At 48.8% G+C, this 230686-nt stretch carries 143 protein-coding genes and 1 rRNA gene (1 of these 144 cut by a window edge); 46 read left to right on the forward strand and 98 right to left on the reverse strand.

Annotation, left to right across the window (positions count from 1 at the left end):
• A 16S ribosomal RNA gene (locus E1919_RS04385) occupies positions 1-205 on the reverse strand; the annotation flags it as partial.
• A gap of 1143 nt (positions 206-1348) precedes the next feature.
• On the opposite strand from E1919_RS04385, the gene E1919_RS04390 reads away from it, so the two are divergent.
• Positions 1349-1678 carry a hypothetical protein gene (locus E1919_RS04390; RefSeq protein WP_162052133.1) on the forward strand — a complete coding sequence of 110 codons (330 nt, stop codon included), beginning with the start codon at positions 1349-1351 and terminating at the stop codon, positions 1676-1678.
• Positions 1679-1814: 136 nt separating this feature from the next.
• On the opposite strand, the gene E1919_RS27275 is transcribed toward E1919_RS04390, so the two are convergent.
• Positions 1815-1991, reverse strand: coding sequence for a hypothetical protein (locus E1919_RS27275; RefSeq protein WP_202915841.1), 177 nt, complete (start codon positions 1989-1991; stop codon positions 1815-1817).
• A 177-nt stretch (positions 1992-2168) separates the two neighbouring features.
• Between E1919_RS27275 and E1919_RS04395 the strand changes: the two genes are divergently transcribed.
• A complete protein-coding gene (locus E1919_RS04395) occupies positions 2169-2801 on the forward strand; it encodes a 4'-phosphopantetheinyl transferase family protein (protein WP_162052134.1) in 633 nt (210 codons plus the stop codon).
• A 38-nt stretch (positions 2802-2839) separates the two neighbouring features.
• On the opposite strand, the gene E1919_RS04400 is transcribed toward E1919_RS04395, so the two are convergent.
• From E1919_RS04400 to E1919_RS04415, 4 genes are all read right to left on the reverse strand, one after another.
• The gene (locus tag E1919_RS04400) at positions 2840-4159 is read right to left on the reverse strand and encodes an MFS transporter (protein WP_162052135.1); all 1320 of its coding nucleotides are present in this window, start codon (positions 4157-4159) and stop codon (positions 2840-2842) included.
• A gap of 424 nt (positions 4160-4583) precedes the next feature.
• Positions 4584-5321, reverse strand: a complete 738-nt coding sequence (locus E1919_RS04405) for a thioesterase II family protein (protein WP_162052136.1) — start codon at positions 5319-5321, stop codon at positions 4584-4586.
• Positions 5322-5588: 267 nt separating this feature from the next.
• Entirely contained in the window at positions 5589-34343 is a 28755-nt protein-coding gene (locus E1919_RS04410) for a non-ribosomal peptide synthase/polyketide synthase (RefSeq protein ID WP_162052137.1), read from the reverse strand.
• A gap of 54 nt (positions 34344-34397) precedes the next feature.
• Positions 34398-48443, reverse strand: a complete 14046-nt coding sequence (locus E1919_RS04415) for a non-ribosomal peptide synthetase (RefSeq protein ID WP_162052138.1) — start codon at positions 48441-48443, stop codon at positions 34398-34400.
• An 856-nt stretch (positions 48444-49299) separates the two neighbouring features.
• On the opposite strand from E1919_RS04415, the gene E1919_RS04420 reads away from it, so the two are divergent.
• Positions 49300-49950: a Crp/Fnr family transcriptional regulator gene (locus E1919_RS04420; RefSeq protein WP_162052139.1), complete on the forward strand. Its 651-nt coding sequence runs from the start codon at positions 49300-49302 to the stop codon at positions 49948-49950.
• Positions 49951-49966: 16 nt separating this feature from the next.
• On the opposite strand, the gene E1919_RS27470 is transcribed toward E1919_RS04420, so the two are convergent.
• Positions 49967-50137 carry a hypothetical protein gene (locus tag E1919_RS27470; protein WP_237143991.1) on the reverse strand — a complete coding sequence of 57 codons (171 nt, stop codon included), beginning with the start codon at positions 50135-50137 and terminating at the stop codon, positions 49967-49969.
• A gap of 59 nt (positions 50138-50196) precedes the next feature.
• On the opposite strand from E1919_RS27470, the gene E1919_RS04425 reads away from it, so the two are divergent.
• From E1919_RS04425 to E1919_RS04445, 5 genes are all read left to right on the forward strand, one after another.
• Positions 50197-51537, forward strand: coding sequence for an MBL fold metallo-hydrolase (locus E1919_RS04425; RefSeq protein ID WP_162052140.1), 1341 nt, complete (start codon positions 50197-50199; stop codon positions 51535-51537).
• Between the two features lie 170 nt (positions 51538-51707).
• Entirely contained in the window at positions 51708-52340 is a 633-nt protein-coding gene (locus tag E1919_RS04430) for a YeeE/YedE family protein (protein WP_162052141.1), read from the forward strand.
• A 12-nt stretch (positions 52341-52352) separates the two neighbouring features.
• Positions 52353-52766 (forward strand): DUF6691 family protein, encoded by a 414-nt coding sequence (locus tag E1919_RS04435; protein ID WP_162052142.1) that lies wholly within the window; start codon positions 52353-52355, stop codon positions 52764-52766.
• Positions 52767-52923: 157 nt separating this feature from the next.
• A complete protein-coding gene (locus E1919_RS04440; RefSeq protein WP_162052143.1) occupies positions 52924-53769 on the forward strand; it encodes a sulfite exporter TauE/SafE family protein in 846 nt (281 codons plus the stop codon).
• A gap of 111 nt (positions 53770-53880) precedes the next feature.
• Entirely contained in the window at positions 53881-54516 is a 636-nt protein-coding gene (locus E1919_RS04445; protein ID WP_162052144.1) for a TlpA family protein disulfide reductase, read from the forward strand.
• 416 nt (positions 54517-54932) lie between these two features.
• On the opposite strand, the gene E1919_RS04450 is transcribed toward E1919_RS04445, so the two are convergent.
• Positions 54933-55331, reverse strand: coding sequence for a DUF983 domain-containing protein (locus tag E1919_RS04450; protein ID WP_162052145.1), 399 nt, complete (start codon positions 55329-55331; stop codon positions 54933-54935).
• A 470-nt stretch (positions 55332-55801) separates the two neighbouring features.
• On the opposite strand from E1919_RS04450, the gene E1919_RS04455 reads away from it, so the two are divergent.
• Entirely contained in the window at positions 55802-58267 is a 2466-nt protein-coding gene (locus E1919_RS04455; RefSeq protein ID WP_162052146.1) for a TonB-dependent receptor, read from the forward strand.
• 84 nt (positions 58268-58351) lie between these two features.
• Here the strand turns inward: E1919_RS04455 and E1919_RS04460 are convergent, their stop codons facing one another.
• The 5 genes from E1919_RS04460 to E1919_RS04480 all read right to left on the reverse strand — a co-directional run bounded on the left by E1919_RS04460 (position 58352) and on the right by E1919_RS04480 (position 66547).
• Positions 58352-59539, reverse strand: coding sequence for a glucuronyl esterase domain-containing protein (locus tag E1919_RS04460; protein ID WP_162052147.1), 1188 nt, complete (start codon positions 59537-59539; stop codon positions 58352-58354).
• A 319-nt stretch (positions 59540-59858) separates the two neighbouring features.
• On the reverse strand, positions 59859-62981 hold the full coding sequence (locus E1919_RS04465; protein ID WP_162052148.1) for an efflux RND transporter permease subunit: 3123 nt from the start codon (positions 62979-62981) through the stop codon (positions 59859-59861).
• Between the two features lie 5 nt (positions 62982-62986).
• Positions 62987-64192 (reverse strand): efflux RND transporter periplasmic adaptor subunit, encoded by a 1206-nt coding sequence (locus E1919_RS04470; protein WP_162052149.1) that lies wholly within the window; start codon positions 64190-64192, stop codon positions 62987-62989.
• Positions 64193-64231: 39 nt separating this feature from the next.
• Positions 64232-65662 (reverse strand): TolC family protein, encoded by a 1431-nt coding sequence (locus E1919_RS04475; protein WP_202915842.1) that lies wholly within the window; start codon positions 65660-65662, stop codon positions 64232-64234.
• A gap of 429 nt (positions 65663-66091) precedes the next feature.
• A complete protein-coding gene (locus E1919_RS04480; RefSeq protein ID WP_162052150.1) occupies positions 66092-66547 on the reverse strand; it encodes a hypothetical protein in 456 nt (151 codons plus the stop codon).
• A 411-nt stretch (positions 66548-66958) separates the two neighbouring features.
• Here E1919_RS04480 and E1919_RS04485 point away from each other — a divergent pair, with 411 nt between their 5' ends.
• Together E1919_RS04485 and E1919_RS04490 are read left to right on the forward strand one after the other, a co-directional pair.
• The gene (locus E1919_RS04485; RefSeq protein ID WP_162052151.1) at positions 66959-67456 is read left to right on the forward strand and encodes a hypothetical protein; all 498 of its coding nucleotides are present in this window, start codon (positions 66959-66961) and stop codon (positions 67454-67456) included.
• A 130-nt stretch (positions 67457-67586) separates the two neighbouring features.
• Complete coding sequence (locus E1919_RS04490) at positions 67587-68000, forward strand: hypothetical protein (protein WP_162052152.1); 414 nt, start codon at positions 67587-67589, stop codon at positions 67998-68000.
• Between the two features lie 28 nt (positions 68001-68028).
• On the opposite strand, the gene E1919_RS04495 is transcribed toward E1919_RS04490, so the two are convergent.
• Entirely contained in the window at positions 68029-69603 is a 1575-nt protein-coding gene (locus tag E1919_RS04495) for a bifunctional aminoglycoside phosphotransferase/ATP-binding protein (protein ID WP_162052153.1), read from the reverse strand.
• 596 nt (positions 69604-70199) lie between these two features.
• Here E1919_RS04495 and E1919_RS04500 point away from each other — a divergent pair.
• Complete coding sequence (locus E1919_RS04500; RefSeq protein ID WP_162052154.1) at positions 70200-71483, forward strand: hypothetical protein; 1284 nt, start codon at positions 70200-70202, stop codon at positions 71481-71483.
• Positions 71484-71864: 381 nt separating this feature from the next.
• Positions 71865-73010 (forward strand): Gfo/Idh/MocA family protein, encoded by a 1146-nt coding sequence (locus E1919_RS04505; RefSeq protein ID WP_162052155.1) that lies wholly within the window; start codon positions 71865-71867, stop codon positions 73008-73010.
• Between the two features lie 532 nt (positions 73011-73542).
• Here the strand turns inward: E1919_RS04505 and E1919_RS04510 are convergent.
• Positions 73543-74658, reverse strand: coding sequence for a TlpA disulfide reductase family protein (locus E1919_RS04510; protein ID WP_162052156.1), 1116 nt, complete (start codon positions 74656-74658; stop codon positions 73543-73545).
• Between the two features lie 558 nt (positions 74659-75216).
• Here E1919_RS04510 and E1919_RS04515 point away from each other — a divergent pair.
• Positions 75217-76341, forward strand: a complete 1125-nt coding sequence (locus E1919_RS04515) for an AhpC/TSA family protein (protein ID WP_162052157.1) — start codon at positions 75217-75219, stop codon at positions 76339-76341.
• 91 nt (positions 76342-76432) lie between these two features.
• On the forward strand, positions 76433-77320 hold the full coding sequence (locus tag E1919_RS04520) for a dienelactone hydrolase family protein (protein WP_162052158.1): 888 nt from the start codon (positions 76433-76435) through the stop codon (positions 77318-77320).
• A 356-nt stretch (positions 77321-77676) separates the two neighbouring features.
• Here E1919_RS04520 and E1919_RS04525 read toward each other — a convergent pair whose 3' ends face one another.
• From E1919_RS04525 to E1919_RS04535, 3 genes are all read right to left on the reverse strand, one after another.
• Positions 77677-78132, reverse strand: coding sequence for a CHRD domain-containing protein (locus E1919_RS04525; RefSeq protein WP_162052159.1), 456 nt, complete (start codon positions 78130-78132; stop codon positions 77677-77679).
• A gap of 129 nt (positions 78133-78261) precedes the next feature.
• Complete coding sequence (locus E1919_RS04530) at positions 78262-79584, reverse strand: porin family protein (RefSeq protein WP_162052160.1); 1323 nt, start codon at positions 79582-79584, stop codon at positions 78262-78264.
• A complete protein-coding gene (locus E1919_RS04535) occupies positions 79562-80128 on the reverse strand; it encodes an RNA polymerase sigma factor (protein WP_237143993.1) in 567 nt (188 codons plus the stop codon). Before E1919_RS04535 ends, E1919_RS04530 begins: the two co-directional genes overlap by 23 nt.
• Positions 80129-80619: 491 nt before the next feature.
• Between E1919_RS04535 and E1919_RS04540 the strand changes: the two genes are divergently transcribed.
• Positions 80620-82050, forward strand: coding sequence for a PQQ-dependent sugar dehydrogenase (locus tag E1919_RS04540; protein ID WP_202915843.1), 1431 nt, complete (start codon positions 80620-80622; stop codon positions 82048-82050).
• 178 nt (positions 82051-82228) lie between these two features.
• On the opposite strand, the gene E1919_RS04545 is transcribed toward E1919_RS04540, so the two are convergent.
• Positions 82229-83758: an alpha/beta hydrolase family protein gene (locus E1919_RS04545; RefSeq protein ID WP_162052161.1), complete on the reverse strand. Its 1530-nt coding sequence runs from the start codon at positions 83756-83758 to the stop codon at positions 82229-82231.
• A 26-nt stretch (positions 83759-83784) separates the two neighbouring features.
• Entirely contained in the window at positions 83785-85752 is a 1968-nt protein-coding gene (locus E1919_RS04550; protein ID WP_162052162.1) for a sialate O-acetylesterase, read from the reverse strand.
• Positions 85753-86211: 459 nt separating this feature from the next.
• On the opposite strand from E1919_RS04550, the gene E1919_RS27475 reads away from it, so the two are divergent.
• Entirely contained in the window at positions 86212-86361 is a 150-nt protein-coding gene (locus tag E1919_RS27475) for a hypothetical protein (RefSeq protein ID WP_237143994.1), read from the forward strand.
• Positions 86362-86364: 3 nt separating this feature from the next.
• Here the strand turns inward: E1919_RS27475 and E1919_RS04560 are convergent, their stop codons facing one another.
• The 4 genes from E1919_RS04560 to E1919_RS04575 form a co-directional block, all read right to left on the reverse strand.
• Positions 86365-87288: a DUF389 domain-containing protein gene (locus E1919_RS04560; protein ID WP_162052163.1), complete on the reverse strand. Its 924-nt coding sequence runs from the start codon at positions 87286-87288 to the stop codon at positions 86365-86367.
• Between the two features lie 163 nt (positions 87289-87451).
• On the reverse strand, positions 87452-88555 hold the full coding sequence (locus E1919_RS04565; RefSeq protein WP_237143995.1) for an AI-2E family transporter: 1104 nt from the start codon (positions 88553-88555) through the stop codon (positions 87452-87454).
• Between the two features lie 148 nt (positions 88556-88703).
• Complete coding sequence (locus E1919_RS04570) at positions 88704-89705, reverse strand: endonuclease/exonuclease/phosphatase family protein (protein ID WP_162052164.1); 1002 nt, start codon at positions 89703-89705, stop codon at positions 88704-88706.
• A 401-nt stretch (positions 89706-90106) separates the two neighbouring features.
• Positions 90107-91279: a glycoside hydrolase family 43 protein gene (locus E1919_RS04575; RefSeq protein ID WP_162052165.1), complete on the reverse strand. Its 1173-nt coding sequence runs from the start codon at positions 91277-91279 to the stop codon at positions 90107-90109.
• A gap of 577 nt (positions 91280-91856) precedes the next feature.
• Between E1919_RS04575 and E1919_RS04580 the strand changes: the two genes are divergently transcribed.
• A complete protein-coding gene (locus E1919_RS04580) occupies positions 91857-92804 on the forward strand; it encodes a sugar phosphate isomerase/epimerase family protein (RefSeq protein ID WP_162052166.1) in 948 nt (315 codons plus the stop codon).
• Between the two features lie 274 nt (positions 92805-93078).
• Positions 93079-93510 carry a hypothetical protein gene (locus E1919_RS04585; RefSeq protein WP_162052168.1) on the forward strand — a complete coding sequence of 144 codons (432 nt, stop codon included), beginning with the start codon at positions 93079-93081 and terminating at the stop codon, positions 93508-93510.
• Positions 93511-93676: 166 nt separating this feature from the next.
• Here the strand turns inward: E1919_RS04585 and E1919_RS04590 are convergent, their stop codons facing one another.
• From E1919_RS04590 to E1919_RS04630, 10 genes are all read right to left on the reverse strand, one after another.
• Entirely contained in the window at positions 93677-95764 is a 2088-nt protein-coding gene (locus tag E1919_RS04590; RefSeq protein WP_237143996.1) for a HEAT repeat domain-containing protein, read from the reverse strand.
• Positions 95765-95767: 3 nt separating this feature from the next.
• The gene (locus E1919_RS27480; RefSeq protein WP_237143998.1) at positions 95768-96358 is read right to left on the reverse strand and encodes a DUF7133 domain-containing protein; all 591 of its coding nucleotides are present in this window, start codon (positions 96356-96358) and stop codon (positions 95768-95770) included.
• A gap of 119 nt (positions 96359-96477) precedes the next feature.
• Positions 96478-97377, reverse strand: a complete 900-nt coding sequence (locus tag E1919_RS04595) for a sugar phosphate isomerase/epimerase family protein (protein WP_162052170.1) — start codon at positions 97375-97377, stop codon at positions 96478-96480.
• A 602-nt stretch (positions 97378-97979) separates the two neighbouring features.
• The gene (locus E1919_RS04600) at positions 97980-99242 is read right to left on the reverse strand and encodes a PQQ-dependent sugar dehydrogenase (RefSeq protein ID WP_237143999.1); all 1263 of its coding nucleotides are present in this window, start codon (positions 99240-99242) and stop codon (positions 97980-97982) included.
• Positions 99243-99520: 278 nt separating this feature from the next.
• Positions 99521-100522, reverse strand: coding sequence for a glycoside hydrolase family 43 protein (locus tag E1919_RS04605; protein ID WP_162052172.1), 1002 nt, complete (start codon positions 100520-100522; stop codon positions 99521-99523).
• 782 nt (positions 100523-101304) lie between these two features.
• Complete coding sequence (locus E1919_RS04610) at positions 101305-102090, reverse strand: DUF4382 domain-containing protein (protein ID WP_237144000.1); 786 nt, start codon at positions 102088-102090, stop codon at positions 101305-101307.
• 230 nt (positions 102091-102320) lie between these two features.
• Positions 102321-103634 (reverse strand): sensor histidine kinase, encoded by a 1314-nt coding sequence (locus E1919_RS04615; protein WP_162052173.1) that lies wholly within the window; start codon positions 103632-103634, stop codon positions 102321-102323.
• Between the two features lies 1 nt (position 103635).
• Complete coding sequence (locus E1919_RS04620; protein WP_162052174.1) at positions 103636-104310, reverse strand: response regulator transcription factor; 675 nt, start codon at positions 104308-104310, stop codon at positions 103636-103638.
• A 21-nt stretch (positions 104311-104331) separates the two neighbouring features.
• A complete protein-coding gene (locus tag E1919_RS04625; protein WP_162052176.1) occupies positions 104332-105252 on the reverse strand; it encodes a hypothetical protein in 921 nt (306 codons plus the stop codon).
• Positions 105253-105315: 63 nt separating this feature from the next.
• The gene (locus E1919_RS04630; RefSeq protein ID WP_162052177.1) at positions 105316-106110 is read right to left on the reverse strand and encodes a hypothetical protein; all 795 of its coding nucleotides are present in this window, start codon (positions 106108-106110) and stop codon (positions 105316-105318) included.
• 321 nt (positions 106111-106431) lie between these two features.
• Between E1919_RS04630 and E1919_RS04635 the strand changes: the two genes are divergently transcribed.
• Complete coding sequence (locus E1919_RS04635; protein ID WP_162052178.1) at positions 106432-106845, forward strand: hypothetical protein; 414 nt, start codon at positions 106432-106434, stop codon at positions 106843-106845.
• 146 nt (positions 106846-106991) lie between these two features.
• Here the strand turns inward: E1919_RS04635 and E1919_RS04640 are convergent, their stop codons facing one another.
• Positions 106992-107378: a response regulator gene (locus tag E1919_RS04640; protein ID WP_162052180.1), complete on the reverse strand. Its 387-nt coding sequence runs from the start codon at positions 107376-107378 to the stop codon at positions 106992-106994.
• 278 nt (positions 107379-107656) lie between these two features.
• On the opposite strand from E1919_RS04640, the gene E1919_RS04645 reads away from it, so the two are divergent.
• On the forward strand, positions 107657-108748 hold the full coding sequence (locus E1919_RS04645) for a PAS domain-containing sensor histidine kinase (RefSeq protein WP_162052182.1): 1092 nt from the start codon (positions 107657-107659) through the stop codon (positions 108746-108748).
• Positions 108749-108769: 21 nt separating this feature from the next.
• On the opposite strand, the gene E1919_RS04650 is transcribed toward E1919_RS04645, so the two are convergent.
• Positions 108770-109150, reverse strand: coding sequence for a response regulator (locus E1919_RS04650; protein WP_162052183.1), 381 nt, complete (start codon positions 109148-109150; stop codon positions 108770-108772).
• Between the two features lie 101 nt (positions 109151-109251).
• On the reverse strand, positions 109252-110337 hold the full coding sequence (locus tag E1919_RS04655) for a sensor histidine kinase (protein ID WP_162052184.1): 1086 nt from the start codon (positions 110335-110337) through the stop codon (positions 109252-109254).
• A gap of 340 nt (positions 110338-110677) precedes the next feature.
• Here E1919_RS04655 and E1919_RS27485 point away from each other — a divergent pair, with 340 nt between their 5' ends.
• Positions 110678-113239 carry a sensor histidine kinase gene (locus E1919_RS27485; RefSeq protein WP_237144003.1) on the forward strand — a complete coding sequence of 854 codons (2562 nt, stop codon included), beginning with the start codon at positions 110678-110680 and terminating at the stop codon, positions 113237-113239.
• A 373-nt stretch (positions 113240-113612) separates the two neighbouring features.
• Here the strand turns inward: E1919_RS27485 and E1919_RS04665 are convergent, their stop codons facing one another.
• The 9 genes from E1919_RS04665 to E1919_RS04700 form a co-directional block, all read right to left on the reverse strand.
• Entirely contained in the window at positions 113613-114551 is a 939-nt protein-coding gene (locus E1919_RS04665; RefSeq protein WP_162052195.1) for a sugar phosphate isomerase/epimerase family protein, read from the reverse strand.
• 27 nt (positions 114552-114578) lie between these two features.
• Positions 114579-117395 (reverse strand): PQQ-dependent sugar dehydrogenase, encoded by a 2817-nt coding sequence (locus tag E1919_RS04670; RefSeq protein ID WP_237144004.1) that lies wholly within the window; start codon positions 117393-117395, stop codon positions 114579-114581.
• Positions 117396-118026: 631 nt separating this feature from the next.
• Positions 118027-118359, reverse strand: a complete 333-nt coding sequence (locus E1919_RS27280) for a hypothetical protein (RefSeq protein WP_202915844.1) — start codon at positions 118357-118359, stop codon at positions 118027-118029.
• Positions 118359-119378 carry an alkaline phosphatase family protein gene (locus E1919_RS04675; protein ID WP_202915845.1) on the reverse strand — a complete coding sequence of 340 codons (1020 nt, stop codon included), beginning with the start codon at positions 119376-119378 and terminating at the stop codon, positions 118359-118361. The genes E1919_RS27280 and E1919_RS04675 overlap by 1 nt, the downstream gene beginning before the upstream one ends.
• A 75-nt stretch (positions 119379-119453) precedes the next feature.
• Entirely contained in the window at positions 119454-122627 is a 3174-nt protein-coding gene (locus E1919_RS04680) for a TonB-dependent receptor (RefSeq protein WP_162052197.1), read from the reverse strand.
• 375 nt (positions 122628-123002) lie between these two features.
• A complete protein-coding gene (locus E1919_RS04685; protein WP_162052198.1) occupies positions 123003-124007 on the reverse strand; it encodes an alkaline phosphatase D family protein in 1005 nt (334 codons plus the stop codon).
• Between the two features lie 710 nt (positions 124008-124717).
• Complete coding sequence (locus E1919_RS04690; RefSeq protein ID WP_162052199.1) at positions 124718-125446, reverse strand: hypothetical protein; 729 nt, start codon at positions 125444-125446, stop codon at positions 124718-124720.
• A 48-nt stretch (positions 125447-125494) separates the two neighbouring features.
• Positions 125495-126322 carry a ferritin-like domain-containing protein gene (locus E1919_RS04695; RefSeq protein ID WP_162052200.1) on the reverse strand — a complete coding sequence of 276 codons (828 nt, stop codon included), beginning with the start codon at positions 126320-126322 and terminating at the stop codon, positions 125495-125497.
• A gap of 15 nt (positions 126323-126337) precedes the next feature.
• Positions 126338-127054, reverse strand: coding sequence for a ferritin-like domain-containing protein (locus E1919_RS04700; protein ID WP_162052201.1), 717 nt, complete (start codon positions 127052-127054; stop codon positions 126338-126340).
• A 1261-nt stretch (positions 127055-128315) separates the two neighbouring features.
• Between E1919_RS04700 and E1919_RS04705 the strand changes: the two genes are divergently transcribed.
• Positions 128316-129524 (forward strand): alpha/beta hydrolase, encoded by a 1209-nt coding sequence (locus E1919_RS04705; protein WP_162052202.1) that lies wholly within the window; start codon positions 128316-128318, stop codon positions 129522-129524.
• A 510-nt stretch (positions 129525-130034) separates the two neighbouring features.
• Here E1919_RS04705 and E1919_RS27285 read toward each other — a convergent pair.
• The 3 genes from E1919_RS27285 to E1919_RS27295 form a co-directional block, all read right to left on the reverse strand.
• The gene (locus tag E1919_RS27285) at positions 130035-130328 is read right to left on the reverse strand and encodes a hypothetical protein (protein ID WP_202915846.1); all 294 of its coding nucleotides are present in this window, start codon (positions 130326-130328) and stop codon (positions 130035-130037) included.
• 118 nt (positions 130329-130446) lie between these two features.
• A complete protein-coding gene (locus E1919_RS27290; RefSeq protein ID WP_237144016.1) occupies positions 130447-131511 on the reverse strand; it encodes a glycoside hydrolase family 2 TIM barrel-domain containing protein in 1065 nt (354 codons plus the stop codon).
• 23 nt (positions 131512-131534) lie between these two features.
• A complete protein-coding gene (locus E1919_RS27295; protein WP_202915848.1) occupies positions 131535-132806 on the reverse strand; it encodes a glycosyl hydrolase 2 galactose-binding domain-containing protein in 1272 nt (423 codons plus the stop codon).
• 549 nt (positions 132807-133355) lie between these two features.
• On the opposite strand from E1919_RS27295, the gene E1919_RS04715 reads away from it, so the two are divergent.
• A complete protein-coding gene (locus E1919_RS04715) occupies positions 133356-133970 on the forward strand; it encodes an EF-hand domain-containing protein (protein WP_162052203.1) in 615 nt (204 codons plus the stop codon).
• Between the two features lie 353 nt (positions 133971-134323).
• Entirely contained in the window at positions 134324-134947 is a 624-nt protein-coding gene (locus tag E1919_RS04720) for a CPBP family intramembrane glutamic endopeptidase (protein WP_162052204.1), read from the forward strand.
• Between the two features lie 28 nt (positions 134948-134975).
• Here E1919_RS04720 and E1919_RS04725 read toward each other — a convergent pair whose 3' ends face one another.
• The 5 genes from E1919_RS04725 to E1919_RS04740 form a co-directional block, all read right to left on the reverse strand.
• Positions 134976-135800: a DUF1206 domain-containing protein gene (locus E1919_RS04725; RefSeq protein WP_162052205.1), complete on the reverse strand. Its 825-nt coding sequence runs from the start codon at positions 135798-135800 to the stop codon at positions 134976-134978.
• Between the two features lie 606 nt (positions 135801-136406).
• Positions 136407-136781, reverse strand: coding sequence for an SxtJ family membrane protein (locus E1919_RS04730; RefSeq protein WP_162052206.1), 375 nt, complete (start codon positions 136779-136781; stop codon positions 136407-136409).
• Positions 136782-136786: 5 nt separating this feature from the next.
• Positions 136787-136936, reverse strand: coding sequence for a DUF5989 family protein (locus tag E1919_RS27490; protein ID WP_262888691.1), 150 nt, complete (start codon positions 136934-136936; stop codon positions 136787-136789).
• Position 136937: 1 nt separating this feature from the next.
• Positions 136938-138359: an SGNH/GDSL hydrolase family protein gene (locus tag E1919_RS04735; protein WP_162052207.1), complete on the reverse strand. Its 1422-nt coding sequence runs from the start codon at positions 138357-138359 to the stop codon at positions 136938-136940.
• Between the two features lie 3 nt (positions 138360-138362).
• Entirely contained in the window at positions 138363-140228 is a 1866-nt protein-coding gene (locus tag E1919_RS04740) for a carbamoyltransferase family protein (protein WP_162052208.1), read from the reverse strand.
• A gap of 637 nt (positions 140229-140865) precedes the next feature.
• Here E1919_RS04740 and E1919_RS04745 point away from each other — a divergent pair.
• Both E1919_RS04745 and E1919_RS04750 read left to right on the forward strand, forming a co-directional pair.
• A complete protein-coding gene (locus tag E1919_RS04745; RefSeq protein ID WP_162052209.1) occupies positions 140866-141825 on the forward strand; it encodes a bestrophin family protein in 960 nt (319 codons plus the stop codon).
• 363 nt (positions 141826-142188) lie between these two features.
• Positions 142189-142584 (forward strand): hypothetical protein, encoded by a 396-nt coding sequence (locus tag E1919_RS04750; protein WP_237144006.1) that lies wholly within the window; start codon positions 142189-142191, stop codon positions 142582-142584.
• 240 nt (positions 142585-142824) lie between these two features.
• On the opposite strand, the gene E1919_RS04755 is transcribed toward E1919_RS04750, so the two are convergent.
• On the reverse strand, positions 142825-143175 hold the full coding sequence (locus E1919_RS04755) for an STAS domain-containing protein (protein WP_162052211.1): 351 nt from the start codon (positions 143173-143175) through the stop codon (positions 142825-142827).
• A 412-nt stretch (positions 143176-143587) separates the two neighbouring features.
• On the opposite strand from E1919_RS04755, the gene E1919_RS04760 reads away from it, so the two are divergent.
• The 7 genes from E1919_RS04760 to E1919_RS04790 all read left to right on the forward strand — a co-directional run bounded on the left by E1919_RS04760 (position 143588) and on the right by E1919_RS04790 (position 149090).
• A complete protein-coding gene (locus E1919_RS04760) occupies positions 143588-144205 on the forward strand; it encodes an EF-hand domain-containing protein (protein WP_162052212.1) in 618 nt (205 codons plus the stop codon).
• A 259-nt stretch (positions 144206-144464) separates the two neighbouring features.
• Positions 144465-144875, forward strand: coding sequence for a hypothetical protein (locus E1919_RS04765; RefSeq protein WP_162052213.1), 411 nt, complete (start codon positions 144465-144467; stop codon positions 144873-144875).
• A 750-nt stretch (positions 144876-145625) separates the two neighbouring features.
• A complete protein-coding gene (locus E1919_RS04770) occupies positions 145626-145967 on the forward strand; it encodes a hypothetical protein (protein WP_162052214.1) in 342 nt (113 codons plus the stop codon).
• A gap of 149 nt (positions 145968-146116) precedes the next feature.
• Positions 146117-146254: a hypothetical protein gene (locus E1919_RS04775; RefSeq protein ID WP_162052215.1), complete on the forward strand. Its 138-nt coding sequence runs from the start codon at positions 146117-146119 to the stop codon at positions 146252-146254.
• A 526-nt stretch (positions 146255-146780) separates the two neighbouring features.
• Positions 146781-147596, forward strand: coding sequence for a glycosyltransferase family 2 protein (locus tag E1919_RS04780; RefSeq protein ID WP_162052216.1), 816 nt, complete (start codon positions 146781-146783; stop codon positions 147594-147596).
• A 252-nt stretch (positions 147597-147848) separates the two neighbouring features.
• Complete coding sequence (locus tag E1919_RS04785; protein ID WP_162052217.1) at positions 147849-148427, forward strand: EF-hand domain-containing protein; 579 nt, start codon at positions 147849-147851, stop codon at positions 148425-148427.
• 69 nt (positions 148428-148496) lie between these two features.
• Positions 148497-149090, forward strand: coding sequence for a DUF4136 domain-containing protein (locus tag E1919_RS04790; protein WP_162052218.1), 594 nt, complete (start codon positions 148497-148499; stop codon positions 149088-149090).
• 378 nt (positions 149091-149468) lie between these two features.
• On the opposite strand, the gene E1919_RS04795 is transcribed toward E1919_RS04790, so the two are convergent.
• Positions 149469-150305: an HAEPLYID family protein gene (locus tag E1919_RS04795; RefSeq protein ID WP_162052219.1), complete on the reverse strand. Its 837-nt coding sequence runs from the start codon at positions 150303-150305 to the stop codon at positions 149469-149471.
• Between the two features lie 115 nt (positions 150306-150420).
• A complete protein-coding gene (locus E1919_RS04800) occupies positions 150421-150720 on the reverse strand; it encodes a hypothetical protein (RefSeq protein WP_162052220.1) in 300 nt (99 codons plus the stop codon).
• 527 nt (positions 150721-151247) lie between these two features.
• Here E1919_RS04800 and E1919_RS04805 point away from each other — a divergent pair.
• Positions 151248-152297 (forward strand): CNNM domain-containing protein, encoded by a 1050-nt coding sequence (locus E1919_RS04805; protein ID WP_162052221.1) that lies wholly within the window; start codon positions 151248-151250, stop codon positions 152295-152297.
• Between the two features lie 168 nt (positions 152298-152465).
• On the opposite strand, the gene E1919_RS04810 is transcribed toward E1919_RS04805, so the two are convergent.
• On the reverse strand, positions 152466-156287 hold the full coding sequence (locus E1919_RS04810; protein WP_162052222.1) for a BamA/TamA family outer membrane protein: 3822 nt from the start codon (positions 156285-156287) through the stop codon (positions 152466-152468).
• A 671-nt stretch (positions 156288-156958) separates the two neighbouring features.
• On the reverse strand, positions 156959-159958 hold the full coding sequence (locus E1919_RS04815; protein ID WP_162052223.1) for a PA14 domain-containing protein: 3000 nt from the start codon (positions 159956-159958) through the stop codon (positions 156959-156961).
• 702 nt (positions 159959-160660) lie between these two features.
• On the opposite strand from E1919_RS04815, the gene E1919_RS04820 reads away from it, so the two are divergent.
• Positions 160661-162172, forward strand: a complete 1512-nt coding sequence (locus E1919_RS04820) for a GH3 auxin-responsive promoter family protein (protein ID WP_162052224.1) — start codon at positions 160661-160663, stop codon at positions 162170-162172.
• A gap of 135 nt (positions 162173-162307) precedes the next feature.
• On the opposite strand, the gene E1919_RS04825 is transcribed toward E1919_RS04820, so the two are convergent.
• The 4 genes from E1919_RS04825 to E1919_RS04840 all read right to left on the reverse strand — a co-directional run bounded on the left by E1919_RS04825 (position 162308) and on the right by E1919_RS04840 (position 168481).
• A complete protein-coding gene (locus E1919_RS04825; RefSeq protein ID WP_162052225.1) occupies positions 162308-162889 on the reverse strand; it encodes an EF-hand domain-containing protein in 582 nt (193 codons plus the stop codon).
• 79 nt (positions 162890-162968) lie between these two features.
• Positions 162969-163505, reverse strand: a complete 537-nt coding sequence (locus tag E1919_RS04830; protein WP_162052226.1) for an EF-hand domain-containing protein — start codon at positions 163503-163505, stop codon at positions 162969-162971.
• A gap of 892 nt (positions 163506-164397) precedes the next feature.
• Positions 164398-166074 carry a PQQ-dependent sugar dehydrogenase family protein gene (locus E1919_RS04835; RefSeq protein ID WP_162052227.1) on the reverse strand — a complete coding sequence of 559 codons (1677 nt, stop codon included), beginning with the start codon at positions 166072-166074 and terminating at the stop codon, positions 164398-164400.
• Positions 166075-166936: 862 nt separating this feature from the next.
• Entirely contained in the window at positions 166937-168481 is a 1545-nt protein-coding gene (locus tag E1919_RS04840; protein WP_162052228.1) for an IS1182 family transposase, read from the reverse strand.
• A gap of 1 nt (position 168482) precedes the next feature.
• Between E1919_RS04840 and arsM the strand changes: the two genes are divergently transcribed.
• The 4 genes from arsM to E1919_RS04860 all read left to right on the forward strand — a co-directional run bounded on the left by arsM (position 168483) and on the right by E1919_RS04860 (position 172180).
• Positions 168483-169436 carry an arsenosugar biosynthesis arsenite methyltransferase ArsM gene (gene arsM / locus E1919_RS04845; protein WP_262888692.1) on the forward strand — a complete coding sequence of 318 codons (954 nt, stop codon included), beginning with the start codon at positions 168483-168485 and terminating at the stop codon, positions 169434-169436.
• 93 nt (positions 169437-169529) lie between these two features.
• Positions 169530-170003, forward strand: a complete 474-nt coding sequence (locus E1919_RS04850; RefSeq protein ID WP_162052229.1) for a vitamin K epoxide reductase family protein — start codon at positions 169530-169532, stop codon at positions 170001-170003.
• A gap of 157 nt (positions 170004-170160) precedes the next feature.
• Positions 170161-170949, forward strand: a complete 789-nt coding sequence (locus E1919_RS04855; RefSeq protein WP_162052230.1) for an SDR family NAD(P)-dependent oxidoreductase — start codon at positions 170161-170163, stop codon at positions 170947-170949.
• A 400-nt stretch (positions 170950-171349) separates the two neighbouring features.
• A complete protein-coding gene (locus tag E1919_RS04860) occupies positions 171350-172180 on the forward strand; it encodes a carbonic anhydrase (protein WP_162052231.1) in 831 nt (276 codons plus the stop codon).
• A gap of 1427 nt (positions 172181-173607) precedes the next feature.
• Here E1919_RS04860 and E1919_RS04865 read toward each other — a convergent pair.
• From E1919_RS04865 to E1919_RS04890, 7 genes are all read right to left on the reverse strand, one after another.
• Positions 173608-174651, reverse strand: a complete 1044-nt coding sequence (locus E1919_RS04865; RefSeq protein WP_162052232.1) for an NAD(P)-dependent alcohol dehydrogenase — start codon at positions 174649-174651, stop codon at positions 173608-173610.
• 545 nt (positions 174652-175196) lie between these two features.
• A complete protein-coding gene (locus E1919_RS04870; protein WP_162052233.1) occupies positions 175197-176264 on the reverse strand; it encodes an SDR family oxidoreductase in 1068 nt (355 codons plus the stop codon).
• 228 nt (positions 176265-176492) lie between these two features.
• Entirely contained in the window at positions 176493-177239 is a 747-nt protein-coding gene (locus E1919_RS04875; RefSeq protein ID WP_162052234.1) for an NADPH-dependent F420 reductase, read from the reverse strand.
• Positions 177240-177256: 17 nt separating this feature from the next.
• Positions 177257-177586, reverse strand: coding sequence for a hypothetical protein (locus E1919_RS04880; RefSeq protein WP_162052235.1), 330 nt, complete (start codon positions 177584-177586; stop codon positions 177257-177259).
• 131 nt (positions 177587-177717) lie between these two features.
• Positions 177718-178182 (reverse strand): LLM class flavin-dependent oxidoreductase, encoded by a 465-nt coding sequence (locus E1919_RS27300; protein WP_202915849.1) that lies wholly within the window; start codon positions 178180-178182, stop codon positions 177718-177720.
• A gap of 11 nt (positions 178183-178193) precedes the next feature.
• On the reverse strand, positions 178194-178649 hold the full coding sequence (locus E1919_RS27305) for an LLM class flavin-dependent oxidoreductase (RefSeq protein WP_202915850.1): 456 nt from the start codon (positions 178647-178649) through the stop codon (positions 178194-178196).
• A 76-nt stretch (positions 178650-178725) separates the two neighbouring features.
• Entirely contained in the window at positions 178726-179745 is a 1020-nt protein-coding gene (locus tag E1919_RS04890) for an LLM class flavin-dependent oxidoreductase (protein WP_162052236.1), read from the reverse strand.
• Between the two features lie 160 nt (positions 179746-179905).
• Between E1919_RS04890 and E1919_RS04895 the strand changes: the two genes are divergently transcribed.
• Complete coding sequence (locus tag E1919_RS04895) at positions 179906-180256, forward strand: winged helix-turn-helix transcriptional regulator (RefSeq protein WP_162052237.1); 351 nt, start codon at positions 179906-179908, stop codon at positions 180254-180256.
• A gap of 58 nt (positions 180257-180314) precedes the next feature.
• On the opposite strand, the gene E1919_RS04900 is transcribed toward E1919_RS04895, so the two are convergent.
• The 10 genes from E1919_RS04900 to E1919_RS04945 all read right to left on the reverse strand — a co-directional run bounded on the left by E1919_RS04900 (position 180315) and on the right by E1919_RS04945 (position 194596).
• Entirely contained in the window at positions 180315-180467 is a 153-nt protein-coding gene (locus E1919_RS04900) for a hypothetical protein (protein ID WP_162052238.1), read from the reverse strand.
• Between the two features lie 340 nt (positions 180468-180807).
• Positions 180808-182457, reverse strand: coding sequence for a glycoside hydrolase family 32 protein (locus tag E1919_RS04905; RefSeq protein WP_162052239.1), 1650 nt, complete (start codon positions 182455-182457; stop codon positions 180808-180810).
• Between the two features lie 132 nt (positions 182458-182589).
• Complete coding sequence (locus tag E1919_RS04910; protein WP_162052240.1) at positions 182590-184311, reverse strand: RagB/SusD family nutrient uptake outer membrane protein; 1722 nt, start codon at positions 184309-184311, stop codon at positions 182590-182592.
• 18 nt (positions 184312-184329) lie between these two features.
• On the reverse strand, positions 184330-187449 hold the full coding sequence (locus E1919_RS04915) for a SusC/RagA family TonB-linked outer membrane protein (protein ID WP_162052241.1): 3120 nt from the start codon (positions 187447-187449) through the stop codon (positions 184330-184332).
• 23 nt (positions 187450-187472) lie between these two features.
• Positions 187473-188363 carry a carbohydrate kinase family protein gene (locus E1919_RS04920; RefSeq protein WP_162052242.1) on the reverse strand — a complete coding sequence of 297 codons (891 nt, stop codon included), beginning with the start codon at positions 188361-188363 and terminating at the stop codon, positions 187473-187475.
• 2 nt (positions 188364-188365) lie between these two features.
• Positions 188366-189730 (reverse strand): sugar porter family MFS transporter, encoded by a 1365-nt coding sequence (locus E1919_RS04925; RefSeq protein WP_162052243.1) that lies wholly within the window; start codon positions 189728-189730, stop codon positions 188366-188368.
• Positions 189731-190351: 621 nt separating this feature from the next.
• The gene (locus E1919_RS04930; RefSeq protein WP_162052244.1) at positions 190352-193120 is read right to left on the reverse strand and encodes a hybrid sensor histidine kinase/response regulator transcription factor; all 2769 of its coding nucleotides are present in this window, start codon (positions 193118-193120) and stop codon (positions 190352-190354) included.
• A gap of 318 nt (positions 193121-193438) precedes the next feature.
• Positions 193439-193747 carry a hypothetical protein gene (locus E1919_RS04935; RefSeq protein ID WP_162052245.1) on the reverse strand — a complete coding sequence of 103 codons (309 nt, stop codon included), beginning with the start codon at positions 193745-193747 and terminating at the stop codon, positions 193439-193441.
• A 3-nt stretch (positions 193748-193750) separates the two neighbouring features.
• A complete protein-coding gene (locus E1919_RS04940) occupies positions 193751-194173 on the reverse strand; it encodes a hypothetical protein (protein ID WP_162052246.1) in 423 nt (140 codons plus the stop codon).
• 90 nt (positions 194174-194263) lie between these two features.
• On the reverse strand, positions 194264-194596 hold the full coding sequence (locus E1919_RS04945) for a DUF3800 domain-containing protein (RefSeq protein ID WP_162052247.1): 333 nt from the start codon (positions 194594-194596) through the stop codon (positions 194264-194266).
• 921 nt (positions 194597-195517) lie between these two features.
• On the opposite strand from E1919_RS04945, the gene E1919_RS04950 reads away from it, so the two are divergent.
• Positions 195518-196609 (forward strand): heavy metal-binding domain-containing protein, encoded by a 1092-nt coding sequence (locus E1919_RS04950; RefSeq protein ID WP_237144011.1) that lies wholly within the window; start codon positions 195518-195520, stop codon positions 196607-196609.
• Between the two features lie 148 nt (positions 196610-196757).
• Here the strand turns inward: E1919_RS04950 and E1919_RS04955 are convergent, their stop codons facing one another.
• From E1919_RS04955 to E1919_RS05010, 12 genes are all read right to left on the reverse strand, one after another.
• Positions 196758-197708, reverse strand: a complete 951-nt coding sequence (locus tag E1919_RS04955) for an alpha/beta hydrolase (RefSeq protein ID WP_162052248.1) — start codon at positions 197706-197708, stop codon at positions 196758-196760.
• A 982-nt stretch (positions 197709-198690) separates the two neighbouring features.
• A complete protein-coding gene (locus tag E1919_RS04960; RefSeq protein ID WP_162052249.1) occupies positions 198691-200229 on the reverse strand; it encodes an alpha-N-arabinofuranosidase in 1539 nt (512 codons plus the stop codon).
• A 461-nt stretch (positions 200230-200690) separates the two neighbouring features.
• Positions 200691-203174: a glycoside hydrolase family 95 protein gene (locus E1919_RS04965; protein ID WP_394351746.1), complete on the reverse strand. Its 2484-nt coding sequence runs from the start codon at positions 203172-203174 to the stop codon at positions 200691-200693.
• A 127-nt stretch (positions 203175-203301) separates the two neighbouring features.
• Entirely contained in the window at positions 203302-204318 is a 1017-nt protein-coding gene (locus E1919_RS04970; RefSeq protein WP_162052250.1) for a zinc-binding alcohol dehydrogenase family protein, read from the reverse strand.
• Between the two features lie 174 nt (positions 204319-204492).
• Complete coding sequence (locus tag E1919_RS04975) at positions 204493-204891, reverse strand: hypothetical protein (protein ID WP_162052251.1); 399 nt, start codon at positions 204889-204891, stop codon at positions 204493-204495.
• 312 nt (positions 204892-205203) lie between these two features.
• Positions 205204-206844 (reverse strand): glycoside hydrolase family 43 protein, encoded by a 1641-nt coding sequence (locus E1919_RS04980; RefSeq protein ID WP_237144012.1) that lies wholly within the window; start codon positions 206842-206844, stop codon positions 205204-205206.
• A 257-nt stretch (positions 206845-207101) separates the two neighbouring features.
• On the reverse strand, positions 207102-208697 hold the full coding sequence (locus E1919_RS04985; protein ID WP_202915852.1) for a glycoside hydrolase family 43 protein: 1596 nt from the start codon (positions 208695-208697) through the stop codon (positions 207102-207104).
• Between the two features lie 94 nt (positions 208698-208791).
• Positions 208792-209313, reverse strand: coding sequence for a VOC family protein (locus E1919_RS04990; protein WP_162052253.1), 522 nt, complete (start codon positions 209311-209313; stop codon positions 208792-208794).
• A gap of 144 nt (positions 209314-209457) precedes the next feature.
• Positions 209458-210312 (reverse strand): sialate O-acetylesterase, encoded by an 855-nt coding sequence (locus E1919_RS04995; RefSeq protein WP_162052254.1) that lies wholly within the window; start codon positions 210310-210312, stop codon positions 209458-209460.
• A gap of 138 nt (positions 210313-210450) precedes the next feature.
• Entirely contained in the window at positions 210451-212409 is a 1959-nt protein-coding gene (locus tag E1919_RS05000) for a glycoside hydrolase family 97 protein (protein WP_162052255.1), read from the reverse strand.
• Between the two features lie 7 nt (positions 212410-212416).
• Positions 212417-213559 carry an endo-1,4-beta-xylanase gene (locus E1919_RS05005; RefSeq protein ID WP_162052256.1) on the reverse strand — a complete coding sequence of 381 codons (1143 nt, stop codon included), beginning with the start codon at positions 213557-213559 and terminating at the stop codon, positions 212417-212419.
• Positions 213560-214082: 523 nt separating this feature from the next.
• Positions 214083-214937 carry an alpha/beta hydrolase gene (locus E1919_RS05010; RefSeq protein WP_162052257.1) on the reverse strand — a complete coding sequence of 285 codons (855 nt, stop codon included), beginning with the start codon at positions 214935-214937 and terminating at the stop codon, positions 214083-214085.
• Between the two features lie 511 nt (positions 214938-215448).
• Between E1919_RS05010 and E1919_RS05015 the strand changes: the two genes are divergently transcribed.
• Complete coding sequence (locus E1919_RS05015; protein ID WP_202915853.1) at positions 215449-219558, forward strand: hybrid sensor histidine kinase/response regulator transcription factor; 4110 nt, start codon at positions 215449-215451, stop codon at positions 219556-219558.
• A 154-nt stretch (positions 219559-219712) separates the two neighbouring features.
• Here the strand turns inward: E1919_RS05015 and E1919_RS05020 are convergent, their stop codons facing one another.
• Positions 219713-221404 carry a helicase associated domain-containing protein gene (locus E1919_RS05020; protein ID WP_162052258.1) on the reverse strand — a complete coding sequence of 564 codons (1692 nt, stop codon included), beginning with the start codon at positions 221402-221404 and terminating at the stop codon, positions 219713-219715.
• 978 nt (positions 221405-222382) lie between these two features.
• Between E1919_RS05020 and E1919_RS05025 the strand changes: the two genes are divergently transcribed.
• A complete protein-coding gene (locus E1919_RS05025; protein ID WP_162052259.1) occupies positions 222383-222595 on the forward strand; it encodes a hypothetical protein in 213 nt (70 codons plus the stop codon).
• A gap of 192 nt (positions 222596-222787) precedes the next feature.
• On the forward strand, positions 222788-223312 hold the full coding sequence (locus E1919_RS05030; protein WP_162052260.1) for a hypothetical protein: 525 nt from the start codon (positions 222788-222790) through the stop codon (positions 223310-223312).
• 263 nt (positions 223313-223575) lie between these two features.
• Here the strand turns inward: E1919_RS05030 and E1919_RS05035 are convergent, their stop codons facing one another.
• The 5 genes from E1919_RS05035 to E1919_RS05050 form a co-directional block, all read right to left on the reverse strand.
• Complete coding sequence (locus E1919_RS05035) at positions 223576-223914, reverse strand: TFIIB-type zinc ribbon-containing protein (protein ID WP_237144014.1); 339 nt, start codon at positions 223912-223914, stop codon at positions 223576-223578.
• A 482-nt stretch (positions 223915-224396) separates the two neighbouring features.
• Positions 224397-225824 (reverse strand): S41 family peptidase, encoded by a 1428-nt coding sequence (locus E1919_RS05040; RefSeq protein WP_162052261.1) that lies wholly within the window; start codon positions 225822-225824, stop codon positions 224397-224399.
• 509 nt (positions 225825-226333) lie between these two features.
• The gene (locus E1919_RS27885) at positions 226334-226465 is read right to left on the reverse strand and encodes a hypothetical protein (RefSeq protein ID WP_262888695.1); all 132 of its coding nucleotides are present in this window, start codon (positions 226463-226465) and stop codon (positions 226334-226336) included.
• 399 nt (positions 226466-226864) lie between these two features.
• Positions 226865-227893 carry a phosphotriesterase family protein gene (locus E1919_RS05045; protein WP_162052262.1) on the reverse strand — a complete coding sequence of 343 codons (1029 nt, stop codon included), beginning with the start codon at positions 227891-227893 and terminating at the stop codon, positions 226865-226867.
• Between the two features lie 639 nt (positions 227894-228532).
• On the reverse strand, positions 228533-229663 hold the full coding sequence (locus tag E1919_RS05050) for a neutral zinc metallopeptidase (protein ID WP_162052263.1): 1131 nt from the start codon (positions 229661-229663) through the stop codon (positions 228533-228535).
• 373 nt (positions 229664-230036) lie between these two features.
• On the opposite strand from E1919_RS05050, the gene E1919_RS05055 reads away from it, so the two are divergent.
• Positions 230037-230686 carry the beginning of a rhamnogalacturonidase gene (locus E1919_RS05055; protein WP_162052264.1) on the forward strand. 709 nt of this gene lie beyond the right edge of the window, so the window shows 650 of its 1359 coding nt (coding positions 1-650); it begins with the start codon at positions 230037-230039; the stop codon falls past the right edge of the window.

Raw genomic sequence — 230686 nt, forward strand, 5'->3', positions numbered from 1 at the left:
AACAACTACACGATGCCGTGTTATTGTCTTATGCGGTATTAATCCACCTTTCGGTGGGCTATCCCCCAATAGAAGGCAGGTTGCATACGCGTTACGCACCCGTGCGCCACTAACCCAGAAACCGAAGCCTCTGAATCCGTTCGACTTGCATGTATTAGGCCTGCCGCTAGCGTTCATCCTGAGCCAGGATCAAACTCTCCATTGTAATGAATTACTTCAAACAGCCTAAGCTGTTCATGTGTTCGTCCGACCCCGGCTTCCCTAAAATTACCCCCTTCCCCGTGAGGGGAAGGAGCTGACGCAGCTGATTTCAACAATCACCCGCGCGGTTTACCTTAAATTTTCTGTCTCAATCAATCTCTCAAAGAACGTAGTGGAGAACATCTTTCTCCGCTTGTGGCACCATCCGATGCCGGTGTTTCTCTCTCTTCCCCCAGGGCCTGTCGCCCTTGTTTCCGGAAGCGGATGCAAAGGTAAGAACCTTTTCTCTCTTTGCAATGAAAAAGAAGGAGTTTATTTTCCTGCCTCTCTTTTCTTCCCCTTCCTTCCGAAGCGGGTTGCAAAGGTACAAAATGTTTTGCTGTTTGCAATACCCAAGGAGAAGTATATTCTTCTCTTTCTCTCTCCTTCTTCTTTAGTCCGGGGAGCCTGTGTTAACAACCCCTCTTCCTGACCGCCTCCTGCCGAAACGGGATGCAAAGGTAAGAACCTTTTCCCGATTTGCAAGCAGCAGGGGAAGTTTTATTTCTTTGCTGTGCCTTCACCCTCTCTTGTCCCGTCCCTGCCGAACGGGGATGCAAAAGTAGCAATCTTTCATCTATCCGCAAGCGGAGCATGTAAGAAAAGCGCTCATTATATAGCCTCAGAAACGCAAGTGACTGGTACTGCGCGGGAAAGAATTCAGGAAGAATTGGCCTCTTTTCTATTGCGGCCTGATTTACTTCTCCCTGGTTTCCTTTCAGCGCCGGCCACTGGGAACTAACATTCATAAAGCAACCTGAAGCTGCACTGGAGATATAAATTATTCGTAGCCTTTTTACTCTTATGGCCTTCTTCTCAGGCACTGTAGAATAACAGCACAAAGAGCCATGGAAGTCTTTGTATATCAGAGTTTCCCTCAGCCCTTGCCGATGATATTGAATACGACTTACTTCGCTGCCGATTAACATTTGTATATGTTTCTCCAAGACAATGTACGTGCTCCCTATGTATGCTTTCTAAACCTCAACTAATGCTGTTAAACAAAACAATTACTGTCCCTACTAAGTTGGCTACGTGCGCAAATTTGCTTTTTGATGAGACCTTATGAAGCATTAGTCGTTAAAGTCTAAAAAAAAGAATAATCATCATGGAAAGCAAAGAAGAAACTGAAGCGGCAATATTCAAACAGATATGTAAAGTAAATGAACTCGACCCGCAGGTTATCAGAAAAGAAGTAAATGGAAATACTATCGATGCTCTCATTCGAACAGCATTTCATCAACGTGCAAACACCCTAGTTGCTGACTTGGATACTAACGTCAGCATGACAGAGGGGAAAGAGTATAATGCTGATGGAGATCCTGCGGCACCAAGCTTTACCATTAACGAAGAATATATCTGTGAGACATACAGTAAAGACAATGCAGATAAAATTATTGCGGCACTCGGGCAGGTACAGCTTCCAATTCAAGGCTGACAGAGACGTTGATTCAGAAGCCTCGACTCCTTTGCGACAAATAAGCGCAAGTAGATTATAGTTTCACCGCAAAATCTTGGAGTGGAATTTAACAAGCAGCTATACTTGCTGTTGAGGTAACTCTTAGAAAAGATTATTACTCCTTCTTATTTTTGATGGCCCCATAGATAATAGGACTAAAAAAGCTCAGGTTCTCTAGGACACAGGTCATGCTGTAAAACTTCTCCGGATTTATCTCAGAGTTCTCAGCCATGGCTACCAGTATAGCATCCAACGTTTCCTTAAACTTACAATCGAATTCTTCTTTTGTCATGTTCTTGTTCAGTCATGCTAAGCTACAAGAAACTAACCTTATTGTTTGAAAAATGATTTCACTTTAACTGTTCTTCTTACCACTCCTTGTTATAAAATCCATAAACAAACCCATGGCTAGTATACTGATAACCCTCTACCGCTATTTGCGCTACTAGTAATCAATTGTTTACTGCCTATGGTCCATGTACTCTATTATAGAATCGATGCGCTGCATCCTCGTTTTGAATTTTATCTGCATCAGCTACCATTGCGTTTTCAGGAGCAGATTGTAAGGTTTCGTGACAGGAAAGATGCTGAAAGAAGTTTGTTTGGGAAACTGCTTTTACTAAAAGGACTCGATTTGCTGGGATTAAATGAACACAGACTGACAGAACTTAAATACACAAATTTCCAAAGACCGTATTTCAATGAAGCCTTCGATTTCAACATCGCCCATTCCGGAGAGTACATCGTTTGCGCCATCAGCAAAACAAATAAAGTAGGAATTGATGTCGAAGAGATACGGCCTACCACCTTAAAAGATTTTCGGACTCAGTTCACAAAAGAAGAATGGTCAGAAATAACCTCTTCAGAAAATAGCCTAAAAGCCTTTTATACCCTCTGGACACAAAAAGAAGCCACCATAAAAGCGTTTGGAGAGGGCTTGAGTATACCTTTAAAGAAAATTTATATTGCAAACGGAAAGGCTGTTTGGGACAACAAAGCAATGTACTTATTTCAGTTGGACCTAAGCCACACCAATGTCTCTTATTTAGCCACTGATACGTCTGATGCAGAAATTGTAATGCATCAAATTTATTTTGATTAGATGGCTAGATAGAAAGTAAAGCGCTACAGTTTTTGATACTATAACTCTCCAGCCATTAGTACCTGCTCTTCTGATGTAATAGCATCTCCAGCACCCTGTTCTTCTTCCGGATCAGCAGCTATAAACTCAAGGAAACTCTTATTAAAGACAATCATCAGTGTCAGTAGTGCTAACAAAAGCCCGCAAATCAGTAGCATGATCTGAGCATTCTGGTCCAGAAGGTCCAGCACAATGCCTGAAGCAGCTAGAGAAAGAGGCATTATAGCCCCTGTTAACGTCATCAAACTTCCCATCACTCTTCCCCTCATTTCAGATTTAATGCTCATCTGAATTTGAGTAAGAATGATAATACTTATAAACCCATTGAACAAGCCAAGAAGGCAGAAGAACACTAAAACTACTCCAAGTACTTTTATCGCGCTTAATGCGATGACGAGTACAGTGCTAACTGCAAAGGATATAATTAAGCTGTTCTTCCGGGAGGAGCTATTCAATCTGATGACACTCACCAACAAATAACCTATAACTGAGCCCAATCCGAATATACCAGCAATATAGCCGTACCAATCTGTTTTAAGTTGTAGCACGTCTTCTACATAAAAAGGGAGAATGACATAGATAGGTGACAGAAAAAAGTTCAGCAAAGCAGAAACATAAAAGGTCGATTTCAAGCCCTTATGATGCATGATATGCTTCACCCCTACAATAATATCATGTTTGAAGTCCGATACTGTTTTCTTTGTCTCCATATCTTTATCAGCCCTCACCAAAGGGATCTGTATAAAACATTCAGAAATTCCTGAAAAGATAAACGAAAGACCATTAATCAGAAACAGCAGAGGCGCACCCAGAACTCTGAATAATATACCACCCAGTCCCAAGCCGGCCAAAGAAGATATTTGTACCAGAATCTGCAAGGATGAATTGCCTGCCGCAACTTGTTTGGGAGGAACAATATCAGGGAGAGCAGCAATGACGGCGGGATTAAAAAAAGCCTTCACGGCTGATACCACCATGGAGGCTACTATCACACCAACAAATAACATTGTATCTGCCTCGGGAAAAAAGAAAAAGATGACAGCCAGCGCGACCATGAAAATGCCACTAATAAGGTCACATGCAACTATGATGTTCTTCCTTGAATAATGATCAGCAAAAGCACCTCCTATCGCACTAAATACGACCTGTGGTAACAGAGAAAGCATCAATACTATCCCGACCAAAGTTCCGGAATCTGTCTGGTGCTTTGTCCAGAACAAAACGGCAATGGCAAAAGCCTGTGATCCAAGTTGACTTACAAACTGTCCCTGCCATAGCAAAAAGAAGTTTTTGTTAAATAATTTAGTTTCGTTACTCATCCTTCAGGTAATATTGGTATCTGAATAATCAGAGAATTTACGTTTGTGGTTGTAAAATTTGCAGCGCATTGAATGTAATGAAGCCCAGATTTGCAGGAAAAGAGTCTAACTTCACGCAATTTCCATCTGTAGTAAGCATTGTTTGCATACATTATGTATCTGTTCATACCATTCAGCGAGAGGTCTCTTTGAAGCTAATTCACACCTTGATATCTCCGTCTAAAAGAAAAACTGTTCTTTCTCCTATTATTGAGGAAGGAAACATTCCTTCTGCCATTTCTGACATAGAACGTCCCTTAGGCGAGCCTCCCCACTTATAATAAAACCTCAGGTGTGATTAAATACTGGAATCTCGTATACTATTTTATCATGCAATAAAACTTTTTAAAAATGTTCTCCTGGCGTGTCTTTAAGCCCTTGTTTGCTAACACTGCACCTTGTATTTATACATGTTGCTTGCTACTGCATAGGCCTTATCGATATGGCTGATCAGGTGGTCCGGGTTCTTAAAAATAAAAAAATGATCACCCGGCAAAACCTGTACATCCAGTTTAAACTTCGTTTCACTTTGCCACTCCATAAGCTCATCTTCTAAAATACCTTCTTCGCTTCCTACCCGGACAAAAACAGGCACAGGCAACGGCTGCTCCATGGCCTGGTATTTATACCCTTCCACTGTTTTGAAATCAGCTCGAAGTACGGGTTCAAAAAAATCCCTCAACTCTTCATTTTCCATTACTTCGCCTGGCATTCCTCCTAGCTTTTTAATTTCCTGCCAGAAAGCATTCTTTTCGTAGGCAGATATTCTTTTACACTTTAACAGGCTGGGTGCTTCATGTCCGGTCAGAAACAAACATAGCGGCGCTTTTAATCCCGATTTAATGATACTTTTGGCTAATTCATACCCAAGCAAAGTGCCCATGCTGTGTCCGTAAATAATGTACTCCACGTCATGCACCCGATTCTGTATTTCTCTGAAAATGTAGTCTGTAGTTGCTTTAATATCGGTTAGTAGTTCCTCTTGCATGCGGGTTCCTCTACCGGGAAGTTCTATTGTTTCCCAGTCAAAATGAGATGGCACTTTATTTTCCAACACTCTGTAGGAATATTTACTACCTCCTGCAAAGGGAATAGCAAATATTTTCACTTTCTTCTGCTCCATGATTGTAAAATTTTATTCTATATAAGTTTGTTTTCTTGGTTGTACATGCCAGCAGCGTTGGATTGCAAACTGATGGCCATCAATTAGCGCTTCATCATTTAAAAAACCGCTCTATATGATATTTTACATTCCATATAAGTTTAGGATAATTCATACGTTAGCATCCTAAAGCCGTTCGATTATCTTTTGTTTAAAATATCAGCAAAGGCACAATTCCTTTGCTGATATTTATTCCGCACACTGACGAAGAGAATACTTTCTTAAGTGTCAATCTTTTGTGATTATTCCTTCATCAGCCAAACGGGTAATTTTTCTTAATTCTTCCACCAACTTACTGGCATTGTCTCCTTCCAGCATGCTGTAATGGCTGCCCGGAACAACAACAATCTGTACCGTGTTCGATAAATCTGCCCAGCCCAGACTTAAGTCATAGCCATCCCAGTTACTTTCCTGTGCTTTAGCTAAAATCAGCTGCTTGTTCAGCCTCTCTTCAGGACGATACTCCAGCTGCATGTTTACGAACAGCACATGGAAGATTCTTTCCAGGAAATCGATGTTATCGAACGTGATGCCTTTGCTATGCATCAATTGTTTCACGTAAGCACTCAGGTCGATGAAAGAGGTAACGGGCAGCTCCTTTCTTACCTGCTCCTTCCAGCCCTCTGTCAGGCCATCCACCTCAAAGACTTTCTCGAACAGCTGCTCCACCAGATGCGCAATCTGCTTTCGCTTCTCTGCCTCATCCAGGGTATGGAAAGGTGCTCCATCCAGTATGGTTGCTGTTTTTACCGAATCACCATTTTTCTCCAGCTGCCGCACCATTTCAAATACTACCCTTCCTCCAAAAGAGTGGCCGATGAGGTTGTAAGGCCCCTCTGGCTGCACTGTTTTTATCCATTCGATGTTCTTCGCGGCAATTTCCGGAATGCTTGTCAGCGGCTCCTCACCTTCCAGTATTCCCTGCATGCGCAAACCGTATACAGGTTGCTGGTTTCCTAAAGCTTCGGCAAATTCGTGGTACGTGTCGCTGATGCCGTAGATGCCCGGCACAATAAAGATCGGTTTGCCGGTACCCTCTGACTGCAGCAATAGCAGATGATTTTGCTCGTTTTGCAAGTCAGCCTCCAGTTCCGCCTTAACAACTTTTGCAAGCTGAGCAATCGTCGGATTTTTAAACAAGTGCACTATCGGAAGGTCTTTCACCCCAAACGTATTCCTGATTTTGGTAGACAAGCGAATCGCCAAAAGAGAATCGCCACCGAGTTCGAAGAAGTTATCCTCTACACCCACCCGTTCAAGCCGCAGCAATTCCTGCCATATCTGAACCAGTTGTTCTTCTGTCTGAGTACGAGGTGCAACGTACTGACTCGTCAGCAGTTCGCCTGCCTCCACGTCCGGTAACGCTTTCTTGTTTACCTTTCCGCTCGTGGTCAGTGGAATATCCTTCAGTTCCACGATCAGCGCAGGCACCATGTACTCCGGCAGTTTTCTCTTTAACTGCTGCATGATGTAATCCCGGTCAAACATACCTTCAGGTACTACATAGCCAATGAGTCGCTTACTACCTGCCTGGTCTCCTTTTACCAGAACCACGGCCTGTCTTACACCCTCACACTGCCCCAGCACACTTTCCACTTCCCCTGGCTCAATACGGTAGCCCCGGATCTTCACCTGGTCATCAATTCGTCCGAGATACTCCAGGTTACCGTCCGGCAGCCAGCGGGCCAGGTCACCGGTCTTATAGAGCCTCGCTCCTTCTTCGCTTCTGAATGGATCCGGGATAAACTTCTCCTGTGTCAGTTCCGGCCTGTTCAGGTAACCTCTTGCCACCTGCACACCGCCCACACACAATTCCCCCGGCACACCCACGGGCAGTAGCATACCTGCTTTATCCAGCACATAGGTTTGCACGTTCTGGAGCGGCTTACCAATTGTCACTGTGCCATCCTCCAGAATCGGATCAGCTGATAAACTCACACAAACCGTGTTTTCCGTAGGACCGTAGGCATTTATCAGTCGGATTCCTTTTGACTGTATCAGCCGGGCCAGCTCTATGTTCAGTGCTTCACCCGCCGACACGACTGTTTTCAGCGTGGAAAGCTCGTCTTTGATCACATGCTGGTAAGAAGGAGGAAGCGTAACCACAGCAATGTTGTTTTCTTTAATAAGCTTGCTTAATGATGCTACCGATAAAACATCTTCTTTTGTAGGAATCACGAGGCATCCACCGCTCACGAGTGTGTTAAATATCTCGTAGCAGGAAGCATCGAATCCGATAGAAGCAAACTGCAGGCTTCTGTCGCCTGCTTCCAATTGAAGCGCTTTTTTCTGGCTTAAAGCCAGGTTCACCACACCCGTATGTTCCACCAGCACACCCTTAGGTTTGCCCGTAGAACCGGAGGTATAAATAATGTAGGCCAGGTTCGACGGCTGCAGTCTGGCATCAGGTTTTTCAGAAGACTCCCGGCCTATCCTGAACCACTCCCTGTCAAGCAGCAGCAGCTCCATGTCTTTATCGGCTGTCAGCACGCGGGTACAGGCTACGTTGCTCAGCATGAACCTGGCTTTTGTATCTTCCAGCATGAACTGTATCCTTTCCTGCGGATAGCTCGGATCGATAGGCACATACGCGGCTCCGGCTTTCAGAATGCCCCATAAGCCTATCAGCATCTCCAATGACCTGTCTATGCAGATAGGCACCAGCGTCTCCTGTCCTAATCCCTTTTTCAGAAGGTAATTTGCCAGTTGATTTGACCGCCTGTTCAGCTCTTCATAAGTTAATTCCTCTCCCTGGAAGATGGCTGCCACGGCATTTGGTGCTTTGGCTACTTGTTCTTCCAGCATATCCACCAGCGTCTTGTCCTTCGGATAAGCCACAGCTGTGTTGTTAAATTCTTCCACCAACTGCTGCTGCTCATCCTCCGTCACCAACTCCAGTTGCGATAGAGCGATATCCGGCTGGCGGATGATCTGCTGTAGCACCTGAGCGAAATGCCCCTTGATGCGCTTCACAGTTGCCTCGTTTACCAGCGCAGCATTAAAGCCAAACTCTACTGATAACTGCTTGCCCGCCTGCACCATAAGGGACAGCGGATAATTTGTGTGTTCGTCCATCTGCAGGTCTTCCACCTGCAGTGCCCACTCCTGGTTAAAGACCTCTCCCATCGGGTAGTTCTCAAACACCATCAGCGTATCGAACAGGTCACCTTTCACACCCAGCCAGTTCTGGATAGACGGCAGCGGCGTGTAAGCGTGCTCCCGGGCTTTGCTGTGTCCTTCCTGCAGGCCAGCCAGCCACTCACTTACCTGCTGCTCACCAGTTACTGTCGAGCGCAGCGGCAGGGTGTTGATATACAGACCAACGCGCGTCTCGGAACCGGCAAGTTCAGTAGGTCGTCCGGCTACAGTCACGCCATATACCGGGTCCTGCTGCCCTGTGTAGCAGGAAAGCAGGTAAGCCCATACGCCCTGTATCATGGTGTTCACCGTCAGGCGGTTCTTCTGAGCAAACTCCTGGAGTTCGGCATAAACGCTTTCCTCCAGGATTAATTCCTCTTTGCCGTATTCCGCTCCACCCTTCGTGCGGTCCTGCTTATTGTCCACGAACGGAAGCAGCGTTGCCTCCTCTACGCCAGCTAAATAATTTTTCCAGAAGTTACCGGCTTCAACCGGATCCTGCTTCTGCAGGTACTGGATGAAGTCTTCGTAACGGTCTTCTTCTATCACAGCAGGTTTGTTCCCTTTAATCAGCAATTCATAGGTGCTGAGCAGTTCCTGCATCAGTATCGGCATAGACCAGCCATCCACCAGCAGGTGGTGGTGCGTCCATACCATCTGGTACACCTCATCCGTTAGTTGGATCAACGTCAGTCGCATGAGCGGCGCCCGGCTAAAGTCAAAGCCTTTTTTGTTGTCCGCTTCTTTAAAGCTGCTTACCTGAGCCTGCTGCTCCTCTTCAGACAGATTCCGGAAATCCAGCACCTCGAACGGAAGTTCCACCTCATGATGCACGCACTGCACCGGCACAGTCATATCCTGGTGGAAAGAGCTTCTCAGGATGCTGTGCGTCTGCAGCAGGTACTTCCAGCTTTCCCTGAACGGCTCCACCTCCAGGCCTGTAATCCTGCTGCTCATCTGCTCTACATAGGCCGGGGATTCTTTGTCGTACAAACCATGGAACAGCAAGCCTCCCTGTAAGGGACTTAAGCTGTACAAGCTGCTGATCTGCTCATGCAGCGGCTTTCCTTTCTGCGTTTTCTGCAGGAAGCTTTCCAGCTCCCGGTACGTTATTTTGCCGCCAAGGCCGTAATCAGATGGCGTATGCTGCGGTACTTGTTTCTCCTGGCAATGGGCAATCAGCTCGCCCAGCACCTTCAGGTACTGCGTTGCCAATGCCTCTATGGTTTCCTGGGTATAGTGCTTCGCGGAATAGCCCCACGACAGGTTAAGCTGCCCACCGGAAATGCTGCCGTTCACACTAAGTTTGCTGCCTGCCTTGTTAGCCGGGCTAACTGGTTTGCCGGATGACTCTCCGGCTCCAGCAAACCAGCGGCTGCTATTCAGGGAATTGTCCAGCTGCCCCAGGTAATTGAATACTAACTCAGCTTCCTGTCCTGCAAGGCTTTCCCGCACCGTCTCATCCGGGTGCAGGTAGCGCAGTGCACTGTAGCCAAGTCCTTTATCCGGCACAAGGCGCAGCTGCTCCTTCACCGACTGTATCAGTCCAGGGACAGACACTTCCTCTTCCAGAGAAAGTAGTACCGGGAAGGAGTTTGTAAACCAACCCACGGTTCGGCTGATATCCATTTCTGCAGAAATATCCTCCCTGCCATGTCCTTCCAGCCCAATCACTACCTGATGCTGCTGGCTCCAGGCTCCTAATGTACGGGCAAGAGCAGCCAGCAACAGGTCGTTGATCTGTGTATGGTACGCCTGATTTGCTTCTGTTAATAAGGCATGTGTCAGGGAAGTATTCAGTGAAACAGTATAATTCTGCTGGTCCCCTATCAGAACCGGTTCATCATTGGCTTTGTCTACAGGAAGCCTGAATTCTGCTTTCGCAACATTTTGCCAATAGTCCTGCTGCCGTATCGCTTTTGTTTCTGCGTAATGCTGCAGCGCCCCGTGCCACTGACGGTAAGAGCTGCCTTTTGCGCCCAGTTCTACTTCATTCCCCTGGCGGATACCCATCAGGCTCTGCTCCAGGTCTTCCAGTAATATCCTCCACGACACCCCGTCCACTGCCAGGTGATGAATCACCAGGAGCAGCCGGTTTTGTTCTTCGGCCTCAGGGGTTTGCATGAGCACCGCACGTATCAGTTCCCCTTTCTCCAGGTCCAGGCGCTGCTGGTATCCTGCACTCAATCCTTCAATTCTGGAGGAAAGCTCCTGCTGCGATACAGCTGCAAGATCTTCCGTAATCAACTCTCCTGCCTGTGTGCTGTACTCCTGCTTCCAGGCGCTACCAGTATGGCGGTAGGCAAACCGTACCGCATCATGACGCGCCACAATGGCTTTCACTGCCCTCTCCAAGACCTCCGCCGACAGTTCCTTACTTACTCCCAGCAGCAGCGCCTGGTTGAAATGATTCGGCTCTGACAGCTCCTGCTCAAAGAACCATTGCTGGATTGGCAGCAAACCTGCTTCGTCTGTCAATTCTCCCTGCTCTGCCTGTATCTCTACCTCCGGCTGCACGACGTCAGCCAGCGAAGCGATCGTCTGGTGCTCAAACACGTCCCGCGGCTGGAAACTGAACCCTGCTCTTCTGGCCCGGCTCACCAACTGTATGGTGACAATAGAATCGCCGCCCAATTCGAAGAAGTTATCTTCTACACCCACTCGCTCTACCTGTAAAAGCTCCTGCCAGATGGTCGCCAGTTTTTCTTCTGTCTCATTACGAGGGGCTACATAGCTCTTGGTCAGCGCCTCGCTTGCATCCACTTCTGGCAGCGCCTTTCTGTTCACCTTGCCGTTGGCTGTCAGCGGAATTTCCTCCAGCTCCACCAGCAGGGACGGTACCATGTATTCCGGTAATTCAACTTTCATCTGGCTGATGATGGCATCCTTATCTAATTCTCCTTTAGATACCACATAGCCAATGAGACGCTTATTGCCATTAAATTCTGCCCTGGCAATGACCACTGCCTGCTCTACGCCTGCGCATTGCTGCAATACACTCTCTACCTCACCCAGCTCAATGCGGTAGCCCCGGATCTTCACCTGGTTATCCACTCTTCCCAGGAACTCCAGATTACCATCAGAAAGCCACCTTACCAGGTCACCTGTTTTGTATATCCTGGCTCCTTCTTCCTTGCTGAAAGGGTCTTTGACAAATTTCTCCTGCGTCAGTTCTGCTCTATTGAGATAACCTCGTGCCACCTGCACACCTCCGATGCACAGCTCTCCGGCCACGCCTTGCGGCACCAGTCTGCCGGACTTGTCCAGCACGTAAGCTGTGGTGTTGCTGATCGGCTTGCCGATTGGAGGAAGCCCTTCCTGCTGCGCGGCAGGCAGTGTGTAGGAGGTAGCCACCACGGTGTTTTCCGTAGGACCGTAGTTGTTGACCAACTTATATGTAAGATGGGATGTGTCAACGGAGCGCAGTTGATCGCCGCCTGTCAGCACATACTGCAGCGCCAGCCCCTGTGGCTGCTCCTGCTTCACCAGCCCGTCCACCAAAGCAGTAGGAACGAAGCTGTGGGTGATGCCTTTGGCAGCATAGAACGACAGCAGCTTCTCTGCCTCCAGGCGCTGCTCGTCCTCTACTATGTAGAGGCTGGCGCCGGAGACAAGCACCGGCCACACCTCCCAGGCGGAGGCGTCGAAGCCTACGCCCGCCATCATGGTCGAACGGGAAGAACTGCTCAAGCTGAACTCGCTGGTGTGCCAGCTGCACAAATTTACCACGCCCCTGTGCTCCACCAGCACGCCCTTGGGCTTGCCTGTAGAACCGGAGGTGTAAATCACATAAGCCAGGTTCGATGGCTGCAAGTCAACTTCGGGATTCTCCGATGATTCTTTAGCTATCTTATCCCAATCAGTATCTAACAGCACCTGCTCTCTTTCTCCTGAGAGGAGATCTGCATAGCCACTGCGGCTTAGCACAAGGGAAGCATTGGTATCTTCCAGCATGAACTGGATTCTCTCCTGCGGATAGCTCGGGTCAATCGGTACGTAAGCACCTCCGGCTTTGAGAATGCCCAGCAGCGCTGTCACCAGCTTAATAGAGCGGTCCAGGCAAACCGGCACCAGTGTTTCCTGGCTTACACCTCTCTTCTGCAGGTAATGTGCCAGCTGGTTCGCTCTCGCATTCAGCTCCGCATAGGTCAGCTGCTCTCCACCGAAAGCTACTGCCACGGCATCAGGATTGGTAATTGCCTGCTCCTCAAAAAGGGTTATCAGCGTCTTGTCCTCAGGGTAGGCGGCGAAAGCAGGATTAAACTCCTCCAGCTGTTGTACGCGCTCTTCCTCTGATACCAGTTCAAGCTGTGACAGGGTCAGCTCAGGCTGGCGGATGATTTGCTGCAGCACTTTCTCAAAATGAGTCTTGATTTGTTCCACATTACCATCGCTCAGCAGCGAGGCATTGTAACTGAAATCTACCATAAGCTGCTTCCCTCCCTGTGCTATAATAGACAGCGGGTAGTTCGTGTGCTCTTCTACCTGAAGCTCATCCACCTGCAGCCCCCAGTCTCCATTGACAGCCTCGCTCACCGGGTAGTTCTCAAATACCAGCAGTGTATCAAACAGGTCTCCTGTGACGCCCACCCAATTATGAATAGACGAGAGCGGGGTTTGCGCATATTCTCTCGCGTGTGTATGCCCTTCCTGTAAAGCCAGCAGCCACTCGCTCACCGGCCGCTCACCGGCTATTGTAGTGTGCAGCGGAAGGGTGTTAATGTACATCCCGACCCTTGTCTCCGCCCCCGCAAGCTCTGCGGGACGACCGGCCACGGTGACACCGTAAACCGGTTCCTGCTGCCCTGTGTAGCATGACAGCAGGTAAGCCCACACTCCCTGCACCAGCGTGTTCGCTGTCAGGCGGTGCGCCTGCGCATAAGCCTGAAGCGCCTCAAAGTCAGCCTCCTCTACGAGTAAGCTGTTGTGGCGGTACTCTTCGCCGCCCTTCGTGCGGCCTTTCTTACTGTCCACGAACGGAAGCAAACTGGCCTCTTCCACACCTGATAAATATTTTCTCCAGAACGCCTCTGCCGCCAGCGGGTCCTGCTGCTCCAGGTGCCGGATAAAGTCCTCGTAGCGGTCTTCTTCCACCGCTACAGGCGCACCGCCCTTGCTCAATATGTCGTAGGTGCTGAGCAGCTCCTGCATCAGTATCGGCATAGACCAGCCGTCCACCAGCAGGTGGTGGTGCGTCCACACCATATGGTAGGCATCGTCTATTAGCCTGAGCAGCGTGATGCGAAGCAGCGGAGCCTGGCTGAAGTCAAAGCTCCTGCGCTTGTCTTCCTCCCTGAACAAAATAAGCTGAGCCTGCTGCTGCTCTTCCGGCAGGTGACGGTAATTGATTACCTCAAACGGCAGCGCCACTTCCTTGTGCACGCACTGCACCGGCACACGCATATCCTGGTGGAAAGAACTTCTGAGGATGCTGTGTTTCTGAACCAGGTACTGCCAGCTCTCGCGAAAAGGCTCCACCTGCAGGCCTGTCATGCGGCAGCTCATTTGCTCCACGTAGGCCGCCCCACCCTTTTCATAGACGCTGTGGAACAGGATTCCGCCCTGCAAGGGGCTCAGGCCGTACACGCTGCTGATCTGCTCCTGGAGCGGTTTGCCGCTGTACTCTTTCTGAAGCAATTGCTCCAGCTCCTGGTAAGTTACTTTGCTGCCAAGACCGTAGTCAGATGGCGTGTGCTGCGGCACTTGTTTTTCTTTGCAGTGCGCGATCAGTCCTGTGAGTACCTCCAGGTACCTGTTCGCCAGATTTTCTATTGTTTCCTGGTGATACTGCTTATCAGAGTATCTCCAAACCAGGTGTAGCTGTCCGTTGCTGATGCTGCTGTTTACCTCCAGGTTACTGTCTGCCTTGTTGGCGGGGCTCACAGGATTTCCGCAAGACTCACCGGCCCCGTCGAACCAGCGGCTGTTATTCAGCGCATTGTCTACCTGCCCCAGGTAGTTGAAGACAAGTTGGTAAACGTTCGGCAGCGCCACATTCTCCCGCACTTTCTCATCCGGGTGCAGGTAGCGCAGCGCACCATAGCCCATTCCTTTGTCAGGCAGTTGTCTGAGCTGCTCCTTCACTGATTGAATAACAGCAGATGCTGACATGTCCTCTTTCAGAGACAGCAGCACGGGGTAAAGATTAGTAAACCAGCCTACCGTGCGGCTGATGTCCATATCTGCAAAAAGGTTTTCCCTGCCATGTCCTTCCAGGCCAATAACCACCTGCTCCTGCTTGCTCCACTGACTTAGCGTCTGCGCCAGCGCGGCCAGTAACAGATCATTGATCTGCGTGTGGTATGCCTGCTGCGCATCCGTCAGTAAGGTTTGCGTAGAAGAAGCGTCCAGTACGACGGTGCACGTCTGCTGATCTCCCACAAGCGAAACATGCTCCTGATCTTTATCTACCGGAAGGGTAAACTCTGCTTTCGCAGCTTTCTGCCAATAGGCCTGCTGCCGGATCGCTTTTGTTTCTGCATAATGTTGCAGCGCCCCGTGCCACTGGCGGTAAGAGCTGCCTTTTGCGCCCAGTTCCACTTCATTCCCCTGGCCGATAGCCATTAGGCTCAGCTCCAGGTCTTCCAGCAAAATCCTCCACGACACCCCGTCCACTGCCAGGTGATGAATCACCAGGAACAGCCGGTTGGCTTCTTCGGCTTCAGGAGTTTCCAATAGCACCGCCTTTAGCAGCTCACCATGCTCCAGGTCAAGCCGCTGCTGGTAAAGATTACTCACTGTCTCTACGTGTGCAGCAAGTTCCTGAACCGGTACCTCCCGCAGGTCTTCTGTTAGCAAATCTCCGGTACAGGTACTATACTCCTGCTGCCACACGCCATCTACTTTATGATAAGCAAAACGAAGTGCATCATGACGTTCTACCACAGCCCTAACAGCTTTATCGATCACATCGGCAGAAAGCGCTTTGCTCACTTCAAACAGGAGGGACTGATTGAACTGCCCTGGCTCCTGCAGGTCCAGTTGGAAGAACCTTTGCTGAATCGGCAGCAGTCCGGCGGAACCGGTCAATAGTCCCTGCTCTGTTTCTATCTTCACATCTGACTGCACCACGGCAGCCAGGGAGGCCACGGTTTGGTGTTCGAACACGTCCCGCGGCTGGAAAGAAAAACCTGCTTTTCTGGCCCTGCTCACCAACTGAATGGTGATGATGGAGTCTCCGCCCAACTCAAAGAAGTTGTCCTCCGCGCCCACGCGCTCCACCTGCAACAGCTCCTGCCAGATGGCAGCCAGTTTCTGCTCTGCCTCTGTCCGTGGTGCCACATAGCTGTTGGTCAGCGCTTCGCTGGCATCCACCTCCGGCAGCGCCTTTCTGTTCGCTTTGCCGTTGGCCGTCAGCGGGATTTCCTCCAGCGCTACAAGAATGGAGGGCACCATGTACTCCGGCAGCCGCTGCTTCATCTCACTGAGGATGGCTTCCCTGTCGAAAGTATTACTCACCACATAGCCTATCAAACGCTTGCTGCCCTTGGCATCCTCTTTGGCGATGACTACTGCCTGCTGCACGCTCTGGCACTGGCTCAGCACGCTCTCCACCTCGCCCAGCTCAATGCGGTAGCCACGTATCTTCACCTGGTCATCAAAACGACCCAGGTACTCCAGGTTACCGTCTGGCAGCCACCTCACCAGGTCGCCTGTGCGGTACATGCTGGCGTCTGTCTTTCTACTGAAAGGGTCCTTCACGAACTTCTCCTCCGTGAGCTCCGGGCGGTTGAGGTAACCTCTTGCCACCTGCACCCCTGCAATGCACAGCTCCCCGGCCACACCCTGCGGCACGAGCTTTCCTGTCTTGTCCAGCACGTAGAGCTGCGTATTGGCCACCGGCTTTCCTATCGGCACCAGGCTTACCTCCTGCCCGCCGGCAGGCACATCCCAATAAGACACGTCAATTGCTGCCTCTGTCGGGCCGTAGAGGTTGTAGAGCCCCACGCCCGTCAGCTTCTGCTTGAACAGGTTCACCTGCGCGGGCTTGAGGGCCTCGCCGCTGCAGAGCACCCTCACAAGGCCGCTGCACTCCCCTGTCTCCAGGCTCAGCAGGAAGGCCTCCAGCATGGAAGGCACGAAGTGCATCGTTGTGATGCCCGCACTGCTGATGATGGATTTCAGGTAGTCGCTGTCTTTGTGCCCTTCCGGTCTGGCGAACACTATTCTGGAGCCTACCAGCGAAGGCCAGAACAGCTCCCACACTGACACGTCGAAGGAGAAGGTTGTTTTCTGAAGCACGGTATCCGCTGCGGACAGGCCATAGTGGTCCTGGGCCCACAGCAGCCTGTTCACCACACCCCGGTGCTCATTGAGCACGCCCTTCGGCCTGCCGGTAGAGCCGGAGGTGTAAATCACGTAAGCCAGGTTGGAGGGCTGCAGCTCTGTTGTTGGTTTACCAGCAGGCTCTTTGGCTATCTGCTCCCAGTCCCTGTCCAGCAGCACCAGCACCACATTTTCCCCCGCCAGCGCTCCGGCGCAGGCTCCGCTGCTGATGGCCAGCGCTGCCCCTGTATCCTCCAGCATGAACTGTATCCTGTCCTGCGGGTAGCCCGGGTCGATTGGCACGTAGGCCCCTCCCGCTTTCAGGATGCCCCACAGCCCCACCAGCATCTCCAGGGAGCGGTCGATGCAAACCGGCACCAGCGTCTCCTGGCTTACGCCTCTCTTTTGGAGGTAATGGGCCAGCTGGTTAGACCGGCTGTTCAGCTCTGCATAGGTCAGCTCATCTTTTTCGAATACAACAGCCACCGCTTCAGGCGTTCTGGCCACCTGCGCCTCGAACAGGTCTACCAGCGTCTTGTCCTGCGGATAAGCTACTGTCGTGGCGTTGAAATCAGAAGTAAGCTGTTGCCGCTCTTCCGCTGTTATCAGTTCCAGCTGTGAAAGAGCCAGATTAGGCTTCCGAACAATCTGCTCCAGCACCTGGGCGAAATGAGTTTTAATTCGTGCTACTGTCTCCTGACTCAGCAGATTTGCCTTGTAGCCAAATTCAAAGGTGAGCTTTCTGCCAGTCTGAACTGTGAGCGTCAATGGATAATTAGTCTGTTCCTCCATCAGGAGGCCATCTACCTGTAATCCCCAGTCTTTGGAGAAGACCTCCCCCACCGGGTAATTTTCAAATACAAGTAACGTATCGAAAAGGTCGCCCTTCACTCCCAGCCAGTGCTGGATAGAAGATAAGGGGGTATAAGCATGCTCTCTTGCCTGGCTGTGGCCTTCCTGAAGGCTTGTAAGCCAGTCCACCACCCCTTGCTCTTCCACTATGCCGGCATGAAGAGGCAGTGTATTAATATAGAGTCCTATTCTCGATTCTGAGGCAGGAAGTTCTGTCGGACGACCGGCCACAGTGACGCCGTACACCGGATTTTGCTGTCCGGTGTAGCGGTAGAGCAGATAGGCCCACACCCCCTGTACGAGGGTGTTCAGGGTCAGGCGCTGCTTCTGAGCGAATTGCTGCAGGTCCTCCTGCAACGTTTCTTCTACTACCCATTTCTCCTCGCCATAGTGCTCACCGCTCTTATTGCGGTCCTTTGCACTGTTGATAAATGGAAGCAGTGTCGCTTCTTCTACTCCCCGGAGGTATTTGTTCCAGAAGTTCTCTGCTACCAATGAATCCTTTTTCTGAAGGTAGCGGATGAAATCCTCGTACCGGTCTTCTTCCGGAAGCGCAGGTTCTTTGCCTTGCTGCATGGTCTCATAGGTACTGAGCAGTTCCTGAAGCAGAATTGGCAAGGACCATCCGTCCAGCAGCAGGTGGTGGTAGGTCCAGATCATCTGGTATACCTCCTCACCGGAAAGCCGGATCAGGGTCAGGCGAAGCAGTGGTGCCTTGCTGAAATTAAAGCCCTGCTTCTTATCTGCCGCCACAAAAGAAGTTAGCTGCCGCTCCTGCTCCTCTTCTGACAGCTTGCTGTAATCAAGGACGGTAAACGGCAATTCCACCTGATCGTGGACACATTGCACCGGAATGTCAAGCTCCTGGTAATGAAAAGAAGTGCGTAAGATGCTGTGATTCTGAAGCAGGCGATTCCAGGTTTGCTGGAAGCGATCTATGTCCAGCCCTGAGAACCGGCAGCTCATCTGCTCCACATAGGCCACAGCACTTATATCGTACAGGCCATGGAACAACAAGCCTTCCTGCAGCGGGCTTAAGCCATACACCCGGCTAATCTGGGCCTCCTGCCTAGCCTGAAGGAATGCCTCTAATTGCTTGTAGCCTACTTTCCCTGTCAGGCCAAAGTCTGATGGCGTAGGCTGAGGGACGGTCTTTTCCTGGCTATGGCTGATCAGATCACTCAGGTGCGCCAAGTAAAGGTCTGCCAGGGCCGCTATTGTTTCCTGATGATACTGCTGAACAGAAAAGCGCCAATCGATGCTTAATTTTCCGTTGGCAATGCTACTGTTCACTTCCAGCTTGCTGCCCGCCTTATTGGCCGGACTTACCTGCCTGCCAGAGGGCTCCCCTGCTTCGGCAAACCATTGGCTGCTGTTCAGGCTATTGTCCAGCTGCCCGAGGTAATTGAATACTACCTGGAAAGGACTAGTTGGCGTTACACTCTTCCGTAGCTCCTCCTCCGGATGCAGGTACCGGAGCGCCCCGTAACCCAGGCCTTTGTCCTTTATCTGCCGAAGCTGCTCTTTTACTGACTGAATAACATCAGAAGCCGATAGCTCCTGTTCCAGAGACAGCAATACCGGGTAAAGGTTGGTAAACCAACCCATTGTGCGGCTGATATCCATTTCTGCAGAAATATCTTCCCTGCCGTGTCCTTCCAGGCCAATCACTACCTGCTCCTGATTGCTCCAGTCGCTCAAGGTTCTGGCCAGCGCAGCGAGTAAAAAGTCGTTGATCTGGGTGTTGTAAGCCTGATGCACTCCGCTTAACAAAGCTTGTGTTATGGCAGCGTCCAGTACCACTTTAATAGACTGCTGATCTCCTACGAAAGAAACGGCAGCATTCTCCTTATCTACAGGAAGTTCAAACTGTGCTTTAGCCACTTTCTGCCAATAGCCTTTTTGGCTGATGGCTTTTGTTTCAGCATAGTGCTGCAGCGCCTCCTGCCACTGGCGGTATGAGCTGTTCTTCTCTCCCAGCTCCACTTCATTCCCCTGGCTAATGGCTTGGATGCTCTGATCCAGGTCTTCCAGCAATATCCTCCAGCTTACACCGTCTACTGCGATGTGATGGATGAGGATAAATAAACGATTGGCCTGTTCCTCCTCCGGAGTCTTGAACAACACCATCCTGAAAAGTTCTCCTTTTTCCAGGTCCAGGCGCTGCTGATAGCCTTCACAGGTTGCTGCTATGCGGGCAGAAAGGTCCTGCTGCTCCAAAGAAGAGAGATCTTCGACAAGCAGCTCACCTGTCCGATCAATATACTCCTGCTCCCATACACCATCTGAATTTTTATATCTGAAACGCAATGCATCATGACGGGCCACAATAGCTTTTACAGCCTTATCCAGCGCCTCCACAGACAGTGTCTTTTTCACCTCAAATAAGAGGGACATGTTGAAGTGCTGCGGCTCCTGGTACTCCTGCTCAAAGAACCACTGCTGAATAGGCAACAAGCCTGCTGCTCCTGTCAACACTCCCTGCTCTGTTTTGATGGCTGCTTCCTGTGCTACCACCCTGGCAAGTGAGGCGATTGTCTGATGCTCAAACACGTCCCTCGGCTGGAAGTTGAAGCCTGCCCTCCTGGCCCGGCTCACCAACTGAATGGTAATGATGGAATCACCGCCCAATTCAAAGAAGTTGTCCTCCACGCCTACTCGCTCTACTTGTAAAAGCTCCTGCCAGATGGCCACCAATTTTTCTTCTGTATCAGTGCGAGGGGCGATATAGCTGTTGGTCAGCGCCTCGCTGGCATCCACCTCCGGCAGCGCCTTTCTGTTTACCTTACCGTTTGCTGTCAAAGGAATCTCCTCCAGCTCCACCAGCAAGGATGGCACCATGTACTCCGGAAGTTTCGCTTTCATCTGGTTGATGATGGCCTCCTTCACGAATTCTCCTTCTGACACCACATAGCCGATCAGGCGCTTATTGCCGCTGGCATCCGCTTTAGCTATGACTACTGCCTGCAGCACGTTTTCACATTGTTGCAATACACTCTCCACTTCGCCCAGTTCAATGCGGTAGCCCCGGATTTTTACCTGGTCATCCACTCTTCCCAGGAACTCCAGGTTCCCGTCTTCAAGCCAGCGCACCAAGTCGCCTGTTTTGTACATCCTGGCACTTTCCTCTTTGCTGAAAGGATCCTGCACGAACTTCTCGGCTGTTAATTCTGCTCTGTTGAGGTAGCCTCTTGCAACCTGAACGCCTCCGATGCACAGCTCACCGGCCACGCCCTGCGGCACGAGTTTGCCTGCCTTACCCACCACATAGGCTGTTGTGTTGCTGAGCGGCTTTCCGATTGGCGGAAGCCCCTCCAACTGCGCGGCAGGCAGTGTATAGGATGTGGCCACCACGGTGTTTTCTGTAGGACCGTAGTTGTTGACCAGCTTATAAGAAAGATGAGAGGTGTCAACAGAGCGGAGTTGGTCCCCGCCTGTCAGCACGTACTGCAGGGCCAGCCCCTGTGGCTGCGCCTGTTTCACCAAACCATCTACTAGGGCGGTTGGAACAAAGCTTTGGGTGATGCCTTTGGCTGCGTAGAATGACAGCAGCTTTTCTGCCTCCAGGCGCTGCTCGTCCTCCACGATGTACAAACTGGCACCGGAAACCAGCACCGGCCACACCTCCCAGGCCGATGCGTCGAAGCCTACGCCCGCCATCATGGTAGACTTGCTATGAGAGCTTAAGCTGAATTCTTTCATGTGCCAGCTGCACAGGTTCACCACGCCCCTATGCTCCACCAGCACGCCCTTCGGCTTGCCTGTAGAACCGGAAGTGTAAATCACGTAGGCCAGGTTCGATGGCTGTAAAGCAACTGCAGGGTTCTCTGATGATTCTTTCGCTATTTTATCCCAGTCAGAATCCAGCAGCACAAACTCTCTTTCTTCATCTGAGAGTAAGTCTGCGTAGACGCTGCTACTCAGCACAAGGGAGGAGTCGGTGTCCTCCAGCATGAACTGGATTCTCTCCTGCGGGTAACTCGGGTCGATCGGCACGTAGGCACCGCCTGCCTTCTGGATGCCCAGCAAAGCTGTCACCAGTTCTATAGAGCGGTCTAAACAAATCGGCACCAAGGTTTCTTCTCCCACTCCTCTCTTCCGGAGATAATGCGCCAGCTGATTTGCTCTCGCATTCAGCTCTCCATAGGTCAGTGATTCTTCCCCGAAAGCCACTGCAAGGGCATCAGGCGCTTTGGCTACATGCTCCTCAAAAAGGTCCACCAAAGTCTTGTCCACAGGGTAGGCGACGAAAGCAGGATTAAACTCCTCCAGCAGCTGCTTCTGCTCTTCCTCCGTCACCAGTTCCAGCTGAGACAGGGTCAGGTCATACTGGCTGATGATCTGCTGCATCACTTTCGCAAAGTGCGCCTTGATCTGCTTAACTTTTTCCTTGCTTATCAGCGCTGCATTGTAGCTGAAACCAACAGAAAGCTGCTCCCCTTTCTGCACAACTATTGATAATGGGAAATTGGTGTGCTCGTCTACATGCAAGTCTTCCACTTGCAGTCCCCAGTCTCCGCTAATCGCTTCGCTTACCGGGTAGTTCTCAAACACCAGGATGGTATCAAAGAGATTACCCGCCATTCCCAACCACTGCTGGATGGATGGCAGTGGTGTATGCGCATGTTCTCTTGCCTGCGTTTGCTTTTCCTGAAGTGTTGTCAGCCATTCCTTCACAGGTTGTTCACCTGCTATAGAAGTGCGAAGCGGCAGGGTGTTGATGTATAAGCCAACCCTTGTTTCTGCTCCTGCCAGGTCTGTAGGGCGACCGGCTACGGTTACACCATACACCACATCCTGCTGACCTGTATAAGAGGCAAGCAGGTAAGCCCATACCCCCTGCACCAGCGTGTTCAGCGTCAGTCGGTTTGCCTGCGCATACTCCTGAAGGGTCTCCAGCACAGACTCCTCTACCAGCCATTTGTTTACACGATAGGCATCTCCGCCTTTGTTGCGGGCATCTTTATTTTTCACGAACGGAAGCAGGCTTGGCTCTTCCACTCCCGCTAAATGTTCTTTCCAGAATGTCTCTGCCTCCAGCGGGTCTTTCTGCTGCAGGTACTGGATGAAATCCTCGTACCGGTCTTCTTCCACCTGCACAGGGCCACCGCCTTTGTTGAGGTGATCATAGGTGCTGAGCAGCTCCTGCATCAGCACTGGCAGAGACCAGCCGTCCACCAGCAGGTGGTGGTGTGTCCAGACCATCTCATACTCCTCTTCAGATAACCTAATGAGTGTCAGCCTGAACAGCGGCGCCTGGCTATAGTCAAATCCCTTTTTACTGTCAGCAGCCCGGAAGGCTACCACCTTCGCCTGTTGCTCTTCTTCAGGCATCTCCCGGTAATCCAGCAGCTCAAAAGGAAGCTCCAGCGCCTTGTGCACACATTGCACCGGAATACTTAAATCAGTATGAAAAGAGCTTCTCAGGATAGTATGCTTCCGCAACAGGTACTCCCAACTGGCTTTGAATGGTTCCACCACCAGGCCTTTGAGCCTGCAACTCATTTGCTCCACATAACCCTGCGATTCCTGGTCGTACAGGCCGTGAAACAGCAGGCCTTCCTGTAGGGGGCTCAGGCCGTACACGCTGCTTACCTGCTCTGCGAGCGGTTTGCCTTTATAGTTTTTCTGGAGAAATTGCTCCAGCTCTTCATAGTCTACTCTTCCTGTTAAGCCATAGTCAGAAGGAGTGTTCTGCGGTACTTGTTTTGCTTTACAGTGTGCGATCAGCTCCGTGAGCACTTCCAGGTAGTTGTTGGCTAAGGCTGCTATGGTTGCCTCTTCATACAGCTTATCCGCGTACCGCCACTCCAGGTGGAGTTGCCCATTCACGATTCTGCTGTTAATGTCCAGCTTGCTGGTAGCCCTGTTGGCCGGGCTCACCAGTTGACCAGAGGCTTCATCGGCCCCGGCAAACCAGCGGCTGCCACTGAGTGCATTGTCTACCTGCCCCAGGTAGTTAAATATGATCTGCAAAGGTTCTGCTGGCGCAAGGCTGTCGCGCAGCGCCACATCCGGGTGCAGGTAACGCAATGCGCCGTAGCCCATCCCCTTGTCGGGTACCTGCCGCAGTTGTTCTTTTACCGCCTGCACGATGTCTGAAGCAAATAAACTTTCTTTCAAGACCAAAGGCACCGGGTATAGGTTGGTGAACCAGCCAACTGTGCGGTTAATATCCAGTTCAGCAGAAAGATCTTCCCTGCCATGCCCCTCCAGGCCAATGACTACCTGCTCCTGCTTGCTCCAGTTCCCTATTGTTCGGGCAAGAGCAGCAAGCAACAGGTCGTTAATTTGAGTATGATAAGCCTGATGCACTTTAAATAACAGATCCTGTGTTAGAGCCGAATCCAAAGAAACGCTATAGCTTTTCTGATCTGCTATCAGCGCAGGTTCCTTATTATCTTTATCTACAGGAAGCGCAGAAACAGCTTTTGCCGCACGCTGCCAGTAGGCTTTCTGCCGGATGGCTTTTGTCTCTGCATAGACCTGCAGGGCCTCCTGCCACTGACGGTAAGAGCTGCCCTTTTCTCCTAATGCTACTTCATTCCCCTGGAGGATCATTTCAACAGATTGCTCTATATCCTCAAGTAATATTCTCCAGGAAACGCCGTCTACAGCAAGGTGATGGATCACCAGGAACAACCGGTTGGCAGATTCGGCTGAGGGTGTCTGCAGCAGCACCGCCCGCATCAGTTCTCCGTCTTCCAGCTTCAGGCTCTGCTGGTATTCCTGGCATTTCGCTGTAACCTGGGCAGGTAAAGCCTCCTGCGAAGCAGAAGAAAGATCTTCTGTCACCAAGGTTCCCTCCTGCTGGCCATACTCCTGCTGCCAACCATCCCCTGTGTTTGTATAGTTAAAGCGCAACGCATCATGGCGGGCTACCACTGTTTTGATAACTTGCTGGATGATGTCCGCAGACAATTCCTTGTTGACCTGAAGCAAAAGCGCCTGATTGAAATGCTCCGGCTCCTGATGGTCTTGCTCAAAGAACCACTGCTGGATCGGAAGCAGTCCGGCAGTACCGGTCAACAGTCCCTGCTCTGTTTCTATCTTCACATCTGACTGCACCACGGCAGCCAGGGAGGCCACGGTTTGGTGCTCGAACACGTCCCGAGGCTGGAAAGAAAAACCTGCCTTTCTGGCCCTGCTCACCAACTGAATGGTGATGATGGAGTCACCACCCAGCTCGAAGAAGTTGTCCTCCGCGCCCACGCGCTCCACCTGCAGCAGCTCCTGCCAGATGGCAGCCAGTTTCTGCTCTGCCTCTGTCCGTGGCGCCACATAGCTGCTGGTCAGCGCCTCGCTGGCATCCACCTCCGGCAGCGCCTTTCTGTTCGCTTTGCCGTTGGCCGTCAGCGGGATTTCCTCCAGCGCTACAAGGATGGAGGGCACCATATACTCCGGCAGCCGCTGCTTCATCTCACTGAGGATGGCTTCCCTGTCGAAAGTAGCACTCACCACATAGCCTATCAAACGCTTGCTGCCCTTGGCATCCTCTTTGGCGATGACTACTGCCTGCTGCACGCTCTGGCACTGGCACAGCACGCTCTCCACCTCGCCCAGCTCAATGCGGTAGCCACGTATCTTCACCTGGTCATCAAAACGACCCAGGTACTCCAGGTTGCCGTCTGGCAGCCACCTCACCAGGTCGCCTGTGCGGTACATGCTGGCGTCTGTCTTTCTACTGAAAGGGTCCTTCACGAACTTCTCCTCCGTGAGCTCCGGGCGGTTGAGGTAACCTCTTGCCACCTGCACCCCTGCGATGCACAGCTCCCCGGCCACGCCCTGCGGCACGAGCTTTCCTGTCTTGTCCAGCACGTAGAGCTGCGTATTGGCCACCGGCTTTCCTATCGGCACCAGGCTTACCTCCTGCCCGCCCTCCGGAACATCCCAGAAAGACACATCGATGGCTGCCTCCGTCGGGCCGTAGAGGTTGTAGAGCCCCACGCCTCCCAGCTTCTGCTTGAACAGGTTCACCTGCGCGGGCTTGAGGGCCTCGCCGCTGCACAGCACCCTGACAAGGCCGCTGCACTCCCCTGCCTCCAGGCTCAGCAGGAAGGCCTCCAGCATGGAAGGCACGAAGTGCATCGTCGTGATGCCCGCACTGCTGATGATGGACTTCAGGTAATCGCTGTCTTTGTGCCCTTCCGGTCTGGCGAACACAATTCTGGAGCCTACCAGCGAAGGCCAGAACAGCTCCCACACCGACACGTCGAAGGAGAAAGTCGTCTTCTGAAGCACTGTGTCCGCTGCGGCCAGGCCATAGTGGTCCTGGGCCCACAGCAGCCTGTTCACCACGCCCCGATGCTCATTGAGCACGCCCTTCGGCCTGCCGGTAGAGCCGGAGGTGTAAATCACATAGGCCAGGTTGGAGGGCTGCAGCTCTGTTGTTGGTTTCCCGGCAGGCTCTTTGGCTATCTGCTCCCAGTCCTTGTCCAGCAGCACCAGCACCACATTTTCCCCCGCCAGCGCTCCGGCGCAGGCTCCGCTGCTGATGGCCAGCGCTGCCCCTGTATCCTCCAGCATGAACTGTATCCTGTCCTGCGGGTAGCCCGGGTCGATTGGCACGTAGGCCCCTCCCGCTTTCAGGATGCCCCACAGCCCCACCAGCATCTCCAGGGAGCGGTCGATGCAAACCGGCACCAGCGTCTCCTGGCTTACGCCTCTCTTTTGGAGGTAATGGGCCAGCTGGTTAGAGCGGCTGTTCAGCTCTGCATAGGTCAGCTCCTCTTCTTCGAATACAACAGCTACCGCATCCGGTGTTCGGGCCACCTGCTCCTCGAACAGGTCTACCAGTGTCTTATCCTGCGGATACTCCACAGCCGTGGCGTTAAATTCATTTGTTAACTGATGCACTTCCTGCTCGCCCAGCAACGAGAATTCGTCTATACCTGCTTCCGGATTTGAAACAAGCAGCGAAAGCAGGCGCTGGTAATGTTCCATCATCCGTAGTGCTGTCGCTTCACTAAACAAGTCGGTGCAGTACTCCAGGCTCATCTGAATGCCGTCAGTAGCGCTTTTCGCACTTAGCGTCAGGTCAAACTTTGTGGACGTGTTCTCAAATTCTTCCGGAGCAAGGCTCAGCTCGCCCAGTTTGATTTCAGGTATACCCGGCGTATTGTCCAGCGTGAACATCACCTGGAACAGCGGGCTGCGGCTCCTGTCTCTTGCCGTACCCACGGCCTCCACTACCTTCTCGAAAGGGAGGTCCTGATGCTTGTAGGCATCAAGCGTAGTGTCCTTCACCTGTTTTAGCAGATCTTTGAAGCTGAGGTTTCCTCCTAAATCACTGCGCAATGCAAGCGTGTTGACGAAGAAGCCAATGAGCGGCTCCACCTCAGGCTGCACACGGCCCGCAATAGGGCTGCCCACGCAGATATCTTCCTGCCCGCTGTAGCGGTACAGCAGTACTTTATAGGCAGAAAGCAAGCTCATGAACAAAGTACTTCCTTCCTGCCGGGAGAACTGCTCCAGCTTTTGGCTCAGGTCTTTGCCCAGGCCGGCTATCACACGGCTTCCCCTGGTGCTCTGCACAGAGGGGCGCACATGGTCTGTCGGCAACTGCAGCGCTTCCACACCGGATAGCTTGTTTTTCCAATAGGCTTTCTGCTGCTCCAGCACCTCTCCCTGCAGGTATTCCCGCTGCCACAGCGCATAATCGGCGAACTGCACCGGAAGCTGCGGCAGCCGGAACTCTCTGTTCTCCAGTTTCGCAGCGTACAGCTCGGTTAGTTCTTTCACCAGTATAGACACAGACCAGCCGTCGGAGGAGATGTGGTGCACCACCACCACCAGCAGGTGCTCCTGCTCCGACAGTTTCACCAGCACGGCGCGCAGCATGAAGTCTTTGCCCAGGTCGAAAGGCTGCTCCACAGCCTTCTGCACCAGAGCCCGCAGCGAGGACGCATCCGGGTATGCGGCATCCTCCAGGTAAGTCATCTGCCACTGCCCGGCATCTATTGCTTTCTGAAAGCCCTGCCCCTCTTTTTCGGTAATCACCGTGCGCAGCGCCTCGTGCCGCTCCACTATTTTGCGGAAGGCGTTCTCCAGCCCCGCCACGTCCACATCGCCCTTCAGGCGGAAAACAGCTGGCAGGTGATAGTGGCTGCTACCCTGCAGCCGGTCGATGAACCAGAGGCGCTCCTGTGAGAAGGACAGTGGGATGTTCTCAACTTCGGAGCGGTCAAAAGGAGTGATGGCAGGCAAAACCGCCGTTGAGCGGCTTAGTGCTAGCTGCTGGGCAAGACCCGCGATGGTAGGAAAGGCGAAAATGTCCTTTATCTGAAGTTCCGCCTCCAGGGCCTTGCGGACCATCGACTGCAGGCGCGTGGCCAGCAGCGAATGGCCGCCGAGCTCGAAGAAGTTATCCTCCACACCCACGCGCTCTACTTGGAGAAGCTCCTGCCAGATGGCCACCAGCTTTTCCTCTGTCTCGGTGCGTGGCGCTACGTAATTATTTGTCAGCGCCTCGCTGGCATCCACCTCCGGCAGCGCCTTTTTGTTTACCTTACCGTTGGAGGTCAGCGGTATTTCTTCCAGCTCCACGATAATAGACGGCACCATGTACTCCGGCAACTGCCGCTTCGTCTGGCTGATGATGGTTTCTTTATTGAACTCTCCTTCTGACACCACATACCCGATGAGGCGCTTGTTGCCATCAGTATCTGCTTTAGCGATGACCACTGCCTGCTCTACGCCTTCGCACTGGCTCAGCACGCTCTCCACCTCGCCCAGCTCAATGCGGTAGCCACGGATTTTCACCTGGTCGTCTATCCTTCCCAGGTATTCTATGTTTCCATCCTCCAGCCACCTTGCCAGGTCTCCTGTGCGGTACATCCTGGCACCAGCTTTTTCGTTGAATGGGTTTTTCACAAACTTCTCAGCGGTTAGCTCTGGTAAGTTCAGATAACCCCTTGCCAGGCCATCTCCTCCTATACAAATTTCCCCAATCATGCCGACAGGTACTAGCTGCTGGTGCTGATCTACTATGTAGAGCTGTGTATTGTCAAGTGGTTTGCCAATGGAAATGCTACCACGAAGTGTTTTTAAATCAGCAAGCTTAAAGCGATAGGTGGAGCAGCCTACGGTCGCTTCTGTAGGCCCGTATTCGTTGATAATTTCTAGTTCCGGATTTTTCTCTAAAAGCTTTTGCACATGCGCGATCTGCAAGGCTTCCCCGCCCACCACTAGTCGTTTCGTAAAGGGTGCTTCCTCCATCATAGCCAAGAGGGGTAAATGTGCAGGCGTGAGTTTGATAAAGGAATAAGGAGCATTGGCGGCCAAAGACGTTGCTTCAAATGCTTCCAGCCCCTTTTCTTCCGCTAAAACAACAGATTTACCCTTTAACAGTGGCATCAGTAAATCAGTGACGGATGCATCAAAGGTATAGGCTAAATGCTGGTAGCTACCTGATGCTGTCTCTTCCGCATCGGTATAGGCTGTCTGGCTATTTAATAAGTAGTTGACGGCACTTCTGTGCTCAATCAGCACGCCCTTTGGCCTGCCGGTGGAACCGGAGGTATAGATAACATAGGCCAGGTTATCTGGTCTAAGGTCGACAACTAATTTACCGGTTGACTCTCTGTTTATCTCATTCCAGTCTGTATCCAGCAGCACTGGCTCTACGTTTTCCTCTCCTCCGAATAACCCGGCGTAGGTTCCGCTGCTGATGACGAAGGAAGCACCGGTGTCTTTAAGTATAAAGTGGATTCTTTCCTGCGGAAAGGATGGGTCAATTGGTACATAAGCCCCTCCTGCTTTCAGGATGCCCCATAGCCCCACCAGCATCTCCAGCGAACGGTCCACACAAATGGGCACCAGCATCTCCTGAATTATTCCCTTTTTCTGCAGGTAATGGGCCAGCTGATCTCCTCTTTCGTTTAACTCCTTGTAGTTCAAGGACTCACCCCCAAACACCACCGCTACGGCATCCGGTGTTTTTGCTGCCTGCTCCTCAAACAGGTCTACCAGCGTCTTATCCTGCGGATACTCCATAGCCGTAGCATTGAACTCCTCCAGCAGTTGCTGCGCCTCCTTCTTGTCCAGCAGCGGCAGCCGGTCTACGCTTATGCCCGGATCTTGAACAAGCAACGAAAGCAGGCGCTGGTAATGTGCCATCATTCGTATTGCTGTTTCTTCGCTAAACAAGTCGGTGCAGTACTCCAGGCTCAGCTGAATGCGGTCAGCAGTATTCTTAGCACTTAGCGTCAGGTCAAATTTAGTGGATGTGACTTCGAATGCTTCCGGAGCAAGGCTTAGTTCGCCCAGACGGACCTCCGGCGCCTCTGGCGTGTTTTCCAGCGTGAACATGACCTGGAACAGCGGACTGCGGCTCCTGTCTCTTGCCGCCCCCACAGCCTCCACTACCTTCTCAAAAGGGAGGTCCTGATGCTTGTAGGCATCCAGCGTAGTATCCTTCACCTGCTTTAGCAGGTCCCTGAAGCTCGGACTGCCCCCCAGGTCGCTGCGCAATGCAAGGGTGTTGACGAAGAAGCCGATGAGCGGCTCCACCTCTGGCTGCACACGGCCCGCAATAGGGCTGCCCACGCAGATATCTTCCTGCCCGCTGTAGCGATACAGCAAGACTTTATAGGCAGAAAGCAAGCTCATGTAGAGCGTTACTCCCTCTTTGTTGGAGAACTGCTCCAGCTTTTGGCTCAGGTCTTTGCCCAAGCCTGCTATCACACGGCTTCCCCTGGTGCTCTGCACAGAGGGGCGCACATGGTCTGTCGGCAACTGCAGCGCTTCCACACCGGATAGCTTGTTTTTCCAATAGGCTTTCTGCTGCTCCAGCACCTCTCCCTGCAGGTATTCCCGCTGCCACAGCGCATAATCGGCGAACTGCACCGGAAGCTGCGGCAGCCGGAACTCTCTGTTCTCCAGTTTCGCAGCGTACAGCTCGGTTAGTTCTTTCACCAGTATAGACACAGACCAGCCGTCGGAGGAGATGTGGTGCACCACCACCACCAGCAGGTGCTCCTGCTCCGACAGTTTCACCAGCACGGCGCGCAGCATGAAGTCTTTGCCCAGGTCGAAAGGCTGCTCCACAGCCTTCTGCACCAGAGCCCGCAGCGAGGACGCATCCGGGTATGCGGCATCCTCCAGGTAAGTCATCTGCCACTGCCCGGCATCTATTGCTTTCTGAAAGCCCTGCCCCTCTTTTTCGGTAATCACCGTGCGCAGCGCCTCGTGCCGCTCCACTATTTTGCGGAAGGCGTTCTCCAGCCCCGCCACGTCCACATCGCCCTTCAGGCGGAAAACAGCTGGCAGGTGATAGTGGCTGCTACCCTGCAGCCGGTCGATGAACCAGAGGCGCTCCTGTGAGAAGGACAGTGGGATGTTCTCAACTTCGGAGCGGTCAAAAGGAGTGATGGCAGGCAAAACCGCCGTTGAGCGGCTTAGTGCTAGCTGCTGGGCAAGACCCGCGATGGTAGGAAAGGCGAAAATGTCCTTTATCTGAAGTTCCGCCTCCAGGGCCTTGCGGACCATCGACTGCAGGCGCGTGGCCAGCAGCGAATGGCCGCCGAGCTCGAAGAAGTTATCCTCCACACCCACGCGCTCTACTTGGAGAAGCTCCTGCCAGATGGCCACCAGCTTTTCCTCTGTCTCGGTGCGTGGCGCTACGTAATTATTTGTCAGCGCCTCGCTGGCATCCACCTCCGGCAGCGCCTTTTTGTTTACCTTACCGTTGGAGGTCAGCGGTATTTCTTCCAGCTCCACGATAATAGACGGCACCATGTACTCCGGCAACTGCCGCTTCGTCTGGCTGATGATGGTTTCTTTATTGAACTCTCCTTCTGACACCACATACCCGATGAGGCGCTTGTTGCCATCAGTATCTGCTTTAGCGATGACCACTGCCTGCTGAACGCCTTCGCACTGGCTCAGCACATTCTCCACCTCGCCCAGCTCAATGCGGTAGCCACGGATCTTCACCTGGTCGTCCACTCTTCCCAGGAATTCCAGGTTACCGTCCGAGAGCCACCTCACCAGGTCTCCTGTGCGGTACATTCTGGCATCTGCCTTTTTGCTGAACGGGTTTTTGACGAACTTCTCGGCTGTTAATTCTTCTCTGTTGAGGTAGCCCCTTGCCACCTGCGTCCCTCCGATGCACAGCTCTCCGGCCACTCCCTGCGGCACCAGCTTGCCGGACTTGTCCAGCACGTAAGCCGTTGTATTGCTGATAGGCTTTCCAATCGGCGGAAGCCCCTCCTGCTGCGCGGCAGGCAGTATATAAGAGGTGGCCACCACGGTGTTTTCCGTAGGACCGTAGTTGTTGACCAGTTTGTAAGAAAGGTGAGATGTGTCAACGGAGCGGAGTTGGTCTCCTCCTGTCAGCACGTACTGCAGGGCCAAGTTCTCTGGCTGCTCTTGCTTCACCAGCCCGTCCACCAGAGCGGTGGGAACAAAGCTGTGAGTGATGCCTTTGGCTGCGTAGAACGACAACAGCTTCTCTGCCTCCAGGCGCTGTTCGTCCTCCACAATGTAGAGGCTGGCACCGGAAACGAGCACCGGCCACACTTCCCAGGCCGAGGCGTCGAAGCCCACACCCGCCATCATAGTGGACCTGCTATCGGAGTTAACGTTGAACTCGCTGGCATGCCAGCTGCACAAATTCACCACGCCCCCGTGCTCCACCAGCACGCCCTTCGGCTTGCCTGTGGAACCGGAAGTGTAAATCACGTAAGTCAGGTTCCATGGCTGAAACGCAACTGAAGGTCTATCAGATAATTCTTTGGTTATTTTATCCCAGTCACTGTCTAATAGTATTGTTTCTCTTTCTCCAGAAAGGAGATCTGTATAGCCACTGCTGCTCAGCACAAGAGAAGCATTGGTATCTTCCAGCATGAACTGAATTCTCTCCTGCGGATAGCTCGGGTCGATCGGCACATAGGCACCGCCCGCTTTCAGGATGCCCAGCAAAGCTGTCACCAGCTCTATCGAACGGTCTATGCAGACCGGCACCAGTGTTTCCTGGCTTAGGCCCTTCTTCAGCAGGTAATGTGCTAGCTGATTTGCTCTCGCATTCAACTCTCCATAGGTCAGTTCTTCATCCGCGTAGACTACTGCCACAGCATCAGGGTTCAGAATTGCCTGCTCCTCAAACAGGCTCACCAGCGTCTTATCCTGTGGGTAAGCCACAGCTGACGGATTGAAGGCCTCCACTAATTGCTGCACTTCCTGCTTATCGAGAAGCAGCAGATCATCTATGCCCGTTGCCGGTTCTGAAATCATTAAAGAGAGCAGGCGCTCGTAATGCGCCATCATTCTTTTCACTGTTGCTTCGCTGAACAGATCGGTGCAGTATTCTACATTCAGTTTAAGGCCTTCTGCCTGGTTCGTCACGCTCAGCGTCAGGTCGAACTTGGCTGACACCTCCTCAATGGGCTGAGCAGCCAATGTTAAATCGCCCAGTCGGATCTGGGGTATCTCCGGGGAGTTCTCCAGCGTGAACACCACCTGAAACAGCGGACTTCGGCTCATATCTCTGTTCACTCCCACAGCTTCCACCACCTTCTCAAACGGAAGGTCCTGATGGGCATAGGCTTCGAGTGTGTTGTACTTCACCCTGGCCAGCAGATCTCTGAAACCTGTGTTGCCTCCCATGTCGTTGCGCAGGGCCATCGTATTCACGAAAAAGCCGATCAGCGGCTCCACTTCCGGCAGCACGCGGCCCGCAATCGGGCTGCCCACACAAATGTCTTCCTGGCCGCTGTAACGGTAGAGCAGCACATTGAAAGCTGATAGCAGGCTCATGAACAGCGTTGTTCCCTCCTGGTGAGAGAACTGGTCCAGCTTTTGGCTCAACTCCTTGTCCACGCTAAACTCAAAGCGGTTTCCTTTTGTGCTTTGCACAGCAGGGCGCACATAGTCTGTTGGCAGCTGCAGTGCTTCCACCCCTGCCAGTTTCTTTTTCCAATAATTTGTTTGTTCTTCCAGCACCTCGCCCTGCAGGTGCTCCCGCTGCCATACGGCATAGTCGGCATACTGTATCGGGAGCTGTAGCAGCCTCGCCTCCCGTGCCTCTTGCCGGGCCAGGTAAAGCTCCGTAAGTTCCTGTACCAAAATAGACAAAGACCAGCCATCGGAGGAAATGTGATGCTGCACCACGATGAGCAGGTGATCCTGCTCTGAAAGCTTCACCAGCACGGCCCGCAGCATATAATCTTTGCTCAGGTCAAAGGGCTGTTCCGCGGCTTTCTGAACCAGCGCCGGTAATGACGTGGCGTCGTCCTCCAGAATAGTCATCTGCCACTGCCCGGCGTCTATCGCTTTCTGGAAGCCCTGCCCATCCTGTTCAACAATAACCGTACGCAGGGCCTCGTGCCGCTCCAAAATCTGGCGGAAGGCGGCTTCCAGCCCTGCCACGTCCAGCGCTCCTGCCAGTCGGAATACGGCAGGCAGGTGGTAATGGCTGCTGCCCTGCAGCCGGTCGATGAACCACAGGCGCTCCTGCGAAAAGGATAAGGGAATAGGCTTGTCTTCGCCACGGTCTACCGGCGTTATTTTCTTTAAAGACCGGTTGATCTTCTTTACATTCCCCTCATCGCTCTTCAGGAAATCTATGATTGCCTGCTTGTTCCGCTTAATCTCATCAATTAATAACTTGTCCAGGTTTTTGTTTTTCTCAACCTTTACTTTAAGCTTATCTGCCTCCAGAAATATCTTTATCCCTTCTTTCTTGGCTTTCCCTAAAATGCTGATAACCTCTGTAAAATTGTTACTCATATGGCAATTCTTAAGTATGGTCTTATTGCTAATTGATGTATGTATTGTGTTTGATTAGATTTCAAATACCTCTAACTCTTCCCCGTCTTCATCTTCTTCATCCTGGTCTATGGACACAGCTTCTATGTATTCCGCTAATTCGGCAATGCAGCTGAATTTAAACAAGGTGTTTACCGGGATATTCAGGGAAAACTCTTCCCGGATCAGGCTCACAACCCTTACTACCAACAAAGAATCGCCCCCCAATTCAAAGAAGTTATCCTTTACTCCTACCCGCTCTAGGCCAAGTAAATTCTGCCACAGTTTGGTGAGTTTCTCTTCTGTCTCGCTGCTAGGTGCAACATACTGATGGGTTAACAGTTCGGCTATATCCGGCTCAGGCAAGGCCTTGCGGTTCACTTTGCCGTTTGGTGTTAAAGGCAGCTCCGTTAACGTCACGAAAAGCGAAGGCACCATGTAATCCGGTAGCCTGGACCTGAGCTGCGTCAGAACAGCTTCTTTTTTGTAAGCGTCCTGCGGCACGATGTACCCGACCAGTCTTTTGTTACCGTTATTATCTGTCCTGGCAGCCACCACGCCTTTGCTTACGCCATCGCATTGCTGCAACACACTTTCTATTTCGCCCAACTCTATGCGATAGCCCCTGATCTTCACCTGGTCGTCCAGGCGGCTCAGGTATTCGATATCCCCGTTCGCCAGCCAGCGGGCAAGGTCACCTGTCCTGTACATTCTGGCGTTTGGAGAAGCACTGAATGGGTCCGGGACGAAACGTTCTGCCGTTAGCTCTGGCCGGTTTAAATAACCGCGGGCCAGGCCGTCACCGCCAATGCATAACTCACCTGCTACTCCCACAGGAGCGGGTTCTCCAGCCTTTTCTATGATGTAGATTTGGGTGTTGGCAATGGGTTTGCCAATGGTGATTTTCTCCCCTGCCTTCAACTCCTTGCAGGACGACCAGATAGTGGTTTCAGTTGGTCCGTATAAATTCCAGACTTTCTTACTCAGCTTGGTAAGGGCATCCTTAAGGCTTTTCCTGACAGCCTCGCCTCCCAGCAGAACTGTGATATTCTCGCTGTTTTGCCAGCCACTATCCAGCAGCATCTGCCAGGTGGCTGGTGTGGCCTGCATGTAGGAAGGCTGATGCTGCGTCAGTTTTTCCTGTAGCAGATAGCCATCTGTGGCAACTTCTCTGCTGGCGATGATCACTTTTCCGCCCACTAACATCGGCATGTACAGCTCCAGGTAAGAGATGTCGAAGCTATAGGTGGTAACGGCCAGTAAACTTGCCTTAGGTTTTACCTCAAGGTGATCTATCATAGAATAAAGGAAGTTCACGAGCGACTGGTGCTGAATCAGCACGCCTTTCGGTCTTCCTGTGGAACCGGAGGTGTAGATGATGTAGACCAGGTTCGAGGACTCCAGTTTTACCTTCAGGTTGTTTGTCGGTTCCTGCGCTATCTTACCTAAGTCCCTGTCCAGCAGCACAAGTTCTCTTCCTTCTTCCTCCGTCAGAAGATCAGCATATGCGCTATTACCCAACACAAGCGTTGCCTGCGTATCCTCCAGCATGTATTGTATCCTATCCTGCGGGTAGGAAGGGTCAAGCGGCACATAGGCCCCACCAGCTTTGAGTATGCCCAAAAGCCCCACCATCATTTCGATGGACCGGTCGACACAGATAGGTACCAGGCTATCTTCTCTGACTCCCTTTTTCTGCAGGTAATGGGCCAGCTGGTTTGCCCGTTCATTCAGTTCTCTGTAGGTCAGTTGCTCCTCTTCGAATACCACGGCCGTGGCATCCGGTGTTTTTAGAACCTGCTCTTCAAACAGGTCAACCAGTGTACTTTCTTTAGGATAGGACTCAGCTGTCGTGTTAAAGCCCTCCAGCAACAGCTTGCGCTCCTGCTGTCCGAGCAGCTGTAGCTGGTCTATGCCTGTGGTAGGCTCAGATACCAGCAGCGAAAGAAGGCGCTCATAGTGGCTCATCATCCGCGATACCGTGGCTTCGCTGAACAGGTCTGCGCAATATTCCACGCTCATTTCCAGGCCTTCCGGCATCTTTGCCACACTTAAGGTCATATCAAACTTGGCTGACACTCCCTCAAAAGGCTGTGCAGCCAGCGTGAGGTCACCCAGCCGTACCTCCGGCACCTCCGGCGTGTTCTGCAGGATAAACATCACCTGGAACAGCGGACTGCGGCTCATGTCGCGCTCCACGCCGGCTGCTTCCACTACTTTCTCGAAGGGAAGGTCCTGGTGGTCGTAAGCCGCTAGTGTGGTGTCTTTTACTCTTTCCAGCAGTTCCAAGAACCCTGGGTTTCCAGCAAGGTCGCTGCGTAGTGCCAGCGTGTTGACGAAGAAGCCAATGAGCGGCTCTACCTCCGGCTGCATACGGCCTGCAATCGGGCTGCCCACGCATACATCCTCCTGGCCGCTGTAGCGGTAGAGCAGCACTTTGAAAGCAGACAACAAGCTCATAAACAGTGTCACGCCCTGCTGATTGGAGAACTGCTCCAACTGCTGGCTCAGGTCCTTGTCCAGGCTGAACTCCAGCCTGGCACCGCGTGTGCTCTGCACAGAAGGACGGGCATAGTCTGTAGGTAATTGCAGGGCCTCTACTCCGGATAGTTTATTTTTCCAGTAATCGGTCTGCTCCTCCAACACCTCCCCCTGCAGGTACTCCCGCTGCCATAAGGCGTAGTCGGCATATTGTATCTGAAGTGGAGGAAGTGATGCCTCCTGTCCTTCTGTCTTCGCCTGGTAAAGTTTTGTCAGTTCCCGCACCAAAATGGAGATAGACCAGCCGTCGGAGGCAATGTGGTGCAATACCACTACCAGCAGGTGCTCCTGCTCTGAAAGCTTTACGAGCACCGCCCGCAACATATAGTCTTCTCTCAGGTCGAAAGGCTGCGCTACAATAGACTGAATCATGGCATGCACCGCTGCTGCATCCACCAAGGCATGTCCATCTTTCTGGATGAGCTGCCAATCGGCTTCTATGACCTGCTGATAAGCTTGCCCATCATCCTGCCTGAACACGGTGCGAAGGGCTTCGTGCCGCTCCACAATACGGCGGAAGGAAGCCTCCAGCCCCGGCACGTCCACCTGGCCTGTCAGGCGGAAAACGGCAGGCATGTGGTAGTGGCTGCTGCCCTGCAGCTGGTCGATAAACCAGAGGCGCTCCTGGGAAAAGGACAAGGGAAGCTTATCGTCTGCATCACGAGGAACAGCTGTAATGGGCGGTAAGAGGCTCGAAGATTTGTTTACCCCTATCTGTTCCGCTAGACCTGCAATGGTAGGATTGGAGAACACATCTTTTATCTGCAGCTCTGAATTAAATTCTCTCCGTACAGAAGAAACAAATCGTGTGGCCAAAAGAGAGTGCCCGCCTAATTCGAAGAAGTTGTCTTCCACGCCCACTCTTTCTACCTGCAGCAGGTCCTGCCAGATGTTCGCCAGCTTCTCCTCTGTCTCATTACGAGGCGCCACAAAGATGTTTGTCAGCACCTCTGAGGCATCCACCTCCGGCAGCGCTTTCTTGTTCACCTTGCCGTTAGCCGTTAGCGGGACTTCCTGCAGCTCCACAATGATGGAAGGCACCATGTACTCCGGCAGCTTCCTTTTCATTTCATTGAGGATGGCCTCTTTGTCAAACTCCTCCGCCACGGCATAGCCGATGAGACGCTTGTTGCCGCTGGCATCTGCCTTAGCTATCACTACTGCCTGCTGTACTCCAACGCACTGCTGCAGCACGCTCTCTACCTCACCTAATTCGATGCGATAGCCGCGAACCTTCACCTGGTCGTCAATCCTCCCCAGGTACTCCAGGTTCCCGTCCGCAAGCCAGCGCACCAGGTCACCTGTTTTGTACAGCCTGACACCTTCATTCTGGCTGAAAGGGTCTTGAACGAACTTTTCTTGCGTCAAATCTGCCCTATTCAGGTAACCCCTGGCCACCTGTGCACCGCCAATACATAGCTCCCCGGCCACACCCTGCGGCACCAGCTTGCCTGCCTTGTCCAGCACGTAGGCTGTTGTGTTGCTGATGGGTCTGCCGATTGGCGGAAGCCCCTCCAACTGCGCGGCAGGCAGTGTGTAGGAGGAGGCCACTACGGTGTTTTCTGTTGGACCGTAGTTGTTGACCAACTTGTATGTAAGATGAGATGTGTCAACAGTTCGCAGTTGGTCTCCTCCTGTTAATACATACTGCAGGGCAAGGCCCTCCGGCTGCTCCTGCTTCACCAGCCCGTCTACAAGGGCGGTGGGAACGAAGCTGTGGGTGATGCCTTTGTCTAAGAAGAAGCTCAGCAGCTTCTCTGCCTCCAGGCGCTGCTCGTCCTGCACAATATACAGGCTGGCACCTGAGACAAGCACAGGCCACACTTCCCAGGCGGAGGCGTCGAAGCCTACGCCCGCCATCATGGTAGATTTGCTATCAGAGTTCAGGCTGAATTCGCTGGCATGCCAGCTGCACAAATTCACCACGCCCCTGTGCTCGACCAACACGCCCTTAGGCTTGCCTGTGGAGCCGGAGGTATAAATCACGTAGGCCAGGTTCGATGGCTGCAAGTCAACTGCAGCACTGTCTGGAGATTCTTTGGCTATTTTCTCCCAATCAGTATCCAGCAGCACCAATTCCCTCTCTTCTTTCTCAAACAGCACTGCATGGGCACTGCTGCTCAGCACAAGGGAGGCATCCGTGTCTTCAAGCATGAAGCGGATGCGCTCCTGCGGGTAACTCGGGTCAATCGGAACGTAGGCCCCGCCTGCCTTGAGGATGGCCAACTGGGCTGTTACCAGTTCTATCGAACGGTCCATGCAGACAGGCACCAGCGTCTCTTGGTCTACTCCTTTTCTCTGAAGGTAATGCGCCAGCTGGTTTGCCCGCTTGTTCAACTCCCCGTATGTCAGCGCTGCTTCTCCAAAAGCTGCTGCAATAGCCTCCGGTGTTTTTGCCGCCTGCTCCTCGAACAGCTCTACTAAGGTCTTGTCCGCCGGGTAGGACGCTGCCGTGGCGTTGAAATCGACTGCCAGTTTTCTTTTTTCTTCCTCCGTCACCAGCACCAGCTGGGAGAGGGTCAGGTCGGGCTGACTGACAATCTGCTGCAGCACATGGGCAAAATGCGTTTTGATTTGCTCCACGCTCTCTTTGCTCAGCAGACTGGCATTATAGCTGAAGTTTAACGACAAATTTTCAATTGCCTGGCAGCTGATGGATAAAGGATAATTCGTCTGCTCTTCTATCTCTACCTCACTCACCTGCAGCTGCCACTGCCGTGAGAGCACTTCGCCAACCGGATAGTTCTCGAATACCAATAAGCTGTCAAACAAGTCGCCTTTCAGCCCCTGCCAGTTCTGGATGTCGCTAAGAGGCGTGTAAGAAAACTCCCGGGCCTCCATATGCGCCTGCTGCAACTCTTCCAGCCACGCTTGCACGGCCTTGCCCTCTTCTATCCTGCTGCGCAAGGGCAGGGTATTGATGTAGAGCCCTACCCGTTGCTCAGCCCCTGCCAGTTCTGTTGGTCTGCCGGCAACAGTAACCCCATACAGCGCATCCGGCTGGCCACTATACTTTGCCAGCAAATACGCCCACACACCTTGTATCAGTGTGTTCAGCGTCAGGCGGTGCTTTTGGCCGTATGCCTGCATCGCCTGGTGAAGTGATTCGGCTACCACCCACTCCACCTTCTGGTAAAGCTGGTCTGCTCCTTTGTTGCGGTTCCCATTGTTCGTTACAAAAGGCAGGAGGCTGGGCTCTTCGACACCCTCCAGGTACTGCTTCCAGAATTGCGCTGCTTCCTGCTCGTCTTGTTTCTGTATGTACCGGATGAAGTCTTCGTACTTGTCTTCCGCTCCTGTTTCAGGTATTTCCCCCTGCAGCAGGTTCTCGTAAGTGCTCAGCATCTCGTGCATAAGCACGGGCATAGACCAACCGTCCAACAACAGGTGATGGTAAGTCCACACCATTTCATAAGCTGCCTCACCTATACGCAGGAGTGTGAGGCGTAGCAGCGGTGCCTGGCTGAAGTCAAAGTTGCTATTCCGGTCCTTGTCTTTGAAGGCATCTAGCTGTTCTTTTTGCTCTTCTTCGGATAAATTACGCAGGTCCAGCACCTGCAACGGGAGCGCCACCTCCTGGTGCACACACTGCACCGGCACGCTCAGTTCCTGGTGAAAGGAGCTTCGCAGGATGCTGTGCTTCTGCAACAGGTGTTTCCAGGTAGCGCTGAACTTTTCTACATCCAGTTGCTCAAACCGGCAACTCATCTGCTCGATGTAAGACAGGGAAGTTTGGTCGTACAGGCTGTGGAACAACAAGCCTTCCTGCAGCGGGCTCAAGGCATACAGGCTGCTGATTTGCTCCTGAAGTTGCTTGCCCCCCTGCTCCTTTCGAAGAAAAGTTTCCAGTTCCTGGTAAGCTACTTTGCCGCCCAGGCCGTAGTCGGATGGCGTATGCTGGGGCACCTGTTTCTCCTGGCAATGTGTAATGAGGTCAGTAAGTAGCTGCAGATAGTTTTCTGCTAAGGTCTTGATGGTTTCCGCTTCATACTGATTCGCTGCGTAGCGCCACTCCAGGCTTAGCTGCCCCTGCAGGACGGAGGCACCGATATCCAGCTTGCTGCTTATCTGGTTCTGCAGGCCGACAGCTGCCCCTGCAGATTCTTCTGTACCTGCAAACCACTGGCTGCCTGCAATGGCATTGTCCAGCTGGCCCAGATAATTGAATACCACTTCGAAATTTTGTCCTGCCAGGCTTTCCCGCACCTTCTTTTCAGGGTGCAGGTAGCGCAGTGCCCCGTAGCCCAGCCCTTTGCCCGGTACCTGGCGCAGCTGCTCTTTTACCGACTGCAGTAAGCCCGAAGCGGAGGCTTGATTGTCTATATCCAGCAGCACGGGGTAGAGGTTCGTAAACCAGCCCACGGTGCGGCTAATGTCCACCTCCGCAGAGATGTCTTCTCTCCCGTGCCCTTCCAGCGCAATGACTACCTGCTTCTGATTGCTCCACCTGCCGAGCGTATCTGCCAGCGCAGCCAGCAGAAAGTCGTTGATTTGTGTGTGGTATGCCTGCTGTACTTCTGTTAGCAGCGCCTGTGTAAGCGATGCACTCAGGGTAACATAGCAGCTCTCTTGATCAGCTACCTTGGGAAGCACTTCGCAATCCTTGTCTACAGGAAGTGTGAAAGCCGTTTTTACTGTCTTTTGCCAGTAAGTCTGCTGCCCTACCGCTTTCGTTTCCGCGTACTGCTGCATTGCCGCCTGCCACTGCCGATACGAGCTGCTTTTAAGTCCCAACTCTACTCCCCTGCTCTCACGGACAGCCATTATACTTTGCTCCAGGTCTTCCAGCAGGATGCGCCACGACACCCCGTCTACCGCCAGGTGATGGATAGCTAGAAGCAACCGGTTGCTTTCTTCCTCAATAGGGGTCTCCAGCAGCACAAGCTTCATTATCTCTCCCTTCTCCAGGACAATGCCCTGCTGGTAAGCCTCACATACTGCTGTGATGCCGGTTGAAAGCATATCCCCAGACAAATCCTTCAGACTAACCACCTCCACATTTCCATGCTCTGAATTAAGCTTTCCATACTCCTGCCGCCAATTTTTCTTTTTCTGATGGTAAGTGAAGCGTAAGGAATCATGCTGCGCCACCAGGGCCGTGAAGGCCTGGCTTAACTCTTCTGAAGAAAGTGCTTTATCGACTTTTAACAGCAGGGACTGGTTGAAGTGGTGCGGCGCCTCAAGCTCCTGCTCAAAGAACCACTGCTGTATCGGCAGCAGCCCCGCCTCGCCCCTCAGTTCGCCCTGCTCTGCCTTTACCTGTGCCTCCGTTTGCGCCACGGCTGCCAAAGAGGCTACCGTCTGGTATTCGAATACATGGCGCGGCTGAAAGGTAAATCCTGCTTTTCTGGCCCTGCTCACCAGCTGTATTGTGATGATGGAGTCGCCGCCTAATTCGAAGAAGTTGTCTTCCACGCCCACTCTTTCCACCTGCAGCAGCTCCTGCCAGATGTTCGCCAGTTTTTCTTCTGTCTCCGTCCGTGGTGCTACATAGCTGCTGCTAAGTGAAGCCGAAGCATCCACCTCCGGCAGCGCTTTTTTGTTCACCTTGCCGTTAGCCGTCAGCGGAATTTCTTCCAGCTCCACAAGGATGGAAGGCACCATGTAATCGGGTAGCTTTCGCTTCATTTCGCTTATAATGACCTCTTTGTCAAACTCCTCCGCCACGGCATAGCCGATGAGACGCTTGTTGCCGCTGGCATCTGCCTTGGCTACGACCACCGCCTGCTGCACGCCATGACACTGCTGTAACACGCTCTCCACCTCTCCTAATTCGATGCGGTAGCCGCGTATCTTCACCTGGTCATCCACTCTTCCCAGAAACTCCAGGTTCCCGTCTTCAAGCCACCTCACGAGGTCACCTGTCCGGTACATGCTGGCATCTGCCTCTTTGCTGAAAGGGTTTTTGACGAACTTCTCGGCAGTTAATTCTTCTCTGTTGAGGTAGCCCCTTGCCACCTGCGCCCCTCCAATGCACAGCTCCCCGGCCACGCCCTGCGGCACCAATTTGCCAGACTTGTCCAGCACGTAGGCGGTGGTGTTGCTGATCGGTTTACCGATCGGCGGAAGCCCTTCCTGATGCGCGGCAGGCAGTGTGTAGGATGTGGCCACCACGGTGTTCTCCGTTGGGCCGTAGTTGTTGACTAACTTATAAGAAAGATGAGTGGTATCAACGGATCGGAGTTGGTCACCTCCTGTTAATACATACTGCAGGGCCAGCCCCTGTGGCTGCTCCTGCTTTACCAGCCCGTCCACCAAGGCGGTGGGAACGAAGCTGTGGGTAATGCCTTTGTTTAAGAAGAAGGAGAGCAGCTTCTCTGCCTCCAGGCGCTGCTCGTCCTGCACAATATGCGAACTCGCTCCGGATAGCAGCACCGGCCACACTTCCCAGGCGGAGGCGTCGAAGCCGACACCCGCCATCATGGTGGATTTGCTATCAGAGTTCAGGTTGAACTCTCTGGCATGCCAGGCGCACAGGTTTACCACACCCCTGTGCTCCACCAGCACGCCTTTCGGCTTGCCTGTGGAGCCGGAGGTGTAGATCACGTAAGCCAGGTGAGATGGCTGCAGCGAAACGGCAGGTGCCTCTGAAGGTTCTTTGGCTATCTTCTCCCAATCAGTATCCAGCAGCACTAACTCCTTCTCTTGTTTTTTTAACAGCACTACATGGGCACTGCTGCTCAGCACAAGAGAGGCATCCGTGTCTTCGAGCATGAAGCGGATGCGCTCCTGCGGGTAGGAAGGGTCAATCGGCACGTAGGCCCCGCCTGCCTTGAGGATGGCCAACTGAGCTGTCACCAGTTCTATGGAACGGTTGATGCAGACTGGTACCAGGCTTTCCTGCTTTACGCCTCTTTTCTGAAGGTAATGCGCCAGCTGGTTTACCCGCTTGTTCAACTCCCCGTATGTCAGCTCTGCTTCTCCGAAAGCTACTGCAATAGCTTCCGGTGTTTTTGCCGCCTGTTCCTCGAACAGCTCCACCAAGGTCTTGTTTGCCGGGTAAGAAGCTGCGGTGGCATTGAAACCGGCTGTCAATTGCTTCGCCTCTTCCTCCGTCACCAGTTCTAACTGACTGATGCTTTGTTCCGGATGCTGAAGCACCTGCCTGAGCAGTTCCTGGTAATGACCCAGCATCCGCTGCACAGTAGATGTTTTGAAAATATCTTTGCAGTATTCTACATTGATTTCTATATCCTCTGCGGTCATGTTTACTGTCAGGCTCAAATCGAATTTGGCCGTAACGCTATCCAACACCTCTTCTGTCAGGCTTACATCTCCCAACTTTAGCGCAGGAACTGCAGAGGTGTTTTCCATCGTGAACATCACCTGGAACAGCGGAGTGCGGCTCAAGTCCCGGGCTACGCCAACGGCTTCCACCACCTTCTCAAACGGCACTTCCTGGTGCGCATAAGCTTCCAGTGTTGTCGTCTTCACTTCCTGCAGCAACGACAGGAAGCTGACATCCGGGCTAATCTGCGTGCGCAGGGCCAGGGTGTTCACAAAAAATCCAATCAGCGGCTCTACCTCTGCCTGGCGCCTGCCCGCTATTGGGCTGCCCACGCAGATATCTTCCTGGCCACTGTAGCGGTAGAGGAGCACCTTCATCACTGAAAGCAGGCTCATAAAAGGGGTCACTCCCTCTTGCTGTGAAAAAGACTCCAGCGCTTCACTTATTTTTCCGTTCAGTTGAAGGGAAACTCTTCCTCCTTTGCTGCTTTGCACCGCCGGACGTGCGAAATCAGCAGGAAGCTCTAATGCCTCTACTCCCGTTAACTGTTTTTTCCAGTAATGAAGTTGCTCTTCCAGCACCTCCCCTTGCAGGTAACGGCGCTGCCATGTGGCGAAGTCAGCGTACTGCACGGGCAAAGGCTCCATTGCTGCAACTTCCAAATCGCCGCCTGCCTCGTATAGCCTTGTCAGCTCGTTCACCAGTATGGGCACCGACCAACCGTCGGCTGCAATGTGGTGCACGACCACTACCAGCAGGTGGTCCTGCTCTGAAAAACGTACCAGCACGGCGCGCAGCATAAAGTCACGGCTCAGGTCAAAAGGGTGCAGCACAGTCTCCTGTATGAAGGCATGCATTTCTGCAGCATCCGCAAAACAGACTTCATCCATGTAACTCAAATGCCAGTCCTCTTCCTGTACCTGCTGATAAGCTTTTCCTAAATCCTGCCTGATAACCGTCCGGAGCACCTCATGCCGCTGCACTACCTGCCGGAGTGACTGGGAAAGTTTTTTGATGTCTAAATCTCCCCTAAGGCGGAATGCTGCTGGCAGGTGATACTGGGTGCTTCCCTGTAGCTGGTCAATAAACCAAAGTCGCTCCTGCGAAAAGGACAAAGGGAACTTGTCGTGAACATCGTGAGGAACTGCTGTAATGGCAGGTAAAAGTTTAGAGGATTTGTTTCGCTCTACCTGTTCTGCAAGGCCTGCAATGGTAGGGTATGAAAAAACGTCTTTTATCTGCAGCTCCGACTGAAGGGTTTTGCGCACAAAGGAGACAACGCGCGTTGCAAGAAGCGAATGCCCGCCCAACTCAAAGAAGTTGTCCTCCACGCCCACGCGCTCCACCTGCAGCAGGTCCTGCCAGATAGCTACCAGTTTCTCTTCAATTTCGGTACGGGGAGCTACATAGGAGGAAGTGAGGTTTTCAGTTACTTCTACTTCAGGCAAGGCTTTTTTATTTGTTTTGCCGTTGGCCATCAAAGGCATCTCCTCCAACTCCACCAGAAAGGAAGGCACCATATACTCAGGCAGCTTCCGCTTCATCTCTTCACGGATAGCCTCTTTATCAAAAGTCCCCTCAGCCACCACATAACCAATAAGGCGCTTATTGCCGTCAGGCTCCTTTTTTGCTATGACAACGGACTGCCTTACACCTTTGCATTGCCCCAGCACGCTCTCCACCTCTCCCAACTCAATGCGATAACCGTGGATCTTCACCTGATCATCCGATCTGCCCAGGAATTCCAGATTACCGTCAGGCAGCCATCGTACCAGGTCGCCTGTACGGTACATTCTGGCATCTGCATCAGCGCTGAAAGGGTCAGACACAAATTTTTTGGCTGTAAGTTCCGGACGGTTCAGGTAACCACGGGTAACCTGAACTCCACCGATACACAGTTCTCCTATTGTACCTTTTGGTACAAGCTTGCCTGCTTTATCCACTACATAGGCTGTCGTGTTGGAGACAGGCTTGCCTATGGGCAGCGTTTTTCCTATCAAATTATCAATTGAGTACAGGTACTCGACTGAAGTGATGGTGGTTTCTGTTGGCCCATACTCATTATAAAAAGGAAAATAGGCTGCCCATTCCCTGGCCAAACCGACAGGACATGCCTCCCCTCCTGCAATTACTCTTTTTAAACTGCTGTAATCAGCAGTAGTGATATGCTGTAGCAGGCTTGGAGTGCCGTCCAGAGAAGTTATTTTTTCTGTTCTGATTAACTCTTCGAGTTTTTGAGTATCCAGTAATACTTCATCAGGTATTAGAACCAATGCAGCCCCGTTGGATAAAGCCAGGAATATTTGCTCTACAGAAGCATCAAAGGTATAGTTAGAGACCTGGAGAATTTTCTCGTCTGGTTGTATGGCATGGTAAATTCTTTGGTGATGCGTCAGGTTTACCACCCCTTTATGCTCCACCAGCACGCCTTTCGGTTTACCGGTAGATCCAGAGGTATAAATGATGTAAGCCAGGTTTGAGGGCTGCAGATTAGTTTCCAGCTTATTGACTGACTCTTCGGCTACTCCAGCCCACTCCTCATCCAGCAGAACCAGTTCCATGTCTTCTTTCACACGCAGCAGTTGCGACTGCTCACGGCCGCACAAGCTGATGGTGGCACCTGTATCCTCCAATATCCAGGCTACCCGCTCTGATGGGTAAGAAGGGTCTATCGGAACATAAGCCCCTCCTGCTTTCATGATGCCAAAAAGCCCCACGAGCATTTCCATTGAACGGTTTATGCAGATGGGGACTAAGGTTTCTTCCCTTACGCCTTTTGCGCGCAGGTAGCGGGCCAGTTGATTTGCTTTTTGGTCTAGCTGCTGGTACGTAAGCTGCTGCTTTTCGAAAACCAGCGCAAGGTTATCAGGCGTGCGGGCGGCCTGCTCTTCGAACAGGTCCACCAGTGTCTTATCCTTAGGGTAAGAAGCAGCCGTTGCATTAAACTCTTCCAGCAGCTGCCGCCGCTCTTTTTCCGGTACAATTTCTATTTCTCCGACTCTTTCATCTAGCGCCGTAGGCAACTGCTCTAGGATAAACAATAAACGCTGCCCCAATAACTCAGCTTCTTCTTTCGTGAAATAGGAAAGATGATAATCGATTCGTAATTGAAGCGGCTGGTTTTTACCGTAGTCCCGCCACCAGAATTGGATGGGCTGGCTTTCATATTGGCTAGACAAATCGAATAAATTTGCCTCTACCCCTTCCATCTCTACCTCGAAGTCCAGCAGGGCATAGTTCACCACTACATCAAATAGTTGATTACGGCCTTGTGCCATCAGCTTCAACTCCCTGTTCAAATGACTTATGGGATAACTCTGGTAGCGGTAATCCGTGCGTTGCTGTAATTTAATGGTCTGTAGCAAACTGCTTACAGACTTACCTTGGTAGTAATGCCCTTTAAAAGGAATCATACCTGCAAAAAGCCCCACTGTGCTTCGCTGCAGTTTGTTTCTGCGATTATGAACAGGAATCCCGAAAACCACGTCATCGCGGTTCTCAGTCCGGGCAAAATAAATTGTTAGAGCAGCTAATGTTAATTGCTGCAGGCTTGAGTTCGTTTGCAAGGCTGTTGCCTCAAAAAGAATTCTATGTGCTTCAGAAATTTCGATAACCACAGTCCCACTCTGGTTTACCCCTTCATTCCGAATCTTTAGTAAGGGTTCCGGTACCTGAAGAAACTGCTCCTTCCAATAGGCTGCGTCTTTCTGATAAGATTCTGAGTCTAAGTAGGCAAGTGCTTTTTCAACTTCTTTTTCGTAGCTGGAGTACCGGAAAGCAAATAGTTCTGAAGAAGCCTTTAGCAGGTGAGTGTATTTTCGGGCAACGTAATGGGCGAGAACAGCAAATCCAAAACCATCCGTTATCAGGTGATGAAAGCGCCCGTATAACCAATGCTCCTCCTCTGAAATTTTAAAAAAACTCAGTTCATACAGTGTGCTTTCCAGATCGAAAGTATTATTGAACCGCTCCTGCATCCAGTCTAATGCTTTTTTCTTTGGGTCCGTTTCATCACTGAAATCCTGCTCTTCTACTTCAAGGGTAAACTCTTCCTGCAAAAATGTACAGAAAGGGGCTTCATCTGTACTGGTGATGTGCATTCTTAGTACATCGAATACAAGGGGGAGGCTACTACAAACTTCTTTGAACGTCTCCTTGTTTAGCTGCCCCTTTAGCACCATGTATCCCCCGACATTGTAATGCGGACTATCGCAATCTGTCACCTGATCAAAATAAATTTCCTGCTGTGCTGGATGCAGTTGTACCAGGGCAGACAAGGGACTTGCCTTCTTCAAGAAGTTCAATGTTTCCATAAATTAAGTAGTGTTTACAGAGCAGCTAAGAATGCGACCACGTCGACTTGATAAAGGCATACTTATAAAAGAAAATAGTTACCTTTTATGTATAAAAATAAATAATGTTAATTGTGAAATTATCTAATGAAAAATATTTTTTTTATATCCCAACATGATTTATTTAAAATATCACTGCTTATTACCTACACAACAGGAGATTGGTTATAACATTAAAAAGATAGTTAGTGAACGGTGTGAATTAGACAGCAAACACATTATAACCCAAGATTAAAAATATCTTCAGCACCTTAGTTAGATCCAAAAAAACTCGATAATTAAGATTTTAGTTAATAGAAAAATTTGGTTCTATGGGATGAGCACCAGAATTTGGTCATCGTTAAATCTTAATGTTCTGTTTTTAGTCGTATGAAATCCATTAGAAATAATCCTTGACCAACTAAACTTTTAGATATATCAAATTACCAGCTATACAGCCCACTGTATATCAACATATTAAGCAACGGGCGATACGTTATGTGTTATGCCTAAAACTCATAACCCCTGATGAGCTATTTTTTATATTCAATCTTATTATAATACATATAATCTTAATCCTGAATTGTAAATTTGTCTCCTAGCATATGTATATCAGTTAGTTGGACTACCTTCTGCATGTCAATCTGAGGATGTTCTACAACTTTGGTATAGTACTAACTGTTGTCAGATCATTTTCGGAACATATAGCTTTAAGAACCTGAAGCGTCTATTTTTCCTTTCAAAAAATAATTTAACCATGCTTTATAGTTCACGTGACAATAAAACCTTTTTCTCCCGATAGGTGAACAACACCTCTTCCTAATCGTTGATCTGGTATATGAGTATTCGACTTCCGCTTATAACAGATCTCCTTCTTCTGGATGAGATTGAAAAAAATGGCAAAATTCAAGTGTTTGAGCCAGGGCAGACTATCATTGAGCCGGGGCAATACATTAAGATGGTCCCTATCATACTGGAGGGTGCTGTAAAAGTGATGCGTACAGATGAAGAAGGTCATGAACTTTTTCTGTACTACATAGAAAGCGGTGAAACCTGTGCCGTGTCCTTAACCTGTTGCAGTACCTCAAACCCCAGCGATATAAAAGCGGTGGCGGAGGAAAAAACAACCATCATAGGTATCCCTGTCCGGAAGCATGAGGAATGGACAAATGAGTTTCGCCAGTGGAAAGACTTTGTCTCGATGACATACCAGAAGCGCTTTCAGGAAATGCTGAAGGCGATTGATGATGTCGCATTCAAAAGGATGGATGAACGCTTGCTGAAGTATTTGATTGTAAAGTCGAAGCAGTTGAACACACTCGAACTTACGATGACTCATCAACAAATAGCCAGTGAATTAGGGACTTCCAGAGAGGTTATATCCAGGCTTCTCAAGCAACTGGAGAAAAGGAAACTGGTTGAGTTGGAAAGGAACAGAATTCACGTGCGTGATGATTTGGCTGGACTGCTTGAAGACTTATACCATTAAATGCCAACCATATTCTTTAAAATTTTACTCCTTTATCTTCTTTTACTCCTTTATTTTCTATAGAGCTGCTCCCCCTTAATTTAAAGAAGGCTATGACAATAAGAATTATCATGCTATCCTTCTCTACTACTTTTAATGTTTTCTCCCCCATTCTTCTACCAGGTGAAGCCAATGTGACAAGAGTCACAGACTTTTCTTTGCGTCGTGCCTATCTTTGTATCGTAAGTTCAAGGAAAAGCAAAAATTATGAAAATTAAACAGTTTGAAGACAAAGGGCTGGCCCATTACTCCTACTCTATACTAAGTGAGGAATACAGGGAGATTGTGTTGATTGACCCTGCCCGTGATCCACAGCCATACTATACTTATGCGCATGAAAATGAAGCTAAAATTGTAGGGGTGATAGAAACGCACCCACACGCTGACTTTGTAAGTTCGCACCTGGAAATTCATGAGAAAACCGGGGCTACTATATATACCCATAGCCTGGTGGGGGCAGACTACCCGCACCAGGCTTTTGACGAAGGCGCAGAACTGCAATTGGGTGAAATAAAAATCCGGTCGCTGCACACACCGGGCCACTCCCCTGACGGCATTAGCATTGTGCTGGAGCATGGGGAACAAGATGTAGCCGTGTTTACAGGGGACACACTTTTTATTGGTGACGTGGGTCGGCCGGATTTAAGGGAAAATGCTGGAAACATTACTGCGAAAAGGGAAGAACTGGCCCGTCGGATGTATCATAGCACCCGTGAAAAACTGATGAAGCTGGACGATGACGTGCTGGTATACCCGGCGCATGGAGCAGGCACCCTCTGTGGTAAAGGCCTGAGCGAAGCCAGCAGCAGTACCATTAGTGCTGAGAAAGCCACGAACTATGCCCTGCAGCCAATGAGTGAGGAAGCATTTGTGAGGTTGATTATAGAGGACCAGCCTTTCATACCTAAATACTTTGGTTATAATGTGGGCCTCAACAAGAAAGGCGCACTAGCCTTCCAGCAATCGCTGGAGAGCGTGAAGAAATTAAACAAAGATGCTGCGCCAGAGAAGAATGTTGTGGTAGTGGACGGACGCCCCCAGGAACAGTTTAAAAAGGGGCATTTGAAAGGAGCTATTAACATCCAGAACGGCAACAAGTTTGAGACGTGGTTGGGAAGCATTGTGGGTCCGGATGAAAAGTTTTATTTGGTAGCAGCATCAGAAGTATCCCTGCAGGAGCTTATACATAAAGCAGCTAAAATAGGCTATGAACTGAATATGGCAGGTGCCTTTATATATGATAAAGAAGACAGTGAAGAAAGGAGGGCTTTTGACGCAGAAAAGTTTGAAGTCAGGAAAAATGATTTCACAATCGTTGATGTACGAAACAGCAGTGAGACCAACGCCGGAAAATTCTTTGAACAAGCCATTACCATCCCTTTACCAGATCTAAGGGAAAGAGCCAGCGAGATTCCGACAGATAAACCCGTAGTGGTGCATTGTGCCGGAGGCTACCGTTCGGCAGCTGGCAGCAGCATACTGGAGAGCCTGCTTCCTGTTGAAGTGCTGGATATGAGTGAAGCAGTGACAGAGTTGAAGGAAAAATAAGGAATTAAAAGTGGCGTCTCGGAATTGCGCCTCTTTTTTCACAGTTCCTGCAAGAATACAGTCACAAGTAAAAAACTTCGCTCTTTTTGCATAAATGGTTCCTGTGTGATACAAGTCACAGTGGCGACGGCGTGTAGTTCTTAATTTTGCATCAGTTTAGAAGCTACCTGATGTATATACCATGTAACCGGACTAAAATTGAGCATACAAAATTCGTGAATCAGAGAATGGAAAGAATAATAGAATGGATGAGCCAGCCGTGGCCCTGGTATGTGGCGGGCCCCTTGATCACCCTAACCATGCTGTTACTGCTGTTTGCTGGCAAAAGCTTTGGCGTGTCAGATACATTACGGACGACCTGCGCCATTGGGGGCGGTGGTAAGGTAAGCGACTTCTTTGACTTCGACTGGAGAAAGCAGGTATGGAACCTTGTTTTCGTCCTTGGCGCAGTTATCGGAGGGTTTATCGCCTCCACCTGGCTACAGCAGCCTGAGCCGATTCCGCTAGCACAGGACACCGTCGTAAAGCTGCAGGAACTAGCCATCAGTAAGCCCGGGGCAAACTACCTGCCAGAGGAAATCTTTAGCTGGGAGAGCCTTTTCACTTTGAGAGGATTCGTGATGCTAGTATTCGGAGGGTTTTTTATTGGTTTCGGGGCACGCTATGCGGGGGGATGTACTTCAGGGCACGCCATCAGCGGATTAAGTAATTTGCAGCTGCCATCACTGATTGCCGTTATCGGCTTCTTTATCGGCGGTCTTATCATGACCTACCTGCTGCTGCCTGTTATCCTAACTCTTTAATATTAAGACAACATGAAGTATATCACCTATTTATCTATCGGCACCCTGTTTGGGATTATCATGACCAAATCCCAGGCTATTTCCTGGTACAGGATCTACGAGATGTTCCGTTTCGACTCATTTCACATGTACGGCATCATTGGATCGGCCGTCATACTGGGCATCATCAGCGTTGCCCTCATCAAGAAATACAAGTTTAAATCAACAGAAGGTACGCCAATTTCCTTCACGTCAAAGAACATGAGCATCCCGCGCTACCTCTTTGGCGGCACCATCTTTGGCTTAGGATGGGCTATGACAGGCGCCTGCCCCGGTCCAATATACACGCTGCTTGGTACTGGATATAGCGTCATTCTGGTCGTTCTCTTTAGTGCTATCCTGGGAACACTTACCTATGGTATAGTAAGAAACAGGCTTCCTCATTAGGGGAAGCCTGTGCTTTAACTGAATGTTCTATGTCCATTTTAATTAACGCAAGTAGTTATGATGAGAGCCTTCATCTTCGCTTTCCTGTGTGATATTTGTCACTGTACCCGCCTTTATGCTATGCTACCTTTGTAGTATAAATTATGGCAACACATAAATGGAATTAATCGGATACATTGCAGCCCTGGTTATCGGGCTTTCACTGGGACTCATTGGCGGGGGTGGCTCTATTTTAACAGTACCGGCACTGGTTTACCTGCTGGGCTTTAGCCCGGTCATTTCAACAGCTTACTCCCTCTTTATCGTGGGACTCACCAGCCTGGTAGGGAGCTACCGGTTTTATAAAAAAGGTCTGGTGAGTCTAAAGACAGCTCTTGTTTTCGGAATCCCTTCCATTGTGGCAGTTTATGTTACGCGGCGCTACATTGTACCGGCCATTCCGGACAGCATCTTTACCATTGGCGGCTTTGAAGTAACAAAAGACATCCTGCTCATGCTGCTGTTTGCAGGCTTAATGGTTTTCGCCTCCATCAGCATGATCAGGCAAAACAAAAAACCCGGTGGCAATGCTGACGAGAACATAAACCTTGACATACTGGATGAAAACGGACGATCGGTAAAAGACAAAAATCAAACGTTCAACTACGGCGGCATTCTGGCGGAAGGCGCCGTGGTGGGTACATTAACCGGCCTGGTGGGAGCTGGAGGCGGGTTCCTCATCATACCGGCGCTGGTACTGTTCAGCAAGCTGGACATGAAGATGGCCGTAGGTACTTCGCTGCTAATTATTGCGGTAAAATCACTGTTCGGTTTTATTGGGGATATCTACAATTACGAAATAGATTGGTCTTTTCTGGGCTTTTTCTCGCTTCTGTCTATTGCGGGAATCTTTATGGGGTCTTTCCTATCTACTAAGATAAAAGCTGACAAACTTAAGACAGCCTTTGGATGGTTTGTGCTGGTGATGGGTATTTATATCATCGGGAAAGAAATATTCTTCTAAAACAAACTTTCCACACTTTGTGCCCCACTTAAGAAACTTCAAATAAATTGCCTCTCTTTCAGGCTATTATTTAATTTGAGTACTTATATAGACTATCAAAAAACTAAATGTATGCAGAAAAATAAACTATCTCTTAAAGATATACCGGGATGGGCCGTCATTTTAACTCTATTCGGAGTCCTTTACTTAACCGGCTTGCATACAGAAGCCATCGGGCAGGTACAGCGACTGCTATTGGCAACAGGCGTCATGAAAGCGGATGTACCTGAACCTGCGGCGGCTGTGAACCATGACGATGCAGGAGAGTACGCTGCTTCCGGATCAGCGGATATGGTAGGGGCCGGTTTCCAGTTGGTAAGCCTGGACGGGAAAGCAATGTCTTTTGAGAGCCTGAAAGGCAAAGTTGTTTTCATGAACATCTGGGCTACCTGGTGCCCGCCTTGTATAGCCGAGATGCCAAATATACAGAGCCTGTACGAGAAGATAGGCTCTCACAAGATAGCCTTTGTCATGCTTTCAGTAGATGAAGGCGGCATGGAGAAAGTGAAAAAATTCATTAACAAGAAAGGCTATACGTTTCCGGTGTATATGCCGGCCAGTCAGTTCCCGCAGGAGTTTCACTCAAACGCTATCCCTACCACGTTTATCATTTCGCCAGAAGGCAAGATTGTAGCCAAACAAGAAGGCATGGCTGAATACGACACAAAAGAAGTGCGGGATTTTCTTCTAAGTATGGTTAAGGAATAAAAGGCTTACGGTAAAATGATGCTAACTGACGCTATGCAACACCAGATTATAGTTCAAGTTCCGGCGGGACGATGTGTTAGTAGCCTGATGGTCAGAAACCGCCCTTAGTTCCTTAACACTTTTTAGTGCGTCCGCGTGGATTGTTGATCGGGATGGTACTGATGCTTACCGGTATCCCGATGTACTGGTAGTTCAACAAAAATAAAAGAGAAAGAGACCAGGTTCCAACAAATGAGAAGGTTGTTTCTTGAACCCACTTACCTGGACTTCCCATGAAGCCACCGGCTTCCCCAAAGCTACCTGATTTCATCATCTCTACTTCACCCGCGCAACATCGGGCGCCTTCGGAAAATATTCAGCCTAGCGTATTTATCATCAGAATCATCTGGGTCTTCTATAGGTAGCAAGTCTTACTGCTAATGCACTTTCTTAGGGATTTGACTACAAGGACCTTCGTACCTGATAAATATATTGATCCACAGCGCCCTGGACAGCCTGAAAATTATCGGTAGTAAGCCTATAACAACAACGGCTACAACCCCCATCATCATAGCCACAGTTACTTCCTCCACAAACTGATACAGGACAGCCAGCGAGACTAAAAAGATAGCTACATTAATGGCGAAGCTAACGTACATGGCTCCATAGTAATATCCTGGCTCCGGCTCAAAAGACTGTCCGCAGCAAGGGCAATACTCGTGCATATCCGCAAACTTAGTGCTGTACAAGGTGCCTTCCGGAAACATGTTTCCTTCCCTGCATCTGGGGCACTTCACTGCTGCAATGCCATATAATAAAGAATGTCTCTGGCTCATTTCACTAGCATTAACTTATTCACACGATTAAAATACGTAGCCTTTTGCCCTGTATACGGGACTAAAGCTTCAATTTACAATGCTTTTTAAATAAAACAGAAAAATTTGGATTGCTGTAGATAGTCCATATGAGCACTTTTTTAGTCTCTAATTAGAGAGTCTGAAATGTTTTGTAAAAAGTACATCTCCATCATAGGCTTTGTATATTCCCCTTCAAATATGCTTTGCTATTCCACTCCGTTCTTACTCATCTTCCTGGAGCTCAATACCATAATCTGTTTTACAGCCTGGCTCCGTTTTGTTTTCCTGTAGCAGCTTCTCCCTTTTTTTGCTATATTTAAACTATGGCAGTGCGCGCTGGTGGCCACTAATATAAAGGTTCGGCGAACTCTCATTTATGTGACTTCCCGCGCATTGCTAATGCCCCATTAGCCATACCCTTGCTTTTAGTACTTTAGCCAGCTAAGCATATGATCAGCGCTTTATATTTCATAAAAATCAGCACGCGTTACAGCGCTGTTGTCTTCCTGCTCCTCGTGCTGTTTCCGCTGCTGAGTCTGGCGCAGGGGAGCAGAAAAGATGCTGTACGCGGCAAGGTGCTGGATGCACAAACCGGGCTGCCGCTGCCTTATGCAAACGTGAGGCTTTTTAAAAGCGCTGACAATGGATTGATATCAGGAAACATGACAGATGAAGAAGGGCAGTTTACGTTGGATGCTCCGCTTGGAGAGCATTATGCCCTGATAGATTTCATAGGTTATAAAGCCTTAAAATCAACAGTGTTTAAGCTTACATCCGAAAATCCAACTCACCATTTGGGTACATTAAAGCTATTAGTAGCAGAAGCCACCGCCTTGAAAGAGGTGGTGGTGCAGGCCGAAAAAAGCACCATGGAGTTGTCGCTGGACAAAAAAATATTCAACGTAGGAAAGGATCTGGCAAACGCTGGCGGCTCGGCTACCGAAATTTTAAGCAATATACCGTCCGTTTCAGTGGATGCCGAAGGAAATGTAAAACTGCGCGGCAGCGGGAATGTACGCATCCTGATTGATGGAAAACCTTCGGGACTGGTTAGTTTTAAAGGAGGAAGCGGATTGCAGCAGTTGCAGGGCAGCTTAATCGAAAAAGTAGAAATTATTACCAACCCATCGGCCCGCTACGAAGCCGAAGGCATGTCCGGTATCATCAACATTGTGTTAAAGAAAGAGCGTAAAAGTGGGTTCAACGGTTCTTTTGAGGTAATAGCCGGTGAGCCTACCAATTACGGAGGAGCCGCCAACGTGAATTACCGGCATAAAAAAATAAACTTCTTTTTAAATTATGGTCTGGCTTACCGCATCACTCCCGGCCTGGGTTCTCTCTACCAGGAACTGACTACCGGTAATACAATTTCAATATTAAGGCAGGAACATGCTACCCGGCTGAAGGGCTTCAATAACAACATCCGGGGCGGGCTCGATTATTTTTTCACTGAAACCAGTATCCTCACCGCCTCCTACATGTTCAGGAGGAGCGATGCCAACCGCGTTAGGAACATCCGCTACGAAGATTACCTTGCCAGCCAGGAGCTCCAGCGTTATACCACCCGGAAGCAAGTTGAAGACGAGGACGAGGTGAATGCAGAGTATGCCATCTCCTACAAGAAAACTTTTGCCAGGGAAGGACAAGAGCTTAACGTTGATTTCCGGTTCCTGGATTACTGGGAAAATTCGGACCAGGTATACACCCAAAACACCTTTTTTCCTGACGGAACGCCTGAACCCGCTACAGCATTGTACCAGCGCTCGCTGAATGACGAGTATGAAAAGCAATACCTGACACAGGTGGATTATGTGCAGCCTTTCGGCGAGGGTGGCAAGTTGGAGGCTGGCTTAAGGAGCAGTTTCCGGGATATGGTAAACGATTACCTGGTAGGAGATCAGAATGCCGCAGGGGAAATAACGCCGCTACCGGGCCTGGACAACTACTTTATTTATAATGAGAATATCAATGCCCTTTATGGCATCCTGGGGAACAAAACAAAGAAAGTCACTTACCAAGTAGGATTGCGTGCCGAGCATACTGATGTGAAGACTACACTCCGGGAAACAAACGAAGTGAACCCACGGCGCTACACTAATTTATTTCCGAGTGCGCATTTTACTTATAATTTACCCAAGGAAAATGCCCTGCAAATCAGTTATAGCCGCCGGGTACGCCGACCGGTTTATTTCGACTTAAGCCCATATTTTACCTTGTCCGACAGCCGGAATGTGATGGGTGGTAACCCTAACCTTAATCCAGAGTTTACCAATGCCTTTGATCTCGGGCACATTAAGTATTTTGAAAATGGCTCCCTATCCTCATCCTTGTTTTACCGGCATACCACGGGCAAAATAACAACCATACGGCGTGTAAACAGCGAAGGAATCGCCACTTTGCAGCCTGAAAACCTGGAGGCAGAAGACGCGTTTGGTCTGGAGTTGATTGGTTCATTCACGCCTGCCATCTGGTGGAAAATGGACCACAGCTTTAACTTCTTTCGGGCGATCATCGACGGCAGTAATTTTGAGGAAAACTTCAGCACCGATACCTACAGCTGGTTTACAAGGCACACATCTAGGTTTACGCTCCCAAAGGCAATTGAATTACAAGTGCGGGCAAATTACGAAGCGCCTCAGAAAACACCTCAAGGTACTCAGAAAGCCCTATACTATGTTGACCTAGGCATCAGCAAAGACATATTTAACAGAAATGGCACCATTACCCTCAATGCCCTGGACCTGTTTAACTCCCGCATCACACGGTCCGTCTTACAAGGCGAAAGTGTTGAAGGAGTTTCCTTCTACACCAGCAGTAAAAACCAGGGGCGCAGAAGGCAGGTAAACCTCACGCTGAGTTACCGGCTGCACCAGGCCGCCCCCACCGGCAGTCCTAAAACCCTATCCCCCGAATAAGGCGGCTGTGTTAACGTTCTTGACACGCTTTCCCTCTGTGGAGAAGTTGCCGGGATAGATATAGTTATATTATAACCACTGGTGTTAGTGCTTACCTAAAGCATGATAATTAGCAAACAGAATAAAGTTTGCCCAATCATATTTTGTTAAATCATGCCCCCCTTCCCTGTTGTGGTAACCCAGGTAAGAATGGATGATCGGGCTGTTGGCAGCTGGTGGTTCGGGAGTTAGCGCTGAATGCCTTTCATACAGTGCATAAGACTTTTGCGCATGTATCAGAGAAAGGTATGAGCCCTTTGGATCGGCCCAAAGATCTTCCGTGGCACTGGTAACATACATGGGCCTTGGCGCAATAAGGGAGAGCAGCATATGCTGATCAATTGGCAAGGCAGCTTCATTCTCATTATACTTTTTGTAGTTGTCCGCGAACCAATGGGGGAACTGGTCATTGATGACTTTAACAGTCTCACCGAACTTTCTTCTGGACAAAGCCGCCCCTGTATTTCCGGAACAGTTGGAGTACACCATGGCAAAGCGCTGATCCTGGGCACCAGCCCACAACGCTGCTTTTCCACCACGCGAGTGACCTACCACCGCAACCCCTTGGGCATCAATATCCTTGTCTTCCTGCAGATAATCCATCACTCTGCTGGCAGCCCATGCCCAGGCACCTATTGCTTTTGCTCCGTTATCAGCGCCCTGTAATTCAGGGTAAAGCTGCAATGCGCCCTCCTGATAGCTATCTTTGTTATCAGGTGCTGCGTCGCTGACATGAAAAGCGGCTATGGCATACCCCCTGTCAACAACCATTTCTGCAGGCCAAAACGCACTTTGGGTTGTTCTTGAGGGATCGGTGTTGCTCTTGTCGCGGTTATTAATCAACAGGAATGCCGGCACCGGCTTCTGAGGTTTGGTAGGCACGAAAAGAACAAGATTGATATCGGCTGACTTGTTCTTCCTCCATACGGAAATGGTTACCTCCTTCAAATGCGCCTTTCCATCCATGGCATTTACAACATCATTGGTAAGGGTGAAGGCAATGCTGTCATACTCCTGGGGCATTTGCCCATAGACATTGTTTTCAAAAAGGCGCAGCACTTCCGGTCTTCTCTTCTTTTCCCAGGCTGCTTTATTATCTACTACGGTCCCGTCTGCCGTTTTCAGTACTTCTGGTAAAGTATAGGCGGGCACTTTCGACTCATCGTAATTCTGCGCTTGTGCCTTGGTGTAGAGAATCAAAACCGCAAAGCACATTACTATTCCTTTAATCATATGCCTTCACTTTTTCTGTTGAACCTGATAGCTGAGTTTATTGGAATCAAATAGTTAAAAAAAAGGCATATCGAAGGACTTGCCCCTCGTCCCATAAGTAATTGATGTTACGAATAAAATTACATAAGCCAGAAATGTCCCGTTTTGAAGGGAACAAAGAACTGCTTGCGTAAAGGCAGATAGTAAGATAACATTTTTATTTTCCTGCTGATCTTACGGCTGTCAACTAAACTACTTTTTTGGGGCATACTATTAAACTGCTCACCAGTTACAGTGGTAGGCGACGTTGCCATTACCAGACAGAAGCTCATTCTCTAATTTAGGCTTTTTTTAATGATTTTTCCTTGCTCGTGGTCACTTTAACGATGTCATGCAGGATCATGTAAAGGCAAGGAACGATCACTAAAATGATGGCCGTGGCGAAAATAATTCCGAAGCCCAGCGAAATGGCCATTGGGATAAGCTGGTAGGCTTGACTGGATGTTTCTAGGATAATGGGTGTCAGTCCGCCGAAGGTAGTAAGGGTAGTGAGGACTATTGGCCTGAACCTCCTGATGCCTGCTTCGTGAATGGCATCATAAGCGGAAAGCTCTCCCCTGTGTTTGTTGGCATAATCAATCATGATCAGCGAATCGTTCACCACCACCCCCGAGAGTGCGATGATGCCCATCAGGCTCACTAGAGAGAGGTCATACCCCAGTAAGATGTGGCCTATCACCGCTCCTACCACGCCAAAGGGAATAGCCAACATGACAATAATGGGTTGGATATAACTGTTCAACGCCACAGCCAGCAGGGCAAAAATAAGGAGCATGGCAATAATAAAGCCCGACCAAAGCGCCTGCGTTGATTCCCGCATTTCTGCCTGGCTGCCCTCATACGTCCAGGTAATACCCGGGAAATCTGCTCTCAGCTGGGGAAGCATTTCATCATTCAGCGATTTTAAAACGCGGGTCTGGGCATTGGCCGGCTCCACGTCCATACCTACATTCACCACCCGGCGTCCGTCCCTCCTGTTGATATTGGTAAATGTTTCCCCTTCAGCTACCTTTACTACGTTAAGCAAGGGTACGGCCGTGCCATCAGGTGCCCGGACGATAAATTCCTCCAGGTTGTTCATGTCTCTGCGTTCTTCCCTTGGCAGCTTCACGCGTATTTCTGTTTCGTTAATGCCGCGCAGTTGGCGCATGGCCAGTGCTCCGAAAAAAGCATCCCGCACCTGCTGCCCTACAGCGGAGGGTGTTAGCCCAAGGCTTCGGCCTTCCGGTAACAGCTCGAAACCCATCTGCACTTTTCCCATGTTAAAGTTGTCACTCACGTCCCGGGTTTCTTCAAAAGACTCTACCCGTTCCACAAATGCCTGACTGGCCCGCTCCAGCACGTTAATGTCGGTATGGCTCAGGTCCACACTGATGTCCTGCCGGGCACCTCCGGGTCCTCTTTCCGCCTCAAAGGTTATCTGGTCCACCCCCTCAATATCGCCAATATTATCACGCCACAGGGCAATAAGCTCTTTGGCGCTCATATCCCTTTGATCAGGCGGTTTCATCACTATCTCTACATCAATGAAATCCTTACCCCGGACATTGGTCTTAATACCTTCAGCTACTTCGTACAGGTTGTGCTCCTCAAACATGCGCTGCGTGGAGTTGGTTACGGCTGTGGCTACTTTAGCGGCCTGATCGGTGGTGGTGCCCACAGGCAATCTTACGGCGGCCTCTATTTCATCAGCAGCTACTTCAGGCATCAGCACCATGCCCATATGATCACTGTAACCAAAGCCCCCTACCAAAAGCAATAAGGCCATTGCCGTACTCAGGGTGATGTACCGGTTTCGCAGGCAAAGGTCCAGGAAAGGGCGGTAGAAGCGGTGGACAAAGCGGCTAAAAGCCTCCGCGATAGACCTTTGCCAGCCCTCCAACTTCCGTAATGGTTTAGAAGAGTTTTCTTTTGGCTTATGCGCCACATGAGAGGGAAGTATGTACAGCGCCTCAAACAGCGAAACGACCAGCACCACAATAACGACCACCGGTAATGGCCACCAGTATTTACCGGTCTCCCCGGGTATGAACAGGAGTGGCACAAAGGCAATGATAGTAGTTAAAATACTGAAAACAACGGGTTTAGAAACATCTTTGGCACCCAATATGGCGGCATCCATATAACTGTAACCCTTCTGGCGGTACTCATAAATGTTCTCCCCTACCACAATGGCATCATCGACCACAATACCCATCACAATCAGAAAACCAAACATCGATATCATGTTGATGCTGATGTCTACCAGCGGTAGAAACACCATCGCCCCGACAAAAGAAATAATCATTCCCATCATCACCCAGAATGCCAGCCGGTATTCCAGAAAAAGCCCGAGGATCACCATAACGATCACGATGGCAAGCAAGCCGTTCTCCGTTAAAAGCGACAAGCGCTCCCGGAAATCCTCTGCCCTATTACCTTCAATCCGGACCTTTACACCGGGTGGAAGGGACTGCTCAAAGTCTGCCAGAATCTCCTTCACGAGATCTTCTATATCCAGCGGCGACTGTTTGCCTATTCGGAAGACTTCCAGATCCACGGTGTTCTGCTGATTGAACTGCCCGTGAAATCCTGTTTCTTCAAACCCATCGGTAATGGTGGCTATATCACCAAGTTTAACGGTGGCGCCCGATACAGAAGAAATGATGTCGATTTTGCTAAACTCTTCTGCCCAGAGTTTGCGCTCCTCCATTCTCAGCAATACCTCTCCGGCCTGCGTTTCTATAGATCCTGCGGGCACATCCTGGCTCGACTGACGGATAATGTTGGCTATCTGGCCCAGCGTCAGGTTATATTCCCGCAGGCGGTGCTCTGGGATCTCAACATGGGTGATGAAGTCCGGAACGTTTCCAATCTCTACCTGTGTAATTTCATCGTTTGCAAGCAGCTGGTTGCGTAATCTTTCTGCTAGTATGCGGAGTGTCCATACCTCTACGTCCCCATATAACCCTATTTGCATCACATCCTGCTGCCGGTCCTGCAAGACAACCTGCGGCTGTTCTATATCATCCGGAAAAGTTTGTATACGGCTTACGGCCTGGTTAATATCCTGTAGTGCTTTCATCCTGTCGGTGCCCGGCACCAGCTCTACAGTCACACTTCCAGAGCCTTCATTGGCGACGGAGGTAACCTCCTTTATTCCCTGCACACCTTTAATGGCTTCTTCAACAGGAAGCACTATCCCCTGCTCTGTTTCAGTTGGTGCAGCCCCGGGGTACACCACGCTTATCTGCACATAATCCAGCTGGAATTGTGGGAATACCTCTTTTTGGATGTTATACATGGTCCAGAATCCACCCCCTATCAGTATAAACATCAGGAGAGTAGTAATAATGGGGCTGCGTGCCATGAATGCAATGGCACCTTTTTGTGTTTCCTCAGCCTGGTCTTTTGTTTCCTCCATAAGCTTTATTCCTGAACCTCTTCATTTTCCGTCGTATCCTGCGGAGACTCCTCTCCTTCTGTACGTAAACCAGAGCCCTCCACCACAGTGGACAGGTCTGTCGTCACCACCTTTTCATCATCTGAAAGGCCTTTCCTGATATAGGCATAGTCGGCATCCTCAAACAGGATGTCCACCTGCCGGATGCGCAGCTTTCCCTCGTCCATAACCCACACCGTTTCGCCCTGCCGGAGGTAGTCGCGGTTAAGCCGGATCACATCCGGAATTTCCCTGGCCTGAATATGGGCTTCCACAAAGGTGCCTATCATCAGCGGTGGTATCGTATCCTGTTCTGTTTTCCGCACCAGCGGATCCGGAACCGACACCAGCACCCTCGCCATCCGCGTCTGCACATCAAGCGCACCGACTAACCGGAACAACCTGCCTGTTCTATACTGTCCCTCCGACCAGCTGCTGGCATTTATGATCTTCACATCAGAACCTGAATTGGCCTCATCTTCCGCAAAAGTGAGCCAGTTAACTTTGGCAACGGGAACATTGGCGGCTACCCAGTACTCATCCATTCCCACCAGTTGCCCCAGCTCCGTTCCCGGGGCCAGCTGAGAGCCTACATTGGCATTTCTACTGATGATGTGGGCATCAAACGGTGCCCTGATGGTTGTGCGCTGCAGGTTAAGCCTGGCTTGCTGTACGGCAGCCTCTGCCGCAGCCACAGTAGCTCTGGCAGATTCCAGTTGGGGCTTTCGGAGCACAAGGTCCTGGTTTTCGCCTGAGAGTTCTTCTCCTATCAGCTCATAATCCTTACGGGCAACATCCTGCCGCCCCATCTCAACACTCAGGTCTGCTTTGGCCAATTGCAGATCACTCATTCTCAGTTGCAGGGTGTTTCTATAGTCAGCAGGATTAATCTGCAGCAGCACTTCGCCTTTTTTAACAAACGAACCGGGAATGAAGTTTTCAGAAATGTTTACCACCTCCCCTCCTACCTGTGTACTTAATGTGATGTCTTTTGCCGGTTGCACGGTTCCTGTCGCTATCACTGTAGGCGTGTAGTTTCCCCTGTTTACTTGCACCACGTCCACCAGCATGTCAGTCTTTATAGCTGCTCCTTCACGCTGCGCTTCCGGTGCTGTCATAAATACAAGCAAGGTAATGGCAGCACTTAAAAGAAGTATTATTCCGCTGATTATGAACGTTTTCTTTTTGGTCATCTATATGTTTTAATTTAACATGGTCCTGTGGTTCTGATTTTACGGTACATCCTCCATCATAGGCTCTCTTTCTGTTTCAAAGCCACCTGCCAGAGCACGGTACAGGGCTATTCTTATTTCCAGCAGTTCCAGTTCTGCATTAATAAGGTCCCTTTGAAGCTGTTGCTGCTGGTTTAAAGTCACCAGCACATCAAGGTAGGCGAGCGAACCATTGAGGTATTCCACCCTAAGCTGGCCGAAGGTTTTCTCTGCCAGCTCCACCTGGTTCTGAATAACCTCTATCCTTTCGAGCTGTTTTTCTTCCTGTATCAGGGCGTTTTCAATTTCCTGGAAAGCAAGGAGCACCGTCTGCCCGTAATCATACCTTAATTGCTGCCGGATAGCCTCTGCCTGGTTTACCTGTGCCCTTAACCTGCCTCCGTAAAAAATGGGAGCCAGCAGAGCACTGCCAAGCGAGATGGCCTGCGATTCAAACAATCCAATTAGGTTGTTTGATCGGAGGGCTGCATTAAGCGAAAAGTTCAGCCGCGGGTATTTATTGCTGATGGCGGCAGCCAACTCCCTGTCGGCTGCCTGGAGCCTGTAAAATGAGCTCTGCACATCAGGCCTTCGGTTGACTAGCTGTAACGGGATGCCAGTCAGGGGCATTGGCGGTAAATCGGGTAGCTGGGCAGGAGCCTCCAGCAGCTCACCGGGCGGCTGACCGAGCAGGATGGAGAGCTGGTTTTCGAGCAGTTCCTTTTGTAACTCTAGCGCGACCTGCTGCTGTATGGTACTTTCAATGAGCTGCTGCTGCCGCAGAATATCGACACCCCTTACCTGCCCGCTGGCAAACCTGTTCCGAATAAGCGCCAGTACCTGTTCGTTGGTTTCTATCTGTTCGCTTAGCAGTTGAAGCTGAATATTGGTGGCTTTTAATCTGAACCATGCTAAAGCAACTTCACCTGTCAGTGTGACTGCCGCTGTTTTGTAATCATAAAAACTGGCTTTGAACCTGTACTCTTCTGCATGTATGCTATACCTAATCCGGCCCCAGAGGTCTGCTTCGTAATTTGCCCGCAGGGAAAGCTGTGTGTTTTCTCCTCCTACAAAATCAGGTACAGGACGACTTATTCCGCTTTGTAGCTGTAGAAAAACGTCAGGCACTCTGGCTGATGACACTATATTCACCAATGCCCCGGCCTCTCGAAACTGGTACCATACGGCATTCAATGGCAAATTGGATGCTAATGCGGAGTCTACCAGCAGATTGAGTTTCGGATCCTCAAATGCTTGCCACCATTGGTCCGGAGCCTCCGTTTCGCCAGGTAGCGAAAAAGCCTGTAAAGGCTCATAGGGCAGGTTGACTTCTGCAACCTTGCGGGAACACCCAGTTAGCCAGAAGATAGTAAAGCAGCAAAGAAAGGACAAGCCAGGTATAGAACATACCGGTGCTTTGTTTGAGGTACGTATAAAAATGCCGTTTTTCAATATTTTTTACTTTTCATTCAAAAATATGAACTGGTCTTGCTGATTGATTTAAAATGCGTTGACTTAGACTATATAACCAATAGTAGCTATATAAGGTTATACCTGGCCTAAGATGAATTTCCTCCTTTATTGTTTGGGGAAGTACTAAAGAAGTAAGATGGGCGTGAATTAATTGAACTGGAACAGTGCTCACCTACATCCATTGCTACAGAATATGCGATAAGGTCTGCATGTGTGACTACACATTTTGGTATAGCTCAAGAAGCCGTTCAGCCTAGTGGAATTAGGGCCAAGGCTGAAAGAAATGCTTCTCAGAAGCGGGAGTGCGGCAGAAGGCAACATTGATGAAATGATGGCCTGAGGGGGCCTGTACCTTAGCCCCAGGCAGTAGGTCTGTAGTATGAATTTACAAAGGTTCTGCTTTTCCGCCTACCGCTTAGACAAGCCAATGGTGACAATGACATGGTCTGACTCTTTTAAAGTTAAGCCGGCACCATACTGCGCTTTCTCCAAACGAACCTGCCAGGACATGGCGGAACCTGTAAGGGAAGTAATCTCAAAATCCTGTAAGCGGCCGTTATGATAAAACTGGAGGTAATCTTTTCCATTCTTTTGAAAAGAAGTGTAAGTACATGTGGTCCTGGTTCCAGTGTTATAGGTTGTGGTTACTTCAGGCGCATCAAAATGAAAGGATGTCTCCTTTTCATCTGTCTCCGCATGCATCAGTTGTCCAGAGGCACTATAGAATTTAAACTCCTGGTTAACCGTGTTCCAGGAGCCCTCCAGTTGCACCTGGTTTGCATCATAAGGAGTGGGCGCATCTTCTTCTTTGCAGGAGGTCAGGAGAAGGAAGAGCAGAACGGGCAGTAGGAATAACTTTTTCATGAACATCCTATACGTTATATATATATTATAAAGTATATATAAATTTATCTTTTTTATTCCAGACACATATTTAGTCTTAGTATTTTTATAGGCACAACAACAAAAGACGTCTATTCAAGAAGGCGTCTCTTCTTTTCTTTCAATTTTATTTAAATTTTATCTAGCTCATATATCACATATAAAGACTATGTGCCGCAAAACAGAGCCTTTAACAATGGAAAGCGTATGCATAAAAAGACATATACTTATGCTCAACATCAATTAATGTAAATAAAGAACCCGCCTTTAAAGCAAAGTTATAGTGCAGCAAAGCTGAAGGTGGGGTTTAGTGAAAGTGTTCGTGTGGCATTGTGTTTATGCCTTGCTGACTAAGAGTAGGAAGAAACAAATAGCCCATCAAAATCTAATGCTATGGACATTAAGGCTCAAAAGGATGCTGTTAGAATTTTTGAATTTGCGTTTCAGGAACTAGAACGGAAAGCAAATGAAGGCTTGTATAATTTGAGCAGGTTAAAAGGCCCTGAAAAGGGAGTCCATTTAACTGACCTGAATAACAATGATGCCTTAGGCGCAAATACCTTATTAGCTTCGCAAACTATACCAGCAATAGTCGTTCTTAGCTTAGCGATAGAACAGGCTTTAAAGGTTCTGATCAAACAAGAGAATGAAGTCCCGAAGCATGTGCATGAGTTAAAGATTCTTTTCAACCAACTGCCCTTATTCTTACAAGACGAGATTAAAGCCTTTGTAACGACAGACCTGACCATTACGGAAGAAGCCTTTGAGGATCATCTCTTAGAAAACAACAATGCATTTGTGAACTGGAGATACTTCTATGAGAAACAGGACACAGGCAGCTTAAGCTTTCTTAAGTCATTTTTTGATAGCTTGAAAACTAAGATTGAATAGAAATAACTTCTAAAGAAGGTAGATACAACACAACAAAAATCAACTGCCCCCTCTATAATGCAGTGCGCCAGGTATATCCTGCATCAGCTTGCACCCGTTATACAAAAAAACAAATGTAAAGGAGAAGCATATGGGAATTAAGAAGATACAGCAAAGCATCATCGCCTTTTGCTTCCTGACCACGCTAGGGCTGACCGGTTGCCAAACCAGCACCGCACCAGTTGGTACAGCCAACGCGCCAGTCACAGGAAATAATAGGGCGCCTCAAAGAGTGGATATAAGGGGAAGCATCATTATGAGCCGTTATGATCAGGGGCAGGTCATGCTGGAGGTAGAAGGCTTTCCCTCTCAGAGTTCCCGTTATAACCGGGCGTATGTGCTCGTGCAGCCAATCACCCAGATTGTAGGCCCTGACGGGCAGTCCATCAGCCTAAGCGAGTTACGACAGGGGCAAAATGTAGCTATCCTGCTGAGGGGCGGCGGCCAGGGAAATTTAGTTGGTCTTGGGGTTGCCCGCAAGGTGTGGGTAGAAGAAATTGAATAAAATAATCAGCAGGTTAAGTTGCCCCCCCCTACTTTGTATGTAGGAGAAAAAGCACCTTTTTCAGCACACGCGCAAGCGTCTCCTCTACACCTGCATCGGCATTGACTTCCAACAGGTGCTCAGACGGTACTTCATTTGGTTCCTGGTAAATACGCCTGAGCAAATCAAAATCTTCAAGCCGTGCATCTGAAACCACCTGTTTGATGACGTTTCTTATGGCCAGCCTTTTCTTCATCACCCCTTCGGAGGTTTTCATCTCTAAGAAGTAATATGGAACGCTTTCTTTGGCTAATGCCTGCCCGAAAAATTCACGGTGTTTCGCCAGACCGAAAGTTGCATCTATCACTACACCTTGGCGGTTTTTTACCAGTGCAAGCGTTTCTTCCAGCAGTTTATGGTATACTTTATCAGTAACCGGCAATGCGTATAAACTCTGCCGTATTTTCGGGTCAGAACGTTGGTAGAGGGGCAATCCTGCTGCTTCTTTCCTTAGCACGTCACTGCTCACACATTTCCAGTTCAATACCTTTGCTAAGCTTTCAGCCAGGGTAGTTTTGCCACAACCACTTCTGCCGCACACAATCAGTACAGCAGGTTCTGAATTAAAAAGGGCGTACTGTAGCGCAAGACTTACGTAGCCCTTGGCCTCTTCCCTACTGGCCTCCCGCTCTACAACCGTCACCTCCTGTTCGCTTGCTTTTATACATTCCACCTTGGCTCGAACACAGGCCCGGTAACATTTATAAAAATTGGCCAATAACATCAAATCAGGATCATGCAGCAACTCGGCCATGCGGGTAGTGACGTACAATGACAAATCAGGCCGGCCATGATAATCAAAGTCCATCGCCAGAAAAGCAATATCGGAGGCGACATCTATATAGCGGAAACTGTCATTAAACTCAATGCAGTCGTAGATGCACACTTTACCTTTCCGGATGTGAATGTGCTCCAGGTGTAGATCGCCGTGGCAATCCTGGATCCTTTGCTCCTGCACACGCTTCGTAAACAATTCTTGATTATACTGAAAAAAACGATGGAAGTAGTTCCGGATAACTTCCAGAGAGGCCGGGTATACGACAATATCTGTATGCTGTTCCAATGTGGTGATATTCTCTTCTACTACCTCTCTTATTTTCCCCACGTTGCCGTACTTTGCTATAGAGGATTCTGAAGGGTACTTTTTATAAAAGTCTTTTAGAATTTCCAGGACTGTATCCAGCATGTGATGGGTAACTTTACCGGCCTGCAGTAACTGGTTTAGAAAATAGCCATCCGGCAGTTGCTTCATCTGAAGGGCATAATCAACTACCTCTCCTGCTGTCCCGAAAAACAGTTGCCCGTGCTTCATGGCAATCGGAAGCACGGCTAAGTAGATGCCGGCACAAAAACGGCTGTTTAATTCAAGTTCTCGTTCGCAGTTCCTCTTTCGCTCCTCCAGTTGGGTAAAATCCAGGAACCCTAAGTTCACCCGTTTTTTAACTTTATATACAAAAGGAGGCGCTATAGCCAGCACAGAAGCATGTGTTTGCCGAATCTCCACATGTTGAGGATGGTGCGGAAAAGACGAAGGATTGCGCAAAAACTCAAGAAGGTCTACCATTGATTCTTATGTTAAGCCATCATGCTGGCAAAAGTATGTACGTACCTTTCTCTCCTGCCAACGAAGTTGTAGGCTCAGTTCAAGCCGCTACAGAAAACAAAAGCGCAAGCAATAGCAAACTACGCTCCTTAAGGAGTAAGGCCAATAGCAGTGGATAGGAACAGTAGTACGTAAATCAGAATTTTTCACCTACATAACTTGAACAAAATCAATTATAATTAGTACAACTAAAATACAGCGCTGGCCTAAAAAATCGGAAATCCAACCTGTTATCTCCAAACGTAAGTTTGCTGCTTACGGGTATTATCAGTAGGAGCATTATACATCTTCAAGTTCACCCTGTACTACCACACGTCTTTCACCCCCTCCCCCTCTTCTACTGATTTTGGTTCACAGAAGGTCAGAATCTTCATCAACCAGTACTCATAGTAACTGTATACAGTTATGAACGAAACAACGAACGTTCAAAAACTGGATCTCAATTTAGTTCCAGGAGATAAATAGTTCAGCTGAAAAATGGATTCTAAACAGCCGTTACCAATGGTGCCGTTTAGCGATAATAAATATTCTGATTCACACCCAAAATGCACCTAAAAATGGAAAACCAATCTATACTCCCCGGCTTTCAGGACATGATGGAGTTCGGTCTTGTAGAAGCGCTTTTGGGCCGCCGTTCCCGCCGTTTTTTTCTAGGAGCAGAAATACCGGACGGTGTTTTTGCATATAAATCAAAACACGAACCTGTGCCCTTAAGTGAGTTAGAAAAGCTGCTGGTGGTGACGGCATGTGGCGGCAACACGGGGTGGCATAATATGATATACCGGGCACAGCGCTATGCCCCGCATATTTCTAACTATGCTGGGGCAGCTGGTGGCCGCACGTTTCCGTCAGCTGCCGGTTTCCATACCAGCATGACCTTTTTCACAGACGACGAAGGCGTGTACGTGCTGGACAACAGGGACGCACCTGCAGCTGCCGACAGGATGAAAGACGGATCGCTGAACCTGAACGAAGTGACAGACGCCTTAAAAGGAAATGTAAGGAAAATTCAGGAGGGTCGCCTGCGGCTGCCTTCAGAGGTGCCCTACGTGGAGGCGCATAATACCTGGGTGGCCAACAAGCCTGGCACCTTACTGGTCTTTCCTGTTGCGGATTTGGCGCAGCACATACTCCTCAGTCTCTGCTATATGCTGCAGAATGGTATGGTGCTGACCGACGACATCAACAAAAGAGCGATACCCGACATCGAGCAGTTCAGCGATATAGTGGACGTAAACAATAACTGGAACATTACTTTCCTGGAACAGCTTTCTTTGGCAGAGGTAACGGCAGAGCTCTCCACCAGTTGCTATGCAGGAGCTCTGATGCTGCAGGCCATGGGTTTAGGAGGCTGGATGTTTGATGGTATGGACCTGTTCAGTGTTTTAGGGACGAGTGGCGTGCCAGAAGTGCCTGGCCTGGGTTTCCGCTACGACACCGATGCCCGCTGGCCTTATCCTAACCCCACAGGGCTGGAGGGTGTGATGGAAGCCTTCTGCCCGCCCCATTTCCCTGATATGCGTGCGGCAGTGGATGCAGTCTGTGAGCGCAAGTTTGGCAAAGGCGGACCTTTTAACGAAGGCACGCCCGGCAACTGGAAAGAGTCCGCTAAAGTTCGGGCTGCAGCCCAGGTGCATGATGAGCGGTTCCGGGAGTGCGTGGCCCTTCAGGCGCAGTATATCTATGATACGTTTGGCAAGTTTCCCGGAACGGTGCCCTCTATTTTCCTGCTTACATACCTGCAGGCGCACCACCTGGACCTGGAGTTTTACGATACCTTCTACCAGCCCGGTGCCTATCTCAGGACACACGCGGAACACATGGCCCGCTGGCATCCCTAAACTACTATTTCCAGAATCTCTACTATTTCCCACGATGCGATCATCAATGCACCTCTATCTAATTAATGGAGCAGTAAATCGGTTTGGCAAAAATGAACAGTTTCTCGCTTCCGGAAAGCCAATTATCTGAAATTATTGTAGGTGTTGACCTGATCAGGCGAACCAGCCATTAAGATATCATTCCTCTTTTCCTCAACGAACCCATTGACACCAGTCAATAATTCGGTAGTCCGGTATAGCAATAGAGTAAGGTAATTTATGCTGTAACAGTAGCACAACACGCACCACCAATCGCATTTTTGTAAAAAAAGCTATTAAATACAGATAGTTTTCTATAATTTCCTTCCTAAATCATCTAAAACAAATAAATAAAACTAAGTAATGAAGAAAATCAAAGTTGGTGTCGTAGGCACGGGCTTTATAGGCCCCGCTCATATAGAAGCCCTTCGGCGGCTCCCAAACGTAGAAGTAGCCGCGCTTTGTGAGTTAACCGAGGATATGGCCAAAGAAAAGGCTGCCGGACTCGGTATTGAGCGCTCCTATACTTTCGAGAACCTGTTGAAACAGGACGATATTACAAGCATTCATATCTGCACCCCTAATTTCCTGCATTATTCTCAATCAAAGGAGGCTTTAAAGGCAGGCAAGCACGTGGTGTGCGAAAAACCGCTAGCCAAAAATTTAGAAGAGGCGGAAGAACTTGTACGTATAGCCGCCGAATCCGGTTTAGTAAACGCCGTACACTTTAACCTGAGATACTACCCGCTGGTGCGTCAGATGAAAACCATGCGTGAGAAAGGAGAACTGGGTGATATTTATTCTTTTATTGGTTCCTATCTGCAGGATTGGTTGTTCTATAACACGGATTATAACTGGCGCTTAGAACCCGACAAGTCCGGTGACTCCCGCGCAATAGCCGACATCGGTTCGCACCTGATGGACGTACTCGAATACATTACAGGCCTTAAAACCACTTCGGTGATGGCTGACTTTAACACCATCCACAAAACCCGCAAGAAGCCCCTGAAGCCTGTTGAAACTTACTCAGGCAAGTTGCTCACTCCTGAGGATTATGCTGATATGGATATCACCACCGAAGACCACGCCAACGTTTTACTTCGCTTCGATAATGGGAATAGCGGCGTTATTACCGTGTCGCAGGTATCGGCTGGCCGTAAAAACCAAATGAAGCTGGAGATTTCTGGTTCCAAACAAACGTTTGCTTGGAATTCGGAGTCGCCCAACGAGATGTGGGTGGGCAACCGCGACGGCGCAAACCAGGTACTCCTGCGCGACCCGTCGCTGGTGCACCCGGAAGTGCGCTCGCTTATCACCTTTCCTGGTGGCCACAATGAAGGATTCCCGGATACCTCGAAACAAATGTTCAAAGAAGTGTATGCTGCTATCGAGCAGGGCAGGCAGCCCGAAAACCCTACCTTCCCAACATTTGCAGACGGTTACCGCGAGCTCCTAATCTGTGAGCGGATTCTAGAATCGAATCGCAAGCGAGGTTGGGTAGCAGTTTAGTACAAGAATCTTAATTGCTGAAAATGATAAGAGGGTATCCATTCTGGGTACCCTCTTTAGTTAGCCGCTCATGCCTCTTCCGGAACTAGCTCTATTGGGCCTTGCAATGTTTTTTGCATGTTATACCGCTTCTCTTGGACTGTGTGTCATGGCTTCTCAAGTAATTTTTGAGCTAAGAGCTTCTGAGAATGAGGTTTTCTAAGCTGCCGTTGAGATGGCTTATCCAGCTGCAGCTAACCTATAGTTGCAATGTTTCTCTCTGAGCTCTCAAGGCCGAGAGGCCTCGTCTTCGGGCATCGCGCTGTGTATATTTCCTGCCTATCGGCTGCCACTAGCGTGGCACCGGAAATTTACAAGGCGCTCAACCCAAAGACTGGAAACACATTCACTCCGTGCTGAAGAATAGAAAATATGATAAATTTTCTAAAAGGAGCTTCTTCTCAATTGGTATTACAGCATTCCACAGTGTCAGCTTATTGAAAGGTACAGGAAAAAATCAAGCAGTTTTCTTCATCCGTTCATGTTCAACAGTTCAGTTAACTTCTTTGTCCAGCACCTTCAATGCTTCTACCAGGCCGTCCTGCCCTATTCCCCGGTAAACAATGTTGCCCTGTGGGTTAATCAATATGACGGAAGGGAAGGAAGTAACTCTGTAGCTTCGAACGACACCCTTTTTGCTTTCGTCAGACATGTCCTGAAAGATTTGCGGCCACGCCATTCCGTGTTTTTCTATCATCCCGCTGAGCTTAGCCCTGTCCTTTTCCTCGTCGTAGGCAATGCCCATGAACTGCACCTTCTTGCCCTTGTACCTTTCATATGCGGCTTTGGTCTCGGGTATCAGTTTGATGCACGGGCCGCACCATGAGCCCCAGAAATCAAGCAGCACATACTGTCCTCTGTAATCAGCAAGCGAAACTGCATTGCCTTTCATATCCTGAACAGTGAAGCCTGGCGCAGGTTTTCCTGCGCTCACAGACGCCTCAAGCTGAGCTTCTTCCTGAATAGCCTTAACAATGGAGTGTTTCTGCAGTTCCAAACTAAGCGTTACCAGCATCTGTCTTGACTTTTCTTTTCCTAATGACTGCAGGAAAAGCAGGCTTAAAAAAGAATCAGGATGTTCACTGATGTACTTCTCTGCCCGAAGACGCTCCGCGTCCACAATATCCTGCTGCTGCTTTTCAAATTCCTCCTTCTTGTCTGGGTTCAGGTTTGGGTCTCGCATACTGCTGGAAAGGGCAATGAGTTTTTGCCTTGCAGGTACAGTAAATTGCTTGTCATAGTTGTTGAACTCATCTGTTAAGCGTGAACCCGTCACAGATGACTCCCATATTGCCTTACTGTCTCCCTCTATTTGCACATTGTTGTCCAGGATAAACCGTACTCCTCCAGGCATACTATCAACAGTTACAGAATAAAGACTCAGCTCTTCTGGCTTGTGAGTGAAGGCAAAACTGTCCTTTGCTGCTACAGTAGAGTCCAGCAGCATGTCTTGGTTATGTGCGTCTCTCACAAAAAGATATACCTTCTTGTTGCCAATACCAGCTATCTTACCCTCGACAGTCAGGTCTTGCCCGAAACAACACAATGGAGCAAAAACTACCGCCGCTAATAACAGAAGTAGAAAAGTTTTTTGAGAAAGTGTCTTCATAGATTTGTTTGGTTACAGCAAAGCATCTGCTTTACATTTTGAGAGAAAACAACAGCAAATAAAAAAAGCAATACATCATATGTCGTTTAGCAATTAAAGCCTTATTTATACATGAGAAGAAAGCTATTGAATAATCCAGAGTTGTTTGGCTTGGGCATGTTCAAGAGCTTCAAGATACTTTCCTTGTTCAGGGAGGTGTCGCGGGGAACACGATGCAGTTTCAGAAAAGAGTACAGAGGAGAGTTATGTAGTTGTTTTCATATTTTTGATTTTGAATTAAACTTTTATATTAATAATTTATATTATAAATATACTAATTTAACCCATTACGTTGTTTAATAGTGTATGTATAAAATGCCATGGAAAATAATATAGGCTTATACATCCAGCGTAGAGAAGAACGGGAGCAGCCCAACACCGGATATATTAGCAAATGGTATACTTAAGGAATCCTGCCCTGTAGAGTATATAAATTAATTGAGGCAGATAACTCAACTTCGATGGGTATGGAGTTCCCACACCGAAGGCATGGCCAGCCTCCATCATAAAACATACATTATGAAAACATCAGTGAAATTAATAGCCATTTTATTTGTGTTGGCGGCCTGTTCAAGGCAGGAAAAGCCCGATGAAATATTCATTGGAGGCTTTGTAAAAGTAGTCCCGGATGGAAAGGTATACCTCACTCATGCGCACGACCCTAAAGAAATTTTGGATTCTACTGAAGTTGAAAACGGACACTTCAAATTTGTGTTAAAGTTTGACGCTTCCTTTGTGCCGTTTCTAGCAAGTATTCATTATCGTGATAGTACATTTACCGAAAACAACATGATAAGAAGAATAGCCTTTCTTAATACCTACCAATCAAATGCAGGGACATCTGCTTTTTTTCAGGGAATAGAAAACACCATGATAAAAGAAAACTTAGACATTCCTGAGGACCCACGAATCCCCACGTTTCATCATATTACTGGTGGAAAAGACCAGGTGCTGTACCAGAAATTCATGAACAAAGGCTTTGGCAGCCTTGATAATATTGATTCCGCAAAAAGGTTAGCCAGGCTAAATTATATCAAGAAGACCGTTGAGCAACACCCCGATTCATACTTCTTATTATCTCAAATTTACCAGAACAAAGAAGCCTATACGCAGGAAGAGCTTAACAGCCTTTTGTCCCTTTTCGATAAAGACGTTCGGGATTCAAGTACCGGGAAGAAGTTCTACAGCTATCTAACCAACAGGCCATCCCCGAACAAGCCCTATCCCAATCTGCTCCTCACAAACGCTATGAATGAAGAGCAGAGAATCCTGCGCCCAAACGCACGAATGAATTTGTTAGTATTCTGGGCCAGTTGGTGCGGACCTTGCCGTCAGGAAATACCCGCTTTAAAAAAAATAAATCATACTTTTAAAGACAAGGGCCTGAACATGGTCAGTATCTCTATAGACAGAGACAGTAGCAGTTGGCAAAAGGCTTTGGGCCAGGAAAAGATGGACTGGCAACAGTACATTGTCGGGAAAGAACAAATGGAGTCAGTTCAACAGCAGTTTAATTTTTCTGCTATTCCATTTGTCGTTTTAACAGACAATTCAGGCATAGAGGTTCTGAAAGTACTTGGCTACAATAAAAACAATATAAAAGAAATCAATGCGGCTATTCGTAAGAATTTAGCAGGTAAATAGAAGCTAAAACTCACCTTACTCGAGGTCTCTAGAATACCCTATGAGGTAGAGTCATTCATATATACATAAGATAAAACGTACACAGACGAACATGGACGAAATCAAAAAAGAAGACATCAAACAAGAAGTGTTTGACCTTTACGATGACTATGCGCACAACCGTGTCAACAGGCGCGAATTTGTGCAGAAGCTTTCCACTTATGCAGTGGGAGGACTAACAGTAGCGTCACTGATGAGCTTTCTCATGCCCGATTATAAGGGCTCCATTCAGGTTAAAGCAGACGACCCACGTTTAAAAACAGAATATATCCGTTATGAGTCTGAAAAAGGTGGAGGAACAATTAAAGCATTGTTGTCGATGCCTGCGGATACCCAAAAGAAGCTGGGAGGCATTGTCGTTGTTCATGAAAACCGGGGGTTGAACCCGTATATTGAAGATGTAGCAAGGCGGGCAGCGCTGGCAGGCTTTATATCAATTGCCCCTGATGCTTTAACGCCATTAGGTGGCTATCCGGGTACTGATGATGAAGGCCGTGCAATGCAAAGTAAACGGGACAGAAACGAAATGCTGGAAGATTTTATAGCTGCACATGACTATCTGCGTAACCACGAAAATTGTAATGGTAAAGTTGGTGTTGTAGGCTTCTGCTTTGGTGGGTGGGTTGCAAATATGATGGCAGTACGAGTTCCGGAGTTGGCGGCAGCTGTTCCGTTTTATGGAGGTCAGCCGGCAAGCGAAGATGTTCCTAAAATAGAGGCTCCCCTCCTCCTGCATTATGCAGAACTGGATACCCGTGTAAATGAGGGTTGGCCAGCGTGTGAAGCTGCTTTAAAAGAGCATGGCAAAGAATATACCGCTTACATGTATGCTAATACAAACCATGGCTTTCATAACGACACAACACCCCGCTATGACAAAGCAGCGGCAGCACTTGCCTGGCAGCGTACCATTGATTTTTTCAATGAGCAATTGATGTAACGTTAAAACAATTTTACTCTCCTGATAAAGAAAAGAATTAGACAGGCACTACAATGAGGTACCGCTCCGGAGTGAAAGCATTAAAGATGCGCAGAAAATAGAGCACTTAGAGTTAAGTGCAGGTGCACAACAACTAAGACATCAGTATATTTTCTTACCTGATGTTTACCCTCACACCCAGGAATCCCCTGATGTAGAGTAACAGGTTTCTTCTCCCTATCACCATGGCAGGCTGACACAAGAGAAGTAGGGGAACCAACTTTAATAGCAGGGTTAAAATCAGATTTTACTTCCTGCTTGACTAAATTTCACTGTACCAGGTTGTGCCTGTCGGGCGCAACCTGGTACAGTGAAATTTAGTCAAGCTGTCCTCTGAGTTCTCCGGCGGGATAAGTTGTGCTGTGGATGTTTAAATACCACAAGCCATTTAACAGCTGATCTTCCTCAACCTGTGTCAGAGCGCGGGTCTGGCCGGAAACACTGCCGGTATAGCTGTCGCTGGTGAGTTGAATGGGTATCACGACGGAAGCGCTTTCAGTGAGTGAGGCGGGGCCGTGGAAATGCATACCGGTTGTTTTATCGTCGGCATTGCCCAGTTCCCAGGTAATGTTGTAGGTAATCATTCGAGTATCCAGGTTGTAGACTGCATCCAGTTCACCTTCGCCATCTGTTATAACAGGGTTAGGCTGCACTTCAGCTTCTCCGGTTAAGGCAATGTCATTGAACCCGACTTCGTTGCTGGGTACGGAGTCATCATCGTCATCGCAGCTGCTGACAAAAAGCGTCAGGCTAAACAGTACAACTGCCATCATCCAAAAATTCTTTAAGAGTTTCATAGCGTTAAAATTTTAAGTGAAATATTTATTTAATTGAAACTATTGGTAATCTACTAACACTGCAAGCGCTGTGTTTTAATTGGGTGAAAGTTTGGCCAAAGCACTTCATTCCTTAAGCCTGATAGTGTAGCCTGCCGTAAAGAAGACACCCGCACTGGACAGCTTTACATGCCCGGCACCTACACCTTTCAGTGGGACCTTTACAAAAGGCTCGACTCCAACTGAAATAACAGGGGAGATTTTCCGGGTATAACTCACGGACAGGTTCTGCACGCCGAACAAATGCCTGTACTCGTTTGAATAGGCAACAGACCGGCTGTAGGTGGCATAGTTGTAGGTGTAGTCTTCCTCCAGCATAATATAGCTGGATACACCTGCCTGTAGGGCAACACTGTTTTTATTCCATTCAAGCACCTGATAGCGTATGTTCAGCGGTATGTCCAGTACTTTGCAGGTAGCATCTATAGAAGCAGGAAGATAGGAGCTGTTCCAATAGCCTGAAGAAGGAGTATAGTCTTCCGGCTTAGCCCCGTATACTTTATTCGCCCAGATAACACCTGTCACCAAACTCAACTTGCGGGTCACCGGGACACTGAGCAGCAAGCCAGCATTCGCACTGACAGCATCCGGGGCCTTGAACTTAACAGTTGTCAAATCCGGCGCGACAAGTACAGCAATTTGCAGGTTGCTTAAAAAGACCTTCTTGTCTTCAGGCACTTTCCTCTGGCTGCTTTTGTCTGCTCCCGCATGCGATGCTGGCTGCAGCTGAACGGAATTCTTCACGGCTACAGTAGCAGGCAATGGTGACGGTTCCACTTTTCTGGTGTTTAATAAATGTGTCACAGCCCCTGTATCCAGCATATTCATACCTGGAGCAGATAGCTGCACCTGCTGTTCTTCAGCTCTGTTTTCCTGTGCTAGTAGCTGTGTTTCTTTTGCTGTGCTATGCGTAGGAAGGAATGGCCTTGAAGGTGTTAAGTTCTTCATGTTGCTGCTGTTCCCCTCCTTTTTATCCCTAAGCAAATCCTCTCCAAAACGTTCTGCAGCTGTGCCTGCGTTTTCAGCAATGAATTCTTCCACACGAAGCTTCTGATCCTCCGCTAAACCCTGTTGTTTTTCTTCTGCTGCACCGAGGAGAGGCTGCTGCGTGTCAATTTTGTTAATATTCTCTGAAACAGCTGCTGTTCTACTTTCAGGTGACAGGACGGGTGCCTGAGCAAGTTTAGAGTCAGCTACCATAATGCAGGTATAAATTATTAGCATCAGCGGGAAGAAGAGTTTAAACCACCAGGCATACCCATCTCCCACCCTGTCCAGCTTCTCTTCCATCGCCTGCCAGGCTTCCGGATCGTAAGGCGGATCAAAGCTTTCAAAACTCTTCCTGAACAGGTTGTCGAGTTCTTCGTCAGATATGTTGTTGATGCTCATCTATCCTGCTTACTTTTAACGCTGCTCTTAAATTAGCTCTTGCCTTTGCCAGGTTCGATTTCGACGTTCCAACTGCTATACCTAGCAAGTCTGCTATTTCTTCATGCGTATAGCCGTCTATTGCATACAAACTAAAAACAGCCCTGTATGCCGGGGAAAGGGCCTGCACCAGGCCTACCAGGTACTCATAGTTTATTTTCTGCATCACATCATACGTATCAGCCTCTGGCTCGGCAGCTTCAATGTCCACCAGGTGATAGTGCTTCAGGTTGTGCCGGTAGTTATCTAAAGCAGTGTTTATCATAATGCGCCTGATCCATCCTTTGAAAGGCTTTTTCGGATCAAACTGGTGAAGCTTCGTGAAAACTTTAAGAAAGCCATCGTTCAATATGTCTTTGGCTTCTTCGGCATCTTTCGAATAACGCAAACTGACACTCATAGCATAGCCATAGAAATGCCTGTACAGCTTTCTTTGTGCTTCGCGGTCTCCCTTCAAACAACCCCGAAGCAGAATTTCCACTTCTTTGCTTACAGTTTCGCTCACTCTTTTATGCATGGCGCCCCCATCACGGAATAAATGCTGAAACGGTTGCCTCGACTTCAAAAAATTCAAATTTATTATAGATAAATACGAGAAAAAGAGCGTTAAGCGCTATACTAAGATGCTGATTTGCATAATATTGCTGCATAAACAACCAGCAGGCTCAATGGCTGCCCTTTCAACTCTACAGAAGGAGGGCGGCTGTTTTTCAGCAGGGAATTATTTGAATGAGAGGCAACCATTCCGCTATACTTTCCGTGATGGGGGCGCAACTGAATTCCTAATAAGGCTACAGGCTGATGCGGTAGAACTGTCTCTCTTTAATTGCCCATATTGGTACTGCTGATGTTCTGCCCCGCTATTATTAGCTGAGACGACAGGTGCGGGATAATCTTTTTATAAGTACCGCACCCGCTCCCCCTTTTCTTCACCCTCCTTTCCCCAGACAGAGGGGCTATTTTTTTCACCATTTAACAAACAAAACAATGGAAAAGATGACCACACAATTCCAAAATTATTTACCCGGCAAACCGCAGCCGGGCGTAAGAAGTGAAACAAAAGGCAGGGCGCCTGTGCCTGCTCTCCTGGTAATGCTACTGCTCTGTGCCAGCTTTTTGCTACAAAGCTGTGACCGGGATGACAAATTTTTCTTTCCGAAAGCGGTGGATCTGCAGCTTATAGCAGATAACATGGTTTCCCCAGTCGGGTTGGTAGCAGTTCCTGATGAAACTGAGAGACTGTTTGTTATTGATCAGATAGGAATAATCTGGGTCATAGACGAATCAGGCACTAGGCTTTCGGAGCCTTTTCTAGATGTAAGCGACCGGATGGTAACCTTAGGTGAAAACTATGATGAACGGGGTCTTCTGGGACTGGCTTTTCACCCGCACTACAAAATGAATGGCCGGTTCTATGTTTATTACACAGCACCACCCCGTCCCGGCGGACCAGTACCCGATGCAACCTGGAACAATTTAAGCCGCATATCAGAGTTCATTGTCTCTTCTTCAAATCCAGATAAGGCAGACGCAGGAACTGAAAGAATCATCTTAGAGGTCGATCAGCCGCAGGGAAACCATGAAGGTGGCACCATAGCCTTTGGGCCGGATAATTACCTGTACATATCCATTGGTGATGGCGGGGCTGCCCATGACGTGGGCCCGGGTCACGTACCAGACTGGTACCCGGAAAATGAAGGAGGTAACGGACAGGACATTGAAGCCAACCTGCTAGGCAATATTCTGCGCATTGATGTAAACAGCGGAAGCCCTTATGGTATACCCGCGGATAATCCATTTGTAGGAAAGCCTGGCCTGGATGAGATCTATGCCTATGGCTTCCGTAACCCTTTCCGTTTTTCCTTTGACATGCGGGGATCACGGCGGCTATTCGCCGGAGATGCAGGGCAGAGTTTATGGGAAGAAGTAAGCGTGGTTGAAAAAGGAGGCAACTATGGTTGGAATGTAAAAGAAGGAACCCATTGTTTTGATGCCGCAAACCCTTTAGAAGTGTTGGCTTCCTGCCCTGATGTGGATGTGTATGGCAACCGGCTTATTGACCCGGTAATTGAAATGAAAAATTTCAATAACCCGTCAGGTGGCAGAACCCTCACCATCATTGGTGGCAACGTGTACCGTGGCAACGACATTCCTGGTTTCTATGGCAAGTACATTTTTGGCTCTTTTGCTCAGAGTTTTGGCACCCCGAATGGCGAAATATTTATTTCAAATCCCGCCGGCCGTGGGCTGTGGTCCTTTGAGGAGATAGAACTGGTCAGCAGCCCTGATGATATTGGCCACTACCTGAAAGGATTCGGGCAGGACCTGGAAGGAGAAATCTATGTGACAGCCTCCTCTATGCTGGGCCCAAGCGGAAACACTGGAAAGGTGTTTAAACTGGTGTTAGCAGAAAAATCCTCTGACTGATTACCAAAAAAGCCGCAGATAGTGACAACCCTGTTAGGTGTAGGGCTGTTGACTTAACAAATTTATCGTCATCTCGAACATTCTTGAGGCGAGAGCTGAAACTAAAACAAGAAACAAGTAGCAGGGGCTTTTAATAGTTCTTGCTACTTGTTTCTTGTCAATAAAGGCCTATGCTGGTCTATTTTTTTATAAATCTGTCAGCCCATGGTATAAAGTACTTGATGTTGGGGGCATCGGTATGGCCGCCATCGTGTTGCCGCCATGCCAGCTCCCCGTCCAGCAAACTGACATTTACACCGGGCATTTTAGCCGTTTTGTAATCATGGCCTACACCGAGGTCTTTGGCTCCTAACAGTTGATAAACCGGGCCGGCCGCTACGGTGGCCATGTAACTGCCCTGCTGGTCCAGCCATTTCGCATCGCCTTTTTCGGGAATGCCGTAGCTTATCAAAACAGGACGCGGGGCGCATAAGGCAATGAGTTGATGCGCATCTACCGGAATATCATTTGCGTTTTTGCTGCCGAAAGTAGCCTCCGAGGCACCGTATTTCAGGAAGTTGCCTGCCATCCAATGGTACTCTCCGCTACTGGTCAGGCTTTCCACGGCTTCCCCGAAATTGCGCCGGTGCAACTTGGCACCGCCCTCTCCGGAAGAGCCAATTAGGGCCGTGAAAAACCGCTGGTCAAAGGCCATGGCCACCAGTGCCGCTTTGCCAAACCGCGATACCCCTTCTATGCCCACATGTTTGGCATCTACCGCCGGATCTGTTTCCAGGTAATCCAGTCCGCGTGAAGCGCCCCAGGCCCATGCCCTTAATGCGCCCCAGTCGTCGGGCTTGCGGGGTTGCCCTTTGTTCACCAGGCCTATGATACCTTTGGTGAGGCCCGCACCATTGTCAGCCTGTATGCTGCCTGGCTCAATTAAAGCATAGCCCCAGCCTGCCGCCAGCAGTTGCTGCGGAGTAGGCGGGTCGCCAGCCGGTGGAGGGCCAAAAGTGGGAGCCTGGGATGCAATGGGGTTATAAGCCGGGTACTGCTCAAACACCTCCCGGAGCGAAGGGTCAGCCTTTACCAGCAGCTCCTTCAGGGCAGCGTTTATCTTTTCGAGGCTTTCCTTAGGCGGCTGCGCCGGGGCCGGCAAAGCGCTGCGCCCAAACATCATTAACACCGGCACCGACCCCTTCGCGTTGGCTGGTGTCACGACTGTCATGTTTATCTTTACGTCCAGCAAGGGATAGGCTGAGTTGTCTACCTGCCCCACCAGTTGTTTTGCATTCACCGGTATCCAGCCCACATATTCCCTTTCTGAAATAAGGGTTTCCCAGGTGACTTGCGGCACATTCTCCGGCACCCGTCCGAATACCTCCCGCTCGAACTCCTCCACAATCTCGGGCCGTCGCTTCTTCCACCACATCTCCGGGCTTGTTACCTTTTTTCCGTTTTTCAGGGTCAGCAGTTCCGGCAGGTTGGGATAAGGATTGGCCAGCGCTTCATCGTAGTTGGCGTGATTGGGTGCCGACTCGTCGCCACTGGGTCCGGGTCGCAGCGCTTTAATGCCCAGCTGCTGCATCATGTGCTGATGATCCTGTTGAGCGGTAAAATCGACGACTGCCGGATAGGTGGTGCCGGAGCTGGCAGAAGCCTGCTGGGCCGAGGCCGGAGCCGAGGCCATTGCCAAAGCAAACAGTACATAAATTGCCTTTTTCATGGGGGGGTGATGAAAGCGTTTCAAATCTATTTATCGGTACGGAAAGGAGAAGCCGGCAAACCTTCTTTGTTGTATAAGTTGGCGCCATCGGGGTTATCGGCCCAGGCGTAGCGCACATATTTTGGCTCCGGCACTTCATCGCTCCACACCACTACCTTATCTCCTTCTATTCTGGCCTGCGCCCATACAAATTCCTTGTCGGCTCCGGCTATGGCAAACCAGCTCAGTTCTTCCTCATCGTTAGAGACTAAACCAGTACCCACATTCGTAAAGTTCAGGATGATTTTATTTCCATCAATTTCAGCAGATTGAAAAAGCGGGCCAGAGGAAACTACTTTTTTATCGTTGTAAATCAATTTCTGCGCAGCCAGCGCTAACCGCTCTCCTACGTCTTTTTTATTGTCCGGATGGATATCATTCCACTCCCCTAGGTCAATGGTCACGGCCATGGCGGTGTTTGGCACCGACAAGGTCTGGAGGGCAGCCTCGCGCATCAGCGCCCAGTTGCTTTCCGAAGGCAGGTAATTCACTTCCATAAAGTTCGGAAGCTGCACATAAAGAAAAGGTAAATTGCCTTGCTCAAACTTGTTTCGCCAATCGCTGATTAAGGCGGGCAACAGCTTTTTATATTCCTCAGGGTTGCCGGAGTTACTTTCTCCCTGGTACCACAGTATGCCTTTCAGGGTATAGTCTGTAGCCGGTGCCACCATGGCGTTGTATAAAGCGGTAGGCTGGTTTTGCGCGCTGAATCCACCACCATTCCCTCTAATTGGACGGTATACCTCCCCTACTTTATACTGCCAGGTTCCCTTCAGGTCAAGGGTTTGGTTGTTGGCTTCTATGTAATAAGGCTTGTCGGGAACAAACCCGCCTTTGCCGCCAAAGTTCTGCACCCTTATCACAAACGTATTTTTCCCTGGTTTGAGAACTCCAGCCGGCAGGCTGTACCGCCGCTGCGGATACTGATAGGTGGTATTGCCTACCTGTTCTCCGTTGATGTATAAAGCATCAGCGTCTACAATTCTACCCAAAAAAACTTTTGCCGGCACACCGGTCATGGCCGCAGGCACATCCAGTTCGCGGCGATACCAGACAGAACCGTTCAGGTCTTTGATTCCTTGGTCCTCCCAATAACCGGGAATGTTGATGTTTCGCCAGCCTTTGGGTTCGTAAGCGGTTTCGTACCATTTCACCGCCTCCGTCAGCCCCTTATCCTGCTCTGTTTTTTGTTTGTTAGCATCGGCAGCTGCCTGCGCGCGGCGCCTGAAAGAATTCACGTAGCTGGTGTCTCTGTTCCTGTCTATCGCAGCCAGTGCCGTATCAAAGTCCTTCAGCCCTTCTTCGCTCATCCAGGCCTCAATAGGAGTGCCGCCCACACTTGCATTGATTAGGCCAATCGGAACCTGATATTTATTGTACAATTTCCGGGCGAAGAAGTAAGCGACAGCCGAGAAATTGTTAACATCCTCCGGGTTAGCTGATTTCCACGATCCCGGAGGCAAATTCTGGGCTGGGCCTTCCAGGTTGGTGGTGGTAGGAATCCAGAAATGCCTTATCTGCGGGTAGTTGGCAGTGGCAATATCATCAGCGTAGGTGATGTTATGCAGCGACATCTGATGCACCATGTTCGACTGCCCCGAAACCAGGTATACATCCCCTGCCACTATATCTTTAATGGTGATTTGGTTGCTGGCGGTGATGTCCATGGTATAGGGGCCGGCAGCTTTTATAGGATCAAGGGTTAAAGCCCAATCTCCGCTGGCATCGGCAGTGGTTCTGTAGGTTTTGCGGTTGAACTTTACCTTTACCTTTTCGCCCGGACTTGCCCAGCCCCATACTTTTGTTTTAGCATTTCTTTGCAGGACCATACCATCACTGATGAGCTCCGGCAGCTTCACCTGGCCCAAAGCTTTGAATGCTGTAAGTTGAAAAAGACACAGGGCCAGGAGCCCAACGATTTTTAATTTATTAATCTTTTCTAGTTTGTGATACATAAAATTGAATATGATAAAAGATATACATGAGCAAGCCAGGCAATTATCAAATTTACAAATAATGCCGCTATTGCCCCTTTTTGTTACTTATTTAATAATCCAAAGTAAGTAAACACATATCGTATATTTTATAAAAAGAATAGTAAAAACAAAATTGTAATGAAAAATCAGCAGTAGCTGAGTTAAAACAGGAAGCATCAGGTTTCATGCTCTTTTCTCCCATAAACAGAGAGAATGACAGGAACACACAAAGCAGCGTTTAAAATCCCATCGAGTTTCCTGTTCTTTAGAACATTATAATATTTCTATATCTCCTCCCCTGTACTTGATGGTAAATTCACCACCTTACACCTACGTTTAAACATCGAGTAGATTACATGGCCAAAACGGATACTTCTACCGCCATCAAACCCAAAGCGTAATAGATAATGATAACGAACTTTGTACGGCTTCGTGATTTTGCCAAACCACATTCACCTACTCTGGAAAATGGAGGAGCCACACAAACGGGAAGATGTACAGCGGGATTTTCTGAAGTACACCTCGCAGCAGATGAAGTTCGTCCTGAAGAAATATCACCATGCTGTGCTCTCCTTCCAGCGTGCCTAATTATTAGCCATTATGGCTCATTCTGCTTACGAATCGCCGGATACCCTCTCCCTTCATGCGCATGAGGGCAAGCGTAATGCCGGCGGCTACGGTGAGGGAGGTGACGTTGATACAGAAGGTAAGCAGGTGCTCCGTCCACTTGTCTCCCTCATCAAAACCGGAGATGATCTTGAGCCCGAACCATGCAGGGTACACTGTGATGTGCGCCGTGGCGGCAAGGCCTATCAGTTCCCTGCGCCCGGCGTCATCCACGGCAGCCAGTCCGGCAGCAATGCCAATCGCGGAAGCCAGGAAAAAGCCGGAGACCGGGGTACCGAACTCCTCCCAGCCGACAGGGGCCTTGGTGAACAGGGCTACGCAAACACCCGCCAGAAAAATCATGACAGTGGTAACAAGTAAAGCTAGCAGCCCCTGCCTCAGGAGACGCCACTCCTTCAGCACAACTCCCAGGCCTGTTGCCAGCATGTGGTGGTGGTAAGGCAGAAACAGAAGGCCAGCTATGATGAGCGGCAGCATGTCTTTTACCATGCCATAGGCAAGCAGCGCAGAGGAAAGAAACACCCTGCCCACCAGGCTTATGGTTATCTTCGTGAACTGCCAGAGTTCCTCGTACACATCTGTCGTAGGCCTGGTGATAGGATATGTTTCCTTTTCTGGAGGCTCGGAGCCGAACAGCGACTCCGGGTGGCGTATAGTAAAGGTATAAGTATCGGGATCGTAGAAGGAAGACTGCATCAGGTTCTCGATAAACTGCTTCGCCTTGGGCGTGGACGTGGCCACTTCCACTACGTCCTGCATCCTCTCTTTGCTGTCGGATAAATATTCCTTGGCCTGGTAAACCGACACATGAGAAACGCCTACCTCCAGTGCCTCCTCCACAACGTCCTTCCCCTCTCCCGCAGGGGCTTTAACAGTTATTAAGCGCATAAGCTCTGTTTTAAAGTTTGCTCCTCCTGCTATCAGCATGGCAGGTGAATCCTTGTATACCCTGCCGCACCGGAAAGGTTAAAAGTGCAGCTGTCTGTAAGGGAGGAGGTTGTATTTCAGAACGTTGAAGAGCTTAATTACTGAAGGGAGAGTGTGCCAACTATCATACCTCCACGGTTTCGTCCCCCAGCACATCGTGCACATACAGCATCTTCACCAGCACCATCACGATAACCATGATCGGGGTGGCAAGTATGAGGCCGAGTGTTCCGGTGAAGATGGCCAGCAGCAGCTGACTTGTGATGATGAGGGCGGGCGGTATCTCCACCATCTTTTTCTGCACCAGCGGGGTGATAATGTTGCTCTCCACTGCCTGTATCCCGACATAGAGTAAAACAACGTAAAGCGCCTGATTGGGCCCCTCCAGTAATGCAATCATCACGGCGGGTATCAGGGCGATGAGCGGCCCGAAGTTCGGAATGAAAGACAGCAGGCCGGCGATTAGCCCCAGCACCAGCGCCATCGGGACACCCAGCAGGGATAGCCCGATGGATGTGAAAACGCCCACCACCAGCATGGAAAAGAGTTTGCCCATTAGCCACTTGTAGAGCGTGGAGCCTAGGGTGTCGAGCACCTCCCGGGCCCTGTCCCGCTTGGGCAGGGGCACAAGCAGGACTATTCCCCGCTTGTAGAGGCCGGGCTGGGCCGTAATAAAGAGCCCTAGGAACAGCACCACATACAGGTCGGCCAGCACGCCGAAGGTGGTAGAGAGCACCCCCAGGCTCTGCTGCAGCCAGGTGCCCCTGTTTTCCAGCAGGCTATCCATTGTAGGAGCTTCGTCTATGAGCTTCCGGCCCCACTTGTAGTTTGCTACTCTATCTCTTAAGTTTGCTGTTGCTTTCGGCAACTCCTCGCTCAGGGCATTCACCTGCTCGCTCACCTGCGGGGCCATTAGCCAGACAGTGGCGGTAATCAGCGCCAGCACCCCAACCGCCACAATAGCCAGCGACCACTTCCCGGACAGGCGAGTGCGGCTGCTCAATGCATAGGCCGTTCCCCTGAAGAACACGGCGAAGAGCACCCCGGCAAAAATCAGCAGCAGCACGCTAAAGGCATTCCAGACAAGTATAATAATGAGCAGCGCGCCTAGCACAATGCCCAACGCCTTCAGGACTTTGCGGGTGAAACTGTCGGGATCTTTACCTGAGGTGGTTCCTGTATTATGGCTTGTTTTGTGGGGGGAGTCGTTCATTAAAGGTTTTTTCATGGTTTATAGGGGAAGCCACAGCGGTATAAGCCGCCGGGCAAAAATGGCTTTCAAAACCACTGTACGTAGCAGCCTCCGGTAAGGCTTCGTGATATCATTTGTTTCTGCCGGTATACACATGCCCCCAAAGCTGCGGATGCTTTTTCTGTCATTTCCGCAACACCAGCTCTACGAGGATTGGGAAATGATCGGAGCCAAAATCCGGGAGCTTCTTAAAGTCGACCACACTGAACTCTCCGGAAACATAGACATGGTCTAACGGCCACCTGAGCACAGGGGATGTAGCGTCGAATGTGTTGTAGAGCCCCCGCCCTATCCGCACATCCCCAAGCCTGCTTTCCATGCCGAACAGGCGGTTAGTTTTAGACCAGGCCACGTCGTTGAAATCTCCTGCCACAACTGAGGGCATTTCATTTCGCGCCACCATCTCCCCCACTTTTAGAAGCGCCACCTCTTCCTCCCCCACATTATCTGGGTATTCACTGGGCTTGGGAGGCACCGGGTGCACGGCATGCAGCATAAAGGAAGAGCCGTCCGGGAGCCTTACCTCAGTGTGTATGGAAGGCACAGCCTGGTGGCTGAGAAACATTACCTCTGTGTTGTTTAGCGGCAGCTTAGAATAAAGGGCCATGCCGTAGGTGTTGTCCTGCGGGTAGAGGACCCGGTGGGGATATATTTCCCGGAGAGGCGCCAGGCGCTCTATCCACCACGCTGTAGTCTCCATGGCCAGTACCACATCCGGGTCTGATTCGTACACTAAGTCGAGGAAAGCCTCCGTCTGGTCATTTTTCATCCAAACGTTAGCCACCAGCAGGCTAAAGCTACGGGCGGGTGTCACAGAGAGGGGTTCAGCAGTCTCTACTGCCTCATCGGCTAAAGGAGTGTAAGGCAGGATGAACCGGGCCTGCAACACAAAAGAAGCCACCAGGCCCAGCACGAACAAAACTGACGGAAGCTCCCAGCCTTTGTTTACAAGCGCAAACAGGACCAGGCAGGCGAACAAGCCGAGAAGTAACTGCACCCGCGGGAAATCCAGCGCCTTAATGTACCAGTACGGCATATTGTACAGCAGGGAAAGCATTGTAGCGAGTATGAGCAGGGTTCCCGCCACCAGCACTAAATAGAAGGTGATTCGTCTTATAGTATGCATGCATCAACATGTTTTCCTAAGTAAAGACGTACGAGAAGGCGAATGGGTTGGGATAGTTCTCCGGCAGCTTCCTTAGGAGGAGCTTCTGGGTATGTCACGTTGAACAGAGACAGCCGAAGCTGCAGCTTTTAACTCACTGCCGCATGTGCTGGAGGTACTGCCTGAACGGCTGCTGAAGCGCCATCGCCTGTTGTTACATTCCACTGTCCTGGGCAGCGATGATCAGGTTCTGCAGTTGCAGCATGTTCAGCTGTACCTGCCGCTCAAAAAAACCAGACGCCCGACAAGGCAAAGAAGCTTTGCTTTGAAGTAGCAGAGCCGGATAGCATCATGTTTTATAGTTCTTGAAGCTGAAGCTGAATGCGGTTTTCAAGGGTCGCGCAGTTGCCTGTTCCACAGCTTTATGGAGTGTTCTTGCTGTGATTTACTTTCACGCCTGAAGGAAATTTTTGCGGTGTGGTGGTCGGGCCGAAGACATTTATTTTTCCATCTTTCACTTCCATGCGGTCAATGAAAACCACCCTCTCGTCTCCTGTTTTGGTCGTTCTTCCGTGGTAGACAATAAACATTTCTTTGCCGTCCGGAGAGTATGTGATACTGTTGTGCCCGGTGCCCGTTACCACACCGCCTTCGTCAGAGTTTTTCTGCAGCACCGGGTTATTGGCTGCTTTTTTATAAGGACCCAAAGGCGAAGCTGCTGTGGCGTACCCAACGGCATAGTGCTGTCCACCAAAATAGTTGGCCGAGTACATCATGTAATACGTGCCTTCTTTTTTAAACGTGACAGAGCCCTCCGTCCAGCGGCGGTTCACTTCGCGGGCTGTTACAGAGCGGCTTTCCCATTCTGTCTGCTTATCGCTGAGGCCAACAGGCGGCCGAAGCAACAAAACCGGTAGGCCAATGACGCCGGAAAAATCAGGTTTGAGTTCAACGCCATATACCCAACTTTCTTCAATTTCCTTGAACCAGCCTTTTTCCTGGGCCCAATCCGCTACCTGGCTCTCCACCGGGTGTTTGTAGGCCGCACGTGAATAATATAAATAAACTCTGCCATTGGTATCAAAATACACATTGGCATCAATAATGGGGTAGCCAGGGTCAAAAACCGGCTTGTCCGCCATATCTATGAAAGGCCCGGTAGGCTTATCGGCTACTGCCACCCCGATGCGGAAATTCTCTTCTTCATTTGTAGGGTTTACCTTCCATTGTGCACTGTAAAACATGTAAAACTTTCCGTTCAGCTCATACACTTCAGGTGCCCAGTACGCACCGCCCCAACCGGCATTGGAGTCGCTCCAGCCATTTTTGTTGTCGTGAAAGTATACCTGCCCCTCAGGCTGCCAGTTCACAAGGTCTTTTGATGAATAAGCGGCAAAGCCCTTTTCCGCTCCGCCGCCCGTACCATACATATAATACGTATCCCCGCTGTACAACACGTAAGGGTCACCAAACTCTATGTTCAGGGGGTTTGAAAAGGTGGTGTTGGACGTATCAACGCGCTGTGTTGTCTGGGCCTTCACAGGGTGAAAAGACACTGCAGAAAGAAAGAAAAACAAAAGGAAGATATTTTTCATTGTAAGGATTGCACTTCTTAAGTATAAAATCAGGCGTATCATCCTTCGCAGCACCATGGGTATACCTTCGATGATATTCCGCACAGGGTTCAACCAAAAATCCGGAGAGAACACATCTGACATAGTGCTAGAGAGGATGTTAGCGAACGATAGTTGAAGCAAATTACGAATAATTCTGAGAATAGCGTAGCCTGCCATGGGCAACAAAATCACCAATAGGAAGGATCCCACACCACCTAAGGTACAGGTGGCGCACACGGCGGTTCTTTAAAGATAGCATAATTGCTAAACCAACATAAATGGAGTTAGATTAACGCGTTTTTTTTGAGCATATAGATAGTGGAAAATACTTCTTCAAAATTAGACCATTCAGAAGTCCTTTTTTATTTCCTGTATTGCCCTAACTCTTTCTTATGTTAAATTTCACGATTAAAGAGGTAATTATGAATGGATTGGTGTGAATGATGGCCATTTCCTGAACCTATTCTTATCATCTGGATTTATAGCACCTGCATTGGAAACGTCTTGCAAAATGTTAACTTAAGGTGCATTAGACCAAACCTATTTATACTTTGCCATGACTTCATTACCTACAAGCCGCCGTAACGCCCTGAAAGTATTGGGTGCATCCGCTGGCATGTCCTTGCTGCCCGGAGCGGTTGGGGCGGCCACAACTGCAAAACCTGCTGCCAAAGCAAACTTTATCTACTGCCTCAACATGAGCACGATAAAAGGCCACAAGCTGGGGTTTGTGAAGGAACTTGAAATAGCCTCTCAAGCTGGTTTCCGCTCTGTTGAGATCTGGATGGATTCCCTGCAGGCGTACCTGGAGGGTGGCGGCACGCTGCCTGAGGCGCGGAAGCGGCTGGATAACCTCGGCCTTAAAGTGGAAAATGCCATCGGTTTTGCCCAGTGGGTTGTTGACGACGACACTGCCCGAATGAAGGGAATGGAGCTGCTAAAGCGGGAAATGGAAATGCTAGCTCAATTGGGTTGCCACCGTACGGCCGCGCCGCCCGTTGGGGCTACGCAAGACCCGGGTCTCGATTTGAAAAGGGCTGCCGAACGCTACCGCGCCATTCTGGAGTTGGGCGAGCAAACAGGCGTAGTGCCGCAGCTCGAGTTATGGGGTTTCTCCCAGAACCTGAGCCGCCTGAGCGAAGTGATGTACGTGGCAATTGAAAGCGGCCATCCCTCCGCCAGGGTGCTGCTCGATGTGTACCACCTCTACCGGGGCGGTTCCAGCGTGGACAGCCTGCCACTGGTGGGCAAAGCGGCCATAGAGGTTTTCCATGTGAATGACTACCCGGCTAACACGCCTTCCGCTACTATTACAGATGCGGACCGTGTGTATACAGGAGACGGCGTCGCGCCGCTCAGCCGCATTCTGCAATACATCCATAATCCGGAAAAGCCAGTGGTGCTTTCCCTGGAGGTATTCAACAAAGATTATTACGCCCAGGATCCGCTTAAAGTGGCTCAGGCTGGTTTAGTTAAAATGAAATCCATGACCCGCAGCATGTGATTCGATGGTGAATCATAGTATTTGAAGAAGTATTCCTGCTGTACACCCTACAGCAGGAATACTTCTTCACTGCCTTTCCACGCGCTGTCTGGACTATCCCCAGGTACACTCCGACTTTTCTGACCGACAAATCTACGTCCAGCTGAATCTTACTGGGAGGTCAGAGGCCAAACTAAATGCTAAAAACATAACAGTTATAAACTATTTACCTTCTAATTATTCTTTTACCTTTGCAGGTCTAAAAGTATAAGATATATAAGCAACATACTATTTTATGCTGAAGGAAATAAAAAATGTCTTTGTAAGGACATATTATAGAATAGAATATAAGAGCAGGACGCATATAGTGGAAGCTACCTGGTATGGTACTGCCACGAAGCAGGATTTGAAGCAAGCGATTATTGCCGGTTTAGAGGTACATGAGCGCACCAGTTGTGCCTACAGGTTAAATGACAACACAGATTTCTCGGGTCCATGGGCTGACTCGGTAACATGGATAGCGGAGGAGTGGCTACCACGTGCCTATGCATCAGGCATCCGGTATTTAGCGCATATAGCTCGCCCGGGTTCTTTCGGTGAATCAGCGGGAGAGGCAGTGCTCAGTAGTAAAATTAGTTCCCAGATAGAGGTCGGCCTTTTTACAAGCAGAGCAGTTGCCATCGACTGGCTGCTTGCGAAACAAAGAGAAAATGATTATACCCCATAAGGTATAACCTGCCTTCGCCAGTATCGCTAAAGGGGGGGCACAGTAATTCTTTCCCCTCACCCGGGCAATTAGTGCAGAAAGTCCTGTGAACTCCTCATCAGCTATCTTCTGATTCTATAAGCATTCTTTTGCAGTTTCAACTTTATACCAGCTCTTATACTGTACATTACTTTTTCGCCTCCAGAAAAGAAATCAGGTCACGCAGGTCACTTACTGTGAGACGTGCTTCAAGACCTTCAGGCATCAGGGAAGACTTTATCATGCCGTAATCCAGAATTTCCTTTTTCGGGAAAGACACAAATCCTGCTGTATGGGTGTATAGCTTTATACTGTTGCCGCCTATATCTATCTGCCGCCCCTGGTGCACTTTGCCATCTTTAAGCTTGATAAACCAGCCCTGGTATTCTGGGGTAACCTCTTCTGAGGGTCGCAAAATAGAAGATACCAACTGCGAACGGGATTTAGATAAACCGACATTCGTCAGGTCAGGCCCCAGGTCTCCTCCCCGCCCCTGCACGGCATGACAGGAAGCACAAGCCGATTGCTGCGAGTAGAACACCCTGCGGCCTCGTTGGGGATTGCCACCAGCAGCCAGCTCGTGCTCCCACTCCTGGAGTGACGACGGGCGGGCAGGAAGCGGGGCCTTTGCATTGGAAGGCGATAGCGCCAGCGCAAACTGCTGCTGCAGGGGCTCTTCCTTGACTTCAATTGAAGCTTTAAAATTTGACTGCAATGCCTGACGGAATTCTTCAGAAGACAAGCGGGCACGGAGATACCGGGCAGCCTCGATCTGAACATCCGGTTCTGCGTCCTGAAGCAGAGGCACTACCTTCGCCGACAGGTCTACAGGCTGCCGGGTCAGAGAGAGCAATGCCTCTGCCCGTATGGTGGTTGGGTTGGAAGGTGTTAAAGCCAGCTGCAACAGGCGCTCCGCCCCCTCTTCGTTCGGCACACTGGCCAGCGCCCGCACTGCCTCCAAACGCAACTGCGCATCGTTGCCTGCAGCGAGGAGAGACGTAAGCAACCGGACCTGCTCTGCCGGCTTTTCAAGGTGCCTGATGGCCATCGCCCGCAGCTCAGGCGGCCTGGATTTGTCGGAAATAAAATTTTGAATAAACTGGTCCGGCAAGGGTCGCTTGATGGATTTTGCGTAAGGCTCTGTTTTATTTCGGTAAGATTGGATAAAAGCGGATGAAAGGTGCTTCACAGTTTCCAGATATGTTTCAAACAGGTCCGGCGACACCGGGTTAATTGCCAAGGCCCGGTTAATGTCAGGTCGCAGTGCTGTCATACCTTCCTGCCCAACCCACAGCAGCGCCCTCTGGCGCACCCGCACATCCGGGTCAGACAGCAGCCGTTTCACAATCGGCTCCACATCCTGTTGGCCGGACCGGTGAAGTGCTATCATGGCTCCTAACCGTACGTCCGGGTCGGGGCTGGCTGTTGCCTCCAACACCTGCTGCTGATAAGCGGGTCGAGTCAGCACATGCGTAGCGGCGTGCCGCAGGAAAGGGTCCTCTGACTGCAGTGCCTTCATGAGCTGTTTTCCGTCGGCAGGTGAGGTTGCAGCGTAAATTTTGCGCAGCGGCTCACCAACATTGTTCTGTAAGGGAGAAGCATATGGCTGATGCGGTTTCGTAACTTTCACATCTGGTCGGGCGGCTAATTTCCAGATACGACCCCTCCCGTGGTTAGGGTAGTCCCTGAGCACCCAATCTGTAAAATAAACGGTTCCTTTGCTGTCTGTGGCGAAGGCAACCGGCCTGAACTCATGGTCGCCCTCGACAATAACTTGTGTACTGCCTGTTACAGACACTCCTTTGGGTGCAAGGTTAACACGCACCACCCGGCTCTCTTCCCAGATTGACGCCAGCACCTGCCCCTGGTAATCCTGCGGAAGAGCAGCCTGGCTCGCGTCAAGCAAGCCGGAAGGTGCCTCTCCCAGTCCCACAGCATAAGGCAGCGTTCCCGGAAGCTCCCCGTTCCAGGCCAGGTAAGGGTGAATGCCGCTACCGCCGTAGAGCGACTTATAGCCGTAGTCACCGCCCGGCACCACATGCACCAGCCTGTTTGGCCCCCGGCTGTCAGGGTCGTTGTCTACGGTTAGCAGCCGCCCCTTCTCGTCAAATTTGAGGTCTACAGGGTTCCAGAACCCTGTGGCCACTTCTTCAAGCTTAGAGCCGTCCGGGCGTGCCCGCACGATATTTCCACCATCACCATAGCCGCTTACATAAGAATTATCAGTACCCACCATTTTCTAGGGTGCACTGCCCGTATTTCCCCGCGATACATACATCCAGTTATCCGCAGAAAAGGTGATGCCCAGCAGAGCAGCATGGGCATACACATAATCCGGCTCGGCTAAGTGCAACACCTTCACCTGCTCCTCGCTCACTCCGTCACCGTCCCGGTCATACACTGCATAAACAGCCTTGGATGTCACGACGTACAGGTGCCCTTCCGGAGAAAAAGCGATGTTGACGCCTTCCTTAAAGCCTTCAGCGAAAACGGAGCTTTTCTCTGGGTGGCCGTCCCGGTTCTGGTCCACGAAAATCTTGATTCTGTCACCATCAGGTCCAGCATAATCCTTTGGCGGCAGGTGCGTGTGTGATTCCAGCACAAAAACCCGGTCTAGGCTATCAACGGCAATACCGATTGGGGTGACAATATCGGGATTCTCGGCAAACAGCGTCAACGCAAGGCGGTCATCTAAAACGCGCGGCCTATCCAGCACATCAGTTTCAGAAGCATTTTCGAAGCTGCATAAGGGCATCAAGCCGGCGATAAGCAAGCTAAGAATAAGCAATATACTGGAGAACCGGTATGAAAAGTTTGTGGTGTCAGGCATGGTATAAATGATTTGTACAGGCTACTGATGCAAACTTGAAAAAGAAAAATGCTCACACACTGAACAAGGTGTCGATGCAAAAGAATGTACCTGGCAGAACGTTGAGACAGGTAAAACCGCTACCGTTCGTATTTCTGAAAAAGCTGGTAAACTCTTCTCAGATCTTCTTCTAGGGTTAAATGGCTTATTGGAGGTGCCATTTCAATCAGCAGGTAGCCGCTGTATCCGTGAGCCAGCATCTTTTCCACCACTCCGGCATTGTCCGTTACCCCTTCCCCATACCGCACCACCTTGTGAACTCCTTTCCGCTCCGTATCCTTCAGGTCAATGTGGAGTATCTTCGAATTAAACCGATCTACCACTTCCATCAGGTCCACATTCGCGCCGTCAAAGTGTGCGTTGTCCATGCACATGCCTACATTGGGAGAGGAAATGGCACTGAAAATTTCATCGTAATCTGCTATGTTCTCCAGGTTGTTGTTGGCGTGGTTCTCCAACAGAATCAGCATGTCCATTTCCTCGGCGGCAGGTGCAATCTCTTTTAACACCTGAATGATAGCCTCCAACCCACCGTCTTTCCCTCGCCCGGCTCCGGTGAACTTTACCCGCCTGCACCCCAGCTGCCGGGCGGCCTCCATGTTCCAGATCTTGTGGGTTACATCTTTGATGATATTGCCCGAGGCGCCAAAGGAACTGCCCTGCACGCAAACTGGTTTAAGGTCATGCTGTTGGCAGCGTTCTTTGATGCTGCGTATACCTGCAGGGGTAAGATTACGGGCGTACCAGCAATTAAACTCCACGTTTTTGAAAGGGAGTTTGGGGATGATGGCGAAGGCCGGTTCAAAATTCATATCCCCAAAGCCATCGCAGGTAATGGTGGCGATGGCAAGTTCCACTTTCTTTCTGCTCTCTCTCAGAGGCACGGCTGCTTGGGCCACGACAGATCCTGCCACACACAGACCTGCCATACCCAGGCTGGCGGTCTTCAGAAAATCTCTTCGGGTTTCTTCTTTCTTCATAAGCTAAAATCTATTTCTGAACCTTAAGTTATGGGCGCTGCAAAGGGAGGCCTTCGTTTTTATTCCTTGTCTCGTAAGGCCACCAGATAAGAAGGCTTTTTAAGGACAACACCCTTGCTTTTGTGACGTTAGTTTGATAGTATTTATCTTAGAAACATGCAAGTGTTTACCAAATTGCTATGTTAAATTAAAAAAAATCTATTTAATCTTACTGTTTCTAAGCCTTCACTGATGACTTTATCTCTTTTTTGCTCCCGTTTATTATGTTTTGTATATAAACAAAAAGAGATGTCGTTGAAACCCTAAGGAGCAAGTGTGGTCAAGAATTGAGGTACATTTATAAATTCTTGGTCATATCCTAAACAAAATTATGTTGTATGGGCAGAGTTTTGTCCTAATCTTGTTTCTTCGAGCGATTTAACATAAAAGCATCTCGCAACATCTCCTTTTACCGCTTACGCTAAAGGTGGAGCCTTCCTATTGAACATTAGACGAGTTATTAAACAGCCTTACTTTCTCCAGTTTTTATAAAATAGAAGAGGCTCCCTAAGATGGGGAGCCTCTTCTATTTTCAGCATATGAACTTCTTAATGCTAGTGACGCTATTTCTTATACACCCGGTATAACCTTCCCTGGTCAGTAACCGCATATAAGGCGCCATCTTTGCCCTGGGTGATGTCACGAAACCGCTGCTTCTCACTTTCCAGCAGTCTTTCTTCGCCCACCACCTTATTATCTTCTATCACAAGCCTTGCAATGTGCATGCCGCTAAGCCCACCAATAAAAAGATTGTTGTTCCATTCCGGTATGCTGTCGCTGCTGTAAAAAGTCATCCCGCTGGGAGAGATACTTGGATCCCAGTAATAAACCGGCTGTTCAAGCCCTTCTTTCTGCGTTATGCCCTCCCCTACTTTCCCGCCGCCGTACTCAATCCCGTACGTGATGGTTGGCCAGCCATAATTTTTGCCGGCTTCAATTCTGTTGAGCTCATCGCCGCCCCTGGGGCCAAATTCATTCTCCCAGAGATCCCCTGTTTCCGGGTGAAAGGCAAGCCCCTGCACATTCCGGTGACCATAGGAATAAATTTCCGGCTTAGCACCTGCCTCCCCTTCAAACGGGTTACCACCCACGGGTTCTCCCGCTTTGGTAATCCGGATAATTTTTCCCAGGCTGGAATCAAGGTGCTGCGCCTGCGGCCGGGTAACCGTGTCCGAGCGCTCTCCGGTGCTGATGATGAGATTGTCCTCCTTGTCAAAAAGGATCCTTCCTCCGTAATGCAGTGTGCCATCGTAAGCCGGAGTGGCGCGGTATATGACAGTCGCCCCCTCTATCTTTTTTTCGTCTGCAGAAAGCTTTCCTTTGGCTACGGAGGTTAAATTACCTTCAGGTAGCGGCTCTGAGAAAACCCAGTAAACCATTCTGTTCTGTTCAAAATCAGGATCAAGCCTGATGCCGAGCAGGCCTCCCTGCCCCTCAGCATTTACTTTCGGAATGCCGGTGATGGGGGCACTTAGCTCCCCTGATAAAGAGGCTATACGCATGGTGCCGGCTTTTTCGGTAATAATTAGCCTGCCATCGGGCATACTGGTTAAACCCCATGGCTTTTCGAGTCCGTCCGTCAGCACCTTTCCTTCATACGCGGTGGTTGATTTTACTCCGGCGGCCCTGGTCTGAGCCGGAAAGGCCGGTTGGTAGGCAGTGTTGGGTTCTTTGGTTTCTACCGGTGGAGCTGCCACGGTAGGAGCTGCACCCCCGCTTTGGTCAGTTTGGAATTGCTCCGAGGTATTATCTCCGCAGGAGGCCAGGGTAAGCAGAAGTCCTGCCGCCATTGTCAGCCTCGTTTTCGTCATTGGTTCTTTTATCATGTTTTTATAAAGCATACTTTTAAAGGTTGTGTTCATACGGTAAAACTAATAAAGGGCTGCTTCAATCCATATTGTTTCGTCTTCCTGTTTTTCTTAGAACCAAAACCTACGCCCCTCCGATAGAGGGTTTCATGCATGCGAATGGGTGTTTTCCTGAATACGCTTGCTGAAGTTTGATCATCGGTGCCTGTAGCCGCCTCAGCATACGGTACGCCTGCCCCAGGTGGGCAGCTTAATTATACTTCAGGGTTTTCCCGCCTGGGTGGTGCTGCCTTGGTTTAGAGGTTTTTCCCCACGACAAGCTTGTCTCCCGAATCATCTACTTCAAAGAATTGAGGAATACGGATGTAGCGCCCGCTTTTATCTTCTTTGTGGCTGTGCACCAACATGAGCAGTTTACCTTCGAAAGTGCGGAACATCATGCCGTGACCATAGTCGGGCGGTGTTATCGGCTCTTTTTCATGCACCCAGGGGCCGTCTAATGTACCGCTCTCAGAATAGGCCACGCCTTGCGTATAGACGTTGTGAACCCAGCTTGTCCACAACATTCCCAATTTACCGGTTTGAGTGTAGAACAGCCAGGGACCATCGGTTACTTTATTTGGAATGACATTGCCTGCTTCGTCGCGCTCCTTGCTCCAGGGAGATTCGCTTGCACGGAAAAGCATCTTCCCTTCGCCTACAGAGCCACTCAGGTCCGGTTTTAATTCTATCTTTTCTATCGTGCCGTTCCAGTTTTGCAGCCATTCATAACAGTACACCATATAAGGTTTTCCGTCTTTCTCCACCCAGAACGTGCCGTCTAAAGTGGGTTTGTCTGCAGGCAGGTATACGGAGTCCTGCATGGGAACATAAGGCCCGTCGGGTTTGTCGCTGACTAATATATGACTGGCACGGCGCTCAATGACATTCCCCCGCACCGTATCGATTTTCACATCCCGGTTGGTGAAGGTGGCGAAATAGTAGTATTTGCCCTTGTACTGATGCAGTTCTGCGGCCCAAATCATCGGGTTCTCTCCCATCCACGAGTCTGGGTCTGTCTTGGCCACATTATACGGGCCGGTCCATTTCTTCAGGTCCTTGCTTTTCCACAGCATCCCTCCTGTTCCTGTCATGTAATACAACGCTGTTTTTTTGTCAGCCATGATAAAAGGGTCGCTCAGGCGAATGGAATCCAAGGGCACATCCTTTCTTATCACCGGCTCCCTGTTTTGTGAGAAAACCGGGGCCAGGTTGAGGACGATGAGGGCTAGTAGAAACAACACTCGTTTATATTCCATTGTGTTATAATTACTTATGTATGTGAAGTTTCAATTTCTGTTTTCTCCAATAAACGTTGCATCAGCTTTCTGGAATCGCAAGGCTTTACTGGATACTTTACTCAGGTAGCCACAGCCTGGTTGTACAAGGGCTGTTTCTCTGCCGCCACTCGCCCAGCCGTCCGGGGTCTACGCCCGGCTGAGCGGCTACCTTTTTTACCGATTTCCCAATACAGGAGAGGCCAATGGCCATTCGTTTGAAGGTGGCATCGAATACATGTCTTCCATCATAGTCAGATTTAATACTTTAATTAATCTAACTATTAAAGCCTTCAGTCAAATGTAGCAAGTTCAGCCTGTAAACATGTACTTAACAGGCCGCTCCGCTGGAGTTAAAAAATAGTAAGACTTTTTTTCAATCAACAGGTTGTCCCGCTGGGACTTTTGCATAATGCCAGTTGTTAACTATAAAGCTGTAAAGGTATCACCGGCCAAGACGAAGATGACTGTGAAAGACCATCTCAGGCATGAAAGTCTAAAGGAGGTGCTGACTGATGTAATGACTCTAAAGAGAGGTAAGATTGGTGAGATTATAGGTAAATTTTCGGAATCGGAAACAAAGTGAGTGTGGAAAGTAAAGAATGGGAACTTACCAAAGAACATCAACGCAGAAACCATTCCGGTACCCGGCGGCGCTTTAACTATATTGGACTACGAAAAGCTGAAAGGCTGTAACTTTACCTCAAAACAAAAGGAGCCTCTCATGCAGAGAAGCTCCTTTTGTTTTACTAAAGCAAAGTGTGTTATTCAAGTGTTACAGCTCCCAGATCTACAATCTGATTCTGCGTTACGCTTACGTTTTCTACAGTCTTATTGTGTGCGTCTCCCTCTGTATAAAACTTAACAGTATAGATACCTGCCGGCACACCTTTCACCAGGAAATCACCGCTCTCGTTGGCAAAGCCACCTATCGTATCGTTCGCAGCAGAAATCACGTAAATTCCCGGCATGTACTCAGCCGGTGTAACCGTTCCTTTTATGCCTCCGGCAACCGCATGTGTTATGGTGCGCACCACCGGCTTCAGGTTGTACTGTCCGTTGCCTCTGGCTACTACTGACTTGGCTGCATCAAAATCCAGCAGCAGGACATATGTTACATCACTCTCCAGTTCTGCATTAATTTCCAGCTTCACCCCCGACTGCTGCCCACTTGGCGTCACGAGCGGTGTAACAGTGCCATCCTTCAGCTTTAAAGAGTTGTTCTGGCCCAGGATAAGTCTTATTTGGGAAATTTTTCCGGCTGGCAGGGTAGAGCTGGCTAAAAGCGTGTCTTTACCGTTTGCAAAGTCGAGCAGGTTGTAAACACCAGGGTTTATCTCATCCAGTGTTATCCAGCCAGACTCGTCCCCCTCAACCTCTTTGTGTACCTGCACCGACTGCACATCCACGTTCACTTCCTCATAGTCACCTGGTGAATCTGTCATTCTAACTTCCATTTTAGCAGTACCTGTGCTGTCATTGTCACTGTCGCAGGCGCTGAACCATACAAGGCAGCTTAACATAAGGGGGATAAGGTGTTTTCTTTTCATGATATTTAAATGTTTAAGTTATATGACAAATATCATACATGAAGATGAAGACAAGATGAAGAAACAATATATTTTAATATTTGTATTTATTAAACCTTAGGAGGCGCTGTAATCAAAAGACTTGAGAGGGACAAGGAGGAGCTTTCCTGAAAGCAATCAAGGTGATACTTTATTTTTTGTTATTCCAGAGGCTTACTATGAAGAATACAATCTCTGAATCAGAAATAAAATCAAGGATTTTTAAACAAAAAGGAGAAACAAGTACCACTGCCAGGTTGGGATGTAACAGACAGCAGGATGTTATGAAACTTTGCCACTGTCTCTACAATGGGTAATCCTAAACCATAGCTCTCTCCGTCCGGGACCTGCAGGCGTTTAAAGCGGTTGAAAATGTTGGGTAGCTGATCTTCCGGCATTCCAACGCCCGTGTCCGTTACGCTTAGTGTATAGCCCCCATCCGTGTTTCGTCCCACTATAGATACAGTTCCCCCTGGCTTGTTATACTTAATGGCATTGTTCACCACGTTAAAAAGCATGGTAAAAAGCAGGGAATAGTTGGCTTTCCATGTCATGTCCTCCGTAACGTTCAGGTCCAAAGTCAAACGTTTTGCCTCTACTCGCTCTTCAATCTCTTCTGCGACATCCTTAGCCAGTGTCTTCATGCTCACCTCCTCATTTTTGAGGTATTGCTCATTTTCAATGCGTGAAATAAGGAGCAAAGCGTGTATAATGCTCTTCAGGCGGTACAGGGTTTTCTGGCTCTCCACCAGTTTTACCAGCATCTCCTCAGGCATGGCCGGATCAGTAAGCAGGTTCTCCAGCTTGGTCTGTAAAATAGAAACAGGCGTCAGAAGCTCATGCGACACATTTCCGATAAATTCCTTCTCTTTCAGAAACGCCTCCTTTATCTGCACCATCATGCTATTAATGGTATCATTGAGGTATACAAAGTCGGTGGTAGTAGTGCCAAGTTTGACTGGCTTAAAGGAATCCGGATGGCCGATGCGCTGCAGGCGCCAGATAATGAGGGTGAGCGGACGCAGAAGAATCTTCACAAAAGCCAGCTCGATAAAGACGGTGAGGAGCACAATAGCCACAAGAAAGTAAATGGCATACTGTTGCATCGTGTCGCTTGTCTCGCGTATAGTGGACAGGCTGCGCCCAATTTCCAGCAGGTAAGTACCTCCTTCTACCTCAAAGGCAAGACTCAGCACACGGTACTCTAGTACCTCGTTTTCAACTTTGCGGTAGCTGTTTTCTATCCTGTTATCTATCTGTGGGGCGGCAATCGGTTCTAAGGAAATAAACTCTTCCTTCAGCAGATTATAGCTGCCGTACATGTCATCCGTTTCATTGCTTATAAACGATTCTATGCCCCTTTCCTCGATAATATCAAACACCTGCTCTTTCTTTTCGAGCAGGCGTTTATCGGTATTGTGCAAGGCCACCCTGTGTATAAGAGGCGGCAGCAGGATAACCAGCAGCAACAAGATAACAACTTTAGAAACCGCGCTGGAGAGGGTAAGCTTTGACTGTAGCCGCATCTTATATGCTTAATCTGTAGCCTACACCCCGCACTGTTTCCAGCCAATCATTCGGAACATAGGCCGCCAGCTTTTTACGCAGGTTCTTAACGTGCACATCAATATAATTGGAGTCATAATCATCTTCCAGTACATTTCCCCAGATGTGCTCCGTTAGCTGCAGACGTGTAAGAATCCTGTTCTTATGCAGCAGCAGGTAGTGCAGCAAATCAAACTCCTTTTTGGTTAGGGATATTTCCGAAGAATCATAGCTTACGCGTCTGGAACTGCTGTCTATCTCTAAGCCATGCAGTGTCAGAACAGAAGACTTCACATTGAATTTACGGCGCAGGATGGCCTGCATGCGTACCTGCAGTTCCAGAAGGGAAAACGGTTTCGGGAGGTAGTCGTCTGCCCCGCGGCTTAAGCCCTCTATGCGGTCTTCCACGGTACCGCGGGCGGTAAGTATAATAATAGCTGGCTGGTGCTCCAGTTCTCTCGCCTCGTTAAGTAAGTCTAACCCATGATAATCCGGCAATCCCAGGTCAAGCAGGATGAAATCATACCTGTTAACGGCAATTTTCTCAGAAGCCGCCCTGCCTGTGTGGGCGATGTCACAGCGGTAGTGTTCTTTCGTTAAAAAGTGCTCCAGTTCTGACGCCAGGCTTTTCTCATCCTCTACAATCAATATATGCATGGGTGCTTGAGTAAGTAAAAACTAAAAGGTGTAGCTTATGTTAAAAGAGTAAAAAGACTGTGCTTCCGACTCGTCGCCTTCTATCTGATTTACCGGAATAGAATACCTGTATGCAGGCTCTAGCTCATAGCTTCCAAGATATATAACCACAGGTAACTTAAAGTCATAGTTCAGGACATTGAACCTGCTGACAGATTCCGTTGAGGTGGTGGTTGTGGTGCCACTGTTGTTTGTCCCTGGGTCTAAAATGCCTCCAGGTGCTTTGCCTTTACCGGGCTTACCACCTCCACCACTACCATTCCTTGTAATAGTGTGGGTTTCGTAAAAATGCTGTGTACCAGCTGTTATGGTAGCCTTTGGATCTATGCCAATCACACGCCTCCCGTTCCAAAGGGGGTTGAGCGGAATAAACCTGGAGTTTTCCAGTACCGTAAATACGTCCTGGTTATCTCCAAATACATAGCTGGTGGTTAAACCGGTATAAAGTATTCCCCAATCCAGTGCACCCTTAACCGAAAGTACATTAGAGGTTGCAGCCTTTACCAACGGGGTGTTTTCACCAAAGATGAAGCGGGAGTAGCTAATGTTGGTCTCCACCAGAGCCCGAATTTTAAAACTATAGCCCAAAGATACATCTGTTTCATCTACATAACTCTCTGTATCGAACAACTTATAGGATGTTACCGACGCCCAAAGACCTGTACGGTGCAGGTACGTAACAGACGCTGCTGCATAGGGAAAGCGTTGTGCGGTGTTGCGGCCAAAGAAGGATGAATTATTAGCTACTTCGGCCCCAATTGTCCACCAGTCCTTTTTTGCTTTTGCAGTATCCACCCCCGCTGTTGTGTCAGCCAAGGCTAACGCCACCGGTTTGGCTGTGATCAGGGCAGGAGCTAAAAGCAGCCACCCAAACAACATAAAGTAAATTCTAAGTTGGTTCATACGCAAAAGCAGCAGTCTGTACCCAATGGCCATACTGCTGAATTATTAATGTAAGGTATTCTATTAATTGCGAAGCTTTACTCTGTTGTTCACTTTAACTGCACCACCAACCTGTACAGGACGTGCAGAGGCTCCATTTGTATTTACTTTTGCAGGTTTGGCTGCTCCGTTTGCGGCTCCCCTGGCTGCTGCACCCATTTTTCTTGCGTTAACTGCACCTGCGGCACGGGCAGCACCCGCAGCACGTGAAGCACCTCCTCTGCGCACAGCCGGTTTCACTTTTACAGCCTCCGCAACATTTTCTTCTACCTTGGCAGGTTTTTCTTTTTGGTTTGTGGTAGCCACTTCTTTTACTTCCTGGCCTCTCTCCTGCCCCTGAGTTGGTGTGCCCTGCACTACTGCTGCTACGGCGGCACCATGCGTCTCTGCTTTCTTTACCTGGCCGTTTACTTCAGCCTCCGCCCGATTAGTTGCCCTGTTACTTTCTTCTTTGCTGACCTTTGCCCTGGCCGCTGCAGCAGCTTCTGCCTGCTGAGCAACAGAGGCAGTTCCCCCACCTTCCTGTTCAGTTTTTTGGCCGTCTGCTATACTGGAGACTTCTGCTTTTTTTGCTAATCCGGCACCTGCATGGCTATCATTATCAAAAGCTACTTCACTTACGCCTTTTGCATCTGCGGCTGTGCTTTTCGCTACCCCGGCCACTGACTGTCCTTTGTTTTCTGACTTTGTTTTGTCTTCATGCGCTCTAGATGCCGCTGTATGCACCGTTGCTTTGGCAGTTATTGCAATTGTGTTAGTCTGAGCAAGAGCAAGGGTCACAGATAAAAAGGCAACGGATAGAGATGTTAATTTTTTCATTGTCTCAAAGGGTTATATGTGTTGATGTACCAAAGCTATATAGTCAAGATGAAGAGAAAATGAAGAAACGCTTTTTTAGTATATTTTACTTTGAAAATAAGTGGTGCTAACGAACAGTGCTTATATTTGATGCCTCTTTTAACAGCCCTCCTATTAAAAGAGGCATCAAATATAAGGTTATCAATATTATTCAAATATAATACTTTAAATATATCTGTCTACTAATGCATTAGATAAAATGTAATAAATCTAACATGGCGGCTGTTTGATTATTCCATAAATAATCGCTTATCTTTGAACACACCTTTACTTCTTACACAGATGGTCCTGTTTAACAACAGTCTTATAAGATTAGATTATAACCCGGCTACCGATATCATGGAGGTAGAGTACCCTGACCTGCATGACTACCTTCTCCCCGAGATAAAGCGCAGTGTAGACATCTTGCTGGATACTGTTAAGAACTATGACGTGAAGCGGCTCCTGCTCGATTCTACCAGAACAATTATCTCCGTTGGGGATGTGGAGAGCCGGGAAATTGCCACTTATCTTGCTGCGGGGCTGGCGAGAACCCGGGTGCAGAAGGTGGCACGGGTACAGTCACCAAGCGCCACTGTGGAGAATACAGCGCAGCAAAACATCAGGCACATCAGCCAGGTACAGGCACTGCCTTTTAAATTAGAGAATTTCAGCAGCAAGGCACTTGCCTTAGAATGGCTCGGAGGAAAAGCTTAAAAGATTCCTCAGTTAAGGCAGCAAGCGCTCTACAGCGCTATTAACAAAAACATCGGCAACAACAGGATAAGATTATTCCGCTGTAAGTGACGCTGCGAAGGGAGGCAACCAGACAAGGGTGTTTTTCCGCTGTAACAAGCAATGCACTAGTAGATGATGCTCCGCAGTTTGTTCTTTGTGAGCGGCTTGTGCAGGAATGTTGCCGCCAGTTGATTCTTGCCCCGCTCTATCTCCCTCGGGTTCTGGCTGGCTGTGAGCAGCACAATCCTCGTGTCGATTAGATTCACAAGCCCTAGCCTTCCGAGTTCTTCAAGAAACGCAAAGCCATTCATAACGGGCATGTCGATATCGAGCAGGATAAGTTGGGGAAGCCTTGCCTTTTCCTTTGCTTCTTTCAGTATTGCCAAAGCATCCCGCCCGTTCTGTGCGGTAAGGATACGGAAGTTACTGTCCATGCCACTGAGCAGGCGCTTCGTCAAAAAGACGCTGGTTGCGTCATCATCAATAATCAGAATGCTTTCAATTGGCTCCATAAAGTCGGGGGGTGCTGCTGTTATACCAGCTAGCTCATATATCTATAAGTTGTGAAGTTACCTGGTGTAACTTATGTGCACAAAGCAAAAGTACGTACATTCACTACAAATAACACGTATTTTAAAGTCACCTTCTGTTCTCCCTCTCCTTCAGGCAAACAAATACCTGTGCATCTCTGGGGGCTGGAGTATTTACTAAACATAAATAACTAGTGGCAGTATAAAAACACTACAAAGTAAGCCACCAGATTCAATATCAACTTCAGTAGACACCCTTCATGAAAGGCAATAACACACTCGGCAGTTTCTTCATAGAGCAGGTCGCCCAACAGTTCGGACAGGTGTATTTCAGCTATGACACCATCAGCAGCGCATTCACCTATATAGCCCCTGCGTTCGAACAACTCTGGGGGATAAAGCCTGAAAACGTGACCAGCCCCACTGCTTTGCTGTCTTACATCCACGCAGATGACCGGGAGTTCCTGACCCACCAGTGCCAGAAGCTGCTGCTGACCCGTGAGCAGGCACAAGCCGAGTTCAGAATCGTGCAGCCTGACCAGCGCACCAAGTGGATAGGACTCTCCGTCTGCTTCCTGCGCAGCGAGAAGGGCAGCCAGCACCTGATAGGGGGATATGCGGAGGACATCACGGCAGACAAAGAGTACACCCATAATATCCTGAAGTACAACAACAAAAAGAACTCCACCTTAGAAATACTTTCCCACGACCTGGCTGCCCCCTTCGCCAACATTCAGAGTGCCATCCATGCCCTCGAAGAGCAGGTGGCCCCGGAAGACCCGGACACCCGTAAATTAATTGACTTCATCAGGCAGGATGCCATCAAGGGCTCTGACATGATTCGGGATTTTGTGGACCAGGAGTTCCTGGAGTCTTCCCAGGTGGTGCTGCACAAAGAGCAGACGGATATAGCCAACAACATATCCATTATGGTGGACAACTACATAGAGCGGGAAAAACTGGTAAACAAACATTTCAAGCTCATATCGCCAGAGAAGCCCGTCTACATTTATGTAGACATGATGAAATTTATGCAGGTGATGAACAACCTTGTCTCCAACGCCATCAAGTTTACGCACGACAACGGCAGCATTACCGTGTCGGTGGAAGACAGTGAAGACCACGTGCTGCTGACGGTGGCTGACGATGGCATCGGCATTCCACCCAAAGTGCATCCCTATCTGTTCGACAGGTTCACGAAAGCACGCAGGGCAGGTTTGCGGGGAGAGAAAACGACAGGGCTTGGCATGTCCATCATCCAGACCATCGTGGAACTGCACGGAGGAAAGATAACCTTCGAGAGCCAGGAAAATGTCGGCACGACCTTCTACATCAGGATGCCGAAAGACTAGCCGCTTTGGTGCCACCGGCTATTATATGATGCTTTGGAGTGTTTCTTTGGTGAGCGGCTTGTGGAGAAAAGCGACTGCCGAACTCTTCGCTGCCTTTTCCCTGTCCCAGGGGCTTTGGGAACTGCTGAGCAGAACAATCTTAGTGTCAGTGAGGTTTAGGTTTAGCTTATCCAGTTCTTCCATAAAAGTAAAGCCATCCATCTCCGGCATTCTGATGTCCAGCAGGATAAGCTGCGGAAGCCGCCCCTGCGCAGCAGCCTCTCTGATATGCGCCAACCCCTCTACTCCATTATAAGCAATATCTACCTGCTTTTCTATTCCCACACTGCTAAGCAGTCGCTTTGTCAGGAAAATAATGTTTGCATCGTCATCTATGACCAAGACTCTCTCAACTTGCTTCATTTAACTCAGGTGCACTAAATTATGAAAATGTTTAAATAGTTATACGCATTTATCCAGAATTTGGAGGGGCAAAAGGATGCAATGGCAGCGGTGAAAGGGGTTTACTGTTGCCCCTTTAAAAAAACCTTGAAGGTGGTGCCGTTACCCAACATGCTCTCCACCTCAATCTTCCCTCCTGCGTCCTCCACCATTCGCTTCACGATGAAAAGGCCCAATCCTGTTCCTTCCACATCATCTCTCAATCTGGTGTTTCGCTCAAATATCACTTCCTTCTTATCTTCCTTTATGCCTACCCCGTTGTCGCTGACGGAGAGCAGCGTGTAAGCACCTGACTTCTCGGTTTTGATGCTTATCGCTGGCGCTCTGTCTGGTGCTTTGTACTTGATGGCATTGCTCAGAAGGTTGTAGATGATGCTCCTTACATTCTTGCGGGAAAGGTTTATCTCGGTTTCACTTATTTCACAATTAACCTGCGCCTCCGTTTCATGTATCCTGTCTTTCAAGGCAATTTGGGCGTCTTCTATCAGATTCTCAAAGTTCACCCGCTCTGCCTCCCTGGCGAAATCGGTGTCACTTTCCCTTATGTCTGAGAGTTCCACGACCGTGCTTTGGAGGTTGTCCACAGACAAACTCAGCATGTTCAATAGCTGCTGTGTGTCTTCTTCACTGCCGGATATTTCCAACAAAATGTTAACCAGACCCTTTATGTTGGAAAGAGGGCCTTTTATGTCATGAGATATACTATAGATGATGTTCTCATACCTCTTGTTGAGCTTCTCATACCCCCGCAGCACCTCTATGCGGTCGTTAATGTCAATGAAGGTGATGATGACGCCGTTGGTTCTGTTCTCTTTCCTGATGATATAGGGCAGGATGTTCATCTGGTACCACCTTTTGTCGGTCGTCTGGATGTCTTTTTCCAAGTTCTTGCTGCTTCCAATGACTTCTTTAATGTTTTCGATGATAGTCGGAAAGCGGATGTTACTGGACACTTCGTCTATGTGATTGCCCAGGTCAGCCGGGGATAGATGGAAATGCGTCATGGCGGGAGGCGTGAACTTGCGCAGTATCATGTCGGCATCGACAAAAAGCTGTGGTATGACCGTATTGCTGAAATAGTTCTCCAACTCATCGTTCAGCTTTATAAGTTTTTGATGTCCTTCTGTCTTTTTGGATAATTGCCCCATGGGTAATGGTTCTGTTAGGGTAGTTTTAACATACAAAAATAAGCAAATAAAGCAGTTTTTCTATTTTGGATTTACTGTAAGTTGAATTTCTTTGCTCTCTGGAACTACCGAACATAAGTGCCGATAGACACAACCTGAGAGTCTGTAAAAACGGTAAAGCAAACTCCCTTGTGGCATGATTCACATCGATGAACGGCTTCAACAGAATGGGAAAGCACAACCTGAAATTGCTGTGTTTTACTGAAAAGCTAATATTTAGATTAGTATACTAATTTGTATAAAAATTAGAAAATAAAAAGTATATTCTGCCACTGAAAAGAGCATTAACGAGTTAATCCCTATGATAGAGCAGGAGGAAAAACTTCAATGGAGAATAGCTGAACTTGAGAAAAGATTAGCAGAAAATACACGCGAACTGGAGATAGAAGCTGCTCTGGAACGAGTTCGTGCAAGGGCCATGGACATGCATCATACATTTGAGCTGAGTGATGTATTGTCTGTCCTTTTTGAGCAGTATGATATCTTAGGCATCTATCCGGTGTTCTCACACCTCACGCTCTTTGATGTAAAGAACAATAGATTCTCTTTCCGGACAACGGGAAGAGGTGGCCAACGTGTTCAGGCAGAGCAACAGATTGACATTGATGCAATAGACGCATGGAAAGAAAGCGTGGAGAACTGGAAGAAAGGAGGCCCTAACCAGGTGAACAGCCATGTGTACCCTAAGGAAATTCTCCCACAGGTGTTTCAGTTGTTTCATGATATTCTTTCAGTCATACCTGCAGCAGCAAGGTATTATCCTGAAGATTTTCCTGATGGATTGTTCATTACCCAGGGGTACTGCACATTCGGCTATGTCGGGTTTGGTCATAACAGGCCAGCAACAGAAGAAGAAAAAGGAGTTGTCAGAAAGATAGCCGTTGAGTTTGAAAGGTTGTACCAGCGCTTTATCGATTTACAAAGAGCAGAAGTCCAAATAAGAGAAGCACAAATTGAAGCATCCCTTGAGCGGCTAAGGGCGCGTACCATGGCCATGCACAGCAGCGATGCTGTAGGAAATGCAACAGGGGTACTTTTTAGTGAGCTGGATAAACTCGGCATTCCGCTATTGCGCTGCGGGTTGATCATCATTGATGAAAAAGCAAAAACAATGCAGGTATGGAGAGCCACTACCACCCAGGATGGAACAATAGGCCAGGCAACAGGCAACGTATCCATGACTATTCACCCTATGCTGGAGGCTGCTTACCACGCCTGGATACGAAAAGAGCCGGTTTTCAGGTATGACTTGTCAGGTGATGATGTCGTGAATTATTACAAAGCGCTTTCAAACAATGCTTCTCAATTTACCCAGAGTGTCACTGTTGAGAAGCAATCCAGCACATCCTTCTATTTTAATGAAGGAGCTCTTTTCACCTTTTCTAAAGAACCGCTGGATGCGGAGGCATGTGCTGTATTAAGCAGGTTTGCGGCGGTTGTTAGCCTAACCTACCGCCGTTACCTGGATTTAAGAACTGCGGAGGCACAGGCAAGGGAAGCAGTAAAACAGGCTTCGCTCGACAGGGTTCGTGCAGAGACAGCATCCATGCGCACGGCACGTGATCTGGAAAAAATAACCCCCCTGATATGGAATGAACTCACCGTACTTGGCGTTCCGTTCATACGTTGCGGTGTATTTATCATGGATAATCTGCGTCAAGTCAGTCATACCTATCTCTCTACACCTGATGGTAAAGCAGTTGCAGCTTTTGACCTGCCATACGATGCCCCTGGAAATATTGCTCAAATCGTCCTTCACTGGAAAAATAAAAAGACATATTCAGAATTCTGGGACGAGGAAGCTTATACCGCATTCGGCAGTGCTTTGGTAGATCGTGGCATTTTCACTTCTAAAAAACAATACCTGAGTACTCTGCCAGGTGGAGGCTTTTTCATACATTTTACACCTTTTCTGCAGGGCATGCTGTATGTGGGAAACACTGCTTTGCTAGGTGAAGAGGAGATGAAGTTGATTCAATCCCTGGCTGATGCGTTTTCTACAGCCTATGCACGGTACGAAGATTTCAGTAAGCTGGAGGCAGCCAAACAACAGGTGGATAGAACCCTGCTCGACCTGAAGCAGGCGCAGCAACAGCTGATCCAGGCCGAGAAAATGGCTTCACTTGGACAACTCACGGCAGGCATTGCACACGAGATACAAAACCCCCTCAACTTTATCAATAACTTCTCTGACGTTAATACAGATCTGATTGCTGAGATGAAAGACGAGATCAGCAAAAGCCATTACGATGAAGTGAAGGTAATTGCCGATCTCCTGGTTGAAAACGAGAAAAAAATAAATTACCATGGCCAACGAGCGGACGCCATCGTGAAAGGCATGCTGCAGCACACGGGAACCCACAGGGGTAAAAAGGAGCTAACCAACATCAACAGCCTGTGCGACGAGTATGTAAGATTGAGCTATCATGGTCTGCGGGCAAAAGACAAGACATTCAGTATAGAGATAAAAACGGACTTTGATGAGAGCCTGGACAGGATATATGTCATTCCCCAGGATATCGGAAGAGTGTTCTTGAATCTGTTCAACAATGCCTTTTACGCAGTAAATGAAAAGAGACAGAAGCTAAGAGAAACATATAAACCGATTGTGATGGTAACGACCACCAAGGAAAACGGGAAGGCGATTATCAAAGTGACAGACAACGGCCCTGGCATTCCGCAAGGTATATTAGACAGAATCTTCCAGCCTTTCTTCACCACCAAACCAACCGGACAAGGAACGGGCCTGGGTTTATCGATGAGTTACGACATTATAAAAGCACATGATGGTGCCATAAAAGTGGAAACGAAAGAGGGTGAGGGCTCAGTGTTTGTAATTGAATTACCTATTAAAACTACTTGACCCCTAATAGTACATCTGCCTGCTCATTGCAGATGTATGATAAGCAGGCACCATCCTGCTGCGGCAAAAGGGGCTTTTTCAGGAAGTGGTTGAGCTTAGGAATGCATTCTGTGTCTGAAGTAGTCTCATGCATCTGCTCTAAAAGCTCCATTATAGCTCCTCCCTATACTACCTTCAAATCCAGTCTGGGCACGTTTCTGAACTCTTCCATATTTACCGGAATAATCCGCTGAGCACCGGAAGACTTGAACTGGATTTTTTTTGATGAGCCCGGTGTGTCCTGTGAACATATGAAGTTAGACAAATCCATATTGAGATCCATAGCAAACCCCCTCAGATGCCACAGAGGAATTATTTGTATTTATATTTTTACCTACTTATTAAACGCACTAAAGACACGCGAAGCATATTGCAGATCATTCTTATGCGCTGTCACAGCATCCATGGTATTTGGGGTCTGCTCCTCTACACACTGCTCCAATACCAGGTGCGGGCGCACGCCCAAACTCAGAAGTTCATTAGCCAATTGTTCATAATCAATATCCCCTTCTCCAAAGGTTTCCGACCAAATGCCGTTTTTTGACTGCCGCAAGTGAACTTCGGCAATACGATTGCCGTACAGACGCATAATGTCGAACATAGCCACTTGAGAGTTACCTGAGCCCCGGTAAAGCCAGTGTGGTTCCAGGCACAGTGCTACATGCTGCGGGTCAGTTGCCACCATCATATGATGAAACTCCCGCGCCGAACGCCGCATTTCACTGTCATGGTTATGATAGGCCAGGGTGATGCCCTGCTCCCGGAGTTCTGCCCCGATCTTGCCTAAATATTTAGCCTGCAAGGCCAGTTCAGCATCCGTTTTGTCTTCTTCTCCGCCCCAGCGGATGGGACTGGGGTTGGTTACTATTATCTTAACGCCCAGCGGCCTGGCAGCTTTGGCAATCGACACCACCTGCTCCAGACTTTCTTCAGCTTCCTTTTCTTTGTGCAGCGTGCACCCCACGTAAAGCGAACGCATCTCTATGTTGTGCTTCTTGAGCAGCGGCGCCAGCAGGTGTAGTTCTTTCGCTTTATTAACGGACGGCTCATATCCTGGAATGCCCGATTTGGCAAACTCACCCAAGGAAGCGTCCAGATCAGCGAACCAATCCCGCCCCTGCCGCTGGTAAAAGGTAATCCAGGAATATTCGTTTGATGCAATGTGCAGCTGGTCCGCCGCTACAGGATGGGCCAACACATCCCAGGCCGGAAGTAAGCTGGCTGCTGTCAGGCTGGCGAGGCTGCCAAGGAATGCACGGCGATTCTGTATCATCAGAATTATACTATATCTTGTCTTCAATTAATTTATAAATTGGGAACCCGATGGCAGAAAGTATACCCAGTTGAGGCTTAAATAACTGTTCCCATCCAGGTTTTCCGGGAAAGTAGTAGCTACAGCATATAGGGTATGCTTGCCATTTTGGGGCTTTATCCTGAAGGCCTGCTCTTTCCAGTTGGTGATGACATTGGTGATATTTTTTCCGGGAGCCTCAGTCGGTTTTAAATCAAGAAAACCTATTTCAGGCCCGTCAGGCTTATCTAACCTGAAAGATAAACGGCACGGGAAAGTGGTAGCAAAAGCTACTTTCAGGTTTTCAATGCCCGTCATATCAATATCATCAAAGGAGATATAGCTTTTATCTGAAGGAAAACGGATGTAAGTATTGTTATAGCGGATGGCGCCAACGTTCTCGTCGCAGTTAATGGCTTTGACCTTTGCATTGCGTAAGACACGATTCGCTTGGCCAACCTGGGGAGAAGTATTCCCATAGCCCTTGTCTTTATACATGGCCCGGAAAACGTAAAGTCCCTCCGCTTTGCTATCCGGTTTAAAAGCCCCCTGCACCGGTAATCTGTTTTTCGCCTGTTGCTCTTTTCCTATATCCAGAATGAATTTCACCATCTCGGACACCTCTTCTTTCTTGAGTTGCGGATGTGCAGACATGGCAGCCTGGCCCCAATTGCCATTGCCTCCCCTGATGATTTTCTGTGTCAAGGTCGCTAATGTCTTCTCATCGTTTTTGTAGCGCTTTGCCACTTGAAGCCAGGATGGCCCGACGGACTTCTCTTCTTCCTGATGGCAGGCCAGGCAGTCGCTTTGTTTGATAAACTGCTGCCCCGGGTGCAGGTAAAGAGATGCTGCATTTTCCTGGTTCTGAGCCAAAAGTGTTAAGTCGGTACCCATATCAGCTACATCTACAGTAACTAACACTTCATCCGGGCTAATTCCGCCTGTAGCCAGACTTCCTTCTTCTTTGTCCTTTACCTTTACCTGGTAGTCTACTGCCTTCTGGTTCCAGTAGAAGCTTTCATTGCCCGCAAAGTCAATCTCTACCTTTGGCGGTTCATTTCCTGCTTCGATTTTCACCTCCTGTGAGGTACTTAAACCGGCAACATCAGTCACTGTTAAGCGCATAAGGTATGTGCCAGGTGTGTCGAATTGATAGCTTGTTTCCGGCGCAGGTTGGAGTTGCTTCCCCTGTCCTACCAACTGCCACTCGTACCTCAGTTTATCGTTCTTGTCATAGTCGAAAGATTCAGTTGCCGAGAAATTAACCGTGAGTGGCACTGCACCGGCCGTTTTGCTGGCATGAAGCCTGGCTACGGGAGGTCGGTTCCCTTCAACGTAATCAATTCGGACAAGACGGGAGTTTTGGTTTTGGGCAAACCAACCTGTGCCGTATTCCAGCACGTAGAGCGCCCCATCAGGGCCAAACTCTAAATCTATGGGATGATCGAATTTCACGGAAGGCATGAACCGCTCAATGTCTGTTAAGTTTCCATTTTCATCTATCGTGACCACATTAATCCAGTCTCGCATCCATTCGGAGATAAACCACTTTCCACTGTAATACTCCGGAAACTTCCGGCTGCTCTTAACCCAGGCAGGCTGTTGCTGATAAAGTTCGGAATGATAGAAAGGGCCGGCAATCGGACTTTTACCCCCAGTGCCTAGATTTTTGAAATCTTTTGACTCGTCGTAGGAGTACCAGATGATCGCACTCTGTGCTGGGGGAAGGTTCTGAAGCCCGGTGTTATTGGGAGAATCATTCACCGGATTCTGAGGATTGAAAAATGGTCCTATTTCTTCGGTGGCAAAGTTAAAGTCGGCATAAGCCTGGTTATTCCCGGCAAAATAGGGCCAGCCGAAGAAGCCGGGTTGTTTCGCCTGGTGCCATTCGTCATAGCTGATAGGGCCTCTAGCCGGGTCATCAATAGTGTTCTGCCCAACGTCGCCCCAGTACAACCAGCCGGTCTTCGGGTCAACCGTAATCCGGTAGGGGTTGCGAACGCCCATCGCGTATATCTCGGGCCTGGTCTTAGGGGTGTTTAACGGAAACAGATTCCCCTCCGGGATAGAATACGTTCCGTCCGCCTCGGGTTTGATGCGCAACACCTTTCCCCGCAGATCATTTGTGTTGCCGGCGGTGCGCTGTGCATCCCAGAATGCACGTCCTTTTCTTTCATCTATGGAGTTGAAGTAACCTGGGTTGTGTGGATTGGTGTTGTCGCCTACGGCAATGTATAGGTTCTTGTCAGGACCAAACGCCAGTGAGCCTGCCGAATGGCAGCACTCTGTTCGCTGCGTCGGGATTTCCAGTAATACTTTCTCTGTTTTGAGGTCAAGTGAGCCCCCCTCCAAAGAAAATCTGGATACCCGCTGCACTTCCTTTTCGCCTGCCGGGGAGTAGAAAAAGTATACAAAACGGTTTTGGGCAAAGTCAGGATCCAGGGCCAAGCCAAGCAGGCCATCTTCTAAATCATGGAAAACGGGGACTTTCGCTAAAACGCGAACCTTGCTTTCTTTAGCGTCAAAAAGCTTGACCGCCCCGGTTCGTTCGATAAACAAAACATCTCCATCCGGCAGAACCTGGAGCTCCGTGGGCTCATTTAAATTAGAGGCCAGCTCTATTTTCTGGAAACGCTCCGGGTCTGGTACTGCAGTCTGCGATTGACCTTCATTTTTATATGCTACCTCGTCACTTGCAGCTTCATTAGCACCTGTTCCTTTACAAGAGTACAAACCTCCAGCAAGGGATAAACAAATGTACAGCCATAGCATACCATAGCTTTTACAGGTCCTGAAGATGATACTATATTTTTCAGGAGACTTCATGCGCTTATATTGCTCTAACATAACAAGTCAATCTTTCAAAATCAAAAGTATAAATGCAAACTTTATGAAGCCTGCATGGAGGCATTTACCTATCAGTTCATAAGAATCTTACGTGATTAAGAAGCGCTGCTTGTTCTTTATGTAATTTCAGCCTTAGCACTTCCACCTTTTTGGCATACTCTATAGTAAAGGTTAGCTAAAATAAAAATAAACTAAAGATTATCAAGTGGAATGGTGGTTTTGTCTGGTGCGTAACTGGAAATGTCGGCATATATCTTCGTGCTGCAGCAGCGCCTGAATGGAGCGTAGGTGAGTTAAGTGCTCTAATTAGGGTGTGGCACAAGAGTGGCGCACCTTATGTGATCTTGTCGTTAACTGTGTTCTCTCCGTAGAGGTTTGTAAGGTGTTATAGATGCTCTCCACCATGTATAGCCCGCCCGTATGCCCCTCAAAAAGACATTCCGATATACATTCCAATATAGAAAAAAGTGTCCAAAAAAACGTAAGACATTTCCTGAGAATAGGATGTTTGAAATCGCTCCGTAGGGGTGTTAAAATAGACGTGAAAAAAAAGAGGCTGTTCCGACTTTTCGGACAGCCTCTTTTTGTACATAGCCAGTAAACTGAGGCTTTACAAAGCAGTTTTTGATTCTTTTAATATTATTCCAGGGTATAGCACCCCGTCAATCGCCTCGAAGGGCAGTCCCAGCAACTCCGCTACGACAGGCGCTATATCTTCCAAGCCCATCATAGGTAACACGACACCTTTATTAAACCCTGCTCCAGAACCGATGAAGCCCGTCTGTATTTCATCAAAATCAGGAAAAAAGCCGTGGGTGCCTCCTTTTGCAGGCCTGATAGGCTCCCCCTCCACAGCACTGCTCATCGCTATTCCCTTTACAGGTGCCAGGGCCAGGACTGCCGCCGGGTCTGCACCAATTTTATCCAACTCTGTCCGTTCCACTATCCGGAAGAGCTTCTTTGGGACTCCGGCAAGCTTGCTAATATAGCTCTTACCTCGCTTATAGTCTTTTTGTCGCCTTTGTTCTTCAGCATTAGGAATGCAGCAGCGCCTGATGTATGGAACCTGGCTTTCCAGTCAGACGCGTTGGTGCCGGTAAGTCCTTTGGTGGCAAGCCATACGTTGGGAGCCAGGCTTGTGTGAATGTCCACAAAGCCGTGGTCACCAGTGATGATGATGGCGGTGCTGTCCTTGATGCCCGCTTTATCAATGGCTTCCATGATGTTGCCAATGGCCCGATCGGCTGTTGCGACCGCCGCGCTCACGTGCTCCCCGTAGCGCCCCTCCCCGTGGGCTGCATGGTCCACGCAATAAAGGTGCAGCGTCAACAGGTTCGGCTTGTGTTTCTTGATCAGGTATGCCGCCATCCTGCTGCCGTTTTCGTCTGTTATCATGTAGTCACTGTTCAGGTCGTCAGGCTCCAGCTTGCCCGTGGCGTTCAGCTCGATTTCCTCAAACAGCCCTTTTGGTGTTGCCTGTTGCCTGATAGGTGTTACACGGTCCATGTTCTTATCCAATGACCACACCTCCGGGATGTTATAATCGATGGGAGCACCTGCAGACACAGGCCAGAATACAGATCCGGAGGTAAGGCCGGCCTTATGCATCGCATCCCACAGGGTTTCCGTTTTAATCAGGCTCTCCTCCCAATACCAGCGCCCGGTCTGCCCCTCCGGCTCGAAAGGAGAATTATAGTAGATACCGTGCCTGGCTGGCATAGCACCCGTCAAAATTGTTGTATGCGATGGGTAGGTGACACTAGGGAAGACACCTCTCACACCATCGGCATACACGCCGCTGTCTGCCAGCTTTCTCAGGTTTGGGGCAGGCCAGGAAGGGTCCTTGTAAAACTCAGGGCGGAATCCGTCTATACTGATGACGACTACATATTTGGCTGCCTGGCCAAAGCAGGTGAAGAAACAAAGGGCACTAAGTAAAACTGTTATGGTAAAGCACTTCATATTGTCTATAGTTTAAGAATTAAAAAGTGTGGGAGCTAAACAGCCCCCACACTTTTACTAAGAAATAAGGCTGGATTAGAAAGAATACTTAGCTCCTACCTGGATCTGGTATGGTGTTCCGTTCTGCTGCGTCACACCCACGTTTTCATTTACGCGGTAGCTGTACTCCTGCGTTTGCTGGTCAAAGCCTGTCACAAACAGGAGGTTTTGGTTACGAAGGTTGTAGTTTACACCCCAGTCTTTGTTCAGCAGGTTGGCAAAGTTGAAGGCATCAACACTTATCGTTAGCCCCTGGTCTTTGAAAGTCTTAATGGTCTTTGCAAGGCGGAGGTTGAATGTTCCTGAAAAAGGGTTGCGCCCTCCGTTGCGGTCTGCTATACTGCCCAGGCTTTCACGTAAGTAATCTGCTGCGCGGTTGTCCGGGTTAGCCAGTACCTTCTCCATGGAGATTCTTACAGACTCCGGCGTGTTCGGGTTAGAAGGGTCAAAGACAAAAGCTAAGTCGTTGTCAGTACCGGGACCACCCACAAAGTCACCGTTGATATCCGCGTCCACCAGCAGCGAGTACCTCGTTCCGCCGAACCCAGTGAACGTTCCGCTGAGCACGAACCCTTTCAGGCTGGGCGTGGAGCCGAACACTGCCACCTTGTGGCGGAAATGGTTGTCAGAATAATACATCTCACTCAAGTCACGGGGGTCAGACTTAATAGGCCGGAAGGTAGAGGTATTGGCCACGTTTCCGTTGTAAGACGAGTTGTCCCTTGAGTCGTTCATGGTATAGCTTAGGTTCAGGTAGCCGTCTCTCAGGTAACGTATGTCGGCATCCACAACCACAGCGGCCTGGCGAAGCTCCGCCCCGTTCGTAAATTCCAGCGTACGGCCCACAGCCTGCGTTTTCCTGCCCAGCACGTTGTCGGTGATTCCCTTTTCTGTGATGGTGTTGGCCGGCACAAAGACACCGCGGTTATCTTCGTTGGCAAGTCGGAAGTAGGGTTCCTCCACCAGGTTCCGGTCAAGGTATACATAGTTGTTCCAGGTTTTAGAGTAAAGCAAGTTCACTCCCAGACGCAGCCAGTCACCGATAATCTTATTGTAGTTCAGGTTTGCCTTGAAGATAGAAGGCATCTGCAAATCAGCGCTGTTCAGGTTGATGGTGGATACATTTGGTACCCCCGCTATAAGTCCCGGCGCAGAGCTCGGGTCCAGGCGGTAAGCCGGAAAATCAGGCCTTGGCACCAGGTTCATTCCGCTTGCGGGGCGTGTCACGTCCACGGCGGCCACCATGGTACCGCTGTTCTGGATGTTGTTTACCTGCGCATAGGTGATGGGGTTGGCAGAGAACATTCCTGCTCCGAACTTCAGCACGTCCGTTCTATTGCCCGCCACATCCCAGGTGAGCTGCACCCGCGGCTGAATATTATTCCAGTCTGTCGGGTTGTTGTCTGTGCGCAATCCCAATGCCTCGTCCACTACGGAGTTATACTCCCCTGCCTCCAGGTAGCTTGTCACATCCCAACGCAGGCCAAAGGTTGCTTCCACGTTTGGCAGCGGCTCGTACTGCACCTGCCCGAAAAGCGAACCGTTCAGCACCCACTGCTGCACCGATGGTACTCCTTGCAGCGGCACCTCGCGTGCGTAACGGGAGGGGTTCAAATTGTCAAAGTCTTCCAAGCTATTGAAGATAAAGCGCCCGTTCTGCTCACTGGAGATATAAGTATCTAAATAGGTTAGTGTGTTGTCAGTTCCGAAAGTGAAATTATACCTCCCCTTAGTCAGGTAAGTGGTGTTCACCAGTTGTATCTGGTCTTCCAGGTTGTCTTCTGGCAGGTAACGCTGTCCGCCCAGCTGCACCTGTGTGTTACCCAATGTTCCGTTCGGCAGCTGTGAGCGCACCGTTACTATGGCGCGCGGGATGTTAGCCGATGGCAGTTCCTGGTTCGGCACATAGTTTCGGGTAGCCCGCTGGTACTGCACCTTCAACTCATTGAGCAGCGTGGGTTGGAACTGCGTTCTCAGGGAGAGCAGCGTACTATTTTCCCTGGATTTGAAATCACCATACACTTCGAAGAGGTTGATAGGCGAGTTGTCGCTGACGCTGTAGGGGTTGTTCCAGTCGCTGTAGTTATTGCGGAGCGTCAACTGATTGCGGTCGTTGATTTGCCAGTCAAGTCTGGCAAAAAACGTGTTAGCAAGGGTTTTCCTGCCGAACTCTCCCACCTGCAGGTTGTTGCTCAGGCCGTACTTTTCTCGTCCAATTGTAATCAGCGTGTCCAGGGCGCCTCTGCTGATGCGCAAAGCGTTTTCGTCTGCGGGTTCTCTGATATCAGCTATAAAAAAAGGCATGGTCTCGTCCTGGCGGTCAAGGGCCGTGAAGAAGTGCAACTTGTCTTTGATGATGGGGCCGCCCAGGCTGAAGCCATACTGGTTTGTGGTGAAGTTCTGCTCCCGCTCATTTCCCCGGATGTCATAGGGGCTGGAGAGAAAGTCAGAGCGGTAGTAGTCAAAAACAGAACCTGTGAATTTGTTAGTGCCTGACTTTGTCACCGCACTGATAGTACCACCACCCTGCCTGCCGTAAGTCACGTCATACACGTTTGTCACGACCTCAAACTCCCGAATTGCCTCCATAGATAGTGCATAAGGGCCTCTCGCCAAATCCCCTGAAGTCAGGTTATTTCTTGCACTTACACCGTCAATCAGGTAGTTGGTGGAGGAGGCAAGCTGGCCGCTGATGTTGCCGCCAATTACTGTAGGGGCCAGGGAGGCGAGGTTGGTGAAATTACGGTTCATGGTCGGAAGCTTCTCAATGTCCTGAGCCCTGATGAAGGTGCTTCCCCCGGCACGGTCGATGCGGCTACTGAGAGAGTTCGTGGTGATGACAACCTCCTCCAGGTCTGTGGCCGCCTGCCGCATCACGAAGTCAACAACCAACTGGTCTCCTAAATTCAATGCAAAATTGTTTTGCACCTGCGTAGCGTGCCCTATATAAGAGGCTTTCACCTCATAAGGCTTCCCGAGCGGCAGCTGCTTAACAGAGTAGCTGCCTTCACTGTTTGACAGTGTGGCGGTCTGAAACCCAGTGGATTCATTTCGAACCAGCACAGTTACTCCCGGTAATCCGGCACCTTGCTCATCCGTTACTTTTCCAACAATGGAAGCGCCTGTTACCTGTGCCCAGGCGTCCTGCGCGGCAGAAAGCAGTACCAGAAAGGCGATGCTGAAGAGCGAGTAGTAGAATTTCTTTGTCATGTAAACTAAATTATGGTTATGATGCAAAGCTACTGTCGCCATGTTATGGCAGTGGAAAGCCATTATTACAGTATCATCAAGTAAGCTCCCCTGATTTTACCTTACTGTTATGCCTCTGGCTACAAACCCGCCACAGAGTGGGAGAATAAATAAAAAGAGGCTGCCCCATGTTGGAGACAGCCTCTTGCTTGTAAACTTTACTGTAAGAGCATGTTAAACTTTATACTTTGAGCTGCAAATACGTGCTTTCAGAACCTGACTTCAGCTATTTTTCGCGCAATAGCGCTGCTATTACACTCAAAATGAGCTTTATCAGAACCCAAAATCACGCATTTTCGCTATCAAAAACAAAATTTAAACATGCTCTAAAAGCCTTTATTCTGACAGCACTATTTTTTCTGTATGGAATGACTTTCCGTCTTCGCCCACTAGCTTCACTTCCACAGCAAAGGTGTTTTCCTTCTCCTGGAAGGTAAAGAGCCCGAAATGCTTTTGGTTTACCAGTGGACCTACACGGTATGGGTTGTATTCGCTGGTGTTGTTGGTGGAGGAGTGCGTCAGCCCGCTGGAGGTTATCTCGTGAATTGGATAATCCACCCCCTCCACCTCCATTTTGGAGAACTCACCGATATGCCGGTCTCCGCTAATGAGTATTACGCCTTTCGCCTGTGTTTTAGCAAGTAAGTCGAACAGGCGCTTGCGGGCTGACGGAAAATTCGCCCATTTCTCATAGGGGTGCTGGTCGGGTATAAACTGAATGCCGGAGCCGATGATGTGCGCATCCGCCGTACTCTCTTTCAACTGCTTCTCCAACCATTCCCACTGCGCTTCCCCTAATAAGTCTCCCTGTGTATTTGGGATATAGGCTTTTACGCTGTCTTTCTTCAATGCATCCTGGTGATAGCGCGCGTCAAGCAGTATCACTTTGACTGTTTTGTTCTTCAGCTTATAGTCGTAGGCAGCATATATTCCTTCCTGATTTCTTCGGATGCTGTTTGCCGGCTCTTTTAAAAAGTCCAGTGCCAGCTGCTGGCTTTCCTTTTTATGCGGGTATTCCTTACCGGCATCATTACGGCCATAATCATGGTCATCCCAGGTGCCGATAACAGGTACTTGGGCAGTCAGCTTTTTGTATCCTTCCTGGTTTGCCTGCGTCTCATACTTCGCCTTCAGCACCGACATGTCATCCGAGTCACCGTAAATGTTGTCTCCCAGCCATACCCATAAATTGGGTTGCTCTTTGGCAATTACCTCCCACATGGGCTGTGGCAGGTTTTGCCTGTTGCACGAACCAAAGGCCATGACGAACTCCTCCCCTGTCTGAGCAACAGCTGTACCCAGGGTGAGCATAAATACTAAACTGAAAAAACACTTTACCATCTTTTTAAGTCTTTTTACTTTTGAGGCAAAGGTCAGCAACTCAGGTAAAGTGCATGTTATGCTACTGTAATGTTCCCGTTATCTTTCCTTATATAAATTGGAATTGCAATGTTTCAATGGAGACTTTTTTCAGGTAGCCACAGCCTGACTGCAGGAATAGGTTTTCATAGTGGCAAGGTGGTACACCCTTTCTGTTTTTCATCGACTTAAAGAAGATATCAGCCACAGCGTTATCCCAATAATTGCCCTTGCGACTCATAACTCATGGTTTTTACCACTGGCATTCCCTCCAGCTGCTCTCTGAAGGCACTAAAGGCGTATTGCACGCCCCGGTCAGAGTGAAACAGATGAGGCTGTCCGAAAAGTCGGAACAGCCTCTTGTTTTGTCAAATTTATTCGCCCCCCTACGGAGCAATTTTAAATAATCAATTCTCAGGAGGTGTCGTTTACCTGTTTGGAGACCCTCATCTGCCAGCCCGCCACGGTGTTTGAAGGAGGCGTCAACTATAAGTCTATCCATTATAGTCAAATTTAATACTTTCATAAATCTGCCTATCAAACGCCTCCAGTCAAACGTAGCAAGTCCAGTGCCCGGAGGCTGCTGTCATACCCTGGCGACACTGTCTAACCACACCTGTACTAAGTTACTACCAGAAAAAGGGAAGCGCCACGATGGGCGCTTCCCTTTTTCTGAAGTAAACAGCAGTGTCTTACTTCATCTCCACCAACTCACCACAGGCCACCGGAAGAGTAGCCATATATCTTCTGGGGCTAGGGTTCCTGCTAGCTGGTACGACTCTATTATTAATTACATAAGCGCCATGAATCACAATCACACGCTTATCCAGCTCCAGGTCTTTTACTGTCTGGGTGCCGTTGTGCATGGCATCGAATGCAGAAACAAGCGAGTTTGTCATCACCTTTCCACCATAACTGATGGTACCGGCAGAGGTGGCAACAGGAAAGTTATCAGATGTCAGCGGCACCAGCCTGTCGTCCAGTGGTATAAGCACAGGCCCGTAGAATGGAAGGCCATCCTCCAATGTCAGGAGCCCATCGTCGCCTGCTGCACTTGGTGGGGGGCACATAGCATCCTTGTCTGACATGTTTTCCATTACAAATCCGTGGATGTGCTGCGGGTGCACCATGTCCGGCGCCAGTCCCTCCACGTCGGTGATGACCTCGAAGTGGCCGTCCGGGCTCATCATCACGGTCGCCGTTCCCGTCACGCCCGAATTATTGAGCGGGTTCAACTGCACCTTGTACATCTTCATCTTGCTGTTATTGCCCCCAGAGCCGCCTCCAGGTATAACGCCATCCAGGTCACCCAGCTGGTCGCAGCTTGCCAGGAAAATAGTACCCATAACGGTAGCAGCAAGCACCTTGGCAGAAGACACAGCTTTATGCATAATTGAATTTAGCTTTGTATTGTTTTTCATAAGTATTAATTTTTAAAATGTTTAATATTAAAAGTTGAATGTTACTATCTATGACACGATGAACGGCTTCACAATGTCTACTACCATCTGCATGGACAGCGGCTCATCCCAGGCTTCTCTCACTGCCATCACCGGTACTGTTGTCACGTCAGTCACTTCCACACCCACATGCGTGGTGTTTTTCTCACCGGCGTAAACGGCGCTGCTTGCCACCATGAAAGTACCTCCGAATCCGTCTATGCCGTCGTAGTCCTCTTCCGTAATCCAGCCTTTTCTTCCGCGTATGCGCCTTACCTGCGAGGCGTGCCGCGCCTCCACCGCATGAATCTGCAACGCCACTTTCAGCAATTCGTCGTTGTCTATCAGGTTCGGGGCCTGCCCCTTGTAGGCTCTCACTCCCGTATCCTCCAATGCCTGCGACAGGGCCAGGAAGAGCTGGTAGTTGCTGAAAGGACTAGGGAACACGCCGCCTGCGGTAAAGTCGAACATGCTCGGCACGCCATCCAAATTTCCGCCCAGGGCCTGGATCGTTGCCTCCAGCAACTCCACGTGAATGCGCTCGTGCTCCCGGATGGCCATGAACACGTTCTGATGTCGGCTATTGATGATGCCTGAGTCCACACCCTCTATGTAGTACTGGTACTCCAGCCGCTCCAGGGTCAGTGCGAATTTGAGCACACCTATCACGTCGCTGCTTTGCGCAAAGGCCATCTTCGGCATCATGGTAAAGGCTGCCACCGGCAGGGAGGCAAGTGCCACTTTCTTTGTCAGGCTTCCCAGTTTCCGGAAGGCCTCTTTTCTGGACATGTAGATGTCCACTTCTTCTTCCGACTTATTATCTGTGTTGAAAGAATCGAATAGTTTTATAAAATCCATCGTAGTATCCTCCGGTTAAGCTTTTGGTAAATTACTCGCGTCAATCTCTGTCACAATGAAAGGGGCAGCCATCTGCAGCACCTGCATAGGTGGCAGCGCCTCATCCAGTCCATCGCTGATAAAGTCCACAAAAGCATCATTTGGAGCGATAAGGTCATAGATGGCCTCCGCGTGGCGTGCCTCCACAGAAACGATTTTACCGGCCACTACCAGGAAGTCGGGGTTGGTAAGGAGCGGGCCAGCGCCGTTGTAAGCCGCCACGCCAAGGTCCTCAAATGTCTTAGCTGTCTGCAGCACACTGTTTCTGTCTCTGAAGTCCACCATGCTAAAGTCAAACTCCAGCTTGCCGATGGCGTTATTGCCCAACGCCGCCTCATAGAACTCGCGGTGTGCCACCTCGTGCTGCCGAACGTCCTCCAGCACTTTTATTTCCTCACCAGACGCACCGATGTAAAAGCCCAATAGCGCGACTTTGGTGTAGAAGGCCGCCTCCAGTTGCTCCAGTGCATAGGCATAGTTGAGGATGCCAATGTCCCCGCTCCCCAGGTTCACTTTCTTGGGTGAGTTGGGGTTCTTCGGTGGGATAAACTCCTCGAACTGCTCACAGCCGGAGAGCAAGATAGCGGATGTGGCCAGTGCGGCCCCGCTGTACTGCAGAAAAGACCTGCGGGAGCTGCCAAGCCCCTGGTCAGGCTTGTAGCCCTTCCCTTTTGAATCGGTAAAGTTTAACATACTAATCCATATTAAATAAAAAAAATACTAATTTTAAACATTTATACCTCTTCTGCTGCTTTTGCTGCCATTAATCTTGATAATCTTTTCCATTCTGTCAAAAAATACTTATCTATTTAATAATCAGACATATGTGAATATATCATGTTACCTGCCTTACACATCCAGGAGTAGCAGCAGCCCCTGTTTAAACACAGTTTATTGGCGCCTGATAATTTGTTTTGTTATATAATAAAACTACTTACGCTTGTGCATCTGAATGTTTGAAGGCAGCAGCTTAATAAAGGGTGTAGGTACATGTTTAATGAGTGAGCACTCATTTATAATTAGAGAAAGGGAAATCTAGGGCCACTGCGATGGGGGAAGTTGCCATGCGCCCTCTATGATAAACAGGAGTAGCTAAATCTATATAGCCCACGCGCAAAAGTAGGCTCAATTTGCTAAAGCGCAGCTATAGCAAGTCGTTAAGGGAAAGTGGGACGCCTGTTATCTGACTGCCCAAGCCATTAACGTATACCGCCCCTATACTCAGTTTGCAACTTTGGACTGGGGAACGAGAGCGGGTCAGACTGGGCCACTGACTATGTGATAATACTGAGGGAAAGAGAGTAAGTCGATAGGCTGTTCGGCCAGTGTGGGACGAGAACAATAACGATATGCTGGAGGTAAACGAGTAAGGTTACTATAAAACCTAAAAACGAAGGCGATCAACCGCGCTGTCTGGATAACAAAGAAAGTGCATTATGTTGATATATCTTTTTTGTAGAGTACCGCAGTGAAACGAGCAGATGTATTTTTATCAAGCGGGAATGCCCGATCCCTAATCTGACTCGAGCCCTCTTGTTTATTAGCCTTTGCCGGATGATAACTCATTTACCCTATGCACCTTCGGAAGCCAGAAAACAATAAGGGCTTGGGTGTCAGCGACTGCCACTAACTTGCTAACCATTCTCTGCTATACACACAGTACAAGTGTTGATGTTGATACTACGGGCAGCGCAAAATTGCACTCATTTCAGCAATTAACTAAAGTATTGAGCTGACGCTTCCGCTTCCACTAAAGATTATCCGGCTTTCACTGGTCTTATTAGTCCCTGCACAGGTTAGTTCCTTTTTTGTGTAGGTACATTAAAGAGCAGGACGTACACAGCATTGGGAGAGAAGAAGCTCTTTGCCTGTAGATCAAGCAGACCCTACCCTGCTGGCTTGCACCTTTCGCTTTTACACAAATGCTATTATCGATTAACCAAATGACTGAACTATGAAAATCAACTTGACTCAAAAGATGAAAATAAGCCTGCAAAGGCAGAAAAAGACAGCCGCAAAGTTTTCTGCGACTCTCTTTGCGGCTGTCTTCATGTTCAGCTGCAGCCAGGTTCCTGTTGTCGGGGATGGGCAAAGTTCCGGACAGGACCCAGTAGTTGCTGGTGGCAGTGAGCCAGCTGGAAACACTGAAGTACCGACCGATGCCGGTAAGATTGAACCCAACGGACCGAATCCGAGTTGGGCACCCAGCATTGATCCTCAGATGCTGGCTGTTATTGAGCAGTTTCAAAGCTATGGCATTGTACCATATCCTAAACTGGCAGCAGACCAGGCGCGGGAGGAACCCACCTTCTACGATGCCTTAACAGACCTGCTGCGGGAGCACAACATTAGCCCAAAGCCTGCCAGCGTATCTGTTAACCATAGGGTGATACCGAACGATACAGACCTGAACCTGCTGGTACGTATTTATACTCCTAAAAGCGGCACGGGTCCTTTCCCTGTTATCGTGTACTACCACGGCGGTGGATGGGTGCTAACAAACCTCGACACTTACGAGCCTTCGGCCAGTGCGCTTGCAGACAAAGCAGGGGCCATTGTAATATCGGTGGCTTACCGGCAGGCGCCTGAGCACCGGTACCCGGCAGCCCATGAAGATGCTTTTGCCGCTTACCAATGGGCACGTGACTCTGCATCCGTTATTAACGGTAACCCTGACATGGTGGTCACTGCCGGGGAAAGCGCCGGGGGCAACCTGGCTGTAGCCGTAGCTTTAATGGCCAGGGAACGGAATGAGCCAATGCCGGAGCACATACTTTCAGTTTACCCTATAGCGGACGGTGATGTTGACTCGCCCACTTATGACGAGTACGAGAATGCCTTCTTCCTGAACAAGGGCCTGATGAAGTGGTTCTTCAGCCTGTATGTGCCAGGCTGGGAAACAGAGACACACCCGCTGATAGACCTGGTAAATGCCAACCTGAATGGATTGCCGCCAACAACCATCATCAATGCCGAAATTGACCCCCTGCGTTATGAGGGACAGTTACTCGCAGAGCGGCTGCAAGCGGCAGGAGTACCCGTGGAGCGCAAAGTATATGAAGGGGTAACGCATGAGTTCTTCGGCATGAACGCGCTACTGGAAGAGGCCGTTGCAGCGCAAGATTACGCCGCCATGCGACTGAAAAGCGCATTCAAACAATAAGTATATCTTATAGAGGGGCTGCAGACACAGTTTAGGTTACAGTCTCGCAGCAGCCGCCAAATCATCTAGCCTACAATTCGCTCCAATAAGAATAACTGCCGTTACAAAACAAGAAAAGGCTCCCCGTGATGAGAAGCCTTTTCTTGTTCTACAACTAAACTTTTTAACTCTAGTTGCGAAGTGCACATTTCACTGTGCCGCTACCTTCGAAGACCCACCCCTGCCCCTCCCAAGAGAGGATTTTCGGCCGAGAAGGAAGATTCCCTACCTCGGAGGGGTTAGGGGTGAGTTTATTTTGGCTACGAAAAAATTAATCGCAACTTAAGTTTTTTGTAAATACTGGAGCCTTATTCAAGAGAGCATCTCAGGGTTCCGGCATATTATGGGAAAGCATTTCAACCATAATCAACAGCGTCAGCATCAGTTTAACAATATGAAAGCCTGCTGTACAAACAAAGTATGGCTGCCTGGAAAAAGCTTACAGTAAAACATTGTAATCTCAAGCATCTGCTATTGGCTGTTAACTACCAACTGCGCGTCTTTTAGTCCGGGTGATGCTGCTATAATTTTTATGTTGCCAGCCTCTCCGGCTTTGGCACGTACGATAACCAACGCAAGGCCGTTAAAGGTTTCCCGCTCATGGCTTGGGAAGGGAACAAAGCTGGTCGGGTCGCCATTGTCTGTCGCTACAATCTCCCCGGGACCTGATATCACGAAGGTAATGGGGCTGTCCGCCTGGGGAACAGTGTTGCCGCTGGCATCTTCTACGAACGGTAATGAAAGAAAGGTCTTCACCGTCTGCATCAATTACCTTACGGTCTGCACTCAGCTCCAGTCTGGCTGCATCACCTGCTGTTGTTACCGCATCAGTTGCCCACTTTTTCCCGTTCTTGTAAGCCACCACTTTCAGCTCGCCTGGCTCTTATGTCACCTCGTCCCAGCGCAGACGGTACTCATACTTCCCTTTTTTCTTTCGCCCGAGGGACTTGCCGTTGAGGAAAAGCTCCGCTTCATCTCCTGAGGTGAACACATGCACCGGTGTGACTTCTCCCACCCGCTCCGGCCAGGTCCAGTGCGGCAGGATGTGCGCCATGGGGAAATCGGGACGCCAGTTTGCCTGGTAAAGGTAAAAGCGATCTTTCTTGAAGCCAGCCAGGTCAATAACCCCGAAATACGAACTGCGGGCTTCGTAATACGGGGTGGGTTCGCCGAGGTAGTCCCAGCCACTCCAGACAAACCCGCCTGCCACGTAAGGGTGCCTATCCAGTGAGCCGAACACTTTATCTGCGGAGGAGCCGAACGGCGCAGTATACAGCTCGTAGGCGCTAAACTGTTTGGTCTTGGGATCCCCGCCTAAACCATCCCGCACCGGCGCACTGATTCCCTCAGCAACTGGAAACAGGTATTCCCCGCGACTACTCAAAGCGGCAGCGTTCTCGCTGCTGAGGATAACCTTGTCGGGAAACGCTTCATGAAAGGCCGGGTAAAGCGGGGAGGTGCGGATGCCCTGCAGGTCGGCATAGGCAGGCGCGTCGCGGATTCCTTCGCCCTGGTAATTCAGGCTGATGACATCCATGGATCCGGGAAAAGGCATGTGGGGTTTGGCATAATTCATCGAGGCGGTTGTGGGGCGGGTAGTATCCTCCTCTTTCACGATGTTGTGCAGCCGATTTGCCAGCGCAGCGCCTTCCTCTTCCGTGTATTGCTCCCCAACCTCATTGCCGAAGCTCCACATAATCACAGAGGGATTGTTGCGGTCCCGGCGAATTAAGGCACGCAGATCCTGCTCATGCCAGTCAGGGAAAATGAGGTGGAAGTCGAGCGGTCGCTTCTTCCGCTCCCAGACATCGAACACCTCGTTTACCACCAGAAAGCCCATTTTGTCTGTTAACTCGAGTAACTCAGGAGCCGGCGGGTTATGGGCCATTCTAATCGCGTTGGTGCCCATCTCCCGGAGTAGCTCGAGCTGCCTTTCGGCTGCACGAATGTTGAAGGCAGCACCAAGTGCCCCTAAATCATGGTGCTGGTTAACACCTTGATGTAAATTCTCTCGCCGTTAACATAGAGGCCTGTTTCCGGATCAAAGCGCAAATCGCGAATGCCAAAAGGTGTCTCATACGTATCGACGGGCTTGCCCTGCTGCCTTAAAGTTGTTACGGCAAGGTAGCGGTGGGGCGTCTGCGTGGGCGGAGGTCCCCACAGGCGCGGATTTTTGATGGTCACAGAGCCCTTAAGCCTGACACGCTCTCCGGCGGCCACCCCTGTTTTCATGAGTTTAAAGCTGGCTACGGCTTTGCCGGTTTTCTTACCGTCTTTATCCAGGGCAAAGACCTGTGTGATCGCTTCGACGTTAGGGTCTTTCCCGGAGTCATTGTCGATGGAAACTTCCAGATCGACTATGGCGAAGGCTTTTGAAACTTCTTTTGTTGTCACATCGGTGCCCCACTGGCTTACATGCACTGGATTGGTTTTGGTGAGCCATACATTGCGGTAAATTCCGCCGCCCGGATACCAGCGCGACGAAACAGTTGGATTGTCCAGGCGTATCGCCAGTTGATTCTCACCTCCCGGATTCAAATAAGGTGTGAGGTCCAGACGCCAGGAGGAGTAGCCATAAGGCCACCCCCCTACCAGGTGGCCATTCAGCCAGACTATGGCATAGGACATGGCACCATCCACATCCAGGAAGATGGATTTACCTGCATCCGAGGCCGGAATATCCAGATCTTTTCTATACCAGGCCACACCCGGGCTGGGCAGTCGTCCCATGCTCCCGCCAACTTCAGCATCGGGTCCTTCTAAAAATGGCCCCTTGATGGCCCAATCATGCGGAAGATTAACTCTTTCCCAGGAACTGTCATCAAAGTCAGCTTGAACAAAGGGGAAATCGGCTCCAGGACTGCCTTCGGGCCGGGTATGCCGTTTGGCGGGGTCCTTGATAAAGTCGTTTCCAGTGGGCAGTATCCAGGGCTTCAGCACTTGTGCCGTTGCTGCTACTTCCACGGCCTCCGTGGGTTTGGCATCCGCTACTTTATGGTCTGTGTCTTCTGTTGCCTCCGGGCGCACATCGTAGATCAGGTTATCTGCCTTGTCTGCCGACACATACTTATAGAAGCTCCAGTTGTTGTTGATGGAAATGCGCTGCCTGGCCACGTTCTCGACTCCTGTCGTCCTGGTTTGTGCAAAAATTGGCGCACTAGCCAGGAGAATGAGGCCTAGCACACCAGCAAAGGCTTTCAGTGCGGTGGATTTGAAAGGAAGGCTTAATCTTTTTTTACTCATAGATATTTTTCCTGTTTTAACTCAAGTTGCTCGACATGAAAATCTATTCTGCCGTTGACTTTAGCTCATGTTACAGTTACCACACACCCTAAATGAACATGGCGATGACAGAACAGACTATAGCAATACACTGCTATATCGTCGACTTCTTTCTTTACATTGGCAGAAAGGATGATGCTCACTACAAGCTCTCCGACGCTTAATTTTTGACTATTGCTCTTGAGGTGGCCCGTTTTGTCTAATTTAACTTAAGAAGTATATCCCTCGGGCAGCACTAGTTACGGCCTAATATGCAAGCTGCTTTTCTCCGCTGCAGCTATTGTTACAGCGAATTGAAACAACAGTGTAGGTAAGCTCCAGCGGCTTGGAATCAAGCCTTCGCATTTTTATTTCCATTAGTATACACTGCCTGCTCTACTGCCTTAAGTTCTTATTTAACCCTTCCTTTCAACAAGTTGTCACATTGCCACATAAACGATGTACGGCTGGCTCCGTAGACTTTGGCAAGCACCCATAAGTCTTTTACAAAAACAAACTTGGAGTAGCATCATGGAAAGAAGAGAAATGAACGCCCTGAAAACGGTTACAAATGGGATTTTCCTATTTCTGTTGACTGGAGTGGTAGCTTGCTATGGAGGAAGAGAAATAGTTGAGGATGAGGTGGTAACCGATACTCTGAACAAGAGCGATGTTGTAACTGTGGAAGATGTGGGTGCCACAGTTGATGTGGCTATAATCGACACCTGGGACAGGGACGAATTCTATACTACTTTTACACCCACTAGCTACTACCAGGACTGGGATGTGAATGACGATAGCTTCTTGGATGAGGACGAGTTCACCACCAGTTTCTTCCAGATTTGGGATACAGACAATGACGGAATGATAGAGGATATTGAGTGGAACGCAGCAGTGGCAGATTACAACCTGGCTGGGGCAGATTGGGCCGCCTGGGACACCAACACCGACGGATTTATTGAGACGGCAGAGTTCGATACCGGTTTCAATAATTTGGGCTGGTATAACGCCTGGGACACAGACGGTAACGGGCTGATAGAGGCGCGCGAGTACACCGACGGGGTGTTCACCATCTGGGATGAGGACGAAGACGACGTGCTGGATGACACGGAGTACACTTACTTCAACACCTACTACGGCATTTGAATTAGTTGACATACGGGCTTTAAATAACCGCACATACTTACAGATAGGGGCTCCTCATAATATGGAGCCTCTATCTGTAGAAGCCCACGAGCGGTGTTGCATACTGAGGAATTGCCTGGTGGCTTCCCTTTTACCCGCCCCTGAACAGCACCCTTTCCTGAACCAGTTGAGCAGGTAAGAGGAGGTATCCCGGTATAGAGGGCAACGAGACCTTGATCTTAACCAGTGCCCCTCCTCCTCCTGTCTTATCTTAACGGCAGACGAAACCCCCTGCCCTTGAAAACGGTACCTTCTACAGCTGCTGCTCCATTCCATTTCGGTTGGAGCGGGATAACCAGTTTTGCCCTTGGAGAATGAAGAAAAACAAAAACACGACACTGCGATCACTTGAACTACTTCTTATATATATTGCCGTCCCGCTTTTCACCGCATACCAGCTGCAGGGAATATACAACCTGGTGCCCCTCCTGGGAATGGGAATCTTATTGCTTGTCCTCCTGCTCAGGAACAGGGGCTTTCACAACAAGCGCTTCCTGAGGCTGGTGCCCGTCAACTGGGCGTTTCTTATCGGCAGGTTTGTGCTCGTTTCCGCCCTGGTCTACGGCTTTATCCGCTTCTTTCACCGGGACCTGCTTTACTACCTGCCCCAGGAGAACTTCGACCGCTACCTGCTGGCAGTGGCACTGTACCCTTTCTGGTCTGTCATCCCGCAGGAGATAGTGTACAGGGCCTGGTACTACCACCGCTACAGCGACCTTTTCCCGAATGCGAAGGTCTCCGTCCTGCTCAACAGCGCCTTCTTTGGCTTCTCACACATTGTCTTCGGCAACTGGGTAGCCATCACCGGGGCTTTCCTGGTGAGCTTTGTCTTTAGCCACACCTATCGGAGGTATAACTCCCTGCTCATTGTGGTGATAGAGCACTTCTTATACGGGGTAATGATTTTCTCCCTGGGGATGGGCAGGTTCTTTAAATAGACAGGGCAACATGTACCAGGCAAAGCTGCTATTTGCTGCTGTACCGGAACCTGGCTTCCATGAGCACAAACACGCTGTAGCAGATAAGGCCAAGCGCCACCGCCCCCAGCAGGTAGGCCCCGTGTGCAGTGCTTTCCAGGAAGTGAAAAGCACTTTCGACGTTGCCCCTTTTTGCATTTAAGGCGGCTCTCAGGAGCAGATAGCTGAAGACGCCCCACACTGTGCCACGGGAGACATAGCCCATTTTTCCCGTTTTGATCATCGTCTCCTCAGCTTTGTAGCCTAACCTTGCTTCCTTTATCTTCTTCCTGTACCTCTCAAAGAAACCTTCGTAAATGAAGTAAGCCCCGCCAAGGCCAATGAGTGCCGCACCAAAGATAACCAGCCACTGCCCCAGAGGCTTTTGCAGCACCTCAGTGATGAACGCCTGCCTGATGCCTTCGCCGTCGCTACTGCTGCTGCTCACCGCCAGCTTGGCTGCCACAAACGTCAGGAGTGCGTAGAAAGCCCCGCTGGACCCGTAGCGCACCCTGTAGACAAGGCCCTTTACGCCGGTTCCTTTTCCCTCTGTGTCTGTAAGGGCCTGCAGCAGCCTCCATACACAGTAGCACGCCAGGCCGGCTGCGACAACCAGCAGGAGGACCTTCCCCAAAAACAGCTCCTCAATAAACAGGAAAACCTCCTTTCTGTTTATCTCCCGTGTGCCCCTGCCCAGCTCAAGCGACGCCACCAGTGCCAATATGCCGAGCAGGCAGTATACGACGCCTTTTGCAGCCAGGCCAACCTGGGCGAGGCGCTTTACCCATTTGGGCGGAACAGAAGGGATATATGCAGCAGGGTCTGAAAGCTTCATCTTATAGATCCGAAAGGTCAGTACAGCGGCTGGAGCCGAATGTATTATCTGTACGGCACTAAGAAAGTCACGTTATTTTATCACTAAGCAGGCAGCTTTTTTGGTTTGGCATTGACTTTAAATACTGGATTTATCAGAAATTCCCGCTGCTTGTTACAACAGTAGTGGTAGGAGGAGTTGTCCTAGCAGTTTAGTATCCGGACAGGGAGCGTTTTACACTTGTTTTGAATGAATGCTGCGTGGAGGCCATGCTACAAGCCAAATTGTACAACAGCCACCCCCCATTTTATGGGCCAGCATAAACTAACTGAACTTACACAAGAGTCCCAGCGGGACAACCTTTTGATAGAAAAAGATCCTCACTATTCTTTAGCTCCAGCGGAGCTACCCTTTGCCGATATGTTTACAGGCCGCTCCGCTGAAGCCAAGGGTGCACCTGGCCTTGTCGCTATACCGGCAAGGGCTGGCATGAATCAGGAACAACTCATAAGGTTATGAAGAAAAGAGGTTCAGACGCTCGCCCCTAGGGAAAAGCATCTGAACCTCAGTCAGGTTCTGGAATGTATGCTGCAACAGTCACTCGTATCTTTGTGAAAGGAGGCTCAATTACCAGGTCTTTTCAAAAGAGACCTTATCATACTTCTTTTTATGCTCTTTGAACAGACTTTTGTCTGTGTTCTTTAAAGACAGTTGGTTCTTTTCTCCAAAGATCCTAGACAAAAATGCAACCGGTACCAAAAAGATATAGAAAACTATAGATAGTATGATATTAGGCATGATATAACTCAGCACCCAGGTCAGTTTCATCCACAAGAAGTCTATCTTCTTTGCCAGGTAACCCGACAAGAGACCCAGTGCCCCAACAGCTAAAGAAACATACAGGGCCCACTCCCATTCAGAGATGATATACACAAGGAGCATCCCCACCGTGATGACCAAAACCGTTTTTACCGGATCGGATTTTATCTTTTTAGAGCTCATAGTATTTAGAATAAAGTGTAAATGAACGGCGCAACAGCACTGCTACCACCAAAAACAATAAGGAATCCCAGCAGTAATAGCACTACGATGATTGGTGCCAGCCAAAATTTTCTTCGTTCTCGCATAAAGAACCACATGTCTTTTAAGAAATCCATATCAATTTTTTATTAGGTTGTTGTTAAGAAGATACTGGCCAATGTTGATCCCAATCTCTTTATAGCCTTCCTCATTTGGATGGCCATCGAACTGGTAAAAGTACTTTTCCTTATTTTCTAACTCGCGGAATCTCTGCGTTAGCTCCATGTAGGGGATGTCATTGGACACTGCCAACTGGTGGTAAACAGAATCGATCTTGTTGTTGTCCATGAAGTACTTGTTCAGAAAGTCTGAAGGTGTACGGTCTACCTTATGCCCGGTCAGGTAATTTATAGGGAGATTGATGAAAACCATCTCTGCTTCGTTATCCCTGCTGATCGTTCTCATTTCCTTCAGGTCCTTGTCCATTTCCTGCAGTGCAAACCTGGTGGCAGGGTTGTGAGGATTGTTAAAGATGGTTTCCCTGTCCGGGAAGTTTATGTAGTAATTCAACAGGCTGGGGTTCAGGTCACCGGCCCTAAACAATGCTTGCACTGTATCGGACAATGTTGAGAACCGAAGCCGCTGGGTGTTATCAAACCCCTCGATCAGGTTCTTGTTGGTAGCCTCCCACAATTCATTCACAGATATTTCCTCACCGCTGTCACTGTAGAACAGTTTCAGGTAGTTGCTGAACGATGCTTTTAAGAAGGCTGTCAATGAGCCTCCCGCTTTTGAGATGGACAGAGACGATAGCACAGGGGTAGTAGTCAGATCGTTCTCAGCTTCGAAGTTGTTCTCAAATAACTGCGCCAGGTCATCCAGCTGCAGGACACCTACCAGCACCAGGTCTGGTTTTAAAAGTGGAACGGCCCTGGCCATATACTCTTTGTAAGTAGACGTGTACTGTCCGCCCTGCCCACAGTTGATTACCTCCACTTGCGGGTATCCCTTCGCGTGCAAGAATTCTTCCAACTGCATAGGCCAGCTTTCCGTAACGTCTACCCCCCAGCCAAAGGTCCAGCTGTCGCCGAAGCATAAAATCCTGAACGTGCCCTGCTCTTTGTCTACTTTGACTTCTTTGTTGCGCAAGCCTAGGCTGTTGATCTCTGCCTTATAGTCAAACTCAGCTGTTTTGTAATGAGCCACTGAATTGGGGGCGAAGATCAGGCCTTGCTCCATTCCTTCAAGGTGCGGGTTGGGCTCCTTAGCGGGTTTAACGACTAAGCCCACCAGCGCATTGAGCATGACCAAAAGGGAAAAGAATATCCCGAAGAAGGAGAGCCCAGTGATGGTGTTGCCAAACCGATCAGCTAACCCGTTGTCTCTCTTTAAGAAAAAGATAAGCAGGATGCCTGCAAGAGGTAACATCCAGAACACCGCTTTGAAAAGATCGGACCGGTATACCTCGCTCCCTTCGTAGAGGAGATAAAAGGAAATCGGGTTCCAGAGTAAAATGCACAGTACTATAAAGAAAATGAGTATGTTGTTTGTGTTCTTCAAAACTTAGTCCATCTTAAATTTGACCATCCACTTCTCTTTATTCTGCCAGTCGGGTTGTTCGGTCTTACAGTAAACAAAGTCGCCGATCACCAGGTAGTCCATGTCTGTGCTCATAAAGCAACGATAGGCATCGTACGGTGTACAGACAATGGGCTCGCCCCTTACATTGAAACTTGTGTTGACCACCAGACCATAGTCGGTTTGCTGGTCAAAAGCCTTTATCAGTTCCCAGTAGCGAGGATTAGTTTCCTTGTGAACCGTTTGGACACGAGCAGAAAAGTCAAGGTGCGTGACAGACTGCACATCGCTTCTCTCGCAGTAAAGCCTTTCCCAAAGCGGCAACTCATTGTAGTTAGCGGGTATCTGCTTCCTTCTCCGTTCGCTTACAGGAGCGACAAGCAGCATATAGGGGGACTCGGTTTCAAGGTCGAAGTAATCGGCAGCCTTTTCTGCCAGCACAGAAGGCGCAAAGGGTCTGAAGCCCTCCCGGTACTTTATTTTAAGGTTCAGCTTTTTCTGCATTTCAGGATTTCTCGCATCACCCAGGATGCTTCTGTTTCCCAAGGCCCTGGGGCCAAACTCCATGCGCCCCTGAAACCAGCCGACCACGTTTCCTGCTGCCAGCTTATCAGCCGCGAACTGAGCCAGCTCCTGAAAGTCTTTATACTCCTTATAGGTTGCTTTTACCCTTCTGTTCATCGACCGGATCTCTTTTTCGGAGTAGTCAGGGCCAAGGTAGGCGCCTTGCATGATATCGGTGTCGTTGTTGCGGATGCGCTCCTCTTCAAAATACATGTTGCTTATAGCAAGGGCAGCTCCTAAGGCGCCTCCTGCATCTCCTGCCGCTGGTTGTATATAGATCCCCTTAAAGATGTTTTCCCTCAGGAGCTTCCCATTGGCGACACAGTTAAGAGCCACACCTCCAGCCATACACAAATAGTCAGCACCCGTTATTCGTTTTGCCTCAACCGCCATTTTAATGACAATTTCTTCTGTAACTGTTTGTATGGCTAAGGCCATGTTGCAGTGAACTTGTGTTATGTCGGTCTCTTCTCTTCTGCGTTTCAGCCCGAATAGGTCCTCCCACTTCTTTTCTTTGACCATTCTGAGACCTGTTGCATAGTTGAAGTAAGATTGGTTAAGCCAAATAGAGCCATCGTCTTTTATGTCTACCAACTCCTTTTTGATCAGCTCTATGAACCTGTGTGTTTCGGCTGCATCCGGATTTCCGTAGGGTGCCAGCCCCATAAGCTTATATTCCCCCGAATTGACGGTGAAACCCAGGTAATAGGTAAAGGCACTGTAAAGTAGGCCCACAGAGTGCGGGAACTCCATTTCTTTGAGTATACTGATCTGCCCGTTCTCGCCAAGCCCGATGGAGGCGGTACACCATTCCCCAACGCCATCGATGGTTAAAATAGCCGCTCTTTCGTAAGGAGAAGGGTAAAAGGCACTTGCTGCGTGAGACAGGTGATGTTCAGGGAACAACAGCTTGGCCTTGCTTTTGTCATAAGGCCCCACCTCTTCTAATCCTTCGAAGATCAGCTTTTTCAAGAACATCTTCTCATTGAGCCACACAGGTATCGCCTTTAGGAACGATACCAGTCCACTTGGCGCATAAGCATAATAGGTCTGTAAAAGCCTTTCAAATTTCAAGAGTGGTTTGTCATAAAAGACGATGGCGTCCAGTTCGTCTATTTCAAGCCCTGCTTCCTCTAAACAGTACTTGATCGCTTGCGTTGGAAAATCTGGCGTGTGCTTGTCTCTGGTAAAACGCTCCTCCTGAGCTGCCGCAACTATCCTCCCCCCAACCAGCAGTGCAGCCGCAGAGTCATGATAAAATGATGATATTCCGAGTATATTTTTCATCAAGCTTATGTATAGTCAATACTGTACTGTATTCGTTTATGTTTTGTTCTGTTAGTATAGCTGTAACTATAGTTTGTCCAGGAATAACTCACGAATAGAGGGTAGTTAATTTAAATTTGTATTATATTCATCTTCTTTGCCTCCATCCAGGGTGCCTTTAACGATCGCAGGTCGACGATGATCGTGTAGTTCATATGTTGGTTCATGCAGTAACGCTGGTATAAAGGTGATCTATTAAGAGGGTATTGGACCATATTTTTAGAGTGCATAGGAAGATTGTTTATGACGGGAAGAGCTTTTTCTTACTTTTTTTAATAGCCGTGCCTCGAGCCGTGCTATAATAACAATAGCGACATTTTATTAAATACAGCTCTCAGGCTCCTATTTACTTTTGTTTTGATTAGATATATATTTATGAATATAAGTTGGAACATACGGAAACCTGCCCAATATGTGTTTTGCACTAGTTCCCGTACCAGTTCAACTAATTCTGGGCCAAATCAAAAAGCCTATGCCGGAATTCCGACACATGGCGATACAGCGGGTGCTGGACGCTGATCCAGACAGGCTGATAGATATAATGTCAAAACTATTCTCCCCGCCCGTAGTAAACAGCTTAGTGTTATTTTGCTGTTAGATGATAGTCCGGAGAAATTTGAGTTGGAGGGGTATCCTCCACTATACATGGAAAAGCCTGCTTTACTACCTGCTGTTAGCAGTCGCTGTTTACCTTGTCCATGATTATTATCAGTTGGTTTACCTGAGTATGCCTTTCAGCACCGTTACTGCCCTCAGCACGGCACTGGCTATCTTTCTCGGCTTCAAGAGCAACAACGCCTATGAAAGGTGGTGGGAAGGCCGCAAAATTTGGGGGCTGTTGGTTAACTACAGCCGCGCCTGGACACGCCAGGTGATTACGATGGTAATCCCCGGTGAAGAAGCGGATGCCCCAGCCGTAAAAGAGCTGCAGCGGCGGATGGTGTACAGGCACATTGCCTTTGTGCATGCGCTGCGGGTGTTCCTGCGTATAAAGCATGCATATAATAAAACAAACCTGGATGAAATATACCAGGAAGCTAACAGATACTCTGACATACAGGCTTTTCTGCAGGAAGAGGAATTTCAGGCCTTTTACCACAAAAACAATCCACCTAACTTCCTGCTTGAGTTGCAGGGCGAGGACTTACAGCAGGCCTTTAAGAGAGGCTGGCTCTCAGACTACCGGTTTGTAAAATTGGAGGACACGCTGGTGGAGTTCAACAACATTCAGGGCATGAGCGAGCGAATAAAGAACACGCCGTTCCCGCGCCAGTACAGTTTTTTCTCCCGGGTTTTTGTATTTATACATGCCTCGCTGCTGCCTTTCGCTTTTGTGAGTGAGTTGGGCCTGGCCACTATTCCTGTCTCCGTTGTTATTTCCTTTGTGTTTCTGGCGCTGGACTTGGTGGGTGAGCGAACCGAGGACCCTTTTGAAAACAGGCTGGAGGATGTGCCACTCACCGCCCTCAGCCTCACCATCGAAACCAACGTTAAGGAGCAATGGGGCGACAAAGACTTTCCCGCCAGGCAGGCGACGCAGGAGGGCATTGTTTTGTAACACCCATACTCATGACGCATCGCCGGGTTAAAATGCAGGGGCCGGAGCTTAGTTTGGGAGAGGAAGATAATGTTCCCTCTTAAGGGAAAAGAAAGGTGCTGTTCCTGACTGTCTTCACGTCCGAACACAGGTTGTAGTGAAGGTGACGGGTGACATATACCCGTTGAAAGTAAACTGCCTGTCTCGTTTCAGGGATTTAATGACTATGGCAAGGCAAGGGCATGGGTGCTGCGTTAAGACCTGTTACATATCGAGCAGAGCTGTTTCTGGTGGCTACATAACAAGTACAAATAATAACCTAATATATACTAATTATCCGATAAAAAGCGCCACCTTTGAGGCTCATAGTCCAAGCCCCACTACTTGCTGCTTTCCACTGGAACATTTGCCCTTGAATATAACCCTGCAACAGATATTCTCGCCGCCTGCATGCCAGACATACGGCAGCCCGAGTTAACACAGGTAAGCTATTGCCTGGGTATTATAATTGAAACAGTCAACAACTACCATATCCGCAGCCTGCTGCTCGATTGCAGCAGGTCTGTTATCGAAGTCGAGGACGGGTCCTATAATACCATCGCCAGGGAATTTGCCACCGCTCTGAGAGCAACCCGTTTAAAGAGGCTGGCCTGGGTTGTAGCCCCAAAAGCCAGGCTTTACAGTGCATTAAGGAAGGAGATGAACCCGCCCATAGAGCTTATGGGCTTCTACGACAAAGCCGAAGCAAAGGAATGGCTGTTACAGTTGGAATCAGCTTAACCTGGAACCGCGCAGCATGAGACAAAAGGCGCATCTGTATAGGCTAAGCCTCTGTATACAAACTGCCTGAAGGTTACAGCCAGCCTGATGCACCTGTAGGTGGATCAGGTAAGAAAGGCTCACATAAACAGTGCCCCACGCTGTACATGACACCGAGGCTTCCTCCAGTTAAATGTAGAAATTTTACGCTACCGGATGATGCGGGGTATTTACACTATAATACCGACCACATTTTCTGAATCAGCTTCTCCTGTTGCTCTCGCAGATGCGGGAGGCATCGGCAATGGAGGGTACAATGAGCAGCACCGTGTCCAGCCTTGACTCCTTCATCGTCTTCCTCATAGAAGCTGTCATCTGGTAAAGCACCAGGTTCACCCCGCTGGACTTCGCCTTGGTTGAGAGGGCGAGTATGATGCGCAGCGCCTGAGTCGAGACAGCGGCTACATCCCCGAAGTCAATCCACATGTTTTTGTGTGCTGACAGGGAAGTCAGCTCCAGGACATTATCCAGGAGGAAACAGTCAGAGGCTTCTATGCTTCCTTTCATCAGCACCAGGCTGTATTCCCCCTTGTGCTCTACAACTATTGCCATCTTTGTTTGTGTTTCATTGTTAGCAAGGTCCGCACGCTCCTGCGCGCTTTTTAACTGATACAAAATTAACGCTACAGTCATTCTAACTCTAGGGTACTAACCCCTAAAGTACTATGCTATAAGTACTTATTTTAACTAGGCAGCACCGGCCCCTGCCTGGCAAGCAGCCTGTTGCAGCTTCTGCCACAGCAGGCTGAAAGAAACAGCCGGGATCCGCGTCAAAAGCCTCCCTCGGCTGTTGCTGCATTTTTTCCTCACTACTATATCCTGCCCGTTGCCTTCAACCATCTTTTATTTAACCCTCACTTTCGAAACTTTAGCCCATTAACACATAAACGATATACCGCTGCTCCCGTAGATTGAAGCAAGCACCCACCAACTAAACATCCAAACAAACTTTATTATGAAAGCTATGGAAATGACAAAGACAGCTATATGGCGGAAAGCGGGAACGGGGCTTTGCCTGTTCCTGATGGCAGGGTTTACAGCATGCTATGGGGGAAAAGAAGTTGTAGAGAATGGTGTTGTACTAGATGACATTGAAAGAGAGGAGGTTGATGTGGCCACTGGTGATGCGGTTGCCACCGATGCTGTGGGTATGGCCGACACCTGGGACGAGGACGAGTTCTACACCACCTTTACGGGCACAAACTACTACGGGGACTGGGACCTGGACGACGATAACTTTCTCAATGAGGATGAGTACACCACCAGTTTCTACCAAACCTGGGATGCGGACAACGACGGTATGATTAATGAGACCGAGTGGACCACAGTGGTGGCGGACTACAACCTGACTGGGGCCGACTGGGCCGCGTGGGACACCGACGGCGATGGATTTGTTGAAACGGCAGAGTTCGACACCGGCTTCGATGGCCTGGGCTGGTACACCACCTGGGACACAGACGGCGATGGGTTGATTGAGGCGCGAGAGTACACCGACGGCGTGTTCACCATCTGGGATGAGGACGACGACAACCTGCTGAATGACACCGAGTACGTGTACTATAACACCTACTACGGCATCTAAATCAGCTGCCCGGTTAGTGGAGGAAAGGCACACACCTTCAGCAACCGTTAGTGCATAAGACAAAGATAGAAAATAAGGTCAGTGTTTGTTTTTCAAGAGGGGGCTCGGGACCGCAAAACGGCTCGACTCTTCCTTTTTCAGGTTCAGGCAAGCTACACTGAACCTGTGGTAGCCGGTAGCATCATGTATTCCTGGAGAAATTAGAATTAAAGATATACAGAGTAGATTCATTGCCGTTCATTCTTTTGCAGCCGTTCTGATGATACTGGGGTGGCGGCAGCTGTTCATGCTGTTTCATGCAAGGATAACGGAGGGAATCCAGTTGCATAGCCCAATGCGGGAAACAGCGGCAGAAATCTATCTCCACGGCATCGCCATCTGCGGCCTGTTGGGGCTGGCGGCCTCCGTGCTGCTGTCCCTGGCAGTTGCGGGAAGAAGGCAAATCCACCGGAGGAACGCCCTGTTTGTAGCCCTCATCGGCTTTGGCCTTGCTGTATCCATCACCAGGTCTCACTTCGACTTTTACCACCTCGTAAATTTCCTTGCCGATGCCGTTGGAGTGCTGGAAACCAAAAGGCTCTTTCTGCTGAACACGGTTCTGCTCTTCACAGCTGCCCTGCTCCTGGTTTTGGGCAGAAGCTTGGGAAAGAACCGCCACGGGAGCCTATAGCCGTTCGTACAGGGCTAGCTTACATATGCTGTTTGCCTGTGTCTCACGTGGGCCTGCGGCTCGCTGCAGCCTGCTGTGTCCAACTTTTTTTGCACAATAATTCTGCCTGTTTCCTTTCTTAAAACCAGCTTCCACATTCATCTTCATGCAGTTAGGCTATTATTTTTTAAACGATGTGCAGCAGGCTCCGTAGATTATAGCAAGCATCCACCAACTAAACATCCAAACAAACTTTATTTTGAAAGCTATGGAAATGACAAAAACAGCGATGTGGCGAAGGGCGGGTATGAGGCTTTGCCTGTTCCTGATGGTAGGATTCACAGCATGCGAGGACGAGGATAATTTCATGTTGAGTTAAGATAATTTCATGTTGAGTTAATACGAGGCTTGGGACGTGGACGGCGACGGCTTTATAGAGACGGCTGACTAGAACACCTGGTACAACAGGTACTATTATAAGCCACTCCCCCGGGACTACCCGCCCCGGTAAGTGTCAATGGAAAGCCTGCTGAGGCTCATACAAGCCTAAAGGAGCCCCATGAAGTGCATGCATGGGATTCCTAACTAAGGTAAATGCGGAACAGTATTCCTAACTGGTTTCTGGTCTTTTTTTCTGCAAAAAAGAAGCGGATCCCACCCTATCTATCCCTACCCCCACATGACATTCAAAGCGCCCGGAAGGGAGGAACCTGACTTACTACAAGAAGCCCTGAGGCTTGCTAAAACCAAACAAACTTAAAAACAAACTTAATGAGAGAAACAGAAAACGTGAAGGATGTATGGAGTTCCATCAATATGGAAGAGTGGCGGAAAACACCCTGCCTGAAGGAGAGAATAGCAACAGAGGAGGATGTAGAGGCAGGCAGAGCGGTGTTCTTTATTGAATCCGAAGGAACAGACATACAACATGCTCCTTTAGACATCGGGGCTCCTTCCCTGGCCTACCATATAGACCAGGATACGAGCGAGAAGACACTGGTTGTCGTGATACAGGGCGAGCAGGTGGACGAGCAGGAAGTGGCCGGGGTGCGCTACCTGGACGGCGGCAACGGGTTGTGCATGCTGCAGGAGTTGGAGTTTATCATGGAGTAAAAATAAGAATACCGCTTAAGCTGCCGGGGTTCCATTCCTATAGTTCTGCTACCGTTGCAAGCCTGCTGTGTTGACATCAGACAGGAGCAGAAGGAGAGCCTTGAGTTGATGCGGAAATCGCTTAACGCCACATCCTCAAGCCGTTGTTCATGGCCGAAGAAACACGCTTCCCCACCACACTTTATATATTGCGGCTCCAGCATCCTGATAAGGTGGCTTTCCTACCCTTCCGGCTGCTGCTTCATGCACAGCAGGTGGTGCCCGGACTGGAAAAAATTACCCTCTGAGGACATATATGCTTATTTAAGTCACCTGTACCGCAAGGGGCACTATATTAACTTGCCTTCCCTTTGATTCTTGGTGTCTCAGAGCCGACACCCACTCTATTAGCTCCTCCGATAGCACCTGCCAACCGGTCTTACCTGTAGAAATTAGCTAAAACCTATCCCTGTATATATAAATCATGTTGTAAACAGTGCAAAAGCTAGCGAATGGCAGTATTAATTTTGCCAACAAATGAACTATCACTTTTTTTCGGCACAACTACTCCAATTTTTGGACTCTTTTGGCAGGTACATTTTTACAAAATTGCCGTTACAGACCTATACTGTATTTTATTAACTAAGAAACAGTAACGACCATAATATTATGAATTGAACTATTTTTATACTTTAATATTGCACTCAAAGAGAAATATGGTGCGTTAACCATCATATTTCTCTGCCTCACCAGATTTATGAATATAAAACAGTACAAATTCTATAAAGGCGTAAAATATAATAATCAATTGACCTAATCTAAAATGAATACAAAATGAAAACAGCAAAACCAGCAATAGGAGTAGTTGTCCTGAGCTATAATCGGCTACCTCTCCTGAGGATAACACTCCAGAAAATTATGGCTCAGACCTATGGCGCGCTAGAAGTACTGGTGGTGGACAACAACTCAACAGACGGAGCCAGAGCGTACCTGGACACCCTGCAGGACGTAGAGACGCTTTACCTTAGTGAGAACATGGGTCCCGCCGGGGGCTTCCACGAGGGGATCAGGTACTTTGCGGAGAAAGGAAATGTGGATTACATCTGGCTGATGGACGATGACTTCTTCCCTTCCGCCTCCTGTCTGGAAGCCCTGGTGAATGCCACAGATGAGCAAACTATCGCCTTCCCTTACGTCAGAGATAAAGCCTTTGTGACACACAACCAGCCCGGGTGGTGGGGCGTGCTGGTCCCTATGGCCGTTGTGAAGCATGTGGGCTACCCCATGAAGGAGTTCTTCTTCTGGTCCGAGGACACAGAGTACTTCCAGCACCGGATGAGGGACAAGTTCAACTACAGGAACATGTGGGTACAGGAGGCCAAGGGCGTGCACTTCACCGAGCGGAAAAGGGATTTCCGGCAGCCGTGGCGCGTTTACTATGAGATAAGGAACACGACCTATATGCGCCTGCACGTGCGGGAGCGCACCGGGCGAAGAACATACAAGCTCATTAAAGGCTGGGTGAAGTTGGCGGGGGGCATCATGATAAAGGAGAAGGAAAAAGGTGAGAAGATGAAGTGGCTGCTGCGCGGAGTTTACGACGGCATGACAAAGCAATTAGGCAAGACAGTAGATCCTCTTGCCAAGTAGGCCCAAAACTGCGGACTGCGCCGCCCGCGCAGCCGCTATGTGGGGCATATAAAGTACAAAAATCTGTTCCAATTAGAGGCATTTAGTACGTTCTAGTTTGCACCGAAACAATGCGCGTTGCCTTAGCAACAAGGCACTTTCACACTTGCACTCCAGTGCTTAGGCTAATTTTTATTGAACGATGCGCAGCAGGCCCCGTAAACTTTAACAAGCACCCATCAACTAATTTTTCATCAAAACTAAAGAGAAACTATGAAAAAAACAGAAACAAGTACTTTGAAAGCAATTAGAAACGGGCTCTGTCTCTTCCTGTTGGCCGGGACAATTAGCTGCGGAGGGGAAACAGAAGTGGCGGAAACTGAGGTGATGGACAATGAAGTCATCACGGATGATGTGGCGATGGCCGAAAACTGGGACGGGGACGCGTACTACACCACCTTTTCGGGCACAAATTACTATGAGGACTGGGACCTGGACGATGACAACTTCCTGAATGAGGATGAGTACACCACCAGTTTCTACCAAACCTGGGACGCAGACAACGACGGTATGATTAATGAGACCGAGTGGAACACGGTGGTGGCGGACTACAACCTGACCGGGGCCGACTGGGCTGCTTGGGACACCGACGGCGATGGATTTATTGAAACGGCAGAGTTCGACACCGGCTTCAATAACATGGGCTGGTACACTGCTTGGGACACAGACGGCGACGGGTTGATAGAGGAGCGGGAGTACACCGACGGCGTGTTCACCATCTGGGATGAGAACGATGACGACCTGCTGGACGACACCGAGTACGTGTACTATAACACCTACTACGGCATCTAAATATAAACCTAAAGAGGGTTCCCTACTGGGGTGCCCTCTTTCCACATGCTTCACAACTATAAGATGACGATGAGACAAACAACTAGAAACATGCAGCTACTGCTGCTGGGCCTGTGCCTCTTGCTGATGGCTGGCTGTGCCCCAACTGTTAGTGTCACAACAGACTACGACCGGTCAGCTAACTTTAGCCAGTTCCAGACCTTCGGCTTCTATCAGGAAAGTACCATGGAGCCACGCGACGCATCAGTAAATTTTGACCCCGCGCTGGACGAGTATCTGCGGAATGCCATACGGCAAACCCTTACACAGCAGGGGCTCCGCTCTGAATCGACCAATCCGGACTTAAAGGTAGCATATGACGTTGCCGTAGATACGGAGGTAGCGGTAAACACGAACTATGTCTACCCTAATGGTTTCGGCTACGGCTACGGCTATTGGTACGGCTACCGGTATGACTATGGGATCAACCGCTTCCCCGCCACCTACCGCACCATCAACCAGTACAAGGAAGGAACAGTGGTGGTAGACCTGATTGACCCGGATACCAATGAACTGGTGTGGCGTGGCGTTGGCGAGGGAGCCGTTGACATGACGGGCGGCATCAGCCAGGAGCGCATTAACACTATTGTGTCAGAAATATTAGAGAAGTACCCGCCCAGATGACACTACGCAGACGGGAAGCAACTGTACCCCGGCAGGTACATCTCCCCCTGTTAAGCGGGTCTAGTGCCTAATTTAGAGCAACAAAGCACCTGTTAACCCGTTAAACAGGTGAAAGAAATATTTTTTTTACATAAAAGGAGACCCATGCCGGGTCTCCTTTTTGTTTAGCAAATACTATGCTTTGAACGCATTACTAGACAGCAATGCGGAGTAGAGGCAGGTTATCCTCCAGTATCAGGCCCCTTACTCAGATGAACCTAACCCCCTGTAAATTTCCATGCCGAGTGTGACGTAAGTATGGTTCCCTCCCAAAAAGGAAGAAACCTTAATCGCCATGCTTAACAGAATCTGCATAATGTAATAGCTTAAAATAAAACTTTATTTGCGGTGCCGCGGCTCATATATTAGCCTCACAAAAGAACTCAAGCGCTCTTCTCCTCTTATGATTGGTATACCCGGAACCACACCGATCATCAGGCCTTCATCTATTGTGATTCTCATCTGCGGTCTGGCCACCATGTGAAACTCCCCATGCGAGAACTCTTTGTTCAACTCCAAACCTATAAAGTTGCGCGAGTTTGGTATCATATAGTGTACACTACTGTTTATCTCGTAGCCCACTTCTGTACCTGACTTGTGGAAAGGGAAAAGCACCCGGGGGCCTGTGTACACCAGCGAATGCATGTTGCTGCCCCAGCGCTTGGCCATAACCAGAAAGGGGTTGAGTAGAAAGCCCTTCACCATATTGTCCTTGCCTATTCTGTTCAGGTCAGCCAACTCGAACTCGGTGATAGTACCCAGCGCCATGGATGTCTGGTACTTGTCTGACACGAGGAAGGTATACTGCGCGGCAAGTTTCAGCGACTCAATGCGGTCGGCGGGCCGGTTCAACTGCGGGTCAAGGTCACTGATGTTGGGAGTGTACAGAGAGACAGGCACTTCTACCTCCAACCCCAGTCTGTTGATGGGCGCCCACTCGTATTCTACCAGAAACTCGTAGCGGTCGTAGCCCAGATTGTCAGTCAGGCCAGCACCGATGTTCCATTCTTTCTCTCCTTTATGAGCCCCTAAATCGCGGATCAGGTCTATGTAAAGGGGTTCTGCGTGTGTCAGCTTGAGTGGTCTGGTTTCGACTGTATCAGCCAATTGTACTTCTTGTGCTACTGCCTTAAGACAAGACAATAGCAGCATCACGATAATTAAATAATGTAACATGGAAATGTTTTAAAAACGGTTTTGAAAAAGGAATGGCATACAATACCAGTGCGCACGGCGCAGCGGTAAATGCAGCATTAGCGTTTGCGGGAAGGCAGACGCTGTAAATCCGAAATTAAACCTGGGCTTTGGGTGGAGGGGGACATATGTCGTATACCAGATTTAGGTATCCGTTGCGGTAATCCTGGAAGTTGGTAGGTTCGCGTAAAGCAAGCACCTGGGTGTTGAAACTGAAAGTTGCAGGTATTATAGCGATTATACCTGCTGCAGCCTTGGTCTCGTCTATGTCGTTGGCCTCGTCAGGCAAAGCGCCGTCTTCCTGAAAAAGAAGCGTTAGTGCCAACTCAGCGAGAGTTTCTATTTCGTTGTACTTGTCGCTGCCGCTCACCTCATCGCGCAGGCGATGATCCTCCATGTTGACACTGTAGTTAAACAGGTGCAACATCAAAATAAAGGACAGGCTCCTAAACCATGCAATATGTCTTCTAAATAAACTCAAGAAGTTATAGGATAGGTGTGGATACAGCTAAATTGTAATCTGGATGCAAATATAGTTTGAGATGCTTGCTTAATAACGCTTCTTCAGAGGAAATGTTATGAGAAAGCTTTGTTTCGTTTTTAGTACATGAGTGTAGGGCATCTTTCGTAACTCTTGCCCAAGAGCTAGTTTAAATATTTAAATCAGATTACATATTATCATCTATATTTGATCCCTACTAAATAACTGACGTTACGCGAGAGTCCCGGCGGGACGACCTGTTGATATAATAAAGAGTCTCACTATTCTTTAGCTCCATCGGAGCAACCTGTTGGGGAATATATATACAGGCCGCTCCGCTGGAGCTAAGGGTGGTTTCTGGTCATCTAGCTATTAACAGGTCATCCCGCTGGGACTTAAAACAAATTATACTCTGGTGTTGCGTAACGTCAGTAAATAAAACTATGACCCTACTCCTTATATATTTATTTGTTGCACTGCTCTTTTCCTTTCTATGCTCATTGCTGGAGGCGTCGCTGCTGAGTATCACGCCTTCCCACGCTAACATTGTGGGCAAGGAGAACCCTGCTTTGGGCAAAGACCTGCAGCATTTCAAAGACAACATCGACATGCCGCTGGCTGCCATCCTTACCCTCAACACTTTCGCCCATACTATTGGGGCAGCCGGTGTGGGCGCACAGGCGCAACTTATCTGGGGCGAGGAGTATCTGACTGTAGTATCCATTGTGCTCACCATCGTTATCCTTATCCTGACAGAGATTATCCCCAAAACACTTGGCGCTAACTACTGGAAGCAACTTACTCCCTTCACGGTAAAAACTTTGAAGGTGATGATATACTCCCCGCTATACCCTATTATCCTCTTCTCTCAGTTTATCACCAAACGCCTGAAGCGTGATAAAGACAAGAGCGTGCTGAGCCGCGCTGACTTTACGGCCATGGCCGAAATTGGAGCTAAAGAAGGGATTTTGCACAAAGACGAATCACGCGTTATCAACAACGTGCTGCGGTTTAACATAATACTGGCCAGCCACATCATGACGCCACGCACCGTCATCAAAGCTGCTCCCGTAGAGCAGACCATACAGGAGTTTTACGACAATTTCACCAATATGCGCTTTTCCCGTATTCCGGTCTTTGAAAAATCAATTGACCATATCACTGGTTATGTGCTGAAAGACGAGGTGTTGCACCGAATTATCAAGGGAGATGGGAATCTGCCGCTCAGGGCCATTGAGCGACCAATTCATGTAGCCGGGGAGTATACCCCAATTCCTGAGCTTTTCACCAAAATCATGAAGAAGAAGGAGCACATTGCGCTGGTGATAGATGAATATGGCGGTACCGCAGGGCTTGTGTCAATGGAAGATATCATCGAAACCTTACTCGGGTTGGAGATTACGGATGAGTTTGATGATATAGAAGACCTGCAGAAGTGGGCTCGCGAAAAGTGGCAGAAACGCACCAGACCACTGGGAAGCGAAGACGAGTAGATGAACCAGGCTTCTGCTCCGGCGCCGACTTCCATCTTGGAATTGCAATGCTTAACTGGAGAAGGAGCAGCTTTCTTAGCTTAAGTCATTTTTCCTCTCCTCTCTGTTTGCTGTTTCCCGCTCATGGTACAGTCTTTCGTGCCTTCCACAAGCAGTTCCTTCTTTGTGTTAGAAAAAGAATCCGAAATTCAGCATCAGCAGTTCCTCTTCCTCGCCCACAGTGTAACTTAGCGAAAGTACGGAACGGCCCAGGAAATCCACCCACAAGCCACCGCCGTACCCCGTGTGAAGGCTGCGGAAAAAGGCTTCTTTCGCCTCATCTTCCACGTACACCCTGCCTGCGTCTACTAACCCAAGTATACCGAACTTACCAGGCACGAGGAACAGATTAAAGCCTAAAAGCTGCAGGCGTGCCTCGCCGTTGGCATATACGCTGCTGCGGCCGCCAAAGCGTGTGCGGCGGTAGCCACGCAGGTTCTCCGTGCCGCCCAAGGTGTTGGCTTGGTAAAAGCGATAGTCCCCGAAGTTATGTGCGGCGCCAATCCTACCCGCCCAGGTTACCTGAAACGGGAAATAAGGACTGAGGTAAAACCGGAACTCTGAGCTCAGGTTTGTGTAACTTAGCTGCTCGCCTCCCACCTGCCTGTTGTAGCTGATGGTATTGTACCAGCGCATGCCAATCCGGGGATTAGCCTCTGTACTACCTCCACCGAGCACTTTCATATCGGTGTAAGCCTTGACTCCTACATAGTGCTGCGGGGCAAACTTGCCTTTTTCAGGCTGGTAGGTTCCTTCACGAAGGCGCCCCTTCCTCGCCTCGCTAAGCAGGAAGGACTCCCCCTCAGGCATTGTCACCTGAAACCTGTCATAGGTAGGGCCAATACCTACCCTCAGGAACGCCACCGGGTGTCTGAAAAAAGTTGCACCAAGAGACTGGCGCTCATAGCGCACCCGGTAGTACTCATCACCAAGGACAGGAGCCTGCTCCGTGAGGTTACCTAAACCATAGAAGTTGCGCTGAAACTGCGGCCCCTGCAGGTGGGCATCCAGCGCCAGGTTCCATTCCCCCACCACATCGCGCAGGTCAGCTTTATAGCGCACATCGTGTGAGTTGGTCATGAAGGCGTATTTAGCCTCCAGCAGGTGTTCTGCCGCATGGGGGTATTTCCGGAACCCGTGGGTGCGCAGCAGCAGGCCTGCGCCCAGCAGCAGTCCATCGTCTACGTTATAAGCTGCCGAGAAGCGGGGGGCTACATAGGTAGGCTTGTAATTGTCGCGGTCGTAGAGGTTCACCTCGTCATAAGGCTCTGTCTTGTCCTCTGTCTCGCTGCCAAAGTTAAATACGTTTCCCTCGGCGGTGTCATAGACAAGGGTATACTCTTTCAGGCCGCTCACCTGCGAGGAGTCTACCACCAGGTCTTCGTCTCCCCCGGCAATTATGCGCACCACTATACTCTTGTCCACCTCTCCCGACACGATAAACTCGTCCTGCCCATCCATGCCGTAAAGCCGGATTTCCTTGGTCTCGTCGGTGTAAAAAGTACGGTCGTACAGGGCCTCCAGTATCTCTCCTTCTTTTGAGATTTTATATCCCAGCACCTGCATTTCTTCGTTATTGATGCGTTTGATTTCAAAGCGCTCGTGCTTGTCGCTGCCGGTTATATCGATGTGCTGCACCAGAAAGTCGTAGTATTCCGCTGCGGCCTGCGGTAGTTTGTCTCTTCTAGACATTAACTTCGATGTAATCTCCTCGGCTGACAGTTCGCGTATAGACTCCGGCCACTGCTGCACAGCCTCCTGTATCACCTCATCTGTTATGCTTTGCCTGATGTCCTCAGCGATCCTGAGCCACTCCTGCCTGGTTATTTTAGAGGTAAAGCCCCTATCCAGCGTCAGCCCGTTCAGGTTTAAGCCGATGATGTCCCGGTACTCATGCTCAAAGCTCCGGATATTCCGGATGCCCCACCTGCGTGTAGCCAGCCAGGGCAGGATGCCCTCGGCCTTAAAGAAAGCCTGGTCCCGGTCTTCGGGCACCGGAATATAACGTTTTCCTTTACCTTCTTTCTTCTCTTCTACCCAGCGCCACTGCCCCTCATGTCGGTCCCAGTCGCCGATGAGCATGTCAAACAGCCGGGCCCGCACATACTCTTGCTGGTCTACCTCATTATCGTTGTCCTGCTCCAGTTCTACCAGCAGTTTATCGGTGCCTATCAGGTTCTCGGCGTTGCCCAGGCTGGCAGTTTCCTCATGGTTCTCGTCCGGGTCCTCCTCCAACAGCGCAAGTACATCCCCAAACTCATCCTGGTACTGCCTCAGGTACGGTGTGTTAGGGATATAGACTAACTTCGGGTTTGTATGAAAAACGCCTGCCGCTTCGGCCAGGGGCGGCACAATAAGAGCGCCGTAGGGGTGCTGTGAAGAGATCTGGTCTTGTAGCAGCGTAGACACTGCCGTTTCGCGCAGGAACTCGGGTAGTACCGTAGACGTGCGCTTGTTTACACTGCGCAGCGTATACTCCTTTGCCTCTGGGGTGCGCACCTTCAGCGCGGCTGTTTGCTTACCGCCACCCTTCTGGTACGGCGTCAGACCGCCCAACTCAGTTTTTAAGTCCAGCAGCGGCACCTCTATGGGAGTCGCCCATTCTTCCCGGTAATGACTTCCTACCAGCGTTTCACGCAGCTTGGTGGTCCCATAGGCAGTATTGGCGGCAAGGGTGATAGTGCTGTCGGCGTAGTTGGTGTTATCTGTAATCGGCGGCCTCTCCTTTAGGGGTTCTTTGGCATAAAGCTGTGTTCGGAACGTTACTTCTCCCGTTGCTCCCGTCTTATCTGTCGGCACCCAGAACTCGGCCCACACCTCCCCGTTCTGGTGATAGTTTACCCGCACATAGCCCTTTACAGTCTGCAGGTATGTAGCGGATCCACCTGGCTTTAAATAATCAACTTTACAGCCCGATCCGCTCACTATATGCGGTAGCCCGTTATAATTGAAGTACTCGAGCCCATGCTCGTGCCCAGCTGCGTACGTAATGTTGTCATACCTGGTAAAGATGTCCATCACACCCTCGATATAGGCCTGGTAGCGAGGGTGCGGAATATCCTGCAGGATGCCACCGTACTTTCGTGCAAAGGGATAAATGGAGCCGATAACAGGAAGTGGCATATACATCCAGTCGCGCAGCAAGGTAAGCGGAAAAAGGTGATCTTTGATGGTAAAAAAGCCGCCGTGCTCCCCGCGCGTTATAAGCGGGTGGTGGCCCACCACGAGTACATCCCTGCCCCTGTGCTTTTCGATGACATCTTCCAGTTGCACCAGTAGTTCTTCCTCTGTGGAGGCACCACAGCTACTGTTATCGCCGTAGGGCCTGTTGAAAGGGTGCAGCCACCACTCCGTGTCCAAGGCAATCAGCACCAGGTTATCGCTCAGCATCACCTCATAAGGGCCGGGGCAGCCGTCGCCGGGCACATAGAAATCGCCTCCCACTACAATGTTCTCGTCTGTGAGGTATTCATTCACATAACGCTGCTCACGCGTAACGGCATCCAGCCCCCCGCGCCCGCTGTGGTTCCAGTCGTGGTTACCGGGAATCATGTACTTCTCCCCCTCGTATCCCCGCAAGATATCAAGCTGCGCGTTGAGCCGTTTTTCTGAAATCTCACGGTCATACTTGCCTGGGGGCGGAAGGCCGTTCATGTACACGTTGTCACCGAGAAAGATAGTAGCGCTTTTCGCCCCGGCTGCTTCCATCTGCCGGCGCATGAGCAACATCGAGGGCTCTCCGTTTTCCAGGTCAGGGGCGCCCACATCACCAATCAGGAACACGCTGTACAGCACCTCACTTTCAGGTGCCGGCTTTTCCTGTTGCCAGTTTTGTGCCTGTTTACTGTAATAAGGCTCGAGGGAAACACAGCCCGTAAGGGTAAGGCCCAAAGAAACTTTCCACCCAAAGCGAAAACTCAGTTCCCGCCATTTCTGTAATTTTCTGATCATAAGCTAGAGGCCTTTCTTGTTATACCCATTTTCCCGGTACCCTGGCAAGCATCACTACACTTGCCGGTCAGACACTGACTGGTACCAGGCGACGCTACTTACCTTTTACGCCACCCGCGGAGCAGGTTGCCAGAAGGGCCAGCAGGATGTCTGTTAGCAGGAATGGGAGCCTCCTAGTATTCATGTGCTACATTCACATGACCTGCCGTTGTTTCGCTGGCACACACGCTATTGGCTTCTTCGTTACCTGCTGTTAAAGGTGCCAGTGGGCGCTACAGAGCCACTGGAAGCAGGCTGATGCTGCTTTACGTATTACAAAGACTCCTGTTTCACGCAGGCAAGCGGCGGCACCTCGTCCTGAACAGGCATATGGTAAAAGCTATTGTCGCTGCGTTTGTGGCTTTGGAGGATATCAGGGCTACCACCTGCCCGTTCTCAGGCATGTTTTGAACTCAGCAGGCTCTCTGAAAGATTGATTCTCAGTAGCAGTAACCAGAAACCCATAATTTTTTTTACCGAAGCATGCGGTAGGGAGTCTTCTGTTCAGGCCCAAGCAAAAGAAAAGGTAGCCACAAGCTACCCTCTCCCCCTTCTTACAGACTGGCTCGCGCGAGCCTGCCCGGAGCTTTTACTTCATCAGATTTGCTTCAATACAACTTACTCAAAGCTGACTACCTTTTGCCAATAGGCCCAGTTGGTGCAGGAAGATTGTTCATGTTGTACCATGCCTCTGTTGACCACAAGCTTTTGCCAGTGCTGCTCGTAAAGGTTTCATTATTTAGCCTCACATACACAACATGCTTTGGCTTCATACCTCCTAATTCCAGAAAAACTTTCTTGCGATCCGCTGAGACGTTGATGTTCTTGATATCAAGGGCTTTCTCATCCAGCTTAGGACCACCATACTCAGCTGTAGGCTCATATCGCCATTGCCGGATATTGTAATCAGAGGCCTTGGTGCCAACTCCCTCTTTGAGCGGCTCCGTAAACTCTATCTCTATACCGTTCGGCTTTGCCCGGACAGCCAGCATTTCAAAGGCTGTTTTGTTATTGTAAGTTAGCTTTTGCAACCCGTGTCCCAGCTTACCATAGTGCTGCCAATTTCCAGTGGAGCCAACGCCTCCAATATAGAGGGCGCTATCGGGGCCCCACGCCAGGCGATTCACACCTGCCTCCAGGCCCTGGGTGAATCTGAAAACTGCCCCTTGATAGGCACCATCTACTTTTTCTGCAAAAACCCGTTTGATACCGCCATGCGTCACCTCCCCGTGTAGCATCTGATTTTTGTAAGGCCCCACATTTATTTTCACCGGCTGGCTGGGCGAGTTACCTATTTCATCCTGTGGCAGCCACACAACAGGCAAAGTCTCTTTCATGCCCTCTGTTCCCTTGAAATCAACAGAGCGTGACCCATACCAGGCATTCTCCTGCAGGTGAATGATCTTACTCGCAGGTAGCCAATCCCCCTGGTTGTCGGCGATGAAAATCTCATTGTCTACGCCAAGGCCAATCCCATTAGGCGTGCGCAGGCCACTGGCTATTAAAGAATACGATCCGTCCTCTTTAGATATTTTCAATACCTTGCCCCGGTCCGGGATCTGGGGCTGTGTGCTGGCACCACCAGGATTGATGGCCGTAGCCAGCGTACCATAGAAATACCCGTCCTTGTAAACAAGGCCGAAAGCAAATTCATGAAAATTGGCAGAGACTTTCCAGCCATTTGCTACGGTCTGATACTCATCAATGATGTCATCGTTATTCAGGTCAACCAGTTTGGTCAGTTCCTGCTTCTGCAGCACGTAGATCTCATCATCCACCACCTTCAGCCCCAGGGGCTCGGCCAATCCAAAGGCTATTCTTTTCACCTTGATATCCTCTGGGTTTGTCCCCTGTACACCATCCAAAATATATACTGAGCCCAAAGAATCCCAGGTGCTTACCACCATTCTACCGTCACTCAGGAAGTCCATTCCACCCACTTTTGGCTCAAAGCCCTCAGGTCGGGCCTGTGCCAAGGTAAAACTGGGATGTACTGCCTCTAGTGGGGCAGCATCACCGGGGGTTACGTTGCTGCTGGCAGCAACCGGAGCAGCCTGTGTCTTTTTGATGGAGGCACTGTTGAAGGTGAACACATCCGGTGGCACCACCGCATACTCCGCTGCACCATATGGCCTCCATTGCAAAGAAAGTCCTCTGTCTCCTCCTCCCTGAAAATACTCCACTCTGAAAGGATGTTTTCCAGGTTTAAGAATAATTTCTCCGTCTTTAGGTTCCATCGCGTGGTTACCGCCATGGTCTATTACCAGCTTATCGTCAATAAACAGTCGGGAGCCATCATCACTTACCAACCGGAAATCGATGTTGGTCGTCTCTTTGATATTTAAAATGCCGCTGGCATGTACCACGAAGTTTTTCTGAAGCTCCCCAAACTCCTCATTATTCACGTGAAGTGCATTAACAGTTCCGGAGAAGGTAGGTAGCATTTCATCATTGATCTCCGGGAAGTCATTCACTATATCGCTGAACTGAAAAACGTTTACAGCTATACCTGGCTTCTCTGCATCTTCCTGTGTTGGGCTCACCTGCTGAAAGGAAATCTCAAAAGGGGGTTCAGGCATATATTTGCTGGCATCAACTTCTTCCTTCGGCTCCTCGTTTAGCGACAGGATATAAGAAACCATGGTCGCTGCATCTTCTTTCGGAAGATCAGGATGTGGAGTCATAGGTATAGCACCCCAACTACCGGCACCTCCCTCAATTATCTTGGCTATCAGCTTGGATTTGTTTTCAGGGGTATTTTCATAGCGCTCTGCAATGGCCATATAAGCAGGGCCAACTGTTTTCACATCTTTGTTGTGACATGTATTACAGTCGCTTTTCGCCATCAGGGCAAACACTGCCTCTTCTCCGAAAAGGGACTCACCCGCTACAATGTCAGCTGGCTTGGGAGCCAACACTACAGAAAGGCTTGTTTCCCGGTTGTTATTCAACACAAGGTGACCGCTCACGTCATGAAACTCCCTGTCTCCTGCTTCTTCTGCTGCTTTATTTGACACAATGAACTTCCCGTCGGTCTTGTAGCTGTTTTCAGCAGGAAGTGAGCTCAGGTGCGTCTCTAAGATTACCTGTGCGCCGGAAGGCACACCCGATGTTTCGAACACTCTTTCAAAGCCAACTTGCCCATTAGCTGAGGAGAAAAATTCAGGTCTCTCCACTACTTTAATTCTCTGCCCCTGACTTATTAGCTCATAGTTCAAAGAAACTTTATTATTCTGGATAACGTGCCCCTTATAAACAATTTCCGGAATGGTTTCTTCCCCATTCAATACCACTCTCCAGGGGTTTCCCTCCTCCTCCTGCATGTATGTTATGCCTTTCGTGGTAGGCTGAGGACCATGAGCAGCAGTGTAGACAGGGCCGTCAAAGTTAATGCCTCCGGTCCAGGCTTTGTAAAGCGAGGCTGTCTCGGTGCTATAGGCAACCCATAAACTATCATGCAGCGCTATGCTGAGCATTCTGGGTTTCTGATCTAAAACGGAACGCAACACCCACGCCTCGCGGGGTCTCTCCACCTGTGGCGAGTCGCCGCCAAGCTGTGTAATTTTACTACATGCTCCCGCTCCTAACACGATCACAAACATGGGAACGAGGAATTTGACGTTAAGCTTCATCTATCAATTGGTTATATTGTCTCTTGACTTTGGCAATCTTCCTATTGCTGTAGTTGCTCCAAAGGAGAACTTGCACCTGACTTACAAGCTCCTCCAGCACAATTCAGGCGCTGGTCTTTAGGATAAGTCTAGGTTATTCGAATTTAGGTGTCGGTGCCTGTAATTTCAATGTATTGATTTAAAAGGTAAAAAGCAATCGCTCACTTTACAATGTAATACACTAACAATTAGTATCTTACATTAAGATAACAGTAAAAATAAAGTAATTAAAAAGTAGAGGCTACAGGAGCTTCATTTGCTTGCTGCCGCCCAGTTTTTTATCCTGTTTCGGCCCAGCGCCTAGCCGTTGGCGCTGTAGTGGTGGAAGAAGGGGAAAACTCGAGAACAGACTTCTTGCTTTATGAAAAAGCTCCGCATGCCACATGAACTGCTCCTGCATGGCTGGTATCACAGAACCTTCGTCTCACCTCTTGAAACTTAAGATTTTTATTAAAGCAGCAAGCGGCTCCCTGTAGTTAATTCAAATCTCTGTGCCATGCCAGCATGTTTCCTATAGCTTCTCCGTTTCCTGATAATAGATTTTAAAGTATCTTGCCTGATAAAAGACAGGCAAACAAGATAAAGATCAATCAGCATCACCCCTGAAAGAACCATCATTTATCGTTACGGGCTTGAATACGTAGAGGAGAGAAACATCACATCATGCTGAACGCCCTCATTGCCCTGCTCACCTCGAAGCGGCTAAACCAGATTGAACACTTCAGGCAGCATCCGCACGAAGTGCAAAAGGAGGTGCTTGCTCAACTGGTGCAGCAGGCCCGACAGACAGCCTGGGGAAAGGAACACGGGTACGCTGACATTAAATCTCCTGAGGAGTACCAGCAGCGCGTGCCGGTGTCGGAATATGATGACTTGGCCCCCCACATCAAACGGATGATGCGGGGAGAGGCGAATGTCCTGTGGCCTACCCCGATAAAATGGTATGCCAAATCCTCCGGCACCACCAGCGACAGAAGTAAGTTTATTCCAGTTTCGCAGGAGGCCTTGGAGGACTGTCAGTTCCAAGGAGGGAAAGACCTGATCATGCTCTACCTGGACCGGCACCCCGAAAGTAAGTTCTTTCTGGGAAAAGCCATGTCTGTGGGAGGAACGCTCCAACCAATCGACCAGGAAGAAAGCCCCGCCTACTATGGAGCCATATCGGCCATCATCACCGAAAACCTGCCTGTCTGGGCTGAGCTTAATCGCACTCCACCAAAAGATATAGCTTTTCTGCCATGGGAACAGAAGCTGGATAAGATGGCAGAGCTGGTGGCCAGGCAGAATATCACCAGTATACTAGGCCTACCCACCTGGACGCACGTGTTGCTCGAACGGGTGCTGGAGGTTACAGGTAAGTCTAACCTACTGGAAGTTTGGCCTGACCTGGAGTTTTTTGCGCACGGAGGGGTTGCCTTTGGCCCTTACAGAGAGTTGTTCCGCACACTTCTTCCTTCAGACCAGGTTACTTATATGGATGTATACAACGCATCCGAAGGGTTCTTCGGGCTGCAGGACGGCGCGTGCGAACCAGATGAAATGTTGCTGATGCTGGATTATGGGGTTTACTATGAGTTTGTTCCGCTCGATCAGCATGGAGAGGAAACCCCTCAGGCAGTAGGGCTGGAACAAGTGAAAGTAGGGGAAAATTATGCCGTGGTGATCAGCACTAACGCCGGACTGTGGCGCTACAAGATAGGCGACACCATTCGGTTTACCTCCACTTCCCCCTACCGCTTTAAAATATCCGGGCGCGTGAAACACTTTATGAACGCCTTTGGAGAGGAGCTCATGGTTGAAAACGCCGAACGGGCCATGACCAAAGCCGCCGATGCCACTGGCGCTTTGGTGAAGGAGTTTACAGCTGCACCCGTTTATGTGCAGAACGGCAAAAAGGGACACCACGAATGGGTGGTGGAGTTCATCCGTCCGCCTGAGAATACAGAACACTTTACAGCTGCTTTAGACGAGGCCCTGCGTGAGCTGAACTCTGATTATGACTCTCGCCGCCATCAGAACATGGCGCTTCTGCCCCCTATTCTGCACCAGGTAGCAGAAGGCACCTTTTATAACTGGATGAAGAAAAGGGGCAAGCTTGGGGGGCAGAACAAGGTGCCCCGCCTGTCTAACTCCCGGGAGTTTGTTGAGGAGCTGATGGAACTAGCCATCAGCTAAAAAAGGAGGCCCAAACCTTTTGATGGATTCGAGCCTCCCGCAGTGAAAAAAAGCACATCCTACTGCAATAGTTCGCTTTTTAAAAGAATGTTGCAAGCAAAAACATGCATTCCTTTTGTAGGTGTGTCAGCCGGATTAGTCGCCGTAGTAGGTGTTGTAGTAACCGTACTCGTTATCGTCCAGCATACCATCGGCATTACCGTCCCACTGGCCGAATAGCCCGTCGGTGTACTCTCTTTCGCTCAGCATGTTGTCATCGTCCATGTCCCAGTCCCCGTACCAGGTGGCATCGGCAAAGCCGGTATTAAACTCGTTCTCGTCCAGGATTCCGTCCCCGGTGGTATCCCAGTCTGCCCAGGTCCCATTTTCCATACCCCAGTCATTGGAGGCGGTGTTCCACTCGTTCTCGTCGAGCTGGTTGTCGTTGTTCACGTCCCAGGTGTCGTAGAGGCCGGCGTTATATTCGTTCTGGTCCAGCAGGTTGTCATCGTTGGCATCCCAATCCTCATAATAGTTGTTGGAGGCGAAGGTAGTGTTGAACTCGTTGCTGTCCCATGTGTCTGAGATTACTTCTTCGGTTTCGCCCAACTCTGTTTCGGCCAATCCGCCTTCTTCCACCCCAGTGGTGTTCTCACCAGTGCAGGCAACCATTCCTCCCAGCAGGATAAGGCACAACCCGTTTCTAATTCCTTTTAATACGCTCGTTTCTTTCTTCATATTTCTTCTAGTTTATCGTTTAACATTTAAATTAAAAAGGGCACCTTTCAACAGGCGCTCCCTTAGATGTAAGACTTGTTTATATACCGAAGTAAGTGTTGTAGTACCCGAACTCATTATCGTCCAGTATACCGTCGGCATTACTGTCCCACTGGCCGAAAAGGCCATCGGTGAATTCCCTTTCCCCTAACATGCTGTCGTTATCCAGGTCCCAGTTGTTGAACCACCCGCTGTCGGCAAAGCCGGTTCCGAACTCGTTATTATCCAGAAACCCGTCCCCAGTGGTATCCCACTCTGACCAGGTCTCGTTCTCCAGCCCCCAGTCGTTGGAGGCTGTGTTCCACTCGTTCTCGTCAAGCTGATTGTCGTCGTTCAAGTCCCAGGTGTCGTAGAGGCCGGTGTTGAACTCGTTCAGGTCCAGCAGGATATCGTCGTTAGTATCCCAGTCTTCATAGTAGTCATTGGAGGCGAATGTGGAGTTAAACTCATTGCTGTCCCACGGACCGGTACCCAGATCTGCGTCCGCCCCTGTCGCACAGGCAGCCATACCCGCCGCCAGTAGCAGACTGAGCCCTTTTACGGACCACTTCCTGATGTTTGTTCTGTTTTCTTTCATAGCTATTAGATTAGGTTAACATGTGTTCCTGTTTTGTTGTGTTAGCAAAAAGACCAGGGAGAATTCCTGCAGGGTAGTTCCTGAAAAGCCCTGTCCCCCATCTTTCTCCACATGTATTATTTTGCCATTTTCATAGTCGGAAATCTTAAGTTTTATTTAACTTTTATTATACATACCTGCTCTATACTTACGGTTACTGCTGCACATCGTTCAATAAAAAAAAATTTAAGTAGTTGTAAATTAACAGAATACATGAAATAAAATAAAACAATGCGGCCGAACATGTGCAACAATTAGGCTATAAGAATTTGCAAGTTTGAACTATCAGTTGATAACTGAGACAGGAGGGAAACCGGCGAAAAGAGGATCACAGAGGGATATCAGCATGGTTTAGGCCTGATGCTTATTGTAAGCAAACCCTCCCCGGGGGAATGAGTAAAACCAAAGGCCGTCTTCCCAAGTGTGGCAGAGAACTTGTTTAAGACAATGAAGATTGAAAAGGTATACTACCACAATTTCGCCACCATAACAGAGGCAAAGATAGCCATCTTCGGGTACACCGAAGGCTTCTTTAACTGAAAAAGGAGGCTTTCAGCCTTGGGCTACCGGCCCCCTTGCCAGTATGAAGAATGGTCACACCAACAAATTGTGACTGCCGAAGAAAAAGCCTCTAATACACTATTGCAATTCCACTGTTGTTATGACATGGGACAAGCTGAAGATGACGCTTCCGATGGGCGTTTAGCATAAATATTATAAGGAATTCAGGGTAAAAGCAGTAGCCCTGGACAAGAAGCAAGATGCTAGTCCAGGGCTATTTTAGCTCTTGCGGCGCTTAGGGTACAATTGTGCAGCAGCCATGTGGCAGGGTGACATGTTCTTGCTTATGCACTCACTTCTTGCTGACCTTCCAGAGTACCCCTGTAAAAGGGTGAGCGCTCATGCCGCTGGAGTTGAACTCCACTATCCCAAAGTCCACGATGTACAGCTCCCCGTTCCGGCTCCACTCCAGCTGAATAGGACGCTCCAGGCCACCAGCGTTTTGAGTAGCAGAGGCGGGGACCCTGCTTTCGTTGTATATGTAGTCATACGCATTGCCTGTGACCAGCTCTACCCGTTGCACCTTGAAGCCGGGCCAGTTGTAGGAAACGCCGGGAGGCGCATTCTCTTCTGCTGTGGGCACCTCCTTGGGGAAGTTGGGGTGGTATTTCTCTCCCTTGAAGAAAGGGATGATGGCCCCAAACTCTGCGACAAGTATATCGCTTTCCGCTACCCCGAAGCCTTCCCTACCGAACACCATTCCTTCGGCTGCGCTATGCACGGGCAGCAGTGCAATAGGCTGAACAGGCCTCTCTTTTCCATTCAGGAGCTTGCGGTGCGTCTCTTCGGTCAGAGCAAACTTTCGCACCTCGTCTTTGTACTCAAAGCGCTCATCTGTGATGGGAATGCCGCTGTAGAAGTCCGGCCAGCCGTACCATTCCCCCTCCTTCACCTCATATACCTGCTCATAATCAAAGTAGAGGCCGCGCGGGGGCATGGGGTTGGCGCTGTTCATGGTGGTGATGAGCCTTCCGTCGGGTGAGAAACGGTACCCAAAGCTGGAGCGGAATCCCCAGGCTATCCTCTTCAAGTCCGTTCCGTCAGGGTTCACGCTGTAGAAAGCGCCGTTGCAAACCTCCTGCCCCTCAATCACCTGCCCATACTCTGTTACCGTGCCTAAGGATACATAAACCCCTGTCAGCACAGAGTCTTTGTTCACACTCTTCATCCCCTTTGTAGGTACCCAATAGTTCAGCCCTGTCAGCACCACATCCTCCCCCGGTATTTCACGCGCTTGCGGCTTGTTAAAGATATCCATCACGCTTGTCCAGTGCTTTTCCGGCACGCCGGTGTTACCTTGAGTGGACAGGAAGAAGTACATTTTGCCGTCTTTGAAGATAGGCTTTGCGTTCAGGAATTCCCCCCAGGAGGGAAGCCCATCGACAATGGTTTTGAACTCGCCTGTCTGAAGGTCATATGAGGAGTAGCGGGACCTGTGCGAGACGTAGAGTTTCCCTTCATGATGCGTGACGCCCGTAACAGGAGGAATCAGCCCCTCGGGAAGCTTCCCCTTTGTCGGGAAAGAGACGTTCTTTATCACATCCACCGGTACCACCTTGTCATACACCACTTCCCATTTCCCGTCCTCCGTGAGCCTCATGATGCGGGCGCTTGGGGCCTTCTCAGGTTTTGTGCCGTACGTGTGTCCCCCCGCTTCGGCGATATAGACGCTGCCCTCGTCATCAAAAGTAACGTCCACAGGATAGGTCAGCCCCTGTGATACGGCCTCTATTTTAAGCCCTTCCGGCACCACGACATCCTCCGGCCTCACCTTTCGCGTGTTCTCGGGTGTGCCGGATGTTTCAGTGACTCCTTTGGTGTTGTTAGGCTGGTCCTGGATTCCAGTATTAGCGGTTGCGTCAGTCCCCGCGTTTCCTGCTTTGTTTCCCCCGGATGAGGTGCAGCCTGTTTGAAGAGCCAGGAGCAGAAAAAGACTGGCAAGAGCAGACAAGTAATGTTTAGTTTTCATAGGTATATAAAAAGAAAAATAGCTTTGCAGTGGGTAGAGCGTCAGCAACTGCCGTACTACCTCCTTTAGAACAGCCTGCCCTGATTTGCTCATTTAGGCCAAACACTGTGGCGATTGCAGACACCTTTACTTTCAGGCCCTTTGTACCTCTACACCTATACTTGCTTGTTCAACGGCACGAATTTTCCTCTCTTTTCTGTCTGGTCTCAAGGCTGTTCATTACACTGTGTACTCTTATTAACTGACTTCGGTTTTACCTTGTGCCCGAGAGAAACCGGGCTCACAACTTTTATTAAACCTTTAGCACATTGCACTGCGTACGTGCTGTGTTTTTGAACTTGCTACCTTTAAAACGAGGCCTTTGATAGGCATATTTATTTAAAGTATTAAATTTGACTATAATGGCTAGAGGCGTATTTGACGTCTCCTTCAAGCGGATGACCATTGACCCCTCCTGTGCGAGGGGATCGGTAAAAGATGTAGCCGATGATCTGGACATAGACCCTGCCTACTGAGCAAGTAGCGGCGGAAGGACAGGACGCCAGTCCGGTCCACGGAAAGGCTTACAGAATTTCTCATTATGTTTCTTCTGGACGACAAACAATGGGTTGAGCGCGTTCGTAGCTTTTAAAGTGAGGCACCTCAAAACTCTTCTGCTGAACACACGCAAGCATGATAAAACCACGAAGCAAATACTTTTACTGCATAATATATCTACAAGGAAACTAAAACATAAAACCAAAACTGATGAGTGATTATTTAGAAGCAGCTAAACTGGTGTATGAAGACGCCGCAAACAACCCGCAGAAAGGCCTTTGCTGCACAACCACAGTAGCTGTTGCACAACTCAGCAGTAGTTTCTTCACCCTATTCCTTTTCCTAAGTCATTTCCTTCCCGTCCCACTAAGAGTACCCAAAAAAGCGCCCACTGCTCTGGCCTATGTAGGGCCACCACAGCTGTCTGCCTTCTTTTTGGAGTGTAGCGCAGCAGCTTTTGCAGGTTGTAGGCCGTGGCTGCCAATAACATCACCTTGTGAGCTTGCCCCAGCCCCCGCGTGTTGATCTTCCGCATACCCATGTAGTTGAGGAGCGTGCCCAACACAGGCTCCACCGTCGCCTGCCGGGTTCTTTTCATGCGCCGGCCCCAGCGGCTGTTAAGGCGGGTAATGACCCGCTCGTACTCATCACGGTAGTAGGTGACCTCTATCTTTTTGACCTGCAGGTGGCCGATGCAGCTCTCTTTCACGGGGCAGTCCCTGCAGTCCTTCCTGGTGGTGTAGTAGGTTCTCTTTTTGTTGTTATTCTTCTTCTCCACCAGCACATTCCGGAATGTCACCTTCTTGTTTTGCGGGCAGAGCCAGTAGTCCCCCTCCCGGTGGTAGGTGAAGCCTTTGGGGCCTCCTTTGTAGGTGCCATGGGGCGGGATATAGGCGCTGATGCCCTTTTGCTCGAGCAGGGCATAGTTCTCTCCCGAGGAGTAGCCGGCGTCCGCCAGCAGGGTGCCGCAGGAGAGGCTTAACTGCTGCAGCCTTAGAGTGAGCGCCCTGAGTAGGGTGGGCAGGCACCGGCTGTCCTTCTTGTCCGCATGGTCAGCTTGCGCATGGGTGATGACGTGTCGGGACGAATCCACGGCCAGTTGTGAGAGGTAGCAGAGCTTACGGGCCTTACCTGGTTTCACCGCTATTCTGGCGTCGGGGTCCACCGGGGAGTAATGGGTCTTATTCGAAGTGAAACGGCTGTCCTTGTTGCTGGCTCCGGGGTGCTGGTCCTTGCTCCACTTTCTGTTGCGGGCTCTGATCTCCTGCAACTCGTCGCGGCTGGCTGTGATGGTGCGTTGCTGCTGAGTGGCCTTGTCCCGCATGGCCTTGCGGTCGGAAGGACTCATGGCTCTGACCCGCTCCAGGTGATCGGCTAGTTCCTCCCGGGGCACCTTAAGCTCGAGCGAGTCCATGGAAGCGTTGGCCTTGACTAAAGCTGAATCAACTACCTGCGTGTGGCCGGCCACCATGCCCGCCTCCACGCACAGGGAGAGCACATGTGTGAAGACTTTGTCGAAGAGGTCAGAGGGAAAGAGCTGACGGGTACGGGAGAGAGTAGAGTGCCAGGGCAGGGGCTCGTCGAGTTGGTAGCCAAGGAAATACAAGAGGTCCAGGCGAAGGCTGCAGTGCTCGATGAGCCTACGGTCAGAGACAATGTTCTCCAGGTAGCCCACCAGGCAGAGTTTGAAGAAGACCACCGGGTCAATGGATTGCTGGCCGCAGCGGCCGTAGTGCTCCCGCGTCAGGCCGTAGAGAAAGCCTAGATCAAGCCGCTGCTTGAGCCGCCGGTAAAAGTTGTGCTCCGGCACATGTGCCGAGAGCGAGAAGTACAGCTCCTTCTCGTCTTCAAAAATCTTCCTGCCCTGCATTGTGCCAAGAATTTGGTATTATATCCTTTTACGACTATCTTCAAAGGGTTGTGCAACAAGCACCACACCCGTATGGCAGCTGCCAGAGCTTGCTGTGCCCTCGAAAATGCTGGAGATGAACTACGGTTGCGGCTCCACGGTAAACCCGCGCGACCTGGGCCAGAACCCAACCGTGCTATATGTTGGCGTAGGGGGAGGCATGGAGCTGCTGCAGTTCTCCTATTTTAACCGCAGGCCCGGTGCCGTCATTGGCGTAGACCCCGTGGCCAGGATGCTGGATGTTTGCGACGGGAACCTTCGCCAGGCAGAGCGTGAGAACAACTGGTTTAAGCGGGATTTTGTGGAGCTGCGAAACGGCGATGCGCTGCAACTGCCCTTAGAAGATGAGTCCGTGGATGTGGCTGCCCAGAACTGCCTGTTTAACATTTTTAAGAAGGAGCTGCTGGAGGTGGCGCTGGGCGAAATGCACCGCGTGCTGAAGCCGCATGGGAGACTTGTACTGTCAGACCCGACCAGCGAAGACTTGATGCCGGAAAGCCTGCGCAACGATGACCGCCTGCGCGCCCTTTGCCTGAGTGGCGCCATGCCGCTGCAGCAGTACATCGACTTTATCACCGGCATTGGCTTTGGAACCGTGGAGGTAAGGGCCCGTCGCCCCTACCGCGTGCTGGCACCGGAGCAGTATGATACTGACAGCGTGATCTTCATTGAGAGCGTGGAAATTTGCGCCATCAAAGACCCGATGCCTGCCGACGGCCCCTGCGTTTTCACAGGCAAGCATGCCATCTACTATGGAGAAGAGGCATATTTTGATGATGGAAACGGGCACACCCTGCTCCATAATCAGCCTTTAGCCGTATGTGATAAAACTGCCAAAGCCCTGGGCAACCTTGGCAGAAAGGACATCTACATCACCGGATCCACCTGGTTCTATGACGGAGGCGGGTGCTGTTAAATCAGTTGCTCATTCTACTTTTTACATTCACCAGTGCATAAACTGCGTAGGAACTGAGGAACATACATAAACACCTAAATCACAGACAAAACTATGAAAAAAAAGAAATCAGTCATCGACAAAGTCAGGAAAGACAAAAGTACAAAAACAGCGTACCGGAGAAGTATAGCTGCATCAGCAGCAGCAGGACTAGTGGATTTCAGCTTGATTTCCTTGCTCCAGCTAGGCTATTTCAGGAAACTCCCGGACTTTCCGGGAAAGGTGTTTAACACCGTTAAGGTAAACACCTCCAAAGATGCCGTGATGTTGGGGATGCCGGACGGTGTAATCAGTCTGGGAGGCTATGCCGTCACCATGCTGCTGGCCGTAGCAGGAGCCAGGTTTAAGAAACGCTCCCGTGTCTTAGACCTGGTGCTGGGTGCTGTCGTCTTGGGCCAGGCGGCCGGTGCTGCACAGTACCTCTACAAAATGGCTTTCGTTCAGAAAAGGATTTGCGTCTATTGTGTGGCAGGCGCTGTCATTAATTTCGCTTCGTTGAAGCCAGCCTATCACCTGATCAGGAAGTAACTGAAGGAAGACTTTCTGCTTCTCCTGCCTGGCCGGCAGCTTCCCGGAAGTTACCGAGGAGCGAACCAATAGGTGAAGCTTTTTCGCCTCTACCCTACCGGCAAAACTCTGGCCCCTGTACCGCGTGCATTCTACCTGAATACAAAAGTAAAACACTATGGACTTAAAAAATAAGAAAGTGCTCATAACAGGTGGCAGCGCCGGTATAGGAAAAGCCATTATAAAAGAATTGGTGAACCGGGGTGTGCAGGATATTGCCGTGATAGGAAGAAGAAAAGAGCCGCTGGAAGCGCTTCGAACAGACCTCTCTTCCGTTAACTTCCTCACCATCCAGGGAAATGTCGCCAAAAGTGACGATCTGGAGAAAGCCGTTTCGACTATATCAGAGGAATGGGGCGAGCTGGACATCCTGATAAACAACGCGGGAGTGGTTAGCGCCGGCTTGCTTGCCGAGCAGAGTGAGGAGGATATCATCAACCAAATCAACATCAACGTCACCGGTCTCATTCTACTGACAAAGAAGGCGCTCCCCTTGCTGCAGAAAAGCAAGGAAGGAGCTATTATGAACTTATCCTCCGGCTTCGGGTACATTGCCATGCCATTCTACAGCGTATATGCCGCTACAAAGGCGGCTGTCGGGCAGTTCTCCGATGCCATGAGGAGAGAGTTGCACCAGTACCCGCTTCACGTGATGACCGTCTACCCTTCCTCCACGGATACCGACATGATGACAACTGCCAACACAGGGGAAATGGATAGCCCTGAAGAAGTGGCTAGGATATCTGTTGAAGGTCTGCTGAGCAAGGAGATAAATGTGGTCTTTGGCGGCAAGGAAAGAGAGGATAGTATCAGAATGAACTTCCTAGAGCCAAGGAAAATGGATGAGTACGCCATCTCTAACTTTGAAGGTATGAGGGAAATGGCTAAAACCCACCGCTCTATGTAGCGTTTGCTGTTTCTGTAAAACTTAAATATCGAAAAAGCCAGTTCCTTCATAAAATGAAGGAACTGGCTTTTTCGATATAAATGCGGAACCGCAGAAGATGGCATCTAAAACCAAGTATGTTTTCTTTATGTCGAAAGCAACAAACACCAGATTCCACTGTTTTAGAGGCTGTTTTGATTTAGCTCGCTTACCAAGGTCTCGGCATCAGTGTCTTCATAGAGGTAATTGTAAAACAGCTTCATTATCTGGAAGCGGTAGCCCAGCTCAATTGCCATTGTCATACCCGATGATTATTTAAGAAGCTCAAGGATTCTTAGGTAGCAACAGAGCAATTTTCTGCCTGCTCCAAAACTTTTAGCTCCAAAAAAAGTAAAGTCCCTAGAAGTAACCTAATAAATATATGAAGAGAAGCGAAGTCCTTATTCCATTTCAATACAAAAGAGTAAAAAACAGGCTGTGCCTTTTTTTAATTTTTACTATCGGCCTGTCTGCCTGTGGCGGTGAAACGGAGACAGAAACAGTATCGGAAGAGCCAGTTGCAGCGGAAGCCGATGCCGGTGCGGCAACAGAGTGGGACTATGAGAACACCAACTGGGAGCAAATCTCGGGGTCCGAGTGCCGGGCCAACGTGCAGTCTCCTGTCAACATTAATACGCAGGAGGTGATTGAGGCGGAGCTTTCAGACATACAGTACGAGTATGAACCCTTCCCTATGAAGATCGTGGACAACGGGCACACGGTGCAGGTGTATGGCACGGAGAACAGCTTTATCACGGTAGAGGGCAAGCGGTACCAGTTTATGCAGTTTCACTTCCACTATCCTTCTGAGCACACCATCGATGGGGAGCGATACCCGCTCGAGATGCATCTGGTGCACCAGGAGGAGGGCACGGGCAACCTGGCTGTGCTGGCCGTTTTCATAGAAGAAGGCACTACTGACAACCCTTTCCTGGAGAAGGTATTCACACAGATACCAGCTCAGAAGGAAGAGGAAGTGCAGACAGAAGTGCAATTAATGCTATCTGACTACATCCCTCCATCCCAGATTCACTATACCTACATCGGCTCTCTGACCACGCCTCCTTGTACAGTGGGTGTGGACTGGTTAGTCTTCAGGGAACCCATACAGGCATCAGAGGAACAAATAGCCAGGTTCTCTGCATTGTATGCCAATAACGCGCGGCCTGTGCAACCCCTCAACAACAGAAGGGTACTGAAGACAGAAGAGTAGTGTTCTCTTGTTCATGTGGCGATCGGCCGAGCCATAAGTCTCAGCCGATCGCCACATGAAGTTCTGTGCATGAAGCCGTTATAATCTTCCGCGTCAGCCTTCTGCCTGTACCACTTCTGGTGTCGCGTTCTCTTTTAAAAAACTCACCTTTGACTATATCTTGAACTTGTTTTTATGCAACCGCATGTGCTCACTAACTATTATGTCCGATATCTTGGCGTAGTGCTGCTTGACCTAGAATTTGGTGTCACCCAGCATCCGGCTCGCTGACTCGATAAGTATCCCGTTTGATAGTATGACGGTGGTGGCGAAGGCATGGCGGGCGAAATGGAAAGTCAGTGCCTTATTGATGCCGCACAGGCCGGCTATCTGTCTTTATTAGCCTCTATTGTCACCGGCTTCCCCTCCTGCAGGAGTTCCTGCTGAAATGCGTACACATTAAACCTGAGTATATCCAGGTACGCGTTTATTCTCCTAGCCTCCTCAGTATTCTCTTTTTTACGGCCTGAATCCACGGACCATTTGCCGGGGTGAGATTACGGTATGCAGGTTTTAAACCGCTTTCCGCAGATGGTGACACGCAGGTAGATGGGCAGCAGGTTGTTGCTGGTGCTAAACTTTTATCGTAAAACAGGCTGCTGATTTTAGTGTCCATTTTGGTTCCTCCTTTTACTGTTTAAGTTAAAAATCATTTGTAGGCTCCACAAGATGCACGAAACCTGTACATCTTTCTGAAAATCAAAGGGATACAGTAAATTCAAATACAAAGAATTCTTTTGGATTTTGGTAACCGAATTATACCCCTTAGGATGAAGAAAAACTGAATGATTTAGCAGGGGCATAGAAAATCAAAAGCCCGTAAATCGTTGATTTACGGGCTTTTGATTTTTTTGGTATCGCTACCAGCAGAGAGAGCGGGATTTTAATTCGCCTAACTATTGCTTGCCAATCAGCACTTTACAAACAACAACATACGCTACTCACAGAATTACTAACTGCCTAAAGTTGTGCAATTTAGCTACAAAGCTCACTATATAATGGTACGTCCTGCTCTTATATTTAGTAAGCAAATATTATCGGCATCAAAGAAACAGTATTTGAGAACTCCGTAGCTTTAGCTTAACTGCAAGGCAGGGTCAGTCAGTTCAAAAACGACATGACGATAATCATCTACGCCGGCACAAAGGGCTTTAAAACCAAGCTACATCCTGGACCTGAAGGCAGAACTGTCCGCCGTGGCTATAGCCGCATAAGTGAAGTACAGGGCTGTCCAGTAGAAAGGGCAGCCCCTTATACCTCACACTCTGTGATGCAGTACTTGTGGAAGGATTAAATTGAAAGTCCGCTTCCGTTGAAGGAGGCTTTGTTTTAAAACATGATTCCCTGTTCTTATTGAAGATTGTCTTTCTGTTTTAAAGTACAAGTACTTATAGCGATGCCATATCAATTACAAATCGGTACTTCACATCGCCTTTCAGCATGCGCTCATAAGCTTCATTGATATAGTCAATCGGGATAACCTCTACATCCGACAGGATATTATGCTCGGCACAGTAGTCCAGCATTTCCTGGGTCTCTGCTATTCCCCCTATCAATGAGCCGGCAATGCGGCGACGGCCGAATATCAGGGTGGCGGCATGCAGTTCGGGTGCCTCCGGCGGAACGCCCAGCAGTATCATGGTACCGTCGCGGCGCAACAGGCTGGCGTACATGTCCAGGCTTACTTTCGCCGAGACCGTATTGATGATGAAATCAAATGAGTTTCTTACTTCCTCTAAAGCCTTTGGGTCTTTAGTGACCACAAACCTGTGTGCTCCCAAACTCCTGGCATCTGCCTCCTTTTCCGGTGAGGTGCTTAACACTGTAACCTCGGCGCCCATAGAGGCGGCTAGCTTCACAGCCATGTGACCCAATCCTCCCAGGCCTACCACTGCCAGTGTATGCCCTTTCCCCACCTTCCACTCGCGGAGCGGGGAATAGGTCGTGATACCGGCGCATAGCAGCGGCGCAACACGCGCCAGGTCCTGGTCTTCCCGTATCTTAAGCACAAAGTCTTCCCGCACAATGATGCGGTTCGAGTAGCCGCCATAGGTCGGTGTGTCTAAGCCGGGTTCCGGGCTGTTGTAGGTTCCGGTGAACCCCACTTCACAATACTGTTCCAGGCCCTCCGAGCAGCTGGAGCAGGAGCGGCAGGAATCCACCATACAGCCCACGCCAGCCGTTTCGCCCACCTCAAACTTGTTTACATGCTCTCCCACTTGAACGATCCGCCCCACTATCTCATGGCCAGGCACGACGGGGTACGAGGCCCCACCCCACTCGCTTCTGACAGTATGCAGGTCTGAGTGGCAGACACCGCAGAATATTATCTCTAGCATCACATCGTGCGCCCCAACGTCACGGCGTTCAAAATCATAAGGCGCTAACGGCTGAACAGGATCGTAAGCGGCATATCCCTTTGCTGAAATCATAGTTTTGTTTTGTTGATGTATGTTTAGAAAAACGGTAACAGGTCAGGATTGTTTATGCCAGAAGCTAAATCAGCACAAAAAAGTGCGCCCTAGGATTCGTTCCCATTGACGCTGACCTCCTTCAGGACTCCTGGAAGCAACAGCCAGGTCCGCCCTTCTATAGTAAGTATTTGTCAGCTAAAAGAATCAGGCAGCACCTGGAATAGTTAACCCTGGCAAATAGACCAGACTTGAAATAGGCAAGGAGCTATTCATGAAGATCAAGTAATAAAGTATGTCAGGGACAAATTAAATGCATTACCAAGAAAGCTAATAAGTTAGAATAAGTGTGCTTATTTGTTGCTACGGATGAGTATCGAAACAATGAAAACTCTCCTGTTCTGAAGAGAGCCTTCTTTGTTTTGATATTAAAATCTTCAATTTTTAGCCATTCTTTTACACCGAGCCTGATGTTGGGAGTTCATATCCTCTAGAAAAAGACTATCTCTTTAAATCTAGGCTCTACTTGACATACGTCCATATATAAGCTGTTACATATGAAAATTTTAAGGAATCAATCGATCTTCCTGTAGTTGCTCAAACAGCTCAAAGAATGAATCTTCTGTACTCTGGTATACAGGAAAGCCCAGCTTTCGGCTCTTGGACATGTCCGTCATGACTTCAATGGGACGCCCTAAATCCAGGTCGGTGTGCCAGGGTGAGGCCAGCTTGTTTAAATCAGGCTCGGCCAAACCATTCCGCTCCGCAATCTCACGCCATATCGGGGCATCATTTGCTGTTTCAGCTTCCAACGGATGAATGGTACCGTCAAAGCCTAAGTGTTCAATTCCAAACCAATTAGCTATGCGCTTCCACAGCCATTTCCAACGGAAATAATCTCCGTTAACCACATTGAAGGCTTCGTTACGGGCTGCTTCCGTGGTGGCTGCCCATACCAGGTGTTTGGCCAGGACCCGGGCATCAGTCACATCGGAAAGCCCGTTCCATTGCGCGTCAGAACCGGGCCAGCGGAAAGGACGTCCCGCCTCTTTGCAAATAGTGGCATAGACCGCCAGGGTAGTTCCCAGGTTCATCATGTTGCCTACTGCTTTGCCAATCACCGTGTGCGGCCGATGGATGCTCCAGGTGAAGCCATCTCGGGCAGCGGCGGCATACACCTCATCCTCCTGGGCATAATAAAAATTCTCTATATCCAGTCGGGGCTGTTCCTCACGCAGAGGGGTTTGGGGCAGGAATCCATCCTTGGCATATGCTTCGAAGGGCCCCAGGTAATGCTTCAGGCCTGTGACCAAGGCTACGTGCTCCACCGTTTTCTTAGGCGACAGAGCACTTAGCAGATTGCGGACCATGGCGGCGTTCACCCTGATGTTTTCGGCTTCGGTTTCCGTGCGCATCCAACTGGTGATAAACACGTGCGTGGGATTAACCGTTGCTAAAGCTGCCTGCAGACGTTCCGGCTGCAGCAAATCGGCCGCAACAGGTTGTAGGTTCGCTACATCCTGCTTCGGGTTGCGGGCCAGGCCGTAGGTGGTCCATCCCTGGGAAATCAGCTCCTGGGCAAGATTGCTTCCGGTGATGCCACTTGCGCCAACTACTAATGCTATTTTTTCCATAATTCCATCGCGTGTTAATTCGTGCCATTTTTACTATGAAGGCACAAAGGATGATTTTGTTTAATCTATACGGTTCCGATATTTAGGGTCTTAGTTCCTTCTGGTTTTTTTTCACTACCGCCCCCACGGTCCTTCCTCCTTGGTTGCCTGTTTACATATGAAGGCCATTTCAAGTCGCAAGGACTTACGTGTGCGGCAAGCAAGAGCAATTGAAAATAGCTATTGCGCCTACCTCAGATTACCTGCGGCAGCCGAACGGTTTAAGGCAACTAATTCTTCATTTGAAGGGAAGGTTTTGGAATTCATTATTTTGTCCATTATGTAATCCCTTATAGCAGGGGCTTTTCCTTTTTGTGCGTTAGCAAGTGCCAGTTTAATTTCTGCTGCATTTAGTTCTGTACAGTAGGCAGGAGTTCCTGGTTCCTGTCTCCATGATTGGGCAAGGCTTCCCCCGTCAACGGTATCGAAACCTGACTGGTCAACCAGTTCAGCAGCTACTTTTTTATGGCCCTCGTTATCGCCAGCTACTGAAATAGCTATTCTTCCTTCCTCACCCGCGGCTTTCCCTTTGTGTTTGAGGGTATACTCCAAAATATTGTTGAACACCTTAATAACCGGTCTTCCCAATGTCTCGGATATATATTCACTTTCAGTCTTCCCTTCCAAGCCCGGCAGTTCCCCATCGCGCAGGGGATAGTAATTGGAGGTATCCATAATGATTACATCCTCAGGTACGTCTTGAAGTAAACTTTTCGACAGGTCTTTATAGACTTTAAAGGGGATGGAAAAAATGATGACCTCCACATCTTTAACCACCTCCTGTATGGTTGCAGCCGCTGCTCCCAAACTTGCAGCTATTTTTTGGAGTTCGGACATACCTCTGGTGTTGGTGACTTTTACCTGATGCCCTGTGGCAGACAGTTTTTTTGCAAGGGTGCTACCAATAGCACCGGTGCCAATGATTCCTATTTTCATATTATTTTATTGAATGATTAAAGTATGGCCGACGAGGCCTTTGTTTTGGTTCCTGAAAGCCATTCTGGTAGGGCAGTCCTAAATGTTCCCGAAGCGTGGAGCCGATATATTCTGTTCGCAGTAAACCTTTTTTTTGCAGGATAGGCACTACCTGCTCCACAGAAATCCGTCAGAAAGAAGTCGTCTGGTTTGGCTTTTTCGGCCAACTGCGCCGCTTTAATGTAGACGTCCTCGTTGATGAAGGCAGCTGCGTCTTCCCCAGGCCAGCGCCACCCGCCCTGCTCAATGCCCTGCCCACTGGCCAGCTGCGTGATGATGTGCATCTGTCTGCTTTTATCTTTATTCACGATATTCAGTTCGTTCGTTTACGCTGTCTTTCTGAAAGCTGGCTTGGGCAACTCTAAATTACCTCTAAGTGTATCGGCTTCGTACTCCGTTCGGAATATGCCGCGTTCCTGCAAAATAGGCACGACCAACTCTATAAATCCCGCAAGCCGTGGGGATGGTCCTGACGGAGTATCAACATATCTATTGCTCCCTGATCATACCATTGCTGCACCTGATCTGCCACTTTTTCGGCTGAACCAAAAAATAGTGGACGAGAGAGGCTGGTATTGGGAATGAACCGCAACAGTTCCATGTATTTTTCCTGCGCTTCCTGCTCTGTGCTGCCAACGATTGGATTTTGTGAGACGGACACGATAAAATCTTCCGGTCTTCTGCCTTTTACAACTAATTGTTTTCTTAATTCGTCCGCAATTGCCACTGTTTCCTCCAGTGTGCTGCCATGGGTAAACACACCGTCTGTATAGCTTGTGGCGTGGTCCATGAACGTTTGCGACCTACCTGCTGTATATAACACCGGCCGGCCCTGAACGGAACGGCTGAGATTCAATGGCCCTTCTACCGCAAAATATTTTCCCCGGTAATTTACCTTATGCATTTTCAGCGGATTCAAAATAAGCCACTTTCTTTATACCGGATAAAAGCATCATCTTCGTAGGTGTCCCACAACCCCACCCCGATTTCCATAAATTCTTTATTCATGGGGTATTGGTCTGACTTGCCGAGATGACCACGACTAAAGTTGACCATGCCTCCCGGGTTAGAGGTAATGGCATTCAAGGACGCACGGCCTTTGCTTATTTTGTCCAGCGACAGGATTTGCCGGGCAACACTATAAGGATCGGCATAGGAAGTGGAAACAGTAGCCGAAAGCCCTATTTTTTTAGTGTGCATACTGATGGCAGACATGACGGAAACACCTTCAAACATGCTCAGGTAATGCGGGATATTTCCCGGACCTACATGGCTCACGTCGACCAAAAAGAGCGTATCAAACTTTGCTGATTCTGCCAGTATAGCCTGTTTGATGTAAAAATCAATATTTTCATTGGCATCAGCAGGCATATCCGGATGCTGCCAGCCCACATGATTCCTTCCCAGACCATCAATATTGGCGGCAAGCTTTAACTTTTTTTATGCTTCATTGCTTCGTTTCTTCATTTATCTCCGTCATAATCTCTCCGAATAACCTGATAGATTTTAGCCGGTCTTCGAGGGCATAGGTGGTGGATACCACTATAAGCTCGTTTACCTGCGTTTCTTCCAGAAATGCCTGAATTTGCCTTTTTGCAGTTTGCTTACTTCCTACAAAGGAGTATTTGAGCATCTGCTGCATAGAAGGGTGCTTCAATATTTCTTTCAACTCTTCGGTCATTTCTGCTGGTGGTTGTAAGGCATTTTTTGCCCCGGTTAATACACCAAGGAACATCCTGATTAAGGTGGTGAACAATTTTTCTGCTTCCTCATCGGTATCAGCAACAAAAACATTCACCCCGGCTATAGTATAGGGGTGTTTCAGGGCTTCAGAAGGCTGAAACTCTTCGCGGTAAATTTTTAGAGCGTTAAATAAATGGGTGGATGCGAAGTGGCTTGCGAAAGCGTAAGGCAATCCCTTCTTTGCAGCTAAATGCGCGCTATCGGTGCTGGATCCCAATATGTAAAGCGGCACCTCTGTGCCTTCCGCAATAGTCGCTCTTACTTTCGAGCTTCTGTTTTCAAGAGAAAAGTAATCCTGGATTTTAATTATTTCCTGTGGAAAAGCCTGCGCAGCCTGCATAAAATCTGACCGTATGGCTTGCGCTGTTTGCTGGTCTGTACCAGGCGCTCTTCCAACACCTAGATCAATGCGGTTGGGATATAAATGGGCCAAAGTGCCGAACTGTTCTGCTACAATCAGGGGAGAGTGGTTGGGAAGCATAATACCACCCGAACCTACCCTGATGGTATGGGTGTTTTCTGCCACGTAACCGATCAATACGGAGGGAGCGCAACTGCCTATATGTTCAGCGTTATGATGCTCTGCAAACAAATAGCGTGTGTAATTTAGTTTTTCAGCTTCGATTGCTAATGTCAGCGAATTGTTCAGGGTCTGTTTTATCGTGCCGCCTTGCGGAACAAGTGCAAGTTCTAAGATAGAATATGCTATTTTTTGGTTATTCATATTTTGGCGCTGTCAATTTGTTGTTTGAAGAACAAACTCCATTTTTCCAGTTATCTGTTTTTGTTCCTATATATAAATGATGTTGCAAATTTACGGAAATTTACTTTCCTTTGTATAGTACTTCCCTAAAGGAAAGTGATAAACTTATTATTGAAGACGTATGGCTAATAAAATGGGCTATTTATCCTGCCTTGACACGGTAAAGCCGGTGCGGGATGCGATTGACGTGATTAGTGGCAAATGGAAATTACCGATCATCATTTCTGTTATGACCGGCAATGAGCGGTTCACTGACATACAGGAGAGCATCCCTGGCATCACACCCAAGGTTCTGGCTAAGGAACTCAAAGACCTGGAGCAGCACCAACTGATCAAGCGCATTGTTATAGATGACTACCCGGTTAAGATCTTGTATAAACCGGAACCTTATGCCGATACTCTGACTCCTATCATCGATGCCTTAAAGGGCTGGGGATTGAAACACCGGGAGAGGATTTTCAATAAGGAATAACTTGGTAGCAATTATTCGGAAGGCAAAAAATCCTTGACTGAAATCATGTACTGAAGCATCAAATAAGGGGATCCAATGATGATAAAGACAGGATGCCGTGCTTTATGAGAAGCGCCTCCAGCGCCTCAAATTTGTTGCACTCAGTTTGTAGCTTCTCCTTCTCCGCCTGCAGCAGGAGCCAGCAGTCGCCGTTGGCGTGGTTCTGTGACACAAGCATTTCCCCTTTCTCTGTCAGCAGGCAGTTTATGTCCAAGTCAGGAAAGGAGGAAGCAAGATTAATGCAGCCTCCAGCGTGGACTGATATTTATCGTTTGAAAGGAGGCGTCAAGCAAGTATTTATTCATCTAACTAATAACAAACCTAACACCTTTGCTTCCTCCTACTAACTATACATAAGCTTCTGGAATGCGGCTGTTCTTCTAAGCCTTTAATACGTTTTACTAAAAGGAAAAAGCCCTGCAGCAGGACCACAGGGCTTTCTGGTATTCAATGTATGATGATGCTGTACTATGATATGAGCCGGCAGTAGCATGCTGATGCCGGCTCATGTTTTAATTTGCTGGCTTATATATTGATTTCAGCTCCGTCATTTGTCCTGATGTAACTTTTAGCTCGCCATTATCAGCAACCAATCTCACCTGCGTAAATTCTTCATCAGGGAAGAAGATACTGGTCATCACTGTCTTCCCGCCATCCGCGAAAAGCTCCACAGAGGCCACATCCACTACTAAGCGCAGGTCAAAAGCCTTATCAGTTGATAACCTGGGGGCGTACTGGATACCTGTAAACTTATCTGAAAATTGATTTTCTCCGGCCTTGTCTCTGTTTATGTAATACTGTCCGCGGGTTGCATCAAAGCCTATCAGCACTTTCTGATCCTTTGCGTTTGAAAGCTCAACGGCAAAGGAACTCTGTGCCCCAACAGGCTCCACCTCCAGGTTTAAGTCGAAGGTGGACGTATTCATGGAAAGCTTCTCCGATACATCAAGTGCGCTGGAAACAGTCTGCGCTGCCAGCGTTTTCGTGGTGCCATAGATGTTCTCCAGCTCTTTCACCGGCATAGAAGCCACGCGTAAACCTGCCGGAGTGTTCACTAATTCCAGTGTACGGGCCACTGTCATGGCGCTTCGCCATTTTTCTGTTGGCACCACGTTGGCATAGTCCCAGTTGCTCATCCAGCCGATAAAAAGTTCGCGGCCATCCTCCTTCGGTACGTTCGACCAGGTGATACCGGCATAGTTATCGCGGCCATAATCTATCCAGATACCCTCCTGGCCTACTACAGTCGTAGCAACAGCAGGTTTTGCATTCAGGCTGGCCTCAAACTGCGGGTCCATCACAAACTTGTTTCCGTCAAAGCTACCAAGAAAGTACTGTGTGCCGGAGCCTCCGTTAGGCGCACCAGGGTTAATGTTCACAATCAGCACCCACTTTTCCTCATCTGAACCTTCAACCTTCAGCTTGAACAAATCCGGGCATTCCCACACGCCACCGTGCGCGCCTACGTTAGCCCCGAAATCGCTTTCCAGCTTCCAGTCAATCAGGTTGGGAGAGGAATAAAAGCTGATATGGTCTTTTACGGCCAGCGTCATAATCCACTTCTGCCCTTCTTCATACCAACTCACCTTCGGGTCACGGAAATCGCGGATGCCTGGGTTCTTCAGCACCGGGTTGTTTTTATACTTCGTCCAGTTTCGGCCATTGTCCAGGCTAAAGGCAATGCCCTGCGTCTGGAAATCGTCTCTGCCTGCCTTTTCTCCTTCTGCATCATGATAGGTATAGATAGCGACCATGGCCGGATTTCCTGCTGTGCCCAGGCCAGAGGTATTTTTCACGTCCACTACCGCACTGCCCGAGAAGATGGTGCCCAGGCTGTCCGGGTAAATGGCAATTGGCAGGTGCTCCCAGTTGATCATGTCCCTGCTGATGGCATGGCCCCAGTGCATCGGCCCCCATACCGTGCTGTCGGGGTTATGCTGGTAAAACAGGTGGTATTCCCCATTGTGGTATACCATCCCGTTCGGGTCATTCATCCAGCCAGTTGGAGGGGTAAAGTGAAACTGCAGGCGGTGCTGTTCATCGGATATAGCAGTGGTAGCGGCTACTTCTGTGTTAGAATCCTCTACTGTTGCTTGGTTTGAGCTACAGCTATAGAGTAATGTGCCAAGCGCGGCGAGCGCATATATTTTTTTTACTTGCATAGCAGCTTTTAATTTCATGAAAGGTAGTACCAGTGCATTACAGGTACTACCTTTCTGGTTTGTAATAATTTATTTAAACCTGATGAAGGCAGCTAAAAGTGCATGAAGTATCCTCAGCTGCCTTCTCCACTTTTACCAGTTAGGGTTCTGCTGATACAGTCCTTTGCTGAAGTCAAGCTGCTGTTGCGGAATCGGAAGGTATTCATCCCTGCCCTCTTGGAACTGCGCCTCTGTCAGGTACTGGCGTTTCTCCTCCTCCGTATCAAAATAAGAATTCATGGTTTCAGCGGCTACTCCCCAGCGCACTAAGTCGAAGAAGCGGATGCCTTCCATGGCAAACTCCAGACGTCTTTCCCAACGCAGGGCCTGCCGCGCAGTTTCCTGGGTCCAGTTAATATTCTCACCTGGCTTGTACGTCTCCACCTGAAAGTCAGAGATATAGTTACCGTCCGCGTCTATGAGCATTTCCGTACTGTTCTGTGCACGTTCCCGTAGCATGTTAATGATTGGAAGCGCCTCATCCTGGCGGCCCAGTTCTATGAGTGCCTCCGCTTTCCATAGCAGCACATCAGCAAACCGGATGATTATATTGTTCTTAGAACTTGCAAAGAAAGGGCCGACTCTGCGCAGGCAGGCACAATCCGGTTGCTGCACCTCCTTCATCGAAGAAAAATAGCCATAAAGCTGTGGGGTTCTGGCCCACGACTGGTCATACACTACGTTCGGCTGGTACTTCCATGGCTGCCCCGGTATACCCACCGTATGGTTCACTCTCGGGTCTACGGTATTAGCTCTGAAGTCCTGCGCTGTCACCAAATCAGTAGCATCGTAATTCTGGAACTCAGGTAATCCGTTCTGGTCGGTCCGAAAGGAATTTACCAGGTTCTGGCTCGGAATATTAAACCAGCAGCAACCGTATGTGTCACCCATTGGGTAATTGAGCGCAGTACCCATATCCACCCTGCCTGCCGGTGTACCGTCATCAATAGAACGCTGGATAGCAAAAACAGATTCCGGGTTGTTTTCATACTGCCACAGGAAGTTTTGCCCAAAGTCATTCACCAGGCCATACTGACCTGTGATTTCGTCTACCAGCGTGACTACCTGCTCCAGGTTATCCCTGTTTATGTTTACTACGTTGTGCTGGTCGTCCTGCTCATATGCCTGGTAAAGCAGCGTTTTAGCAAGGTAGGCTTTGGCCGCCCCCTGATCAACACGCCCTTCCTGCGGCACTGAAAGGGGCAGGTTCTCTGCGGCATACCTGAAGTCATCGGCTATTTTCCCCCACAGTTCATTGCTGGTATACTCCACATTCGATATCTGGGCATACTCCTCCTTTAACTTTGTTTCATCAATATAAGGGAACTGCTTGAAAAGGATTTTCAGGAGAAAATTAAAATGACCTCTGATGAAGCGCATTTCTGCCTGGCGCTGTATTTTCTCGGGGTAATCTTCTTCACTCAGTTCATTTATTCTGGTGAGCGCCTCGTTGGCTCTGGCAAGGCCTACATACAGCCTGAACCAAAGCGCATCTGTGGAGCCCTGGTTGGGCCTGTTAAAAACAAAGAGTTCGTAGTTATGGAAGTCGCCTACGTCTCCTGTTCCGCCGCCACCTTTGTAGGCATCGTCGGAGCGGACGCTGCCGTAGGCCCACATACTTCCAAATGGCACAGTCCAGTGGTCATTCCCGATGGCAGCGTAGGCTGCAATCACCATTCCGTCTACTGTTTCAGGTGTGTTCAGCTCGTCACCACTAACGGTGCCCTTTGGTTGATTTTCAAGAAAGTCATCGTTACAACCAACCAGTAGCATGGCTGAACTTAGAACGACAGTTAAATATTTTTTAAATTTCATGATTACGTATTTTAAAGATTAAAATGTAACGTTCAGGCCAAGTGTCAGTCTTGTTGGTCTTGGGTACTGGTCACCGGGCGTTTCAGGGTCCGGGCCTACAAATCTGTTGTCTCCCGAGTTATCCTTGAAAGTCAGCAGGTTCTCGCCGCGCAGGTACACTCTCAGGTTACTGACAAAGATTGGCGCCAGTACGGTCTCCGGAATCCTGTACCCTAGCTGCAGATGTCTTAGCTTGAGGTAAGAGCCGTTGTTGATGAAGTAAGTGGAAAGTCTTCTCTCATCGTTGTTATCGGCCAGAGAAAGTGACGGAATAGTGGAGCCGGTGTTTTCTGGTGACCAGGCGTCCAGTGTACGCACTCCTGCGTTTTCCCCGTTGATAAACATGAAGTCCGTGAATAACTGGAAAGGCTGCGTGTTCACCTCTATGCCCTGCACTCCCTGAAAGAAGATGCTCAGGTCAAAGTTCTTGTAGTACAAGTTGGTATTGATGCCATACTCAAAGTCAGGGTTGGCAACACCGATGTAGTCCTGATCCAGCACATCTATTACGCCGTCGTTGTTTAAGTCTCTGAACCGGATTCTACCTACTCCTTTACCTGGCTGCGTGGCATGCTGCCCAACTTCTTCCTCGTTCTGGAAAATGCCATCAGCCACATAACCGAAGAACGATCTGACGGAGTGACCCAGGATGTTCTTCTCCACGTTTCCGGGGTAAGATCGGATCACATCATCAGGCAATTCTGTTATTCTGTCTCTGAAGGAACCGAAGTTTGCAGTAATATCGTAGCTGAAGTCAGTACCTAGCGTATTTCTGTAGCCTATTATAAATTCGAATCCTTTGTTTCTCAAAGAAGCACCGTTTGCCCATCGGTTCCCGCCCTCACCAATTACGCCGATGTAGGCTGGCGAAATCAGGATATCTTCCGTGTTGCGCACGTAGTACTCTGCCGAACCAAATATCTTCTGCCCCAGGAACCCGAAATCCAGCCCAATGTTGGTTTCAGTAGTTGATTCCCATCGCAGTCTGTCGTTGCCGGTTTGTGTACGAACGTATCCGGATGGCAGCGTGCCGGTGTCGTTACCGCCTATGTCGTATGCGGTTCCACCACTAGGGGCCCAGGTCTGGTCATCGCCATAATTCGCTTGGTACAAAGCATAGGTAGCGTAGTTCCCGATTTCCTGGTTACCTGTTCTGCCCCATCCTGCTCTTAGCTTCAAGTCAGAGATAAAGCTTAAATTATCAGCGATAAAGCTTTCGTTGCTCAGCCTCCAGCCCAGCGAGAAGGCCGGGAAAAGGCCAAACTGGTTCTCACTGCCAAAACGGGAGGAACCATCGTAGCGCAGGGTGGCAGAGGCCAGGTACTTTTCGTTGAAGGAATAGTTTACCTTACCGAAGTATGACATCAGGGAATAGCCAAAGCCGCTACCGCTGTTGTTTCTGTTTCCTGTACCGGCATCCAGGTAAAAGTAATCATCCGTTTGCAAAGCGAACTGTTCCCTGTAGGCTGAGAAGCTATTGAAAGAGCTTTCCACTGCTTCCGTACCTGCCATAAAGTTAACATTGTGGTTGTCGGCCTGCAGGTCGTAGGTCAGTACGTTGTTCCAGGTCCAGCTCAGTAAATGCCCTTGCGATTGGTTAAGCGAATTGATGGGATTGCCCAGGAAGCCCCGTTGGTACCTTTTGCTGATGTTCCGGGCAAACACACTTTCATAGTCAATACCGAAGTTTGTTCGGAGGTTCAGGTTCTTTACTATTTCCAGGTTGGCATGCACGTTACCGAAAACCTTCAGTGTATGCTCTTTATCAAGCAGGTTATCCTCAATAAGTGCTACCGGGTTGTCTCTGTCAGAGAAACCGCCTCCTATTGGTCCGGCAAAGCGGCCATCTTCTGCATACACGGGCAGTATAGGCAGTGCACGAACTGCAAGCATCATAGGCGTACCCCCGATACCATCCGGCATCGGTGTTTCACGCGCCTTGGAGATAGACAGGTTTTCGCCGACGGTGAGCCTGTCGTTAAACATTTTATAGTTAGAGTTCAGGCGAGCTGTAATACGGTTGTAGTTGGAGCCCTTCAGAATTCCCTCGTTGTTATAGTAGTTCATGGAGAACCTGAAACCTCCGTTCTCGCCTCCCTGCGACACAGACAGGTCATGTGTATGCAGCACACCAGTTCTGAGAATCTCATCAAACCAATCCGTGTTACCTGATCTGATACCGGCTCCCTCATCCAGCCACTCTGTTACGTTTACATTCTCCAGAATCGGGTTACCGTTGCTGTCTCTGCGCCAGATATAGGTATACTGGGCATTATCAGGGTCACGTCCGTCGTTCACGGCTGCACGCCACAAGGCTATACCGCGCTGATCTGTATCCAGCATGTCCAGCCTCGTCCCGAACCTTTCTACAGCTACGTTGGCATTATAATCAATGGTGAGCTCGCCTGATTTGGCCTTTTTGGTGGTTACGATGATTACCCCATTAGACGCTCTTGAACCATAGATGGAGGCAGAAGAAGCATCCTTCAGCACCTGCATTGATTCGATATCGTTCGGGTTCAGGTACTGCAAACCAGTAGTGGAGGGCACGCCATCAATAATATACAGCGGGTTATTGTTTCCCAAAGTACTCGTGCCCCGCACCCGCACCTCTGTGTTTGGGTTAGGAGAGCCATCTGTGCTGATGTACAAGCCGGGTACCTGGCCCTGCAGCGACTGCATCACACTCGGCGCCGGGTTATCCTGGATGTTTTCCATGTCCACCACCGCAACTGCCCCTGTCAGGTCAGCTCTTCTCTGGGTGCTGTAGCCAGTTACCACCACTTCGCTGAGTGTTTTATCATCTGTAGCAAGGCTTATTGCTAGCTGCGTTCTGCCCTGAATTGGCACCTCCTGCGTAGCATACCCAATGTAAGAGAAAACAAGTGTGCCATTCACATCCGGTACCGGCAGGGTAAAACTACCCGTCGCGTCGGTGGCCGTTCCTATGGTCTCTTCGCCTTTGTACACAACAGTCACCCCTATCAGTGGCTCGTTGTCGGGGCCTGTTACCGTCCCGCTGACAGCTGTCCTGCCTTGTCCGTATACCACGGGAAGGCTGGTCAGCAGCAACAGCATAATGAATAAAATCTTTTTCATGGTTAATCGTTTAGGAGTTAGAATTATGAAAGGGTCAAAGGTGTGTTCTCAAACTTAGCCAAGTCTATGTGGGGCGTAGCGCCTTTTTGGGTGGCAACGTATGCCCCAACCAAGCATGCTTCCGCCAAAGCTTTTTGTATCGGCTCCTGGTGCAGGTAATTTTTAAGGAAGGTGGCCAGAAAGGCATCGCCACTGCCGATGGTGTCTTCCACTTCCACTTTATAGCCATTGTGCTCTTCGTATCCAGCATCCGTTAGTACTGCCGCACCCTTATCGCCACGGGTAACTATCAGTAGCTGCAGGTTAAAGCACGTCTTCATGGCCTGCATTTGCTCCTGCCCGTTTCCTGACCAGCCAAACCAGCCTGCTATTTCCTCCAGCTCCTGGTGGTTCAGTTTCACAGCATCCGCAAAGTTTAGCAGAGTTTTCAGGCGCTCCGGGTTGTAGTAGGGCGGCCGTAGGTTCACGTCCATCACTTTGAACCTGGCCAGCTTTAGGTACCGGAGCAGCGTTTCCTGGGTGGTTTGGTTTCTGGCGGCCAGGCTGCCGTAGATAAAGACATCGCTTTGCGCCACCAGTTCCGCCACCTGCCCGTCGTATTGTATATAATCCCAGGCAACGGGCTCTACAATTTTATAGCTCACCTCGTTTTTGTCTGAGATGTTTGCCTTTACAACCCCTGTCAGGTGCGTCTGGCCAATCTGAACCCATTGGGTGGAAAGGTTCTTCTCCTCCAGGAAACGCACCAGCTCTTTCCCGAGGTCGTCGCTGCCCACACGGCTGATGATAAGGGGCGAGAAGTTATGGTAGGATAAATGAATGGCGACATTCATAGGTGCGCCGCCAGGCATTTTCCCGCTCGGGAGAATATCCCAAAGCACTTCTCCGAAGCATATAATCTGTGGCTGTTTCATGATTAGTGAGTTTTAGTTAGTAAGCTTTCAACTGCAGGCTGGGCCTCTACCTTGTCTCCGATTTCCTCCAGCGAGATGCCTTTTGTTTCCGGCATTATCTTCCAGACAAAGAGCAGCTGCAGCACCATCATGCCAGCGAAAATCAGGAAGGTGTTTCCTCCTCCCAGCGTGGCTGCTATGTAAGGGAAGGCAAATGCGATAACCGCGGCCATAAACCAGTGGGTAAAACTGCCCAGCGCCTGTCCGCTTGCCCGCACACTGTTCGGGAAAATCTCAGAGATGAACACCCATATCACCGCCCCCTGGGAGAAGGCGAAAAAGGCAATGTAGCCGAACAGGCAGAGGGGCACCAGTATACCGTTAAAGCTCTCGGTGTAGAAGGCCCACGAAACCAGGCTTAGCGTTAAAATCAAGCCAAAAGAGCCGATGAGCATTAATGTTCTGCGCCCCACGCGGTCAATGAGGTTAAGGCCAACCAACGTAAAAATCAGGTTGACGAGGCCAACACCGGCGGATGAAAGCAGGGCTGCATCTTTCCCCAGGCCGGTCATCTCGAATATTCTGGGGGCATAGTAAATGATGGCGTTAATACCGGACACCTGGTTGAACACGGCGAACAGCACGGCCAGCAAAACCGGGAAACTGTGCTGCTTCGAAAAGAGCTTATCAGCTGTGTGTCTTCTTTCCTGCTTATTTTTTGATTCAATGATGGCGGCCAGTTCAGACTCCGCTGTGGAAGGGTCAATTAGATTGAGAACAGTTCTTGCCTCTTCTATAGCTCCTCTCTTAGCTACCAGCCAGCGTGGGCTCTCCGGCACCAGCAGTACAAGCCCTACAAAGGCAAGTGCCGGCAAAGCTTCCACACCCAGCATCCAGCGCCATGCGTTACTTCCTATATCCTGCAACAAGTAGTTTGACAGAAACGCGACCAGTATACCGAACACGACATTAAACTGGAACATGGCCACCATTTTGCCTCTGTTTTTGGCAGGGGCTATCTCACTAATATACATAGGCGCCGCAACGGAAGAAGCACCAACCCCAAGGCCGCCAATAAACCTGAAGAACAGAAAGGTATACCAGTCTGTGGCTAAAGCAGACCCTGCAGCAGACACAAGGTAAAGCACCCCTATCCAGAACAAAGTATTCTTCCTGCCTATCTTATCGGAAGGGTACCCGCCAAACAGAGCGCCCAGCACTGTACCTATTAAGGCAATCGAAACTGTTAACCCATGCTGGAACACATCTAACTGCCACACCGCTTGAATAGACTGTTCAGCCCCGGAAATAACTGCTGTGTCAAAGCCGAAGAGGAATCCTCCCATCGCTACAGTTATTGACCAAAATAAAATTCTCCTGTTGTTCATAGCCGCTTGTTTTTCTTCAAATGTAGCGGCAAACAGAAGAACTGGGCTTCAGGAACGTTTCAATAACTTACAAATTCATACCAACTGAGTAACTAGTCACTAAAAGCAGGATAAAAGGCTTTAAGAGGGGGAAAAGGCTACTTTTAAATTTGTATCAGGCTTTCGATTTTGTATCATTGTTTCGAAATTGTAACACCAGGAAGCGACATTTATTCGAAACAGGTACATAGCTTCCTGTTAAAGCAAATGCTTATTGATTAAAATGAGTATTCACTCACTTTAATCAGATTGAAAGTAACCTTTGTTTTAGGAAAGTCGGTTGATACAGGAAGACATTCGGGGAGCAATACAGTAGCTTATGAAACGCTGCAGAACTTTATTCTACTGCTACGGCTATATTCAATACAGTAGCACTGTTCCAGGCGTCTGTGTCCGGAGCTAAGCCTGGAGCGGACATCCATGAACGCGCGTAGTGGGAAGGGCAGTAACGGAGACAAGGAAGCACCCGGTAGCAGATACCTATCTAACCGGGATGTCCGATAGAGCAGCTTAAAGCAGCTCCTGAGCAGCCTGCCAAAAGAAAAGCAGCATAAAGTTCGTGCTACATTATAGGGCTACTCACTACGCGCTCTTTTCTTTTGCAGACTTCTCGGCTTTGAAATCAGAAGGGCTCATGTCGAAGTGGCTCTTAAAGGCAGTGGAAAAGTAGGCTGGGGAGGAAAAGCCAACCTCATAGGCGATTTCAGAAATGTTCTTGTCGCTGTGCAGCAGCAGGTGTCGGGCTTTTTTTAGCCGTGCCTTTACCACGTAGTCGTTCACGGAATAGCCTAACAGGGCTTTCATCTTACGGTAAACCTGCACCCTCGACATGCCAAGGTCATGGGCAATGCTGTTCGCGTTGAGGTTTGGGTTCGAAATGTTCTTCTCTACCACCGCCATCACTTCGTTCAGGAACTTCTTGTCCAGCTGTTTTGGCGGAGCAGGAGTTGCCTTTGTATCCACAGAAACCTCGCTGCTGTAGTGCTCCTTCAGCATCTCCCTGTTTTTGATAAGGCCTTTCACTCTTTCCAACAGGTAAAGGTAGCTGAATGGCTTTGTGATGTAAAGGTCTGCCCCACTCTGTGCGCCCTCTATTTTTTGTTCGATGGTGTCTTTGGCTGTGAGCAGGACAACCGGGATGTGAGAGGTCCTCAGGTCATTCTTCAGTATAGAAGTTATCTCCAGCCCACTCTGCCCGGGCATCATTACATCACTTATAATTAAATCAGGTACTGTTTCGAAAGCCTGGTTCAGGCCAAAAATACCCTGAGGCGCTTCCACTACGTTGAATTCTCTTTCAAGGCGCTTTTTCAGAAACTCTCTCAGGTCTTTGTTATCTTCTATCAGCAGGATAGTGTGCTCCTTCAGTTTTGCCTCCTCATCAGGAGTATAGTCCTCACTGTATAGCTCCTGACAATCCAGCACGCCTGGTGCCATTTGTAACAGATGCTCCCCGGTATCGGCTATGATTTCATCTTCGTTCAGGTGCCTGCTCCCCAGCGGCAGCATAATCATAAACCGGGCACCCTTTTTTTCTTCACTCACCACAGCAATTTCGCCCCTATGCAGCTTTATAAACTGCTTTGAAAGCGCTAAGCCTAACCCTGTGCTGAGACTGCTCGAAGTATCTCCTGAGTAAAACCGGTCGAACGCATGCGCTGCCTCCACCGATGACATGCCTTTGCCGTTATCCTCCACAGAAATATCAACTCCCTCATAGTTATCAGAGAGTGCTACCGCTAGAGTAATTTTTCCGCCGTCTTTCGTGAATTTGAAGGCATTGGAAAGTAGGTTGAACAATACTTTATCAAGCTTGTCTGCATCAAAATACACATTTAATTCCCTGAGCTCTGTCTGTACCTTAAAACTGATGTTCCGCTTTTTGGCTAATCTTTCGAAAGAAGAGGCTACTTCTTTTACAAACCGGACAATGTCTTTTTCATAAGCCCGAAGCTTCATTTTCTTGTTTTCGACCTTTCGGAAGTCCATCAGCTGGTTCACCAGCCGCAACAACCGAACAGCATTCTGCTTCACCAGCAGCATGTCTTTCTTCAGGTCAGTGGAAATATTACTTTGCAGGGCATCCTCTACCGGCCCCAGGATCAGGGTAAGCGGCGTGCGGAACTCATGGGAGATGTTGGTGAAAAACTTCAGCTTGGCCTCATTGGCTTTATCGGCTTTTTTAGCCATCAGCGCTACCTCGTTCCGTTGGTTCACTACCTCCTGGTGCTTGGCTACCAAGGCTTTGTTGGCCTCCTGCTTCGCTTTTAAAGCCTGCAGCGCAAGGGCACCAAGCACAATAATAACCACCAGGCTGGCAGACAAAATATAGAGGAGCGCCCGCTGGTTGTTATACAGCTCAATCTGTTCATCTATCCTATGTTGCTGCCGCTCAATGCTTTGTTCCTGGCCCAGAATTTTGTTTGCCTGTTGTTGCATGATGTGCACATTCCGGCCATCGATTACGGTTGTATTCAGGATATTCTCTCTCTTGAAAGGCCTGTTGTGCAGGATGTCATACGCCAGCTTGATGATTTCCTCCCCACCTGTAGGATACAGGAAAGTGGCATCCAGAATGCCATCTTCCACAAACTGCAGTCCTCCGTTAGGCCCAGCCAGGCCATCAAACCCTACAAATTTCAGACTGTCCGCCTTGCCGGTGCCCTTTATACTCTCATAGGCCCCCACAGCCATCATGTCGTTGTGAGCGAAGACAAGGTCTACCTCCTGGTGGGCAGTGAACACTGTCGGAAACCTTTCTTTTGCGATTTCCTTTTCCCACTCTCCTGGCACTTCCGCTACAATTTGTATATCCGGGTAACCTTTAATTCCATCCAAAAAACCTTTATGCCGGTCTATGGCTGGTGTGGAACCTTTCAGTCCCCACACCTCGATTATATTTCCCTTGCCGTTCAGCATCTTGGCAACATACTCTCCCGCCAACTTCCCTATCTGGTAATTATTGGCGCCTACATAGGCGGTATAGCTGGAAGAGTTGGTTTTTCTATCGACAATGATAACGGGGATACCTGCCTCAAAGGCTTTTTCCACAACGGGGGTGATGGGTTCAGCCTCATTAGGAGAAACAACGAGTAAATCTACCCTTTGGTTGATAAACTCATTGATGTGCTCTATCTGCTTTGCGCTGCTATTTTTCGCATCTTTCACCTGTAGATCTATTTCCGGGTGAAAGGAAACTTCCCGCTCCATTTCTTTATGCATGGCCTTACGCCATGCATCGCCCTCAGTAGGTTGGGAAAAACCGACGGTGATTTCTTCTTCCTTCTTTGCCTCACTACAGCAAAAAAAGAAGGTAAGCATAAAAAGAAAAATAACTTGCAAAAAACGCATAGTCGCCACTGCCTTATGTCATGTACCGCCGCAGAACCAATAATTTCTTGTACAGCTAAATCAGATTTGCTTCTTCAACTGAGGTACTTAACAGTAAGTCACTACTTACTCCCATTAAAATTACTATAATTATTAAACTAATTGCTACTTTTTTGAAATTGAATGCCTCCGCATCGAATCTATGGATAAGAAGATAAGTCGGCAACCTAAGCCAGACTGATGAATAAGCCTATCCATCATTTAGACAAAATAAATTTTAAAAGAAACTATACTGTCGCCTTAGGATAGCATGCTAAATCCTCTATGTTTCTGCACCAATCATGTACGCCTGACCAGTAGTTCTTTCAGATTCGCATACTCCGGCTGTTCCAGCACGTTGAGTTCTCCCCCTGTTACCAGCTCCAAGGCCTGGTGGCACTGGCCTAGCCTGCCGAGCATTGGCTGTATCTGCTGATTGTAGTAGTTGTTGCAGAAGTTGTAAATGTCCCGCGTGGAGCAGGGCAGCTTGTAGCCGGCGCTGGAGGAGACGATGAGCACGCCCTCGTCCCGGACCGGCCCCACCACGAGTGAGCGAAAGTGGTGCTCGGTGTAATGCTCATACTTGTAGGAGCTGAGGTGCTGCAGCACCTCTTAGGTGTGGATGAAGCGGGTTTTGTAGTTATAGGTAAAAACCATCAGCAGGTGTTTCACAAACACCATTCGGCTCCGGACAACGGGGGCCTCGCTGCTCGCGTGGCGCTCGAGGTAGCCCCGCGCCCGCAGCTGCGCCGCCGCCGTAATGGCCTTGTCCTGCGCGTCCACTGCCACGCCCTCTGTGTCGACCGTGTAGGGCACGTACCCCTGCGGCCAGCGGTTTACCCCCACGCACTTTTCGGCCAGCCCCTGTTCCACTTCCACCTCCGACAACCCGTCATGAAACGAATTCAGGCTCTCGCCAAGTAAGTCTGCCAGCTGCAGCAGCACGTCCTCCTCTGCATGAGAGAAAGTAAAGGTAGCCAGGGAGAAGAGGTCCACCTGGTGGTTCTCCTGGATGTAGCGCCGGAAGCTCTCCATATATTCCGGCGTACCCAGTTCATTGGCTACAATGCTCAGGTCCTGGACAGTGCTGTAAAGGTTGCGGTAGATAAGGCCCGAGAAGAACTTCTAGAAGGTGTCCTTGTACTGGAGGGGCGACTTCTGGTGCAGCTTGCGCTTGGCCACCAGCAGAGCGTGAAAGGAAAAGCCCAATTTCTTTAGTTCCTCCAGGAACTCTCGCCGCTGCTCCTGGAACAGGGGGCCCTCTCCAAAGCGGATTTCAACGCCGGGGAAGTGCCGCTCCCGGATGCGGCGGAACTCCTTCTCCACTTCCCTTCTGTTCCCTTCCTGCACGAGCACGAGCACGACTGTAACGGAGAAGTGTGTACTGCCGGGGCCGTCGAAGTGAAAGCCCTGCGCTGGCCACCCTTCAATCAGCCTCCTTATTTCGCTGCACTCCATTCTTCCGCTGCCGGAACAGTGGCTTCCCCACCCAGAGCAAAGCAAGCTTCTACCGCGTATTACTTCATAATCATAAAAAGTGGGTTAAACACGAAAATACAAGCTTACTGTGTTTCCTTCTTCATACTTGCCATCTCGTCCCCACTGCAATGCTCTCCGGAGTAAGGCCCTGGCTTGCCTCTCCTCCGCCAAGGCTTTGACTGATTTTGAATCAGGAGAAAATGTTACAAAAGGGGAAGGAAAGCAGGTTGTGCCGTTAATGATTTGTACTCCTCATACTCCTCCACTCTCATTAGGGGACACCTGCGTTATATTCAGACCCTGCTGGGGCACCGCTCAAGCAGAACCACTGAGATTTCACCCACATTACCTCCTATGCGTTGGGCAAAATCGTGAGTCCACTAGACCATCTATTATAGCATGATGCTTTAATAGCAATTGCACTAAACACGCTGACTCTCTGGCCCCTAGAAGATATGTCTGCTCATGGCCTCTGCTTTCAGTCACTGAAATGAGCTGATTTCGTGGCTTTATCCGCTTATAAACGGATATACATGGCTTCATAAATTGCATTGTTGGCTGTGCTTTTATCGTTACAGCTACCTTTTATCTATTTGTTTCGACCCTGACACAGAGAGCTTACGCTTGGCATGGTGTGCAGCAGGAGCCTTTAGCAGAAATCACACTCCTCCTTTTAGAACTTTTGGGTCACCCTTGCCTAAAACAAAGTGTGGAAAGCAGCTATTAACGCAAAAGTTCATATCTTGATTAAGTAAGGTATGAGGACGAAAACAAGTAAAATAGCCGCTAAAACAACAAGTTCTGCCACAGGAATAGAGCGAGTGGTGACTTCTGTAAATTGTGCAGATAGCACGAGCCGTACTCCTGCTATACAGTAGGACAATTAAAAATAAATAATTCTTGAAAAATATAATATCAATTCTTATAGTTTTGACCCTGATTTCCTGTAAAAGTAAAGAAGGTGGATATGTATGTACACCCTGTAATTTACCTTGTGATGAGATAGCATTTTCAGAAGCAGGTATTTGTCCGCATTGTAATATGGCTCTAATCATACAACGTGATATAAGGAAAGAGAAAGAACTAAAAATTAACCAAATAGATATTCAAGAAGGTTCAGGAGTATTTCTTATAGAGGGTGGAAACGGGAAAAAAGACAACAGCATAAAAGTCTATTATCATAGGCCTAAAAATTTCAAATCAGATTCTAAAGTTTTACTTGTAATACCTGGGGCAGGTAGAAATGGAGATAGCTACAGAGATGCCTGGATAAAAGAATCTGAGGAATACGGAGTATTAGTCCTTTCACCTATGTATGCTGAGGAGGATTACGCATTTGAAAACTATCACCTATGTGGCTTAATGTATGATCTGAACTTAAAAAAAACCATTAAAAGAATTGAAGGGACGAACATTGTAGAACTAGATGAAACCAAATTAACTTACAAAGTAAATGAAAATCGAAAACAATGGATTTTTAAAGATTTTGATAGGATTTTTGACTTAACGGTAAAAGCCATTGATTCTGAACAAACCAAGTACGATATATTTGGGCATTCAGCTGGTGGTCAAATTTTACACCGGTTTGCATTATTCCAGCCTGACTCAAAAGCAGATAGAATTATAGCTTCAAATTCTGGATTTTATACTTTACCAGATTTTAATACTGACCTTCCCTTTGGGATAAAGAATACGCCCTTAAATCAGCAGGATTTGAAATTTTCTCTGAGTAAGAAACTTATTCTTCTTATCGGTGAACTTGACAATGAAAATGAAACGGGAGGAACTTTGTTACGTTCCGTCACTGCTGATAAACAAGGATTGCATCGGTTTGAAAGAGCTCAATATTTTTATAACCAAGCAAAAGCTATTGCTGAAGAAAAGGAGTTTAGCTTTAATTGGGATTTGGAAATCATTCCCAATGTAGGTCACGATCATAGAAAAATGGGGGATGCCGCAGCAGAATACTTATATGCAAATAGAAACGAATAAAAGTGCATAACACTGTATTTGAAATCATAGCACACTCAGGGATGCTACGATCATAACTAGTAGTAAGACAAGGAGGCTGCCCATTTAGAGCAGCCTCTTATGCTTTGTCACGATGATCAATTGAGCTAGATACAGCCTTCCCATCTGATCATTTCCCGGCCTTGGCCATGAGAAAATCGTTAACCTCCAGCCAATATATGAAGGCATCGAACCAGCGATTACTGGTTCGGTCGGGATTGCCGAGGCCGAAACCGTGGCCACCGTTCTGGTAGAGGTGGAACTCGACAGGTATGCCCGCTTTGTACCAGGAATCTATCACACCGAACTGACCGCGGAAGAGAAAATCATCGGTGGCGATGACATTGAACATGGGCGGAGCGTTCTTCGGCACCTCCACTGGTCCCATACCGCCATATATCGGACCGATGAAGGCCAGTTTCATGGTCTTGGAGTTTAGAGTTGCGTGCATCGTAAGGCCGGCGCCTGCCGAGAAGCCGATCATACCTAATCTGTTAGTATCGACACCCCACTCTTTGGCCCGTTTGAGGATCAGGGCGTAGGCGGCCTCGGCGTCCTCGAGTTGGTCAGACAGGTCCCGCTGCGGGGGACTTGGCGGTGTTGCACTTGGCGAAGCGTTGGAAGACGCGCTTGGGGCCGGGCGGGGTCGATTCATCGATTCCTTAAAGGCGTCGAGCGATTCTGGTGTCGGGTGGAGCCGGTACTTGAGCACAAAGGCCGCGATTCCTTTGTCGGCAAGTGCCTGTGCGACTTCCCAGCCCTCGTTACCCATCGAAAGCCACCTGAAACCGCCGCCGGGTGCCACGATCACGGCCGCGCCATTCGCCTTGCCCGGGTCAGGCAGGAAGGGGGTGAGGGTCGCTGTGGAGATGTTACGTGCCATAGGATCGCCCCACTGGCGGAACCATGTCTCGGAGGCTGGCTGGTCATCGACACCGCCCGTGCCGAGTGGAATGGCTTTCGGCTCTAGAGGGGCTTCGAGTGGATAGATTGTACCGTCCTGCGCCATTGCTGATGCAGCAAAAACAAGTAAGGTGGCCAAAATGAACGGCTTAACCAGGTTTATAAGTTTATTAGTCATGGAGAGGTAATTTATAGGTGAAAGTTTAAATAAACATGTATATATTTTATGGCATTTTAAATACTTCACATTGAACCTGTTTAGAGTTTTTCATAAGAGTTAAAATCAGAGTATAAATAAAGCTTATAAAGCTTCAATCACTTTTAAATCTATGGTTTTGAAGGCACAATCAAGACTGTATAACTGCTGAATCTATTCAATTTGTTTCGAAAACAGTTGAAATTAGAAACTCTAAACAGCTTCATTCTTTTTACTATTAAAAATGAATGATTTGAGACAAGACTTTACCTGAATTGACCCTTTTCTGGCTCTAACGATCTGCCAGATAATTGCTGTATCTGATTGGGCCTGCCCACTGCACCCTCTTCGCTGTTCACCTTCCCTAGTTTGAGATCAGTAGTACCAGCATTATGGTCGGATCTGTGTCAATCTATGATATGTGAACAAAGGGGTCATGCCCATCATCCCGGCAGTCTACAAATCCAACACCTATGTCATCGTCGAAATGCTTTACATCTAACTCTCCATTCCGCAACTTGTGATCTTTATTTCAATCTTCAGGTGGTTAGCAACAACTAGCACTTGTGGTTTCTCAATGTTGACTTTGCATATCGGCAATATTGAGGATCAGCAGCTTGCGCTGCACAGCCACATAGGCCTGCATGATGCTCTTACCCCTTGCCTGCCAGAAGCCGTTCATGGAGAGAGGTGAAGACAGGCTCTTTGTAACGCCTCTCCCCCAAAGTGAGCGGCCTTAGTTCCCAGCAGGGGCAACATGCCGAGGTAAAAGGAATCCGGATCAACTAGCAGGCTGGCTGGGCATAGAAAACATACCCGTGATAAAGACCACATGCTTCCCGACGGCGGAGGGAGCAGCTTATGCTTTAGGAAATTAATCATTCCTTCGATACACCGGTAACAGCGTACCGTTCCCAATCTTTGAAAACAGGATAGTGCCGTTTAAGGATACACGTCTTAGCCATTACTCCAATGCCAGTACTACCACCGAAAAGGGCGGTACTTTCAGGGTAAGGGTATTTCCCTTTAGTTTGGCATCTTTGAAAGCTTGTGGGGTGATCAGGTTGGGATTTTCGAAGGTGTTGTAATCCTGCAGCTTTTTGGACCTTAAGATTCTACCGCTTAACTTTTTATAGCTGGCCCCTTTAATGTCGATGCTGATTTCCTGCGCTTTGCTGGCGTGCACATTCACCAGGCTGATGTGGGTAACGCCCTGCTTGTTGCGGGATGCTGATGTCCAAACTGCCTGCAACTTATCATCGCCGAGCTGGTACTCTGCTGATTTTACCTGTAGTGGCAGCAGGGTAGCATCCTGATGCACCTTGTACATTTCCATTACATGGTAGGTGGGGGTAAGCAGCATTTTTTCCTCATCGGTAAGAATCACTGCCTGCAGCACATTAATGGTTTGGGCCAGGTTAGCCATGCGAACCCTGTCGCTGTGGTTGTTGAAGATGTTAAGCGTAGCACCGGCGATCATGGCATCGCGCATGGTGTTTTGCTGGTATAGGAAGCCAGGGTTGGTACCAGGCTCAACTTCGTACCAGCCGCCCCATTCGTCTACCACCAGGCCAATTTTTTTCTCCGGGTCGTACTTGTCCATGATGGCGCTGTGCTTCTCCACCAGCTCGTTCATCAGCAGGGCCTGCCGCATGGTACCGAAATATTGTTTTTCGTCGAAGGTGGTAGAGGGGCCTTTGGCGTTCCAGTCGGTTACGGCATAGTGGTGCAGGGCAATACCTTCCATGAGTGAAAGGGGGATTTTTTTCATCAGCACCTCGGTCCAGTTGTAGTCGTCGCCGGCAGGACCAGAAGCAATGCGATAAATCCCTCCGTCCAGATAGCCCCCGGCCATGTAGGTGGCGTACTGTTTGTATAAATTGGCATAAAACTCTGCGTCCATGTTACCGCCGCAGCCCCAGGGTTCATTGCCGATGCCCCAGTATTTCACCTGCCAGGGTTCGGCCCGGCCGTTTTCCTGCCTCAGTTTCGACATAGGGTTCCCCTCCTTGGAGTTGGTGTACTGTACCCAGTCCATCATTTCCTGTACGCTGCCGCTGCCCACGTTCCCGGCCAGATAGGGCTCCGTCTCCAGTATTTCGCATAAGTTTAGGAAGTTGTGTGTGCCAAAGCTATTGTTTTCGGTAACCCCACCCCACCAGGTATTTACAATGGTAGGCCGCTGATCTTTAGGACCAATGCCGTCTTTCCAATGATAGGTATCGGCAAAACACCCCCCGGGCCAGCGCAGGTTGGGGATGTTTAGGTTTTTGAGAGCGGCAATAACGTCTTTACGTACTCCGTTGACGTGCGGGATTTTGGTATTGTCTTCTCCTACATAAAAGCCGCCGTAGATGCTACGCCCCAGGTGCTCGGCAAAATGGCCGTAAATGTGGCGGCTAATCTGTTGATCGGAGCCTTTGGCATCCATAATGATGGAGGTTTGCCCATAGCTTGTCAGGCTGCAAAGAAGTAGAACACCACTAATAAATATTTTTTTCATCTGTTGATTAATTGTTTAAGTAGGTTAACAGGAGTCCCCGAACTGAAACCTTATGAACAGGAAACAGTATCATTGCCACTTTCACCAGAAACACAGGACCAACACATCGGCTGATGTGTCTGCATCTCCAACAGTGCGATGTCAGTTACCAGCCTGCCATGCAAAAAAAAGCGGTTATCAAGTGGTGGATAATGGTACACACGCAGAATTCACGCCTGTGCCATCAGCATACATTTCATCGCCATTTTTAAAGTATCAGTTCATCATCTCTTTGAAGTATTTTTCATAATCAGATACCACCAGCGAAAATTCCTAAAACCCATCTCGCTCTCAGCAATCAAATATATACAACTGAACCCTTACAGAGCACTTTTCATGTTACAGGTGTTTTTGACCATGTTACATTAGGACCTTCATGAACGTATTTTTAAGCCATTACATTTAGACTATCCTGTGTTCTCTTATTTTGCCTGATTGACGACATATACACCTCCCTGTTTGGTTTTAAGGTCATACTCGTAGATTCTTCTGGCTTGCAAACTTTTCAAGTCTGCACCAGGGGAAATTAGCGGCTCTTTTATGTCAGCTACCTGGTAAAAAGGATTCTGATTCGCCCCCTTTGCCTTTTTCAGCCCTTTGCCAGAGAGCGGGTAGTAAGACCGTATTCTGCAATTTCCTCCCAGGGCAGACCGGATGGTCACTTCACCTGGTTTGCTATCCTCCCATTTGATGTCCACACCAAATCCTCCCCTGGCCCTGAGACCGCTGATGCTGCCCTTCGCCCAGGCGTCAGGTAAAGCAGGTAAAAGGTGCACGGCGCCATCGTGGCTTTGCAGGAGCATCTCGGCGATACCCGCCGCACAGCCAAAATTCCCGTCAATCTGAAAAGGAGGATGCGCATCAAAGAGGTTCGGGTAAGTACCGCCCCCCTCTCCAGAGGCTTCACGACCAGCAGGTGATAGCTGATCCTTTATCAGTTTATAGGCACGATTGCCATCCAGCAGCCTAGCCCACAGGTTTACTTTCCAGCCCATCGACCAACCCGTAGACTCGTCGCCCCGGGCAACCAGGGAGGTTTTAGCTGCCTCAAACAGCTGCGGATGCCGATAAGGGGATATCTGGTTTGAGGGATAAAGCCCGTACAAATGCGATACATGCCGGTGCCTGTCCTCTGGGTTATCCCAGTCCTGCATCCACTCCTGAAGCTGCCCCCACTTGCCAATCTGCATGGGTGGCAGCCTCTGAAGGCTCTCCTTCATTTCAGCTACCAATGCCTCATCTGTTTTAAGAATTTCCGCCGCTTTGATAGTCCTGGTAAACAGGTCGAAAACCAGCTGGTTGTCCATGGTGGTACCCGCCGTCACGGACGAGCCGGGGTGGGCAGCGGGGGCGTTTTCAGGCGATACGGAAGGGGCAACCACCAGCCACCCGTGCTCCGGCTCCTCCACCAGGAAATCCAGATAAAAACGGGATGCTTCTTTCAGGATAGGGTAAACGGACGCAAGGTATTCCCTGTCACCGGAGAACGCATACTTGTCGAGCAGGTGCTGCGAAAGCCATGCCCCGCCCATGGGCCACATGCCCCAGAAGGCACCGTCCACTGCCCCGTTGATGCGCCAGATGTCCGTGTTGTGGTGCAACATCCAACCCTGGGCCCCATACATGTCTCTCGCGGTTTGGCGGCCAGACTGGGAAAGCTCCCGGACCATCTGTATCAGCGGCTCGTGCAGCTCCGCCAGGTTGGTTATCTCAGATGGCCAGTAATTCATCTCCGTGTTGATGTTCACGGTGTATTTGCTGTCCCAGGGCGGTGTGAGCTGGTCGTTCCAGATCCCCTGCAGGTTCGCTGGCTGCCCACCGGGCCTTGAAGAAGAGATTAACAAATACCTGCCAAACTGAAAATAAAGGGCTACTAAATTCGGATCGTTTCCGCCTTTAAACTGCGCTACCCTCTGGTCAGTGGGTAGGTTTACGGCATCCGTTTCGCCTAAGTCGAGGCCTACCCGATCAAAATATCTCCTGTAGTCAGCTACGTGGTCTTGATAAATCGCCTCCACTTTCTTACTCAGCGCCTTTTGCAGGTAAGCATCTGCCCGCGCTGCCGCATCACCACTAATATCTTTGTAGTTGTTGAAATTAGATGCGATGGAGATGTAGATGGTGACTTCATCCGCCTGCTCCACATGCAAACTGCTCTCAGTGGCTTTGACTGTCCCGCCCGTATTCTGGACTCTGGCCTTGGCCTGGAATTGCACCTTTCCTTCCACCCCCTCATGACTTCCTGTTTTTCCTGCCAGCACGAGTTCGTTACCGCCCTTGGTGGAGACCTCAGCATTCACAGGTCTGTCCATCGTAGCCGAGAAACTGATTGCACCGGGTTTATCCGCCGACATCCGAAAGACGATGACCTGGTCCGGAAAAGAGGAAAACACCTCAGTTTTATAGTTTACCCCATTCACACGGTAGCTGGATGTAGCCACCGCTTTCTCAAGGTCCAGCTCCCTGCGATAGTTTGTATAGTTTTCATGGCCGGCAAACGAGAGCTTCAGGTTGCCCACCGTCTCGTAGGGCATCCCGTGTGATGTTTTGCTGATGAACTTCTGGTTCGCCAGTTGCTGGGCCTCCTTGTGCTTGCCTTCAAAAATCAGTCTCCGAACCTCAGGCAAGGCTTCCCTGGCTTGTGGGTTGTCATTGCGGTTGGGCTGCCCGGCCCAGACCGTGTTCTCATTCAGCTGAATCACTTCCTTAGCGGGGTCTCCAAATACCATGGCACCCAGGCGCCCGTTCCCGACTGGCAGGGCCTCCACCCACTCCTGTGCCGGCTGTGTGTACCACAGCCTCAGAGGAACATTTTGTTGCGCAAATGCGTTCACCAGGAACATCAGACTGAATAGCAAACAAAATAAAAACCTTCTCTTCATCTTTCTAAGTAATGCTATCATCATTGGTTTATAACTTAAAGATTCATCAGTTGGAATTGCTACCTGTTGTAGCAGTCCTGTTTCTCATGATTTAGAAACACAGGTAACTTTACTGCTTTTCTTTTCAATCTTGATAGCCAGGTGGAGTATATCAATCCAACTCAACCATCGCCTTTATGACTCCAGTCTCAGGTTTGAGCCAGGAATCAAAATCATGTTGTACCTGATCAAAAGATACCCGATGTGTTATGTATGCCTTCGGGTCAATCAAACCATTTTCCATAGACGAAATCACCTTCTTGAAATCCTCCCGCGTGGCGTTGCGGCTGCTCATCAGCGTAGCTTCACGCTTATGAAACTCAGGATGGCTAAAGCAGACCTCTCCCTTCTGTAAGCCCACCAATACATACCTGGCGCCGTGTGCCAAGTACTGAAAAGAGCTTTGAATAGCTTGCTGGCTTCCTGTTGCATCAATCACTACGGTGGGCATGTCACCATTCGTAATTTCAGACAACTGCTCCATTACATCAAGACCAGTGGCATTAATGACATAAGGTATCGCTAACTTCTCTTTACAGAAAGCAAGACGTGTTTCATTTATATCCATCGCCATAACAGTAGCTCCAGCGATTCGTGCCAGCTCCATGATTCCCAGGCCAATAGGGCCGGAACCTACGACTAACACATGTTCACCGGGCTGTATTCCGGCCCTTCTGACAGCATGTGCTCCTATGGCTAAAGGCTCCACTAGTGCTAAAGCGTCATAAGGTAAACTGCCTCCGTGCACAAGGGAGCTGGAGGGCACTGAAAGATATTCTACCATGCCGCCATCAACATGCACCCCGCACACCTGCATTTTTGTGCAGCAATTTGGTTTACCGGAGCGACAGGCAATACAGACGCCGCAGTTGTAATAAGGAATAAAAGTGACCGCCTCTCCTTTTTTAAAGCCCGGTGCATCGTCAAAATCAACTAACTCTCCGGCGAGTTCATGCCCCAGTATGCGCGGATACTCAAAGTATGGCTGCGTCCCCTCAAAAGCATGAAGGTCAGTACCACAGATGCCAATACGCTTGATTTTTATGATAGCGTTGCCTTTGGTTAGCTCTGGCTTTGCTGCTGCACCATACGCTAATGTTCCTGGTGTAGTACATACTAATGTTTTCATATACGTTACTGTTATAGGCTGCTTCAACCATTTACCGTTGCCCGATCCAGATGTACATAGCCGCTGTTCACATGGATGAGCTGGTTAGTGGTGTAGATATGCTGAAAAATCAATGCTATCCACAGATAACCGGTATTTCCTGTAACGCAGAAAAACCGCAAAGACAAACATTCTTTACAAGCCTCCAGTTTGTTTGTTCTTGAGCCAGTTCAGGGCACTCTCTCCATCAGTGAAGAAGCGCACCTCTGTCAGAGAGCCTATGCTATCCATAGGATGTGCCGTCCCTGCTACTTCACCAGAAGAACTGAGGCTAGCCACGAAGGCTACATATCGTACGCCAGCGCGACAGGCGCAAGGCAGCCAGTCTTTTTCTAACCACGCTACTGAATCTGCCCAAAGGCCTGAGAGCTTGGTTATGTCATCCAGCCTGTAGGAGCAGTGCGTTTGCTCGTGTACCAAGAGCCCAAACGATAGCGCCTGTTTGAGATCCTGCTGAGAGGCTGTGCTATACCAGACGGCTTCCACGATGCCAATCTCTTCTCTATGCTCAATCTTGTGAATAGTCTTTCCCAAGGAATTCCTAACTTCCATCAACATTGTGATTTCCGGCTAAAGTATTTTCTCACAAACTATTCTATTTATGCCTGCAACTATGGTATAAAAAGCTGAGTGCTCTCATACTATCATCTTCCCCAAATTTCCACTAGCCCAAGTTTGATAATTTTCTTATCCGCTTTGAACACCAGGCACAGACCAGTTACTCCTTCTGATCCGTCTATTCTACATGTTTACCTATGTTACTCTCAAACTGACAGACACATCGAAGGATGCGTTTTCATGTGCCTGTCAGTTTATAATGCAGCTTCTGACAATGAAGGGAGCCTTTTACTGGGGGTTAGCATCATTTGCAGAAGTGGCGTACAACCCAAGCAAGGTACCGGTAAAACCTCCCGCAACATTGGTTGAAAGGATATCACCTGAAACAGTGCCACCCACATTCACGAAATCGGTTCCATTCGTTGAATAGCTAAACTGATAGTCATCTTCGTCTGCCTTAACCTGTAGCCGTATAGGCTGTTTAACATCTATTTTGCTGCTGGCAATAATTTTAGATTGCCCCTTTTCTGTTCTTTGCAACACAACATAGTAATCCTTGTCTTTTTTGGTAATACCAAAAACGTAGTTAAAACTTTCGCTTTGCAAAGCCACAATACCGGCCAGGTCCTTTTCTGAGGCCGGTTTGTAATCAAGCGTTGTAGTATAAGTGAAAGTATTGTGCTGTTGCCGGTGAAAGAGCGTTGAAGTGGGTTTAACCTCCTTAATATTCACCGGGAATGGATTTATCTTCAACCCTTTCTTTGTTGATGATATAAAATCTTCACGGGGTCCTCTTAAACCAATCCACCTATGATCTAGCTTTTCTGAAGTGAAGTTATCCGTGAAGGTAAAATTGCCATTGGGAAAGAAACCTTCTTCGCCGGTTTTGTTTTCTACCCCTTCAGGCGTTTTCAACTTTGGTTCTATGGGTATAAGTCCATTGACGAAAACAGGAAACTCACCAGACCAATCGACAGGCAGGATAAAGGTCTCACGACCGATGTTGACCCTACCCTTTTCGTTTGGACGGATACCTAAGAACACACCATAATGTTTGCCATCAGGCCCCTCCACTAAATCGGCATGCCCGGCCCAGTCTACCTTGTTTGCCCTATTGGGATTAAGATGTCTTTGTGACAGGATGGGATTGTTTGGTGCAGGTTTATAAGGACCTCTCGGATCATCACTTACAAAAACAACTTCGCTGTGGTTTCCACCCGTACCGCCTTCGGCAGACATTAAATAATAACGCCCGTCTTTTTTATAGATATGAGGGGCCTCAATCCAGATTGGTTTTTTTTCAATATCAACCCCGCCGTCAACTATAATCTTGTCGGTCCCGGCAACTACCTGGTCCTTTTCAAGGTCATACTCCCAAATTTTAATCACCCGGTGCCCTTCATAAAGTTCTTTCCCTTTATCCGGAGCATCGTTATGCACTACATAGGCTTTCCCGTTGTCATCAAAGAAAAGAGAGGGGTCGATTCCGTCGAATTGCAACTTGTTCGGTTCGCTCCAGCCTTGTAAGGGATCTTTCGTTTTTACGACAATATTTCCTAGCCCTCCAGCAAATGCCGTAGTGATCATATAAAAAGTGTCGTTGTTCGGATTATACTCTATATCCGGTGCGTATACCCCAGCGCTTATTCCTGTATCATGCACGTTTAACTGCGAAGTACGATCTAACACATGTCCAATCTGCGTCCAGTTAACCAAGTCTTTGGAGTGGAAAATCGGCACTCCGGGAAACATGGCAAAGGATGAGTGCACCATATAGTAATCATCGCCTTTGCGGGTAATTGCCGGGTCAGGATAAGCGCCCTGCAAAATGGGATTATAGAACTCACCTTCCTTCAGAGGATGGTTTTTGTATACCTCGTCTTTTCCTTCATATACAAAATTCGAGAATACGGGAGCGTTCTTTGCCATCTTCACCTTTGTCTGACCATTCCCCTCTAATCCCATAAAAGAAAACAAAGTCATGAAAACACAAAGTAGAACGAACCGCTTGTTTCCTAATGGAGCTAATCTAGATTTAATTCTATTCATCTTTAATTTATTACTGTTGATATCTATGGAGTTAAGTTTTTGAAATGACTTATGTCTTAAAAGCGCAGGAAAAGTTGAATCAAACTACTTCATCTCTTTCCTGGAAATTGCGCTCCGCATCATCGTAATCCGCCTTGTTAATATTCTGCTGCCTGCGCTTTACTTGTGCTGGCAATCTGGTCATCTATATGGAAATAGTCAAAGTCCACATAGCCGCCTGGCGCTTTAGTTGCATAGTTGAACAGCCCGAAACGATACCCCATGAAGTGTGGTAGGGTGTAGGCCATCTTCAGCTGTGAACCTATCTTCTTCCAGGTTTTACCATCAAGGCTATAATAGAAAGTGGCCACGTCCCTGCGATCATTGAAATCTCCTTCAGCTTTCAGGTATACCTTTTTCTGTTTGAGCGGCACACTTTCCGCTACTACCGGGCTACCTGATTCAGCATTGACCATCACAATAGATTTAGCGCCCTTCTCATATTTGACCCCAACCAAGCCATACTGTTGCTGCAGAAGGGCAAGACCGGCAAAATCACCCGCCTTCATATTCGACACATCAATTGCTGTTGAACCTGCGCTTTCTGGCCCGATAGTCCGCTGCGTTAAAGTATTTCTGGCCTGCAAAAAGTCTTTGTCGACCCGCCCGGCTTTCAACCTCAGATGGCCTTTCCGCTCCGTAACTGACCAAAGCGCATGGACAGGATTGTGGTTCCACTGCCACACCAACGGCAGTGCATCTTCTCCTTTCTTGCGGTTGAATTCATCGGATGCCACAATACCCGGCATCAGGCCCTTGCTGGCAGGAAGGCTTAGTGCATCAGGCACTAAGCCTTCCATACCGATCACGGGCCAGCCAGCCTCCCATTTTACCGGAACAAGGTATGGGATGCGCCCGACCGCGCCGTAATCGCGGAACAGGTAAGCGTACCAATCGCCATTGGGTGTATCAATCAGCCCTCCCTGCGCCACACCTTTATCCTGAAAGGCCACCCTGCTTTCGTAAGGGCCTGTAATCTTATCCGCCCGGTGAACGATAACGGTGCGCATGCCGCCTTTGGGCCAGGCAATATTAAACAGGTAGTACTTCCCGTTCACCTTAAAAAGCTGAGACCCTTCGGCAGGCAGCCCTACATTGGGGCCGGCAGGTGCCGTTGCATTTTCTATCAGCACCCTTTCCGTACCTGGCTTTATTCCGGAAAGGTCTTCCTTCAACTCAACCATCTTTAACTGCCCGCCACCCCAGATCATGTAAGCGCGGCCGTCATCTTCGAAAAACAGGGTATGGTCATGAAGGGATGGCTCGAAAGAATGGATTTTCCAGGGGCCGTTCTCTATATCCTTCGTCGTATAGATATAAGTCTTCCCGGTAGTTTGGGCGAAGGTGGTTACATAGTAGGTATTGTTATGAAAACGGAGGCTGCTGGCCCAGGAGCCCTTCCCATAGGCATTTTCCCCATTCGCCATGTTCAATGCGTCCACGTCTCCCAGGGTGTCGTAGGCATAATTCACCAGTTCCCAGTTAACGAGATCTTTGGACTTCATGATAGGCAACCCCGGGCTCATGTGCATGGTGGTACTGCTCATATAGTAAGTGTCCCCTACCCGAATTATGGCAATGTCAGGGACATCGGCATGAATGATGGGGTTTTGTGCACCTTGCCCTTGCGAAGGCAAGGCAATGAACAGGTAAACTAGGGCAAGTAAACCAAATTGGAAAAGCTTTTTTATCATTAGTGTTATTCGCTTCTTAAAGATAAAACTACCGTGAAGTATTGCTCTCCTCTTGTTTTCATGCTGAAGGGGTATAATGCTTCCGAAAGGCTGCTTATTCCATAGGTCCTATCAGTTCAACAAAAGTCCCGTCAGGATCCTGCACCAGCACAAAATGTGTATTCTGGTTCAGAGGGGTAGGCGAACTTCCCAGGAAAGGCACGTTCTTTTCCTTCAGCCTTTCGATTATGGGCTTTAGTGCTTTTACATTGATGGTAATGTACTGCACTCCTGTGTCATCCTGGATAAAGGTTTGCTTGGGATGCGTTGCTTTTTTTCCAAAGCTCATGAGTTTCCATTCGTTGGCATCCGGACTGTTCTCTAGTTTCAGGACTGTTACAGAAGCCGGAACGCCGTTTGAAAGACCCGAACGTTTTGAAAATTCTTCATTGATCGTAAAGCTGTTGGTCTTCACCATACCAATTCCATCTACATAGAAGTCTAATGAGCGGTCCAGGTCGGACACTACCACACCTAAGCCAATTAACTTACTGCTGAAGTTGGATTGCGCATGAGAAGCATATGCCAGCAACAGGGCAGCAATCAGGAAAAAACTTTTGGTTATAAATCTTTTCATATCTTTTTAATGTTTTGGTGATGTGTTAACGAAGAGCACCCTGATGTGAGAGCCACACCGACCAGTGCAAATACCGCCATGGCAGTTAAGTAAATGTTTCTTTTTATTTGCATTAGCTTATTGATAAAATCTCAGATAAACTATTTACTTAGGCTGAACATTGCCATACCCCATCAGTGACAGCATCTTCTCACCGTAGCGTCTCCCCAGCATCCTGTAGCCCTCCGCACTGAAGTGCAGGTGATCAGACACGGCAGGACAGCCTTCTGAAGAAATGATGTGTGCGTTAGGAATCGTTTCGGGCAGCTTCGCGATGATGGCATTCATACTGGCGCAGGCGCCTCCCTGCTCCTTGCTTACAAGTTCCCCGGCTAACAAAGGAACTGCAGCAGCGTTGAGTCCCAGGTCCTTCACCAGGTTATCATACACCCCTTTAACCTTTACGGGCCACTCCGTGTCACCTGTATTTGACTCTCCCTGATGCAGCAGGATTCCCTTTATCACCCCGTCTTTCTGAGCCAGCTTTGCCATCTCCACCAGGCGTCCGTAAGGGTTTTTATCATAGGGCTCCAGGGCAGCCGTCATCCAATCGGGAGCCGTAGCAACATAGGACTTGTAACCGTCTTTCTCGAAGAGCTCGATTTTGCAGCCTCCGACAGAAACATTGATAACTCCAACTTTAATGCTGTCGGGCAGGTTCGCGATTAAGGTTCTGCCAAAATAGTCGGCGGGCGTCAGGCCAGTATTGCACCTGGCTAAAGGAGGAAGAGCGGTATACCACTCCTCCTTCTCTCTTCCCAGGTCGGGGCAATCTACTGCTTCCAGAACCCTAAACCGCTTATCCACCCCTGTTGTGTCCTGCGGCTCAAATTTGGCATGGCCCTCCATGTTAGATTGCCCGAAGCACAGGAACACGTAGAAGTTCTTATCCTGCGAAAAAGCGGCTGTGTGGACTAAAAACAACACGGTAAGCAGAGAAAGGCTGATTTTAAATTTCATGTTCTCATAGTTTTAAATTTCAAATAGCGACACGCTACAAGCATCTTTAGTAAATACCATCATCAGATTGCTGCCCCCCTTATGATGGTTGCTGTATCGCTGGCATTAATTTCAAGTAGTTAACTTCTCCAGGAATGGCTATTGTTCTAAAACCACTCCACCCTGCGGCTGAATAGTAATTTCAAGCTCACCTTTCTTATTCACCTTCACCCGTTTCATATAGCTGGTTCCGTCTTTTTGGTCTCCATAGAGCTTTATCTCTTTCCCGGAAAGCATCGGCACACTTATTTTCAACTTTACAGGTTCTGAAAGTGCATTTACCCCTGCAACATACCATTTATCACCGTGCTGCCTGGCCAGAACACAATACTTACCGGGATACCCGTCGATGAACTTTGTCTCATCCCATGTAGTTGGTACCTGCTTCATAAAATCAATTGCGAAATCCGGTGCGTCGTTCAGGTTATTGGGTGTCAGGGCAAAAAACTGTACCGGGTTCTGAAAAAGGATGGCAGTGGCCAATTGGAATACGTCAGTTGTTTTCCTGTAATTTCCTCCGTCATTGGTCCGGTTGTACCGCTCGTTTAAAACCACACCGCCAAATTCCATGCTGCCCACAGCATTTCTTATGAAAGGATGCAGGGCGGCATGAAAAGCTTCCCTATCATTGGCACGCTGGCTGAACATCAGGTTCTCAGATGCCAGAACAGCCTCACTTCCCGCATAATTCGGAAACATGCGCTCCCATCCGCGCGGCAGCGTTGCCCCATGAAAAACCGCCATCAATCCATAATCATTGGCATCCGATAAGATATCCTCATATAACCGCATGGTCTCTTGCTTATCGCCTCCGAAGAAATCAACCTTGATGCCCTTTACACCATTTTTCTTCATCCACTGCATTTCTTTTTTCCGGGCGATGGCCGTATTCATTTTGTTGATGGGAGTTTGGGGAGCATCATTAACTACCCCGTTGGAGTTGTACCAGAGGAAAACCCCAACATTTTTGGATCGGGCATAATCGATCAGCTCTTCCATGCGCTGATAGCCAATGCGCTGGTCCCACAACGCATCTATCAAAATAAACTCGTATCCCAACTGTGCCGCCAGATCGATATACTTCACCTGGTCCTCATACTTCATGCTCTGGTCTTGCCACATAATCCAGCTCCATGTTCCTTTGCCGTACTCATACTCGATAGAAGGCTCGTACAGTGGTTCTACCACATCAAACGGAATGGTTGTTTCTACAATTGGCTTCAGACCCTGGCCAACTGTAATGGTTCGCCAGGGAGTTGTGGCTGGCAAGCCGATGGCCGCGCCAGTGCTTCCGAATCCATTGTTCTCCGTCTCGTCAGGAAAAGCAATGGTATAAGTTCCATCAGGCGTGGGATCACTTAAATGAGACGCACAGTAAAGTCCCCGCACCCCGGTTTCAGAAATCAGCGTCCATTTTTCGCCAATCTGAAAGAGACATGGGAATGTATAGCCCTTCCCGTTTGATGATTGGGCAGCAATGTCCTGGTCTACCTGGTATCCCTCTTCATAGCTTGGCTTTGTCCGTGCAAAACCAACCATACTCTTCGACTGCGGTGAGAGAAACCCTTTTGCACCCTGGGGTAAATTGAACCCTGTAGCCTCCCTTTCCACAACAAGAGCCAGCGGCTCTCCGGATACCGGGATATCATACCGAAAGGCTATATCATTATTGCTGACCCTAAACTCAACCTTTAGCGGTTTGCCGTCTTTGTTTTTTAAAGAGCAAACCAGTTTATTAGCCCGGTAATGAATTTCGGATTGCTTTACCTTATCCAGCTTATAAGTTTCCTCAATAGTTTCCTGCTCTGTGCCTACCCAGGTCAATTCTTTGGAGTAATCAACGAGGTTGGTGACCAGCCCTAAAGGAGAATCCTCCATAACTGCCTCCCCTCCATACATTACACGATAAAATGGCTGCCCGCTTTGCAGCAATACCTCTACCTGGAGTTGTCCATCAGGGCTTTTGACTGTGCCGCTTTGTGCCTGTGCCAGGCAAGGCGCTACCGTACAAATACAAACGAAAACCTGAAGTATTTTACCTATTTCTTTCAAACCCATATGAACGTTATTGTTGTGCAAGCTGAATGATATCGCTTACGACAGGTTTCGGTTTGTTGGCTCTGTCAAAAAGTAAGGGATAATCTGTCCTACCACGTATTGGCCATCCGTTGCGCCAGGAGTCTCCGTCATTTACTCCCCAAAGTGTCACCCTGGTAATCTTATCCTGATGCTTTATAAAGAGCTTAAAGAAGTCCAGGTAACGCTTATGAAATGCCTCGCCCACAGAGTCAGGCAACCCGTTGGCATAGGGGTTCATTTTTTGCTGGTATTCAAAACTGGCCGAAACATCGGCCCCAACATTTTGCCCTGGAGAAGGAAGCACTGTCAGATCCAGCTCGGTAATCACTACTTCCACACCCAAACCTGAGAAAGCAAGAATGCTTTTCTCAAACTCTTCGATGGTGGGATGGGACAAGCCAATATGCCCCTGCATGCCTATACCATCTATCTGCACTCCCCGCTGCTGCAGATCCTTGACCATAGCCACCACTCCTGCCCGCTTTCCTGCGTTAGACATGGAATAATCATTGTAATATAACTTAGCTTCAGGGTCGGCTTCATGGGCAAACTGAAAAGCCAACTGTACGAAGTCTTCACCAATGATTTCGTAAAACTTACTCTTCCTCCATGAGCCATCGTCCATAATCGCTTCATTCACGACATCCCAGGTATGCACCCGCCCTTTATAGCGGCCAACGAGGGTGTGAATGTGGTTTCTCATGCGACTGATTAACACATCACGCGAGACATCATTCCCCTGGCTATCCTTAAAAAACCACCGCGGGGCCTGGGAGTGCCAGATCAGCGTATGCCCATTGATGAGCATGTCATTTTTCTCCCCAAATGCCACAAATTGGTCTGCCAAATCGAAGCGAAACTCACCTTCTCTGGGCTGAATCATTCCGCTTTTCATACAGTTCTCAGCGACAATGGCGTTGAAATTTTCTTTCACTACGCCGACAGTTGCAGCGTCCTTACCTAAAATCTGCTGGGTGTTAAGTGCTGTACCTATGTAGAACTTGTCTTTCAAAGCATCTTTTAGTTTCAACTCACTGGCAACCTCTTCTTTTACCACAAAAGCACCACTGAAAATAACAGTACAAAGCATTGTTATAATTGAACCGATTAAAATATCTTGTCTTTTCATATGGTATATTTTACAGCATTTGGGAGCGTGCAGAAGCATTGCTGCACTAGTTTGTCCTGGTTTATCCCAGTTTGTATGAAATACTTCATCAAACTAACATAACAACACCCAACCTTGAACAAATATTAGTATAAATCCAGGTTAACAAATTTATATAATTAGTGAAAGAAAATGTACCTGCTTGTGGTACAGGCGTTTTACATCATGTTACATTGATAGAATGGATTGTAACAAATGTTTGCTCTCATGTAACATTTTAGCTGGATGTAGTCAAATCAGGCTTTCCCAGCTGAGAAAGCCTGCCTGAAAGAGTCCGCTCTTAAAACAACAGCAACAGTTGCTGCCTGCTATACAAAATAATGAGTTTGGCACAAGCAGAACAAGTAGTATTGAGCAGGGTTTACCTTCGAATCGCAGCTCTACTTATATCGTCTTGTAGCACTTTATCATTGGCTAAGTGTTGGTCAGATGACGTAAAGGCTGTGTTTAAACTTAGCTACCCTTTTGATGTCCTTCTGGTGATTTAGAAAGTCCTGTATACATTTCCTGTCTTAAACAACAGCTGAGAGAACATGTACAGGTCGTTTTTCCAGACTTCAAAGTCATGTCCTCCTGGTTCTACATAAAAAATATGAGGAACATGATGCTTGTCCAGATAATCATGGGTGCGCTTACTGAAGCTCATGAGGTTATCATCCTCTCCACAAGAGATCCAAAGCAACTTTAATTTTTCTTTTGCCTTCTTCGGATCAGGTACTAATTTATCCGGTGCTTTCGTGTTAGGTGCAGAAGAGAACCCTCCGACCCAGGCAAATTTGTCCAGGTTTCCTAAGCCAAAATTGAGGGACTGCCCACCTCCCATGGATAAGCCTGCTATAGCTCTGCGCTTCCGATCCTTATAAACGGGGTATTTATGTTCGATGAAAGGAATGAGGTCATTAAGCAAGTCTCTCTCAAAGGTAGCAAATGCCTGTACCCGGACGCTATCGAAAACATTCCCTACCGCCCGATCATCCTTCATGGCCCGGCCATTCGGGAGTACCACAACCATGGGCTCCAATTTACCTTGTGCATAAAGATTGTCCAGGATAACTTGAGGCTGCCCGTTCCTTAACCACTCAAACTCATCACCGCCAATCCCATGTAAAAGGTATAAGACCGGGTATTTCTGTTTTTCTGTGAATCCCGGAGGCGTGTATACCAATGCCTTTCGCTTTGTGCCAACTGTTTTTGAATGATACTCCACCGTATCAATTTGCCCGTGCGGAATACTTGTCTGTAACTGATCAAATCCTACTGGGGCTCTGTTATCTAAGTGCTGTGCCCAGGAAAGAGAAACACACAGCAATACACTAAGAACTGTAAGTACAAGTTTCATTATTTTAATACGATTTTATAGTTAACAAAATCCCGTTGCGAGCATGCGAACGAAAAACGAAGATTAATTGTCCATGATTAACAAGTCCTTGCGGCTGCACCTGTTTTGCTTATGCAAGAGCAGATGCTGGAAGCCTGTAGTTGTTCTATCAAAACAGGATGGCTAGACTTCCTCTGCCAATGGGATTTAAAGCAATAGGCTAAGCAGGAAACTAGCATTAAGGTAGTTGCTGTCGTTTGGTATAACCTTCAGGATGGATCACTTACTCCATTATGTATTTATATAGCGTACTATAGCTATGATTAAGCTGAACTCTTAACTTATATAAGAAGTTTGCAAATAAGTTACATGTTTTCTTCAAAATTGTTTAAACTCATACCCTATTAGAGGGAAAGGCTTTAGTACATGTGGAAGCTGACGAACCTTGCTAATTAAAGTATTGTTTTTTATAAGATGTGTCATTGCAAGGTGTGGTTAACAGCTGCTTCTATACATTCATGAATTTAATGCTGTGCAAAACAAATACAAGCTTCTTTTTCTACTCTTTTGGATGTTCAGTGGTGGGTATGCACAGTCCGGAAAAATGTTTTCCGTTGACCAGGAGCTCTCCAATAGTCTGATACATCAGGTTTACCAGGATAGTAAGGGAATAATATGGATTGCCACTGAAGATGGGTTAAACCGATACGATGGGTCTAAGTTTACCATTTACAAGCATGATCGGCAGGACCCTCATTCTATTCTGAATAACTATGTCAATCTCCTGTTCGAGGATAGCAAAGGTCATCTGCTGGTAGGGTATTATAATGGTCTGCAGCTGTACGATCATGCGACAGACTCGTTTAAACATATTCCTGTGTTAAGGGAAGAAAACGGCGAATATGATGCACATGTGCTCAGCATAACTGAACGGCAAAATGGTGAGGTATTAATCGGAACTTCTGGCTATGGGGTATTTTCCCTGAAGTTTGAGGGCACGGAACCCAAAGTACAGAAAGTTAAATTTCAGCTCCCAGCCGGCATCATCGATTACCTTTATGAGGACACAAATCAGAATCTGTGGGTAGCTACACAGGATAAAGGGTTATTCCGTATCGGAAAGAATGGCCACATCAAGCACTTTAGCGAATCTGAAATGCCTAGAAGCTCCATCACTGGTATATGCCAGGATAAGGAGGGCAATGTGTATGTAAGTACTATAAGCAATGGGCTTTTTGTCTCCAGTAAAGCGTCCGACGTCTTCAACCAGATTCCTTATTCATCCTCTCCAAATTTATCTATCCGTTCCATGCATCAGAGCAAGCAGGAAAACAAGCTATACCTTGGAACTGATGGCGAAGGAGTAAAAATCTATGACCTGGAAAAAAAGAGTATAACGGACGGAAACTTCAATGTAGCGACCTTCGATTTTAAAAAGTCAAAAATACACTCTATTCTGGAGGACCAGGCGGGCAATCTTTGGTTAGGCATTTATCAGAAAGGAGTGATGCTGCTACCTGCCAGTGCCAGTAATTTTAAGTACGTCGGTTATAAGTCTATCCATAACAACACAATCGGCTCCAATGCCATTCTTTCTGTTTTCGAAGACCATGAGGGCACACTATGGATTGGCACAGATAGTGATGGCCTCTATGGCATTGGCCCGGATGGGAAGCAAAAAGCTCATTTCAGCCGCACATCTGACCCCGCCTCTGTGTCCTCTTCTATCATGAGCATTTACGAAGACTCGAACCATACCCTTTGGTTGGGTTCGTACCATCACGGTTTGGCGAAATTTAACCGGGAAACAGGGAAGTGTGAATACATATCTGAAATAAGGGATGAGAACTCCAACCAGGTGAAGCGGGTCTACAGCATTAAGGAAGACAGGCGTAAAACCCTCTGGATTGCCAGTATGGGTGCCGGCTTGTTCTCCATGAACTTGCAGTCGCAGGAAATCACACACTACGATGCCGTTTCGGGTTCCGAAAACACAGGCACTGAAAACACCCTCCATAATCGCTGGATTAATTGCCTGCTGCTGACAAGTAAGGATAAGCTTTACATCGGCACCTATGATGGTATTGGTTGCCTCGACTTAAAAACCAAAAGTTTCGTTTCCACGCATGGCATCAATCGCTTGCTGCATGGGTATATTGTTTACTCCTTATACGAAGATCCGAAAGGGAACATCTGGATTGGCACCTCACAGGGCCTGATGTATCTGGACATCAAAACGAATGAAATAAAGTCCTATACTACGGATGATGGGTTGCCCAGCAATGTGATATCTGCTATAAAAGGAGACGATGCCGGTAATATCTGGATCAGCACGAATTATGGTATCTCCAAGCTGAACCCCCAACGAAGCAGCTTTATCAATTACTATGCAAACGACGGCTTGCAAGGAAATGAGTTTAGTAAGGGAGCAGCATTTGTAAACGAAAAAGAGCAAATATTCTTTGGGGGAATCAATGGTATCACCTACTTCAATCCAACAGAAATTCCAGAGGTGATTTCCGCTTCCGGCAAAAAGTTGGAAGTCCGCATCACAGGCTTTTACCTGCACAATCAGGCTGTGAAGAAAGGAATGAAATCTGGCAAGTATGATATTGTCGATGCTGCTGTAATGGATGCTGACAGATTCCACCTCTCAAACAAAGACAACTCCTTCAGCATTGAATTATCAGCCATGGATTTTGCAAATCCAGATCGGATAACTTACGAGTATTCCCTGCAGGATGGAGATTGGATTAGCCTGCGCCCTGGAACAAACAACGTAAACTTCACCGATCTGCCACCTGGAACGTATCGCTTCAGGTTTAGGGCAAAAGATTACAGCCATTATTCTTCCATAAAGGAGATTTCAGTTATTGTTTCCCCGGTTTGGTATTTTTCTCCCTTGGCTAAAGCCATTTATGGACTTGTACTGGCAGCCGTTTTCATATTGGTGGCGATGCAGATACGCCATCGGCAGCGCACCCGTCAGAAGATGCGGGAGCACCTGCATGCAAGGCAGATTATCGACGCCAAACTGCAGTTCTTCATTAACATCTCTCACGAGATTCGCACACCCATGACCCTGATCATCAGCCCCTTGAAAAAGCTGCTAGCAACAGACAAAGACAGGGAGCGCCAGAAGTCCTATGCCACCATGCAGCGTAATTCTGAACGCATCCTGCTTCTCATTAACCAGCTCATGGATATCCGAAAGATCGATAAGGGACAAATGCAGTTGAAATTCCAGGAAACAGAAATGGTAGGATTCATCAATGAGCTTTGCGCCATATTCGACGAACAGGCACAGGCCAAAGATATCCAGTTCCTCTTTCACCACAACATACAACAGCTACCGGTGTGGGTGGATCCTAATCATTTCGACAAGGCCATTCTGAATGTGCTGTCCAATGCGTTTAAGTTCACGCCTAGGAATGGAAAAATCGACATCTACCTCGAATCCGGAGAAGACGAAAACACGCAGAATGAGCTGCGCCGGTATGTAGAGATAGTTATTTCAGACAACGGCATTGGCATCGAGGAAAGTGAGCGGGAAAAAGTTTTTGAGTGTTTTTACCAGGTCCAGGCACCTCACAATCATTTCGTGGGTGGCACAGGCATTGGCCTGAACCTAACCCGCTCCATTGTAGAACTTCACCATGGCAACATCTGGGTAGAAGACAACAAGGAAGGCCAGGGGTGCCGCTTTGTTATGCGCTTGCCCTTAGGAAAGGATCACCTAAAGACAGAAGACCTGTTGGAAAAAACACCTCTTTTGCAAAAATCAGCGCCTGCCATTCATGCCTTACAAACACCAGCAGCTGATGCAGAAGAAGTGAAAGTAAAATCTAAAACCAAAAGCTACGTGCTCGTTGTAGACGATGATGAAGAAATCAGGAAGTATATCTGCCAGGAACTTGCTGCTGAGTACCACATGATGGAGAGCGCCAATGGGAAAGAAGCACTTTCTCTTTTGTTAAGCAAAACACCTGATTTGATTATAAGTGATGTGATGATGCCTGAAATGGACGGCATTACCCTCTGCAGAAAAATAAAACAGAATGTAAACGTAAACCACATTCCAATTGTACTACTGACAGCTAAATCTGAAGAAGAAGATTACCTGGAAGGATTGGGTATTGGAGCTGATGCTTATATAGTGAAACCATTCAACATTGAAATTTTAAGAAAGACGGTTCAGAACATCATCAGGAACCGGGAAATGCTTAAAAACAATTTTAGCGGCAATCAATACCACAGTGATAAAGTTCAGAAGGTTGCAGTAAAGTCTGCAGATGAAAAGCTGTTAGCCAAAATCCTGGATATCATTAACCAGAACATAGACAATCCTGCCTTAAGTGTTGAAATGCTTGCCAGTGAGGCTGGTATTAGCCGTGTACACTTACACCGGAAGATGAAGGAGTTAACCAACCAGACGACACGGAATTTTATTCGGAATATCCGCCTGCAGCAAGCAGCAGGTTTACTCTCGAGCAAGCATATAAATGTTTCTGAAGTAGCCTTTGCGGTAGGGTTTACAAGCCTCGCATCTTTTTCAACAGCCTTTAAGGCACTTTATGGTGTACCTCCAACCACTTATATGGAAACGCACCTGCACCAGAGCGAAACAGCTAACAGTATTTAAAGTAACTAACCTGCGTTGAAAGAGGAACCAGTAAGAACGCTTTATGCATTGCATCTTTGTATCATGTGTCAAAGTCCTATAATCCTTAGCTGATTATACTAGTCCTATTTACTAACAAAGAAGACATCAGCGTGCATATACATTAGATGAAAAATCAACTGTTGGTACGGGTATTCTTTTTGTAGTTAAATCGGTGTCCCCAATCGAAGCCTATTGCCTCCAGGAGAAGCACCCGTTCTGGATCCAGCTTTCCCCTCTCCTGCCGCATCCGACTCACCCACTTGCCCAGCTTTGGGTCTTCTTGCCATTTTACTGGCACACGCGTATGCCCATGACCCTGTTGAAATTCAACTAAGCGATTATACATCGTTTTCCATGGAAGGATGCTTCTTCGGCTAAGAGTCCATATGAAACCAATTTGTTCTAACAACTCTATCTTCTGTGTACTCAAGTCCAGCTTGCTCAGCCTCATCCTGTACACCCACGCTGACAGCTGTGGATTTGGCTCCCAACGAAAAGGGACGCGGGTGTGGCCAAACCTAACCTTGAATTCAGCCAACGCCTCGTACATCTTCATCCAGTACTCCTCCTGCAAGCTCCACGGAAAGTGAATCTCATTAAGACGATTGATGCGCGCCAGCGAGAGCTTGCCCTGGTAGAAGAGCTTGCGCTGCCAGCTAGTCCATTGCTGAAGCACAGGGTCTAACTTCAGTGATACTTGGCAACTGCCATGCTCCTGCCTGTAAGCCTTTAGCTTTTTAAAGTTGTCGTTCCACTGCTTATCGTAAACTGACTGTAGCTTGTGCTTCACCCTCTTCCCCCACACAAAGCCCAGCTGGTCCAGCCGCTTCTTCTTTGCTTCCTGTAACTTTCCTTTCGCCTCAAGTCTCCTTTGGGTAGCTACCCAAATACCAAGGCTCTTGTTCTCTCTGTAATTAGTGGGCACAAAGCAGTGGCCATTGGCTTTCTTGTATTCCTCCAGTTGTTCATACCTTTCCTCCCAGCTTCTCCTTTTCATGTCGTCACAGTTCCAGGTAAACCCGATCTCTTCCAACCGCTTGTACCTATCCTGTGGCAGCTGATGCTTTTGCCTGGAAAGCCTTTGTCGTTCTATCCAGCTGACCAGCTTTGTATGCTTGTACGGCACCCGGCAATGGCCGTACCTCCTACTGTAAGCGACCAGTTGTTGGTAAAACTTCTCCCACTGGGCGTCATATACATCCCGAATGCTCCAGATAAACTTCAGTTCGTTTAGCCTCCGCTCCCGGTCCTCACTCAACTTACACTTCATGTGCATCTTTCGCTGCATAATCACCCAGAGGGCAAGCTGCTTGTCTGTTGGCCACCGCCTGGGCACGCGGCAATGGCCAAAGGTTGTGTAAAAATCATTTAACCTCCAGTACATCTGATTCCAGCGGTGATCCCTGCTGATGGCTATGTCCCAGTCCACCTCCAGCTTGTCTAACTGTTGTAGCTGGCTTTCTGACAGGAGCTTTTTATTTATGATTTGCCGCATCAGCCAGTCTTTAAGCTGCTCATGCTTTTCATCATCGGGAATGGAGGTATGACCGGTCTCCTGCACGAAAAGGGACAGCTGCCTGTACATGGCATTCCAGGAGCATGTTGTTTCCTCTATCACAAATCTCAACTCCTCCAGTTTCTCCTTTAACTCACCAGGAAGCAAATGCCTGATACGCCGCTGGATGCTTACCCACTGCGCCAGCTCTTTATCAATATCAACAGTAGTGAATTCATTCTTGCTAACATAAGGCTTCAACTTCCAATAATTAGAGTACCACTCGTCTAAGTACTCTTTATTGAATAAGCTTTCTCCCTGATATGTCATGACCACCTTTTAAGCTAAATTATATTACTGCTGATTTCACTTTAATAACCGTCTGAAATAAATACCTACAGTACCTGAATTCAAATATGCATGCGTTTCACCTTCAGAGTAGTGACTGCTGCGTTGACTTTTATAAAGCCTCAATGAACACTAGAAGAGGTAAGGCAAAGTCTCCGGTTGCCTATTTATCCTGCTATGCATGCCGCTTTAGCGGAAACTCAGTTTTATGATAGGTGTGGGGCCAAAGGGAATTTATCTCAAGCGCTAGCGTGTACTTTATGTTAGTCTGCTGTGCCAACCCAAATAGTATCTCGAGCGCCATCAACAAAAGCAGAAAGGCTTTCAATGACTTTTTGGGGAGACTCAATCCAACCGCTGAAGGAATGGAAGCTGTAATTCATATGACTGGTTTTCATTTCCTTACTTATCAGGTAATGGACTTTCTTAATGCAGCAACTTCTATTGATTCTTTTTTACAAATTCATCGCGGCCAGGAACAAAACTCACTCACTAAAGCAACCGAACACTCACACTTTAACAAATATATTTTTCTAAAGGATAAGGTGATTGTATGTGTGTAACACGTGTACCAAGCCATGTTACATAAGCAACAACTCATGTAACAAATATTTATGATTATGTAACACATTGGCTTAATTACAACGATAAGGCAGTTTCCATTAGCTGAAAATAAGTGAATGAGAAGAAAAACTGACTTATCATATTGGTGCTAGGGGAATGAATTATCCTGTAGAAAATTTTTAGGAAAGGAGCAGCTGTACTGGAGGTGAAACTTAACAAATGGGAAGAGATAACTTAGTCTGGATTACGCTTCCTCCCAGAGTTGTTGAGCTTAAATGCGGATTAGCATTTAAGCATGGCATCTGCCTCCCATCAGTTTAATCCCTTTGGACTTGCTACCTATAACTGGAGGCTTTTTCTTAGGCAGATTTAAATAAAGATTTAAATTTGACTACTATGAACAGACGCGAACTCGATGCCACACCAGGTGCAGTAAGAACACACCAATACCTGCTTACGCTAATGCCGGAAGACACCTCCTTCTATAACCTTCTTGAGGATCCTTTTCAGGAGCATGACCTGGTGGATCAGCATCCGGAACTGGTAAGAGAGCGCATCCAGAAGTATCAGGCATGGTTTGGTGAGGTAACAGGAAACGGAGTAATTTAGTTGTTCAGGGAGAAGGAATCGCCTGCAGACCTGCTTTATATTGACCGGAATACATCCTATATTCGGCAGTCCGGTTCCGTTTTGCCCCTGATGCATGAGGATAGCAGCAACAACCACCATTTATAAACTAGTTATGTACTTCTAGAGTGTTCCTGGAAAATCTTTAAATTAGATACTTGTCAGACAGAACGAATGAATGACCTAAAAACAGATCTTTTTCCCTTCATTATAAAGACATCTATTGTTCATACAGTTACCTACTTCATTGCCGGTGTTGCTGCTATGACTTTACTGGATTACGGACAAACTATGGGGACCGAAAACAGCATCTTCAAACCCATAACGGATCCGATTGTAATGGCAGGGCCGTTGTTGCAACCAATAAGGGGAGTTATCTTTGCTTTAGCTTTTTATCTTATCAGGCACTCAATATTTGGAAGTAAGTTAGGCTGGCTGAAATTATGGTGGCTACTAATAGCTCTTGGAGTTTTGTCTACTTTCGGGCCTGCCCCAGGATCAATCGAAGCGATAATATACACGAAAATGGATTTATCTGTTTTTACCTATGTAGAAGTAGTTCTACAGGCTTTTGCATTCTCGTGTATTCTATATTACTGGGTTAATAATAAAAACCTGAAGTGGTTAAATTGGGTAATGGGTGTAGCTTTTGCCGTGGTAATGCTTTTGCCGACCCTTGGATTATTAGTTGAGCAATAGTACTAGCTGAAACTATAGCAAACGAGTAAACAGGAGATGGACTCTGTTAGTGCCCTTGTGAGATAGTTCAGAAGCCTGTACTCACATTCTCTAAACAATTTTTCCCCTAGCTGCGCACAGCAAGCTGATTCTGTGCTAATTGTAATCCATTGTTTTCAATTTATAAAACTCTCTGCTTTACTAGGGGATAAATGCGCTTCCGGTAAAATTAAAGCGCCTGTGCATCATATCTGCACAGGCGCTTTTAAGCATTCTTTTTGAAACTAAAAATCAAAGAAATCGCTCAGGAACGATTCCTTTTTCTTGTGCGGATGCTTTTTATGCGCGTTGTTGCTATTATCTCCATAGCCGTAGCGTTTATAGTCAGCCTCGTAATTTTCTTTTTTGGAGTAATGGTCGGCGGAGCGCTCCATGATCTTTTCAAGTTCGCCACGGTCCAGCCAGATGCCACGGCAATTGGGACAGTAATCAATTTCAACTCCGTTTTTCTCGCTCATCAAAAGCGTTTCGTTACAGTTAGGGCATTTCATGGTTTGTAGTTGCTTTGGTGTATTCTTCAATATAAGCAAAATACCGCAAAGCACCGAGTTGTAGTAAGCCATTGAACATGTTTATTACTGCTTGACGTAACTTGGTCTATGGGATGTTATATTCCTACTTAGGAAACGCTTCATGTCGTTTCTATTCTAATATAGTGATAGAGCTTACATAGGGCTCAAGAGCCCTTTTACTATCCAGGCCGCGTATCAGACTTATAAAATCGGTCTGTGGGTTAGACCATACCTCAGCAAAGAAACCTCCCATGTCATATAGTTCAATGTGATACCCCCTTCTGCCGCGGTGGGCCAGAAAAAAGCCATGTGCCCAAATTATTTCTAATCTTCCGGCTAAGGAATGGCTGTTGAAAAGGGTGAGGTTCATGACATACTATACGTAAGAAAGGAAAAGAAAAGCCAGGCAAAAGTTTGCGTATTTGTTCCTGAATAAGGGCTGAGATGCTAATCTTTTGGCCGTATAAAGAGCGTTATGTTCAACAGCACCGCCATTGGAACTGAATAACTTATCCTGCTGAACGGTGGCGCAGCTAACGTTTAGGCACTGTAGCGTTCAACAGTGTGTCTAGGGTATACGTTAGTATCTCATCTTTATCGTCTAGCAAATGGTCTTTTACCATATGATCTGGCTTTACACCAGACAATTTTTCATCACCGTTGGGCCTGACGATATACCCTTTCGGGACCTTCACTATGATGCCTGTTCTAGGCAATGAAAAAGAGAATTGAGACGCATACAGAGTTGGCACATCTCCGGTTTCCTCCCCCACAATCTTTGCGAAGTCATAGTCTTGGATCAGCGCAGCGCTGACAGCTGCCATGGAATATGTCTGTCGGTTTACCAAAACATACACCTTCCCTTTGTAGCGTTTGGCCTCAGGTGCCGGGTCCTGGATTGGCTGGTCATAGGCAAATATTTCCCCTTCTTTATGGCTCAATATGGCTTTCGTGTAGTTATCCATTTCTGCTTCAGTCGCATTTAGCTTTGTCTGTTCTTTCAGAATTTTGCTTGTCTTCAGCTGAAAGGCAGAATACCACCTGAAAGGTCTATCAGCAAAGTAAGATATCAGGAAGTCACTATAGGCATTGTGTCCACCAGCGTTATTTTTTAGGTCTATGACCAGTGTTTGAGTGGCTTTTGCATTTATGTCTGTAAAGGCAGAGTCAACAAATGCCTTAAACCTATCTTCCCCACCTGCTTCAGAAGAGCTGAAGGGGCCAGGATTAAGGTAAGCCACAGCATCAAAATACTTGAACGAGCGTTCATTAGTCAGAATCTCCCCGCCCCGCTCTGTTTCATATTCCATTACCGGAATGGCTGCCAGGATGTGAGTTTCTGTTCTCCCTTCTGCACTTTTTATCTTTACCTTAAAAGTCTCCCTGGCTCCAAATACGGACCAGTACAGCCTGGGGAAAGACCAGAACTCGAGCTTTGCATTTTTGAAATAAGGCCGTTCTGCCGACAAGTAAGGATGTATCGCTTGCTGAATGCTTTTGATAGGTTTTCCCTCTATACTCAGCACCTGGTCTCCGGCAATGACACTGGGGTTTCCAGTGTAGCTTTTTCGAACATAAGCCACACCGTCTTCAAAAGCCAGCTCCAACGGAAAAACCTTACCACCGTTTTGAGCAAATGCGATATATGGCTGAACAGGAAAGTCTACCTCACTATGCCCTACATTCCCTGTAGCTGTTAACTTTTGAAAAAGCTTTGTTGTCTCCAATAAGTTTAGAGAATCTTTGTCTATTGACCTATATATGGCTCTATATACTTTATCATACTTGCTCTTGCTGACGTACGCGTACAAATTATAATGAGTGTCCTCCAGCGTCTTGTACAGGTATTCTAAATCAGCCTGCACATCAGACGCTGGAAACCTGACCACATTGTTCTGAGCTAACGAAATATGCATTGAAGCAAGGAACAAGATGACTATGAGCCATGGATTTACTCGCATTTTCTTAGTTTAAATTATAACATGCTCGTGCTTAAGATCCCTGAAGCGCCAGCAAAGGCTACGTCTGAGCTTTGTTGGCGGAAGTCATTCTTAACTTTCAATATAAGTATGAGCTTCATCTATACTCCTTGTTGAAAGACCAATTTAACAACTTTTTGTTCTCTTATATCCAAAGTTTTACTCACCACGGGCTTCTAAGTTATTTTGTCTGTACTCCAATCGTAAACCCTGGCCAGCAGCTCCATTGCCTGCCCCAACTTGAGCTTCCCGGCTAAAAAGACATGAAATCAGGAGATATGCTGTCAGAACTGTTGGAGACATAGCTGTTGAAGGTGAGACCGCTCAGGAGATAAAAGCTGGTAAAGCCAAAGTTATCGGGAAGTCCAACAGTGGCTCTTCCCTTACCTAAAAGGCTTAGTTCCTTAGTGAAGCCGCTGGAAAGGTTTATATGCTGCACCTGAAAATCAGTACTGATAAAGAAACTGCGGCTATGCCATATCTTCCCAAGGCTATACCCCAACGTCCACTGAGGAGTATTGCTGCATCGTACCGCTGGTGTAGTTATGAATGGCTGCTACCTGCCCTCCGTCAAGCGCTTTGGAGGATGTGTTCTGAATGCCCACAATCTGTACCCCCGCCATTACTACACTGACAACGTTCAATGTGCCTGCTACCTGAACTCCCTTTGCCAGCGGCTTTGCTGTTGAAGAAGTATTTTCCGTCCTTGCCGATTATCTGGTTCTGAGGGTACTCTTTTATATCAAACCTGCCTATCAGCTTCTCATCAAGAAGTACTACGGGATACAGGAAAGGCCTCCTGGCAAGGAACTTCTCAAGCTGCTCCTTGCTGTTTCTGGCAAAAAAGATGAAACCACATCAGGGTTGTTTTTGTAGCTTTTGTAAATGGCGTTTAGCTCCGGCCGTTCAAATTCACATGGCGTACATCCTATAAACCAAAAGTTAACCACAATAACCTTCCCCCTCAGTTCTGCCCTACTATCCCTTTTTCCGCTGATTATACGCGATGTGGTGCAAAGTTTTCACCGGTTAATTTTCCTGATATTCACAGCATAGGCCAACTGTGGATTTTTAATAAGCAATAAATTTATATCTTCCTGGCTAAACCCGTTTCTCTTTAGGGTTGGAATCAAATAGTCGAAAATATCGGTATAACTGCGGTAATCTCCACCATTTGCCTGTCCTGGGTTATACCACCCCGCATCATGTGATATCAGAATTTTATGAAGCACATTTTCTTCTTTCAGTTTCGTTAAAAGCGCTACATACCATTCAATTCCACCAGGTTTATCAGAATTGTTTTTATTCACATTATCCAACGAAATCCATGCGCCTTGTTTTGCGGCTTTGATGTACCCTCCAAAAGTGCCGTCCTGGGCATGCGTCCACACGAAAGCTTCAGGAGAAACCCCTTCGTTTTTAAGAATTTCTAATTGCGCAAATGCCGGGCCATCGGTGCCGGTATGTGACACAATGGTCAATCCTGTTGCTTTGTGCGTAATTGCTGCTGCTTTTACAATTTTTGCATGCATGGGCGATAAGGTGTCATTCCTGTCAACCGAAATCTTTATGAAGCCCGGGAATACACCGGAACCTTCGATCCCATTGTTAAATTCATTTATCCAAACTTTGGCAATATCTTCAGGAGTGTCGTCAAAAGCGTGTTCAGGAATATATTTATTGTCTCCTGCACCATAATAACCTGTATTGGTAACGATATTCATTCCGGTTTTTTCGGAAAGTTCTTTTAATAATAAAGGGTCACGGCCTAAATAGGCAGGGGTGCATTCAAAAAACGTATTTACACCATTTTGCTTGGCTTCCATCAAAAAAGGAAGCGCCCTTTCAATCACTCTCGACTTTTCCCAACGATGGTATCCAGTGCTGTCGGCTCCAATAAAATCGACCAATATATGCTCATGAATCAAGCTAATTCCCATTTCTCCGACAGGTATTTTGCCGTTCACGGTAATAAGCTCTTCCTGCTTCAAATTTTCGGAGCAACTTGTCACAAGAAAAGTTGCAACCAGATAAATGATTAATTTGCTCATTATTGTAAACTTTACCGACAAGTGATAGGTGTGTTTGAAAATTAAATTTTTAGGTCTAAATGAATAATTCCTTAAAAGATACATAATTTAATGTTTGTAAAACTCACAAATTTGCTCAGTTACCAGGCAACAGTAAATAGGAACTGTGTTGAAAATCAAGCTTCCAAGAACTATGTTTCAGTAAAATCAGCCTGACAGGTATACCTGACCTGACGATGGCAAAGGCCTGCTTGAGCAGCTTGTTTGACACCGCGACCAGCGCCAGCCTCCCGTTTCCCGTTCTTCCTTCTGGCCAGGAGCCGACCGTAGAGCGCCTTGCAGGCGGCGTTGGATTTCATGGCCGAGAAAATGCACATAAAAAACTTGCTCCAGATCAAGCCTCCGTCCATTTCAGGACAAACCAGCTACGCATGCCAGTACCATTGCCTGCATGTATAACAGGTGCACCTGGTAAAGAAAAGCAGCACGCCAGAATATCCAGTTAAAAATTAAAGGACCTGTTCCTGCCATGGCCCAGTTCCTGTTCCGAAGAAGCGGATACAAGCATACAGCATGTACAAACGCTTCTTCCTATTGACAAGTACAGGCACAAAAAAAGGCTGACCTTGTGGGCCAGCCTTTTTTATAGTTTAACACAAACTACTGTACATAAACAGTAGCCGGAGTTACGATGTCACCTACGTTAGCTACAAAGTACTCATGCGCTTCTTCGATGCTCATGATATGGCCCTGTTTCTGGGCACTGTCAGCCAGGTCAAAGCCTAACTGGGCAGCAGCCATACGCTGTGCAGGCGTGCCGTGGTGTCCTGATCTGTCAAAGCCACAATCACCGATCTGGAAGAACAAATTGAAGAACTGCTCCACACGCTTGCTGTTATAGGTAGCGCCACGCTTGTGCGTCATGTAATACGCAGCCAGGTAGTCGGCCTCCAGTTCTGTATAGCGTGTAGCTTCTGCTAGGTCAGCAGCGGCTCCTTTAGGATACCACACGCTTCTGTTTTTAAACTGGATTTGATGCGCCCACTCATGCGCCAGAATACCTGTCCACACAATGTCGGTTTCTACGCCAGACTCAGATACCATTTGTACCAGGCCATCACCAATCACAATCAACTTATCGTAGGTTGTAGCAAAGCCATCAAGCGAGAAGTAGGGAGATTCAGGTAGAAGCGGCGACTTGGCATTATCTGCCAGGAACTCATCGGCAATAGCATACGCCTGATTACGTGAGGTGACACCTACACCAAAGTTTTCGAAAACATCAGCAATCGCCTCACGGTTATTCAGCGTAGCCCCATGCTGGCCATTCACGGTAATTTCGTCAGGCATGTCCCAGAACTTTGCCAGTTCACGCTCACGCTTGGTCATTAACTGGGTGTACTCACCTTCTACACCAAAGTACTGCTCTCCCCTATCAAAGTAGATAGAGTAGATTTGGTTCACCTGGGTATACAAACTGTAGTTAGCAATTGCTATCGGATCAGCTACAAGAGGCGCAGCGTACTTACGCTGAACAGCCACAAATTCCGTATTGTAGCATTCGCTTGGAGCTACAGCTTCGCCTACGATGGCATTTCTGAGGTTCTCGCTCATCGGACCAAAATCCGTCGGCAGCTTAAGGGCAAATTTATCCTGGCCTGTAGCTAAACTCACCGCATTCTGTGATGAAACGGCTTTCATATCCATTTCTTCCATCTCGTTCTCGCAAGAAACAGTTAAAAACGTAACTCCACCGCAAAGCAGTGCCATTGTAAGTGATCGCAATCTCATAATTTGTAGTTAAATTGTGTAATGGGGGAAAGCAATTTTGAATTGTTTTAGTTCTAAATATACTAAAAATATTTAACAGCAACCAAAAACAAAGCTTATTTTGCACAATTTCCCACCAGATTGTATAGATTTAACTACAAAAAATTGCACTGTTTCTGCCAGGGTAAAATCATGTATAAACACGGGTTTGTCCTTCTGCGCCACTTCATAGTACATTTCACCTCCTGGCTTCCTTATTCATAAAATTTCTTCAATTATTTTCAGAAAAACCCATCTTATTGTCGCTTTATTTTTTTATTTGTTCAAATAACAGATGATTAGGGGATGCCGGTACTTTCCTCAACCTCTGCTAACCTAGAAAAACAGAAATTTAATGATTACACAAAAATTCAGGCTCGCATCGCTGTTCTTCCTTTTCATAATGCTTCATCTTACTTCCTCTGCACAGGAAGTATTCCCGGATGGAACGCCGATACCGGACTGGTTCCGGCAAAACAAACCCACTGATATCACTAAACTGGGAAAGCAGTACCGTATTACAGACTATAACCTCTCAAACGACAGTACTGTCATACAGACAGCGCTCCTACAGGCGGTTATAGATAAAGCCCATGAAAACGGCGGCGGCGTTGTCATTATCCCCAAAGGGACTTTCCTGAGTGGCTCGTTGTTTTTCAGGAAGAGCACGCACCTTCATTTGGAAGAAGGCGCCAGGCTTAAGGGCAGTGATGACATCAGCAATTTCCCCCTGGTGATGACCCGAATGGAGGGGCAAACCCTGAAGTATTTTGCTGCTTTGGTGAATGCCGACGGCCTTGACGGATTTACCATTTCAGGAAAAGGAACGATTGACGGCAACGGGCTGCGCTACTGGAAATCATTCTGGCTGAGGCGTGAGTTCAATCCCAACACCACCAATATGGATGAAATGAGGCCGAGGCTGGTGTACATCTCCAACAGCAGGAACGTCCAGCTCTCAGGCGTAAAACTAATGAACTCGCCTTTCTGGACGACCCACCTTTA

Origin of the sequence: Pontibacter pamirensis, assembly GCF_010015475.1 — a bacterium.
GTDB classification, from domain to species: Bacteria; Bacteroidota; Bacteroidia; order Cytophagales; family Hymenobacteraceae; genus Pontibacter; species Pontibacter pamirensis.

Excerpts from the sequence above, each read along its gene's own strand:
- E1919_RS04395 (WP_162052134.1), top strand. The coding sequence starts at position 2,169 with ATGGTCCATGTACTCTATTATAGAATCGATGCGCTGCATCCTCGTTTT.
- E1919_RS04650 (WP_162052183.1), bottom strand. The coding sequence starts at position 109,150 with ATGAAGCAAGTTGAGAGAGTCTTGGTCATAGATGACGATGCAAACATT.
- E1919_RS04765 (WP_162052213.1), top strand. The coding sequence starts at position 144,465 with ATGATACTGGGGTGGCGGCAGCTGTTCATGCTGTTTCATGCAAGGATA.
- E1919_RS04840 (WP_162052228.1), bottom strand. The coding sequence starts at position 168,481 with ATGCAGGGCAGGAAGATTTTTGAAGACGAGAAGGAGCTGTACTTCTCG.
- E1919_RS04990 (WP_162052253.1), bottom strand. The coding sequence starts at position 209,313 with ATGAAAAGATTTATAACCAAAAGTTTTTTCCTGATTGCTGCCCTGTTG.
- E1919_RS04745 (WP_162052209.1), top strand. The coding sequence starts at position 140,866 with ATGATAGTCCGGAGAAATTTGAGTTGGAGGGGTATCCTCCACTATACA.
- E1919_RS04525 (WP_162052159.1), bottom strand. The coding sequence starts at position 78,132 with ATGATGGCAGTTGTACTGTTTAGCCTGACGCTTTTTGTCAGCAGCTGC.
- E1919_RS04795 (WP_162052219.1), bottom strand. The coding sequence starts at position 150,305 with ATGTTACATTATTTAATTATCGTGATGCTGCTATTGTCTTGTCTTAAG.
- E1919_RS04725 (WP_162052205.1), bottom strand. The coding sequence starts at position 135,800 with ATGAAGCTTTCAGACCCTGCTGCATATATCCCTTCTGTTCCGCCCAAA.
- E1919_RS04850 (WP_162052229.1), top strand. The coding sequence starts at position 169,530 with ATGAAAAAAAAGAAATCAGTCATCGACAAAGTCAGGAAAGACAAAAGT.
- E1919_RS04645 (WP_162052182.1), top strand. The coding sequence starts at position 107,657 with ATGAAAGGCAATAACACACTCGGCAGTTTCTTCATAGAGCAGGTCGCC.
- E1919_RS27285 (WP_202915846.1), bottom strand. The coding sequence starts at position 130,328 with ATGCAGACGGTGAAGACCTTTCTTTCATTACCGTTCGTAGAAGATGCC.
- E1919_RS04815 (WP_162052223.1), bottom strand. The coding sequence starts at position 159,958 with ATGAAGCTTAACGTCAAATTCCTCGTTCCCATGTTTGTGATCGTGTTA.
- E1919_RS04985 (WP_202915852.1), bottom strand. The coding sequence starts at position 208,697 with ATGATAAAAAAGCTTTTCCAATTTGGTTTACTTGCCCTAGTTTACCTG.
- E1919_RS04910 (WP_162052240.1), bottom strand. The coding sequence starts at position 184,311 with ATGAAATTTAAAAAATATTTAACTGTCGTTCTAAGTTCAGCCATGCTA.
- E1919_RS04980 (WP_237144012.1), bottom strand. The coding sequence starts at position 206,844 with ATGGCAAAGAACGCTCCCGTATTCTCGAATTTTGTATATGAAGGAAAA.
- E1919_RS04875 (WP_162052234.1), bottom strand. The coding sequence starts at position 177,239 with ATGAAAATAGGAATCATTGGCACCGGTGCTATTGGTAGCACCCTTGCA.
- E1919_RS27300 (WP_202915849.1), bottom strand. The coding sequence starts at position 178,182 with ATGCATAAGGTAAATTACCGGGGAAAATATTTTGCGGTAGAAGGGCCA.
- E1919_RS04685 (WP_162052198.1), bottom strand. The coding sequence starts at position 124,007 with ATGGTAAAGTGTTTTTTCAGTTTAGTATTTATGCTCACCCTGGGTACA.
- E1919_RS04485 (WP_162052151.1), top strand. The coding sequence starts at position 66,959 with ATGGACATTAAGGCTCAAAAGGATGCTGTTAGAATTTTTGAATTTGCG.
- E1919_RS04930 (WP_162052244.1), bottom strand. The coding sequence starts at position 193,120 with ATGCGTTTTTTGCAAGTTATTTTTCTTTTTATGCTTACCTTCTTTTTT.
- E1919_RS27490 (WP_262888691.1), bottom strand. The coding sequence starts at position 136,936 with ATGGATTTCTTAAAAGACATGTGGTTCTTTATGCGAGAACGAAGAAAA.
- E1919_RS04620 (WP_162052174.1), bottom strand. The coding sequence starts at position 104,310 with ATGCATATATTGATTGTAGAGGATGAGAAAAGCCTGGCGTCAGAACTG.
- E1919_RS04450 (WP_162052145.1), bottom strand. The coding sequence starts at position 55,331 with ATGAGCCAGAGACATTCTTTATTATATGGCATTGCAGCAGTGAAGTGC.
- E1919_RS05010 (WP_162052257.1), bottom strand. The coding sequence starts at position 214,937 with ATGAAACTTGTACTTACAGTTCTTAGTGTATTGCTGTGTGTTTCTCTT.
- E1919_RS04905 (WP_162052239.1), bottom strand. The coding sequence starts at position 182,457 with ATGCAAGTAAAAAAAATATATGCGCTCGCCGCGCTTGGCACATTACTC.
- E1919_RS27305 (WP_202915850.1), bottom strand. The coding sequence starts at position 178,649 with ATGCCTGCTGATGCCAATGAAAATATTGATTTTTACATCAAACAGGCT.
- E1919_RS04495 (WP_162052153.1), bottom strand. The coding sequence starts at position 69,603 with ATGGTAGACCTTCTTGAGTTTTTGCGCAATCCTTCGTCTTTTCCGCAC.
- E1919_RS04940 (WP_162052246.1), bottom strand. The coding sequence starts at position 194,173 with ATGGAGAGCTTCCGGCGCTACATCCAGGAGAACCACCAGGTGGACCTC.
- E1919_RS04705 (WP_162052202.1), top strand. The coding sequence starts at position 128,316 with ATGAAAATCAACTTGACTCAAAAGATGAAAATAAGCCTGCAAAGGCAG.
- E1919_RS04915 (WP_162052241.1), bottom strand. The coding sequence starts at position 187,449 with ATGAAAAAGATTTTATTCATTATGCTGTTGCTGCTGACCAGCCTTCCC.
- E1919_RS04995 (WP_162052254.1), bottom strand. The coding sequence starts at position 210,312 with ATGAAATTTAAAATCAGCCTTTCTCTGCTTACCGTGTTGTTTTTAGTC.
- E1919_RS04825 (WP_162052225.1), bottom strand. The coding sequence starts at position 162,889 with ATGAAGAAAGAAACGAGCGTATTAAAAGGAATTAGAAACGGGTTGTGC.
- E1919_RS04610 (WP_237144000.1), bottom strand. The coding sequence starts at position 102,090 with ATGAAAAGAAAACACCTTATCCCCCTTATGTTAAGCTGCCTTGTATGG.
- E1919_RS04425 (WP_162052140.1), top strand. The coding sequence starts at position 50,197 with ATGAAAATTAAACAGTTTGAAGACAAAGGGCTGGCCCATTACTCCTAC.
- E1919_RS05050 (WP_162052263.1), bottom strand. The coding sequence starts at position 229,663 with ATGAGATTGCGATCACTTACAATGGCACTGCTTTGCGGTGGAGTTACG.
- E1919_RS04760 (WP_162052212.1), top strand. The coding sequence starts at position 143,588 with ATGGAAATGACAAAGACAGCTATATGGCGGAAAGCGGGAACGGGGCTT.
- E1919_RS04390 (WP_162052133.1), top strand. The coding sequence starts at position 1,349 with ATGGAAAGCAAAGAAGAAACTGAAGCGGCAATATTCAAACAGATATGT.
- E1919_RS04410 (WP_162052137.1), bottom strand. The coding sequence starts at position 34,343 with ATGAGTAACAATTTTACAGAGGTTATCAGCATTTTAGGGAAAGCCAAG.
- E1919_RS04810 (WP_162052222.1), bottom strand. The coding sequence starts at position 156,287 with ATGATCAGAAAATTACAGAAATGGCGGGAACTGAGTTTTCGCTTTGGG.
- E1919_RS04540 (WP_202915843.1), top strand. The coding sequence starts at position 80,620 with ATGACCACACAATTCCAAAATTATTTACCCGGCAAACCGCAGCCGGGC.
- E1919_RS27480 (WP_237143998.1), bottom strand. The coding sequence starts at position 96,358 with ATGCCTGACACCACAAACTTTTCATACCGGTTCTCCAGTATATTGCTT.
- E1919_RS04730 (WP_162052206.1), bottom strand. The coding sequence starts at position 136,781 with ATGAGCTCTAAAAAGATAAAATCCGATCCGGTAAAAACGGTTTTGGTC.
- E1919_RS04740 (WP_162052208.1), bottom strand. The coding sequence starts at position 140,228 with ATGAAAAATATACTCGGAATATCATCATTTTATCATGACTCTGCGGCT.
- E1919_RS04700 (WP_162052201.1), bottom strand. The coding sequence starts at position 127,054 with ATGTTAAACTTTACCGATTCAAAAGGGAAGGGCTACAAGCCTGACCAG.
- E1919_RS04465 (WP_162052148.1), bottom strand. The coding sequence starts at position 62,981 with ATGGAGGAAACAAAAGACCAGGCTGAGGAAACACAAAAAGGTGCCATT.
- E1919_RS04870 (WP_162052233.1), bottom strand. The coding sequence starts at position 176,264 with ATGGAAAAAATAGCATTAGTAGTTGGCGCAAGTGGCATCACCGGAAGC.
- E1919_RS04665 (WP_162052195.1), bottom strand. The coding sequence starts at position 114,551 with ATGATACAGAATCGCCGTGCATTCCTTGGCAGCCTCGCCAGCCTGACA.
- E1919_RS04635 (WP_162052178.1), top strand. The coding sequence starts at position 106,432 with ATGGTCCTGTTTAACAACAGTCTTATAAGATTAGATTATAACCCGGCT.
- E1919_RS04530 (WP_162052160.1), bottom strand. The coding sequence starts at position 79,584 with ATGAGCATCAACAACATATCTGACGAAGAACTCGACAACCTGTTCAGG.
- E1919_RS04430 (WP_162052141.1), top strand. The coding sequence starts at position 51,708 with ATGTATATACCATGTAACCGGACTAAAATTGAGCATACAAAATTCGTG.
- E1919_RS04925 (WP_162052243.1), bottom strand. The coding sequence starts at position 189,730 with ATGAACAACAGGAGAATTTTATTTTGGTCAATAACTGTAGCGATGGGA.
- E1919_RS04440 (WP_162052143.1), top strand. The coding sequence starts at position 52,924 with ATGGAATTAATCGGATACATTGCAGCCCTGGTTATCGGGCTTTCACTG.
- E1919_RS04460 (WP_162052147.1), bottom strand. The coding sequence starts at position 59,539 with ATGATTAAAGGAATAGTAATGTGCTTTGCGGTTTTGATTCTCTACACC.
- E1919_RS04580 (WP_162052166.1), top strand. The coding sequence starts at position 91,857 with ATGACTTCATTACCTACAAGCCGCCGTAACGCCCTGAAAGTATTGGGT.
- E1919_RS04860 (WP_162052231.1), top strand. The coding sequence starts at position 171,350 with ATGAAGAGAAGCGAAGTCCTTATTCCATTTCAATACAAAAGAGTAAAA.
- E1919_RS04695 (WP_162052200.1), bottom strand. The coding sequence starts at position 126,322 with ATGGATTTTATAAAACTATTCGATTCTTTCAACACAGATAATAAGTCG.
- E1919_RS04800 (WP_162052220.1), bottom strand. The coding sequence starts at position 150,720 with ATGGAGGATCATCGCCTGCGCGATGAGGTGAGCGGCAGCGACAAGTAC.
- E1919_RS04590 (WP_237143996.1), bottom strand. The coding sequence starts at position 95,764 with ATGGTGGGTACTGATAATTCTTATGTAAGCGGCTATGGTGATGGTGGA.
- E1919_RS04605 (WP_162052172.1), bottom strand. The coding sequence starts at position 100,522 with ATGGAATATAAACGAGTGTTGTTTCTACTAGCCCTCATCGTCCTCAAC.
- E1919_RS05030 (WP_162052260.1), top strand. The coding sequence starts at position 222,788 with ATGAATGACCTAAAAACAGATCTTTTTCCCTTCATTATAAAGACATCT.
- E1919_RS05025 (WP_162052259.1), top strand. The coding sequence starts at position 222,383 with ATGAACAGACGCGAACTCGATGCCACACCAGGTGCAGTAAGAACACAC.
- E1919_RS04550 (WP_162052162.1), bottom strand. The coding sequence starts at position 85,752 with ATGTATCACAAACTAGAAAAGATTAATAAATTAAAAATCGTTGGGCTC.
- E1919_RS04625 (WP_162052176.1), bottom strand. The coding sequence starts at position 105,252 with ATGAACCAACTTAGAATTTACTTTATGTTGTTTGGGTGGCTGCTTTTA.
- E1919_RS27275 (WP_202915841.1), bottom strand. The coding sequence starts at position 1,991 with ATGACAAAAGAAGAATTCGATTGTAAGTTTAAGGAAACGTTGGATGCT.
- E1919_RS04775 (WP_162052215.1), top strand. The coding sequence starts at position 146,117 with ATGGCCGAAGAAACACGCTTCCCCACCACACTTTATATATTGCGGCTC.
- E1919_RS04780 (WP_162052216.1), top strand. The coding sequence starts at position 146,781 with ATGAAAACAGCAAAACCAGCAATAGGAGTAGTTGTCCTGAGCTATAAT.
- E1919_RS04820 (WP_162052224.1), top strand. The coding sequence starts at position 160,661 with ATGCTGAACGCCCTCATTGCCCTGCTCACCTCGAAGCGGCTAAACCAG.
- E1919_RS04855 (WP_162052230.1), top strand. The coding sequence starts at position 170,161 with ATGGACTTAAAAAATAAGAAAGTGCTCATAACAGGTGGCAGCGCCGGT.
- E1919_RS04515 (WP_162052157.1), top strand. The coding sequence starts at position 75,217 with ATGAAAACATCAGTGAAATTAATAGCCATTTTATTTGTGTTGGCGGCC.
- E1919_RS04690 (WP_162052199.1), bottom strand. The coding sequence starts at position 125,446 with ATGAAAAACAATACAAAGCTAAATTCAATTATGCATAAAGCTGTGTCT.
- E1919_RS04470 (WP_162052149.1), bottom strand. The coding sequence starts at position 64,192 with ATGACCAAAAAGAAAACGTTCATAATCAGCGGAATAATACTTCTTTTA.
- E1919_RS04570 (WP_162052164.1), bottom strand. The coding sequence starts at position 89,705 with ATGCATACTATAAGACGAATCACCTTCTATTTAGTGCTGGTGGCGGGA.
- E1919_RS04595 (WP_162052170.1), bottom strand. The coding sequence starts at position 97,377 with ATGAAGAAAGAAGAAACCCGAAGAGATTTTCTGAAGACCGCCAGCCTG.
- E1919_RS04505 (WP_162052155.1), top strand. The coding sequence starts at position 71,865 with ATGAAGAAAATCAAAGTTGGTGTCGTAGGCACGGGCTTTATAGGCCCC.
- E1919_RS04920 (WP_162052242.1), bottom strand. The coding sequence starts at position 188,363 with ATGAAACAGCCACAGATTATATGCTTCGGAGAAGTGCTTTGGGATATT.
- E1919_RS04405 (WP_162052136.1), bottom strand. The coding sequence starts at position 5,321 with ATGGAGCAGAAGAAAGTGAAAATATTTGCTATTCCCTTTGCAGGAGGT.
- E1919_RS04895 (WP_162052237.1), top strand. The coding sequence starts at position 179,906 with ATGGCTAATAAAATGGGCTATTTATCCTGCCTTGACACGGTAAAGCCG.
- E1919_RS27485 (WP_237144003.1), top strand. The coding sequence starts at position 110,678 with ATGATAGAGCAGGAGGAAAAACTTCAATGGAGAATAGCTGAACTTGAG.
- E1919_RS04510 (WP_162052156.1), bottom strand. The coding sequence starts at position 74,658 with ATGAAGACACTTTCTCAAAAAACTTTTCTACTTCTGTTATTAGCGGCG.
- E1919_RS04560 (WP_162052163.1), bottom strand. The coding sequence starts at position 87,288 with ATGCGCTTAATAACTGTTAAAGCCCCTGCGGGAGAGGGGAAGGACGTT.
- E1919_RS04755 (WP_162052211.1), bottom strand. The coding sequence starts at position 143,175 with ATGGCAATAGTTGTAGAGCACAAGGGGGAATACAGCCTGGTGCTGATG.
- E1919_RS27885 (WP_262888695.1), bottom strand. The coding sequence starts at position 226,465 with ATGGCGGGGGTACAGATTGTGGGCATTCAGAACACATCCTCCAAAGCG.
- E1919_RS04835 (WP_162052227.1), bottom strand. The coding sequence starts at position 166,074 with ATGAAAACTAAACATTACTTGTCTGCTCTTGCCAGTCTTTTTCTGCTC.
- E1919_RS04520 (WP_162052158.1), top strand. The coding sequence starts at position 76,433 with ATGGACGAAATCAAAAAAGAAGACATCAAACAAGAAGTGTTTGACCTT.
- E1919_RS04655 (WP_162052184.1), bottom strand. The coding sequence starts at position 110,337 with ATGGGGCAATTATCCAAAAAGACAGAAGGACATCAAAAACTTATAAAG.
- E1919_RS04970 (WP_162052250.1), bottom strand. The coding sequence starts at position 204,318 with ATGAAAACATTAGTATGTACTACACCAGGAACATTAGCGTATGGTGCA.
- E1919_RS04805 (WP_162052221.1), top strand. The coding sequence starts at position 151,248 with ATGACCCTACTCCTTATATATTTATTTGTTGCACTGCTCTTTTCCTTT.
- E1919_RS04435 (WP_162052142.1), top strand. The coding sequence starts at position 52,353 with ATGAAGTATATCACCTATTTATCTATCGGCACCCTGTTTGGGATTATC.
- E1919_RS04630 (WP_162052177.1), bottom strand. The coding sequence starts at position 106,110 with ATGAAAAAATTAACATCTCTATCCGTTGCCTTTTTATCTGTGACCCTT.
- E1919_RS04490 (WP_162052152.1), top strand. The coding sequence starts at position 67,587 with ATGGGAATTAAGAAGATACAGCAAAGCATCATCGCCTTTTGCTTCCTG.
- E1919_RS04830 (WP_162052226.1), bottom strand. The coding sequence starts at position 163,505 with ATGAAAGAAAACAGAACAAACATCAGGAAGTGGTCCGTAAAAGGGCTC.
- E1919_RS04680 (WP_162052197.1), bottom strand. The coding sequence starts at position 122,627 with ATGACAAAGAAATTCTACTACTCGCTCTTCAGCATCGCCTTTCTGGTA.
- E1919_RS05040 (WP_162052261.1), bottom strand. The coding sequence starts at position 225,824 with ATGCGAGTAAATCCATGGCTCATAGTCATCTTGTTCCTTGCTTCAATG.
- E1919_RS04400 (WP_162052135.1), bottom strand. The coding sequence starts at position 4,159 with ATGAGTAACGAAACTAAATTATTTAACAAAAACTTCTTTTTGCTATGG.
- E1919_RS04480 (WP_162052150.1), bottom strand. The coding sequence starts at position 66,547 with ATGAAAAAGTTATTCCTACTGCCCGTTCTGCTCTTCCTTCTCCTGACC.
- E1919_RS04585 (WP_162052168.1), top strand. The coding sequence starts at position 93,079 with ATGCTGAAGGAAATAAAAAATGTCTTTGTAAGGACATATTATAGAATA.
- E1919_RS27295 (WP_202915848.1), bottom strand. The coding sequence starts at position 132,806 with ATGAGTAAAAAAAGATTAAGCCTTCCTTTCAAATCCACCGCACTGAAA.
- E1919_RS05005 (WP_162052256.1), bottom strand. The coding sequence starts at position 213,559 with ATGAAAAGACAAGATATTTTAATCGGTTCAATTATAACAATGCTTTGT.
- E1919_RS04675 (WP_202915845.1), bottom strand. The coding sequence starts at position 119,378 with ATGAAGTGCTTTACCATAACAGTTTTACTTAGTGCCCTTTGTTTCTTC.
- E1919_RS04945 (WP_162052247.1), bottom strand. The coding sequence starts at position 194,596 with ATGGAGTGCAGCGAAATAAGGAGGCTGATTGAAGGGTGGCCAGCGCAG.
- E1919_RS04955 (WP_162052248.1), bottom strand. The coding sequence starts at position 197,708 with ATGACTAATAAACTTATAAACCTGGTTAAGCCGTTCATTTTGGCCACC.
- E1919_RS04455 (WP_162052146.1), top strand. The coding sequence starts at position 55,802 with ATGATCAGCGCTTTATATTTCATAAAAATCAGCACGCGTTACAGCGCT.
- E1919_RS04890 (WP_162052236.1), bottom strand. The coding sequence starts at position 179,745 with ATGAATAACCAAAAAATAGCATATTCTATCTTAGAACTTGCACTTGTT.
- E1919_RS04770 (WP_162052214.1), top strand. The coding sequence starts at position 145,626 with ATGAGAGAAACAGAAAACGTGAAGGATGTATGGAGTTCCATCAATATG.
- E1919_RS04715 (WP_162052203.1), top strand. The coding sequence starts at position 133,356 with ATGGAAAGAAGAGAAATGAACGCCCTGAAAACGGTTACAAATGGGATT.
- E1919_RS04415 (WP_162052138.1), bottom strand. The coding sequence starts at position 48,443 with ATGGAAACATTGAACTTCTTGAAGAAGGCAAGTCCCTTGTCTGCCCTG.
- E1919_RS04865 (WP_162052232.1), bottom strand. The coding sequence starts at position 174,651 with ATGATTTCAGCAAAGGGATATGCCGCTTACGATCCTGTTCAGCCGTTA.
- E1919_RS05020 (WP_162052258.1), bottom strand. The coding sequence starts at position 221,404 with ATGACATATCAGGGAGAAAGCTTATTCAATAAAGAGTACTTAGACGAG.
- E1919_RS04565 (WP_237143995.1), bottom strand. The coding sequence starts at position 88,555 with ATGAAAAAACCTTTAATGAACGACTCCCCCCACAAAACAAGCCATAAT.
- E1919_RS04615 (WP_162052173.1), bottom strand. The coding sequence starts at position 103,634 with ATGCGGCTACAGTCAAAGCTTACCCTCTCCAGCGCGGTTTCTAAAGTT.
- E1919_RS04960 (WP_162052249.1), bottom strand. The coding sequence starts at position 200,229 with ATGAAAAAAATATTTATTAGTGGTGTTCTACTTCTTTGCAGCCTGACA.
- E1919_RS04670 (WP_237144004.1), bottom strand. The coding sequence starts at position 117,395 with ATGAAGTCTCCTGAAAAATATAGTATCATCTTCAGGACCTGTAAAAGC.
- E1919_RS04575 (WP_162052165.1), bottom strand. The coding sequence starts at position 91,279 with ATGAAAAATATCTTCCTTTTGTTTTTCTTTCTTTCTGCAGTGTCTTTT.
- E1919_RS04785 (WP_162052217.1), top strand. The coding sequence starts at position 147,849 with ATGAAAAAAACAGAAACAAGTACTTTGAAAGCAATTAGAAACGGGCTC.
- E1919_RS04720 (WP_162052204.1), top strand. The coding sequence starts at position 134,324 with ATGAAGAAAAACAAAAACACGACACTGCGATCACTTGAACTACTTCTT.
- E1919_RS05045 (WP_162052262.1), bottom strand. The coding sequence starts at position 227,893 with ATGAGCAAATTAATCATTTATCTGGTTGCAACTTTTCTTGTGACAAGT.
- E1919_RS04445 (WP_162052144.1), top strand. The coding sequence starts at position 53,881 with ATGCAGAAAAATAAACTATCTCTTAAAGATATACCGGGATGGGCCGTC.
- E1919_RS04965 (WP_394351746.1), bottom strand. The coding sequence starts at position 203,174 with ATGATGATAGCATTACTTAGAAAGATGAAGAGAAGGTTTTTATTTTGT.
- E1919_RS04545 (WP_162052161.1), bottom strand. The coding sequence starts at position 83,758 with ATGAAAAAGGCAATTTATGTACTGTTTGCTTTGGCAATGGCCTCGGCT.
- E1919_RS05000 (WP_162052255.1), bottom strand. The coding sequence starts at position 212,409 with ATGGGTTTGAAAGAAATAGGTAAAATACTTCAGGTTTTCGTTTGTATT.
- E1919_RS04500 (WP_162052154.1), top strand. The coding sequence starts at position 70,200 with ATGGAAAACCAATCTATACTCCCCGGCTTTCAGGACATGATGGAGTTC.
- E1919_RS04640 (WP_162052180.1), bottom strand. The coding sequence starts at position 107,378 with ATGGAGCCAATTGAAAGCATTCTGATTATTGATGATGACGCAACCAGC.
- E1919_RS04600 (WP_237143999.1), bottom strand. The coding sequence starts at position 99,242 with ATGATAAAAGAACCAATGACGAAAACGAGGCTGACAATGGCGGCAGGA.
- E1919_RS04790 (WP_162052218.1), top strand. The coding sequence starts at position 148,497 with ATGAGACAAACAACTAGAAACATGCAGCTACTGCTGCTGGGCCTGTGC.
- E1919_RS05035 (WP_237144014.1), bottom strand. The coding sequence starts at position 223,914 with ATGGCTTACTACAACTCGGTGCTTTGCGGTATTTTGCTTATATTGAAG.
- E1919_RS04420 (WP_162052139.1), top strand. The coding sequence starts at position 49,300 with ATGAGTATTCGACTTCCGCTTATAACAGATCTCCTTCTTCTGGATGAG.